This is a genomic window from Ruegeria sp. K5 (assembly GCF_056531805.1).
The window spans coordinates 166,990-387,258 of the sequence record NZ_JBQFML010000001.1 but is presented as its reverse complement, the minus strand read 5'-3'; the positions used below and the strand labels follow the sequence as shown (position 1 = coordinate 387,258).

At 60.0% G+C, this 220,269-nt stretch carries 230 protein-coding genes, 1 tRNA gene and 1 pseudogene (2 of these 232 cut by a window edge); 102 read left to right on the top strand and 130 right to left on the bottom strand.

Annotated elements, in window-relative coordinates:
* From ACR0MO_RS02020 to ACR0MO_RS02010, 3 genes are all read right to left on the bottom strand, one after another.
* Window positions 1-294: the 5' portion of a hypothetical protein gene (locus ACR0MO_RS02020; protein ID WP_170450102.1), read on the bottom strand. Its footprint begins 168 nt before the window's first position; only the first 294 of its 462 coding nucleotides appear in the window; the start codon lies at window positions 292-294; the stop codon falls past the left edge of the window.
* 10 nt (window positions 295-304) lie between these two features.
* A complete protein-coding gene (locus ACR0MO_RS02015; RefSeq protein ID WP_170519133.1) occupies window positions 305-595 on the bottom strand; it encodes a hypothetical protein in 291 nt (96 codons plus the stop codon).
* A gap of 80 nt (window positions 596-675) precedes the next feature.
* Window positions 676-1,749 (bottom strand): anhydro-N-acetylmuramic acid kinase, encoded by a 1,074-nt coding sequence (locus tag ACR0MO_RS02010; RefSeq protein ID WP_480872844.1) that lies wholly within the window; start codon window positions 1,747-1,749, stop codon window positions 676-678.
* Between the two features lie 252 nt (window positions 1,750-2,001).
* Here ACR0MO_RS02010 and ACR0MO_RS02005 point away from each other — a divergent pair, with 252 nt between their 5' ends.
* From ACR0MO_RS02005 to ACR0MO_RS01995, 3 genes are all read left to right on the top strand, one after another.
* Window positions 2,002-3,294 carry an MFS transporter gene (locus ACR0MO_RS02005; RefSeq protein ID WP_480889465.1) on the top strand — a complete coding sequence of 431 codons (1,293 nt, stop codon included), beginning with the start codon at window positions 2,002-2,004 and terminating at the stop codon, window positions 3,292-3,294.
* Window positions 3,295-3,381: 87 nt separating this feature from the next.
* Window positions 3,382-4,635, top strand: a complete 1,254-nt coding sequence (gene tyrS / locus ACR0MO_RS02000; protein WP_480889463.1) for a tyrosine--tRNA ligase — start codon at window positions 3,382-3,384, stop codon at window positions 4,633-4,635.
* A gap of 119 nt (window positions 4,636-4,754) precedes the next feature.
* On the top strand, window positions 4,755-5,519 hold the full coding sequence (locus tag ACR0MO_RS01995; protein ID WP_170519142.1) for a hypothetical protein: 765 nt from the start codon (window positions 4,755-4,757) through the stop codon (window positions 5,517-5,519).
* A gap of 109 nt (window positions 5,520-5,628) precedes the next feature.
* Here the strand turns inward: ACR0MO_RS01995 and ACR0MO_RS01990 are convergent, their stop codons facing one another.
* Entirely contained in the window at window positions 5,629-6,390 is a 762-nt protein-coding gene (locus ACR0MO_RS01990) for a hypothetical protein (RefSeq protein ID WP_480889460.1), read from the bottom strand.
* A gap of 282 nt (window positions 6,391-6,672) precedes the next feature.
* On the opposite strand from ACR0MO_RS01990, the gene ACR0MO_RS01985 reads away from it, so the two are divergent.
* Together ACR0MO_RS01985 and ACR0MO_RS01980 are read left to right on the top strand one after the other, a co-directional pair.
* Window positions 6,673-7,428, top strand: coding sequence for a 3-hydroxyacyl-CoA dehydrogenase (locus tag ACR0MO_RS01985; RefSeq protein ID WP_480889457.1), 756 nt, complete (start codon window positions 6,673-6,675; stop codon window positions 7,426-7,428).
* A gap of 9 nt (window positions 7,429-7,437) precedes the next feature.
* A complete protein-coding gene (locus ACR0MO_RS01980) occupies window positions 7,438-7,992 on the top strand; it encodes a sugar O-acetyltransferase (RefSeq protein WP_170450090.1) in 555 nt (184 codons plus the stop codon).
* Here the strand turns inward: ACR0MO_RS01980 and ACR0MO_RS01975 are convergent.
* Window positions 7,973-8,311 (bottom strand): winged helix-turn-helix transcriptional regulator, encoded by a 339-nt coding sequence (locus ACR0MO_RS01975; RefSeq protein ID WP_170450088.1) that lies wholly within the window; start codon window positions 8,309-8,311, stop codon window positions 7,973-7,975. The genes ACR0MO_RS01980 and ACR0MO_RS01975 overlap by 20 nt on opposite strands.
* 124 nt (window positions 8,312-8,435) lie before the next feature.
* Here ACR0MO_RS01975 and ACR0MO_RS01970 point away from each other — a divergent pair, with 124 nt between their 5' ends.
* Window positions 8,436-8,723, top strand: coding sequence for a putative quinol monooxygenase (locus ACR0MO_RS01970; protein WP_170450086.1), 288 nt, complete (start codon window positions 8,436-8,438; stop codon window positions 8,721-8,723).
* Window positions 8,724-8,813: 90 nt separating this feature from the next.
* On the opposite strand, the gene ACR0MO_RS01965 is transcribed toward ACR0MO_RS01970, so the two are convergent.
* The 3 genes from ACR0MO_RS01965 to ACR0MO_RS01955 form a co-directional block, all read right to left on the bottom strand.
* Window positions 8,814-10,622, bottom strand: a complete 1,809-nt coding sequence (locus tag ACR0MO_RS01965) for an ABC-F family ATP-binding cassette domain-containing protein (RefSeq protein ID WP_480626118.1) — start codon at window positions 10,620-10,622, stop codon at window positions 8,814-8,816.
* A gap of 67 nt (window positions 10,623-10,689) precedes the next feature.
* Complete coding sequence (locus ACR0MO_RS01960; RefSeq protein WP_170621943.1) at window positions 10,690-11,430, bottom strand: GNAT family N-acyltransferase; 741 nt, start codon at window positions 11,428-11,430, stop codon at window positions 10,690-10,692.
* A gap of 100 nt (window positions 11,431-11,530) precedes the next feature.
* Window positions 11,531-12,007 carry an outer membrane protein assembly factor BamE domain-containing protein gene (locus tag ACR0MO_RS01955; protein WP_170450082.1) on the bottom strand — a complete coding sequence of 159 codons (477 nt, stop codon included), beginning with the start codon at window positions 12,005-12,007 and terminating at the stop codon, window positions 11,531-11,533.
* Between the two features lie 85 nt (window positions 12,008-12,092).
* Between ACR0MO_RS01955 and ACR0MO_RS01950 the strand changes: the two genes are divergently transcribed.
* The 8 genes from ACR0MO_RS01950 to ACR0MO_RS01915 all read left to right on the top strand — a co-directional run bounded on the left by ACR0MO_RS01950 (window position 12,093) and on the right by ACR0MO_RS01915 (window position 17,412).
* Entirely contained in the window at window positions 12,093-12,629 is a 537-nt protein-coding gene (locus ACR0MO_RS01950; RefSeq protein WP_170621944.1) for a DUF177 domain-containing protein, read from the top strand.
* A 205-nt stretch (window positions 12,630-12,834) separates the two neighbouring features.
* Window positions 12,835-13,041, top strand: coding sequence for a 50S ribosomal protein L32 (rpmF, locus tag ACR0MO_RS01945; RefSeq protein WP_008756996.1), 207 nt, complete (start codon window positions 12,835-12,837; stop codon window positions 13,039-13,041).
* Window positions 13,042-13,065: 24 nt separating this feature from the next.
* Window positions 13,066-14,154 carry a phosphate acyltransferase PlsX gene (gene plsX / locus ACR0MO_RS01940; protein ID WP_170450078.1) on the top strand — a complete coding sequence of 363 codons (1,089 nt, stop codon included), beginning with the start codon at window positions 13,066-13,068 and terminating at the stop codon, window positions 14,152-14,154.
* Window positions 14,155-14,175: 21 nt separating this feature from the next.
* On the top strand, window positions 14,176-15,147 hold the full coding sequence (locus ACR0MO_RS01935; RefSeq protein WP_170621946.1) for a beta-ketoacyl-ACP synthase III: 972 nt from the start codon (window positions 14,176-14,178) through the stop codon (window positions 15,145-15,147).
* 97 nt (window positions 15,148-15,244) lie between these two features.
* On the top strand, window positions 15,245-15,547 hold the full coding sequence (gene ihfA, locus ACR0MO_RS01930; protein WP_008755922.1) for an integration host factor subunit alpha: 303 nt from the start codon (window positions 15,245-15,247) through the stop codon (window positions 15,545-15,547).
* Window positions 15,548-15,565: 18 nt separating this feature from the next.
* Window positions 15,566-16,132 (top strand): MerR family transcriptional regulator, encoded by a 567-nt coding sequence (locus tag ACR0MO_RS01925; RefSeq protein ID WP_480889453.1) that lies wholly within the window; start codon window positions 15,566-15,568, stop codon window positions 16,130-16,132.
* Between the two features lie 62 nt (window positions 16,133-16,194).
* Window positions 16,195-16,271: transfer RNA gene (locus ACR0MO_RS01920), tRNA-Pro, on the top strand.
* 61 nt (window positions 16,272-16,332) lie between these two features.
* Window positions 16,333-17,412, top strand: coding sequence for a 2'-deoxycytidine 5'-triphosphate deaminase (locus tag ACR0MO_RS01915; protein ID WP_480781027.1), 1,080 nt, complete (start codon window positions 16,333-16,335; stop codon window positions 17,410-17,412).
* A 3-nt stretch (window positions 17,413-17,415) separates the two neighbouring features.
* Here the strand turns inward: ACR0MO_RS01915 and ACR0MO_RS01910 are convergent, their stop codons facing one another.
* The 6 genes from ACR0MO_RS01910 to argS form a co-directional block, all read right to left on the bottom strand.
* Complete coding sequence (locus ACR0MO_RS01910; RefSeq protein WP_170450070.1) at window positions 17,416-17,634, bottom strand: hypothetical protein; 219 nt, start codon at window positions 17,632-17,634, stop codon at window positions 17,416-17,418.
* Between the two features lie 64 nt (window positions 17,635-17,698).
* Window positions 17,699-18,349: an SMC-Scp complex subunit ScpB gene (gene scpB, locus ACR0MO_RS01905; protein WP_170629146.1), complete on the bottom strand. Its 651-nt coding sequence runs from the start codon at window positions 18,347-18,349 to the stop codon at window positions 17,699-17,701.
* Complete coding sequence (locus ACR0MO_RS01900; protein ID WP_170450066.1) at window positions 18,342-19,136, bottom strand: segregation and condensation protein A; 795 nt, start codon at window positions 19,134-19,136, stop codon at window positions 18,342-18,344. The genes scpB and ACR0MO_RS01900 overlap by 8 nt, the downstream gene beginning before the upstream one ends.
* Window positions 19,126-20,133, bottom strand: coding sequence for a beta-N-acetylhexosaminidase (gene nagZ / locus ACR0MO_RS01895; protein WP_170621949.1), 1,008 nt, complete (start codon window positions 20,131-20,133; stop codon window positions 19,126-19,128). The genes ACR0MO_RS01900 and nagZ overlap by 11 nt, the downstream gene beginning before the upstream one ends.
* Window positions 20,130-21,161 carry an SPOR domain-containing protein gene (locus ACR0MO_RS01890; protein ID WP_170621950.1) on the bottom strand — a complete coding sequence of 344 codons (1,032 nt, stop codon included), beginning with the start codon at window positions 21,159-21,161 and terminating at the stop codon, window positions 20,130-20,132. The genes nagZ and ACR0MO_RS01890 overlap by 4 nt, the downstream gene beginning before the upstream one ends.
* An 87-nt stretch (window positions 21,162-21,248) precedes the next feature.
* Entirely contained in the window at window positions 21,249-22,994 is a 1,746-nt protein-coding gene (gene argS / locus ACR0MO_RS01885) for an arginine--tRNA ligase (RefSeq protein WP_170621951.1), read from the bottom strand.
* Window positions 22,995-23,127: 133 nt separating this feature from the next.
* Between argS and ACR0MO_RS01880 the strand changes: the two genes are divergently transcribed.
* Window positions 23,128-23,679 (top strand): molybdopterin-binding protein, encoded by a 552-nt coding sequence (locus ACR0MO_RS01880; protein ID WP_170450060.1) that lies wholly within the window; start codon window positions 23,128-23,130, stop codon window positions 23,677-23,679.
* Here ACR0MO_RS01880 and ACR0MO_RS01875 read toward each other — a convergent pair whose 3' ends face one another.
* The gene (locus ACR0MO_RS01875) at window positions 23,680-24,822 is read right to left on the bottom strand and encodes a deoxyguanosinetriphosphate triphosphohydrolase (RefSeq protein WP_480889447.1); all 1,143 of its coding nucleotides are present in this window, start codon (window positions 24,820-24,822) and stop codon (window positions 23,680-23,682) included.
* Between the two features lie 76 nt (window positions 24,823-24,898).
* Between ACR0MO_RS01875 and ACR0MO_RS01870 the strand changes: the two genes are divergently transcribed.
* Window positions 24,899-25,222: a HesB/IscA family protein gene (locus tag ACR0MO_RS01870; RefSeq protein ID WP_170450056.1), complete on the top strand. Its 324-nt coding sequence runs from the start codon at window positions 24,899-24,901 to the stop codon at window positions 25,220-25,222.
* A 182-nt stretch (window positions 25,223-25,404) separates the two neighbouring features.
* A complete protein-coding gene (gene xth, locus ACR0MO_RS01865) occupies window positions 25,405-26,184 on the top strand; it encodes an exodeoxyribonuclease III (protein ID WP_170450054.1) in 780 nt (259 codons plus the stop codon).
* 4 nt (window positions 26,185-26,188) lie between these two features.
* Here xth and ACR0MO_RS01860 read toward each other — a convergent pair whose 3' ends face one another.
* The gene (locus ACR0MO_RS01860) at window positions 26,189-27,340 is read right to left on the bottom strand and encodes an FAD-dependent oxidoreductase (protein WP_170450052.1); all 1,152 of its coding nucleotides are present in this window, start codon (window positions 27,338-27,340) and stop codon (window positions 26,189-26,191) included.
* Between the two features lie 71 nt (window positions 27,341-27,411).
* Window positions 27,412-27,834 carry an RNA polymerase-binding protein DksA gene (gene dksA, locus ACR0MO_RS01855; RefSeq protein ID WP_170450050.1) on the bottom strand — a complete coding sequence of 141 codons (423 nt, stop codon included), beginning with the start codon at window positions 27,832-27,834 and terminating at the stop codon, window positions 27,412-27,414.
* Window positions 27,835-28,213: 379 nt separating this feature from the next.
* Between dksA and ACR0MO_RS01850 the strand changes: the two genes are divergently transcribed.
* From ACR0MO_RS01850 to ACR0MO_RS01830, 5 genes and pseudogenes are all read left to right on the top strand, one after another.
* The gene (locus tag ACR0MO_RS01850; protein ID WP_170450048.1) at window positions 28,214-29,059 is read left to right on the top strand and encodes an AAA family ATPase; all 846 of its coding nucleotides are present in this window, start codon (window positions 28,214-28,216) and stop codon (window positions 29,057-29,059) included.
* Between the two features lie 88 nt (window positions 29,060-29,147).
* Window positions 29,148-29,606: pseudogene (locus tag ACR0MO_RS01845) on the top strand (N-acetyltransferase family protein); the annotation flags it as partial.
* Window positions 29,603-30,970 (top strand): DUF2927 domain-containing protein, encoded by a 1,368-nt coding sequence (locus tag ACR0MO_RS01840; protein WP_480889444.1) that lies wholly within the window; start codon window positions 29,603-29,605, stop codon window positions 30,968-30,970. The pseudogene ACR0MO_RS01845 and the gene ACR0MO_RS01840, both read left to right, overlap by 4 nt.
* Window positions 30,971-30,977: 7 nt before the next feature.
* Complete coding sequence (locus ACR0MO_RS01835; RefSeq protein ID WP_170519210.1) at window positions 30,978-31,148, top strand: hypothetical protein; 171 nt, start codon at window positions 30,978-30,980, stop codon at window positions 31,146-31,148.
* Window positions 31,149-31,151: 3 nt separating this feature from the next.
* Window positions 31,152-32,336 (top strand): vWA domain-containing protein, encoded by a 1,185-nt coding sequence (locus ACR0MO_RS01830; RefSeq protein WP_480626126.1) that lies wholly within the window; start codon window positions 31,152-31,154, stop codon window positions 32,334-32,336.
* Window positions 32,337-32,405: 69 nt separating this feature from the next.
* Here the strand turns inward: ACR0MO_RS01830 and ACR0MO_RS01825 are convergent, their stop codons facing one another.
* Together ACR0MO_RS01825 and ACR0MO_RS01820 are read right to left on the bottom strand one after the other, a co-directional pair.
* On the bottom strand, window positions 32,406-32,849 hold the full coding sequence (locus tag ACR0MO_RS01825; RefSeq protein ID WP_480889442.1) for a YqfO family protein: 444 nt from the start codon (window positions 32,847-32,849) through the stop codon (window positions 32,406-32,408).
* Window positions 32,850-32,931: 82 nt separating this feature from the next.
* Entirely contained in the window at window positions 32,932-33,648 is a 717-nt protein-coding gene (locus tag ACR0MO_RS01820; RefSeq protein WP_480626127.1) for an ArsR/SmtB family transcription factor, read from the bottom strand.
* Window positions 33,649-33,829: 181 nt separating this feature from the next.
* On the opposite strand from ACR0MO_RS01820, the gene ACR0MO_RS01815 reads away from it, so the two are divergent.
* Window positions 33,830-34,516, top strand: a complete 687-nt coding sequence (locus ACR0MO_RS01815) for a M48 family metallopeptidase (RefSeq protein ID WP_480582200.1) — start codon at window positions 33,830-33,832, stop codon at window positions 34,514-34,516.
* 106 nt (window positions 34,517-34,622) lie between these two features.
* On the opposite strand, the gene ACR0MO_RS01810 is transcribed toward ACR0MO_RS01815, so the two are convergent.
* The 5 genes from ACR0MO_RS01810 to ACR0MO_RS01790 are packed head-to-tail and all read right to left on the bottom strand — an operon-like array spanning window position 34,623 to window position 39,891.
* A complete protein-coding gene (locus ACR0MO_RS01810; RefSeq protein WP_480889440.1) occupies window positions 34,623-35,165 on the bottom strand; it encodes an RSP_2648 family PIN domain-containing protein in 543 nt (180 codons plus the stop codon).
* Complete coding sequence (locus ACR0MO_RS01805) at window positions 35,162-36,364, bottom strand: RSP_2647 family RNA methyltransferase (protein WP_480889438.1); 1,203 nt, start codon at window positions 36,362-36,364, stop codon at window positions 35,162-35,164. Before ACR0MO_RS01805 ends, ACR0MO_RS01810 begins: the two co-directional genes overlap by 4 nt.
* Before the next feature lie 39 nt (window positions 36,365-36,403).
* Window positions 36,404-36,676 (bottom strand): hypothetical protein, encoded by a 273-nt coding sequence (locus ACR0MO_RS01800; RefSeq protein WP_170519229.1) that lies wholly within the window; start codon window positions 36,674-36,676, stop codon window positions 36,404-36,406.
* Entirely contained in the window at window positions 36,660-39,455 is a 2,796-nt protein-coding gene (locus ACR0MO_RS01795) for a [protein-PII] uridylyltransferase family protein (RefSeq protein ID WP_480889435.1), read from the bottom strand. Before ACR0MO_RS01795 ends, ACR0MO_RS01800 begins: the two co-directional genes overlap by 17 nt.
* Before the next feature lie 49 nt (window positions 39,456-39,504).
* Window positions 39,505-39,891 carry a nuclear transport factor 2 family protein gene (locus ACR0MO_RS01790; protein WP_170621959.1) on the bottom strand — a complete coding sequence of 129 codons (387 nt, stop codon included), beginning with the start codon at window positions 39,889-39,891 and terminating at the stop codon, window positions 39,505-39,507.
* A 143-nt stretch (window positions 39,892-40,034) separates the two neighbouring features.
* On the opposite strand from ACR0MO_RS01790, the gene ACR0MO_RS01785 reads away from it, so the two are divergent.
* From ACR0MO_RS01785 to ACR0MO_RS01770, 4 genes are all read left to right on the top strand, one after another.
* Window positions 40,035-40,457, top strand: a complete 423-nt coding sequence (locus tag ACR0MO_RS01785; RefSeq protein ID WP_170450023.1) for a DUF2852 domain-containing protein — start codon at window positions 40,035-40,037, stop codon at window positions 40,455-40,457.
* Window positions 40,458-40,523: 66 nt separating this feature from the next.
* The gene (locus ACR0MO_RS01780; RefSeq protein WP_170450020.1) at window positions 40,524-40,955 is read left to right on the top strand and encodes an RDD family protein; all 432 of its coding nucleotides are present in this window, start codon (window positions 40,524-40,526) and stop codon (window positions 40,953-40,955) included.
* A gap of 75 nt (window positions 40,956-41,030) precedes the next feature.
* Window positions 41,031-41,855, top strand: a complete 825-nt coding sequence (locus ACR0MO_RS01775; protein WP_170450018.1) for an arginyltransferase — start codon at window positions 41,031-41,033, stop codon at window positions 41,853-41,855.
* A 6-nt stretch (window positions 41,856-41,861) separates the two neighbouring features.
* Complete coding sequence (locus ACR0MO_RS01770; protein ID WP_170450016.1) at window positions 41,862-42,251, top strand: VOC family protein; 390 nt, start codon at window positions 41,862-41,864, stop codon at window positions 42,249-42,251.
* 136 nt (window positions 42,252-42,387) lie between these two features.
* On the opposite strand, the gene ACR0MO_RS01765 is transcribed toward ACR0MO_RS01770, so the two are convergent.
* The 3 genes from ACR0MO_RS01765 to ACR0MO_RS01755 all read right to left on the bottom strand — a co-directional run bounded on the left by ACR0MO_RS01765 (window position 42,388) and on the right by ACR0MO_RS01755 (window position 46,889).
* Window positions 42,388-44,742, bottom strand: a complete 2,355-nt coding sequence (locus tag ACR0MO_RS01765; RefSeq protein WP_480889432.1) for a TRAP transporter large permease — start codon at window positions 44,740-44,742, stop codon at window positions 42,388-42,390.
* A gap of 17 nt (window positions 44,743-44,759) precedes the next feature.
* Complete coding sequence (locus ACR0MO_RS01760; RefSeq protein WP_170450012.1) at window positions 44,760-45,686, bottom strand: TRAP transporter small permease subunit; 927 nt, start codon at window positions 45,684-45,686, stop codon at window positions 44,760-44,762.
* 120 nt (window positions 45,687-45,806) lie between these two features.
* Entirely contained in the window at window positions 45,807-46,889 is a 1,083-nt protein-coding gene (locus ACR0MO_RS01755) for a TRAP transporter substrate-binding protein DctP (protein ID WP_170450010.1), read from the bottom strand.
* Between the two features lie 247 nt (window positions 46,890-47,136).
* Here ACR0MO_RS01755 and ACR0MO_RS01750 point away from each other — a divergent pair, with 247 nt between their 5' ends.
* Together ACR0MO_RS01750 and ACR0MO_RS01745 are read left to right on the top strand one after the other, a co-directional pair.
* Complete coding sequence (locus ACR0MO_RS01750; RefSeq protein ID WP_170450008.1) at window positions 47,137-48,570, top strand: cache domain-containing protein; 1,434 nt, start codon at window positions 47,137-47,139, stop codon at window positions 48,568-48,570.
* Window positions 48,567-49,205 carry a response regulator transcription factor gene (locus tag ACR0MO_RS01745; RefSeq protein WP_170450005.1) on the top strand — a complete coding sequence of 213 codons (639 nt, stop codon included), beginning with the start codon at window positions 48,567-48,569 and terminating at the stop codon, window positions 49,203-49,205. The genes ACR0MO_RS01750 and ACR0MO_RS01745 overlap by 4 nt, the downstream gene beginning before the upstream one ends.
* 79 nt (window positions 49,206-49,284) lie before the next feature.
* Here the strand turns inward: ACR0MO_RS01745 and ACR0MO_RS01740 are convergent, their stop codons facing one another.
* Window positions 49,285-49,668 carry a bleomycin resistance protein gene (locus tag ACR0MO_RS01740; RefSeq protein WP_170621961.1) on the bottom strand — a complete coding sequence of 128 codons (384 nt, stop codon included), beginning with the start codon at window positions 49,666-49,668 and terminating at the stop codon, window positions 49,285-49,287.
* Window positions 49,669-49,713: 45 nt separating this feature from the next.
* Window positions 49,714-50,559, bottom strand: a complete 846-nt coding sequence (locus ACR0MO_RS01735; protein WP_480889428.1) for a HalD/BesD family halogenase — start codon at window positions 50,557-50,559, stop codon at window positions 49,714-49,716.
* A gap of 422 nt (window positions 50,560-50,981) precedes the next feature.
* On the opposite strand from ACR0MO_RS01735, the gene ACR0MO_RS01730 reads away from it, so the two are divergent.
* The 3 genes from ACR0MO_RS01730 to ACR0MO_RS01720 all read left to right on the top strand — a co-directional run bounded on the left by ACR0MO_RS01730 (window position 50,982) and on the right by ACR0MO_RS01720 (window position 54,407).
* Window positions 50,982-52,733 (top strand): acetolactate synthase 3 large subunit, encoded by a 1,752-nt coding sequence (locus tag ACR0MO_RS01730; protein WP_170519251.1) that lies wholly within the window; start codon window positions 50,982-50,984, stop codon window positions 52,731-52,733.
* 67 nt (window positions 52,734-52,800) lie between these two features.
* On the top strand, window positions 52,801-53,361 hold the full coding sequence (gene ilvN, locus ACR0MO_RS01725) for an acetolactate synthase small subunit (protein WP_170449999.1): 561 nt from the start codon (window positions 52,801-52,803) through the stop codon (window positions 53,359-53,361).
* A 317-nt stretch (window positions 53,362-53,678) separates the two neighbouring features.
* Entirely contained in the window at window positions 53,679-54,407 is a 729-nt protein-coding gene (locus ACR0MO_RS01720) for a helix-turn-helix domain-containing protein (protein WP_480626136.1), read from the top strand.
* On the opposite strand, the gene ACR0MO_RS01715 is transcribed toward ACR0MO_RS01720, so the two are convergent.
* From ACR0MO_RS01715 to prfB, 3 genes are all read right to left on the bottom strand, one after another.
* A complete protein-coding gene (locus tag ACR0MO_RS01715) occupies window positions 54,400-55,185 on the bottom strand; it encodes a DUF2189 domain-containing protein (RefSeq protein ID WP_480580767.1) in 786 nt (261 codons plus the stop codon). The two genes, ACR0MO_RS01720 and ACR0MO_RS01715, sit on opposite strands and share 8 nt — an antisense overlap.
* 26 nt (window positions 55,186-55,211) lie before the next feature.
* On the bottom strand, window positions 55,212-56,612 hold the full coding sequence (locus tag ACR0MO_RS01710; protein ID WP_480889423.1) for an amidase: 1,401 nt from the start codon (window positions 56,610-56,612) through the stop codon (window positions 55,212-55,214).
* A gap of 185 nt (window positions 56,613-56,797) precedes the next feature.
* A complete protein-coding gene (prfB, locus tag ACR0MO_RS01705) occupies window positions 56,798-57,922 on the bottom strand; it encodes a peptide chain release factor 2 (protein WP_480889421.1) in 1,125 nt (374 codons plus the stop codon).
* Between the two features lie 77 nt (window positions 57,923-57,999).
* Between prfB and ACR0MO_RS01700 the strand changes: the two genes are divergently transcribed.
* A complete protein-coding gene (locus ACR0MO_RS01700; protein WP_480889418.1) occupies window positions 58,000-58,833 on the top strand; it encodes an aminoglycoside phosphotransferase family protein in 834 nt (277 codons plus the stop codon).
* Here the strand turns inward: ACR0MO_RS01700 and ACR0MO_RS01695 are convergent.
* The 3 genes from ACR0MO_RS01695 to ACR0MO_RS01685 all read right to left on the bottom strand — a co-directional run bounded on the left by ACR0MO_RS01695 (window position 58,827) and on the right by ACR0MO_RS01685 (window position 63,861).
* Window positions 58,827-61,316 carry a PBP1A family penicillin-binding protein gene (locus ACR0MO_RS01695; protein ID WP_170519267.1) on the bottom strand — a complete coding sequence of 830 codons (2,490 nt, stop codon included), beginning with the start codon at window positions 61,314-61,316 and terminating at the stop codon, window positions 58,827-58,829. The genes ACR0MO_RS01700 and ACR0MO_RS01695 overlap by 7 nt on opposite strands.
* Before the next feature lie 94 nt (window positions 61,317-61,410).
* Window positions 61,411-62,631: an N-acetylmuramoyl-L-alanine amidase gene (locus ACR0MO_RS01690; protein ID WP_170449986.1), complete on the bottom strand. Its 1,221-nt coding sequence runs from the start codon at window positions 62,629-62,631 to the stop codon at window positions 61,411-61,413.
* Window positions 62,632-62,697: 66 nt separating this feature from the next.
* Window positions 62,698-63,861 carry an aminotransferase class I/II-fold pyridoxal phosphate-dependent enzyme gene (locus ACR0MO_RS01685; RefSeq protein ID WP_170519273.1) on the bottom strand — a complete coding sequence of 388 codons (1,164 nt, stop codon included), beginning with the start codon at window positions 63,859-63,861 and terminating at the stop codon, window positions 62,698-62,700.
* On the opposite strand from ACR0MO_RS01685, the gene ACR0MO_RS01680 reads away from it, so the two are divergent.
* Genes ACR0MO_RS01680 through ACR0MO_RS01665 form a run of 4 tightly spaced genes read left to right on the top strand, consistent with a single transcriptional unit; the run spans window position 63,860 to window position 66,702 of the window.
* Window positions 63,860-65,242 (top strand): M48 family metalloprotease, encoded by a 1,383-nt coding sequence (locus ACR0MO_RS01680; RefSeq protein ID WP_480580757.1) that lies wholly within the window; start codon window positions 63,860-63,862, stop codon window positions 65,240-65,242. The genes ACR0MO_RS01685 and ACR0MO_RS01680 overlap by 2 nt on opposite strands.
* Window positions 65,239-65,997, top strand: coding sequence for a DsbA family protein (locus ACR0MO_RS01675; protein WP_480889411.1), 759 nt, complete (start codon window positions 65,239-65,241; stop codon window positions 65,995-65,997). Before ACR0MO_RS01680 ends, ACR0MO_RS01675 begins: the two co-directional genes overlap by 4 nt.
* 14 nt (window positions 65,998-66,011) lie before the next feature.
* On the top strand, window positions 66,012-66,383 hold the full coding sequence (locus ACR0MO_RS01670; protein ID WP_480889407.1) for a hypothetical protein: 372 nt from the start codon (window positions 66,012-66,014) through the stop codon (window positions 66,381-66,383).
* The gene (locus ACR0MO_RS01665) at window positions 66,370-66,702 is read left to right on the top strand and encodes a Rieske (2Fe-2S) protein (protein WP_480781046.1); all 333 of its coding nucleotides are present in this window, start codon (window positions 66,370-66,372) and stop codon (window positions 66,700-66,702) included. Before ACR0MO_RS01670 ends, ACR0MO_RS01665 begins: the two co-directional genes overlap by 14 nt.
* A gap of 48 nt (window positions 66,703-66,750) precedes the next feature.
* Here ACR0MO_RS01665 and ACR0MO_RS01660 read toward each other — a convergent pair whose 3' ends face one another.
* The 4 genes from ACR0MO_RS01660 to hemA form a co-directional block, all read right to left on the bottom strand.
* Window positions 66,751-67,596, bottom strand: coding sequence for an SDR family NAD(P)-dependent oxidoreductase (locus tag ACR0MO_RS01660; protein ID WP_170449978.1), 846 nt, complete (start codon window positions 67,594-67,596; stop codon window positions 66,751-66,753).
* 28 nt (window positions 67,597-67,624) lie between these two features.
* Complete coding sequence (ispG, locus tag ACR0MO_RS01655) at window positions 67,625-68,746, bottom strand: flavodoxin-dependent (E)-4-hydroxy-3-methylbut-2-enyl-diphosphate synthase (protein WP_170449976.1); 1,122 nt, start codon at window positions 68,744-68,746, stop codon at window positions 67,625-67,627.
* Window positions 68,747-68,817: 71 nt separating this feature from the next.
* A complete protein-coding gene (locus ACR0MO_RS01650; RefSeq protein ID WP_170449974.1) occupies window positions 68,818-70,026 on the bottom strand; it encodes a helix-turn-helix domain-containing protein in 1,209 nt (402 codons plus the stop codon).
* 128 nt (window positions 70,027-70,154) lie between these two features.
* Entirely contained in the window at window positions 70,155-71,378 is a 1,224-nt protein-coding gene (gene hemA / locus ACR0MO_RS01645; protein WP_170449972.1) for a 5-aminolevulinate synthase, read from the bottom strand.
* Window positions 71,379-71,711: 333 nt separating this feature from the next.
* Here hemA and ACR0MO_RS01640 point away from each other — a divergent pair, with 333 nt between their 5' ends.
* Window positions 71,712-73,097 carry a dipeptidase gene (locus tag ACR0MO_RS01640; protein WP_170449970.1) on the top strand — a complete coding sequence of 462 codons (1,386 nt, stop codon included), beginning with the start codon at window positions 71,712-71,714 and terminating at the stop codon, window positions 73,095-73,097.
* A 134-nt stretch (window positions 73,098-73,231) separates the two neighbouring features.
* Here the strand turns inward: ACR0MO_RS01640 and lpdA are convergent, their stop codons facing one another.
* Window positions 73,232-74,626 carry a dihydrolipoyl dehydrogenase gene (gene lpdA, locus ACR0MO_RS01635; RefSeq protein WP_480889403.1) on the bottom strand — a complete coding sequence of 465 codons (1,395 nt, stop codon included), beginning with the start codon at window positions 74,624-74,626 and terminating at the stop codon, window positions 73,232-73,234.
* A gap of 228 nt (window positions 74,627-74,854) precedes the next feature.
* Between lpdA and ACR0MO_RS01630 the strand changes: the two genes are divergently transcribed.
* Window positions 74,855-75,277, top strand: a complete 423-nt coding sequence (locus tag ACR0MO_RS01630; RefSeq protein WP_480872426.1) for a hypothetical protein — start codon at window positions 74,855-74,857, stop codon at window positions 75,275-75,277.
* Here ACR0MO_RS01630 and ACR0MO_RS01625 read toward each other — a convergent pair.
* The 4 genes from ACR0MO_RS01625 to ACR0MO_RS01610 form a co-directional block, all read right to left on the bottom strand.
* Complete coding sequence (locus tag ACR0MO_RS01625; RefSeq protein WP_170449964.1) at window positions 75,274-75,849, bottom strand: DUF924 family protein; 576 nt, start codon at window positions 75,847-75,849, stop codon at window positions 75,274-75,276. The genes ACR0MO_RS01630 and ACR0MO_RS01625 overlap by 4 nt on opposite strands.
* 109 nt (window positions 75,850-75,958) lie before the next feature.
* On the bottom strand, window positions 75,959-77,230 hold the full coding sequence (locus ACR0MO_RS01620) for an MFS transporter (protein ID WP_480580743.1): 1,272 nt from the start codon (window positions 77,228-77,230) through the stop codon (window positions 75,959-75,961).
* Window positions 77,231-77,343: 113 nt separating this feature from the next.
* Window positions 77,344-78,390 (bottom strand): tRNA preQ1(34) S-adenosylmethionine ribosyltransferase-isomerase QueA, encoded by a 1,047-nt coding sequence (queA, locus tag ACR0MO_RS01615; RefSeq protein ID WP_170453005.1) that lies wholly within the window; start codon window positions 78,388-78,390, stop codon window positions 77,344-77,346.
* Window positions 78,391-78,435: 45 nt separating this feature from the next.
* Window positions 78,436-81,819, bottom strand: coding sequence for a YhdP family protein (locus ACR0MO_RS01610; protein WP_480889400.1), 3,384 nt, complete (start codon window positions 81,817-81,819; stop codon window positions 78,436-78,438).
* 68 nt (window positions 81,820-81,887) lie between these two features.
* On the opposite strand from ACR0MO_RS01610, the gene ACR0MO_RS01605 reads away from it, so the two are divergent.
* From ACR0MO_RS01605 to ACR0MO_RS01575, 7 genes are all read left to right on the top strand, one after another.
* Window positions 81,888-82,349 (top strand): peroxiredoxin, encoded by a 462-nt coding sequence (locus ACR0MO_RS01605; protein ID WP_170449958.1) that lies wholly within the window; start codon window positions 81,888-81,890, stop codon window positions 82,347-82,349.
* An 87-nt stretch (window positions 82,350-82,436) separates the two neighbouring features.
* Entirely contained in the window at window positions 82,437-83,249 is an 813-nt protein-coding gene (locus ACR0MO_RS01600; protein ID WP_480890870.1) for a ferritin-like domain-containing protein, read from the top strand.
* A gap of 181 nt (window positions 83,250-83,430) precedes the next feature.
* Window positions 83,431-84,762 carry a DUF5930 domain-containing protein gene (locus ACR0MO_RS01595; protein WP_170449955.1) on the top strand — a complete coding sequence of 444 codons (1,332 nt, stop codon included), beginning with the start codon at window positions 83,431-83,433 and terminating at the stop codon, window positions 84,760-84,762.
* On the top strand, window positions 84,752-85,252 hold the full coding sequence (locus ACR0MO_RS01590; RefSeq protein WP_170449953.1) for a polymer-forming cytoskeletal protein: 501 nt from the start codon (window positions 84,752-84,754) through the stop codon (window positions 85,250-85,252). The genes ACR0MO_RS01595 and ACR0MO_RS01590 overlap by 11 nt, the downstream gene beginning before the upstream one ends.
* A gap of 119 nt (window positions 85,253-85,371) precedes the next feature.
* Complete coding sequence (locus ACR0MO_RS01585; RefSeq protein ID WP_480889398.1) at window positions 85,372-86,181, top strand: M90 family metallopeptidase; 810 nt, start codon at window positions 85,372-85,374, stop codon at window positions 86,179-86,181.
* A 113-nt stretch (window positions 86,182-86,294) separates the two neighbouring features.
* On the top strand, window positions 86,295-86,984 hold the full coding sequence (aqpZ, locus tag ACR0MO_RS01580; RefSeq protein WP_170449949.1) for an aquaporin Z: 690 nt from the start codon (window positions 86,295-86,297) through the stop codon (window positions 86,982-86,984).
* A 147-nt stretch (window positions 86,985-87,131) separates the two neighbouring features.
* Window positions 87,132-88,421: a hypothetical protein gene (locus ACR0MO_RS01575; RefSeq protein ID WP_480889395.1), complete on the top strand. Its 1,290-nt coding sequence runs from the start codon at window positions 87,132-87,134 to the stop codon at window positions 88,419-88,421.
* Between the two features lie 46 nt (window positions 88,422-88,467).
* On the opposite strand, the gene ACR0MO_RS01570 is transcribed toward ACR0MO_RS01575, so the two are convergent.
* Window positions 88,468-89,025, bottom strand: coding sequence for a peptidylprolyl isomerase (locus ACR0MO_RS01570; protein WP_170519324.1), 558 nt, complete (start codon window positions 89,023-89,025; stop codon window positions 88,468-88,470).
* Window positions 89,018-89,524 carry a peptidylprolyl isomerase gene (locus ACR0MO_RS01565; RefSeq protein WP_170449943.1) on the bottom strand — a complete coding sequence of 169 codons (507 nt, stop codon included), beginning with the start codon at window positions 89,522-89,524 and terminating at the stop codon, window positions 89,018-89,020. The genes ACR0MO_RS01570 and ACR0MO_RS01565 overlap by 8 nt, the downstream gene beginning before the upstream one ends.
* Window positions 89,525-89,660: 136 nt before the next feature.
* Between ACR0MO_RS01565 and ACR0MO_RS01560 the strand changes: the two genes are divergently transcribed.
* The 7 genes from ACR0MO_RS01560 to ACR0MO_RS01530 all read left to right on the top strand — a co-directional run bounded on the left by ACR0MO_RS01560 (window position 89,661) and on the right by ACR0MO_RS01530 (window position 96,024).
* The gene (locus tag ACR0MO_RS01560; protein ID WP_480889392.1) at window positions 89,661-90,851 is read left to right on the top strand and encodes a phosphoglycerate kinase; all 1,191 of its coding nucleotides are present in this window, start codon (window positions 89,661-89,663) and stop codon (window positions 90,849-90,851) included.
* A 148-nt stretch (window positions 90,852-90,999) separates the two neighbouring features.
* The gene (locus ACR0MO_RS01555; protein ID WP_170449939.1) at window positions 91,000-91,299 is read left to right on the top strand and encodes a septum formation initiator family protein; all 300 of its coding nucleotides are present in this window, start codon (window positions 91,000-91,002) and stop codon (window positions 91,297-91,299) included.
* A 169-nt stretch (window positions 91,300-91,468) separates the two neighbouring features.
* Window positions 91,469-92,458 (top strand): pyruvate dehydrogenase (acetyl-transferring) E1 component subunit alpha, encoded by a 990-nt coding sequence (gene pdhA / locus ACR0MO_RS01550; protein WP_480881607.1) that lies wholly within the window; start codon window positions 91,469-91,471, stop codon window positions 92,456-92,458.
* A gap of 15 nt (window positions 92,459-92,473) precedes the next feature.
* Complete coding sequence (locus ACR0MO_RS01545; RefSeq protein WP_480889390.1) at window positions 92,474-93,832, top strand: pyruvate dehydrogenase complex E1 component subunit beta; 1,359 nt, start codon at window positions 92,474-92,476, stop codon at window positions 93,830-93,832.
* Window positions 93,833-93,835: 3 nt separating this feature from the next.
* Window positions 93,836-94,321, top strand: coding sequence for a hypothetical protein (locus ACR0MO_RS01540; protein WP_170449933.1), 486 nt, complete (start codon window positions 93,836-93,838; stop codon window positions 94,319-94,321).
* A gap of 14 nt (window positions 94,322-94,335) precedes the next feature.
* A complete protein-coding gene (locus ACR0MO_RS01535; protein ID WP_170519333.1) occupies window positions 94,336-95,634 on the top strand; it encodes a pyruvate dehydrogenase complex dihydrolipoamide acetyltransferase in 1,299 nt (432 codons plus the stop codon).
* Window positions 95,635-95,781: 147 nt separating this feature from the next.
* Entirely contained in the window at window positions 95,782-96,024 is a 243-nt protein-coding gene (locus ACR0MO_RS01530) for a hypothetical protein (RefSeq protein ID WP_170519336.1), read from the top strand.
* Window positions 96,025-96,027: 3 nt separating this feature from the next.
* Here ACR0MO_RS01530 and cysE read toward each other — a convergent pair whose 3' ends face one another.
* Window positions 96,028-96,837, bottom strand: a complete 810-nt coding sequence (cysE, locus tag ACR0MO_RS01525; protein ID WP_170449927.1) for a serine O-acetyltransferase — start codon at window positions 96,835-96,837, stop codon at window positions 96,028-96,030.
* Between the two features lie 84 nt (window positions 96,838-96,921).
* On the opposite strand from cysE, the gene ACR0MO_RS01520 reads away from it, so the two are divergent.
* Window positions 96,922-97,260: a TraR/DksA family transcriptional regulator gene (locus ACR0MO_RS01520; RefSeq protein WP_480889387.1), complete on the top strand. Its 339-nt coding sequence runs from the start codon at window positions 96,922-96,924 to the stop codon at window positions 97,258-97,260.
* On the opposite strand, the gene ACR0MO_RS01515 is transcribed toward ACR0MO_RS01520, so the two are convergent.
* The 16 genes from ACR0MO_RS01515 to ACR0MO_RS01440 all read right to left on the bottom strand — a co-directional run bounded on the left by ACR0MO_RS01515 (window position 97,241) and on the right by ACR0MO_RS01440 (window position 109,750).
* Window positions 97,241-97,537 (bottom strand): DUF7742 family protein, encoded by a 297-nt coding sequence (locus ACR0MO_RS01515; protein WP_170449923.1) that lies wholly within the window; start codon window positions 97,535-97,537, stop codon window positions 97,241-97,243. The two genes, ACR0MO_RS01520 and ACR0MO_RS01515, sit on opposite strands and share 20 nt — an antisense overlap.
* A gap of 9 nt (window positions 97,538-97,546) precedes the next feature.
* Window positions 97,547-101,494, bottom strand: coding sequence for a baseplate multidomain protein megatron (locus ACR0MO_RS01510; RefSeq protein WP_170449921.1), 3,948 nt, complete (start codon window positions 101,492-101,494; stop codon window positions 97,547-97,549).
* Window positions 101,494-101,940 (bottom strand): NlpC/P60 family protein, encoded by a 447-nt coding sequence (locus tag ACR0MO_RS01505; protein WP_170449919.1) that lies wholly within the window; start codon window positions 101,938-101,940, stop codon window positions 101,494-101,496. Before ACR0MO_RS01505 ends, ACR0MO_RS01510 begins: the two co-directional genes overlap by 1 nt.
* A complete protein-coding gene (locus tag ACR0MO_RS01500; protein WP_170449917.1) occupies window positions 101,937-102,824 on the bottom strand; it encodes a baseplate hub domain-containing protein in 888 nt (295 codons plus the stop codon). Before ACR0MO_RS01500 ends, ACR0MO_RS01505 begins: the two co-directional genes overlap by 4 nt.
* The gene (locus ACR0MO_RS01495) at window positions 102,824-103,456 is read right to left on the bottom strand and encodes a DUF2460 domain-containing protein (protein WP_170449915.1); all 633 of its coding nucleotides are present in this window, start codon (window positions 103,454-103,456) and stop codon (window positions 102,824-102,826) included. The genes ACR0MO_RS01500 and ACR0MO_RS01495 overlap by 1 nt, the downstream gene beginning before the upstream one ends.
* 15 nt (window positions 103,457-103,471) lie before the next feature.
* The gene (locus tag ACR0MO_RS01490) at window positions 103,472-104,134 is read right to left on the bottom strand and encodes a phage tail tape measure protein (protein ID WP_170449913.1); all 663 of its coding nucleotides are present in this window, start codon (window positions 104,132-104,134) and stop codon (window positions 103,472-103,474) included.
* Window positions 104,121-104,330, bottom strand: coding sequence for a rcc01693 family protein (locus ACR0MO_RS01485; RefSeq protein ID WP_170449911.1), 210 nt, complete (start codon window positions 104,328-104,330; stop codon window positions 104,121-104,123). Before ACR0MO_RS01485 ends, ACR0MO_RS01490 begins: the two co-directional genes overlap by 14 nt.
* The gene (locus ACR0MO_RS01480; protein WP_170449909.1) at window positions 104,327-104,647 is read right to left on the bottom strand and encodes a gene transfer agent family protein; all 321 of its coding nucleotides are present in this window, start codon (window positions 104,645-104,647) and stop codon (window positions 104,327-104,329) included. The genes ACR0MO_RS01485 and ACR0MO_RS01480 overlap by 4 nt, the downstream gene beginning before the upstream one ends.
* A complete protein-coding gene (locus ACR0MO_RS01475) occupies window positions 104,647-105,060 on the bottom strand; it encodes a phage major tail protein, TP901-1 family (RefSeq protein ID WP_170449906.1) in 414 nt (137 codons plus the stop codon). Before ACR0MO_RS01475 ends, ACR0MO_RS01480 begins: the two co-directional genes overlap by 1 nt.
* 20 nt (window positions 105,061-105,080) lie before the next feature.
* Window positions 105,081-105,494 (bottom strand): DUF3168 domain-containing protein, encoded by a 414-nt coding sequence (locus tag ACR0MO_RS01470; RefSeq protein WP_170449904.1) that lies wholly within the window; start codon window positions 105,492-105,494, stop codon window positions 105,081-105,083.
* Window positions 105,491-105,829 carry a phage head closure protein gene (locus ACR0MO_RS01465; RefSeq protein WP_170449902.1) on the bottom strand — a complete coding sequence of 113 codons (339 nt, stop codon included), beginning with the start codon at window positions 105,827-105,829 and terminating at the stop codon, window positions 105,491-105,493. Before ACR0MO_RS01465 ends, ACR0MO_RS01470 begins: the two co-directional genes overlap by 4 nt.
* Window positions 105,826-106,425, bottom strand: a complete 600-nt coding sequence (locus tag ACR0MO_RS01460) for a head-tail connector protein (RefSeq protein WP_170621986.1) — start codon at window positions 106,423-106,425, stop codon at window positions 105,826-105,828. Before ACR0MO_RS01460 ends, ACR0MO_RS01465 begins: the two co-directional genes overlap by 4 nt.
* 173 nt (window positions 106,426-106,598) lie before the next feature.
* Complete coding sequence (locus ACR0MO_RS01455) at window positions 106,599-107,777, bottom strand: phage major capsid protein (protein ID WP_480889382.1); 1,179 nt, start codon at window positions 107,775-107,777, stop codon at window positions 106,599-106,601.
* A gap of 29 nt (window positions 107,778-107,806) precedes the next feature.
* Window positions 107,807-108,352: an HK97 family phage prohead protease gene (locus ACR0MO_RS01450; protein WP_480626156.1), complete on the bottom strand. Its 546-nt coding sequence runs from the start codon at window positions 108,350-108,352 to the stop codon at window positions 107,807-107,809.
* Between the two features lie 26 nt (window positions 108,353-108,378).
* Window positions 108,379-108,597 (bottom strand): GTA head formation protein, RCAP_rcc01685 family, encoded by a 219-nt coding sequence (locus ACR0MO_RS01445; RefSeq protein ID WP_170449893.1) that lies wholly within the window; start codon window positions 108,595-108,597, stop codon window positions 108,379-108,381.
* Window positions 108,590-109,750 (bottom strand): phage portal protein, encoded by a 1,161-nt coding sequence (locus ACR0MO_RS01440; protein ID WP_170621989.1) that lies wholly within the window; start codon window positions 109,748-109,750, stop codon window positions 108,590-108,592. The genes ACR0MO_RS01445 and ACR0MO_RS01440 overlap by 8 nt, the downstream gene beginning before the upstream one ends.
* Window positions 109,751-110,054: 304 nt before the next feature.
* On the opposite strand from ACR0MO_RS01440, the gene ACR0MO_RS01435 reads away from it, so the two are divergent.
* A complete protein-coding gene (locus ACR0MO_RS01435) occupies window positions 110,055-110,600 on the top strand; it encodes a hypothetical protein (protein WP_170621990.1) in 546 nt (181 codons plus the stop codon).
* A gap of 132 nt (window positions 110,601-110,732) precedes the next feature.
* Here the strand turns inward: ACR0MO_RS01435 and ACR0MO_RS01430 are convergent, their stop codons facing one another.
* The 3 genes from ACR0MO_RS01430 to ACR0MO_RS01420 form a co-directional block, all read right to left on the bottom strand.
* Window positions 110,733-112,103, bottom strand: coding sequence for a DNA-packaging protein (locus tag ACR0MO_RS01430; RefSeq protein ID WP_480781064.1), 1,371 nt, complete (start codon window positions 112,101-112,103; stop codon window positions 110,733-110,735).
* Complete coding sequence (locus ACR0MO_RS01425) at window positions 112,012-112,356, bottom strand: aldehyde dehydrogenase family protein (protein WP_170449887.1); 345 nt, start codon at window positions 112,354-112,356, stop codon at window positions 112,012-112,014. The genes ACR0MO_RS01430 and ACR0MO_RS01425 overlap by 92 nt, the downstream gene beginning before the upstream one ends.
* A gap of 212 nt (window positions 112,357-112,568) precedes the next feature.
* Window positions 112,569-113,450, bottom strand: a complete 882-nt coding sequence (locus tag ACR0MO_RS01420) for a DMT family transporter (protein WP_170449885.1) — start codon at window positions 113,448-113,450, stop codon at window positions 112,569-112,571.
* Window positions 113,451-113,868: 418 nt separating this feature from the next.
* On the opposite strand from ACR0MO_RS01420, the gene ACR0MO_RS01415 reads away from it, so the two are divergent.
* Window positions 113,869-115,131 carry a DEAD/DEAH box helicase gene (locus ACR0MO_RS01415; protein WP_170449883.1) on the top strand — a complete coding sequence of 421 codons (1,263 nt, stop codon included), beginning with the start codon at window positions 113,869-113,871 and terminating at the stop codon, window positions 115,129-115,131.
* Window positions 115,132-115,186: 55 nt separating this feature from the next.
* Here the strand turns inward: ACR0MO_RS01415 and mltG are convergent, their stop codons facing one another.
* From mltG to fabD, 7 genes are all read right to left on the bottom strand, one after another.
* Window positions 115,187-116,344 (bottom strand): endolytic transglycosylase MltG, encoded by a 1,158-nt coding sequence (gene mltG, locus ACR0MO_RS01410; protein ID WP_170449881.1) that lies wholly within the window; start codon window positions 116,342-116,344, stop codon window positions 115,187-115,189.
* Entirely contained in the window at window positions 116,345-117,610 is a 1,266-nt protein-coding gene (fabF, locus tag ACR0MO_RS01405; RefSeq protein ID WP_170449879.1) for a beta-ketoacyl-ACP synthase II, read from the bottom strand.
* 211 nt (window positions 117,611-117,821) lie between these two features.
* The gene (locus tag ACR0MO_RS01400) at window positions 117,822-118,565 is read right to left on the bottom strand and encodes a 1-(5-phosphoribosyl)-5-[(5-phosphoribosylamino)methylideneamino] imidazole-4-carboxamide isomerase (RefSeq protein WP_170449877.1); all 744 of its coding nucleotides are present in this window, start codon (window positions 118,563-118,565) and stop codon (window positions 117,822-117,824) included.
* Window positions 118,566-118,687: 122 nt separating this feature from the next.
* Entirely contained in the window at window positions 118,688-119,227 is a 540-nt protein-coding gene (locus tag ACR0MO_RS01395; RefSeq protein WP_170449876.1) for a GNAT family N-acetyltransferase, read from the bottom strand.
* 139 nt (window positions 119,228-119,366) lie between these two features.
* Window positions 119,367-119,600, bottom strand: a complete 234-nt coding sequence (locus ACR0MO_RS01390; protein ID WP_008756330.1) for an acyl carrier protein — start codon at window positions 119,598-119,600, stop codon at window positions 119,367-119,369.
* A gap of 210 nt (window positions 119,601-119,810) precedes the next feature.
* Window positions 119,811-120,548 (bottom strand): 3-oxoacyl-[acyl-carrier-protein] reductase, encoded by a 738-nt coding sequence (fabG, locus tag ACR0MO_RS01385; protein ID WP_170449874.1) that lies wholly within the window; start codon window positions 120,546-120,548, stop codon window positions 119,811-119,813.
* A gap of 42 nt (window positions 120,549-120,590) precedes the next feature.
* Entirely contained in the window at window positions 120,591-121,529 is a 939-nt protein-coding gene (fabD, locus tag ACR0MO_RS01380; protein ID WP_480889369.1) for an ACP S-malonyltransferase, read from the bottom strand.
* A 166-nt stretch (window positions 121,530-121,695) separates the two neighbouring features.
* Between fabD and ACR0MO_RS01375 the strand changes: the two genes are divergently transcribed.
* Complete coding sequence (locus ACR0MO_RS01375) at window positions 121,696-122,925, top strand: cytochrome b/b6 domain-containing protein (protein WP_480626160.1); 1,230 nt, start codon at window positions 121,696-121,698, stop codon at window positions 122,923-122,925.
* A gap of 59 nt (window positions 122,926-122,984) precedes the next feature.
* Here the strand turns inward: ACR0MO_RS01375 and ACR0MO_RS01370 are convergent, their stop codons facing one another.
* Together ACR0MO_RS01370 and ACR0MO_RS01365 are read right to left on the bottom strand one after the other, a co-directional pair.
* Window positions 122,985-123,557: a YceI family protein gene (locus tag ACR0MO_RS01370; protein ID WP_170449867.1), complete on the bottom strand. Its 573-nt coding sequence runs from the start codon at window positions 123,555-123,557 to the stop codon at window positions 122,985-122,987.
* A gap of 125 nt (window positions 123,558-123,682) precedes the next feature.
* On the bottom strand, window positions 123,683-124,201 hold the full coding sequence (locus tag ACR0MO_RS01365) for a hypothetical protein (RefSeq protein ID WP_170449865.1): 519 nt from the start codon (window positions 124,199-124,201) through the stop codon (window positions 123,683-123,685).
* Window positions 124,202-124,486: 285 nt separating this feature from the next.
* Here ACR0MO_RS01365 and rpsF point away from each other — a divergent pair, with 285 nt between their 5' ends.
* The 6 genes from rpsF (at window position 124,487) to ACR0MO_RS01335 (ending at window position 128,268) form a co-directional block, all read left to right on the top strand.
* Window positions 124,487-124,840, top strand: coding sequence for a 30S ribosomal protein S6 (gene rpsF, locus ACR0MO_RS01360; protein ID WP_170449863.1), 354 nt, complete (start codon window positions 124,487-124,489; stop codon window positions 124,838-124,840).
* Window positions 124,841-124,868: 28 nt separating this feature from the next.
* A complete protein-coding gene (gene rpsR, locus ACR0MO_RS01355) occupies window positions 124,869-125,096 on the top strand; it encodes a 30S ribosomal protein S18 (protein ID WP_005608650.1) in 228 nt (75 codons plus the stop codon).
* A gap of 12 nt (window positions 125,097-125,108) precedes the next feature.
* On the top strand, window positions 125,109-125,729 hold the full coding sequence (gene rplI / locus ACR0MO_RS01350) for a 50S ribosomal protein L9 (protein WP_170449861.1): 621 nt from the start codon (window positions 125,109-125,111) through the stop codon (window positions 125,727-125,729).
* 150 nt (window positions 125,730-125,879) lie between these two features.
* Complete coding sequence (locus tag ACR0MO_RS01345) at window positions 125,880-126,365, top strand: lytic transglycosylase domain-containing protein (RefSeq protein ID WP_170449859.1); 486 nt, start codon at window positions 125,880-125,882, stop codon at window positions 126,363-126,365.
* A 239-nt stretch (window positions 126,366-126,604) separates the two neighbouring features.
* Window positions 126,605-127,306 carry a LuxR family transcriptional regulator gene (locus ACR0MO_RS01340; RefSeq protein ID WP_170449857.1) on the top strand — a complete coding sequence of 234 codons (702 nt, stop codon included), beginning with the start codon at window positions 126,605-126,607 and terminating at the stop codon, window positions 127,304-127,306.
* 107 nt (window positions 127,307-127,413) lie between these two features.
* Window positions 127,414-128,268: an acyl-homoserine-lactone synthase gene (locus tag ACR0MO_RS01335; protein WP_170449855.1), complete on the top strand. Its 855-nt coding sequence runs from the start codon at window positions 127,414-127,416 to the stop codon at window positions 128,266-128,268.
* 94 nt (window positions 128,269-128,362) lie between these two features.
* On the opposite strand, the gene tig is transcribed toward ACR0MO_RS01335, so the two are convergent.
* The 3 genes from tig to ACR0MO_RS01320 form a co-directional block, all read right to left on the bottom strand.
* On the bottom strand, window positions 128,363-129,694 hold the full coding sequence (tig, locus tag ACR0MO_RS01330; RefSeq protein ID WP_170452999.1) for a trigger factor: 1,332 nt from the start codon (window positions 129,692-129,694) through the stop codon (window positions 128,363-128,365).
* A 185-nt stretch (window positions 129,695-129,879) separates the two neighbouring features.
* Entirely contained in the window at window positions 129,880-131,004 is a 1,125-nt protein-coding gene (locus ACR0MO_RS01325; protein WP_170519428.1) for a porin, read from the bottom strand.
* 308 nt (window positions 131,005-131,312) lie between these two features.
* Window positions 131,313-132,908, bottom strand: a complete 1,596-nt coding sequence (locus ACR0MO_RS01320) for an NAD(P)H-hydrate dehydratase (RefSeq protein ID WP_480889367.1) — start codon at window positions 132,906-132,908, stop codon at window positions 131,313-131,315.
* Between the two features lie 169 nt (window positions 132,909-133,077).
* Between ACR0MO_RS01320 and ACR0MO_RS01315 the strand changes: the two genes are divergently transcribed.
* From ACR0MO_RS01315 to ACR0MO_RS01295, 5 genes are all read left to right on the top strand, one after another.
* Window positions 133,078-133,416: a P-II family nitrogen regulator gene (locus tag ACR0MO_RS01315; protein ID WP_050602105.1), complete on the top strand. Its 339-nt coding sequence runs from the start codon at window positions 133,078-133,080 to the stop codon at window positions 133,414-133,416.
* 36 nt (window positions 133,417-133,452) lie between these two features.
* Window positions 133,453-134,859, top strand: a complete 1,407-nt coding sequence (gene glnA, locus ACR0MO_RS01310; protein ID WP_170449848.1) for a type I glutamate--ammonia ligase — start codon at window positions 133,453-133,455, stop codon at window positions 134,857-134,859.
* Between the two features lie 101 nt (window positions 134,860-134,960).
* Window positions 134,961-135,605 (top strand): MSMEG_1061 family FMN-dependent PPOX-type flavoprotein, encoded by a 645-nt coding sequence (locus tag ACR0MO_RS01305; protein ID WP_170449846.1) that lies wholly within the window; start codon window positions 134,961-134,963, stop codon window positions 135,603-135,605.
* Between the two features lie 63 nt (window positions 135,606-135,668).
* Window positions 135,669-136,460: a lytic murein transglycosylase gene (locus tag ACR0MO_RS01300; protein WP_170449844.1), complete on the top strand. Its 792-nt coding sequence runs from the start codon at window positions 135,669-135,671 to the stop codon at window positions 136,458-136,460.
* Between the two features lie 200 nt (window positions 136,461-136,660).
* Entirely contained in the window at window positions 136,661-137,563 is a 903-nt protein-coding gene (locus ACR0MO_RS01295; protein ID WP_480626164.1) for a hypothetical protein, read from the top strand.
* A gap of 35 nt (window positions 137,564-137,598) precedes the next feature.
* Here ACR0MO_RS01295 and ACR0MO_RS01290 read toward each other — a convergent pair whose 3' ends face one another.
* Complete coding sequence (locus ACR0MO_RS01290; RefSeq protein ID WP_480889364.1) at window positions 137,599-138,342, bottom strand: heme-dependent oxidative N-demethylase family protein; 744 nt, start codon at window positions 138,340-138,342, stop codon at window positions 137,599-137,601.
* Window positions 138,343-138,465: 123 nt separating this feature from the next.
* Between ACR0MO_RS01290 and dddP the strand changes: the two genes are divergently transcribed.
* Window positions 138,466-139,809 carry a dimethylsulfonioproprionate lyase DddP gene (dddP, locus tag ACR0MO_RS01285; protein WP_480889361.1) on the top strand — a complete coding sequence of 448 codons (1,344 nt, stop codon included), beginning with the start codon at window positions 138,466-138,468 and terminating at the stop codon, window positions 139,807-139,809.
* Window positions 139,810-139,817: 8 nt separating this feature from the next.
* On the opposite strand, the gene ACR0MO_RS01280 is transcribed toward dddP, so the two are convergent.
* Entirely contained in the window at window positions 139,818-140,012 is a 195-nt protein-coding gene (locus ACR0MO_RS01280; protein ID WP_480889359.1) for a hypothetical protein, read from the bottom strand.
* A 268-nt stretch (window positions 140,013-140,280) separates the two neighbouring features.
* On the opposite strand from ACR0MO_RS01280, the gene ACR0MO_RS01275 reads away from it, so the two are divergent.
* Complete coding sequence (locus ACR0MO_RS01275; protein WP_480889357.1) at window positions 140,281-141,498, top strand: bifunctional alpha/beta hydrolase/OsmC family protein; 1,218 nt, start codon at window positions 140,281-140,283, stop codon at window positions 141,496-141,498.
* Window positions 141,499-141,548: 50 nt separating this feature from the next.
* Window positions 141,549-142,358, top strand: a complete 810-nt coding sequence (locus ACR0MO_RS01270) for a glycosyl transferase (protein ID WP_170449834.1) — start codon at window positions 141,549-141,551, stop codon at window positions 142,356-142,358.
* Between the two features lie 41 nt (window positions 142,359-142,399).
* On the opposite strand, the gene ACR0MO_RS01265 is transcribed toward ACR0MO_RS01270, so the two are convergent.
* The 3 genes from ACR0MO_RS01265 to ACR0MO_RS01255 form a co-directional block, all read right to left on the bottom strand.
* Window positions 142,400-142,765 (bottom strand): UbiA prenyltransferase family protein, encoded by a 366-nt coding sequence (locus ACR0MO_RS01265; protein WP_170519455.1) that lies wholly within the window; start codon window positions 142,763-142,765, stop codon window positions 142,400-142,402.
* Between the two features lie 11 nt (window positions 142,766-142,776).
* Window positions 142,777-143,337, bottom strand: coding sequence for a hypothetical protein (locus tag ACR0MO_RS01260; protein WP_170519458.1), 561 nt, complete (start codon window positions 143,335-143,337; stop codon window positions 142,777-142,779).
* 107 nt (window positions 143,338-143,444) lie between these two features.
* Complete coding sequence (locus ACR0MO_RS01255; protein ID WP_170519461.1) at window positions 143,445-143,786, bottom strand: hypothetical protein; 342 nt, start codon at window positions 143,784-143,786, stop codon at window positions 143,445-143,447.
* Between the two features lie 89 nt (window positions 143,787-143,875).
* Here ACR0MO_RS01255 and purB point away from each other — a divergent pair, with 89 nt between their 5' ends.
* The 5 genes from purB to ACR0MO_RS01230 all read left to right on the top strand — a co-directional run bounded on the left by purB (window position 143,876) and on the right by ACR0MO_RS01230 (window position 148,268).
* Window positions 143,876-145,180 (top strand): adenylosuccinate lyase, encoded by a 1,305-nt coding sequence (gene purB / locus ACR0MO_RS01250; protein ID WP_170449825.1) that lies wholly within the window; start codon window positions 143,876-143,878, stop codon window positions 145,178-145,180.
* Window positions 145,181-145,293: 113 nt separating this feature from the next.
* On the top strand, window positions 145,294-145,446 hold the full coding sequence (locus tag ACR0MO_RS01245; protein WP_170449824.1) for a hypothetical protein: 153 nt from the start codon (window positions 145,294-145,296) through the stop codon (window positions 145,444-145,446).
* A gap of 104 nt (window positions 145,447-145,550) precedes the next feature.
* Complete coding sequence (locus ACR0MO_RS01240) at window positions 145,551-146,090, top strand: tetratricopeptide repeat protein (RefSeq protein ID WP_170449822.1); 540 nt, start codon at window positions 145,551-145,553, stop codon at window positions 146,088-146,090.
* Between the two features lie 67 nt (window positions 146,091-146,157).
* Window positions 146,158-147,249 (top strand): FliG C-terminal domain-containing protein, encoded by a 1,092-nt coding sequence (locus ACR0MO_RS01235; protein ID WP_170735117.1) that lies wholly within the window; start codon window positions 146,158-146,160, stop codon window positions 147,247-147,249.
* Window positions 147,250-147,344: 95 nt separating this feature from the next.
* Window positions 147,345-148,268 (top strand): lysophospholipid acyltransferase family protein, encoded by a 924-nt coding sequence (locus ACR0MO_RS01230; protein WP_170622003.1) that lies wholly within the window; start codon window positions 147,345-147,347, stop codon window positions 148,266-148,268.
* On the opposite strand, the gene ACR0MO_RS01225 is transcribed toward ACR0MO_RS01230, so the two are convergent.
* Entirely contained in the window at window positions 148,269-148,970 is a 702-nt protein-coding gene (locus tag ACR0MO_RS01225) for a DUF1223 domain-containing protein (protein ID WP_170519470.1), read from the bottom strand.
* A gap of 247 nt (window positions 148,971-149,217) precedes the next feature.
* Between ACR0MO_RS01225 and acnA the strand changes: the two genes are divergently transcribed.
* On the top strand, window positions 149,218-151,908 hold the full coding sequence (gene acnA, locus ACR0MO_RS01220; RefSeq protein WP_480889352.1) for an aconitate hydratase AcnA: 2,691 nt from the start codon (window positions 149,218-149,220) through the stop codon (window positions 151,906-151,908).
* A gap of 146 nt (window positions 151,909-152,054) precedes the next feature.
* The gene (locus ACR0MO_RS01215) at window positions 152,055-152,756 is read left to right on the top strand and encodes an SDR family NAD(P)-dependent oxidoreductase (RefSeq protein WP_480872361.1); all 702 of its coding nucleotides are present in this window, start codon (window positions 152,055-152,057) and stop codon (window positions 152,754-152,756) included.
* 9 nt (window positions 152,757-152,765) lie between these two features.
* Here ACR0MO_RS01215 and ACR0MO_RS01210 read toward each other — a convergent pair whose 3' ends face one another.
* The 10 genes from ACR0MO_RS01210 to yajC form a co-directional block, all read right to left on the bottom strand.
* On the bottom strand, window positions 152,766-153,305 hold the full coding sequence (locus tag ACR0MO_RS01210; protein ID WP_170622006.1) for a DsbE family thiol:disulfide interchange protein: 540 nt from the start codon (window positions 153,303-153,305) through the stop codon (window positions 152,766-152,768).
* Window positions 153,298-153,456, bottom strand: coding sequence for a heme exporter protein CcmD (gene ccmD / locus ACR0MO_RS01205; RefSeq protein WP_170449808.1), 159 nt, complete (start codon window positions 153,454-153,456; stop codon window positions 153,298-153,300). The genes ACR0MO_RS01210 and ccmD overlap by 8 nt, the downstream gene beginning before the upstream one ends.
* Window positions 153,453-154,226: a heme ABC transporter permease gene (locus ACR0MO_RS01200; protein WP_170449806.1), complete on the bottom strand. Its 774-nt coding sequence runs from the start codon at window positions 154,224-154,226 to the stop codon at window positions 153,453-153,455. The genes ccmD and ACR0MO_RS01200 overlap by 4 nt, the downstream gene beginning before the upstream one ends.
* A gap of 61 nt (window positions 154,227-154,287) precedes the next feature.
* The gene (gene ccmB / locus ACR0MO_RS01195; RefSeq protein ID WP_170449804.1) at window positions 154,288-154,944 is read right to left on the bottom strand and encodes a heme exporter protein CcmB; all 657 of its coding nucleotides are present in this window, start codon (window positions 154,942-154,944) and stop codon (window positions 154,288-154,290) included.
* Window positions 154,941-155,555, bottom strand: coding sequence for a heme ABC exporter ATP-binding protein CcmA (gene ccmA / locus ACR0MO_RS01190; protein ID WP_480889351.1), 615 nt, complete (start codon window positions 155,553-155,555; stop codon window positions 154,941-154,943). The genes ccmB and ccmA overlap by 4 nt, the downstream gene beginning before the upstream one ends.
* Window positions 155,556-155,737: 182 nt before the next feature.
* Window positions 155,738-156,091: an Mth938-like domain-containing protein gene (locus tag ACR0MO_RS01185; RefSeq protein WP_480626172.1), complete on the bottom strand. Its 354-nt coding sequence runs from the start codon at window positions 156,089-156,091 to the stop codon at window positions 155,738-155,740.
* A 9-nt stretch (window positions 156,092-156,100) separates the two neighbouring features.
* Window positions 156,101-156,847, bottom strand: coding sequence for a TSUP family transporter (locus tag ACR0MO_RS01180; RefSeq protein WP_480626173.1), 747 nt, complete (start codon window positions 156,845-156,847; stop codon window positions 156,101-156,103).
* Window positions 156,840-157,808, bottom strand: coding sequence for a protein translocase subunit SecF (gene secF / locus ACR0MO_RS01175; protein ID WP_170449797.1), 969 nt, complete (start codon window positions 157,806-157,808; stop codon window positions 156,840-156,842). Before secF ends, ACR0MO_RS01180 begins: the two co-directional genes overlap by 8 nt.
* Before the next feature lies 1 nt (window position 157,809).
* Window positions 157,810-159,471, bottom strand: coding sequence for a protein translocase subunit SecD (secD, locus tag ACR0MO_RS01170; RefSeq protein ID WP_170519499.1), 1,662 nt, complete (start codon window positions 159,469-159,471; stop codon window positions 157,810-157,812).
* Window positions 159,472-159,504: 33 nt separating this feature from the next.
* On the bottom strand, window positions 159,505-159,792 hold the full coding sequence (gene yajC / locus ACR0MO_RS01165; protein ID WP_480626174.1) for a preprotein translocase subunit YajC: 288 nt from the start codon (window positions 159,790-159,792) through the stop codon (window positions 159,505-159,507).
* A 201-nt stretch (window positions 159,793-159,993) separates the two neighbouring features.
* Here yajC and ACR0MO_RS01160 point away from each other — a divergent pair, with 201 nt between their 5' ends.
* Together ACR0MO_RS01160 and serS are read left to right on the top strand one after the other, a co-directional pair.
* Window positions 159,994-161,652, top strand: coding sequence for a mechanosensitive ion channel family protein (locus tag ACR0MO_RS01160; protein ID WP_480626175.1), 1,659 nt, complete (start codon window positions 159,994-159,996; stop codon window positions 161,650-161,652).
* An 86-nt stretch (window positions 161,653-161,738) separates the two neighbouring features.
* Entirely contained in the window at window positions 161,739-163,031 is a 1,293-nt protein-coding gene (gene serS / locus ACR0MO_RS01155; RefSeq protein WP_480708366.1) for a serine--tRNA ligase, read from the top strand.
* A 51-nt stretch (window positions 163,032-163,082) separates the two neighbouring features.
* On the opposite strand, the gene ACR0MO_RS01150 is transcribed toward serS, so the two are convergent.
* The 5 genes from ACR0MO_RS01150 to ACR0MO_RS01130 form a co-directional block, all read right to left on the bottom strand.
* Window positions 163,083-163,667: a helix-hairpin-helix domain-containing protein gene (locus ACR0MO_RS01150; protein ID WP_480872348.1), complete on the bottom strand. Its 585-nt coding sequence runs from the start codon at window positions 163,665-163,667 to the stop codon at window positions 163,083-163,085.
* Between the two features lie 86 nt (window positions 163,668-163,753).
* Complete coding sequence (locus tag ACR0MO_RS01145) at window positions 163,754-164,740, bottom strand: fatty acid desaturase (protein ID WP_480889346.1); 987 nt, start codon at window positions 164,738-164,740, stop codon at window positions 163,754-163,756.
* A gap of 163 nt (window positions 164,741-164,903) precedes the next feature.
* On the bottom strand, window positions 164,904-166,367 hold the full coding sequence (gene der / locus ACR0MO_RS01140) for a ribosome biogenesis GTPase Der (protein WP_170628547.1): 1,464 nt from the start codon (window positions 166,365-166,367) through the stop codon (window positions 164,904-164,906).
* 48 nt (window positions 166,368-166,415) lie between these two features.
* Complete coding sequence (locus ACR0MO_RS01135; protein WP_170449781.1) at window positions 166,416-167,738, bottom strand: PQQ-binding-like beta-propeller repeat protein; 1,323 nt, start codon at window positions 167,736-167,738, stop codon at window positions 166,416-166,418.
* 39 nt (window positions 167,739-167,777) lie between these two features.
* Entirely contained in the window at window positions 167,778-168,449 is a 672-nt protein-coding gene (locus ACR0MO_RS01130) for a hypothetical protein (protein WP_170449779.1), read from the bottom strand.
* 224 nt (window positions 168,450-168,673) lie between these two features.
* Between ACR0MO_RS01130 and ACR0MO_RS01125 the strand changes: the two genes are divergently transcribed.
* Both ACR0MO_RS01125 and ACR0MO_RS01120 read left to right on the top strand, forming a co-directional pair.
* A complete protein-coding gene (locus ACR0MO_RS01125) occupies window positions 168,674-169,906 on the top strand; it encodes an efflux RND transporter periplasmic adaptor subunit (protein ID WP_170449777.1) in 1,233 nt (410 codons plus the stop codon).
* Window positions 169,903-173,682 (top strand): efflux RND transporter permease subunit, encoded by a 3,780-nt coding sequence (locus ACR0MO_RS01120; RefSeq protein ID WP_170449775.1) that lies wholly within the window; start codon window positions 169,903-169,905, stop codon window positions 173,680-173,682. The genes ACR0MO_RS01125 and ACR0MO_RS01120 overlap by 4 nt, the downstream gene beginning before the upstream one ends.
* A 58-nt stretch (window positions 173,683-173,740) precedes the next feature.
* Here ACR0MO_RS01120 and ACR0MO_RS01115 read toward each other — a convergent pair whose 3' ends face one another.
* From ACR0MO_RS01115 to ACR0MO_RS01105, 3 genes are all read right to left on the bottom strand, one after another.
* A complete protein-coding gene (locus tag ACR0MO_RS01115; protein ID WP_480781083.1) occupies window positions 173,741-174,064 on the bottom strand; it encodes a hypothetical protein in 324 nt (107 codons plus the stop codon).
* A 108-nt stretch (window positions 174,065-174,172) separates the two neighbouring features.
* Window positions 174,173-175,978: an ABCB family ABC transporter ATP-binding protein/permease gene (locus ACR0MO_RS01110; RefSeq protein ID WP_480889344.1), complete on the bottom strand. Its 1,806-nt coding sequence runs from the start codon at window positions 175,976-175,978 to the stop codon at window positions 174,173-174,175.
* A 76-nt stretch (window positions 175,979-176,054) separates the two neighbouring features.
* Complete coding sequence (locus ACR0MO_RS01105; protein WP_480626181.1) at window positions 176,055-177,422, bottom strand: LysM peptidoglycan-binding domain-containing protein; 1,368 nt, start codon at window positions 177,420-177,422, stop codon at window positions 176,055-176,057.
* A gap of 127 nt (window positions 177,423-177,549) precedes the next feature.
* Between ACR0MO_RS01105 and ACR0MO_RS01100 the strand changes: the two genes are divergently transcribed.
* Window positions 177,550-178,101, top strand: a complete 552-nt coding sequence (locus tag ACR0MO_RS01100; RefSeq protein WP_480626182.1) for an LOG family protein — start codon at window positions 177,550-177,552, stop codon at window positions 178,099-178,101.
* 30 nt (window positions 178,102-178,131) lie between these two features.
* Here ACR0MO_RS01100 and ACR0MO_RS01095 read toward each other — a convergent pair whose 3' ends face one another.
* The 3 genes from ACR0MO_RS01095 to ACR0MO_RS01085 form a co-directional block, all read right to left on the bottom strand.
* On the bottom strand, window positions 178,132-178,593 hold the full coding sequence (locus tag ACR0MO_RS01095) for a host attachment family protein (RefSeq protein WP_480626183.1): 462 nt from the start codon (window positions 178,591-178,593) through the stop codon (window positions 178,132-178,134).
* Between the two features lie 199 nt (window positions 178,594-178,792).
* Window positions 178,793-179,674: a metallophosphoesterase gene (locus ACR0MO_RS01090; RefSeq protein WP_480626184.1), complete on the bottom strand. Its 882-nt coding sequence runs from the start codon at window positions 179,672-179,674 to the stop codon at window positions 178,793-178,795.
* A 3-nt stretch (window positions 179,675-179,677) separates the two neighbouring features.
* Entirely contained in the window at window positions 179,678-180,277 is a 600-nt protein-coding gene (locus tag ACR0MO_RS01085; protein ID WP_170449761.1) for a superoxide dismutase, read from the bottom strand.
* A gap of 100 nt (window positions 180,278-180,377) precedes the next feature.
* Between ACR0MO_RS01085 and ACR0MO_RS01080 the strand changes: the two genes are divergently transcribed.
* On the top strand, window positions 180,378-181,139 hold the full coding sequence (locus tag ACR0MO_RS01080) for an FkbM family methyltransferase (RefSeq protein ID WP_170449759.1): 762 nt from the start codon (window positions 180,378-180,380) through the stop codon (window positions 181,137-181,139).
* 72 nt (window positions 181,140-181,211) lie between these two features.
* Here ACR0MO_RS01080 and ACR0MO_RS01075 read toward each other — a convergent pair whose 3' ends face one another.
* The 7 genes from ACR0MO_RS01075 to ACR0MO_RS01045 all read right to left on the bottom strand — a co-directional run bounded on the left by ACR0MO_RS01075 (window position 181,212) and on the right by ACR0MO_RS01045 (window position 188,165).
* The gene (locus ACR0MO_RS01075; protein WP_170449757.1) at window positions 181,212-181,703 is read right to left on the bottom strand and encodes a hypothetical protein; all 492 of its coding nucleotides are present in this window, start codon (window positions 181,701-181,703) and stop codon (window positions 181,212-181,214) included.
* Window positions 181,675-182,151, bottom strand: a complete 477-nt coding sequence (locus ACR0MO_RS01070; RefSeq protein ID WP_170449755.1) for a hypothetical protein — start codon at window positions 182,149-182,151, stop codon at window positions 181,675-181,677. The genes ACR0MO_RS01075 and ACR0MO_RS01070 overlap by 29 nt, the downstream gene beginning before the upstream one ends.
* Before the next feature lie 19 nt (window positions 182,152-182,170).
* Window positions 182,171-182,647 carry a hypothetical protein gene (locus ACR0MO_RS01065; protein WP_170449753.1) on the bottom strand — a complete coding sequence of 159 codons (477 nt, stop codon included), beginning with the start codon at window positions 182,645-182,647 and terminating at the stop codon, window positions 182,171-182,173.
* Window positions 182,648-182,850: 203 nt separating this feature from the next.
* The gene (locus ACR0MO_RS01060; protein WP_480889341.1) at window positions 182,851-183,417 is read right to left on the bottom strand and encodes a sarcosine oxidase subunit gamma; all 567 of its coding nucleotides are present in this window, start codon (window positions 183,415-183,417) and stop codon (window positions 182,851-182,853) included.
* Entirely contained in the window at window positions 183,410-186,448 is a 3,039-nt protein-coding gene (locus ACR0MO_RS01055) for a sarcosine oxidase subunit alpha family protein (protein ID WP_480889339.1), read from the bottom strand. Before ACR0MO_RS01055 ends, ACR0MO_RS01060 begins: the two co-directional genes overlap by 8 nt.
* A gap of 67 nt (window positions 186,449-186,515) precedes the next feature.
* Complete coding sequence (locus tag ACR0MO_RS01050; protein ID WP_170449744.1) at window positions 186,516-186,845, bottom strand: sarcosine oxidase subunit delta; 330 nt, start codon at window positions 186,843-186,845, stop codon at window positions 186,516-186,518.
* Window positions 186,846-186,920: 75 nt separating this feature from the next.
* Entirely contained in the window at window positions 186,921-188,165 is a 1,245-nt protein-coding gene (locus tag ACR0MO_RS01045) for a sarcosine oxidase subunit beta family protein (RefSeq protein ID WP_170449741.1), read from the bottom strand.
* A 176-nt stretch (window positions 188,166-188,341) separates the two neighbouring features.
* Here ACR0MO_RS01045 and ccmI point away from each other — a divergent pair, with 176 nt between their 5' ends.
* From ccmI to ACR0MO_RS01030, 3 genes are read left to right on the top strand one after another with little or no spacing between them, the layout of a single operon-like run.
* Window positions 188,342-189,562 carry a c-type cytochrome biogenesis protein CcmI gene (gene ccmI / locus ACR0MO_RS01040; protein ID WP_170449738.1) on the top strand — a complete coding sequence of 407 codons (1,221 nt, stop codon included), beginning with the start codon at window positions 188,342-188,344 and terminating at the stop codon, window positions 189,560-189,562.
* Window positions 189,559-190,023 carry a Holliday junction resolvase RuvX gene (gene ruvX, locus ACR0MO_RS01035; RefSeq protein WP_480889336.1) on the top strand — a complete coding sequence of 155 codons (465 nt, stop codon included), beginning with the start codon at window positions 189,559-189,561 and terminating at the stop codon, window positions 190,021-190,023. The genes ccmI and ruvX overlap by 4 nt, the downstream gene beginning before the upstream one ends.
* 17 nt (window positions 190,024-190,040) lie before the next feature.
* Entirely contained in the window at window positions 190,041-190,274 is a 234-nt protein-coding gene (locus ACR0MO_RS01030; protein ID WP_480889334.1) for a DUF1289 domain-containing protein, read from the top strand.
* Window positions 190,275-190,278: 4 nt separating this feature from the next.
* Here the strand turns inward: ACR0MO_RS01030 and ACR0MO_RS01025 are convergent, their stop codons facing one another.
* The 7 genes from ACR0MO_RS01025 to ACR0MO_RS00995 all read right to left on the bottom strand — a co-directional run bounded on the left by ACR0MO_RS01025 (window position 190,279) and on the right by ACR0MO_RS00995 (window position 196,073).
* A complete protein-coding gene (locus ACR0MO_RS01025; protein WP_480889331.1) occupies window positions 190,279-190,455 on the bottom strand; it encodes a hypothetical protein in 177 nt (58 codons plus the stop codon).
* Between the two features lie 349 nt (window positions 190,456-190,804).
* Window positions 190,805-191,533, bottom strand: a complete 729-nt coding sequence (locus ACR0MO_RS01020) for a SpoIIAA family protein (protein ID WP_480889329.1) — start codon at window positions 191,531-191,533, stop codon at window positions 190,805-190,807.
* A 36-nt stretch (window positions 191,534-191,569) separates the two neighbouring features.
* Window positions 191,570-192,355 carry a hypothetical protein gene (locus ACR0MO_RS01015; protein ID WP_480889325.1) on the bottom strand — a complete coding sequence of 262 codons (786 nt, stop codon included), beginning with the start codon at window positions 192,353-192,355 and terminating at the stop codon, window positions 191,570-191,572.
* Window positions 192,349-193,173 (bottom strand): sulfite exporter TauE/SafE family protein, encoded by an 825-nt coding sequence (locus tag ACR0MO_RS01010; protein WP_480889320.1) that lies wholly within the window; start codon window positions 193,171-193,173, stop codon window positions 192,349-192,351. The genes ACR0MO_RS01015 and ACR0MO_RS01010 overlap by 7 nt, the downstream gene beginning before the upstream one ends.
* 39 nt (window positions 193,174-193,212) lie before the next feature.
* The gene (dusA, locus tag ACR0MO_RS01005) at window positions 193,213-194,244 is read right to left on the bottom strand and encodes a tRNA dihydrouridine(20/20a) synthase DusA (RefSeq protein WP_170449718.1); all 1,032 of its coding nucleotides are present in this window, start codon (window positions 194,242-194,244) and stop codon (window positions 193,213-193,215) included.
* Window positions 194,245-194,403: 159 nt separating this feature from the next.
* Window positions 194,404-195,258 carry a hypothetical protein gene (locus ACR0MO_RS01000; RefSeq protein ID WP_480889317.1) on the bottom strand — a complete coding sequence of 285 codons (855 nt, stop codon included), beginning with the start codon at window positions 195,256-195,258 and terminating at the stop codon, window positions 194,404-194,406.
* 170 nt (window positions 195,259-195,428) lie between these two features.
* Window positions 195,429-196,073, bottom strand: coding sequence for a TetR/AcrR family transcriptional regulator (locus ACR0MO_RS00995; RefSeq protein ID WP_480872321.1), 645 nt, complete (start codon window positions 196,071-196,073; stop codon window positions 195,429-195,431).
* A gap of 101 nt (window positions 196,074-196,174) precedes the next feature.
* Here ACR0MO_RS00995 and ACR0MO_RS00990 point away from each other — a divergent pair, with 101 nt between their 5' ends.
* The 7 genes from ACR0MO_RS00990 to ACR0MO_RS00960 all read left to right on the top strand — a co-directional run bounded on the left by ACR0MO_RS00990 (window position 196,175) and on the right by ACR0MO_RS00960 (window position 205,063).
* On the top strand, window positions 196,175-196,639 hold the full coding sequence (locus ACR0MO_RS00990; protein ID WP_170449709.1) for a (2Fe-2S)-binding protein: 465 nt from the start codon (window positions 196,175-196,177) through the stop codon (window positions 196,637-196,639).
* Window positions 196,640-196,641: 2 nt separating this feature from the next.
* Entirely contained in the window at window positions 196,642-198,828 is a 2,187-nt protein-coding gene (locus ACR0MO_RS00985; protein ID WP_170622027.1) for a xanthine dehydrogenase family protein molybdopterin-binding subunit, read from the top strand.
* Window positions 198,829-198,965: 137 nt separating this feature from the next.
* On the top strand, window positions 198,966-200,285 hold the full coding sequence (locus ACR0MO_RS00980; protein WP_480580594.1) for a glutamine synthetase family protein: 1,320 nt from the start codon (window positions 198,966-198,968) through the stop codon (window positions 200,283-200,285).
* A 58-nt stretch (window positions 200,286-200,343) separates the two neighbouring features.
* The gene (locus ACR0MO_RS00975) at window positions 200,344-201,024 is read left to right on the top strand and encodes a type 1 glutamine amidotransferase (RefSeq protein WP_480889313.1); all 681 of its coding nucleotides are present in this window, start codon (window positions 200,344-200,346) and stop codon (window positions 201,022-201,024) included.
* Window positions 201,024-202,382, top strand: coding sequence for a glutamine synthetase family protein (locus ACR0MO_RS00970; protein WP_170449702.1), 1,359 nt, complete (start codon window positions 201,024-201,026; stop codon window positions 202,380-202,382). Before ACR0MO_RS00975 ends, ACR0MO_RS00970 begins: the two co-directional genes overlap by 1 nt.
* 45 nt (window positions 202,383-202,427) lie before the next feature.
* Window positions 202,428-203,732 (top strand): NAD(P)/FAD-dependent oxidoreductase, encoded by a 1,305-nt coding sequence (locus tag ACR0MO_RS00965; protein WP_170449699.1) that lies wholly within the window; start codon window positions 202,428-202,430, stop codon window positions 203,730-203,732.
* Between the two features lie 116 nt (window positions 203,733-203,848).
* The gene (locus ACR0MO_RS00960) at window positions 203,849-205,063 is read left to right on the top strand and encodes a DegT/DnrJ/EryC1/StrS family aminotransferase (RefSeq protein WP_480889309.1); all 1,215 of its coding nucleotides are present in this window, start codon (window positions 203,849-203,851) and stop codon (window positions 205,061-205,063) included.
* Window positions 205,064-205,112: 49 nt separating this feature from the next.
* Here ACR0MO_RS00960 and phaR read toward each other — a convergent pair whose 3' ends face one another.
* The 3 genes from phaR to ACR0MO_RS00945 all read right to left on the bottom strand — a co-directional run bounded on the left by phaR (window position 205,113) and on the right by ACR0MO_RS00945 (window position 208,177).
* Window positions 205,113-205,664, bottom strand: coding sequence for a polyhydroxyalkanoate synthesis repressor PhaR (gene phaR, locus ACR0MO_RS00955; RefSeq protein ID WP_170449693.1), 552 nt, complete (start codon window positions 205,662-205,664; stop codon window positions 205,113-205,115).
* Between the two features lie 134 nt (window positions 205,665-205,798).
* Window positions 205,799-206,245: a phasin family protein gene (locus ACR0MO_RS00950; RefSeq protein WP_170449690.1), complete on the bottom strand. Its 447-nt coding sequence runs from the start codon at window positions 206,243-206,245 to the stop codon at window positions 205,799-205,801.
* A gap of 129 nt (window positions 206,246-206,374) precedes the next feature.
* Window positions 206,375-208,177 carry a PHA/PHB synthase family protein gene (locus tag ACR0MO_RS00945; RefSeq protein ID WP_480626195.1) on the bottom strand — a complete coding sequence of 601 codons (1,803 nt, stop codon included), beginning with the start codon at window positions 208,175-208,177 and terminating at the stop codon, window positions 206,375-206,377.
* A gap of 112 nt (window positions 208,178-208,289) precedes the next feature.
* On the opposite strand from ACR0MO_RS00945, the gene phaZ reads away from it, so the two are divergent.
* Together phaZ and ACR0MO_RS00935 are read left to right on the top strand one after the other, a co-directional pair.
* The gene (gene phaZ, locus ACR0MO_RS00940; RefSeq protein WP_170449685.1) at window positions 208,290-209,561 is read left to right on the top strand and encodes a polyhydroxyalkanoate depolymerase; all 1,272 of its coding nucleotides are present in this window, start codon (window positions 208,290-208,292) and stop codon (window positions 209,559-209,561) included.
* Window positions 209,562-209,566: 5 nt separating this feature from the next.
* Window positions 209,567-210,151: a DUF6151 family protein gene (locus tag ACR0MO_RS00935; RefSeq protein ID WP_170449683.1), complete on the top strand. Its 585-nt coding sequence runs from the start codon at window positions 209,567-209,569 to the stop codon at window positions 210,149-210,151.
* On the opposite strand, the gene ACR0MO_RS00930 is transcribed toward ACR0MO_RS00935, so the two are convergent.
* The 4 genes from ACR0MO_RS00930 to ACR0MO_RS00915 all read right to left on the bottom strand — a co-directional run bounded on the left by ACR0MO_RS00930 (window position 210,142) and on the right by ACR0MO_RS00915 (window position 213,348).
* Complete coding sequence (locus tag ACR0MO_RS00930) at window positions 210,142-210,858, bottom strand: alpha/beta fold hydrolase (RefSeq protein ID WP_170449679.1); 717 nt, start codon at window positions 210,856-210,858, stop codon at window positions 210,142-210,144. The two genes, ACR0MO_RS00935 and ACR0MO_RS00930, sit on opposite strands and share 10 nt — an antisense overlap.
* 84 nt (window positions 210,859-210,942) lie before the next feature.
* Window positions 210,943-211,557, bottom strand: a complete 615-nt coding sequence (locus ACR0MO_RS00925) for a hypothetical protein (protein ID WP_170452995.1) — start codon at window positions 211,555-211,557, stop codon at window positions 210,943-210,945.
* Window positions 211,558-211,606: 49 nt separating this feature from the next.
* Window positions 211,607-212,599: an alpha/beta hydrolase gene (locus tag ACR0MO_RS00920; RefSeq protein ID WP_480889304.1), complete on the bottom strand. Its 993-nt coding sequence runs from the start codon at window positions 212,597-212,599 to the stop codon at window positions 211,607-211,609.
* Window positions 212,599-213,348, bottom strand: coding sequence for an alpha/beta fold hydrolase (locus tag ACR0MO_RS00915; protein ID WP_170519600.1), 750 nt, complete (start codon window positions 213,346-213,348; stop codon window positions 212,599-212,601). Before ACR0MO_RS00915 ends, ACR0MO_RS00920 begins: the two co-directional genes overlap by 1 nt.
* 217 nt (window positions 213,349-213,565) lie before the next feature.
* On the opposite strand from ACR0MO_RS00915, the gene thrS reads away from it, so the two are divergent.
* The 5 genes from thrS to ACR0MO_RS00890 all read left to right on the top strand — a co-directional run bounded on the left by thrS (window position 213,566) and on the right by ACR0MO_RS00890 (window position 218,251).
* Entirely contained in the window at window positions 213,566-215,524 is a 1,959-nt protein-coding gene (gene thrS / locus ACR0MO_RS00910; RefSeq protein WP_170449653.1) for a threonine--tRNA ligase, read from the top strand.
* A gap of 221 nt (window positions 215,525-215,745) precedes the next feature.
* Window positions 215,746-216,048 (top strand): BufA1 family periplasmic bufferin-type metallophore, encoded by a 303-nt coding sequence (locus ACR0MO_RS00905; RefSeq protein ID WP_170449650.1) that lies wholly within the window; start codon window positions 215,746-215,748, stop codon window positions 216,046-216,048.
* Window positions 216,049-216,120: 72 nt separating this feature from the next.
* Window positions 216,121-216,978 carry an MNIO family bufferin maturase gene (gene bufB / locus ACR0MO_RS00900; protein ID WP_480889301.1) on the top strand — a complete coding sequence of 286 codons (858 nt, stop codon included), beginning with the start codon at window positions 216,121-216,123 and terminating at the stop codon, window positions 216,976-216,978.
* On the top strand, window positions 216,975-217,736 hold the full coding sequence (locus ACR0MO_RS00895) for an HvfC/BufC family peptide modification chaperone (RefSeq protein ID WP_480889298.1): 762 nt from the start codon (window positions 216,975-216,977) through the stop codon (window positions 217,734-217,736). The genes bufB and ACR0MO_RS00895 overlap by 4 nt, the downstream gene beginning before the upstream one ends.
* Entirely contained in the window at window positions 217,733-218,251 is a 519-nt protein-coding gene (locus ACR0MO_RS00890) for a DoxX family protein (RefSeq protein ID WP_480889295.1), read from the top strand. The genes ACR0MO_RS00895 and ACR0MO_RS00890 overlap by 4 nt, the downstream gene beginning before the upstream one ends.
* 101 nt (window positions 218,252-218,352) lie before the next feature.
* Here ACR0MO_RS00890 and ACR0MO_RS00885 read toward each other — a convergent pair whose 3' ends face one another.
* On the bottom strand, window positions 218,353-218,721 hold the full coding sequence (locus tag ACR0MO_RS00885) for a hypothetical protein (protein ID WP_170449639.1): 369 nt from the start codon (window positions 218,719-218,721) through the stop codon (window positions 218,353-218,355).
* 41 nt (window positions 218,722-218,762) lie between these two features.
* Entirely contained in the window at window positions 218,763-219,080 is a 318-nt protein-coding gene (locus ACR0MO_RS00880; RefSeq protein WP_480626199.1) for an ArsC/Spx/MgsR family protein, read from the bottom strand.
* Between the two features lie 215 nt (window positions 219,081-219,295).
* Between ACR0MO_RS00880 and ACR0MO_RS00875 the strand changes: the two genes are divergently transcribed.
* Window positions 219,296-219,502: a cold-shock protein gene (locus tag ACR0MO_RS00875; protein ID WP_008758035.1), complete on the top strand. Its 207-nt coding sequence runs from the start codon at window positions 219,296-219,298 to the stop codon at window positions 219,500-219,502.
* An 86-nt stretch (window positions 219,503-219,588) separates the two neighbouring features.
* On the opposite strand, the gene ACR0MO_RS00870 is transcribed toward ACR0MO_RS00875, so the two are convergent.
* Together ACR0MO_RS00870 and thyX are read right to left on the bottom strand one after the other, a co-directional pair.
* On the bottom strand, window positions 219,589-219,897 hold the full coding sequence (locus ACR0MO_RS00870) for a hypothetical protein (protein WP_170519620.1): 309 nt from the start codon (window positions 219,895-219,897) through the stop codon (window positions 219,589-219,591).
* A 56-nt stretch (window positions 219,898-219,953) separates the two neighbouring features.
* Window positions 219,954-220,269 carry the 3' end of an FAD-dependent thymidylate synthase gene (gene thyX / locus ACR0MO_RS00865; RefSeq protein ID WP_480872304.1) on the bottom strand. Its footprint extends 596 nt past the window's final position, so only the last 316 of its 912 coding nucleotides appear in the window; its start codon lies off the right edge, out of view — the gene reads right to left on this strand; its stop codon occupies window positions 219,954-219,956.

The following is a 220,269-nucleotide window of genomic DNA, read 5'->3' as shown; positions in this document are numbered from 1 at the left end:
CAGCTCAACGGCTGGTGCGACCTCATCTTCGGCATTGCTGCGCCGTGCAATCAGCACAAGGAGCCCGGCCAATACAAGATTGCCAAAGGACAGCAGCGCGGCGGCGGCGGCAGGCGACATCGTGCTTCGAAGCGCAAAGAACAGCGCGACGTTCAGCAGAACAAGCGCCAACATGGCGGCAATCCCGGCCAATACCATCAAAATGGTCTGCTGCTGCATAACGGCCAGACGGCGGCGCGCGATCAGGCGTTCGGTTCGGTAGATCGTGACCAGATTTCTGCTCAGCCTGCTCATAACGTTGCTCCTACCCCTTCACCCGCCCAACCACGTAGCCCAGCGAAAACGCAATCAGCAGGGCAGTGATCGGATAATCCTTCTGTAGGCGGCCGAATTCCTCGACCACGTCCTCTCCCAATGACTGCGCTTTGCCCAGATCGATCCCGTGCTCTTCCAGCAGCTTTCGAATCTCATCCGAGGTTTTGACCGGCTCGGTCTGATCCTCGGGGGTCGAAGCCGCACCGCCCTTCGCCTCCAATTCGGCATTGCGGCTGCGTAGCGCTTCCAACTCGGATTCAAGCTCGGCTTTGGTTGCCATACTCTCTGGCCCTCATTGCATGGGTGTCGGGCAACCGTCGCACAATGAGTTGTTTTTTTGAACTGTTTTCCGGTTCCGGCTCACCCGGCCCGATTCATCGAGACCGAACTGACGACACCGCCCCCCACCAGCGCCTGCACACCGGTCGTGCCGGGGCACGAGGTCGGCAGCCCGCGCGCCACACGTACGGCGAGATAGGCAAATGCCTGTGCTTCCAACATGTCACCGTCCAGACCAACAGCCTCGACCGGTTCGACCGGGCAATCGAGCGAGACCCGCAGCATCTCCATCAACACCGGGTTGCGCCGCCCGCCACCAGTGACCAGAACGCGGGACGGAGGTTTCAGACAATACCCGATCCCCTGCGCAACCCCTGCCGCGCACATCCCCGTCAGGGTCGCCACCGCATCCGCATCGCTGAGTTCCTGAACCAGCCCGATCATCTCGGCAAAATCGTTCCGATCTAAAGACTTCGGTGGCATCTTGGTAAAGAACGGCTCGGCCAGAAACAGTTCCAGCGCGCCCATCTCAACGGTGCCCTCGCGAGCAACAGCGCCATCCCGGTCCATCGGTTGACCCAAGCGCGCCTGCATCAAATCATCCACCGGCGCATTCGCTGGCCCGGTGTCAAACGCCAGCAGGGCGCCGGGTTGTTCGGGCCCGTCAAAGCTTGGGTCCACATAGGTCAGGTTGCCGACCCCCCCAAGATTGAGGAAACACAGGGGCGCGTCGGCCCCGATCCATTTGGCGCAGGCAAAGTGAAAGAACGGGGCCAACGGCGCGCCCTCCCCCCCCATGGCGACATCATCGCTGCGGAAATCCCAGACCACAGGCACGCCCAGCGCCTGCGCCAGACCTTTGCCATCGCCAACCTGCAACGTGCCACGCCCGCGCGGCTCATGCGCAAGGGTTTGACCGTGCACGCCGATCAGATCGATATTGTCGAACTCCGACAACGCTTCGGCATGGGCGATGGTCACCAGTTCAGCCGCCGCATCGACATCTGAGCCGTGCCATTGTCCCAACGCCGCGCGCAGGATCTGACGCTCTTCTTCGGAATAGGGGCGGTATCCGCTTTCGCCGAAACCATAGATGCGGTGGCCATCGGTTTCCACCACCGCCGCGTCCACCCCATCCATCGAGGTGCCGGACATCGTGCCAAGGGCTCGGATCGGCTTGTTTGTCTTAATGGCCGGGCGCACCTGTCATTCTCCTGCTCTTTCTTTTTCTACCCTTGCGGGTTCGACACTGCCCGCCATTTCCCGGCCAAAGCAAGACGAATAGAAACAGAAGCCGCGTTTTTGGGCAGGCGCGACCGCAGGCCCACACTCGGCCCGACCGAACCCGTTGCGCAATTCCTGCTTCTGCGCCAGCATTGCGGGGCATCTTCGAATAACGGGGCGGGAATGACCGAGGCGCAAACGCCAAAAGACGCAAAAGCAGTTGAAAGCCGGAACTACCAGTTGATCTTCTGGTCCGGCGCGCTGGCTACGATTGGCGGCCAGTTGGTGAACCCGCGTCTGGTACTGCCGTTCCTGTACCTGGCCCTTGGCGCGCCTACCTTTGTCGGGGGCCTGCTGTTGCCTTTCGTAACAGGGGCGCGGTTGATTGCGGAAATCTTCGTCTCGCCTTTCGTCAACCACGTGACGCGCGCAAAACTTGCCGTCTATGTGCCCAACATCCTGACGGGGGCCATTCTGGCCGTTGTCGCCCTGTTCGCCACCAACCTGACACAGGTGATGGTGGTTTTGCTGTTCCTGCTGACCGCCATCATCATGGGCTTGTGTCAGGGTATCAACAGCCTTGGCACCAGCCAGATATACGGCACCTCGGTGCCCGAGTCCAAACGCAACCGGATGGTGTTTGCGCAGGCGACCATATCCGGTGTGCTGGCCATCATTGTGGTCTGGGTGACCAAGGATCTGCTGGCTTCGGATCAGCCGATGCAGCGGCATATCGTGGTGATGTGGTGCGGCGTGGTCGCCATGTTTGCCGCCGGGATCAGCTTTGCCGGGGTGCGACTGTTCGAGGAAGAGATCAAGCGCCCGCCGAAACGCGTCGAGAAACCGAAACCCCTGGCCGAACTTGCAACAGGCTTCAGGACCGGGATGGCCTACCCGTGGTATCGCAAGTTCCTGTTGGCCCGTGTTCTGTTCATCTCGGTCGAGCTAGCGATGCCGTTTTACACAATTCACGCAGCCACCTACCATATCGGCACCGAACACTCGCTCAGCTATTTTGTGATCGGTGCCAGCGCAGGGATCGTGATCGGATCCATTCTGTGGGGGTGGCTCAGCGGTCGGGTGTCGGTAAAGCATGTGATGTGGCTGGGCTGCCTGACCTCGGCGCTTTCGGCGATCATGGCGCTGGTGTTCACCATGACCGGCCATGCCAGTAATGTGTGGATCTATGCCGCGGTCATCCTGCTTCTGTCCCTTGGCGGCAACGGAGTGATCTATGGGCGCTACCTCTACGTGATCGAGATGACGCAAGAACAAGAGCGGTCCTATCTGGTCGCTTTGGGCGATGTGACAGCCGGTCTGGTCGGCATTGCCTTTGCCGCCGTTCTGGGGGCTGTTGCGCATCTGCACGACCCGGTGACGCCGATCATCGCGCTGGCAATTTTGAACGTGGTCGCGATGCTCTATGCCTTTCGACTGCCTGCCACCGGAACCAGTGCTGAGACTGCCGCACACTAGGCCGCCAATTCTTGCAAAATGGTGCCTTTCCCTCACCCATCCTGCCGCCTATACAGTGCCCCGCAATAGTAACCCCGAGGGCACGATATGACCTACCACCCCAAATCGGATTTCATCGCCACGATGATCGAGCGCGGCTTTCTCGCCGACTGCACCGATTATCAGGGCCTTGATGAGGCGCTGATCAGTGGGTGCAAACCGGCTTATATCGGCTTTGATGCAACTGCCAAGTCGTTGCATGTGGGCAGCCTTATCCAGATCATGATGCTGCGCTGGTTCCAGAAGACCGGGCACCAGCCGATCACTCTGATGGGCGGCGGCACCACCAAGGTGGGCGACCCGTCGTTTCGTGCGGATGAACGCCCCCTGCTGGGGCCCGAGCAGATCGATGAGAACATCGCGGGCATCAAAAAGGTATTCTCCGCCTATATCGACTATGACAGCGATGCCGAGAACAAGGCGCTGATGCTGAACAATGCCGAGTGGCTGGATGGCCTGAACTACCTTGATTTCCTGCGCGATATCGGGCGGCATTTCTCGGTCAACCGGATGCTGTCGTTTGAGTCCGTGAAATCGCGGCTGGATCGCGAGCAGTCGCTCAGCTTCCTCGAATTCAACTACATGATCCTGCAGGCCTATGACTTCCTTGAACTGAACCGGCGTTACGGCTGTGTTCTGCAAATGGGCGGCTCGGACCAGTGGGGCAACATCGTCAACGGCATCGACCTGACCCGCCGGGTGCTGGATCACGAGATTTACGGCCTGACCTCGCCCCTGCTGACCACCAGCGACGGCAAGAAAATGGGCAAATCCCAGGACGGTGCAGTCTGGCTGAACGCCGACATGCGCTCGCCCTATGAGTTCTGGCAGTTCTGGCGCAACACTACCGATGCGGACGTGGGGCGGTTCCTGAAGCTCTACACCGAAATGCCGGTGGATGAGTGTGATCGGCTGGGCGCGCTGCAAGGGTCCGAGATCAATGAGGCCAAAATCCGCCTCGCCAACGAAGTGACCACGCTTGCCCACGGTGCACAGGCCGCGGTAACCGCCGAAGCAACTGCCCGCGAAGTGTTCGAAAAAGGCGGCGTGGGCGACGACCTCCCGACCCTGACCCTCAGCGCCGCTGAGCTGGGCGACGGTATGTCGATCGTGCAATTGATCGTGAAATCCGGTCTGGCCAAATCCGGCAAAGAGGCCAAGCGCCTGATTGCCGAAAACGGCGCCAAATTGGACGACGCGCCGCTGACAGATGCGGGGCTGATGATCGATGCGGGTGCCTTGTCCTCACCCATCAAACTAAGCGCAGGCAAGAAACGGCACGCGCTGGTGCAACTGGGCTAAACCGACTGACCCTGAGCGCGTACGGGCGTGCTCAGGGGCCTTCTGTGAACTCGACTTCTTTGCCGTGACGCATTCTGTGCTAACCTGTTCGGGGTATTGGTTTCGCAGATTGTTGTGTCATGGTGCTAAAAAATACGTTCAAGTTTTCAAAAAGAAACGACATTACCTTTGAAGGGGAAAAATTTTCGGTCGGGGCGAATGAAGTTTCCTGTACGCTAACAACAGATAGCCTGTCGCAAAAAGGAAGCCCACCCAAGGCCGGGCAATGCACAATTGTCGAACGCTTCAATTCTCGATGGGATGTCAAAGACCTGATTGATGTTAAGGAAGTGCAAAAAGCGCTTTCGAAGAAGTCAACGCTGGCAGCGCTGGCCAGCGCCTCATCAGTTGACAAGATACTCGACCTGTTGGCTTTGTCCGAAATCCGTATGCTTGCGGATTACTCCGAGTTTCAGGCACAGACGTTCAAAAAAGGTCATATCCTGAGTCAGAGCCTTGGCGGGCCGGGCACGAACCAGAACCTGACGCCAATGTCAGCCAGCGCAAATGCGATCTATCGAAACAGTTTTGAAGCAAAGCTGATCAAACTGCTGGAGGCCATCAAAAAGGAAGAGCAACAATCCGGATACTGCGTTCGCATAAAATTCTATGCGAAATGTGTGGGTAACAAGAAGCCCTGGTGGAATGGGCAAGCGACCGAAGAGACAAAGCGGATGTTGCGGGGGCTTCCAAAGTCGATCGATGCCAACTGGAGGTTCGATAGTTTCTTTCGGAAAGGAAAAACAAGCGAACGCATTGCTAAATCAGCACTGCCGCCGTCTGTCGCCAAAAAAATGCCAGTCGCCACAAAGATCAAGCCGCCCAACTTTTCGCTGGATCTTTGATCGACTGGTCTTTTTTGTGAATTGAGGATGACCGGGCGCTAGGGAAGAGCCGATGCCAACAAAAACTCGGCCACCCGAAAGTGGCCGATTATTGTTCAAGGCTGTCGCATCACTTTTTACCTTTGCCGCCGCCTTTGCCGTCGCCGCCTTTGCCGTTTCCGGAACCGTTGCCCTGGCCATTGTTGTTACCGTTGTTGCCGGTACCTGGTCCGGAACCGTTGTTGTTACCGCCGCCGTTACCGGGGTTGCCTGCATTCCCGTTGCCGTTTCCGGGGCCGTCGCCGCCTTTGCCGCCGCCCTTGCCGCCACCTTTACCGTCGCCGCCTTTGCCGCCACCTTTACCACCGCCTTTGCCGGGGCCTTCACCGCCACCATTGCCGGGGTTGTCACCACCACCATTGCCGGGGTTATCGCCGCCACCGTCGCCGGGACCGTCACCACCACCGTTGCCGGGGTTATCGCCGCCACCGTCGCCGGGACCGTCACCACCACCGTTACCGGGACCGTCACCGCCACCGTCGCCGCCACCATTACCCGGGCCCTGGCCTCCGCCGCCGGTATTGCCGCCATCGTTTCCACCACCCGTCGGGCCTTGTGCTACCCGATCCGAACTGCGGTCTTCGCCCCGTGTGCTGCCTGCGTCCGAAATCGACGCAGTCGGCAGATCTGTCAGCAACGCCGCCAGACCGGGGCACATCGCGCCGGTGTTCTGCAACGTCGTCTCGAAATCCGCACGCCGCTGTAGCTGCTTCAGAAAGCTCGGCGTGACCTGCGTGCAGTCACACAGCGCAGCATAATCGCCGCTATTCGCCGCCGTCCGCGCTGTTCGCCAATCGCAAACCTCGGGCGCGGCCGCAGCACTGCTTGCCATCAAAACTCCAACAAATGGTGCAATCGCAAACGCACCCAATTTGTGCTTCGTACTCGTTAACATGTCGGTACCTCCTGACATAGAAACACCTGACCATGTCAGGCTATTCGATCACGAGATGGAGACGTCTGGTGAGGTCCGGATGAACGCTGGCTGAAGATTTGTTAACCTAGCGTCACCCACGTCGGATGCAAATGACGCTTGGTCTTTGGCCAAACATCTGGACACACCCGACCCAAGCCGCTTATTGAACATACGTTCATAAATCTGGGAGGCATCCGCATGAACCTGTCGAACACAGCCGCACTCGTCACCGGAGGCGCGTCGGGTCTTGGCGAGGCCACCGCCCGCCATTTCGCGCAACACGGTGCGCAAGTCACGATTCTGGACCGGGATGAAGACCGCGGCGCGCAGGTGGCCAATGAAATCGGCGGCCATTTTGCACAAACCGATGTCACCGACGAAGGCTCGGTCGCGGCTGCTGTTGCCACCGCAGCAAGCAAAATGGGTCGGATCACCGCCACGGTGAACTGTGCCGGGATCGCCTACGGGATCAAAACCGTGGGCCGCGATGGCCCGCACCCGCTGGACGCCTTTCAGCGCACCATCGACATCAATCTGGTCGGCACCTTCAACGTGTCGCGACTGGCAGCCGTTGAGATGGCCAAAAACGAACCAGAGCCGGATGGCGCGCGCGGCGTGATCATCAACACCGCTTCAATTGCCGCATTCGACGGCCAAAAGGGCCAGGCGGCCTATGCGGCGTCAAAAGGCGGCGTGGTGGGTATGACCTTACCCATGGCGCGCGATCTGGCCTCGACCGGTATCCGCGTGATGGCCATCGCTCCGGGCATTTTCAGGACGCCGATGCTGGCGGGCCTGCCCGAAGAGGTGCAGCAGCAACTGGCTGCTGACGTTCCGAACCCCGCTCGCCTGGGGGATCCCAATGAATACGCCCGCCTTGCCGGTTTCATTGTCGAGATGGGCTATCTGAACGGCGAAGTCATCCGCATCGACGGAGCGCTGCGTATGCGCTAGGTCTGTCGAATGACCGAGCGTGAAAAGATGCAGGCCGGGCAGTGGTATTGCTGCCTGGACCCCGAGTTGGACGCGTTGCGGGCGCAAGCCCGCCGCGCAGTTCACGCGCACAACACTTGCCCGCCAGACGATCGCGGCGCGCTGGCTCCTGAATTGCAAACGCTGTTCGCGGACCTTGGGTCCGAGTGTTATCTCGAAGCACCGTTTCACTGCGCTTACGGGATGAACATCCACCTTGGACACCGGGTCTATTTCAACGCCGGATGCGTGATTCTGGACACCGCGCCGGTTCGGATCGGTGACGACACGATGTTCGGCCCCCATGTTCAGATCTATTGCGCCCAGCACGCCAAAGACCCAACCGAGCGCGCCCAGGGTCTGGAAATCGGCTTACCCGTGACCATTGGCCGGAATGTCTGGTTCGGCGGCGGTGCCATTCTGATGCCCGGCATTACCATTGGCGACAACGCAACCATCGGCGCGGGCAGCGTCGTCACCAAAGACGTGGCAGCCAGAGAAACCGTGGTCGGCAACCCCGCCCGGCCTATTCACCCCCTCCGATAACCCTGTTCTGACCCCAATCCGCCAAAGCCGCGATCACAGGGCGCAGCGCTTGCCCCTTTTCAGTCAGGCTGTACTCCACTCGGGGCGGCACCTCGGCAAATACCTTTCGATGCACGATTCCATCTGCCTCAAGCTCGCGCAATTGCTTGGTCAGGCTGCGCTGGGTCACCGTACCCAGCGCACGGGACAAGGCGTTAAAGCGCATGGTGCCGCCAAGAAGATGATAGATTACCAGCCCTTTCCATTTTCCCGATATCTGCTCCAACCCGGCCTCAACCGGGCAGCCTGCACTGCAGTCATATCTTTCAAATCGATCCACCGCCGCCTCCTGCCTTTGACAGTATACAAAAGGTACCTACCTGCATAAATAGTGCGTACTTGCGTGTTTTGTATACGTGTCACATATCCCGGGTCATCGCAACTGAACCCTGTAAGGAGACATCATGGCCCTGACCATTCTCGCTCAAATCACGGCCCATCCGGGTAAGGAAGACCTTGTCCGCGCCGAGCTTGAAAAGCTGATCCCAATCACCCGTGTCGAAGACGGATGCATTCAATACGACCTGCATGTGGACACAACCAATCCCGGTGTTTTCGCGTTTTATGAGAATTGGGAAAGCCGTGACCTGTGGCAAACGCATATGAACGCGCCCCATCTCGCGGCGTATATGGAGGCTACCGAAGGGGCCGTGGCCGAGTTTACGCTGAACGAAATGACACGGATCGGTTGATCCCATCCACGGCAAAGCCGGAGCAGTCGCCAGGCTCCGGTTTTGTGAAACTTTTTCAATGTGGCCTTTTGAGCGTCGAAGAGTCTGCGTTTACCCGGCCTCGGCCTTCTCTTCCAGAATCAGCCACTCTTCCTCAGCCGCCGACAGCTTTTCCTGCCGTTCAACCAGCGCCTCAGACGCCTTCTGGAACTTGACCGGCTCACGCGTGAACAGGTCGGGGTCAGACATCAACTCTTCCAGCTTACCGATCTCGGCCTCAAGGCGCGCGATCTCGACGGGCAGTTTCTCCAACCGGTGTTTTTCCGAGAAGGACAGGCCCGATTTCGGCTTCGCCTCCTGCTTGACCTTCGGCTTGGAGGGCTTTGGTTTTTCTTCCTTTTTCCCAGCAACCTCTCCGCGCTGAGCGATATAGTCCGACCAGCCCCCGGCATAGACCGTGGCGCGCCCATTGCCTTCCATCGCGATGGTGGTTGTGGCAACCCGGTCCAGAAAATCCCGGTCGTGGCTGACCAGCAGGACGGTGCCGTCATAGTCGTCCAGCAATTCCTGCAACAGGTCCAGCGTTTCCACATCCAGATCGTTGGTCGGTTCGTCCAGCACCAGCAGGTTTGACGATTTCGCCATCAGTTTGGCCAGCAGCAACCGCGCCTTTTCGCCACCCGACAGGGATTTGACGGCGGCCCGCGCCTGCGCGTCGTCGAACAGAAACTCCTTGAGATAACCCACCACATGCTTGGGCTGCCCACCCACCATGACCTGATCGGCCTTGCCCGACACCCGCATTTCGGGGTCGCCGGTCAGACTGTCCCACAGGGTCATCTCTGGGTCCAGCTGCGCGCGGGTCTGGTCGAACACCGCAATCTCCAGATTGGTGCCCAAAGCGACCGCGCCGGCATCCGGCTCCACTTGCCCCAAGAGCATCTTCAACAACGTGGTCTTGCCCACCCCATTGGGTCCGACAAAGGCCACGCGATCCCCACGCTGCACCAGCAGGTCGAAATTCCGCACGATCTGCGTGTCGCCGAACCCCTTGGCCAGCCCTTTGGCTTCGATCACCTTGCGGCCCGATTTCGGCCCGGCCTCCAGCGTCATCGCGGCCGAGCCCTGACGTTTGATCTGCGCCGCCTTCTCGGCCCGCAGCGCCTGCAACGCCCGCACCCGGCCCTGATTGCGCTTGCGGCGGGCGCTGATGCCCTCGACGGCCCATTTCGCCTCGGACTTGATCAGGCGGTTAAGCTTGTGGCGTTGCTGATCTTCCTCTTCCCAAACCTTGTCGCGCCAGGCCTCGAACGCATCAAACCCCTGCTCTTGCCGCCGTACTGCACCGCGATCAATCCACAGCGTCGCCCGAGTCAACGCCCGCAAAAACGCGCGGTCGTGCGAGATCAGCACAAAAGCGGCCCGCGTCGCGCCCAACTCGCGCTCAAGCCACGCGATGGCTTCGATATCAAGGTGGTTGGTCGGCTCGTCCAGTAGCATCAGGTCCGGCGCTTCGGCCATCAGCTTGGCCAATGCCGCCCGCCGCCGCTCGCCGCCCGAGGCAGTCTCAACGGGGCGCGTGGGGTCGAATTTCAGCCCTTCACCCGCACGCTCGACCTTATACAGCTCTCCGGGTTCCAACCCGCTGGCGGCATAGTCGCCCAGCGTGGCGAACCCCTCCATTCCGGGGTCCTGTTCCATATACCCAACGGACTTTCCGGGTGGCACGACGATCTCGCCCTGATCTGCCTCGACCAGTCCCGCCATCACTTTCATCAGCGTGGATTTACCCGACCCGTTCCGCCCCACAAGCGCCACGCGGTCGCCCGGCTGAACCACCAGATCAAGCTCGGAAAATACCGGATCGCCCCCGAAGGTCAGGGAAATGCCGGACATCTGCAACAAAGGAATTCTCGCCATGCCCGCCAGCTAAACCGGCTGGGCTGGCGCGTCAACGCCCCTGCTTCTTCTCGTCAAAAATACGGATTCACCCGGCCACCGCTCGCAGCAAACGTTTCCGTGCCGGGGGAATCGCCCCAATCTCAAGCCCGGTGAACACGTGCAGAGTGTTCATATGCCGGTCCACCACCGCATGATCGCTGACCCAGCCGCCCATCAGCAGGTATGTCCGCAGCAACGGCGGCATCCGCAGCATTGCCTGTTTCGCATCCGGCATGCGCCGCAAACGCGCGGCAAAGCGAAAGACATCCGGGGCCTTTACGCGCGGCAACCAGCGTTTCGGGGCCAGATGGCGGTGTTTGAGCATGGCAAAGGAATCCAGATATTGCTCGGTCTCGATCCCGGCGAAGGACGAGCAGCCAAACAGCATCTCGATCCGGTTTTGATCGACAAACGCGGTCATCGCCCCCCAGGCCACGCGCAGGATGTCCGGGTCAGTCCAATCGGGGTGAATGCAGAAACGGCCCATCTCGACCATACGCCCGCCGAACCCTTCCAGACTGGACAGGTCATAGAACTGCGCCGAATAGCTATGCGCGATCTCGGACCCGCTCCCCATGGTCAACATCCGGAAACAGCACACAAGCTGCCCACCGGCCTGCATATCCTCGACCAGCACATGGGAACACACCGCATCAAACGCGTCCGCGTCGGTTTGTTCCGTCGCAAAGGCCAGCGTCCGCAGCGACTGCGCCGCCGCTACGTCCCGTTCAGACTGCGCCAACCGGGCCCGATAGCGCCCTTTGTTCAACAAAACGGCTGTTGCCATGGTCGCATCCTCCGAGGTTGCTGACCGGAGATCCAAGTTACCGCCCCGATATCATAAGACATGTGACCGTCCTGTGAACCTCGCAAGACGATCCCGTGACTTAGTTCGACGCGCCCGGAATGTTGGCCGGGTTGAAGTTGCCGATATTGCCCAGCAGCTGACGCAGGAAGCCGGTGTTCTCGACACTGGATTCGGTCACGCGGCGTTCCAGCGGGATGACGACCCCATCCTCCAGGCCAAAGCGTTCGACATTGCTGACCACCCCGCGCTGATCGAAGCTGATGGCAACCACCTCGCGCGAAACGACCTCGGGCCGTTTGGGGCCATAGTGGCGGATTCGGGACCGGACATAGTAATAGCCGGAATCGCGCACCACGCCCGAGGCACCGGGCGCGCCAACTGCCTCGGCCACACTTTCGCGTGTATCCGTGCCCACCTTGATCTCGGCCAGATCCTCGGCCGGAGGCACATAGCCGTGATTCCTGAAGATCGGAGTGCAGGCGGTGATCACAGCCAGACAGGCCACCAACGCAAGCGAACGCATCGCCGATTTCGACCTGTTTCCAATCATCAACATACGCACCCTCTTGCCTTGGCCTCTTGCGGCTTCTATCCGATTACAGAAACCGCTGCCACGGTTCAACACATAGAAAGGCTCACGAATGAGCGACGTTACTGCATTGCGGGTGGCCGACCTGCCACAAAACGCCCCCACCCGGTTCGAATTGCGCCCGGGAAAGGACGTGTTGGAGGCTATTGGCCGGGATCTGGGCCTGCTCGGCCTGCGCAAGCTCAGCTTTGTCGGAGATCTGCGCGCAGCAGGAAAACGCGACTGGGCGCTGTCCGGCAAGCTGGGGGCGACTGTGATTCAGCCCTGTGTGGTGACGCTTGAACCCGTGACCACCCGGATCGACATCCCAGTTTCGCGCCTATTTGTGGCCGACTGGACCGACCCTGACGAGCCCGAGTTCGAAATCCCCGAAGATGACGAGACCGAGCCATTGGGCGCTGAGATCGACCCCGCAGCCGTGATGGTCGAGGCGCTTTCGCTGGCCCTGCCCCAATACCCACGCAAGGACGGGGCCGAACTGGGTCAGGCCGACTATACCGAACCGGGCAAACAGGCGATGACGGATGAGGATGTCAAACCCTTCGCAGGGCTGGCGGAATTGCGCGATGCCCTGAAAAAAGACGAGTGACAGAGGTCTGATTTCCTGTCATAGCAGGCGGTCAGAAAAATCACTTGAACATGACGAGAATCGCAGTATTTTCGCGCGCTCATCGGATTTTGGGTTGGACATTTCGGGGCTGGTCCCCTAAACGCGCGTCAAACCACGATAAACGAAATATGAAACCACGGTCGGCGGCGAATCTGCTGACCCTCAGTAGACAAAGGTTGAGACCATGGCCGTCCAACAGAACAAAGTTTCCAAGTCGCGTCGCAACAACCGCCGCGCACACGACGCTCTGGTTGCTGCAAACCCGAACGAATGCCCGAACTGTGGCGAGCTGAAGCGCCCGCACCACGTTTGCGCATCCTGCGGCCACTATGACGATCGCGAAGTCGTCGCGCAGGCCGACGAAATCGACCTGGACGAAGACGCAGCCTAAGCCTGATTGAGCGCAGGCCAAGGCATGACTGAACAACCCACGCACGCCGAACGGATCACCATCTCGGTTGACGCTATGGGGGGGGACGAAGGTCCCGCAGTTGTTGTTGCAGGCCTCGCGGAATCGGCCAAAAAGAACCCCAATATCGGGTTTCTTCTGCACGGTCCGGAAGACATGCTGCGCAAGCTCGTGGCAAAACGGCGCGTCCTTGATGGGCGCGTCGCTTTTCGTGATTGCCCCGACGTGGTCACGATGGAAGACAAGCCCAGCCAGGTTGTGCGCAGCGGCAAGCAGACCTCGATGTGGTCCACGCTTGAGGCCGTCCGTCAGGGCGAGGCGCATGGCGCGGTGTCCTGCGGCAATACCGGCGCGCTGATGGCTTTGTCGATGATGCGCCTGCGCAAACTGCCCGGTGTGAACCGCCCGGCGATTGCGATTCTGTGGCCTTCGCGCAACCCGCAGGGGTTCAACGTGATGCTGGATGTCGGTGCGGATGTGCGCGCCGACGCCAAGGATCTGCTGCAATACGCCCTGATGGGCGCATCTTATGCCCGTAACGGCATGGCCCTGCACCGTCCCCGGATCGGGCTGCTGAATGTGGGCACCGAAGAACACAAGGGCCGCGCCGAGTTGAAAGAGGCGCATGCCATGATCGCCGATTTCGCCGAGCCTGCGAATTTCGATTTCGTGGGTTTTGTCGAAGGCAGCGACATTCCGGGCGACAAGGCAGATGTCATTGTAACCGATGGGTTTACCGGCAACGTCGCGATCAAGACCGGGGAAGGCACCGCCAGCCTGATTGGCGACCTGCTGCGGCAGGCGTTCAAATACACGCCACTGTCCCGGCTGGCCTCGATCCTTGCCATCACCTCGCTGAACCGTTTGAAAAAGCGGATCGACCCGCGACGTGTAAATGGCGGTGTGTTCCTTGGGCTGAACGGCACGGTGGTCAAATCCCATGGCGGCGCTGACCCGACCGGAGTGTCAGCGGCGGTCAAACTGGCCTTCACTTTGGCCGAGTCGGGTTTTGCCGAAAAATTGGCGGCACGGGTTGCATCGACGGCCCAGCTTGCACAAGATGCCGCGCAATCTGCGCCGCAGACGGAAAAATAACAAAAAAGGCAGTACCCCAGCATGGCAGGCCGCTCAGTTGTTGTAGGTGTCGGGCATTATTTGCCAGAACGCGTTGTTCCGAATTCCGAGTTCGAAAAGACACTCGACACCACCGATGAATGGATCCGGACCCGCTCCGGGATCGAACGTCGCCATTTTGCAGCCGAGGGCGAGACCACTTCGGATCTGGCCACCAACGCCGCCCAGGCGGCCCTTGCGGATGCCGGGCTTGAGGCGGACGATATCGACGCCATCGTCCTGGCCACCTCGACCGCTGACCTGACCTTCCCTTCCGCCGCGACGATGGTTCAGGCGCGGCTGGGCATGACCAAGGGGTTTGCCTTTGACGTACAAGCCGTTTGCGCCGGGTTTGTCTTTGCCCTCAGCAACGCCAACGCGCTGATTCTGTCGGGTCAGGCCAAACGCGTTCTGGTCATCGGGGCCGAGACGTTTTCGCGAATCATGGACTGGACCGACCGCTCGACCTGCGTGCTGTTTGGCGATGGCGCTGGGGCATTGGTGCTTGAGCATCAGGAAGGCCACGGCACCTCAGATGACCGGGGCATTCTGGCAACCGATCTGAATTCGGACGGGCGCTATCGGGAGTTGCTGTACGTGGATGGTGGCGTATCGACGCAATCCACCGGCTATCTGCGCATGCAAGGCAATCAGGTCTTCCGTCACGCTGTTGAAAAGCTGACCAAAACGGCCGAAACCGCCCTGTCGAGCGCTGGCCTGTCCAACGAGGATGTCGACTGGATCGTGCCGCATCAGGCCAATATCCGCATCATTCAAGGCACCGCCAAGAAAATGGGCCTGCCGATGGAAAACGTGGTCGTAACCGTGCAGGACCACGGAAACACCTCGGCCGCCTCGATCCCGCTGGCCCTGTCGGTGGGCAAACAGCGCGGTCAAATCAAGCCCGGCGATCTGTTGGTGACCGAAGCCATCGGCGGCGGCTTGGCCTGGGGCGCGGTTGTCCTGCGCTGGTAACAAGCGCATTCCAGCTTACACACCCGCCTGCAATTCATTGATATTGACAGCGAATTTGCGTGGACCCTATGCTTTGATATCAACAGGGGAAAAAGGTATGGGCGACAAAACACTGACCCGAATGGATCTGAGCGAGGCCGTCTTTCGTGAGGTGGGCCTTTCACGCAACGAAAGCGCACAGCTGGTCGAAAGCGTTCTGAACCACATGTCTGACGCTTTGGTGCGCGGCGAGCAGGTGAAAATCTCGTCTTTTGGTACGTTCAGCGTTCGCGACAAAACCGCCCGTATCGGTCGCAACCCCAAAACCGGCGAAGAGGTTCCGATTCAGCCGCGCCGCGTGCTGACCTTCCGCCCGTCGCATCTGATGAAAGATCGCGTCGCTGCCGGGAATCGCAAGTAACCCGAGGGCCGCACGGACATGAGCAAATCTCCCGACGCGTTTCGCACAATCTCTGAGGTTGCGGACTGGCTCGGTGTTCAGGCCCATGTTCTGCGGTTTTGGGAAAGCCGGTTTACCCAGGTCAAACCTGTCAAACGGGCCGGAGGACGGCGGTACTACCGCCCCAATGATATGCGCCTGCTGGGCGGTATCAAAAAGCTGCTGCATGAAGATGGCATAACGATCAAAGGCGTGCAGCGCATTCTGCGCGAACAGGGCATCGCGCATGTGGCGTCGCTGTCGCCAGAGCTGGACGATGTCACAGCGTCTGAAAACGCCGGTGATGATACTGTCGTACCCTTCACCTCCGCCCCTGCCCCAGCGTCGGAACAGATTCATATGGATTTGGGCGAACCGCAGGCGGCGCGGCCAGACGTCGCACCCGCGCAGGAACCCGAACTGGACGCGGCCCCACTGATGGGGGGAATCGCCTCACTGGCCTGGAACCGGTCCGAGTTTGATGAGGAACTTCTGGGCCGAATCGCGCCGCTGGCGAAAGACCTGCGCAAATGGCTGGATCGGGTCGAAACCCAAGCGGCGGGATAGGACAAAAAGGCAGTGTTTTCCTCTTGCCCCTGCCGGGAAATTCTTTATGAACACCTCAACGTCGGGCTATGGCGCAGCCTGGTAGCGCGTCCGTCTGGGGGACGGAAGGTCGCAGGTTCGAGTCCTGCTAGCCCGACCAAATCACACCGACGTTTATGGCAGACAGGCCAGATCCCGCTCTGGCATCAGGGGGGATCGGAATGACAGGTGTATGTCCAAATCAACAGATCGAAGCGATGATCACGCGCGGCGAGATCACCGCGAGCCCGGATGTGATCCCTGCACAGGTGCAACCGGCCAGTCTTGATCTGCGTTTGGGAACAGTGGCTTACCGGGTACGCGCGTCGTTTCTGGCCGGTGAAGGGCGCTCAGTCGCCGACCGGCTGGCCGAGTTCGAGATGCACCGCATCGACATCACCGACGGGGCCGTTCTGGAAAAAGGCTGCGTTTATCTGGTGCCGCTGATGGAATCGCTGGCCCTGCCCGACAGCATCACGGCCGTGGCCAACGCCAAAAGCTCGACCGGGCGTCTTGACCTGCTGACACGTACCATCACCGATGGCGGGACCGAGTTTGACCGGGTTCCTGCAGGCTATACCGGACCGCTATACGCCGAGATTTGCCCGCGATCATTCTCGGTGCTTGTCCGTCCGGGGATGCGCCTGAACCAGATCCGGTTCCGTCAGGGACAGGCCGTTTTGACCGACGCGGAACTGATGACGCTGCACGGGGAATCGCCTTTGGTCGATGGGCCTGCGGTGATTCAGGACGGGCTGGGGTTCTCGGTCGATCTGCAATTGCCCGACAGTGATCTGGTGGGATACCGCGCCAAGCCCCACACCGGGGTGATCGATCTGGACTGGATCGGCGAATATGACCCGCAGGAATACTGGGAAGAGGTGCGCACCACAGACGGTCGCATCATCCTCGACCCCGGCGCGTTCTACATTCTGGTCAGCCGCGAGGCGGTGCATATCCCGCCCATGTATGCCGCCGAAATGGCCCCCTATCTGGCCATGGTCGGCGAGTTTCGCGTGCATTACGCGGGCTTCTTCGACCCCGGATTCGGCCATGCCGCCGCAGGCGGTGCCGGGTCGCGCGGAGTGCTGGAGGTACGCTGCCACGAGGCCCCGTTTGTGCTGGAGCACGGGCAGGTCGTCGGGCGGTTGGTTTATGAGAAAATGGCCGAGATGCCTACGCAGCTATACGGTGCGGGCATTGCGTCGAACTATCAGGGTCAGGGCCTGAAACTGTCCAAACATTTCAAGGCCGTAGGGTAGTTCTCAAAACTTCATGAACCGGCGCATCTGCCGCGTCATCCGCTGGGCTTGGCGCAGGTTCTTTGCGTGATTTGCCGTGTTGGGGCGTTTCTGCGGACCCGGCGCTGCATCGGGCTTTTGACCTTTGCGGGCGGCCATATCAAACCCTTTGTCCACGCCCTTGTTGACAAGACGGCGCATGACCTGTCGCACGATCATGTCGATGATCCGATTGGCATTCATTGCTCAACTCCGTTTCTCAAACCACAAGATAGGCATCCTGTGCGGCAACAAAAGGGCGGCGCGATCACTCTTCCTCGAACAGCTCGCTTTGATCCTCATTCTCAGCGTCGTCCTGTCTTTCCCCCAGCGGGATAGTGCCCGGCGGTGGGCGGTTTTCCAGCAACCCCGCGGCGCGCAGTTCTTTCAGCCCGGGCAAGTCTCGGGCGTTTTCCAGCCCGAAGTGATCCAGAAACTGCGGCGTCACCACGAACGTCACCGGGCGGCCCGGCGTCATCCGGCGGCGGCCGAGCCTGATCCACTCCATCTCAAGCAACTGGTCGATGGTCCCGCGAGACACCGAGACACCACGAATTTCCTCGATCTCGGCCCGAGTACAGGGCTGGTGATAGGCCACGATAGCCAGCGTTTCGATTGCCGCACGGCTTAGCTTGCGGGTCTCGACCGTTTCTTTTTGCATTAGAAAACCAAGATCGGCAGCGGTTCGGATCGCCCACGCGTCGCCGACGCGCACAACGCGAACACCGCGCCCCTCATAACGTTTCTGCAACAATTCAACCGCTTGCGCGGCGTTGCTGCCATGAGGCATCCGCGCTTCGAGGTCGGCAATGGTGACCGGCTCGGCGCTGGCAAACAGCACCGCTTCGACCATGCGTTCCTGCTCGGCCAACGGGGGCGCTTCGAACAGGGTGCCGGTCTCTTCGGGGGTGTCAGTCACGTGTTTCGGTCCTCTTGCGCAATTGGATCGGGGCAAAGGTGTCGCTTTGCTTGATCTCCATGTGTCCTTCTTTCACCAACTCCAGCGAGGCCGCAAAGGTCGCCGCCGTGGCTGATCTGCGCCGCACCGGGTCGGCGTCCCAGCCTTGGGGCAGATAGGTCTCCATATCCGTCCATGTCCCCGCAAACCCGATCAGCGGGCGCATTCGTTCCAATGCCTGCTCCATCGTGAAGACGGCATCGCGGTCCATCACAAAGGGGCGGAATTCGTCGCGGGTGCGGATACGCGCATAGCCCTGCATCAGGTCCAGCAGCGTGGCGGAATAGGTCACGGTGCGGATGCGGGTCACATCCTCGCCCTGCCCGCGCTTGAAGAAATCGCGCCCCAACTGGTCGCGCGCCATCAGACGCGCGGCGGCGTCGCGCATGGCTTGCAGACGTTCCAACTGGAACGCCAGATGCGCCGCCAGTTCCTCGCCCGACGGCCCTTCGTCATCCGGGTCCGGCGGCAGCAGCAAGCGGGATTTCAGAAAGGCCAACCAAGCGGCCATCACCAGATAATCGGCGGCCAGTTCGATCCGCAGCGCCCGCGCCTTTTCAACAAAGGCCAGATATTGCTGCGCCAGCGCAAGAACCGAGATTTTTCGCAGATCGACCTTTTGCGTGCGCGACAAGGTCAGCAGCACATCCAGCGGGCCTTCGAACCCGTCAACGTCAACAATCAGCGCCTCGGCGGCCAGCCGATCGGCGACCGAGACCGGGTCTTCGCTGAAAAGGTTATCGTTCATATACCTGCCCGCCCATTAGGGCAGATAGTTCCGCCTCGGCGGCCTCAATGTCAAGTTCCGCAGGGGTTTTGCGCATGGTCAGGGCGCGCTCTGCGCGGGTCTGCGCCGCCTGCGTCATCTGGCCCGCAGCTTCCAGCACCTCGGCCCGTTCGGCAAAGCTGCCATTGCAGTGCAGAACAACGTCACAGCCCGCCTGTAGCGCCTGCCGCGACAGGTCCGCGACAGAACCGCTGAGCGCTTTCATCGAGATGTCGTCGGTCATGATCAGCCCTTCAAACCCGATAACCTCGCGGATCACGCGCATCATCGGGGCCGAGATCGTGGCCGGGGTCTGGTCAATCTGTTCGAACACCAGATGGGCCGTCATCCCCATAGGCAGATCGTTCAACGCGCGGAAGGGCGCAAAATCAGTTTCGGTGAGTTCATCCAGCGACAGATCAACGCGCGGCAGATCGAAATGGGTGTCCAGCGTCGCCCGACCATGGCCCGGCATGTGCTTGACCACGGGCAGAACCCCGCCATCCAGATGCGCCTGAGCCACGGCGCGCCCGATCTGACCAATCGTGCCCGCATCCTCGCCATAACAGCGATTGCGCAGAAAGGCATGGGTTTCCGCCCGTGCGGTATCCACCATTGGGGCGCAGTTGCTGTCGATCCCAAGCTCGAACAATTCATGCGCAATCAGGCGATAGCGCAGATACATGGCCCGTTCCGCCTGATCCCCTGCCCGTTCGGCGTGATCCAGTGGCGGCATCCATTCGCGCGCCAGTGGCGCGCGCAGGCGCTGCACGCGCCCGCCTTCCTGATCGATTGTGATAGGACAGTTGCGCCCGACGGATTCGCGGAAATCATCGCAGAGCGCGCGCACCTGATCGGCGCTTTCGATATTCCGGGCAAACAGAATGAACCCGAACGGGTTCATCTCGCGGAACAAGGCCCTTTCATCATCGGTCAGCCGCAAACCTTCGGCATCGGTGATTACGGCCCCGAAACTCACCTGACGGCCACCGGGATGCAGTCAGCTCCTTGCGCCACCAGCGCGGCGCAGAATTGACGCGAGTCGCTCAGGTCTTCAAATCCCAGCACGCGCAGGCGATAAAACGTGCGCCCACCGCTTGAGGTTCGCTGAATAACACGCTGTTTACCATTCATATATTCGCCAAATCGACCATCCAGACGAGACCATTCCGCCTTGGCCACATCAGCGCTTTCGAACGCCCCAAGCTGCGCCAAACGGGTGCCCTTGCTCAGCGTGTCGGGGTCAACATCCAAACCAGCCGCAGCCTTCACGGCGGCATTGATCGCATCCTCCGAGGCAGCAGCGGCCGAAACACGGCGCGCGGGCCGCGTGTTGGGGCGAAGCGAGCGGCGTACGCCCGGCAGTTCCGCAATCGCCGGATCAGGCAGAGATGCGGCCAGATCGGCGGGGTCAATGGCGGGTTCTTCTTCGGGCGTCGCCAGCGCGGCAACCTGCACACCGGGTTCCGCCTCTTGCTGGTTCCGCGCGGCCTCGCCCGCCAGTTCAGCGACCAGCGCGTCAACCGCGTTCTGCCGCAGTTCTGCCGCCTCCTGGTTCGAAATCGGCTCTTCCATCACATGCAGCGCCTGAGTTGGCATCAACTCTCCGGCGGGCAGGTCTTCGTCGGTCAGCGAGACCGGGCGTGGGGCAAGGATCAGGCGATCCGCAGGTGCCGCAGCCGAGCCTTCGGCAGCGACGGCATTGACGGCAAGCCCCTGATGGTCGGCAGGCTGGCCACCCGGATTTTCGGGTTGAATACGCATCGGCCCTTCGGCGGCGCGCACGACCGGGACGCCACTGACATCCCGCATGACCAACTTGTAGCTCCAGATACCGACACCGGCGACCAGCGCCAGAGAGGCCACCGCCCCCAGCACATTCACCGCTTTGCCCAGCCCGAAAGAGCCACGCGGCGCATCGTCAGCGTGCGCATCCTGTGCATGCGGTTGATTCGTGTAATGCATATGCTCGGGGCCTTGCTGCCCCGAGTAATCGTAACTCGCCATGTCCGCCTCACTGCCCGTTTGCGCCTTAAAAACACGGCGCGCGGGTCATTTCTTGCCTACCTCAGACCGGCGTTTCGGGCGATTTTGTTACCGCATCTCCTGCGCCGGAGTGACGCCAAGAATACCCAAGCCCGCTGAAATCACAACAGAAACAGCCCGCGCCAAGGCGATTTTCGACTGGCTTGTGGCAACATCGCCATCCTGGATGAAGCGCAATTGGGTTTCATCATTGCCTTTGTTCCACAATGCATGGAAATCCCCTGCGAGTTCATACAGATAGAAGGCAACCCTGTGCGGCTCATTGGTGCGCGCCGCGATTTCCACCAAGCGCGGCCATTCGGCCAGCTTCTTCGCCACAGTCAGTTCCGAGGCGTGATCGTTCTTGCTGAGGTCAGCACCTGTAAGCGTCGCATCATCGGCGGCAATCCCGGCCTCGGCGGCGCGACGCAGCACGCTCATGACCCGCGCATGGGCGTATTGCACGTAGAACACGGGGTTCTCGCGGCTTTGCTCCAGCACCTTGTCGAAATCGAAATCCAGAGGCGCGTCGTTCTTGCGCGTCAGCATCACGAAACGGGTCACATCCGGGCCAACCTGATCGACCACATCGCGCAGCGTGACAAAGTTCCCGGCCCGCTTGGACATCTTGAACGGCTCGCCATTCTTCCACAGCTTCACCAACTGCGTCAGCTTGATATCCAGCGGCACCTTGCCATCGGACAGCGCCGAAACAGCCGCCTTCATCCGTTTGACATAGCCACCATGGTCAGCACCAAACACGTCGATCAGCGCGTCAAAACCACGGCTCACCTTGTCATAGTGATAGGCGATATCGGGGGCGAAATAGGTCCAGCTGCCGTCCGATTTCTTGACCGGGCGGTCCACGTCATCACCATGCTCGGTGGATTTGAACAGGGTCTGCTCGCGCGGTTCCCAATCCTCGGGCTTCTTGCCTTTGGGCGGCTCCAACACGCCTTCATAGATCAAGCCCTTGTCGGTCAGCGACGCCAGCGCAGCCTCAATCCGGCCTGTGCCATAGAGGGATTTCTCCGAGAAGAACACGTCCATCTCAACGCCCAGCGCCTTCAGATCGGCGCGGATCAGGTCCATCATCGCGTCGGTCGAGAACTCGCGCAGGTCCTCCAGCCATTCGCTTTCCGGCTTGTCGATCAGACTGTCGCCATATTTCTCTTTCAGCGCCTCACCGATCGGGATCAGGTAGTCACCGGGATAAAGACCTTCGGCAATCTCGGGGCTGAGGCCATTGGCCTCGCGATACCGTTCATAGGCCGAGCGTGCCAGCACATCCACCTGCGCGCCGCCATCGTTGATGTAATACTCGCGGGTCACGTCATGACCCGAATAGGCCAAGAGGCTTGCCAAGGCATCGCCGAACACCGCGCCCCGCGTATGGCCCACATGCAACGGGCCGGTGGGGTTGGCCGAGACATACTCAACATTGACCTTCTGCCCCTGCCCCATGGTCGAGCGGCCATAGTCGGTGCCCTGCTCCAGCACCGCCGCCAGTACGCCCTGCCAGACGGTCGGCGCAAGCCGCAGGTTCAGAAAGCCCGGCCCGGCCACCTCGGCGCTGGTGATCCGCCCGTCCTCGGCCAGTTTCCCGGCCAGCACATCAGCAATGTCGCGCGGCTTCATCTTGGCCGGTTTCGCCAGCACCATCGCCGCGTTGGTCGCCATGTCGCCATGCGCCGCGTCGCGCGGAGGTTCGACCGCCACGTTGTCAAAGCTCAGCCCCTCGGGCAGCGCGCCTTCGGACTGCATCTGCGCCAGCGCGTCCAGTACCAGGGCACGGATCTCGGAAAACAGGTTCATTACGGATGTCCTTTTGCTTGCCGGGCGGTTTACCACGCACCACGCCAAGGTCAATGGACGCCTAAAGTTTGCGCTTGGTTTACCGTCAAAGCCCGCTAGTGTCGGCAGAAATCCACGAACCGGAGATCCGACAATGCGCCTTGCCCTGCCGTTGAGCCTGATGCTGACCACCGCCCTGCCGCTCTGGGCCGATATACCCGCGCCGCAGGGCCATGTGCTGCTGACACTGGGCGGAGCCGTGACCGAGACCAACCTGCCCGCCCGCGGCGAGAATGACGGCGGGTTGTTGGGTTATCTTGAGGTCCAGCACGACGGCGCGGCTGGTTTCGATGCTGTGATGCTGGACGGGCTCGAACAGGTCGAGATCACCATAGCCTACGGCCCCGAAGGCAATCAGCGCGACATCGCATTCTCCGGCCCGCGCCTGTCAGATGTGATGACCATGGCCGGGGCCGAGGGGAAGACGGCAAAGCCGATGGCGTTGGACGGTTATCAGGCCGAAATCCCGTGGGACAGCATCTCAGCACATCAACCGATTGTTGCCACGCACGCCGATAGCAACCCGATGGGCATCGGTGGCTATGGCCCGACCATGATCGTCTTCCCGCCCACCGACGACCCCGATCTGGCGCAGGAACAGGCCAGTCAGCAGGTCTGGGCACTGGCCTATATCGGGATCGAGTGATCAGCCTCCGGTCAGCCGCGCATGATCCTGCAGGGCGAACCGGTCCGTCATGCCCGCGATGTAATCCGATACGATCCGGGCCAAAGCCGTCTCATCACCGGCCGCTTCGATATCGTCATGCCAATGACCCGGCATCTGTTTCGGGTCATTCAGATAGATCGGGAACAGCTCCTCGACTACTTTGCTGACCTTGGCCCGCACCTCCATCACCGAAGGCGCGCGGTACATTCGCGTGAAAAGGAAGGCGCGAATTTCTTTCAGCTGAGCCCAGAGATCACCCGAGAACTGGATGACCGGATACCCGAGGTGCCGGATATCTTCGACAGACCCAGCCCCTGAGGCCGCAATCAGATCAGCCGAGGTGTCAATGACATCCGAGACCATAACTCCAAAGACCCGCCGCAACGCTTCATGCCGACGGCGGTAAGGGTCGAGGCCTGGGTATTTGGCGTCCACCTCGGCAAAACACGCGCCGACAATCGGCAGGTTCTGAATGTCTGCATCCGTGAACAGGCCCGCCCGCAACCCGTCGAACAAATCATGATTGTTATACGCGATATCATCTGAAAGCGCCGCCACCTGCGCCTCGGCGCTGGCATGGGTGTGCAGTTCAAGGTCAAACCCCTGATTGCACTCGGCCAGTGCCCAGGGCAGTTCGCCGACCACCGGGCCATTATGCTTGGCGATCCCTTCCAGACATTCCCATGTCAGATTGCAGCCATCAAACTCGGCATAGTGACGTTCCAGCTTGGTCACGATCCGAATGGCCTGCGCATTGTGATCAAACCCGCCATAGGGCGCCATCAGCGCGTGCAAGGCGTCCTCGCCTGTATGCCCGAACGGCGTGTGTCCCAGATCATGAGCCAAAGCCACGGCCTCGGTCAGTTCGGGGTTCAGCCCCAACGCCCCGGCAATGGTACGCGCCACCTGTGCGACTTCGATGGAATGGGTCAGACGGGTGCGATAGCTGTCGCCCTCATGTTCGACAAACACCTGCGTCTTGTGTTTGAGCCGCCGAAACGCGCTGGCATGAATGATCCGGTCGCGATCACGCTGAAAGCATGACCGAAAACTGCTCTCCTCCTCCGGTACCAGCCGCCCCCGTGCGCGGCCTGGGTCCGAGGCAAAACCCGCTCTTTCCAAAGGTCTTGTCCTTGTCGCCTGTCCTGAGGTTTCATATATTGTACCCGGCTTAGGAAATAAACCTTTGGAGATTGGCATGAATCTGCCCCCAACAGTCACGGAACGCGCCTTTGATCGCCTCGCCGAGATCGGCGCAGCAGATCAGGGTCAGGCCCTGCGCGTCGCGGTGGAAGGCGGCGGATGTTCCGGTTTTCAATACGAAATCGCGCTGGATAAACCTCAGGACGACGATCTCGTGCTTGAGGGCAAGGGCCAAAAGGTCATCGTGGACTCCGTTTCCCTGCCGTTTCTTGAAAATGCCGTCATCGACTTCACCCAGGAACTGATCGGCGCGCGGTTTGTAATCGAGAACCCCAACGCCACCTCCTCCTGCGGCTGCGGCACCTCTTTTTCCATGTAGCGCAGGTGGGGGCCAGCCCCCACACCCCCGGGATATTTGTAGCCAGATGAAGCAGGGATCCGTGTCTTCATCTGGCCATAAAAATCTCGGAGCGCGAGGCAGAGCCTCGCAAACCCGCCATCCGCCTTGCCGTTGGGCCGGTTCTGCGCGATAGGTTGCCCTGAGGCATCGGAGGAGCGCGCATGAAAATCGCCACGTTCAATATCAACGGCATCAAGGCGCGGGCCGAGGCCCTGCCCCGGTGGCTGGATGATGCGCAGCCCGATGTCGTTCTGCTGCAAGAGATCAAATCGGTGGACGAGAACTTTCCACGCGAGTTGTTCGAAGAGCGTGGTTACAATGTCGAAACCCATGGCCAGAAGAGTTTCAACGGGGTTGCCATCCTGTCGAAACTGCCGCTTGAGGATGTTTCGCGCGGATTGCCCGGAGATGACGAAGATGAGCAGGCGCGCTGGATCGAGGCAACCGTTGTTGGAAAGCAGGCCTTACGGATTTGCGGGCTGTACCTGCCCAATGGCAACCCGGCTCCGGGCCCCAAATACGACTATAAGCTTGCCTGGATGGAACGCCTATATGCGCGCGCCAAGGACTTGATGGCCAGTGAAGAACCCGCGCTGATGGCCGGGGACTACAACATCATTCCGCAGCCCGACGACGCCAAACGCCCCGATGCGTGGCGCGAGGATGCTCTGTTTCGCCCCGAGAGCCGCGCGGCGTTTCGCAAGATCCTGAATCTTGGGTTTACCGAGGCGTTTCGCGCCCGCACCCAAGGCCCCGGGCACTACTCGTTTTGGGATTACCAAGCGGGGGCCTGGAACAGGAATGACGGCATCCGGATCGACCATTTTCTACTGACGCCGCAAGCCGCCGACCTGATGCGCGACTGCCGGATTGATGCCGAGGTCCGTGGGCATGAAAAGCCGTCGGATCACGTTCCGGTCTGGGTGGATCTGGAGATCTGACAGATCAGGCGGTCACGTCGTGGCTGTAAATCCATTCGTACCGGCGCGTCAGATGCGGCCCCAGGGCTGAAAGCGCCAGCTGCGCGGCAAACCGCATGGGGCCTTGCAGGTGAAAGTTGCGGGCGTTTGCGGCAGCTGTGGCGACGACACGCTGGGCGCGAGGGATGCGTGTTGCCTCATAGGCCGCAAGGGCGCGGGCCACGCCCGATTGGTCCGTGAAGGACCGCGCCAATACCCAGGCGTCTTCCAGTGCCAGACAGGCCCCCTGCGCCATGAAAGGCAAGGTTGGGTGCGCGGCGTCCCCAAGCAAGGCAACACGCCCGTTTTGCCATGTCTGGGCGACGGGCCGCAGGAACAGCGCCCAGACATGCGCTTCCTTCACCTCGGCCAAAATATCGCGCACGGGGCCACCGAAGTCAGCGAACCGGGCGCGCAGATCATCTGGATCGCCCTGCTTGCGCCAGCCTTCTTCCTGCCAGTCAGACCGCTCTTCTACTGCCACGATATTCATGAGTTTCTGGTCGCGCAGAGGGTAAGTCACCACATGGCGGCGTGGACCCATTGTAAGGGTTGCGCGCGGCTCTGCTTCGGCACCACTCCACGGGAGCGTCGCGCGCCAGGCGACCTGATGGGTGAAACTGGGCATCTCGGGCCCGTTCAAGTCGGGCCGGATGGCGCTTCGCCCGCCATCGGCGGCTATGGCACATTCGGCGCGGAGGCGTTCCCCGTTAGCCAACACAATCTCGGCTTCTGCGGGGTGCTTGTGCACCTGGGTCACGCGCGCATTTAATCGTATGTCCACGCCCGCCTTTTTGGCCGCGTCATGCAGCAGATCCAGAAGATCGGCGCGGTGGTAGTAATAGGTCGCCCCCGCCGTCGGGCCCGGAACGCGGCTGATCACACGCCCTTTGCGATAGTCGCACAACACCGTGCCGTAAGATCGCTGCCCCAGTTCGGGGATGTCCGAGACCACGTTCAGGGCGTGCAGAACGCGCATCCCGTTTGCGCTGATCTGCAGGCCCGCCCCGACCTCGGTCAAGGCGGGGGCCTGTTCCAGCACTGTCACTTGCGCCCCGCGTTGGCGCAAAGCCAGCGCTGCGGCCAGCCCGCCGATGCCGCCGCCGATGACACAGAATCTAAGTCCGTCGATATTCATGCCCTTGGCTTAACGCAAAAACGCCGAGGCGACAGGCCCCGGCGTTTGTGTTCTTGTGGATTCCGCAGCGATCAATCGTCGCGGTGAACCTTCTCGCGCCGCTCGTGGCGTTCCTGCGCCTCTAGCGTCATGGTTGCAATCGGACGCGCATCCAGACGTTTCAGCGAGATCGGATCGCCTGTCTTTTCGCAATACCCGTATTCGCCTTCGTCGATCCGGCGCAGGGCCGAGTCGATCTTGGCCACCAGCTTGCGCTGACGATCCCGGGTGCGCAGTTCCAGCGCACGGTCGGTTTCCTCGCTTGCGCGATCGGCGACATCGGGAATGTTTCGGGTGTTGTCTTGCAGCCCTTCGATCGTGTCGCGGCTGCCTGCGAGTAATTCTGTCTTCCAATCCAGCAGCTTGCGCCGAAAATACTCAAGCTGCCGATCATTCATGAAAGGTTCATCTTCGGCCGGGCGGTAATCGTCCGGCAGAAAAACTTCCTGCTTCATATTTGCTCCCTCGGTATGGCCTGAAACGTCGGTAGCGGTAGTATCACCTGACATTTGGCACCCCCTTCTGCGCAGCGTTTATCCGACGGGCACACGATTGTCACTACACAAACGTAGGACCAGCGCGCCGGGTCGCTAGGCTGTCTAAATATGAGACTTGAAACAACAAAACGTTGTTTTTCAGTGGTCATACGCAGGTTTTTTTGAGGCAAGTTTCAACCGGCGGCACAACGGGGGACCTGCGAATCACGTAAAAGGGTTTGGAGTCGTTGCGATTTTCCGCTGAATCGACGCAGCGACCCGGGTTGTCAAAAACCCCACCCCTCTGTAACCCGGAACCCAGATCGCCCGCATCCGCGCGCTACCACATGAGGGGCCCATGACCGCACGTTTCCAAGGCACAGCCGAATATGTTGCCACAGACGACCTGAATATCGCCGTGAACGCCGCCGTCACGCTGGAACGCCCCCTGTTGGTCAAGGGGGAACCCGGCACCGGCAAAACCGAGCTGGCCAAACAGGTGGCTGGTGCGTTGGGTCTGAAAATGATCGAGTGGAACGTGAAGTCCACCACCCGCGCGCAGCAGGGTCTTTACGAATACGATGCCGTCAGCCGGTTGCGCGACAGCCAGTTGGGCGAAGAGCGCGTGCATGACGTCGCGAACTATATCCGCAAGGGTAAACTGTGGCAGGCGTTCGAGGCGGACGAAAAGGTCGTGCTGCTGATTGATGAGATCGACAAGGCCGATATCGAATTTCCCAACGACCTGCTGCAGGAACTCGATAAGATGGAGTTCCATGTCTACGAGACCGGCGAGACCATCCGGGCCCAGAACCGTCCCATCGTCATCATCACCTCAAACAACGAAAAGGAACTGCCCGACGCCTTCCTGCGCCGCTGTTTCTTCCACTATATCCGCTTCCCGGACGAGGCCACGATGCGCCGCATTGTCGAGGTGCACCACCCCGGCATCAAGGATGCGCTGCTGACCACCGCCCTGACGCAGTTCTACGAAATCCGCGAGACGCAGGGGCTGAAGAAAAAGCCCTCGACCTCGGAAGTGCTCGACTGGCTCAAGCTGCTGCTGGCCGAGGATCTGACCGCCGAGGATCTGAAACGCGATGGGGCCAATGCCCTGCCCAAGCTGCACGGGGCGCTGCTGAAGAACGAGCAGGACGTGCATCTGTTCGAGCGTCTGGCCTTTATGGCGCGCAGCAAGCGCTAAATTGCCTTTGAACAGGCTGTGAACGCGGCTTGCCTTGCGACGGGGTGGATGTCAGCATCGAAAGACCTAAGCTTATCTCAGGAACAGGACGCATCGCTTGGCCAACGCACCGAAAATTCGCCCCCTCACGGCTGAGGACAGGGATCAATGGGCCGAGATGTGGCACGCCTATCTGGCGTTCTATGAAACCTCCGTCCCGGATGAGGTCTACGACACTACGTTTGAGCGCCTGTTAGGCGATGATCCGCAGGATTTCTCGTGCTTTGTCGCGGAACAGGATGGCAGGCTTGTCGGCCTGACGCATTATCTGTTCCACCGCCACGCTTGGAAGGTTGAAAAGGTGTGCTACCTGCAGGACCTGTTTGCCCGGCCCGAGGCACGCGGAACCGGGGTCGGGCGCGCCCTGATCGAAGCGGTGTACGATGAGGCTGACCGACAAGGCGCGCCGTCGGTCTACTGGCTAACGCAGGATTTCAACCACACGGCGCGAAAGCTATATGACCGGATCGGCACGCTGACGCCCTTTATCAGGTACAATCGCTCATGATCCGTTGGGGCGCGCTTGCTGCGGCACTGGTGCTTTCCGCCTGCGCATCCGTCGAACGGATCGAGCTGCCGGACAGCGTGAAAGTTGTCGAACGGTCACTGCCCCCGGCCAAGACGTTTTCAACGGCGCGCCCTACCCCTCCGGCGCGGTCGAACACCAACATCGCTTCGGACTTTGTCGATCTGCATTTCGCACTGGAAGGCGGCACAAAACTGCCGGTGTTCACACGGTTCGAAACGCCGGTCACGGTCCGTCTGACCGGCAGGCCCACGCCCAGTATGCAGCGGGATCTGACCAGTCTTCTGTCGCGGCTGCAACGCGAAGCCCGGATCGATATTCGCCAGATCACCGAGGGTCAGGCCAACATCACTATCGAAGCCGTCAGCCAGCGCGACATTCACCGCATCCTGCCAAACGCGGCCTGTTTCGTGGTGCCCAACTCTTCCAGCCTGGAAGAATACCGCCGCGACCGGCGCAAAATCAAAAGCAGCTGGACCGAACTGCGCCAGCGCGAGCGATTGGGAATTTTCATCCCCTACGATGTCAGCCCTCAGGAAATGCGCGATTGCCTGCATGAAGAACTGGCGCAAGCGCTGGGGCCGTTGAACGACCTGTATCACCTGCCGGATTCGGTGTTCAACGACGACAATATCCACACCGTTCTGACCGGGTTCGACATGCTGATCCTGCGGGCGGCCTATGCGCCCGAGTTGCGCACCGGCATGACCCGCGAACAGGTCGAGGCGGTGATCCCGGGTGTGCTGAGCCGTCTGAACCTGCGCGGCGATCGGCTGGCAGTGCAGCCATTGACCGAAACACCGCGCGAATGGATCGACGCCATCAACAAATCCCTCGGCCCCGGCCCCGGATCCCCCCGGCAAATGCGGGCCGCCCAACGGGCCGCCGAAATCGGTCGGCAACTGGGATGGACCGACCATCGCCGCGCCTATCCGCATTACCTGATGGGCCGCATGGTCCAGTTCCGCGATCCGGCAGCGGCGTTGCAACAATATCAGATCGCCATGCAGTTCCTGAACGCCACACCGGGAACCGAGGTGCACCGCGCCCACGTCACAACCCAGACCGCCGCCTTTGCCCTGGCACAGGATCGCGGGCCGGACGTGCTGCCGCAGCTGGACAGCGCCATTGATGTGATGACCCGTGCCGAAAATGCCTCACTCCTCGCGACGTTGCTACTGCTGAAATCCGAGGCGTTGAAGCAGGCCGGACAGATGCAGCAGGCACGCGCCGTCAGGGTGGACAGTCTGGGGTGGGCGCGATACGGGTTTGGCTCGGATCTGGTGGTGCAGTCGCTGGTGGAAAGCGGCGCGGCTGGACGTTTGGACAACAATACAAGCGGATGACAAACGAATGCTCGTAGTACTGGGAATGGCTGTTTTGGGTGCAATCCTGGGCGTTTTGAGCGCACGCAAGCGCAACGGCAACGCTGCGGATATGGCGCAATACGCGGCAGGCTATGGCATTGCCTTTGCCCTGGTGGGCCTGATCCTGTCGCTGATCCTTGTGCGGTTTGTGGGGTAGCCCATGTTCCTGCCCTTCTTCGAAAACCTTCGCAAAGCAGGCATCCCCGTATCCCTGCGCGAATATCTGACCTTTCTGGAAGGCATGAAGAAGGGTCTGGCCACCTATGATGTCGAGGCGTTCTACTACCTCGCCCGTGTCTCGATGGTGAAGGACGAGCGCAACATCGACAAGTTCGACCGCGCCTTTGCCGCCAGTTTCGAAGGGCTGGGCGAGATCAGCTTTGATCAGGTGCTGGATGCCGTCGACATCCCCGCCGACTGGCTGGCCAAAATGGCCGAGAAACATCTGAGCGATGAGGAAATGGCCGAGATCGAGGCGCTTGGCGGGTTCGACAAGCTGATGGAGACGCTGCGCGAGCGTTTGCAGGAACAGCAAGGCCGCCATCAGGGCGGCAACAAGTGGATCGGCACCGCCGGGACCTCTCCGTTCGGGGCTTACGGCTATAACCCCGAAGGCGTGCGCATCGGCCAGAAGGAAAGCCGCCATCAGCGTGCCGTGAAAGTCTGGGACAAGCGTGAATTCAGAAACTTGGACGACACAGTTGAACTGGGCACGCGCAATATCAAGGTGGCCCTGAAACGCCTGCGCCGTTGGGCACGCGAGGGCGCGGTTGAAGAACTGGACCTGGACGGCACCATCCGCGCCACGGCTGAACACGGCTATCTGGACGTCAAAACCCGGCCCGAGCGCCATAATGCTGTCAAGGTGCTGCTGTTTCTGGACGTCGGCGGTTCAATGGACCCGCATATCAAGGTGGTTGAGGAATTGTTTTCAGCCGCGCGGACCGAATTCAAGCATCTGGAATACTACTACTTCCACAATTGCCTGTACGAAGGCGTCTGGCGCGACAACCGCCGCCGCTGGGATCAACAGACCCCAACCCATGAGGTTCTGCGCACCTACGGCCCCGACTACAAGTGCATCTTCGTGGGCGACGCCTCGATGAGTCCCTACGAAATCGCCTATCCCGGCGGTGCCAACGAACACTGGAACCAGGAGGCCGGGCAAGTCTGGCTGGAGCGCGCGCGGGAACAGTGGAGTTCTAACCTGTGGATCAACCCGGTGCCCGAGAAGTACTGGGAATACACCCATTCCATCGGCATGGTCCGCGAGATTTTCGAGAACCGGATGGTGCCCATGACGCTGGCCGGGCTGGAACAGGGCATGCGGGACCTGACGCGGTAGCTGCGCTGCCCGCTTTAAGCCCTATTCGACCGACTTTACGCTTTGAAAGAACGGCGGCTTTTGCAACCGCTACCGGTGTTCTTCGGGCACCCAGTCTTCGGCATCGCTGTTCCAAAACCTGTTGGGATTGTCTTCGTCTACGCCGCGAATGTGAAGCGTCCGGAGATACTGGCCCACGTACACAACCGGTTCTTCGTAGGGGTGAGATGCATAAATGGCCTTCAGAACGTCCACGGATTTGGCTTCCTCACCGCCTAAGAAAAACGAGACTTCCACGCAGGGCACTTCGACTGCCTTCTCAGTAGCAGCATTGCGACCGCTCCCCAGTGACCTGAACTGCTGGGTTCCCAACGTGGTCTTGTATGTCACGGAATCATAATCTCCGTATTTCAGCCTGTCCTCGATCAGAACCGCATCCACGATCCTTTGTGCATGTGTATCGGGTACCTGAACAATAATCCGCAGCCCCTCTTCGGATACGAATCTATCATTGTCGAACGTGGGTAGTGCCATTGTTGCCTCCAACTGATGTGCAGTCGGAATAACCGGGATCGGTGTCACCGGCAGAAAAGACAGTTCGTTAACGACCGAAGTATCAGACTGGATTGAAGAGATCGATATCCGGTTGGGTTATACCGAACTGGCGCTTAAGCGCATTCCACCCTTCATCGGTGATGTTCAAAGCTCGACTGCCAGTGCGGCGCTCCAACCACCCTGCTTCCAGAAATCTATTCATGATCCCAGTTGCCAGCGGGCCCGAAATGTGATGCCGCCTCTCCGTCCAGTCGAGGCAGAGCTTCGCCGGAGGCTTGCCCGTACCACCGATTGGACTCTGGATGCCGATATCATCGAGGAAGCTTCGATAGCGCGGACCGGCTGAGAGAGTGTCATTGTGTACTTTCAGCACATTGAGCGCGATCAAGCGATCTGTCATCAAAACACCCATCCTGCCCGCGATGTGGTTGTAGCAACTGCGTGACAGAAGAGTGTCCGTGCCAAGCTGACCGGGACGCGACAAATGCTCGGTGGGAGAAAGCTGGGCCAGCCCTTCCAGAATTGCGGCGACTTCTGCATTGGCGATCCGGTGATAGATATGTCTTCCGCTACGTAGTGAAGCGGTCAGGCCTGCATGTTCGAGCTGCTTTAGATGACCACTTGCCGTCTGCGGGCTGACGCGTGCCGCACAGGCCAACTCCTTGTTGGTGAAAGCGCGGCCATCCATCAACTCGCAAAGAATTCGCGATCGGCTGGGATCGGCCAAAGCTGCGCCAATAATATCCAGTCTTGGTTCGACGGTCATACTGGCCAGCATATACGCACCCTTCAAACACAGCCAGAGCGAATGCTTCGATGGTGGCCGAAGTAAGAAGCTGTTTTGGCAGATCGGGTATTGGCGCAAAGGCAGCAAAATAACCGTTTATCCGCTTCGTTGCGCACAGCAGAATCTAAACTTTTTGTTTGCCCCCAAAGCCTCACGCTACCATATCTACCCCATGTTGCGTTTCACCCCGATCCTTCTCGCCATTGCTTATGGCCTTGTGATGTACCGGATTTCCGTCTGGCGCACCCATCGTGAGTTGGACCAGAAGTCGACCGAGCTGGCTGATCCGGCGTTGAAGCGGATGACCGATCGGCTGGCCGCCGCTTTGGATATCGCGCGGGTGCCGGTTTATATTTATGAGATTGATCCGGTGAACGGTCTGGCCGCGCCGGATGGGCGGATTTTCATCACGCGCGGGTTTTATCGCAAGTTCCGGAACGGTGAGGTCTCGGCCGAGGAAATGGCCAGCGTGATTGCGCATGAGCTGGGGCATGTGGCCTTGGGTCATGCGCGGCGTCGGATGATCGATTTCTCGGGACAGAACGCCTTGCGCACGGCGCTGATCCTGGTGCTGAACCGGTTCATTCCGTTTGTCGGCGCGATGATCGCCAATGCGCTGACCTCACTGCTGGCCTCGCGCCTGTCGCGGCAGGATGAGTATGAGGCTGACGAATACGCCGCTGCTTTGCTGACCAAGGCCGGGATCGGGATCGAGCCGCAGAAATCCCTGTTTCACAAGCTGGAAGATCTGACGCAGCAGAGGGCTGGAATGGTGCCTGCCTGGCTCATGAGCCATCCGAAGACGGGTGAGCGGATTGCGGCGTTGGAGGCGCTTGAGCAGCGTTGGGCGGGTGGCTGAAGGGGGCGTAGCGAGAGGCCAGCCTCGCCGCCATTGGCGCTCGAACCAATGGCGCACCAATGGCGGCTCTCCGAGATATTTTCAGCCAGATGAAGTGGGATCCCGCCTATTGAGTGAGTGCTTTGCCCAGACGCGGCAGGCGGGCTTTTTTCATCAGCGCGCGCAAGGTCCATTGGTCGCCGGACAGGCGGTTGGCTTCGGCCAGGATTTGGGTGGCGGTATTGGTCATGCCGTCGGGGTCGGTTTGCCAGAAGCTGTGAAGCAGAGTGTCGGGGTCGCGGCGGTCAAGCCCCTCTTCCGCAAGGATATTTTTTGGGAAATCCCTGGCGTTGACCGTGACGATAAGGTCGGCTGAGGCGTCAATGGCAGTTGCCAGAACGTGGATATCTGCCGGGTCAGGCAGCCACAGGCGCTGTTCGAGCCCCGGTGCGGGCGCGCGTTCGGCTTTTGGCCATTGCACCTGAGTCAGGGCGATTTCGGCGCGGGCCTGGGCCTCGCCCTCGGGGCCGAGTTTGCGGGCCGCGCGGGCCCATTCCTCTAGGATGCGGGCCGACCAGATCGGTGTGAAGTGGCCGAGTTTGGCGGCACCCAGCAGCATCTCTCGCATCACCGTGGGGTAGATGACGCAGGTGTCCAGAACCGCCTTCACAGCCGGTAGAACACGGCTTTGAGATAGCCGCTTTCGGCCAGTTGCGGCAGTTGCGGGTGGTCGGGGCCTGCGAAACCTGTGTGGATCAGTTGCGCTTGGCGTCCGGCCCGGCCAATCCCGCGCGATGAGGCGTCGCGGAAGCGTCCAAGATCGGCGGCGTGTGAGCAGGAGCAGAGGCCCAGATAGCCACCGGGCTTGACCAGCGGCGCGGCCAGACGCGCGATGCGCTCATAGGCGCGCAGCCCCGCATCCAGCGCCTGTTTCGAAGGTGCAAAGGCGGGCGGGTCGCAGATGACAACGTCGAATTGCGCGCCCTCCTCGCCCAACTGGGTCAGTACGTCGAAAGCGTCGCCCTGGCGGGTCTGGAAGCGATCCGAGCAGCCCGTGGCCTCGGCCCCTTCGCTTGCCAGGTCCAAAGCGGCGGCAGAGCCATCGACGCAGGTAGCTTGCGCGGCCCCTCCGGCCAGCATGGCGAGGCCAAAGCCGCCCACATGGCTGAACACATCCAGCACCTGTGCGCCGGGATGAACCAGTCGGGCAGCAAAGGCATGGTTCGGGCGCTGATCGTAGAACAGGCCGGTTTTCTGGCCGCCGGTCAGGTCGGCCATATAAGTTGCGCCATTCATCGGCACCGGCAGTGGCGCTTGGGGGGCTGCGCCGCGCAGGGTTTGGTTCTCGTCATCCAACCCTTCGAGCCCGCGAGTGCGGCCTGTGGCGTTTTTAAGGACGGTCGTCACTCCGGTCACCTTAACCAACGCGTCGGTGAGCGTGTCCAGATGTGCCTCGGCCCAGGCGGCGTTGGGCTGGATCACACAGGCATCGCCGAAGCGGTCGATGATCACACCGGGAAAGCCGTCGGCCTCGGCGTGGATCAGGCGGTAATATGGCGCGTCGAACAGACGCTCGCGCATGTCAAGCGCGCGGCGCAGGCGGGTTTCGAACCAATCCGCGTTCAACTCGGCGTCGAGGTCGCGATCCAGCACGCGGCACATGATTTTGGACTCGGGGTTGACGGCCACCAAGGCAATTGGCGCGCGTTTGTCATCTTCGAGCACAGCCAGTGCCCCGGCGGGGATTTTACGGGTGCGGCGGTCGGTGACGATGTCATTGGCGTAGACCCACGGGAACCCGTGGCGCAGACCGCGCGCATTGGCTTTGGGTTTCAGGCGGATACGGGGGCGGTCGGCGGTTTGGGTCATGACCGCCTCATAGTCGCGAACAGAGCGAAGGAAAACCCCTTAGCGCGGGCGTGAACGCCAGCCGCCGCGTCGTTTCGGGGCCTGCGCGGATTGCAGCCCCTCTGCCAGCACCTGTGTCATCGGGTGATCGGCCTCCTGCGCGGCATAGGCGGCGTGCAAGGTGGCCAGCGCCTGTTTCTGATCCAACCCGTCCGGCAGGCTCAGCGCCCAGTCTAGGAAGATGCTGCGGCATTCCGGCAGGGCGATACCTTCGATGTTATACGCCTCGCGGATCAGGCCCTTGGGGTCGTTGGGATCAGTGCTGCGCGCCATCTTCGCCCTCTTTGATTACGCTGCCGATGATCGCGGCGGCGGATGTGTAACTGTCTTGCAGCGCGGCTTGCAGCGCATCGACCTGATCGAACCCTGTGGCCCGGCACAGGAAAGCGGTTCCGCCCTCGCCAATGTCGTCCGCTTCGATCACCTTGCCCGAAAGCAGCCGCGCCGCGCATTGCACCGACCAGCATAGATCGTAACTGTCCTTGAGCGTTTGTGCCTGCGCGACATCCAGCAAACCGGCAGCGACTGCACCGTCGAGGCCCGAGCGGACATCCCGCTCCGCGATGCCCGCCAGCAATGCGCCGGTTTCGGCCATCAACTCGATATCCATCATCCGGCCGGGGCCGTTTTTGGCGTCCCAAACGCCAGCAGGTGCTTTTGCGGCGGCCAGACGGGTGCGCATCTCGGCCACTTCTTGCAGCACCTTGTCGGCCGCACGCGGGTGCGACAGGAATTCGGCCCGGAAAGTTTCAATATCACTTGCCAGACCGGCATCGCCCGCGACCACATGGGCGCGCGTCAGGGCGAGGTGTTCCCAGACCCATGCTTCCTCTTGCTGGTAATGGGTGAAGCTGGCCCAACTGGTGGCGACCGGCCCTTGATTGCCCGAGGGGCGCAGGCGCATATCGACCTCGTAGAGGCGGCCCTGAGACATCGGGGCCGACAGCGCCGTGATCAGCGCCTGCGTGAAACGGGCATAGTATGTGCGCGTTGCCAGCGGACGCGGGCCATCGGACATATCCTGATCCAGCGGGTCATAGATCACGATCATGTCCAGATCGGATTGTGAATTGATCCGCCCTGCGCCCAGCGATCCCATGCCCAGAACCGCCGCACCGCGCCCCGGTGCAGGTCCGTGTTTGCGGGCGAAATTGTCGGCCACATGAGGCAGGATCGCCGCGATGACCGCCTGCGCCAGATCGGCGTATTGGCGACCAGCTTGCGCGCCGTCGATCAACCCACGCAAGTGGTGCACACCGACACGGAAATGCCACTCCTTGCACCAGCGCCGCGCCAGATCAAGCTGGGTCTCGTAGTCTGCCTCGTCCTCCAGCGCCTGCGCCAGTTCCGCCTGCAACGCCGCTTGCCCCGGCCAGTCGGCAAAGAAACTGCCACCGATCACGGCATCGAACACGGACGCATTGCGCGACAGGTGCGAGGCCAATGCATGCGACGTGCCCACAATGTCGATCAGCAGATCAATCAGTTGGGGGTTGGCCTCGAACAGGGAAAATAGCTGCACGCCAGCGGGCAGACCGGCCAGAAACCCGTCCAGCGCCAAAAGCGCCTCTTCGGGCTTGGCCGTCTTGGCGAGGCGCGACAAAAGCTCAGGCCGGAGCCGGTCAAAGATCCGCCTGCCCCGTTGTGAGCGCAGCGCCGGATAGGTCGCCCATCGGGCCAGAATGCTCTTGTCAAACGTGACCTCTTGTTCCGGTGTCGGAGACGCCCCGGGTCCGGGCGCAAAGAACCCTTCGGTCAGCTCATGCACTTCGCTCAGGCGGCGGGTCAGGTCAGCGGTCAGGTCCGCGCTGGTGGTCCCCATCAGGCAGGCGACGCGTTCGATGCCGTCCGCAGATTTCGGCACCTTATGGGTCTGAGCGTCATGGATCATCTGGATGCGATGTTCGACCTCGCGATGGGCGCGATAGTGATCGGTCAGCTTTTCAGCGACGTCTTCCGGCACCCAGCCCTTTGCGGCCAAGGCTGCCAGTCCGGGCACCGTTCCACGCACGCGAAGATCCGGGTCGCGTCCCCCGGCGATCAACTGGCGGGTCTGGGTGAAGAACTCGATCTCGCGTATCCCGCCCTGCCCCAGCTTCATGTCGTGGCCCGGGATCGAGAGGCTGCCGCCCGTCCCTTTGTTCTCACGAATACGCAGGCGCATGTCATGGGCGTCCTGAATGGCGGCGAAATCCAGATGCCGACGCCAGACAAAGGGGCGCAGCGTTTCCAGAAACCGCTGCCCGGCTTCAATGTCGCCCGCACAGGCGCGCGCCTTGATATAGGCTGCACGCTCCCACGTCCGGCCCAGGCTTTCGTAGTACCGCTCGGCCGCTTCCATCGCCATGCAGACCGGAGTCACCGCCGGATCGGGCCGCAACCGCAAATCGGTGCGGAACACATAGCCATCCGCCGTCTTGTCGCTAAGCGTGGCGCAGAAATTGCGGGTGGCCCGCACCATCCCCTGCCGGGCTTCATAAAAGTCATCCGGATCAAACCGCGTCTCGTCAAACAAAATGATCAGATCGATGTCCGAGCTGTAATTAAGCTCATGCGCACCCATCTTACCCATCGCCAGAATGACCATACCGGCGGCGGTTTCGACGTCATCCTCGGTCATGCCGGGCAGTTTGTTGCGCCGAATCAGGGTGGCAATCTCGGCCTTGGCCGCCACATCCGCCGCCAAAGCTCCGAAATCGGTCAGCGCAGCGGTCACCTTTTCCAACGGCCATGCGCCCGCGATGTCGGCCAAAGCGGTCAGCACTGCCATGCGGCGCTTGGCAAGTCTCAGGCCCGGTTTAAGCTGGTCAGGCGCAAGCGCACGAGCCGTTGCCATAACCTCTTCCAGCGCCTCATCCGGATGGTGCAGCGCGTTTGGCAACCACTCTCTTTCTTGCTCGATCAGACCTTTCAGATAGGGGCTTGATCCAGCCGTCCCGGCGATCAGATCGCCTTGCTCAGCACTCAGATCCGGGATCAAAGCGCGCGTTTCATCCCCCAGCGAGGGATCAAACGCACGCGGCAGACGATTGATGGACAGGCTATTATTCATACCCGGACCCTGCGCATCGCCGCAGGGCAAGGTCAATGGGGCAAACGCATCACAGGTCCTGAACCGGAGTGTCCTGGCTAAAGCTGTTGACCCAAACCCCATGCCGACGCTCCCATAGGGAGGAAATCAGCATCGCGCCCCATTCGGTGGCGTCAGGGCGCAGGTAATCCGCCCTATAGGACAACAGCACAACGTCAGGCGTCAGAACCCGCAGCTTTTCCTGGCTCAGCTTGAACTCGGCCATTGTCGGTGCATCTGCGAACTGACCCACATGGTCGTCGCGATTGGCAAAGCCAGAGGGATAAACACCCAGAAAATCAGCGCTCAGCAGTGCCCTGTCGGCGCTGGCATCACCATTGACCAATGCGGCCCAGACCTGCGTTTCAAGCTTCAGAATATCAGCAAGCGAAGGGGCGGTTTCGATTTCTACAGTCATGCCTGCACCCTGCGCGCGAAGCCCTCTGCCGTCAACCGATCCACAAAATGTAAATCTTTTTCACATCGAGCCCTTGCAACCGGTCAGAACCTCCCCATCTAGACAATGTGAAAGGAATTTACATCAAACCCTGGAGAGACCACATGACCGCATTGTCCGAACCCGCCGCCCCTGCAAACCCGGGATGGCTTCACCGCACCGAGGCCTGGATGGACGACAAAGGCAAAGGCGCCTGGATCGCCGCCATGGTCCTTGGTTTCATCTTCTTCTGGCCCCTGGGCCTGGCCCTTCTGGCCTATATGATCTGGAGCAAACGCATGTTCAGCAAGTCCTGCAGCCGCCGCAAATCCTGGCACAGCCATATGAGCGCCATGAAACCTTCCGGCAACAGCGCGTTCGACGCCTACAAGGCAGACACTCTGGCACGGCTGGAACGCGAACAGCAGGATTTCGAGGCCTTCCTGCATCGCCTGCGTGAAGCCAAGGACAAGGCCGAGTTCGACCAGTTCATGGATGAACGCGCCCGCGAGAACACCGAAGACGAAGGCAAAGGCGAACCTGCCTAAAGCCCCTTGCCCTGTCCCGAATTTTCGGGACAGGGTGACACGACCTTATCTCTGAGACAGTTATACATGACCCACCTGCCCGATCCTGATCGCCAGCCCGAATTTTACCGATCCGTCGCGACCAAACGCTTTGTCGCGTGGCTGTTCGACATCGCCTTTATCTCACTGCTGTGCATCGTGCCCGTCTTCCTGACATTTGGCGCGGGGCTGTTCTTCCTGCCGCTGATTTATGCAGTCATCAGCTTTGTCTACCGAGTGATCACCATTTCGAACGGCTCGGCCACTCTGGGCATGCGCTTCATGGGGATCGAGCTGCGCGATTCCTTCGGCGAGCGTATGGATATGGGCAAAGCCGTGGCCCATACCGCCGGATACTTCATCAGCATGGCGTTTTTCGTGGTCCAGATCATCTCGATCATCATGATGCTGACCAGCGCCCGTTGTCAGGGCCTGACCGATGCCTTCCTGGGCACAGTCATGATCAATCAGCGGGCCTGAACAGCCTTCGCGTGAATCACTTGGCGGCATCAAAAACCGTTGCTATCATCCGGTCCGAGGCTACATGGGACCTTCATGCGACACACGCTGCCAATTGCGCCACAATTCTATGTGACGGCCCCCCAGCCCTGCCCTTATCTTGAGGGCAGGATGGAACGTAAGCTTTTTACCGCCCTGCAAGGCGAAGGCGCAGACCAGCTGAACAATTCCCTGTCACAACAAGGATTTCGCCGGTCGCAAAACGTGCTCTATCGCCCGTCCTGCACAGATTGCGCGGCCTGCCTGTCGGCCCGGATCGACGTTGCCGCCTTTCGCCCGACCAAAAGCCAGAAACGCGCGGCAAAACGCAACTCTTACCTGCAACGCCGCGCCACATCGCCCTGGGCCACGGACGAACAATACGAACTGTTCCGCCGCTACCTCGATACCCGCCACGCCGATGGGGGCATGGCCGATATGGACGTCTTCGAATTCGCCGCGATGATCGAGGAAACCCCGATCCGCAGCCGCGTTGTGGAATATGCCGACCCCGAAACCGGCAACCTGATTGCCGTCAGCCTGACCGATGTGCTCGATGACGGGCTGAGCATGGTCTATTCCTTCTATGATCCGCTGCAGCCTCAGAACTCTCTGGGCACCTACATGATACTCGACCATATCGAAATCGCGCGCGAGGCCGGCCTGCCCTATATCTACCTGGGTTACTGGGTGCCCGGCAGTCCGAAAATGGGGTACAAGGCCAAGTTCTCAGGGCTCGAAGCCTATGTGCAGGGGCAATGGCAGAAGATCCGGAACCCCGACACCTTCTCGGACGAGTCTCATCACCCTCTGTCCTCGGCACCCATTGCCGAACAGGTGGCGAATATCCAACTGCCAGACCGCCACCCCACCAAAGGCTGACCCAACATGAAACAAACCCTGCACGCCGTCACCCTTGTGGTGCCGGAGTATGATGCTGCAATCGAATTCTACACTGAAACGCTGGACTTCGCCCTGACACAGGATATCGACCTCGGCGGCGGTAAACGCTGGGTCCTTGTCACACCTCCCGGCTCTGACGGTGCCTCCCTGCTGCTGGCCAAAGCCGACGGCCCGGATCAAAGCGCCGCCATCGGCAACCAAACGGGCGGCCGGGTCGGTTTCTTCCTGCAAACCGATGACTTCGAACGCGACCACACGAACATGCAAGGCAAAGGCGTCACCTTCGAAGAAGAGCCGCGCCATGAACCCTATGGCTCGGTCGCCGTCTGGCGCGACCCGTTCGGCAATCGCTGGGACCTGATCCAGTTCACCTGATCCATTCTTCATCTGGCCAAAAATATCTCGGGGTTGAATTGGCCGCAGGCCAAGAAGGGGCTGGCCCCTTAACGCCAAACAAACAAGCAAAAGGGGGCCAGCAGGCCCCCTTTTTCAATTTGATCACCCAATCAGATCAATTCGGGATCAAATCCGGCACAATAGTCACAATCGCCGGGAAGGACCACAGGATCGCAATCCCCACCACCTGAATGATCACAAACGGCACCACACCACGATAGATATGGCCCGTCGTCACCTCTTTCGGCGCAACCCCGCGCAGGTAGAATAGCGCGAACCCGAACGGCGGCGTCAGGAACGAGGTCTGCAGGTTCACCGCCACCATGATCGTCACCCATTTCGGATCAAACGACCCGCCATAGATCACCGGGCCCACGATGGGGATCACGATGTAGATGATCTCAAGGAAATCCAGCACAAAACCCAGAATGAACAGCACCAGCATCACAATCAGGAAGACCGTGAACTCGTTGTCAAAGCTCTTGAGGAATTGCTGGATATAGTGTTCGCCCCCGAAGGAAATCACCACAAGGTTCAGCAACTGCGACCCGATCAGGATGGTGAACACCATCGAGGTCACTTTGGCCGTTTCCCGCACCACCGGGCTCAGAACCCCGCTGGAGAACAAGACCCAGCAACCAAAGATCAGACCAAACAGAGCATAAAGGTATGCCGCATAAGCCAGAATAAACGCGATCCAGGTTTCGACCGGCACATTCCCCTGAGAGATGCGCAGATCGAAATTCACGCCCATCAGCAGGCAGATGATCACTGCAAAGGTTGACCAGATGATCACGCTGCCTGACCGCTCCTGATCCTGCAGCTTGCGATAGGCTGCCAGCATGATCGCACCACCCGCCCCCAGCGCCGCAGCGGGTGTGGGGTTGGTGATACCGCCCAGGATCGAACCCAGCACGGCGATGATCAGAACCAGCGGCGGGAACACCACCCGGATCAGATCGTTTGTCGCACAGCGCGCGGCGGCCTCTCTGCACCCGTAAATCGCGATGGCAAAGGGTATGGCCAGCAGAACAAAGGTCAGCCCGGATGAGGTTGTCGGCGCGATAAACAGAATATCGACCAGCAACATCAACAGAAGGCCAATCGCCCCCACGATCAAAGGCTGCGGCGAACGCGACGGGGCGATGCCCCGACCCAGAACCAGGGTCAGCGCCAGCAGAACCACGACAATCGCGACACCAGTGCCGATGGGCGCGGCGCTGGCGAACTTGGCCTCGCGGGCGGCGGCCAGTTCCTCTTCGCTCAGACGTTCGGCATTGGCGATGCCACCGGCGGCGTCGATCTCTTCCTGCTCGGCCACCGCCTGATCCCAGGCCGCTTGACCGTGCAGGTCGATCATCGACGCTTTACACTCTTCGGACACGTTCGTGCGCAGTGATGCGCCCTGCCCCACATCCGAGAAGGCCGAGACCGAGATATTCTGGCTGCCGATCACCCCGGCACTGCCCAACAGGATCGCTCCAATAATGATCGCAGCCGGTGCACCCAGCAACCATGTCAGACCTTCGGACCGCGTGATCGCCTCGCCCGAGCCGCCGGTCAGTTCCACCGCGGGGGCCTTGTCGGGGTTCAGCAACGCGTAGCCAAAGGCATAAAGCGCATAGAGCAAGGCCAGCATGATCCCGGGCAGCAGCGCCGCCTGGAACAGGGTTCCGACCGAGACCACCGCAGGCTCGCCCAGATAGGTCAGCGCATCGGTACATCCGGCCTCAACCGCGCGGGTTTCCTGCGCGGTCGAATAAAGATCACCCGCCAGAGTCCCCAGAAGAACGATCACAATCGAGGGCGGAATGATTTGCCCCAGCGTCCCCGAGGCCGCGATGACACCGGTTGCCAATTCGGGCGAGTAGTTATTCCGCAACATGGTCGGCAGGGCCAGCAAGCCCATGGTCACCACGGTCGCTCCGACAATACCGGTCGAGGCGGCCAGAAACGCACCCACAACCACGATAGACACCGCCAGACCACCCGGCAACGGGCCGAACACACGGGCCATTGTGGTCAGCAGATCGTTTGCGATCTTCGAGCGTTCCAGTGTGATGCCCATCAGAACGAACATCAGCACGGCCAGCAGCGTCTCAATCGACTGACCGGCCAGAACACGTTCGTTCATGCGGTTCACGATGAAGGACACGTTGCGATCCAGCGCGGTTTCCCAGCCTGCAGGGAAAACCGGTTCTCCTATCCTCGGCAAGTCAGGGTATCGGAACACCGAGACCGAATCCGGTTTCACCCCCGTTGCGACCAGATCGCGGTACATTTGCGAGCTGGTATCGATTGCCTGATGGATCAGCAGCCCGGCGCTGTCCAGCGCGGCGATGATACCGAATGAGATAACCCCGGCCCCGCCGATGGCAAAGGCCACCGGGAACCCGGACAGGATACCTCCGAAGAGGCAGAAGAATACGATAATGAGGCCTATCTCGACGCCATCAAGTCCGAATAGCATTGTCTTGGTCTCCGTCCTTAATGTGCGCCTTCATAGGCTTCTTCACCCTCGCCAAGGCTGTCCTTGTCGAGGTATTTTCCGGCGCTTTCCGGGCCTTCCACGTATTCAAGATACGACCGCCACAGGAACGCGACCGCGTGCAGGAACACCATGCCCGCAAATAGAACGAGCAGGATTTTGAACAGGAAGTAGCCGTTGAACCCGTTGGGACTGAACCCGATGGTTTCCACGTTCCAGCGCAGGGCGCGTGACTTGGCCACGAGGCGATCCAGCGTGTCACTGGCCGATGGTTTCGGCACGATCAGGTGCCGCCACATGAAGTACCAGCCATACATCCATGTCAGCACTGCCATCGGCATCATGAACAGCACCGCGCCACACATATCGACCACGCGCTTGGCCCGGTGGCTGATACCCGCATAGATCAGGTCAACCCGCACATGCCCGCCCTGAACGAATGTATAGGTGCAGCACAGGCAAACGACCATGGCGTTATAAAGTTTAAGTTCTTCCGCGAACCAACTGATATCCTGACTAAAAGGGATACCCAGACCAAAAGACATATCGGGCCGCGCAAACACCCGTTGCATGAAGACGATTACGATCTGCTGGATCACCATCAGCAAACCCGCCCAGGCAAAGAAGCGCCCGGTTGTGTTCGCAAACCCTTCGAGGCCGCGCACCATGCCCCACATGAAGTTTCGGTAGTAGAGGCCAATGGCCGTCAGCACCAGAAACAGGGTGAAGACCACAAAGAAGAACTCGACCGAGCCGCCGTAATAGACAAAGCGCATGATCGCTTCTTTGTCGGACCAGTTCAGCCACAGCTGCGGATGCGTGACCGCATATCCGAAATTATAGAAGGCTTCGGCAATGTTCTGAATGAACCAGATCAGTCCATTCCACAGGGCGCCGAAAAACGAGATACCGTTATCGTCCTGCATGTTGTCCCCGGGTCGCGTCAGTTGCATCGCTGATTATAGCGGCATGATGGGTCCGCGCATATGCAACAGGAAAGGTTTCCCCACGCAGGCGGGGAAACCGTTTAGTCTGATGACTGGCGTTTAGCCGCGAACGCGGTCGCGCTGCGAGGTATAGACACCCGACGACAGGTTGTTCCACGCCGACGATGCTGCCATCGACTCCATGGCGCTGTCGTGGATTCGCTTGAACAGCTCGTCGCCCATGTTTTCGTCCAGAACCTCTTGGCTGGCCTGACCGAAGGCGTCCCAAACGGCATCCGGGAATTCCATGACCTTAACGCCGCCCGACTGCAGACGCTGCAGGGCTGCACCGTTATTGGCCAGGAACTGCGCCAGGTTCCACTGGTGCGCTTCGGCGGCTGCGATCTCGATGATCTTCTGTTGCGCCGGTGTCAGTTCGTCGAACACGTCGCGGTTGGTAGCCAGCGACAGACCCGCGCCCGGCTCGTGGAAGCCTGCGGTGTAGTAGGTCTTGGTGATTTCCTGGAAACCGGCCTTTTCGTCGGCCCACGGACCGATCCACTCGGTCCCGTCAATCGCGCCCGAGGACAGCGCCTGATACACTTCCGAACCCGGAATGTTCTGAACCGATGCACCCAGCTTGCCCAGCGCCTGTCCACCCAGACCCGGCATACGGAATTTCAGACCCTGGAAGTCTTCGGGGCCGTTGATCTCTTTCGAGTACCAGCCACCTGCCTGCGCGCCGGTGTTGCCAGCCAGGAAGGATTTCAGGCCGAAGATCGAGCCCAGCTCGTCATGCAGCTCCATGCCGCCATCGTGATAGTACCAGTTCACCAGTTCCTGCGCGGTCATGCCGAACGGAACAGCGGTGAAGAAGGCATAACCCGGATGCTGGCCCACAAAGTAGTAGTCCGCCGCGTGGTACATATCGGCCTGACCCGACGAAACGGCGTCAAACACTTCAAACGCGCCAACCAGCTCGCCCGCAGCTTTGATTTCAACGTTCAGGCTGCCGTCCGACATCGCGTTGATGCTGTCGGCGCAGCGCTGTGCGCTGTCGAACACGCCCGCAAGGCCACGGCCCCACGAGGTTACCATGGTCAGGGTCCGCTGACCCTGCGCATAGGCCGGAGCCGCCAGTGCCGTTGCCGCAGCAGCCGATCCGCCCAGAGCGGATTTTTTCAGAAATGAACGACGATCCATATAAGTGTTCCTCCCCTTTATAGTCGTAACCCGGACAGTTCCGGGCCTGTCGCATTCAATAGGCCGGAGCGTAATGCCGAAGATGTGAAAGGGAATACCTACTACTGCGTAGAAAACCGGATTTCTGACCCTTTTTCGCGGGTTAATCCCTGTGAAACTCCAGCCCAATCGTGTCTTTTCAGCCCTTTTAAGCCCGAATTGTTCAATCTTTTTGCATTTTTGCCGCCGCTTGCGTATCGATTCGACCATGCAAAGACTTAGAAATCTGGTTTCGCTGACCTATGCGCAGAAACTGTCTTTGGTTGCGGCCATCCCTCTGGTCGTTGCCGTTGCCGCGATTGCCATACTGGTCGCCTATCAGGCCCGTGCCACCGCCGAGCGCGAGATCCAAGCGCTGGAGCGCAGCCTGATCCAGGCCAAGAAGGAAGAGTTGAAGAATTACGTCACCCAGGCACGCAACGGGTTTGCCTATATCTACGGTCGCGCCGAACCGGATGATGATGTCGCCAAAACCCTAGTCACTCAGATCCTGTCCGCCATGATCTACGGGCAGGACGGGTTCTTTTTCGTCTACGATTACGATGGCACCAATCTGGTCAGCCCGCGCCAGACCCAATTCATCAACCGCAATTGGGAAGGGCTGACCGACAGTGACGGCACCCCGATTGTCGACGAATTCATCACTCTGGCCCGTCAGGGGGCCGGTTGGCACAGCTTCATGTGGCAAAAGCCCTCGACCGGGGAAGAGGCGCAGATGATCGCCTACGTGGTGGGCTTGCAGGATTGGCGTTGGGCTGTGGGCACCGGCGTCTTCATCGACGATATCGTGGCCACCGTCGCCAATGCCCGCGCCGAGGTCGAGGCGCGGGTTCAGCGCACCTTCATGTATATCGGCGGCATCGTTCTGGCTGCTGTGCTGATCGTCTTTGCCTCGGGCATGCTTCTGAATATCCGCGAGCGGCGGTTGGCCGATGCCAAGCTGAAGGAACTGACTCAGCGCGTCTTTGATGCGCAGGAAGAAGAACGTGGCCGGGTGGCGCGTGAATTGCATGACGGTATCAGCCAGATCCTCGTCGGCGTGCGCTACGCTTTGGACAATGCCCGCCGCCGCCTGTCGCGCGGCGATGATGCGGGCGCTCAGGACCCGCTGGACAAGGGCATCGATCACCTCGGGACTGCCATTACCGAGGTCCGGCGCATCAGCCGCGACCTGCGCCCCGGCGTGCTGGACGATTTGGGCCTCGGCCCTGCATTGAAGGCCCTGACCGATGATTTCCGCGACCGCACCGGAATCGAGACCGAGTTCTCGACCGTCGTGTTCCGCAACCGGCTGGACCATGACAGCAAGATCGCCCTCTACCGTATTGCGCAAGAGGCGCTGACCAATATCGAACGCCACGCGGATGCAACCCGTGTTACAATCGATCTGCGTGGCCACAAGAAGGGCGCGACCATGCGGATCACCGATAACGGGCGCGGGTTGCGGACGGAACCGGGCCAGATCACCACCGGGATCGGGCTGCGCAATATGCAGGAACGCATCGAACAGCTTGACGGATCGCTGCGTATTCTGTCATCACGCGGCCCGCGCGGGGGCACGGCGATCGAGGCCAGCCTGCCGCTCAGCCGCCTGCTGCCGCCGCAGGAAGACGCAACCCCGAACCGAAAGGCCGGTACATGACAATCCGAGTTCTCATCGTCGACGATCACCCGATGGTGGCCGAAGGCATCCAGTCGATCCTGGAAAGCTATGATGAGATCGAGGTGGTCGGCACATTGGGCAGCGGTCAGGCGGCGGTGGATCAGGCGGTCGGGCTGGCCCCCGACGTGATCCTGATGGATCTGAACATGCCCGGCCTCGGCGGCCTGAGCGCGACCGAGATCATCCTCGAACGCCTGCCCGAAACCCGTATCCTGATCCTGTCGATGCATGACAGCCCCGAATATATCTCAACCGCACTCAGCCACGGGGCCAAGGGGTATATCCTCAAAGACGTCCCCACCGATGAGATCAAACAGGCCATCGACGCCGTGATGCAGGGTCAGCAATACCTGTGCACCGGCGCAAGCGGATCGCTGAAACCCAAGGGCGACAGCACGCGCGAGGCATTGACGGGCCGCGAACAGACCATTCTGCTGGAACTGGCGCAGGGCAAATCGAACAAAGAGGTCGCGCTTGCGCTGGATATCTCGGTCCGCACCGTTGAAACCCACCGCAAGAACATCAAACGCAAGCTGGGCATCTCGTCCACGGCGGGCCTGACCCGCTATGCGCTGGAACACGGTGTCTTGCAGGGCACTGGCGTCGGCTACTGACGCAGCCGCAGCGCGGCACGCGCTGCCCGGCCCAACCAGAGGAGATGCGCCGCAGGTGCTGCGACGATGGACGGGAGGCTTACTCCCTTGGCCGAATATCCTCACCAAAGAAGATCAGCGTTCCGTCCTCATCGATGACGTGGAATTCCCGTTGCAAATACGGCTGGTCAAATGGTGGACGCACACGCCCCTCGGGCAGATCGCTTAGCCCGTCTTTCAGGCTTTCATACAGCGCGTCAATGTCCTGAACGTCGATATAATAAGACTGATTGTCCCCCAAGGGTTTGCCATCTTCGCGCGGCGGGCATTCCAACAGCCGAATGGCAATCGGGCCGTTCTTCAAAAACGCGTAATTGTCCTGCCTGAAGTTGCATTCAAATCCCAGCCGCGTGCAGTAGAACGCGATCTGTGCGTCCAGCGACGCGCACAGTACAAATGGCGTGAGTTGCAGGATGTTGGACATTCCGGCCTCCGCAAGAAACAGCTCCATCCTACACGCTGGGCCGTATCAATCCAGCAGTTGATCTTTGCGCGTCCCTTCCCGTTCGTAATGGTGCGGCAGAACGCGGCCATATAGCTGCCGCGTCCGCTCGATCCCACCGCACATCCCTTCGGCCTCGACAAAGGAAAAAATCCCCACATAGCGACGCCGCGCCCCGGAAACCGGCGCAACCCGGTGCAGTGAATACCGCCCTTTGAATATCTGAAGATCGCCCGGTTGAAGTTCCAGCTGACAGACACGGGACATATCGCCATCCAGAACCGAAGCGACCGCATTGAAATTCTCATCCTCTGCGGTGCGCAGGTTCGGCGCATACTCAAACGCCCCGCCCTGTTCCCCGTTCTGAATGGCAAGAGTGACGGTGAAATTGTTGGTGTCGAAATGCCAGGGAAAGCCCTGCCCCTCTTCCACTAAATTGATAATCACATCCGCCAGCGGGTCGTCATAGCGAAAGAACCTGTCCTCAGGTTCATCCAATGCGGCGCGTATGAACGGCAGGAAGCCGTCAAACTCGTAAATCCGGCGCAGCGGGCTGGATTTCGGGAAATTGTCAGCCGGGACAAACGCGTTTGACCGATCATAAAAGCGCCGGATCGGGTGGCCGATGCCAAACCGGGGGTCGTCTTTTGTGAAATAGGCGTTGGTGCGATTGAACGAGCGATGCGCCTGCGGCGCGACGGCGTCCGCCTCCTGCACCAGCAGATTCAGCCCGTCCTGATGTACAAACCCCGGCAAAACGGCGCATCCATCCTGCTCCAACTCGCGCTGAATGTCGTCGATCATCCGGTCATAGGCATGAGACCCCGGACAATCTATCGGATAGCGCCCCAAATCCACCAGATCGTGCAGCATGATGAGCCTCGCAGTTGGTTCCGTCCCCCACAGCGTGGCGCAGACACAACCACCGATCATGCCCGTTTCGGACATTCCGTTGACGCATTCCGACCAGTTCAAATCCCGTTCAACCGGCGGATTTCCACCACAAATTGCCGGAAGTTCCCGGCATGCGTCAATCTGCGCAACAAAATGTCGCAAAATCGGAGTTCGGAGATAGAAAATTGGTGCAATTGCCTGTTGACGCCCCTGCGCGCCGACCATAATGTCCCTGCACGCAAAGAAGGAGCCTCTGGCGATGAGAACGCTAGTCGTAATCGTAGGAACCAAGCGCATGGGCCGGTAACGGTAAACCATAATCGAACCCATGCGCCTCCGAAAAAATCGGGGGCTTTTTTTATGCGAAACGCAAGACACATGTCGCGAACGGAGCAAAGCAGATGACACGTGAGATGACCGGCGCAAAGATGGTGGTTCAGGCCCTCAAGGATCAGGGCGTGGACACGGTATTCGGATACCCCGGCGGCGCCGTGCTACCGATCTATGATGAGATCTTTCTGCAAAACGACATTCGCCACATTCTGGTACGCCACGAACAGGGCGCGGTGCACGCCGCCGAAGGCTATGCGCGCTCGACCGGAAAGCCGGGCGTTGCGCTGGTGACATCCGGTCCCGGCGCGACTAACGCGGTGACCGGTCTGACCGACGCGCTGCTGGATTCGATCCCGATTGTGGTTCTGACCGGACAGGTTCCGACCTTCATGATCGGTTCGGACGCGTTTCAAGAGGCCGACACCGTCGGCATCACCCGCCCCTGCACCAAGCATAACTGGCTGGTGAAGGATACGGATTCCCTGTCCGCAACCATTCACGAAGCCTTTCACGTCGCCAAATCCGGCCGTCCCGGCCCGGTGTTGATCGACATCCCGAAGGACGTGCAGTTTGCAAGCGGTGAATACAACGCGCCGAAGCCGTCAACATCGCATTACCAGCCGGTTCTGAAAGGCGATCTGGAAGAGATCACCGAACTGGTTGCCGCAATGGAAACTGCCAAGAAGCCGGTTTTCTACACAGGCGGCGGCGTCATCAATTCCGGCCCCGCGGCCAGCCAATTGCTGCGCGAGCTGGTGGACGCGACCGGCTTCCCCATCACCTCGACCCTTATGGGTCTTGGGGCGTATCCGGCGTCGGGCGAAAACTGGCTGGGTATGCTGGGCATGCACGGGCTGTACGAAGCCAACATGGCGATGCATGACTGCGATCTGATGATCAATATCGGCGCGCGGTTCGATGACCGGATCACCGGGCGCATCGATGCGTTCTCGCCCAATTCGAAGAAAGCGCATGTCGATATCGATCCGTCCTCGATCAACAAGGTGATCCGCGTGGACATCCCGATTGTTGGCGACGTGGCCCATGTGTTGGAAGACATCCTGAAGGTCTGGAAGTCGCGCGGGCGCAAAACCGATGCGGCCTCGGTCAAGCAATGGCAGGCTCAGATCTCGGATTGGCGCAAGGTGAATTGCCTGGCTTTCACTGCCAGCGAAAAGACCATCAAACCGCAGCACGCGCTGCAGCGGCTGGAAGAGTTGACCAAGAAACACGACCGCTACATCACCACCGAAGTGGGCCAGCACCAGATGTGGGCCGCGCAGTACCTCGGGTTCGAAGATCCGAACCGCTGGATGACATCCGGTGGTCTGGGCACGATGGGCTATGGCTTCCCGGCTTCGATTGGCGTGCAGATGGCGCACCCGGATGCGTTGGTGATCAACGTTGCGGGCGAGGCGTCATGGCTGATGAACATGCAGGAAATGGGCACCGCTGTTCAGTACCGCCTGCCGGTCAAGCAGTTCATCCTGAACAATGAACGTCTGGGCATGGTGCGCCAGTGGCAGGAACTGCTGCATGGCGAACGCTATTCACATTCCTGGTCCGAGGCCCTGCCCGATTTCGTAAAACTCGCCGAGGCGTTTGGGGCGAAAGGCATCCTGTGTTCCGACCCCGCCGATCTGGACGATGCGATCATGGAGATGATCACCTATGACGGCCCGGTGATCTTCGACTGTCTGGTCGAAAAGCACGAAAACTGCTTCCCCATGATCCCGTCGGGCAAGGCCCATAACGAAATGCTGCTGGGCGAGGCCGAGACACAGGGCGTGATCGACTCCAAAGGCTCGGTTCTGGTCTGACGCATTTGAAGATTTCAGTCGGACGCCTCGCGCGTCCGGCCACAGATGGATGATGAAAGGGACATAAATGTCTGCCCTACATATCAAAAAAGGCTCCACCCGCCACTCGGCCTATAACCTACGGCCTACGTTTTCGGACGTTCAGGAACGCCACACCATCGCGGTTCTGGTCGAGAACGAACCCGGTGTTCTGGCCCGCGTGATCGGCTTGTTCTCGGGCCGTGGTTACAACATCGAAAGCCTGACTGTGGCCGAGGTGGATCACACCGGCCACCTGAGCCGGATCACCATTGTCACCGCCGGAACCCCGCAGGTGATCGAGCAGATCAAGGCGCAACTTGGCCGTATTGTGCCGGTTCATGACGTGCATGACCTGACGGTCGAGGGCCCCTCGGTCGAGCGTGAACTGGCCATCATCAAGGTGGTGGGCGAAGGCGACAAACGGGTCGAGGCGCTGCGGCTGGCCGATATCTTCCGCGCCAATGTGGTCGACAGCACGCTCAATTCGTTCATCTTCGAGATCACCGGTGCGCCGGACAAGATCGACGCCTTTGCCGATCTGATGCGTCCGCTGGGATTGATCGAGATTGCCCGCACCGGCGTCGCTGCCTTGCTGCGCGGCGACTAAAGAACCAACGCCCTGCCCCGGTTCACTGGATGAAACCGGGGCAAGGACAGGCCTGACGTGCCAATATGCTGCCCCTGACAGCCTCTGATTGAGTTTATGTGCGTTAATTTTGTCATAACGCCGCCCTCTCTCGGATAAACATCAAACAAATTGGAATAAAGCCTATTGCCTTTGGCTTACGGCGCGTTAGCCTCGTGGCCGCAACGCGACGTGGGGATACGTTGCTTGGGGTCATCTTTACGATTGCTGATATGCGTACGGTTATCCGGACGCCGCTATCATGTTTTTGCAGGGAATTGGTAACGCCGGGGACAGACATGACCGACGACATTCGCAGCCCTGCTGAGCTTCGGGCCATGTTCGGTTCGAATCTCAGACAGCTTGCGCGACAGCATCCCTCTGTCTCGGCCCTGTGTCGGAAACTTGGGATCAACCGGACCCAGTTCAACCGCTATCTGGCGGGTGAAAGTTTTCCCCGCCCCGACGTGCTGGATCGCATCTGCCGGTTCTTCGACATTGATGCCCGAATTGTTCTGGAACCGCTGAACGACATTCCCAAGACCGAGGGCCACCCGGCCAGTTCTGTCCTGACCCAGTTTCTTGGCTCTGGGTCCGAACCCAGCGCTGCGACCCCCTTTCCGTCCGGTTTCTATGCAGTTGTAGAAAGCCAGCCCCTTACGCCGCAAGTGTCGATGCTGTACGCAACCCGTTTGCCGCAATGCACGTTGGTCCGCGGATACACGCCACGCGGCCTGATGCCCGGCGCACCGCCAAAAGCCCGCGAGATTCAGGGCATTGCCGCCAGTTCCGGGGATCACGTCTCGATCCTGACATCCCAACGCGGCGGGGCAAACAGCAAGATCTACGTCATCACCCCCGATGCAGATCACTGGCGCGGCACGGTGATCCGGCCTTCTACAGCGCAGGAGCCCAAACCGGTCATGTTGCAGCATCTTGGCCAGAACGCCGGTGCCGTGTTCCACACGGCCCGGCAATCCATGAAATCCAGCACGCTGTCCGCGCCGGGTGGGCTGGCTGTCAGCTAGCGATCTCGGCCTTGTCGGCTTGCGCGATTTCGCGATACAGGTGCCAGCTTGCGTGCCCCAACAGTGGCAGGACAATCAGCAGGCCCAGAAACCACGGAATCATGGCGACAAATGTCAGCACGGCAATGAACGCCCCCCATGCAAGCATCACGGCCTTATTTTCGGAAACATACATAAAGCTGGCAATCATGGCGGTGACAAAATCCAGCTCGCGATCCAGCAGCATCGGAATCGACAGAACGGAAATCATGTAAAGAAGCGTCGCAAACACAGCGCCAACAACGGTGCCGACGGCCAGCATCGTCAATCCGTTCAGCGTCAGAAATACCTCGATCGACGTGGACACGTTCGTCATGGTCGACAGCCCCATGAACAGGGCAAAGATCATGTGACCCAGAAAGAACCAGAACAGAAACACCACCACAATAATGGCGCAGATCGAAGGCAATTGACGGCGGCTTTGCTGTATCACCACCCCGAAAATCGCCTTCATATCAAGTGGTTCACCCCGTTCCAACCGGTGCGAGACCTCATACAACCCAACCGCTGCAAAAGGTCCAAGCAACGGAAAACTGATGGCAGCCAGAACCAGCCAAAAGGTTGTGCCTGTTTGCACCGTCACCCAGGCCATCGCCCACCCGGCCAGAACATAGAACCCGGCAAATATCAGACCAAACACCGGCGCGCGGCGATAATCGGCCCAGGCCTGTCGCAAAGCGCTGCGCAACATCGCGGTGTTGACCGCTTGCATCTGTGGAACGCCAAAAGGCTTCTCCATCTCGTTTCCTCCCTCCCTGCCCGGCGCTATGGCATTGCCGGTCTTCTTTTTGGCCAATCGGTTGCGGCGTGATAGGCCGCCCCCAGTGACAACAATCGCGCGTCCGACCCGCGCGGCCCGAACAGTTGCAAGCCCATCGGCAGCCCCTGCGCCCCAAAGCCGGCTGGAACCGCCAGACAGGGCAAGCCAATCAGGCTGACCGGCACCGTCACGTGCATCCAGCGGTGATAAGTGTCCATTGCACGCCCGGCAATCTCGGTCGGATACGGTGTCTCAACCGCAAAGGGCCAGACCTGCGCGGCAGGCAGGATCAGCGCGTCATAGCTTCGAAACACCTCCGCCGCCGTCCGGAACCATTCGGACCGCACCACGCTCGCCTGATGAACCTGCATGGCGGTCAGCGCCAGGCCCCGGTCCAACTCCCACTGCGCGCTGTCCTTCAAGGCCGACCGTTGCCCGGACAAGGGCTCCAGACCGGTAGCCACCGACCAGGATCGCAGAGTGATCCAGCTGTCCCACATCTGTTCGGCATCAAAGGGCGGCGGCACATGCGTGACCTCAGCCCCCAGGTCTTCAAAGACCCGTGTGGCCACTTGGCAGAGGTCCAGAACCCCCTCCTCCATCGGAAACGCCCCACCCCAGTCGCCCAGCCACCCAATCCGAACGCCGCTCAGATCGGCGGGACCCACCGGTGAGACCGGTGCGCTTGAAGCAGACAGAGGCAGGCGCGGATCGGGGCCCGAGATCACATCCAACAACAGGCCCAGATCCTCCGGGCTGCGCGCCATCGGTCCCAAAGTCGACAACTGATGCAAAAACCCATCGCCAACCGGGTCCGACGGCACCCGCCCCCAGCTGGGCCGAAAGCCATACACATTGTTCCACGCTGCCGGGTTGCGCAAACTGCCCATCATGTCCGAGCCATCGGCCAGCGCCACCATCCCCGTCGCCAAGGCCACCGCCGCCCCGCCCGAAGACCCGCCGCAGGTGCGCGCGGCGTCGTAAGGGTTCCGCGTCGCCCCATAGACCGGATTGAACGTATGCGAGCCCAACCCGAATTCCGGCGTATTGGTCTTGCCAATCAGGATCGCTCCCGCCGCACGCATCCGCGCCGCAATCAGATCATCCGTGTCAGGCACAAACCCATCGAACAAAGGCGACCCCTGCGATGAAACGACGCCCGCCACGTTGACCAAATCCTTCACTGCGATCGGCACCCCGTGCAGCGGTCCGCGAATGGGCCCTTCATCCATCGCCTGCGCCTCGGCCAACAACGCATCTTCATCCCGCAAGGCGACAATGGCATTCACCACGCCATTCACCTGCCCGATCCGCTCCAGCGTCGCGCGCATCACCTCGACCGCTGTCACCCGCCTGTGCGACAGGTCAGAAATCAGCGTCCGCGCAGAATGGTCTGAGAGGTTCATATGGGCTCCGGCAGCAATGCAACTCACGTCACAATCAGCCTAGCCGGGCCGCAAGATCAATAAAACCCACTGTTTAAATACATCTTTCCCGGGTCAGCCTGCGCCGCCCGGATCCCCTTCATCTGGCTAAAAATACCTCGGGGGAGTCGCGGCTTGCCGCGGCGGGGGCAGAGCCCCCGACCCACTTAGTCGCCCTGCGCCTCGGACCGGCTTTTGCCCGCCACGTTCAATGCAAGTGTCGCCGCCATGAACCCGTCCAGATCCCCGTCCAACACACCTTTGGTGTCCGAGGTCTCATGGTTCGTCCGCAGGTCTTTCACCATCTGATAGGGCTGCAAGACGTAAGACCGGATCTGGTTGCCCCATCCCGCATCGCCCTTCGCCTCATGCGCCGCGTTGATGTCGGCATTCCGGCGGTCCAGCTCTTGCTGATACAGCCGCGATTTCAGCGCCTTCATGGCAATGTCGCGGTTCTGGTGCTGCGATTTCTCGGAACTCGTCACAACAATCCCGGTCGGAATGTGCGTGATCCGCACCGCCGAGTCGGTGGTGTTCACGTGCTGACCACCCGCACCCGAGGACCGATAGGTATCAATCCGAATATCGGCTGGGTTCACCTCGATCTCGATATTGTCGTCCACCACCGGATAAACCCAGACCGAGCTGAACGAGGTATGCCGCTTTGCCGCCGAGTCATAAGGCGAAATCCGCACCAGCCGGTGCACGCCACTTTCCGATTTCAGCCAGCCATAGGCGTTATGGCCGGAAATTTTGTAGGCGGCAGATTTGATCCCCGCCTCTTCGCCCGCCGTCTCGGACTGCAACTCGACCGTATAGCCCTTCTTCTCGGCCCAGCGCACATACATCCGCGCCAGCATCGACGCCCAGTCGCAGCTTTCCGTACCACCCGCGCCCGAGTTGATCTCGAGGAAGGTGTCGTTGCTGTCGGCCTCGCCATCCAGCAGCGCCTCAAGCTCTTTCTTCGCCGCCTTGGCCCCGAGCGCCTTGATGGCCGCTTCGGCGTCCTGAACAACCTCTTCGTCCTCTTCCATCTCGCCCAGTTCGATCAGCTCGATATTGTCGTTCAGATCGGTTTTTATCGTCTCATAGGTCTCGATGGCATCGACCAGCATCTGACGCTCGCGCATCAGTTTCTGCGCGTTTTCAGGGCTGTCCCACAGGTTGGGATCCTCGACGCGCGCGTTGAATTCCTCAAGTCGGTGCGGTGCGGTTTCATAGTCCATGCGCTGCGCCAACAGCTCCAGCGACTTTTCGATTTCCGCCACGATATTCTGGGTTTCGGCGCGCATGGTCTTGTCCCAACTTGCTCAATCAGGCCTGCGTGATAGCAAGAGGTGAAGGCCACCACAAGACAGGCGAGAGGTGAATGCAGGCCCCACCGCAAGAGATTCTGGATCACTGGCGATTGACGATGGTCAGGCCCGTCGCCGAAACCGGTGCCGCGCGGGTGTGGAAGGTGCGCGATGCGAGCGGAGCGGATGTCGCGCTGAAACTCTACCGCCGCGAAAATCGCGGGAACGAGGCCTGCGGGGCCGATCTGTTGTGCGCATGGCAGGACCGGGGTGCCGTTACGATCCTGCGCGAAACCGAAACGGCGATTTTGATGGAATGGCTCGAGGGCCAAACCCTCGGCGACATAGCTCGGCAAGGCGCGGTGATTGAGGCTCTGAACGCGCTGGCAGAAACTGCCACAAGGTTACACTCATCGCCACAACCAACACTGCACGGGCTGCGCCCGCTTGCGGATGCCATAGCGCCTCTTTTTCAATGCAGGTTCGCCCCGGGGTGCCCAACGCCCCTGACGCAGGACATGACGCGCGCCATCGCTCTGGCCAAGCATCTGTTGGAAACCCATCCAACATCCCAGCCGCTGCATGGCGACCTGCACCCGGACAACGTCATCCTGACCAACAGCGGCCCACGTGTGTTCGATGCCAAAGGGTATCTGGGCGATCCCGCGTTCGAACTGGCCAATGCGATCCGTCACCCGAAGGGAATGCCGGATTTGGTGCGACAGCCAGAGCAGATCGAACGCTGCCTGACGCTCTATGCCAGCGCCCTTGATGTGTCGCGCGAACGGCTTGCCCAATGGGCGGCAGCCAAATGCGCCATGTCGATTTTCTGGAGGTCAAACGGCCCCGTCACAAGGGATGACGAGGCCGGTCTTTTGAACTTACTTTTGAAAGCTGCGGATCAATAAAGCCCGCCCGTCGTCACGTCGCCCTGCGTGGCCTTTGGCCCAACCGTGACCGTCTGACCGGTCGAGGTCTGCACCTGAACACCCGCGCGCTGCACTTCTTCGAACAGCGGCAGGTCCGAGCCGATAGCAAAGCCACCGTCATAAATCCGGTCGATGAAGCCATCGACGCCATCCCGGAAATACTCGGCCACCACATAGTCGCCCGTTGCATCCGCAGGCAGGCGCGCACCGCTAAAGCGGTCAATCTTTATGAAATGGCCACCTTCGGGCACTTCGAACGGGCCGCCACCGTATTTCTCAACGGCCTTTTCCATAAAGCTCTGGAAGACCGGGCCACACATGGTGCCGCCATAGGCCCCCCGGCCCATCGGGCGCGGACGGTCGTAGCCGATATAGCAACCGGCTACGATGTTCGAGGTGAAGCCGATGAACCACGCGTCCTTCGACTCGTTGGTCGTTCCGGTTTTGCCCGCCGTCGGCACCGGCAGGTTCACATAGCGCGACGCAGTGCCACGATCCACAACGCCCTTCATCATGGACGTCAGCTGATACGCGGTGATCGCATCCATGACCTGAGAGCGGTTGGTCTCGATGGTGGGCGACTCGTCGGGTTCCAGCCAGCTTGAGTTGCAATCCAGACATTGCCGGTCGTCATGGCGATAGATCGTCTTGCCGAACCGGTCCTGAATACGGTCGACCAGAGTGGGCTCGACCCGTTCACCGCCATTGGCGAACATCGCGTAGGCGGCGACCATTTTGTAAAGCGTGGTTTCCTCGGACCCCAAGGAGTTGGCCAGAAACGCGCCCATCCGGTCATAGACCCCAAAGCGTTCCGCGTATCCGGCGACGACGGGCATTGTGACCTCTTGCGCCAGACGGATGGTCATCAGGTTCCGAGATTGCTCGATCCCCGTGCGAAGCGGCGTGGGACCATAGAACTTGTTCGACGAGTTCTTTGGCCGCCACAGTCCCTGCGGCGTGTTCACCTCAATCGGGGCATCCACGACGATGGTTGCCGGGCTGTAGCCACTGTCCAGCGCGGCAGCATAAACGAAGGGCTTAAAGGACGATCCCGGCTGACGCTGCGCCTGTGTGGCGCGGTTGAACACCGTGTCCTGATACGAGAACCCGCCCTGCATCGCCAGAACACGGCCCGAGTTCACATCCATCGCGACAAAACCGCCCTGCACTTCGGGCACCTGACGGGCGGACCATTGCCCCTCTTCCCCGGCCATGACAAGGATCACGTCACCGCGTTTGAAATTGTCGAAGAAGTTGCCCTGCATCCATTTGATGTCCGAGCGTGGGATAATGCCGTCGGACGGGCCATCCTCGATGCCCACCGTCAGTTGCTGTTCGGCCACGTCCATGACAACCGCCGGATACCATTGGGATGGCAGCACCACGTCACGGGGGATTTCCATCAGCGCGAGCGCCTGACGCCATTGCGCCTCATCCGCCAATTGTTCTTCTGGGATCACCTCGCCGGTTCCGCGCCACTTACCGCGCGACAGGTCGTATTTCTGCAACGCTTCACGCAAGGCCCGAGCCGCTTCGACCTGCATCTCTTCGTCAACCGAGGCGCGGACAGTGAAGCCGCCGGTAAAGAATTCACCCTCACCAAAATCCTCGCTCAGCTGGCGGCGGATTTCATCGGTGAAATAGTCGCGCGGCGGCAGCGCGGTACGGAAACTTTCGAAATCTCCGTTTTGAACCGAGCGCAGAGGCATTTCGACCTCGACCTCATAGGTCGCCTGATCGATATAGCCGTTCTGGTTCATCTCGCGCAGCACATAGTTGCGGCGGGCCAGCAGGCGTTCCTTTTGACGAACCGGGTGATAGTCAGACGGTGCCTTGGGCATGGCGGCCAGCATCGCGGCCTCATGCGGGGCCAGTTCCTGCAGGGTTTTGTTGAAATAGGTCTGCGCCGCAGCGGTCACGCCGTAGGAGTTCTGGCCCAGAAAGATCTCGTTCATGTAAAGTTCGAGGATCTGTTCCTTGTCCAACGTATCCTCGAGCCGGGTGGCGAGGATGATTTCCTTGATCTTGCGCTCGGCCCGACGGTCGCCGGACAGCAGGAAGTTCTTCATCACCTGCTGCGTGATGGTCGAGGCCCCGCGCACGGTCTCTCCCTTGGTCCGCACCGCCTCGACCCCTGCCGCGATGATTCCGCGCGGGTCATAGCCTTGGTGGCTGTAGAAGTTCTTGTCTTCCGCCGAAATGAAGGCCTGTTTCACCAGATCGGGAATTTCCTCGGACGGGGTGAACAAACGACGTTCCTGCGCGAACTCGTCGATCAACTGGCCTTCGCCCGAGTAAATCCGGCTGATTGTCGGAGGCTTGTATTGGGCCAATGATTCATGGCTGGGCAGATCGCGGCCATACATCCAGAACACCGCGCCGATCACCAGCGCGGTCATGAAAATACCCAAAGTCACGAGGCTGAAAATCGCCCCGAAAATCGAAAGAATGAACCGGATCACGTTACTGCCTTTTTCTCGCGCTGCCGCCTATATAGGGACGCACCGCCCAAGGGTCAAAACCACAAGCGCATTCTAGCCGCTTTGCGCCCTCAGGTCACTGTCCAATCAGGGATCGTCTGATCACATCCTGCTGCCGCCAGTCTTCCAGCCCCTGATAAATCCCCAGCGCCATCTGGGCGCGCCATTCGGGATTTTTGATGTTTTTCAGGTCTCTGGGGCTGGACAGAAATCCAAGCTCGACCAGAACCGAGGGGATATCGGCTGCCTTGAGCACCGAGAAGGAGGCAGACCGCAAGGGTTTGCTGTTCATCGGCCCACCCTGCTGCGCCATGCCGTTCGCCACCGCCCGCGCCAGCGCATCCGTGCGTGGCTGGGTTTCCTGCCGCGCCAGATCCAGCAAAACGTCAGTGACTTGATCATCCGCCCCGCTCAGATCGACGCCGGACAGCAGATCCCCCCGATCATGCCGTTCGGCCAGTTTCAGACTGGCCATGTCCGAGGCCTCTTCCGACAGGGTATAGACCACCGCGCCATGGGCCTGCCCTTCGGACAGTGAATCCGCGTGCAGTGAGACAAACAGATCCACACCCGCCTGATGCGCCAGAGCGATGCGGCGTTCCAGCGACACGAAATGATCGCCGGTTCGCGTCAAATAAACCTCGTAACCGCCTGATCGCAAAAGCAGCTCGCGCAGTTCGCGGGCAAAGGTCAGCATCATGGTTTTCTCATCGATCCCGCCAACCTCGGCCCCCGGATCGATACCACCATGGCCCGGGTCCAGCATCACGCGCAGCGGTCGATCTGCATTTGGCGGGACCACTTTGGCGGTCACAGCCGGTTCCGGCAAATCCCAACCGGGATTGTGCGGCACGCCAGCCGAGGCATTGAAGGCGTCAAAATCGACCCCCTTCAGGTTCAGCGACAGCACCGCCGTCCCCGCATTTTGGTCGATTTTCATCTCGGCAGTGTCCACGGCCATCGGCGCACCCAGATCCAGCACCAAACGTGACCAACCGGGCACATAAGCCCCGAATTGCACGCCGCTGATCCGGTCCGATTGCAGGAAATCGTCACGGTTCAGGCCGCGCCAGTCGACTTCCTGAAAGTCCATGACCATGCGGTAGGGATCGCGCAGGGTAAAGATGCGGTACGGCACCCCCTGGCTAAGGCCCAGATCGACGCGGACACCCGTGCGCCCCGTATCCTCGATGCGGCTTTGATCTGGCTGAATACGCGCCAGCGCGTTGAAATCCTGCGCAAACGCAGCACTGGCGAGCGCCCAGATCAGGGCGATGCAAAAGAAAATCCTGCTCATGGCCTCAAGTTTTCCCGAGATCGTTTGGCTGGCAGCCTATACCACGCGGGGCCTTTTGTGAACGGGTCAGACCTGTTCAGCCAAGGCACCGCGTTCGGACATGAATCTGTGCAGCCGCGACAGCCCCTCTTCGATATCGGCAGTGGCCCGCGCGTAAGAGAACCGCAGGGTCGTGTGACCGCGCGCGGGGTCGAAATCCAGCCCCGGCGTGACCGCGACACCTGCCTTGTCCAGAATCTCTGCCGCAAGGGCGCAGCTGTCATCGGTCAGGTCCGAGACGTCGGCATAGACATAAAACGCCCCATCCGGCGGCGCGATATTGGTGAACCCGGCTTTGGGTAGACCTGCCAGCATCAGCGCCCGGTTCTGACGGTAGACATCCAGATTGGCCTGCAGTTCTTCGTCGCAATCCATTGCGGCCAGCGCGGCCACCTGACTGGCATGGGGCGCGCAGATGAACATGTTCTGGGCGATCCGCTCGACCACGCGTACCTGATCTTCCGGAACCACCATCCAGCCGACCCGCCAGCCAGTCATCGAGAAGTACTTGGAGAACGAGTTGATCACATAGCACTCATCCGTCAGTTCCAGCGCGGTGACGGCTTTGGCCTCATATTCCAGCCCGTGATAAATCTCATCGCTGATGAATGAGGCACCCTGCCCCCGCGCCGCCTCGATCAGCGCGCCCATCGCGGCGTGATCCAGCATAGTGCCGGTTGGATTAGCCGGGGACGCGACCATCAGGCCCTGAAGGTCCAGCCCGGCAAAATCGCTGGGCACCGGTTGCAGCCGGTTTTCAGGCGCAGTCGGCAGATCGACTGGGACCAAGCCAAGGGCCTTCAGGATCTGCCGATAAGACGGATAGCCCGGCGCGCCAACGCCTACGCGGTCGCCGCTGTCAAAGAGCGCGGTGAAAGCCAGCAGAAACCCGCCGGATGAGCCGGGCGTGATCACCACACGTTCGGGGTTCAGATCGACATTGTACCATTCGCCATACATCCGCGCGACCCGCTGCCGCAGCGCGGGCAGGCCCAAAGCCACCGTATAGCCCAGTGGCCCTTGCTGCATCGCCCCGGCCAAAGCTTCGGTCGCGCCTTTGGGGGCACCGGTTCCGGGTTGGCCGACCTCCATGTGGATGATGTGGCGTCCGGCCTCTTCCGCTTTGCGTGCGGCCTCCATCACATCCATCACAATAAACGGATCGACCCCGGACCGGGTTGAGTTTCTCATGCCCATCTCCCATGTTGCAGCCATGGCTTTTGAACGCGTATCCCGGCTGGCGTCAATCCCGGCCCTGATACTGGCGGCTGTCGTTTGGCTGACGGCCGCAGCGCAAAGCCATGCCCAAAGCCTGATCCGCGACCCCGACATCGAATACGGGCTGCGAGAGCTGGCCTTCCCAGTACTGCGCGCCGCCGGTCTGAACACCAACCGGGTGCGAATTCTGGTGGTCAATGACAGCACGTTCAACGCCTTTGTCATCGACTACAACGCCATCTACCTGAATTACGGTCTGATTCTGGGCGTCGACAGCCCCGAAATGCTGCAGGCCGTGATCGCACACGAAGCCGCGCACATCGCCAACGGGCACCTCGCCCGTCGTGCCGAAAACCTGCGGGCGGCGAACCGCAATGCGGGTCTGGGTACCGCGCTGGCCCTGATCGCGGCCGTGGCAGGTGGCGGAGAGGCCGCTGCCGGGATTGCAGCCGGTGTTCAAGGTTCCGCCATACGCAGTTTCCTGGGTCACACGCGGGCCGAAGAAGCCTCGGCCGACCGAAGCGCCGCCAGTTACCTGCGATGGGCCGGGATATCGCCCAGCGGCATGGTGACGCTGCATCGCAAATTCGCCGGCCAGGAATTGCTGAGCCTGACCAATCAGGACCCTTACATGCGGTCCCACCCCACCAGCCGCGAACGTCTGCGCGCAGCCGAAGCGTTTCTGGAAGAATTCGGTGACAAGGCCGAGCCCAACGCCAATGCCGACTACTGGTTCGCGCGGGTCAAGGGCAAGCTTTCGGCCTTTCTGCGCTCACCCACATGGACCTTGCGCCGCGCCAAAGAGGAAACCGACCGCGACATTCGCATGATGCGCGAGGCGTCGGCCCATCACCAAAACCGCAACCTCGCGCGCGCCCGCGCAGCCATTGACGAAGCGCTGGCTATTCGCCCGGACGATCCGTTCTACTACGAACTCAAAGGTCAAATCCTGTTGGAAAACAGACAATTGTCCGAGGCTGTTCAAGCTTATGGGCAAGCGGTCGAGATGGCCCCGAATGATTCATTGATTCTGGCCGGATACGGGCGCGCATTGCTGGCGCAAGGCAAGACTAACGAGGCTTTGGGCGTGCTTGAAAAAGCGCGGGCGCGTGATTTTCGAAACGCCCGCCTGATGCGCGACCTGGGCCTCGCCTATTCGCAGGTTGGAAATAACGGGATGGCGGCGACCGTCACCGCGGAACGATATGCCCTGCAAGGCCGGTTGGCCGATGCGGGGATCCACGCAAGGCGCGCCGTCGGGCAATTGCCCGAGGGCTCTCCGGGTTGGCAAAGGGCACAGGATGTGTTGATTGCCTCGGAACGCGCAAAGAAAGCAAAAAGGAACAGGAAATGATCCTCAGACTTGCAGCACCCGCCCTTCTGGGGCTTTCCCTGATCACAGGCCCGGCACAGGCGCTGGACCTGAACGCCATGACCGAGACCGAGCGCGCCGAATTTGGCGCCCAGGTCCGTGAGTACCTTCTGGAAAACCCCGAGGTCATTCTGGAAGCGATCAACATTCTGGAACAGCGCAACGCCGCCGCCGAAGCTGCCGCGGACAAGGAACTGGTCGCGGCCAACTCGGATGAGTTGTTCAATGACGGTTTCAGCTGGGTCGGCGGCAACCCGGACGGAGATATCACTCTGGTCGAGTTCATGGACTATCGCTGCGGCTATTGCCGTCGCGCGGTGCCCGAAGTGGCGCAGTTGCTGGAAGCCGATGGCAACATCCGGCTGGTGATCAAAGAGTTCCCGATCCTTGGCGACGCCTCGGTCCTGTCCTCGCGCTTTGCCGTGGCCACCAAACATGTGGCCGGCGCTGATGCGTATAAACAGGTCCACGACGCCCTGCTTGAATTCAGCGGCGAGCCGTCCGAAGTGACCCTGCGCCGTATCTCGGACGGTCTGGGGCTGGACAGCGACGCGATCATCGCCGCAATGAATAGCGATCAGGTCACCGAAGAAATCCAGCACACCCGCGCCCTGGCGCAGCGGATGCAAATCTCGGGCACGCCTTCGTTTGTTCTGGGCACTGAGATGCTGCGCGGCTTCCTGCCCGCCGATCAGATGCAACAGATTGCGGATGGGGTTCGCGCGGATCGGGGGTAAGGCTTTGGGGCGGATTGACCGCCCCACCTAAAACCGCAGTTCACTCCGCGTCGAAAATCAACGCATTCGCGATACCGGGCGAAGTGCAGGCATCAGCCGTTTCTCAACCGATTCAGATTACGTATTTCATGCAGACTAAAGGCAATTTCCTTTACCACCTGACCGCAGGATGGGCTGCGCTGATAGTCACAGTTGGGCTGTATTACCTGTTTTCCAGCGCCGAACCAACTGCGGACGTTGAAGCCCGCTATCAGGCGAGAATGCAAACCGTACCTATTGAAAGTTGGGAACCTGGCGACGTTAGAACCCTAGTTTTTTGGCCGCAAGCCCGTCGTTATATGGCGCCGCGACCAAGCGGAGATGGCAACGGCAATGTCGCAAGCTGACCCGAGCATTCCCCAGGAAGACTGGGCTGAAGCATTGAATGATGGATCGCTCGCAACGCTCCTTGGGCCCGAGGAATTTGCACGCATCGAATGGCTCATCGTCAGCCCTATCAATACCGGAGGTTTTGGGTGCATCGTCCTGACCAAGGCTGGTGATTACGACGGGTTCTTCGATCCATGCCAAGGCGCTCATTTCGATTTGTGGGGTCGCCCTCAAAGGGGTCCAACTGACAAAAATTTGAAGGTACACCCGATTTATTTTGCCGAAGGCGGGCAATCTCTCGTTCGTGATCTGTCAACGCTGCCATCGTCAAACTAACCGGGCCAACGCGGTTTATCCCAAGTTACGCCGATTCTGCGGAAGGTTCTACTTTCCGGTCTTTTCGAACTCGGCGAATTTCTCCGCATAATCCGGGTGCCAGCGTGACAAAGCCGGGCGGTTTTCGGTCAGGTCGACCGTATTCCACTGGATCCGGCGGTTGTCGCGGGTGCTGTCCACGTCATTGTCCGGGCAAAGAATGTAGAACGCACCTTCTGACATGCGGCTTATGAAATGATCCACCGTCTGCTCGCTGGTCCAGGCGGCATCGGGTTTTTCCGGAAGGAACGCGGCGATCATGCCGGTATATGTAAAACCGGGAACGAACAGATGCACCGAGATCGGGGCCTCGGCCTGCCGTAATTCATGCGCCAATTGTTCGCTGAGAACGCGCACAGCCGCCTTGCTGACATTGTAGCCCGGATTGCCGGGCGGCGTGGTAATACCCTGCTTCGAGCCGGTATTGATCACTACGGCGGGGCGACCGGCCTCGATCATGCGCGGAACAAAGGCCTGTACCCCGCGCAGAACACCCAGAAAGTTAACCTCAAGCAGTTTCAGCCAGTTTTCCATCCCGGACCATGCCTTGGTCGGCAGGCTGATACCGGCATTGTTCATCAATACGGCGACCGGCCCTGTGGCAAAAGCTTTGTCGGCCAGCGCATCGATGTCTTCCTGCTTGGTGACATCAGTCGGAACAGCGAACACCTGGGCTCTGTCCGCAACATGGCCACGAACCTCGGCCACGGCCTCATTCAGCCGCTCACCGGGCAGATCGGCCAGAATGACGCTTAGACCTGCCTGTGCGAACCGGATGGCCGATACGCGGCCCACACCGCTGGCCGCCCCTGTGACGACGGCCACGCCGCCCTGTTCAATTGCCTTGAGATACATGCCAATCCTCCCTTTGTGGGACAGAAGGCTACTCCGCCGCCTCTGCCGCTGCATCCAGCTCGGCGGCTTTCTTCTCGACCTCTTCCACGATGTGATCGATCATCTGATCGTTCGACATCTTGTGGCTGGCCTTGCCCGCCAGATAGACCATGCCGGAGCCCGCCCCGCCGCCGGTAAAGCCCACATCGGTCATCAGCGCCTCACCCGGACCATTTACGACGCAGCCGATGATCGACAAGGACATCGGTGTTTTAATGTGTTCCAGACGATGCTCCAGCGCCTCGACCGTCTTGATCACGTCAAACCCCTGCCGCGCGCAGGACGGGCATGAGATAATGTTGACCCCGCGATGGCGCAGGCCCAGCGATTTGAGGATTTCAAAGCCGACCTTGACCTCTTCCACCGGATCCGCGGACAGGCTGACGCGGATCGTGTCGCCAATGCCCATCCATAGCAGATTGCCCAGACCGATGGCGGATTTGATGGTGCCGCTGACCAGCCCACCGGCCTCGGTGATACCCAGATGGATCGGCGCATCCGTGGCCTCGGCAATGCCCTGATAGGCGGCTGCCGACAGGAACACGTCGCTGGCCTTCACGCTGATCTTGAACTCGTGGAAGTCGTTGTCTTGCAGGATGCGGATATGCTCTAACCCGCTTTCGACCATCGCCTCGGGGCACGGCTCGCCATATTTCTCAAGCAGATGCTTTTCCAAGGACCCCGCGTTCACCCCAATGCGGATCGAGCAATTGTGGTCGCGGGCGGCTTTGATCACCTCTTTGACGCGCTTTTCATCCCCGATATTGCCCGGATTGATCCGCAGACAGGCGGCACCCGCCTCGGCGGCTTCGATGCCTCGGCGGTAGTGAAAATGAATGTCGGCCACAATCGGCACCGGGCTTTCGCGCACGATCTCTTTCAGCGCTTTCGCGGATGCCTCATCCGGGACCGACACGCGAACGATATCCGCACCAGCCTCGGCCGCCGCCTGCACCTGCGCAACCGTCGCAGCCACATCCGTGGTCAGGGTGTTGGTCATGGTCTGCACGGCGATGGGCGCATCACCACCAACCGGCACATTGCCGACCATGATCTGACGGGATTTGCGGCGATAAATGTCGCGCCAAGGGCGTACATGATTAAGAGACATGAGAACCTGTCCGCGTCTAGCTGGGTTGCGACATTAGATAGTCCGCGAACCGGGGTACCGCAATGGCTAGATCACTCGGACGGTTGTTCCGCGACTTCGGTCTGCAGCTCGGCCACGAATTGTTTCAGGGCGCTGTTCTGCTCGGCCTCAAGATCGGCTTCGGCATAAACCTCGGACACCGCATCCTTGGACAGGACAACGCCTTTCGCCACGGTGCCCGGTGCACCGGCGGGGCCGTAATGCTTGCCGTTCATCGAGAAATAGACCGAACCCGAAGCGCCTGCACGCAGCTGCGGCGGTTCTTCGGTCAGCGGCACTTCGAACACATTGCCCTGCTCGACCGTGCCCAGAGTACCTTCGAAGATCACGCTGCCATCGGCGGCCGTGACGCGCATCCAGGCCGGATCGACGGCCACGATCTTCAGCGTGGTGTCGATCTGTTCAACAACCTGCGGCAAGGCCGGGCGTTCCACGGTATGGATGTCGGCCACCACAACCTCGGGCAGTTCAGGCGGGCGGAACGTGCCCACATCACGCGGATCGAGCGTTGAGATCGGTGCATCGCGCGCCACCAGAACCGGCACATCCAAGGCCTGCGGGCGGTACAGACGATCCAGCGCCTCGACACTGGGTGCTTCTGCTGTTTCGACCTCAGGCGAGGCGCTGCGGGCGGCATCCAGCGGATCAAGATCAGACAGAACGACGGGGGCCTGTTCAACCGGGCTGACCTGCACCTGCTGGATCCGGTTCAGAACGGACCAGCCGCCATAGCCGATACCACCGATCAGCGCCAACAGCACCAGCGACGATCCGATGGCGCGCGGTTCTATCTGACTGACCAGAGATTCCTTGCCCGGAATGTAGGGTGTGTTGGGCGAAATGAAGGGGTCGCGCCCCATCGGTCCGCGCGCGGGCAAATCGCCCGAGGGTTTGCGCACAACAGACGCCTGAGCGGACATTCCATGCGCCACCTCGAACCCGCTTTCTGCGCAGAAGGTGGCGAAGGTTTCGTCGGGGTCCATACCCAGATAACGGGCATAGGAACGCACATATCCGGCGATGAAGCCGGGTGTGTCAAATGCGTCGGGGTCGGCGTTTTCAATGGCAGCGATGTAGTTGGCTTTGATCCGAAGCTCGCGCTGAACGTCCAGAAGCGATTTGCCCATGGTGGCACGCTCGCCGCGCATTCGATCACCAAGCCGAACCTCGTAATCGTCAAACCCTTTGGGTCTGACGTCTACACCTTCCTCGGCTTCGCGCTGTGATCTGCGCCCAATCATCCTGCTGCCCCATTCTGCCTGTCACGCGTTTCGCGCTAACGGCGAATCGCCCCCATAACGATTCGTCCGTCACTTTTGTTAGCGTAAGCTTAACACGTGGCAAATAAGTTGCACACTTTGGCGTGAGGTTATCCGGCAAGTTCGGCGCGATTTAGCGCACAATGTGACCAAAGTTCGTCCATGGCCTGCACCAGACGGTTCAATTCGCCCGGTCCATGCACCGGAGACGGGGTAAACCGCAAACGCTCGGTCCCGCGCGGGACGGTCGGGAAATTGATCGGTTGCACATAGATGCCATAATCCTCAAGCAACCGGTCGCTGAGGATTTTGGTGTGTACAGGGTCCCCGACGATGACCGGGACGATATGGCTGCCGTGATCGATCAGCGGCAGGCCCAGCCCTTTCAGGCGCAGCTTCAGGATACTGGCCTGAGTCTGGTGCTGTTCGCGCAGCTCAGGGGCCGTTTTCAGATGCGCCACCGAGGCAGCCGCCCCTGCCGCAACCGCAGGCGGCAAAGACGTGGTAAAGATGAAGCCCGGCGCGTAAGAGCGCACGGCGTCACACATCTTCTCGCTGGCCGCAATATAGCCGCCCATGACGCCGTAGGCTTTCGCCAGCGTGCCGTTGATAATATCGATACGATGGGCAAGACGATCACGCTCGGTCACGCCGCCGCCGCGCGGGCCGTACATACCAACCGCGTGGACCTCATCAATATAGGTCAGCGCGCCGAATTCATCAGCCAGGTCGCAGATCTCTTCAATCGGGCCGAAATCGCCATCCATGGAATAGACCGACTCAAAAGCGATCAGCTTGGGCGCATTGGGATCATCCGCCTCCAACAATTCGCGCAGATGGGCGACGTCATTGTGGCGGAAGATGCGCTTGGCCCCGCCATTGCGGCGCACGCCTTCGATCATCGAGGCATGGTTCAGCGCATCCGAATAGATGATCAGACCGGGGAACAGCTTGGGCAGAGTGGAAAGCGTCGCGTCGTTAGCGATATAGGCGCTGGTGAACAGCAGGGCCGATTCCTTGCCGTGCAGATCGGCCAGTTCGGCCTCAAGCCGTTTGTGATAGACCGTGGTGCCCGAGATATTGCGCGTCCCGCCCGAGCCTGCACCAGCCGCATCGACAGCCTCATGCATCGCCTCCAGAACAACCGGGTGCTGGCCCATGCCCAAATAGTCATTGCCGCACCACACGGTGATGTTCTGCGTTGATCCGTCAGGACGGGTGCGAACCGCGTGCGGGAAATGCCCGTTCCGACGTTCGATATCGATAAAGGTCCGGTAACGTCCTTCGTCATGCAGCCTGGCAATCGCTGTATCGAGCTGAGCAGTATAGTCCACCGGACCCTCCTAATTCACCCAAGGTGATACACCCACCCTAAGCGCGTATTCCACCACCTGTCACAGCCTAAAGCGTTCCGGCGGTTTTTCGTTCCTTTGTCCTACCTGACTACAGGCGAACGGAAGAACCTAACTTTGACCTGCATCAAATATAAACTTCATTCGGGTCGAGCAAGTATAGTTACGCCCCCCAGACGCGAGGAAACGACGCAGGCCCCGTGTCTTAGCTCGCCCGGTTTCCAATGATAGCACAAATTCCACCTCAACGCCTCTGGACGGCAGCGGCCACGCTGGTAGGTTCGCCACAATCCAAAATCACGCAGGAGCCCTGTTATGTCGCTAGACGCCGTGCTGAGCCGGATCGATTCCGATCTGCAAACTTCGATCGACCGGTTGATGGAGCTGTTGCGCATCCCGTCCATCTCGACCGACCCCGCCTTCAAAGAGCACGTGGATCAGGCCGCCGACTGGCTTGTGGCCGATCTGCAAAGCATCGGTATCAAGGCCGAAAAACGCGAAACCCCGGGGCATCCCATGGTTGTCGGACATGTGGGCGAGGATTTGGACGGTCCGCATGTGCTGTTCTACGGCCACTACGATGTGCAACCGGTTGATCCCCTGAACCTGTGGAACCGCGATCCTTTCGATCCGGCCATCGAAGACACCGAACACGGCCCGGTCATTCGGGGACGAGGGTCGTCGGATGACAAAGGTCAGTTGATGACCTTTGTCGAAGCCTGCCGCGCCTGGAAAGCCGTGCACGGCACCCTGCCCTGCCGCATCACCTTCTTTTTCGAAGGCGAGGAAGAATCGGGTTCGCCCTCGCTGGTGCCCTTTCTTGAGGCCAACAAAGAAGAATTGCAGGCCGATCTGGCATTGGTTTGTGACACCTCGATGGTGTCACGCGGCGTGCCCTCGATTTCATCGCAACTGCGCGGGATGCTGAAGGACGAATTCACCATCATCGGCCCACGCATCGACCTGCATTCCGGCCATTACGGCGGCCCGGGGCTGAACCCCCTGCGCGAATTGTCCAAGATCATCGCCTCGTTTTACGACGATGAAACCGGACGCGTCGCGGTCGAGGGGTTCTACGAAGGCGTGCACGAGGTTCCTGCCGAGCAGCTGCGCCAGTGGGAAAACTGCGGCTTTGACGAAGCCGACTATCTGAACTCGGTAGGCTACAGCCAGCCCCATGGGGAAAAAGGCTACTCGACCCTCGAACAGCAATGGGCGCGCCCGACGCTTGAGGTCAACGGCCTTTGGGGCGGGTACAACGGCGCAGGGTCCAAAACGGTGATCCCGTCCGAGGCGCATTGCAAGATCACCTGCCGCCTTGTTGGCGACATGGACCCGGACGCCCTGCGCAAGAAAATCCGCAAACATGTCGCAGACCGCCTGTCGCCGGACGCCAAAGTCACGTGGGACAATGACCTTGAAGGCTCACCCGCCTCGGTCATGAACCTGGACCGCCCTGAATTTGAAGCCGCGCGCGGTGCGCTGTCTGATGAATGGGACCGCGAGGCCGTCTTTACCGGAATGGGCGGATCGATTCCGGTTGTCGGTTACTTCAATACCGTGCTCGGGTTGGATTCGATGCTGGTCGGCTATGCAAATGACGACGACGCCATTCACTCACCCAACGAGAAATACGACGTCAAAAGCTTCCACAAAGGTATCCGCTCCTGGGCCCGCATTCTGGACGCTTTGAATAAGTAAGAGTCTTTTGCGAGGCTCTGCCTCGCGCTCCGAGGTATTTGGGAACAGAAGAAGTATGGATCCCCTGCTTCTTCTGTTTGAAAATACCTCGGGGGAGTCGCGGCTTGCCGCGGCGGGGGCAGAGCCCCCTTTTCTTACATATGGATCACACGCCCGTAGGCATCCAGCACGGCTTCGTGCATCATCTCGGACAGCGTTGGGTGCGGGAAGACGGTGTTCATCAGATCTTCTTCGGTTGTTTCCAACTGTCGACCAACCACGTAACCCTGGATCAGTTCGGTCACTTCCGCGCCGATCATGTGGGCACCCAGAAGTTCTCCGGTCTTGGCGTCGAATACGGTTTTGATCAGGCCCTCGGGCTCTCCCAACGCGATGGCCTTGCCGTTGCCGATGAAGGGGAAGCGGCCGACTTTGATGTCATAGCCCAGTTCTTTGGCCTTGGCTTCGCTGTAGCCGACCGAAGCAACCTGCGGCTGGCAATAGGTGCAGCCTGCGATGCTTTCGGGTTTGACCGGATGTGCGTGTTTGCCCGCGATAAGGTCCGCGACCATGACGCCCTCGTGGCTTGCCTTATGCGCCAGCCAAGGCGCGCCGGCGATGTCGCCGATGGCATAGAGACCCTCGACCCCCGTGCGGCAATATTCGTCTGTGACCACATGGGTACGGTCGATTTTGACGCCCAGAGCCTCTAGCCCCAGGTTCTCGACATTGCCCACGATACCAACGGCAGAGATCACGGTGTCGAAATCGTGTTTCTCGACCTTACCTTTGACCTCGATATGGGCTGTGACCTTGCCCTTGGCGCGGTCCAGCTGCTTGACCATCGCCTTTTCTATGATGGTCATGCCTTGCTTGGTGAAGGCTTTCTTGGCGAAGGCGCTGATTTCGGCGTCCTCGACAGGCAGGACTCGGTCCATCACCTCGACCACAGTGGTATCCGCGCCAAGCGTATTGTAGAAGCTGGCGAATTCGATGCCGATGGCGCCCGACCCGATGACCAGCAGTTTCTTCGGCATCCGGGGCGGTTGCAGCGCGTGTTTGTAGGTCCAGACCAGATCGCCGTCAGCCTCGAGCCCCGGCAGTTCGCGCGCCCGTGCGCCGGTGGCCAGCACGATGTTCTTGGCCGTCAGTTCTTCGGTGCCTTTGTCTGTCTTGACGGTCACTTTGCCCTTGGCGGGGATCGTGGCCTCGCCCATGATCACGGACACTTTGTTTTTCTTCAGCAAGTGCCCGATGCCGCCGGAAAGCTGCCCTGCAACACCGCGCGACCGTTTGACAACCGCATCCAGATCATAGCCGATCTTGTCCGCTTTCAAGCCGAAATCCTTGGCCCGCTCCATCAGATGGAACACTTCGGACGAGCGCAGCAGCGCCTTGGTGGGGATACAACCCCAGTTCAGGCAGATACCACCCAGATGCTCACGCTCGACCACAACGGTTTTCAGCCCCAGCTGCGCCGCGCGGATGGCAGCAACATAGCCTCCGGGGCCTGCCCCGATTACGATCAGATCAAAAGATTGTGCTGCCATGTGTCCCTCTCGGCGCAGGTCGGATGAAATTTAGTTTACCATTAAACTATTTTTCAGAACGCATCAACACACCCTACCCGCGACAAAAGCGACGCAGGGTAAACAGTGGCAGGATTGCGCTGTTTTCAGCCTATACCCGCGCCATCCCAAAGGCTAGAAAAGAACAGCCGACTGTGGCGCCGCTTTCCTAATCACAAGTCATTCGAAAGGCTTACCATGGCCAAAACTATGAAAGATCTATTTCTTGCCCTACTCAACGCAACATTGATTCTGGTGGCGCTTTGCCTGTTTCTGGGATGGAAGCTGGCCTCGAGCGTCGAAAATGTCACAACCGATTTCGCTGAAACACTGCAGGTTGTGACACCACTGCGGGACGAAGCACAAGGTATCCGTGGGGAACTGGCGGCCTTGCGCAGCGAGCTTGCGGCCCTGCCGACCGATGGCAGCGTCATCGACACCGCCACGTCGCGACGGATTAAGACGGCGTTGAACCGGCTGAATGCGATCGAGGACAAGCTGCAAACAACTCAGGCCCGGTTCTCTGACCTGGCAGAGCAACCGGACCTGTTGATCGAAAAAGCCATTCAGACCTCGGGCGACGTTGTCGCCGACCGGGTCCTTGCCATCAGGGGGTGCGTCCCCGAGACTTAACTCGCCGCCTGAAGCTCGCGCACTGTTGTGCCGTAGCCGCCCATGTTGACATATGCTGTCTCATGTTCGGTCGAGTGGCGCGACAGTGCCTCGTTCCGATAGGGGAACCGGCCGAATTTGCGGATCACCTCACGATGGGCCCGAGCATGTAACAGATTGCCCGGGTTGCTGCTGAGGTTCTGGCACATCAGGCGCACACAGCGTTCCTGATCGCACAGGTTTTCTGAATGCATCATGGGCAGATAAAAGAACTGCCGGGCCGGTTCATCGATCCTCATATCCCAACCCTTATCCACCGCGCATTTGGCGGCGGTTAGCGCCGCCTTGTCCGTTGCAAAGGCTTTTGCGCTGCCTCGGAACATGTTGCGTGGAAACTGGTCGGTCAGGATGATGTAGGCCAACACCCCGCTGGGATAGGTCAGCCAAAGAGAGAATGTCCCTTCGGTTGCGGCCTCCCATGTTGTTTGGAAACGGTCCCGGATTTCCGCGTCCAACGCGTCATCCTGTAGATACCAACCTTTGGGACCAACTTCATCTAACCAATAACTCAATACGTCTTCAGGCCCTACCATTGCCCTAAACTCCAACTTGTGCCCTCCCCAGGGACGTAACGTCATTTAAGGCTGTTTTACAGAATTGTAACAGTAAAATATTGCAACATTAGCGACATATTTACGTGTCTTAAGCGACTTCCTGCGTATCCTGCTCGGCTTCGGCGGCCTCGATGGCCACCTCTTGTGCCACTTCAAGCGCAACCGGCGATGCGGTGGGATAAACCGGGGACATGGTGCCGGTTTCGTCGACAGGCACAGTCGGGCGCTGTGTCGTCCGGTAGAGTGCATAGACTGCGGTCATGAACAACAGGGCGGCGATAAACAGGAAGAAGCCCTGCGGTCCGAAAATGGCATCACCCATCAGCCAGCCGGTGATCAGCGGACCAGCAATTGCGCCCAGACCGTTGATGAAGATCAGACCGCCCGAGGCCGCCGCCATGTCCTCATGCTCCAGAAAATCGTTAGCGTGGGCAATCAGCAGTGAATAGAGCGGATTGGACATGCCGCCGATCAGGAAGGCAGCGCCCAGCAGAACCGGGAATGCCAGACCAAAGATCATTCCAACAACGGCACCGATGCCGCCGCCAGCCGAAACAAGCATGATCAGAACGCGGCGATCCATCCGGTCCGAGAACCAGCCCAACGGATACTGCAGAACCACTGCCCCAATATAGAACGCGGCCACGAAGGACGAGATTTCGACCAATGTCAGCCCGGCGCGTGCGCCATAGACTGGTGCCATGCCGAACTGGGCCGAGAATACACCGCCCAGCAGGAACATGCCGACGCAGCCCAGGGGCGATTTCCCCATCAACTCGCGCAGAGTCATGGGTTTGGTGGTGTCGAAGGCCGGTGTGGGGGAAATCGACAACAGAATGGGCGCAAACGAGACCGAAACCAGGATCGAGGCGATGACGAATGTTTCATAGCCCGCCGGATCGCCCAGCAATACAAGCCCTTGCGCGCTGATGATCCCGGTCATCTGCACGATCATATACAGCGACAGGGCCTGACCACGGTTTTCATTGCTAGCGGCGTTGTTCAGCCAGCTTTCGGCAGTGACATACACACCCGAGAAACAGAACCCGATCACGACGCGGCCCAGAACCCAGGCAATCGGGTCGGTCAGCATCGGATACATGATCATCACGGCCGAGATGAATGAGGCCAGCGCGGCAAAGACCCGGACGTGCCCGACCCTGCGGATCATCTCGGGCGTCAGGCGCGATCCGCCGAGGAACCCAAGGAAATACGCCGACATCACAAAGGACATCTGAAGGGTCGAGAACCCCTCGATCTCGCCACGAACGCCCAGGATGGTGCCCTGCAGGCCGTTGCCGATCATCAAAAGACCCATTCCGAGCAACAGCGCCCACGCGCTGGACAGGACCTGAAACATTGGGGCCTCCGATGAAATGCCGTTCTTAACTTGGATTCGTTGGTGCGATCAAAAAACGCTCTGGTCGCGCTTGTCTACGACTTTCCTGTCGCTTGCGGCCCGAAACGCGTCTTTCACGGGATCAAAAGCGACGAGTCACCGTAAGAGAAGAAGCGATATTTCTGTGCAATGGCATGGGCATACACCTCGCGCATCCGGTCCTGTCCCATCAGGGCTGATACCAGCATCAGCAGGGTGGATTTTGGCAGGTGGAAGTTGGTCATCAGCGCGTCGGTGACGTGGAATTGGAAACCGGGGTAGATAAAAATATCGGTCTCGCCTTCCCATGCCTGGATCTCACCACCCCGCGCGGCGCTTTCAATCAGGCGCAGCGCGGTGGTGCCCACGGGGATGACACGCCCGCCTGCAGCTTTGGTGGCACGAATCTCGGCGGCGGCGGTGTCGCTGACCCTGCCCCATTCGGCATGCATCTTGTGGGTGGTCACGTCTTCGACCTTCACAGGCAGGAAAGTGCCCGCGCCGACATGCAGGGTCACATGGCTGAATTCGATACCGCGTTCCTTCAGCGCCTGCATCAGCGGTTCGTCGAAATGCAGCGAAGCCGTCGGGGCGGCAACCGCGCCTGAATTCCGCGCCCAGATGGTTTGGTAATCGGTCTTGTCCTGCTCGTCCGCAGGGCGTTTGGCGGCGATGTAGGGCGGCAAGGGCATTGCACCGGCCTGTTCCAGCGCGGTGTCGAAATCCTCGCCCGTCAGGTTGAACCGCAGATAGGCTTGCCCGTCTTCCACGCGGTCCAATGTTGCGGTCAGATCGTCCGAGAAGATGATCTCTTCCCCCGGTTTGACCTTTTTCAGCGGCTTGATCAAAGCGGCCCAACTGCCATCGGCTTGCGGGTCCAGCAAGGTGGCCTCAATCGCGGCCGACACAGGGCCCTGTGCGCTGTCACGATGACGCCTGCCGCTGAGTCTTGCCGGGATCACCCGCGTATCGTTCAGCACCAGCCGATCACCGGGTTGCAGCCAGTCGGGCAGATCGAACACATGGCTGTCCGAAACCGCATCCCCCCGCGCCACCAGCAGACGCGCCGAGGATCGCGGATTGGCGGGCCGCGTTGCAATCAGGTCTTCGGGCAGGTGGAAATCAAAATCGCTGAGTTTCATGGCCGCGCCATACAAGGCCAAAACAGATTCGGCCATATCCCCGGATCAGTTGTCCCTTGGCGGTGATCCATAGGTGCGTTTCACCTCATCGGGTTTCTGAGGCTGGGAATTTGGCCCGTCGGACACCCTGGGTGCCGGTGGGCGCAGCAGGTCACGTAAGAACAAGGGTGCCAGCCCTGACAGCGGGTTCACCGATACTTTCGGCGCGCTCAGCGGTCCGGTCAGCCTGTAGTTAAAGCCGATCACGCCTTCGCCTTTGCGCGTCAGAACACTGCCAATTGCATTCACAAGATAGATCGGAGAGATCGCGCCGCGCAGGTCCAGCATACCGTTGACGGTATCGATGGTGCCATCAAACGACAGGCCCATGGACGGGCCAACGGCACTGCCGCTTAGCACCTTGATGTCCGTTGGTGTCAGCCGCATGCGGCTGTCGATGGACGAAAAGAAGATGCCCTGCCCCGCCATCTCATCCAGCAGGCCAACAAGGCTGATGGCGTTCAACAGGGCCGCCATGGCGGGCGCGTCGGTAATGCGAGTGTTCACGATCTTGACGATCACATCATAACTGCCGGGGGCCGCCACCGGCTCAAGCTGCAAGTCAAGATCGCCGCCGCGCGCCTGCGTCAGCACCCCGGCTGATCGCAGCACCGCCCCCGCGTCCTTTGACGTCAGGCTGACCGCACTGCGGTTGCTGCGCGGTGTCACCTGCCCTCGCACAGCGGCCCCGCCATTGACGGCAGCCGTGAAACCGCCGGTGACACCGCCTGTGGTCTGGAAGTTCCCCTTGAAACCGGTCAGCGCCACGGTCTCGGTCACTTGCAGCCGATCCAGCGTTACATCCAGCTTTGGCCCCGGACCGCCACCGCCCGAACCTCCGCCCTCGCCAAAGGTTGCATCGCCCATATTCATGACACCGCCCAGAACGCGAATATCCGGCACCGCCCCGCCCCGGCTGATCAGTTCCGCCGGAACGGCCAGCCAATTGCCCAGATCGAACGAGCTAAAGCGGACGCGGTCAAATTCACCGTCTTCGCGGAACGAGATTGAGGCATTGGTACGCAATCCCGCCGCATCTACACGCAGGGAGTCGACGCTCAGCTGGTCGCCCAACGTGACGTCGGCAATCAAAGTACCGGTGCTGTTCGCGCCTTTGCGCCAACCCAGTTCGGGGATGGCAAGCACGACCCCGGACAGATCCGATGTCGCCAACAGCTTGGGCGGCTCGCCTGCACCGATACCCAGACTGATGTCCGCCGTGCCCTGCCCGGTCAGCATACCGTCCGGCAGGGCCGCGTTGATCTCTTGCATCAGTCGGGGGGACAGTTCGATCTGGCCCGTCAGCTCGCTGCGCTGCGCGGTTTTTCCGTCGATCGGCTGGCGCCACGCGGCCTGAATCGGAACGTCGCCGAAATTGCCCTGACCAGCGATCTCAACTCCGGTCTGATCTCCGCTTAGATCCAGCAGATCGGCGCTGACGGAAAATCCGGGGACAAGCCTGTCGCTGCTGAGATTCCCCAGATCGCCGTCAAAGTGGAACTGCGTGTCCTGAAACTGAAGCTCTTTCTTCATCGGCAGTGACAAAGTACCCGCCAGCGCGACGGTCCCATCCGCCAGATCAACCGGCAGCCCGGCCTTGCTGAGCAATGACAACGGCGGCCGGTCCAGCAAGGACAATGCTGCCGTGACACTGCCCAACGCCTTGATCCGTGCAATCGCCGGCGAGGATTTCTTGATGCTTGTATCCGGAATGATAAAGGACGTCCCAGAGGCATCCACCTCACCGCCCGCATCCGCGATCACAATCCCGCGCTGCGCCGTCGCGGTGAAGCGGCGATCTATCAGGCTGGCTTGCCCTTGCGCGTTTTCGATGGGCGGCAGGGTTTTGACAAAGCGGATCGTTGCATCCTCGAACCCGAAATCCAGATAGAGATCCGGCTTGGACCCGGGCCGCAGACGCAGCGCAAAATCCATGTCCGACAGCAGGCCCTGATACAGGTTCTTTGTCACCCACTCCCGCGGCTTGGGGGCCAGACGTTCGGGCCAGTAGCTTAGCACCTCATCCGAGGTAATGCGATCCAGATGCGCGTCCAGATCGACCGACCACCCGTCAGGCAGGCCCACAAGATCACCGGATGCGCGCACCCGGTGATCCCCATCTTCGATGGTCATCTGACCAAGACGCAGATGAAACGGCGCGAAGGTCATCTTGAAATCCAGATCGGCCTGCCGCAGCTTCAGCGCCTCGGGGAACAGGTCTGCCGGGTTGGCGTCGATGCCGGTCAGGCGCAACTGCGCGTCGAGGCTGTCGAGGGTGCCGTTTTCCACCCCTTGCAGAAACGCCTTCCCTTCCGCCTGGACCGAGCCCCAGGCGGACACTACTGAAACTTCGTTAAAATCAATCTGATGCCCGACGGGGTTGTAGGTGAAATAGGTGCGGGCCGAGTCGAAGGGAACGGGCCGTGTCTCGGGGTTGGGTTGTACTGCCCCGGCCCCAAGGTTGAGCGTGGCAAACAGCGGCCCAACCGCGCCTTCGCCGTCAATACTGCCGCGCAGCGCGCCGGAGATTGGCGTGCGAAGCACCTGCAACCACGCCAACGCCGGGCTTTGGCCATAGACATCTTCGGCCGGCAGATCGGTGATTGAAACGCCGAACCGCGCCTCGGGTGTGCCCAGAACGCTGGTATAGTTCGCCTCGATCCCGCTGACATAATCGCGCCCCGACAGAACCGAGAAGCCCGTCGCCAGCCGCATCTCATTGTCGTTCCGGGTCAGTTGGATGTGGCCACCATCCAGCACCCAGGACCGCCCCAGCCGCAGATCGCGGTAATCCAGTGTGATCGCGTCCAGCTGCACCGAGGTCAGCGCCGATAACATGGGCGACAGGAACACCTGGTCCGAGGATTCGATCAACTGCGCCAGGTTTGGTGCTTCCTGCACAGGAGAGCTGTCGGTTCCTACCGTCAGTGTCAGCGCGCCATCCATCCCTCGGGTCAGTGCGATCTGGGCGCCGCTCAGCATGATGCGTTTGGGGCGCACGTTGCCGCGCAGCAACGGGCGCATGGCCAGGCTGGCCCGCATATCCGACACCTGTGCGATCTGCTGGCCCGCCGCATCGCTGATGCTGACATCGGTCAGGCGCAGGCGGGGTCGCCATCCTTCGTGGATGATAAAGCTGACATCCCCGAACCGGATTTGCAGACCGCCCAAGGTCTGTTCCAGCCGCGCCTCGACCCGGTCGCGCACCCATGCCGGGGCGTGCATACGTTGGCCGATCATCATGAACCCGACCACCACTGCCAGCACCACAAGCAGAATGGTGCCCCGCATCGCCCAAAGGCCTGCCGTCCGTCGGCGCGAGCGGCGGCGTGGGGTGCGTTCCGGCGGATCGCCCCCTTGCTGTTCCTGCTGCGCCAATTTGCTGTTCACGCCTTTTAACCCGCTGGTATCGCCCTATGATCTCGGGCAGCCTTTAAAAACCTTTAGCGGAGTTTCCAATGCCCGACATTTCAGACATGGCCCCCGATTTCACCCTGCCGCGCGACGGCGGTGGCGAGGTGAGCCTTTCGGACCTGCGCGGCAGTACCGTCGTTCTGTTCTTCTATCCTCGGGATGATACGCCGGGCTGCACTAAGGAATCCATCGGTTTCTCGGAACAACTACAGGCCTTTGCGGATGCAGGCGCTCAAGTTTTTGGCATCTCGCGCGACAGCGTGGCCAAGCATGGCAAGTTCGTCGCCAAACACGGCCTGACCACACCGCTACTGTCCGACGAGAACTCGACCGTGTGCGAGGATTATGGCGTCTGGGTCGAGAAGAACATGTATGGGCGCAAATCGATGGGGATCGAACGGTCTACCTTCATCATCGACGGCGAAGGTCGCATCGCGCAGATCTGGCGCAAGGTCAAAGTGCCCGGCCATGTCGAGGCCGTGTTGGAGGCCGTTAAGGCGATGTAAGTCCCTCGACCCCGGCGGCCATCCGGTTTATGTCGCAGCCTTGCAATCAACAGGCGGAGCGCACCCGTGCCCAAAACACTGACCCAGATGGCCACCGAGGTTCTGACCACAGCGGACGGGCGGGCGAAAACCGCCCTGTCCGAACGCCATGCCGCCGCCTGGTTTGCCGCCCGCAAGGGTGAGGGCGAGCCGATTGAGATCGGCACCGCAACGCCACCGCTGCAACCCTCACGCCCCGACAAACCCGAATTGCTGTCGCCCCGCGAGGTTCCAAAGCGCAAACCGGGGACCGAGGCCGGGCGGATCGCCCTGTTGCATGCGGTTGCCCATATCGAGCTGAACGCCGTCGACCTCCATTGGGACATCATCGCGCGCTTTGGCCATGTTCCCATGCCCATCGGCTTTTACGACGATTGGGTCAAATGCGCCGAAGAAGAGTCGCGCCATTTCGAGATGGTTTGTGATTGTCTGGAACAGATGGGCAGCCATTACGGCGCCCTGCCCGCCCATGCAGGCATGTGGCGCGCTGCCGAAGACACCGCCGAGGACCTGATGGGGCGTCTGGCCGTAGTGCCCATGGTGCTTGAAGCGCGCGGGCTGGACGTGACGCCGGGCATGATCGACATCTTCCGCAAGGCCAAAGCCGAACAGGCCATCGCGGCGTTAGAGGTGATCTATGCCGAAGAGGTGGGCCATGTCGCCTATGGCTCGAAATGGTTTCACTTCCTCTGCGGGCGCGAGAATGCCGACCCCAAGGACGTGTTCCACCAGCTGGTCCGACGCTACTTCCACGGCGCATTGAAACCGCCCTTTAACGAGGAAAAACGCGCCGAGGCCGGGTTGCCGCCCGATTTCTACTGGCCGCTGACCGAAGACCTGCCCTTGCCGGGCGCTGTCTAAAAGTGATCCTTGCCGGTTAATTTCGGCAAAATCCCGCCGATCACGTGGGGTAAAATTGCGAGGTTTGTGGCAAATTGGTCAACAAACTTGCCGCATGGCCACGACCCGTTTATGCAATCGCCCCAAGGGACGGCTACTGCACCACGACCGGTCCCGATCTTGGGGATGAGAGGTAAGACGCGTGCGAACACGTCTGGCAATTAAGTTTCACTCGTGGCTTGAACGCCGCTTCCCGGAACGCCGGGTTTTTCTGAAATCTGATCAAGACACGCGGTTCATCCGGCTTAGCTCGGAAACGCAGGTAGCTGCTGTTGCCGGTGTGGCCGTGATGGTGGGCTGGACGACGGTTGCCACCGCGATCCTGCTGATGGACAGCATCGGATCCGGCAATTTCCGCGAGCAGGCAAAACGCGATCAGGCGACTTATCAGGAACGTCTGAACATTCTGTCCACAGAACGCGATTCTCGCGCGCAGGAAGCACTGGCCGCACATGAACGGTTCAATGCGGCGCTCGAACAGATCTCGGCCATGCAGTCCGAATTGCTGGCCTCGGAAAACCGCAGGCGCGAGTTGGAAACCGGGATCGAAGTCATCCAGACCACCCTGCGCGCGACCATGAAACAGCGCGAAGAGGTTCGGACCGAGCTGGCCAACCTGCAACAGGGTGCTGACGGTTCAGACATGTATATGGCGGCGGTCGCCAACCCCGCGCAGATGGAATTCATGACCGAGGCACTGGCGCGCACAGCGGAGGAACGCGATCAGATCGCCACCGATGCGCAGGATGCCCTGGATCAGCGCGACGAGCTGGAGCTGGAAATCCAGCTGATGCAGGAACGTAGCGACGAGATCTTCCGCCAGTTGGAAGAGGCCATGGTAATCTCGGTCGAGCCGCTGGACAAAATGTTCCGTCAGGCAGGCATGCCCACAGATCGTATCATCGAAGAGGTCCGGCGCGGATATAGCGGTATGGGCGGTCCGCTGACCCCTTTATCCTTCAGCAGCCGCGGCACTGAAGAAGAGCTGACGGCTGACGAAATCCGGGCCAACAAACTGCTGCAACAGATGGATCAACTGAACCTGTACCGTCTGGCTGCGGAAAAAGCGCCCTTTGCCAATCCGGTGCATTCCGCCGTGCGTTTCACCAGCGGCTTCGGCACCCGCCGCGATCCCAAAAGCGGCGGTCGGCGGATGCATAATGGCGTTGATTTTGCCGGGCCTCAGGGCACCGACATCTTTGCAACCGCTGATGGAGTGGTCACCCACGCAGGCTGGCAATCCGGGTTTGGCCGCCTTGTGAAGATCAAGCATGCCTTCGGGATTGAGACACTTTACGCTCATAACACCAAGATCAACGTAAAGGTTGGCCAAAGGGTCTCGCGCGGGGATCATATTGCTGATATGGGTAGCACCGGACGGTCCACCGGCACGCATTTGCACTATGAGGTGCGCGTGAACGGAAAACCCGTGAACCCAATGACTTACATCAAGGCTGCGAGAAATGTTTTCTAAGAGCAAAATCAACGAGCCCGCATCCAAGGATTCTGAGGCGGCGAAACCTGCTGCTCCGGCGACTCCGGCGGCCCCTGCACCATCCGAGCCCAAGGCCAGCACCACGCCCAAGCCCAAGCCGCCCGCGTCGGTTCTGTCCTCGGACCTGCACATCACCGGTAACATCAAGACAACCGGCGACATTCAGGTTGAAGGCACCGTCGAAGGCGACATCCGCGCGCATCTTCTGACCATCGGTGAAACCGCCACCATCAAGGGTGAAGTCACCGCCGACGACGTTGTGGTCAATGGCCGTATCGTGGGCCGCGTGCGTGGCCTGAAGGTCCGCCTGACCTCGACCGCGCGGGTTGAAGGCGACATCATCCACAAGACCATCGCCATCGAAAGCGGCGCGCATTTCGAAGGCTCGGTCCAGCGTCAGGACGATCCGCTGAACCCGGGTCGCAGCGCGAAATCCGGCGGCAACCCTGCGGCGGAAGTCAAGCAGTAAGCCATTCGCCGAATAGAATTCGAAAACGCCGCGGGACCTTCCTGCGGCGTTTTTCTTTTGGGCCTGCGACGGGCCGTTTTGCGTTTCCCGTCAGGCGGGAACTGGCTTAGGCTCGGGCCATGTTCATGTTTCTAAGCGTTGTTGCCCTGATCGCTGCTGTCGTTGCCTACTACCTGTGGTCGCGCAGACAGGCGCGCGCGCAGTTGCTGGCAACGCCGCTGACTGCGTCTCAGCGCCAGACGATTGAGACGATGGTGCCAATTGTCCAACGCCTGCCGTCCGAGCTGCGCGCCAAGCTTGAAGGCAAGATGAACCTGTTTCAGAACCAGGTCAGCTTCTATGGCTGTGACGGGCTGGAAGTGACCGAAGATATGCGGTTGTCGATTTCCGCTCAGGCCTGCCTGCTGGTCGTGAACACCGATATGTGGTTCGACAACCTGACCACCATTCTGATCTACCCGAACGCCTTCAAATCCCGCCAACAACGGCGCAGCGGCTATGTGGTGACCGAGAAAGAGATCGTGCGCACCGGGGAAAGCTGGAACCGGGGGCCGGTTATCCTGTCCTGGGCGCACAGCCAGCAAGGCGCGTTGAACGACCATGACGGGCATAACGTCGTCTTTCACGAATTCGCGCATCAGATTGACGACCTGTCAGGCGGCACGGATGGCGTGCCGGTTCTGAGCCGAGGACAAAGCTATGCCGACTGGGAACGGGTCTTTGTATCCGCCTATGACGCCCATGTCTGCGCCGTCGAAACCGGACACCCCACTGTCATCGACCCATACGGTGCCGAAGGTCATGAAGAGTTCTTTGCCGTCTCGGTCGAGGTTTTCTTCGAACGACCGCGGGCGCTGAAATCCAGCAATCCAGACGTCTACGACCAACTGTCTCAACTGTTTCATCTGGACCCGGTCAGCTGGAATTAGCCAAACCTGCCGCGTTTGACGAAAGCCGGGAAAAACTCCCCTTTCTCAAAAAAATTAACAAATGGCATTTCCTGAATTAGACTAAAAACCATTGGTTTAACGGAGGAGTTTCCATGTCATCCAAATTGATGGCCGAGTTTATCGGCACATTCTGGCTGGTGCTGGGCGGTTGCGGCAGTGCGGTTCTGGCGGCGGGTGTTGCCGATGTCGGGATCGGCTGGCTGGGCGTGTCCTTTGCCTTTGGCCTGACGGTTCTGACCATGGCCTATGCGGTCGGTCCGATCTCGGGCGGGCATTTCAACCCGGCTGTCAGCCTTGGCCTGATGATCGGCGGGCGGTTCGACGCCAAGGATCTGATCCCCTATTGGATCGCTCAGGTCGCCGGGGCCATTGTTGCAGCCGTTGTTCTTTATGTGATTGTCAGCGGCGCGCCCGGGTTTGAGGGTGTGGGCGGATTCGCCTCGAACGGGTATGGCGAGGCGTCGCCGGAAGGTTATTCGATGATGTCTGCGCTGGTGATCGAGATCGTGATGACCGCGTTCTTCCTGCTGATCATCCTCGGCGCGACGTCCGACAAAGCGCCTGCTGGCTTTGCGCCCATCGCCATTGGTCTGGGCCTGACCCTGATCCACCTGATCTCGATCCCGGTGACCAACACGTCGGTCAACCCGGCGCGGTCGACCGGGGTTGCCCTGTTTGCCGATGGCCCTGCCCTTGCACAGCTTTGGTTGTTCTGGGTCGCGCCACTGATCGGCGGAGCCATTGGCGCCCTGATCTGGAAGGCAATGGCGTCCGACGACTAAACCCCTTTACGGCGCGGCCAAAAGGGTCGCGCCGGTTGACCTGCGGCAAGACACAGGTCTGCGCAGATTTCTTGTACCCGGAACTGGCTGGTTGAATTTCGTCCAAAAGCGGCGAAAACTCCGCCTTATGTGTATGAGAGATTTTTCATGACCTCTGGAACCGGTTTCAAACGCCCTGCCTCGGCTATTCCGGTGACGCCCGGATGGATTGCGATGCTGGGCATTCCGATCCTGCATTACCTCTGGCCGGACATGCCGGGTGTGTCTGACCGGGATCAAACGGTTTTGTTTACCCTGACGATCTTTGGGCTGATGGCTGCGGCTGAATTCGCCATTTGCAAGCTGCACCGGATGCCCGGCAGCGGGCTGGTCTACAAACGGCAGAATTTCCGTGACCCCGCCTATATTCGGGCCTACCAGATCAAGCTGGTGGGATTGGCAACCAGCGCCGCACTACTGGCCTTGGTCTATTGGTCCGCCGACCTGTACCACGGCGACTGGTACTGGCCCTTCTTTTCCCTGCTTGCCGACTATTGGTGGCTGATCCTGACCGTCGTTCTAAGCGTCGTCACTTCCGTCCATTTCATGATGCGCCATCCCCGCGACGGGATGTGGCATCTGGGCCGGGTTGTCCTGACGCTTGGGCAAGAGTCGCTGCACGCGCGCGGTCTCAAGGTGTACATGCTGGGCCTGTTGGTCAAAGGCTTCTTTCTGCCGCTAATGTTCTGCTATCTGGTCTATGACTGGAGCTTTTTTCAGTCGCGATCGCTATGGGAGGCCACAACCTTTCCCGAGGTCTATGAATACCTCTACCGGTTTTCCTTCTTCCTTGACCTGACCATCGTGGTGATCGGATACGCCACGGCCACGCGGCTGTTGATGTCCCATATCCGGTGGACAGAAACGACCGTCAGCGGCTGGCTGGTCTGCGTGCTGTGTTATTCGCCCTTCTGGCAGGTGCTGTCGCGCGAGTACTTCAATTATGTGCAGGACGGGTTCGCCTGGGGCGCGTGGCTGTGGGATTACCCGGTCATTTATACGATCTGGGGCTGTACGATCCTGTTCTGCCTGTTCATCTATACTCTGGCCTCAGCACGAATGGGGCTGCGGTTTTCGAACCTCACCTATCGCGGTCTGGCCTGCGATTTCCCCTATAACATCACCAAACACCCCGCCTATATCAGCAAGAACCTCAGCTGGTGGATGGTATCGATCCCGTTCATCGCGGTGGATTTCTGGACCGGAGTGGCCAATTGCGTGGCGCTGTTGGGCATCAACGTCATCTATTTCCTGCGCGCCTGGCATGAGGAACGGTGCTTGTCTCAGGCACCGTCGTACCGGGCCTATCAGCGGCATGTGAATGAATACGGGATGCTGGCGCGGATCCGGCAGGTGGTTCTGCCGACCCCGCCGCGCACTTCGGAAAAGGTGAACTGATCCGATACGGGTACCCCGGCGCAGTCATCCGCGCCGGAGTACAGGTTTATTCGGTGACCGTGACGGTTTTCATGACGTCAGGCTGGCCTGTGACCGCCCCGGTCTGAGAGTGGCCGCGTTTGATCGCGTCGACCACCTCCATCCCTTCGGTGACCTGACCGACGACGGTGTACTGACCATCCAGAAACGGGCCCGGATCGAACATGATGAAAAACTGCGAGTTCGCGCTGTCCGGATCGTTTGACCGCGCCATGCCAACGATACCGCGATCAAAGGTGCGGTCCGAAAACTCGGCAGGCAGATCAGGACGGTCCGAGCCGCCACGACCGGCATAGCGCATATCAAAGGACGCGTCCGACTGGTCGCCGTACTGAACATCCCCGGTCTGGGCCATGAATCCGTCGATCACGCGGTGGAACACGACACCGTCATATTGGCCTTCGCTGGCCAGGGCGGTGATCTGTTCGACATGCTGGGGCGCCAGATCTTCGAACAGGTCGATGGTGATGGTGCCGTTGGCCCCTTCTCCTTCGACCTCGATCTGAAGCCCCGTGGCCAGCGCCGGGCTGGCCAGCAGGGCAAAAGCGGCGGCCAGCTTACGCATCTGCGGCCACTTTCACGCTGATCATGCGATCGGGGCTTGCAGGCGGCTCGCCACGAGTGATGGCGTCCACATGCTCCATACCTTCGATGACGCGGCCATAAACGGTGTATTGACCGTTCAGGAAGTGGTTGTCCTTGAAGTTGATAAAGAATTGCGAGTTGGCCGAGTCTGGGTTCTGCGAGCGCGCCGCGCCCAGCGTCCCGCGATCATGCGGCAGTTTCGAGAATTCCGCCGGAACGTTCGGCAGCGACGATCCACCGGTGCCAGCCATGCGCAGGTTGAACCCGTCTTCCATGTCACCATGCTGCACGTCGCCGGTTTGCGCCATGAAGCCGTCGATCACACGGTGGAAGGCCACGTTGTCATACTCGCCCCCACGGGCCAGTTCCTTCATCCGCGCGCTGTGCTGCGGGGCCACATCGGGCAGCAGCTCGATCACGACATTGCCGTCTTTCAGCTCGATGATGATGGTGTTTTCGGGATCCTTGATTTCGGCCATCTGGCCCTCCTGTCGTTTTGTCTTGCGCAAATACCTATGCGCCGGGCGCGTGAATGCCAAGTGACGCATTGACCTGAGGGCAAAATGAAGGAAAAGAACCGCCTAAACCGGTATCAAACTCACGAAGGATTGCACGATGGGCTGGAAAACGCTGGACGACATGGACCTGAACGGCAAACGCGTCTTGGTGCGCGTGGACATCAACGTGCCCGTCGTGGACGGCGTTGTCACCGACGCCACGCGCATCGAACGGATCGTGCCCACCGTCCGCGACATTCTGGCCGCCGGCGGTAAACCGATCCTGCTGGCGCATTTCGGGCGTCCGGGCGGTGAGCGGCGCGAGAACCTGTCGCTAAAGCAGCTGGTCCCGACATTGGAAAGCGCCTTTGGCACCCCGGTCCTGTTTGCCGCCGATTGCGTCGGCGCCGAGGCTGAACTGGCCGCAGATGCGCTGCAACCGGGTCAGGTCCTGCTGTTGGAAAACACCCGCTTTCATGCAGCCGAAACCAAGAATGACGCCGATCTGGCCGCAGGTATGGCCAAGCTGGGCGACGTCTATTGCAACGACGCGTTTTCAGCCGCGCACCGCGCCCACAGCTCGACCGAGGCGCTGGCCCGCCTTCTGCCCGCCTGCGCAGGCCGTTTGATGCAAGCTGAGCTACAGGCTTTGGAGGGTGCTCTGAGTGCCCCAAAACGCCCCGTGACCGCCGTTGTGGGCGGCGCGAAAGTGTCGACCAAGTTGGAACTGCTGGGCAATCTGATCGACAAGGTGGATTACCTGGTGATCGGCGGTGGCATGGCGAACACCTTCCTTGTCGCCAAGGGGATCAGCGTCGGCAAATCGCTGGCCGAGCGTGAGATGAAGGACACCGCTGCCGAGATCTTGGCCAAGGCCGAAACCTCGGGCTGCACTATTGTCCTGCCCACCGATATCGTTTTGGCCGAGAACTTTGCGGCAAATGCCCCGCATCAGGTGCTGCCCGCCGATCACTGCCCTGACGAGGGTATGATCCTTGACGCAGGCCCAGAAAGCGTCGCCGCGATCTCGGAGATTTTCGCAAAAAGCCAGACGCTGATCTGGAACGGCCCGCTGGGCGCGTTCGAACTGGAACCGTTTGACGCGGCCACAAATGCCGCCGCGCTGAAAGCCGCGGCGCTGACACGGTCGGGCCAATTGGTCTCGGTCGCGGGTGGCGGTGACACGGTTGCGGCGCTGAATGCCTCGGGCGCTGCGCATGATTTCTCGTACATCTCGACAGCGGGCGGCGCGTTCCTTGAGTGGATGGAAGGCAAAACCCTGCCCGGCGTCGCAGCGCTGGAACAGTGACGCAGGCCTGCGCGGCGAGACATTCTGACTCAGGCTGACATTTTTGCGAATCAGGGGATTCACATCGCGAATCGCCTGTGACATAGTGCTGACAGAGGTTCGAAAAGGACCCGTTATTGAGGCAAGTTTTCATACGGCGGTAAACAGAGTGTCCCGTTCCAATCGCCCCGGTTTGGGCTCAGTTGCTTTCTTCTCGGTGGCTTTCATGCTGGGTGTCTATTTCACCTTTGCCGCCGTGCAGGGTGACTATGGCCTGTTCCGACGGGTCGAGATTGCAGCGGAACGGGACGCTCTGTCGCGCGATCTGGCCAATTTGGATGCGGAGATCACCGAAATGGAAAACCTGACCCGCAGGCTATCGGATACCTATCTGGATCTGGACCTTCTGGATCAGCAGGCCCGCTCGGTTCTGGGCATGATCCGCGCCGATGAGATCGTGATCCGGTAAACCGCCCCACACCCGCTGCCCCATATTTTTTCGAAAACCTATCATCACGTGCCAGCCGGAATCCGCGTCTGGCGACGCTGCGTCACATTTGCACTCGCCAGACCGTCGCAAATGCTCTAAAAGATAGTTTAACGCTAAACTATCTGTCCGAAAGGGGGAGATCGCCACGATGGCTGCGCGAAAAACCACAAAGAAACCAAATGTTTCTGCGGAAGAGCTTAAAACCTACTACCGCGAAATGCTGCTGATCCGCCGATTCGAAGAAAAGGCTGGCCAGCTCTATGGCATGGGTCTGATCGGCGGGTTCTGCCACCTTTATATCGGTCAGGAAGCGGTGGTTGTCGGCCTCGAGGCGGCGGCACAGGACGGTGACAAACGCATCACCTCGTACCGCGATCACGGCCATATGCTGGCCTGCGGCATGGATCCGGGTGGTGTGATGGCCGAACTGACCGGGCGCGAAGGCGGCTTGTCCAAGGGCAAAGGCGGCTCGATGCACATGTTCTCGAAAGAGAAGCATTTCTATGGCGGCCACGGCATCGTTGGTGCGCAGGTTCCGCTTGGGGCCGGTCTGGCCTTTGCGGACAAGTACAAAGAAACCGGCGGTGTTACCTTCACCTATTTCGGGGACGGTGCGGCAAACCAGGGGCAGGTCTATGAGACCTTCAACATGGCCGCTTTGTGGGACCTGCCCGTAGTCTTCGTGATCGAGAACAACCAATACGCCATGGGTACCGCTCAGGCGCGGTCGACCTCGACCAAGGACATCTACCACCGGGGCGAGGCGTTCGGCATTCCCGGCGAGATTGTGAACGGCATGGACGTGCTGGCAGTCAAGGAAGCCGGTGAAAAAGCTGTGGCTCACTGCCGTTCGGGCAAGGGCCCTTACATCCTTGAGGTCAAGACCTACCGCTATCGCGGCCACTCAATGTCCGACCCGGCCAAGTACCGGACCCGGGAAGAGGTTCAGAAGGTGCGCGAACAAAGCGACCCGATCGAGCACGTGCGTGAACTGCTGCTGTCCGGCAAACACGCCTCCGAGGATGACCTGAAAGCGATCGACAAGGAAATCAAAGAGATCGTTAATCAGGCCGCCGAATTCTCGAAAGAAAGCCCCGAGCCTTCCGTCGAAGAGCTCTGGACCGATATTTACGCCTGAGAGGACGACTAAGACATGGCAACCGAAATTCTCATGCCCGCCCTTTCGCCCACGATGGAAGAGGGCACGCTGGCCAAATGGCTGGTCAAGGAAGGCGACACCGTATCATCCGGCGACATCATGGCCGAGATTGAAACCGACAAGGCGACGATGGAGTTCGAAGCAGTCGATGAAGGTATCGTCGGCAAAATCCTGATCGCCGAAGGCACCGAAGGGGTCAAGGTAAACACCCCCATCGCGATCCTTGTTGAGGAAGGCGAAGACGCCTCCGCCCTGCCCGCAGCTGCGCCCGCAGCGGTGGCCGAGGCCGCCCCTGTGGCGGTTGAGGCCCCCGCTCCTGCCCCGGCTGCCCCGGTGGTCGATCTGTCCCCCGACTGGCCCGCCGATGCCGAAATGAAGTCCGAAACCGTGCGCGAAGCCCTTCGGGACGCCATGGCCGAGGAAATGCGCAACGACCAGGATGTCTTCCTGATGGGCGAGGAAGTCGCCGAGTATCAGGGCGCGTACAAAATCTCCCAGGGCCTTCTGGACGAGTTCGGCTCCAAACGCGTGATCGACACCCCGATCACCGAACATGGCTTCACCGGTATCGCGGTCGGTTCGGCCTTTGGTGGTCTGAAACCGATTGTCGAGTTCATGACCTTCAACTTCGCCATGCAGGCGATTGACCAGATCATCAACTCTGCCGCCAAGACGCTGTATATGTCCGGTGGTCAGATGGGCTGCCCCATCGTGTTCCGAGGGCCCAACGGTGCCGCCGCCCGCGTGGCCGCGCAGCACTCTCAGGACTACGCGGCATGGTACATGCAGATCCCCGGCCTGAAAGTCGTCATGCCTTATTCCGCAGCTGACGCCAAAGGCCTGCTGAAATCGGCGATCCGCGACCCCAACCCGGTGATCTTCCTTGAAAACGAAATCCTCTACGGCCGGTCCTTCGACATGCCGCAAGTGGATGACCTGACCATCCCACTGGGCAAGGCGCGCATCTGGCGCGAGGGCTCGGACGTGACCATCGTCAGCTTTGGCATCGGCATGCAATACGCGCTGGAAGCCGCCGACAAGCTGGCCGAAGACGGCATCAGCGCCGAAGTGATCGACCTGCGCACCATCCGCCCGATGGACACCGGCGCGATCATCAACTCGGTGATGAAAACCAACCGTCTGGTCACGGTCGAAGAAGGCTGGCCGCAAGGCTCGGTCGGCAGTTACATCAGCTCGGTGGTGATGCAGGAAGCGTTCGATTACCTCGACGCACCGGTCATCAACTGCACCGGCAAGGATGTTCCGATGCCTTATGCGGCGAACCTTGAAAAGCTGGCGTTGGTGACCACGGATGAGGTCATCGCGGCGGTCAAACAAGTGACCTACCGATAGGCAATGACCCCCGGGAACGTACATAATCCTGCGGGCGTGGACTGGCTTTTCGAAAGCCTCGTCTCGGCGCGCAAGGACAATAACCGCAACCTTCTTTATGTTTGTGCGGCGTTCCTGTTGGTCTCCTTTGTCAGCATCGCGTTCAATCTGGATGCCTTCGACCAGCTTCAGTTCGATCTGCTGTCGGTCGAAGGCAGTCTGACAAGCGCCTGGCCTATCCGGGCCATGCTGTGTGTCGCCTGTGTCGTGTCCTATGCCTCGGTCATTTACATCGTGCTCGAACAGCAGCGCCTGCAGCTGGGCATGGATTATCTGGCCGCCATCGAACACAGCGACGCAGCCGCCCTGGGCCAGTTCACCGAATGGCTTGAACAGAACCATCCACGCGTCTCCAAGGCGCGCTCTGTGGTCGTGGGGGTGTTCGTCACCTTCTGCGCGGCCATTCTCCTGATCGATATCGCAACGCTGATCTACTCATTTTCGAAGTAAGAGGACATGAAGACATGCCCACCGAAATTCTGATGCCCGCCCTTTCGCCCACGATGGAGGAAGGCACGCTTGCCAAATGGCTGGTTAAAGAGGGCGACACTGTCTCTTCCGGCGACTTGCTGGCCGAGATCGAAACCGACAAGGCCACGATGGAGTTTGAGGCCGTTGACGAAGGCACCATCGGCAAGATCCTGATCGCCGAAGGCACCGAAGGCGTCAAGGTCAACACCGCCATTGCAGTCCTGCTGGAAGATGGCGAAAGCGCTGATGATATCGCGGCCACACCTGCCAAGGCTCCTGAGGCGGCCCCAGCCGCCGCGGGTAACGAGGCTGCCGCGCCAGCGGCATCCGAGGCACCCGCCCCTGCCCCGGCGGCCCCGGTCAAGGCAGATGGTGGACGGATCTTTGCCTCGCCGCTGGCCCGTCGCATCGCCGCGCAAAAAGGTCTTGACCTCGCGCGGATCACTGGGTCCGGCCCGCATGGTCGTATCGTCAAGGCCGACGTCGAAGGCGCAACCGCAACGGCCCCTGCCGCTGCCCCGGCATCCGCCGCAGCGGCTCCGGCGGCTGCTGCCCCGGCTGGCCCATCGGCAGATGCTGTCGCCCGGATGTACGAAACTCGCGAGTACGAGGAAATCAAACTCGACGGGATGCGCAAAACCATCGCCGCGCGCCTGTCCGAGGCCAAGCAGACCATCCCGCATTTCTACCTGCGCCGTGACATCAAGCTGGACGCCTTGCTGAAATTCCGCAGCCAGTTGAACAAGCAGTTGGAAGGCCGTGGCGTGAAGCTGAGCGTCAATGACTTCATCATCAAGGCCGTCGCCAACGCACTGCAACAGGTTCCGGCCTGCAATGCGGTTTGGGCGGGCGATCGGGTTCTGCAATTGAAACCCTCGGACGTGGCTGTCGCCGTCGCCATCGAAGGCGGGTTGTTCACTCCGGTTCTGCAGGATGCCGACACCAAATCACTCTCGGCCCTTTCGACCGAGATGAAAGACCTTGCTGGTCGCGCGCGCGAGCGCAAGCTGGCCCCGCACGAATATCAGGGTGGCACGTTTGCAATCTCGAACCTGGGCATGTTTGGCATCGACAATTTCGACGCCATCGTGAACCCGCCGCATGCGGGCATTCTGGCTGTTGGTTCAGGCGTCAAGAAACCGGTTGTGGGCGATGACGGAGAACTGGCCGTTGCCACCGTCATGTCCGTTACCATGTCGGTCGATCACCGCGTTATCGACGGCGCGCTTGGGGCGGAACTGCTGCAGGCCATCGTCGACAATCTGGAAAACCCGATGGTCATGCTGGCCTGAACGAAATTCTCCCGCCGGGTCCAAGCCCGGCGGGAATTTTTGCGATCACCGCCATGATGTGAGCGGGCGTGATCGCCCGGGCAATTGCCTAACACCCGATCCCATACCACCTTGGATGCATAGACAACCCAGATGCACAGGTGCGCCATGGCTTTCGGAACTACCACAAAAACCCTGTTACTGGTCGCGCTGACGGCGACCGCGCTGCCCGCTGCGGCCATTGCCAAGCCCAACAGTTATCCGGGTGAGAATTCAAAGTTCAAATCCAGCGACCCCGCCGTGATCGCCCAGCAAAAAGCCGAGCAGAAACAGCGCTTTGAAGAGCGGAAAAAACGGCGTGAGGAAAGACGGTTCAAGCGGTTGAACCGAAAGAAGAACCGCTTGAACTGATCCTTACTGGTCCTTGCCCAGCATGTGATCCATCGAGATCGAGGGCTGATCGCATCCGGCCTCGCCCACGATCTTAGCGGGAATACCGGCCACGGTTTTGCACGATGGCACGGGTTGCAGAACCACGGACCCGGCCGCGATACGGCTGCAATGGCCGACCTCGATATTGCCCAGAACCTTGGCCCCGGCACCGATCAGAACACCGTTCCCGATCTTGGGATGGCGCTGTTCCTCTTCCTTGCCGGTCCCGCCCAACGTCACCGAATGCAGCATCGAGACATTGTCGCCCACAACCGCAGTTTCGCCGATCACGATAGAATGGGCGTGGTCGATCATGATGCCCTTGCCGATCTTGGCAGCCGGGTGAATGTCGATCCCGAAAATCTCGGACGAGCGCATCTGGAAGAAATAGGCCAGATCGTGCCGGCCCTTGGTCCACAGCCAATGTGCAACCCGGTAGGCCTGCATAGCCTGATAGCCCTTGAAATACAGAATCGGCTGTAACAGGCGGTGGCACGCCGGATCGCGTTCATAAACGGCCATCAAATCGGCCCGCGCCGCTTCGACCAGGCTTGGATCGTCGGCATAGGCCTCATCCACGATCTCGCGCAGGACCATCATCGACATCTCGTTCGAGCACAGCTTGGCCGAAACCCGATAGGACAAAGCCCGGTCAAGGCTGCGATGGTGCAGGATACAGGCATGCACCAGCCCGCCCATCAGCGGCTCTTGCTCCACCGCTTCGGTGGCTTCCGAGGTGATGCGATCCCAAACCGGGTCGACTTGTGTCACATGGCTGCGCTTTCTGAACATAGCTTTTGATCCTTTGCTGCGCCTAGAATGCCATTTAGTGGCAAAAACACCAAACGCAAACCCGTGAACTGCATCGCAACGAAAATGAATGAGTCCCAGCGCCGTTATTTCGAGACACAAATTCGCGAGCGATTCGCCGAATTGGCGGCACTTTCTGCCTCGGGGCAGCAGGCACAGGCTGTAGTGGAATTGGATCAGCAAGCGGTTGGACGGCTCAGCCGCATGGATGCGCTGCAATATCAGGCCATGGCCAAGGCGCAGCAGGCCAACCGGGATATTGAAGCCCACCGCCTGAACGCCGCCTTGCAACGTCTTGAGGACGGTGAATACGGCTATTGCGAGGATTGTGGCGAGCGGATTCCCGATGGCCGTCTGAAGCTGGATCTGGCGGCCAGTAAATGCGTCAGTTGCGCGTCCGGCTGATGTGAAAACGGATCAACTGTCGCAGAACCATCTCAAAACACTGGCAATATTGCACATCGTCAAACCCCGGCTCATCCGCCAGAACCCGTGTACGCGCCGCGGCCATAAGCGAGCCGTTGCCATATAGCGGATGCAGACGCCCGGTTTTCTGAACATGGGCGTCGGCCAGTTCCGCCTCGGTAATCATCTGCACGCACAGGCGCTTGCGGCTAAGGCGCGGCGCGGCCAGCAAGGCCCGCGCCGCCGAACTGAGATCGCCGTGAAGAACCGGACGCATGGCGGCGGTTTACCCAACGGTCGCGCGCGCCGTTGCGCCCGGCCCGAATATGGCCGAGACCTGCGCGACCTCAATCTCAAACGCTCCGGTCACGCCATCCGCGATCCGCATCGCCGTTGAGTAGGTCCAGCGGGGCTGTGTTGAAAGATCCTCGCGAATGACCGTGCCGCCCGAGTGGACCCGAACGAGATAAGACTCGGTCTCTTCGCCCAGCGGAACATCCAGACCAGACCAGTCATCACCGTCCAACCGGGTGCGCCGGACCCATGTCGCCTCATGACCGGCGGAGATCTGACGCACCGCCAAATGCGCGGGGGAATAGGGCCGCAACCCGTTACCGTCAAAGGCGTGAACCAGGTGCTCATAAGCCGGATCATCATAACCGCGCGTTGCCGGTCCGATGCGATAGTGCTTGTCCACGCGCCGCTCGGTCCGCAACAGGTTGATCTGCGAGACGCTGTCATTCAGCAGCACAAAGAGTGAGCCATCGGGCCAGGCATCCGGCATCAAGGCGTCGGTCCCCAACTGGCCCCGCAGCCGCCCGGACAAGGCATAAACACCGGGGCTTTCGAGATAGGCGCTTGAGAACTGGAAGATTTCCCAGTTGCCGGGCGTTCCATCCCCGATGGCCGCCAGATTGAGACCGTTCAGCAAAGACTCGCGCGGTTGAGATTCCAACTGACCGTCAATCAGCCGAACCCGCAGCAACGGGCCTTCATCCCAGACCCCGGCACTTGCGCGTCGCAGGGGCGTTTCAGTCAGACCAATCGTCGCCGGGGCGGTGATCACATCGCTGAGCGAATAGCCCTGATCATTGGTCGAGCTATAGACGGCGGCATTTCCCGGCCATGGGTCCGCTGCAACAGCCAGATACGGCGCGTGCGGCAACTCGGCCCCGGTGATCAGCGGCAGGTCCATGAAGACCGGCAAAACGGGCACCGGGGCCAGATAGGGCCGCACAGTCGGGGGTTCGTCTTCAATGTCCGACAGCTTGTAGACACCGTGTTCAATGCGAACCGCGTCGGCCAGTTGCAACCCGGCGCTTTCCAGCCGGTCGATCCGGTACCGCGCACCGGTGTCATCGTCAGACAACCGCACCACATCCCCCGCCCCAAGATGCATCATGGAGGGCGGCAGCGCAAAACGCGCAGAGTCGCGGGACACCCGCGCCTCGCTCAACCACCGCTCAGCAGTTTGCCGCCCCTCGCCGCGTGTCATCGACAAGGGCATTTCGTTGACCGCGACAGAATGGGTTTTGTCGTCGGGCAAAATCGCCTCTTCCGCCACAATATCGTGGTCGGAATCGGATTGGACAAAACGCAGACGGACCCGACCGGTCATCTCGGCTTCGGCCTCGCGACGATATTCGACGGTGCCGTCAAGATCAGCGCTAATCGCCAGGCGATCCGGATCGACGTCAATGGCGCCAAAGCCGTCCCGCATTTGGAACCGCAACACGCCATCCCGCTCGATCGCGTCGAACCCATAGCGCAGCATCAACGGTTGCAGGGCCGAGCGCGCGTTGGTGACATCTTCGATCACATAGCCCCGCACCACACCGTATAGGCCGCTGACGTCAATATCGGTGACACCTGCGCCATGGCAGATCTCGGTCACGACCGAGGCCAGCGTGCGCGCGCCGGACCGCCCGTTCAGCCAATGGCCACGGGCATAATTCGCCCCATCGCTCCATTTCCCGCGGCGGTTCGGGAAGGCCGGGAACGGTCGCGCATCCCAGGCCCAGACATAGGCGTTCGACAGATCCACCATGGGCTTGCCGTAGACGGGTGATTTTGGATTCACCTGAGGATCGGCCCAATAGGTCAGCATCGCCGTCAGGTACTGAACCTGAATGAAATCGTCGCGCATCCCGTTCGAATAGGCCGGAAGCCGGGATTCCGAGGATTTGGGGTCCAAAAACTTGTTCGGCTGGTTCGTGCCCTTGTCAATGGCGGCGCAGCCCAATTCCGTGAACCAGATCGGTTTCGAGCCCGGCACCCAATCGGTCGGGTTTGCCTGCCTTACGCCATCGATCCGGTTGTGGTGCGTGTTCGACCACCAGTTGCGCAGATCCTTGTACCGCCAGATCCACGGCTCATCATGCTCGCCATCCTCGATCGGAGTGCGAATTTGCGCCACGTCCTCTTCGGGCGATGCATAGTACCAATCATACCCTTCGCCGCCTTCGATATTGCTGCGAAGGTAGTCCAGATCGTAGATCGACGGCGCGCCTGCGGCGGCATCCAGATGATCCTCGCCGTCGCGCCAGTCGGACAGGGGCATGTAATTGTCGATGCCGACAAAATCGATGTCATCATCTGCCCATAAGGGATCGAGGTGGAACAGCCGATCACTGGTGCCGGGTGGCTGATAGCCGAAATACTCGCTCCAATCCGCCGCATAGCCGATTTTCGTGTTTGGACCCAAAATCTTGCGCACCTCGGACGCCAGCGCGCGCAGCTGCGCCACCGCCGGGAACCCGTCGGCACCGCGGATCTGAGTCAGGCCTCGCATCTCGGACGCAATGCAGAAGGAATCGACCCCACCCGCGGCCTTGCACAACGCCGCATAGTGCAGAATGAAGCGGCGAAGGCCCCATTCCTGCGGACCGGTATAGGTGACAACGCCGTCGCCAACCACAAAATCGCTGGCGCGTGCCGTCCCGAAGAACTGCGCCACCTGCACATCCGCCGAGATGGTTTGATCCGGTGAACCGGTACGTCCCGGCGCGATATTCAAGGTGATGCGCCCGCGCCATGGCAGGTGCGGCTGGTTGGCGTTATCAGACCAGGGGTCAGGCAAACCGTTGCCCTTCAACTGCTCCATCAGAATGAACGGATAGAACATGACCCGCTTGCCGCGCTGTTTCAGGTGCCGGATCGCCTCGACCACAGAAGCATCCGCCGGGGTTCCGCCATAAACCGGGCGATTGTCGTCATGCGCTACGATCTGAGCGTAACTGCGCCGGACGCCCGAGACACGCCATGGCATCCCCTGTCCATCCGCATCCCGACGCTCGACCTTTGGCCGAATTTCGCAGGACGCGCAGCGCAGATCATCCCCGAACCACGAAACGATAAGCGAGGCGGCGTCGCATCCCGGCAGTTCCCGTCCCAACGCCCGCGTGGACGACACCAGATCGGTCCGACCTGATGCCGAGCTGACATTGGCCGGTGCGTTCTTGCCGTAGCCCAGCGCATAGTTCACTTGCTGACTGGCCAGCGCATATTCACCCGTGCCGGGCATCAGCGCGACGCCCTGCACCAGTTGGGGAAGCGAGGTTTCATAGTCTGGCATGTCGCTCTGTGAGGGACGCACAACTTCGAAAGAGAATTGCGGGACGCGGTTGCCGAACGCGGCAAGCTGAAAATCCTCGATCACCACATAAGCCGTACCGCGATAGGCCGGAACATTTCCCGCGCCCTCAATCGCCTCGATCAGCGGGTCCGGCAACTGATTTGCCGTACCGCGATAGATGCGCATGTTCAGGCTGTTGTGCTCCAGCTCTTCCCCATCGGCCCAGATACGCCCGACATCGGCAATCGTACCGACGCCAACGGCAATCGCCAGCGAGATCGAGTAGCTGTAGGTGACGGTCGTAACCTCGGGGGCTTTGGGCTTGCCTTTGCCACCCCCGCCGCCTTCGGTGGTTTCACTGCGGGTTTCCAGAAAGTCCGATGCCCAGATCACCTGCCCGCCGACCCGCATCCGGCCAAACACGGTCGAAACCGGGGCACCCTCGCCTGTCTCGGTCAGGCGAAACCGGTCCATGCGGCCGGTTTCCACCACTTCACTGCCGCCGCCCATGACGGATTGGCTCAGAAATCTCTGATCAATCACACGTCCCAGTGTGGCCCCGACGGCGCGGCCAATGATGGCAGTCGAAAGGCCCGCAACCGTACCACCGATTGAGCCGCCCAGCGCAGCCCCGGCTGCGGATAATAGAATAGTCGCCATCAGCGGTCCTCCAACGGGAATTCAAAACAAGCGACCACGCGGCGACGCCACGGATCGCTGAGTGCGTTTTCCACAACGCCATATCCGGAATAGGCATGAATGAATCGCGGGACCGCGCCGATGCCGGTCACAATCCCAAGATGCTTGGCAACGCCAGCGTCACGCATGCGGAACAACACCACATCCGCCGGGGCCAGATCCGCGATTGGCTTTTCGGTCAGATGACGCTGCGCCGCCGCCCACATCCGTTCCTCGCCCTGAGGTTCGGACCAATCCATGCTGTAGATCGGCACCTCTTCGGGCTCCTGCCCGATTTGCGCCCGCCACACACCGCGCAAAAGCCCCAGGCAATCCGTGCCCGCCCCCTTGGTCGAGGCCTGATGGACGTATGGCGTACCAAGCCAATCGCGCGCCTCGTCCACGATATCCTGTCTGTTGGGCTTCACCGCCTGCTTCCCCCTTTGTTCGGATTGCTTTTCTTGGGCACAGCCATCATCCAGTCTTCGCCCGGAAGATCAGGGAACCCTTGGAAATTCAGCAGGTTGTTGAACTTCAACCGGCAGGTGCGCATGCGTTTGTCACATCCGGCGGTCAGACGGACGCGGTCGCCCAAGGCAAGCCCGCCGCCAATGCTGGACCACATGGTGATCTCTCGCCCACCGGCAGTTTTCTGATCCGTCTTGATCGAGGACCAAAGCCCACTGGCAGATCCGGACAGCACGTCCAGACGCCCGCGCTTGAACCACCCGGACGCAAAGGCCGCTCCACCCGCCAGTCGGATCTGAGTGCCCCCGTCGAACCCGACGATATCCGCTTCAACCCAGAAACCTTCAACTTCTGTATTGAACCGGCAGGACCGGTCGCCAAGGACGGCGGTGCAGGGCTTTTGATACACCCGCCCCACGGGCCGGTTCAGCAAATCCGTCAGCCCGCGCAATTCGGCATGAAAAGCACCACCAGCGCGCCGCAACTCACCAATTGAACCGCGAAACTGCAAAATCCGCTGGTCCGGATTGGCCCAATTGACCAGCCAGGCCCGTACCTGAGCGCCATCGAACCGACCGGCTTCAATGTCCTCTTCGCGCACAGCTGCATCGGACAACGCACCCATCGCTTCGGTATTGTCGATTGACAGGCCGGTGGCCTGCTCGATGGCGGCGGCGGTCAAGCCGGTGCTGGCCTTGAAGGTCAGACCCTCGAAGGTCAGCGCCAAATCGTGATCGGTGAACCCGTATTCCTGCCCATCCGTGCGCGTTATCGCCCAGCAGCGGCAAACCGTGGTCAGCCCGCTTTGCAGATGACCATGCAGTCCCTGAACATCTCCGGCCATCAGACACGCACCTCGACCACGGGAACATTCGGGACGTCACCGGCCTGAAAGCTGGCCACGCTGGTCTGGATCTTGTCAGTGTCGAACCGGACCGGCACGTCAAACTCGTACCCTGCCGTGATCTCGACCCCTTCGGGTGGCGGATCAGAAAAGGTCACTAAGCCGGTGTTCAGATCGACCTCAAAATCCACGCCCTCGCGCACGGCGTCCTGATCCAGCCCCAGCACAACTGTGCCCAGAACCGGCTTGGTGATCGGACGCATATAGCTGACGCCGCCGGATGTATAGGTCTTGACCAGTTGAAACGCGGCGCGCACCCCGTCGCCCAGTGCGATGACCTGATCATCCATCGCAACATCTGCCGAGGCCACGCCGGACTTGAAATCAGACCAGTCCTTCCAGCGGAAGCCGAACATCTGCCCCTGTCGCGCCTCGAAGAAGGAAATCAGCGTCTCGATATCGTCCAGTGAGCGCATGCCCAGCCCCGCATCATAGCGACGGCGCGAATGCGCCCAGGGTGTGTTGCGCTCTTCGAACCCGTTGGCCAGCGTCACGATATCGGTGCGCCTTTCTGGCCCGCCGACCGAGCCAAAGCTCAGGCTGGCCGGAAATCTGACCTCGTGAAAATTCATGATCTGCTCCCGGAATTATCTGTTGCGATTGCCGCGCCCCAGGGCCCGGCTCATCTGTGCCGCGATCTGGCCCTGGCTGCGGCGGAACCCCTGAACGTCAGGTGTTGTGATGTTCATGACGACATTGACCGCGCGCCCACCGCCCGAGGTGCGCACGCCCAGCTTGCCATCCGGCCCGCGGGCCAAGGGCATGATCGCCTCGGGGCCCGCCTCACCCATCAGCCCCGTGCCGCCCCGCATCGGGAAGGTGGTCGGGCCGCTGATCACGCCGCCATTGGCAAAGGGCATCACGCGCCCCTGACTGAAGCTGCCGCCATCGGCAAAGGGCAGAACCCCTTGCACCACGCTGCCGACTGTGTTGGCCAGCAACCCGCCAAAGTGATCCGTCACCGGCTTGATCGCTGCCGCATAGGCCGTCTGGATCAGCGAGTTCTTCAACACGTCCAGCGCATCCGACAGGTTCATCCCGTCCAGCACAACGCCGTCAAAGGCCTTGCGCAACCCGCTGGACATGCCGCGTTCCAGCGTGGCGACATCCTTGCCGGTTTCTTCAAAAGCTGCGCTGATGCGCTTCATCTGCCCGTCAAACGCCGCTGCCATGCTGGCCGCATCACTCAGCGAGTCGCCCAGTGCCTCGCCCCGTTCCTGCAGGTCGTCAAACCCGTCACGATCCGTCATCACGCTCTCCTAGTTGCTTGTCCGGGTAGGCCGCCAACAGCGCGTCCAGTCCGGCGCGGTTCATCGCGGGAATCCCGGCGCCTTGCCCCAGCATCAGCCGCAGCTCGGCAGGGGTCAGACGCCAGAACTGTTCCGGCGTCAGGCGCAAGCCGACGAAACCGGCCCGCATCAGAACAGGCCAGTCGAACCCGCTCATGCGCCACCCGGCACCATGAAGGCCCGCGCCAGTAGTTCTGCCGCCGCTTTTGCGCCTGCCATGGGGCCGCCTGTGATCTCGGCATGCATCACATCGGCCCGCGCCACATCGGCCCCACCGCCGCGCAATCCGGCCACGATCAGCGCCAGCACATCACTGCTGGAATAGGCCCCACCTTCGAACCGCTGCACCAGATCGACCAGCGACCCGGCCTGCAGTTCCTGCTCCAACTCCGCCAAGGCACCCAAAGTCAGTTTGAGCACCCGCCGCTCCCCATCGATGGTCAATGCCACCTCGCCCGTCCACGGATTGGCCATCAGAGCGCCGTGAAGCTCAGCGCACCGGCGCTTGCCAGGCTCATCTCATAGGTCGCCTCGCCATTGTGCGAGCCTGCGTATTCGATGCCGGTCACCTGAAACGGGCCTTCGACAATGCCGAAATCGGGAATGATCACCTGAAAGCCCGGCGTCTCACCATCAAAGAACAACTGCCGCGCGCGCTCATCCGTGCCTTCGTCCCGAAACACGCCCGAGCCCGAGATCGAGGCCGACTTAACCCCCGCCCCCGACAGCAACTCACGCCAGCCGCCCTGGCTTTCCAGCGTTGTCACATCCACACTTTCCGCGTTGAAACTGATCCGCGTGGCGCGCAGGCCCGCGATGGTCTCGAACAGGCCCGTGCCGTTCATATCCACTTTGACCAACAGGTCTTTTCCGTTCTGGGCAGCCATGTGCTCTCTCCGTTGATTGCTTAGTCGTCTTCCACGCGGGCGCGGAATCTCAGGTCGATCTGGCGGATCGCGCCGCCTGTTCCGGTGCGCCGGGCGCGGGCACGTTCGAACCACAGCCCAACCAGACGCCCCCGATCCAGGGTCAGGTCCGCGCCTTCCAGCGCATCGCACACTGCCCCGGCCAGCATCTTGGCCGCGCTGAAACCAGCCGCCTCGGACACCACGGAAACCGTGAACCGATGCAATGCACCCGCGCCGGATTTGTCCGAGGCTTCCCGGACCTCCTCCGGGCCTAGCGTCACGTAGGTCTCGGGCACGGTTCCGATGGGCACCGCGTCATAGATCGCGCCACCGGATTGGGCGCTGACATCGGCGTCGTTCGAAAGCTGTTGAAACACCGCCGCCTGCAAAGCAGCTGAAACGCCGTAACTCATGCCGCCACCTCTTCATCTGCGAAACAGGTCAGATACCGGCCCTGTGGGTCCCGATCCGCGACCGCGCGGATCACAAAGCGGCGCGCGCCTTCCACGAAACGCTGATCCGGCGAAGGCCGCATCGAGGACCCCTCGGGCGCGCCGCGCACGACAATGCGATAGCCAACGCGCGACACCGGCACCCCGGCGATGGATCGCTCGGACCCGCTGCGCGCTGTTATCTCGGCCCATACTGTGCCTAGCGCCTCCCAGGTCTCGGCAAAGCCACCCGCACCGTCGGCCACGCGTATGGGGGCCTCAAGCACCAGCTTGCGGTTCAGATGCGGAGCGCTCATTGGGTCACCCCTGCGCCAAAGCGTACAATCCGGTAGCGCTGGATCAGGCTGGTGACGCCAAAGGGCATGCAGCCCGCGCCAAGCGCTGTTTCATCGCGATATTCGTAGTAATGGGCAGCAAGCAGCAGCACCGCCTGCCCCAGATCGGCGGGCAATCCGCCCCAATCCACCGACAGCCCGGCGGTGAAATCAATCTTCACACTGCCCCCGGTCGGGACCTTGGGCAAAGCAGTCGCCACAGGCCGCAGCCGGGGGCGCTGACTGTCGCGCTCCAGCCGATAAGCACCGTCATCGGCAACGCTGTCCACGCCAGCCGCGTCGGTAACCGTGACCACATCAATCGCCGAGACCGGGGCAGCCGGCAAAACCTCGCCAGACCGATCGCGCCAGCCGTTCAGGCTCCAGGAAAAAGCGCGTTCAATCAGAACCTTGCCCGTGCGCGCCTCAATCGCCGCAATCGCTGCCCGCAGAAAACCCTTCAGCACCTCGTCCTGCACATTGTCCTCGGCAAAGCCTGTGCCCAGCCGCAGATGCGCCTTGAACTGATCCACCGGCAGCGCCGCATCCGCGATGGCGGTTTCTTCGATCAACATCATCCATTCACTCCGCAATCTCGGCCCCCTCCGGGGGTCGTCACTTCAGGAAATTGGCGGGCACGCGCCGCCCCACGTTGCTCGGACGGAGGGGAGCAGCTAGACAACGCGGGGGATCTCACCCCGGCCCGCGCCCGCCGCCCGAGGGGCCAATGGCCCCCCGGATCCGTCACCGCTTAGGCAGTGCCGAATTTCAGCAGCTTGATCGCAGCAAAATCGCTCACGTCACCGCCGACGCGCTTGGTCGCGTAAAACAGGACATGCGGCTTGGCGCTGAACGGGTCGCGCAGCACGCGCAGATCGGGGCGTTCGGCGATGGTGTAGCCCGCCTGGAAATCGCCAAAGGCAATGGCAAAGCTGTCGGACGCCGCATCCGGCATATCCTCGGCAATCAGCACCGGATAGCCCATCAGACGCGCAGGCTCACCAGCGGCCAGACCGTCCGACCACAGGAAGCGGCCATCGCTGTCCTTCAGCTTGCGGATCTGACCGGCGGTCTTCGAATTCATGACGAAAGTGCCATTGACCCGGTACTGCGCGCCCAGCGCATAGACCACATCGACAATCGCATCCGCATCGACGCCGCCATCGATGCCGGTGGCCACATAGCCCAGGCTACCCCACGACCAGGTGTCGTTCGCCACCGCACGATGGATCATCAGACCCTTGGGCTTGTCGATGCCATCGCCGTTGATAAAGGCCGAGGCCTCGGCACGGGCGAACTTGTCCGCGATACGGCCCGCCAGCCAGCATTCGACGTCAAACGCGCTGTCATCCAGCAGACGTTGCGAGGCCTTGGGCAACGCGCTCAGCTCGTGCAGCGGGATCGAGATACGGTCAATCACCGGTGTCGAGGTCTCTGCCGTAGCCGACGCCTCATCCGCCCAGCCCGCGCCCACATCTGTGTGGTCAATCAGCACGTCGAACGAGTTCGCCTCGACATTCACCACCGACGCAATTGAACGGATCGAAGCGGTCGAGTTCAGAACCGACTTGACCGTCTCAGCGGTCTGCGGATCGACCAGATAGCCGCCGTCGCTGTTGACCGCGGTGGACAGCGATTTCGCTTCCATCTCGAGCCCGCGCAGCCCGTCATCCTCGCCGGACCGCACATAAGCGTCGAACGCCTTCTGATGCGGTGCGCCGTCTTCGATCGAGGCCGCAAGATGCGGACGCGCCGCGATGGTTGATTTACGATCCAGCATGGTCAGTCGCTCTTCTGTCTGTTGCAGTTTGGTTTTAACTTCGGCCTTGAGGCCCTTGAATTCATTCACGAAGCCAGCCATCGCCTGCTTCACCTCCTGAACCAGGGGCGCACCCTCTCCGGTCAAGGCCGGGGTCTCGGTCTTGCTCATCAGCACTTCCTTATTGGGGGGTTGCGGCGCTAGATCCGCGCCAGCTCCTGCCGGGCATCTCGGAACACCTCGGCAATACTGCGCCAGGTGAACGCGGTTTCGGGGTCTGCCCCTTTCGCCGCCACCCGCGCACTGGGCAGCATCGGGAAGGTCACCAAAGACACCTCCCACAGCTCCAGTTCGGTCAGGACCCGCTGGCCCTTGTCATTCTTCACGGCCCGCTTGGTGCGATAGCCAATCGACAGTCCGTCCATGGCACCGGCGCGGATCAGTTCCGCTGCCTCGCGGCCCTTCTGCGTCGCCTCCAGCAGACGTCCCTTGACCCAAAGGCCCCGGTCATCCTCGCGCACCTCGTCCCAGACGCCGATGGGCTGGGCCGGGTCGTGCTGCCACAGCATCTTGACCCGCTGACCCGCCTCGGCCAGCCCGGCCAGCGAGCTTCGATACGCCCCGCGCTGCACCACATCGCTGCCCTGATCGACCTGCCCGAACAGGCTGGCATAGCCTTCAATCACCGCATCATCCGAGACGGACAGACCGTCCCCAAACCGCGCGAATTTATGTTCCAAATCCATGAACTTCTCCATGTAACTCACTGACTTTATGGCGCCGCCACAAGGAATGACTGAAACGCCTGCGCCAGGATCACCGCCGCCACGCCATAGACCGTCAGCCACAACCGCCGCTCTAGCCGTTCCATCATCTCTTCGATCTGATCCAGTCGCCGACAGAGGTGAGCGTGCTGGATCTCGGCCACCCGCTCATGCGCGGCCAGACGCAGGCCCGGCGCGCATTCGAACGGGGGATACCCCTCAGCCATCGGCACGCTCCGGCAGCCCCAGCAAAGCGCGCTTCTCGGCATCGCTCAGGAAATCGGCCCCGTTGACCCGCGCCCATTGCGCATCGCGTTCCGCCGACAATGCGGGCACCTGATCCAGATCGGGCTTCAACACCAACTCCTCGCCGGTAAAGCCCGCCAGCCAGTCCGACACCGCCGCCGCCACCCGCGTCACCAGGGGCAACACGGTCAGGCGATAAAACGCCCGGTTGGCCTCCTGATAGTTCGAATAGGTCGCGTCGCCCTGAATCCCCAGCAGCATCGGCGGGACCCCAAAGGCCAGCGCGATCTCGCGGGCGGCGGCTTCCTTGGTCTTTTGAAACTCCATATCCGAGGGCGAGAAACCCATCGGTTTCCAATCCAGCCCCCCTTCCAGAACCATCGGCCGCCCGGCATTCCGCGCCCCGCGATAGTTCTGCTCGATCTCGTCCGACAGACGACGGAACTGATCCTCGGCCATCACCCCATGGCCATCGCCCTTCCACACCAGCGCCCCCGAAGGCCGCGCCGCATTGTCCAAAAGCGATTTCGACCACCGCGACGCGCTGTTATGCACATCAATCGCCATCGCCGCCGCCTGCATCGGCGAAAACCCATAGTGATCATCCTGAGGGTGGAACGATTTGATATGACAGATATTTTCCGCCGCGAACCGATGCTTCTTGCCACCGACCGCGTAATCATACGCCTTAGGCCAGCCATCCGCCCCCGGCACCACGCTCATCCGATCCGAGCGCAACACATGTAGCTCTACCGGCAAGCCTTCCTCGGCCTGTACAGCCTCAACATAAGCATTGCCCGACAGCAGCAACTGCCCGAACAGGGCCTCCATCAACTCCGCCCGTCCCTGCGCCGCATTCGGACGGCGCATCAGCGACAGGATCGGATGAGTATCAAACCGCTGCGCCTGATCCTGCAACACCAAAGGCAGAGCCGCCGCCGCCTCGGCAATAAGCTTGACCGAGCGAAACCCCACCGGGTTCCCCGAAAACCCAGTCCGCGTCAGCGACACCGCGTCCCGAGGGCTCCACGCCACGCGCCCGCCCGTCTGCCACGCCACCACAGGTCCCGCCGCGCTCGCCTTCGCCTCGGGTGCCTCGCCAGCCGATCCACGACGCAAGAAATCGAATACCATCTGTGCTCCTTTCTGCCGCCGCTCTGCCCGGCTTGTTGAAAGGAGTTATGACGGAAAGAAGTTTAGGGCTTGGGAATGGGGCGTACGGCGGTTGGGCAACGGCCCTAAAGCTCCTTTGCTGCAATCAAACTAAACAAAGGTGTAGCGGCGAATGGTTGTGGCTCCACAAAATACCAAGACAAATGCCCCCGTCTTGCTTTCATCTTAATGCTATGCAGAGTATGAGCGCTGAGATTAAGTGATTGCTTACCTCTGCCGATAAGTGCGTGAGGTTTCTTCGAAGCACGTATTTGGGGTTGTAAATTTGCGTCTACTTCTTATTCCACTTCTTGCTGCAGGGTTAGTTGCATTCAGCTCTGCAACCAAAAGTCGTGCGAGTGAATCGCTTTCCGTTAGTACATTTGCCGCGCCACAGCACTTCGTTTCTTACCTTCTCCAGCATGATCGAGGTGTTGGGAAATTTGATCGGAATCTGACTTGGGTCAATCCAGACGACTCCGATGTCTTAGTGATTTTTCTTTCGGACTCTAAGGATGGTAAATTTATCCCTGCGGTTCTGCAAACGCCCCTGATTAAAGTTATGTCGGTGGTCGATACTCATCTATACAGATTATCCGAGGACAACTTCGGCAGCTCTATAAAGTCTGACGTTTTTGTGTTTTCAGTAAATTTGCTGAAACTCAAAATGGATATGACTGGCACTTCCCCAGAGGACTTGGAGAATTCGGAGTATCTGTCGTGTTTTTCCGCGGGGCTGGTGAACTCGTTCTATGAACTTGGACATTTAGTAGCGGATTACTCAAAGATCGGGGACATTTGCGATGTGATGATTATCAAGGAAAACCGCTAAACTGGAATGTGCGCATCCCAAGATGTCCCCATCAAGAACAGTCTTTCCAGGCAAAGAAGAAGACGAGTTGATTACGGGTATTACAGGGACAATGCGATCTGTGGGCTTCTGTAACTTAACCAAATAGGAGCCTCACAAACTCCGCACCCTCGGCCACCGAAACGCTCCCGCTGGTCCCACAACCAACTCATGCAGTGCCCAGACCAGCGCGTCGACTCGGTCGGGCGAACCCTGCCCCTCGAACCCGCGCGCGGTCATCTGGCACATCTGCTCCTCCAGCGCGTCCAGCCCGGCCACGTGGCTCACCCGCCCCTGCTCGTACAACGCGGCCACAGGCTCGGCCCGCGCGACCTTGCCGCGGGAGGCCCGCACTGCGCGATAAGGGACCAGAGGATCCACCTGCCGCACCACCTCTTCCACCAGCTGCCCGCCCTGATTGACCTCGGCCACCAGACGTTCGGCCCCGAACTCATCCATTGCGTCAATCGCCGCCTGCGCCCAGCCCGCCGGGCCAACGCCCTGCACCGTCCGGTCGGCCAGCACATAGGCGCGCCAGTCCCCGGGCGGCCCCTGCACCTGCGCGCCAACCACCACGATCCCGCAAGCATCTGCGCCTGAACCGGATGTCACCGCCGGGTCCAGCGCCACAACGATCCGATCCAAATCGGGCACCTGCGCACAGCGCGCCGCCTCTAGCATCGAGCCCGTCCACAGCGCCCCCTCCGCGTCAGACAGCAGCACACCATCCAACTCCTGCCGCCCTAGCCGCGTACCCGCATAACGGGCGCGTACCTCGTCCAGAAATGACTCCGCCAGATTGGCCCGGTTCGCCTCAGTCGGCGCGTGGGTCTGGACCGTGGACGGAGAGGCCAGTAATTCCTTCAAAACCTTCACATTCCTTGGTGTCGTGGTCACACAGACCCGAGGCCGATCCCCCAAACGCAAAGCAAATTGCAGCATATCCCAGGTCTCGCCCGCCTTTTTCCATTTGGCCAACTCATCCACCCAGGCCGCATCGAATTGCGGGCCGCGCAGCCCTTCGGGATCATGCGCGGAAAACGCCTGCGCCTCGGCCCCATTGGGCCAGATCAGTTTGCGCTCGGACGCCTTCCACACAGGCCGACGATCCGGTGGCGAGCATTGCAATATCCCACTGTCGCCAAAGATCATCACGTCGCGCACCTGATCAAAGGTCTCGCCAACCAACGCCACGCGACTGGCCTCGCCACGATGCAGCGGCAAAGACCCCTCGACCATCGACCGCACCCACTCGGACCCGGCGCGCGTCTTGCCCGCGCCGCGCCCACCCATGATCACCCATGACCGCCAATCGCCCTCGGGCGGCAATTGATGCGGCAGCGCCCAGAACTCGAACAGGAAAGGGAGGGCACACAGCCCCCCCTCCCCGATCTCACTCAGAAATCTCTCCCGCACCGCAGCATCGGCGGAGGCGAGCCAACCTGCACCCGATTTCAAATCGAGCGCACTCAAGATCGAGCGCATAGCCCCCTTGGGCAATTCCGGCTTGTCTGTGATGTTGTTCGACAAAGTTTGCCTCCACTTTCTGGCACGTTCGGATCAGCCCCTCCAGCTGACCGAGTTGCCGTGCTGAACCAGCAAGATCTGCATCCTCCCCGGCTCCGATCTGCCTGCGCAGTTCTTCCGCTGCCTGGCGCAGATCGCGAATGGATCGCTCAAGCGACTGCAACAAGTCAGCCGTCTGGGAAATCCGCTCTTCCGGGGTAATCAAAGTCATGTTTGCCTGTGACCTCATGCGTGAGTTTTCTCCGCACGAGAGAAACGAAAAACGGCCACCGGGTCGCCCCGGGGCCGTTGCCCACCTCTTCTAGCATGGCACAATCGATATAGAAAAAAGCGCGCGAAGTCAATGTTTTACGCAACACACGCGCAACACGCACCGTGCGACCTGTTTACACTTCGCCGTCAATCTCCTGACGGTTTCAGGCCTTACCCCCGCGCGATTTCCAACAATGCCGCGCTGACGATCAGCGTCGCGCCGATTAATTCGCGCAGCCCAAAAGGTTCACCCGAGAACACGGCGGCGGAAATCAGGCCAACGACAATCTCGCTCATCAAAAGCAAACCGACCCGCGCAGGCGTTAACAGCGTTGCGGGCCAAATTGTCAGAAAAATCATCGGCAGCGTGTATAGGACCGACAGCAGCGCAATCGGAAGCACCCGGACAATAACGTCGCTCTGCTCGCTCAACGCGCCCGCGCTGAAGGCCAGACTGGCCACTGACAGCAACAATGCCCCGGTGATGAACGCAAAGACCTGCCCCGGAACAGAAATACCTGACGCCCGGTACAGCCCAAGTGTTCCCACAGCCCAGGCCATCCCTGACAGAAGGGCCGCCCAATCCCCGGCATTGCTGGGCCAGGGGATGATCTGCTCGCCCCCGAGGACGATGACCATACCGCCAAGCCCACAGGCAAGCCCCAACAGCCGGATCAGGGTCAGCCGCTCGCCCAGAAAGACAAGGCCGACAATCGTTCCCCATACTGGTGTGAGGTAGAACAGCAGGATCGCGCGCACGACATCGGTATAGATCAGGCTGATCGTGAACAGGCCAAAAGCTGCGCCAGTGAAAACGCCACTGAACATCAAGTCCTGCCAGCGAAGCACCAGATCCCGCCAGTCGCGCCACAAAAAGGGTGCCAGACCGACAAGAGCAGCGGAATACATCACGATGCCGGGCCAAGCGCCGCTTAGTCCCTGATCAACGAAAAAGCGGACCGGGATCCAATACAGCCCCCACATCATGCCGCCAAACACAAGGGCGACACTTGCGACCTTCAGGTTAGAGCCGTGCAAGTTTCTTGACATCATCTGTGATACTCGGTGCCGATCAATTCCGGTTGCGGCACAACCCGCTCAAATTGCAGCGGCCTGGACCACAAAATCGATGCCGCAATCCGCCCAGGAACACCAGCAGATTCTATACCTCGAGGCGCTTAGGGTTTACCCAATGCAGGCTCAACACCTTGACAAACGCCGTCACAGCCTTCATGTGCCCCATCAAAGCGCTGACGCGTGAGCATTGCCGGGCTTCTTCCGCCCCACAGCGCCCCACAGACACTTTTCCAGTTCCCCTTCACGCAGGGTTCTTGATGCGATGGCCGGATGGCACAGGGTTCGCCTGTGAGTCCCGAGGCCGCGCAAAACCCCTGCCGGTTGCGCGGTTGCCGCGTGACCCGTTTCAAATGCGCCCCGGCCAGTTCGGTCAGGGGTGGAAAAAGGATAGACATTGTTCGACTTTGACATGCTGGGCCTTGCGCCAGCTTTGAATGACGCGCTGAAACGCGCGAATTTTTCGCAACCGACCCCAATCCAGAACCAGGCCATTCCGTTGGCCCTGAACGGGCATGACATTCTGGGGCTCGCCCAGACGGGTACCGGTAAAACCCTGGCCTTTGGCCTGCCGCTGATCGATCACCTGCTGGCCCAGCCGGGCAAGCCCGATCCCAAAACCGCCAAGGCCCTGATCCTTGCCCCCACCCGCGAGCTGGTGAACCAGATCGCCGACAGCCTGCGCACCCTGACCCAAAAGACAAAGCTGCGCGTGGCCACTGTTGTGGGCGGACAGTCCATTAACAAGCAGATCATGTTTCTGTCCCGTGGCACCGACATTCTGGTCGCCACCCCCGGACGTCTGATCGATTTGATGGAGCGCGGCGCGGTTGACCTTGGCGCCGTTCGGCATCTGGTGCTGGACGAGGCAGACCAGATGCTCGACCTCGGCTTCATCCACGCGCTGCGCAAGATCGCGCCCGCGCTGGGGACGCCGCGCCAGACCATGCTGTTCTCGGCCACCATGCCCAAGCAGATGGAAGAGCTTAGCCGCGCGTACCTGACCAACCCGCAACGGGTGCAGGTCTCGCCTCCGGGCAAGGCGGCGGACAAGATCACCCAGTCGGTGCATTTTGTCAGCAAACCCGGAAAGCCCGGCAAGCTGCGGGAAATCCTGTCGCAGGACACCGATGCCCTGACGCTTGTCTTCTCGCGCACGAAACACGGGGCCGAGAAGCTGATGAAAGGTCTGGTCGCCGATGGCTATAACGCCGCGTCGATCCACGGCAACAAAAGTCAGGGCCAGCGTGACCGCGCCATCAAGGCCTTCCGCGCCGGAGAAATCAATGTATTGGTCGCAACAGATGTGGCCGCACGTGGGATCGACATTCCGGGCGTCGCCTATGTGATCAACTACGATCTGCCTGAGGTGCCCGACAACTACGTCCACCGCATCGGCCGCACCGCACGGGCCGGGCGCGAGGGCGAAGCCATCGCGTTCTGCTCAGCGGAGGAGGTCGATCTGCTGCGCCAGATTCAGAAGCTGATGAAAATCGACATTCCCGTGGCCAGCGGAGAAATGCCCGAAGCCGTTCAGGCCGAACGCCCCGCGCGCGGTCAGAACAATCGCCGCCGTGGATTCCGACCCAAGCCCGCCAGTGGCGGCTCAAAGCCGTCGCAATCCAAGCGCAGGCGGCCCCGTCGCAAACCCGCAGCTTGACCCAACAAAAAACAGCGCCCGAACCGGCGCTGTTTTTTTCTTTCAAACTCAGAGCTTAGTTGCCCGAATTCCGTTCGGCCTCAATCTCGCGCCATTTGGCGACATTGCGGTTATGCTCCTGCAGGGTCTCGGCAAAAGCGTGACCACCGGTGCCATCCGCGACAAAGAAAATGTAATTCGTGCTGTCTGGGGTAACCGCCGCTTGCAGGCTGGCCTGACCGGGGTTGGCAATCGGAGTCGGCGGCAGACCATCGATCTGATAGGTGTTCCACGGCGTCGGGCGGTTCAACTCGCTGCGCCGCAATCCCCGGCCCAACGTGCCCTGCCCCTTGGTGACGCCATAAATAACGGTCGGGTCTGTTTGCAGCCGCATACCCTGGTTCAGACGGTTCACAAACACGCTCGCCACCTGACCACGTTCTTCCGGGACACCGGTTTCTTTCTCGATGATCGACGCAAGGATCAGCATTTCCTCGGGGCTTTGCAGCGGCAGACCATCCTGACGGCTTTCCCAAGCTGCATTGATGCGCAACTGCTGAGTTTCCTGCATCGCCTGAAGGATTTCGTTCCGGTCCTGCCCGGCGACGACATCATAGCTGTCCGGCGCCAGCGATCCTTCGGCGGGAATTTCTGTCACCTCACCGCTCAGCGCTTCAAACCCCTTCAGCGCCTCAACCACCTGCCACGAGGTCACGCCCTCGGCCAGCGACACACGATAGCGGGTATCCGCTTCGTTGCGCTTCTCCGTATAGGCTTCGGGCGTTTCGTCTTCTGCGGCATCGAATGACGCGATCTCGTCGAAGTCCAGCGTCGCCGGGTTCAACTCGCGTACACGGGTCTGGGCACGGGTCACGCCGATCCGATACTCAATCTCGGACCCGCAGGTGCTGGCCCCGCTGCTGGTGATTTCGTCAATGATCTGCTCCATCGACGCGCCTTCGCGCACCAGAAAGCTGCCCGCCTTCAACTGCTGCGCCCGGTCGGTGTAATCCGCAGCCATCCGAAAGATCGTGGCGCTGGTGATCGCGCCCTGATCCTCTAGATCGCGGCTGACGCGGGTCATGTTCGACCCGCTTGCCACTTGCAGGCAAATCGCGGTGTCCAGCGGGCCTTCGGCCTTGTACTGGGATTGGCCCCAAAGGATCAGACCGCCCATCAGGAACAGGCCGACCACCAGAATGGTCAGCGCGTTCGATGCCAGGGCACGCAACATTTAACTGACCTTTCCGAAGATCACGCTGGCATTGGTTCCGCCAAACCCGAACGAGTTCGACAGGGCCACGTTAATCTCACGCTCGCGCTTGGTATTCGGGGCCAGATCGATCGGCGTTTCAACCGCCGGATTGTCCAGATTGATCGTCGGCGGTGCAACCTGATCGCGGATCGCCAGGATCGAGAAGATCGCCTCAATCGCACCCGCAGCCCCAAGCAGGTGACCGGTGGCCGACTTAGTCGAGGTCATCGTGGCGCTGCTGGCATGATCGCCCAGCAGACGCTCCACTGCGCCCAGCTCAATCGTATCCGCCATGGTCGAGGTACCGTGGGCGTTGATATAGTCCAGATCCTTCGGCTCCAGCCCGGCACTGCGCAGCGCGGCCTTCATCGAACGTTCGGCCCCGTCTCCATCCTCGGACGGTGCGGTGATGTGATAGGCGTCACCGGACATGCCATAGCCCAGAACCTCGGCATAAATCTTCGCACCGCGCGCCTTGGCGTGCTCATAGTCCTCCAGGACCACAATGCCTGCGCCTTCGCCCATGACAAAACCGTCACGATCAACGTCATAGGGACGGCTGGCTTTCTTCGGATCATCGGCATATTTGGTCGACAGCGCCTTGCACGCGTTGAATCCTGCAATCCCAATCTCGCAGATGCAGCCTTCGCCGCCACCGGCGATCATCACATCCGCGTCGCCCGACCGGATGATCCGGCTGGCATCGCCAATGGCGTGGGCACCGGTCGAACAGGCCGTCACCACCGAATGGTTGGGCCCCTTGAAACCGAACCGGATCGAAACCTGACCAGACGCCAGGTTGATCAGCGCGCCGGGAATAAAGAACGGCGATACGCGGCGTGGGCCTTTGTCGCGGATCAGGTTTGCAGTTTCCGCAATCGATCCCAGGCCACCAATGCCCGACCCGATCAGAACGCCGGTCCGCAGACGATCCTCTTCATCCTCGGGCGTCCAGCCCGCATCCTTGCACGCCATCTCGGCCGCCGCGATGGAATACAGGATAAAGTCCTCGATCTTGCGCTGCTCTTTCGGCGGCATCCAGTCGTCGGGGTTGAACGTCCCGTTGGTTCCGTCCCCGCGTGGCACTTCGCAGGCATAGGTCGTGGTGACCCCGCTTGCCTCGGCATCGAACAGTGTGATCGGGCCAGCGCCGGACTCTCCGTCCAGCAGACGTGACCAGGTTTCTTCGACCCCGCTGGCCAAAGGAGTGACCAATCCCAGACCGGTTACGACGACTCTGCGCATGAAGTGCCTCTTGCCTGCTTCCTGTTATGAGAACCGCTCATACCCCGCCCCGGGGTACGGGGGCAAGAGCAAGGGCGCATTCCTTACCGACATCATATTGCCAATTCCGGTCACATCTTGCCGGGCAGCCGGGTTTCGCCACCCCGCTGGAACAAAAAAAACCGCCCTCTCCCGGATGTGGAAAAGGGCGGAACAGATTTCCCGGCCAGTCCTATTGGAACTGCGCTACCGGTTCATGGGCAGCCGTCGCAACCTCAAGCGCCTCTGACAGATCCAGCGTTTTGCGGAACAATGCGCGCGCGAACATCGCACCCGAAATGTTGGGAATATAGGCCAGCCGCGAAATATCATCGGCCGAACGCACCACGCCGTTGGCAACGATAGGCGTGCGCGAATGCTGCGCCAGGCCGGAAATCAGCCCAAGCTGGGCTTCGACATCTTCCATGTCGCTGTCAATATCCGTCACCACGATGGCCGCAAAAGGCGTGCCTTCGAACGCGTCGATAAATGCCTCGGGTGTAAAGGCGCTCTGGCTGCGCCAACCTTCGGTCATCACGTAGCCCTGCCAGACATCCACAGCCAACACGATCTGATCGGGGTACAGCTTGGCCAGTTCCTTCACCAGTTGCGGATCACGCGCCGCCAATGTCCCGATCACAATACGGCCCGCGCCTTTGTCGATCCAATGCTCGACATGTTCGCGGCTGCGCATACCGCCGCCCAGCTGTACCGGGATTTCAGCGCTGCGGATGATCTCTTCGACCAGCCCCGCGTTGGTGTCGCGCCCTTCGATCGCGTCGAAATCGGTCAGATGCATCCATTCAGCACCGACGGCAGCCCAGCTGCGCGCTGTTTCAACCGGGTCCACATGCCAGATCATTGCATCGTCCAGGCGACCCTTGTCCAGGGTGACGCACCGCCCGTTCTGCAATTCCATCGTGGGGTAAATCCGCATGAGCATTCTCCTCCGCTCAATCGTTCTGGAAATCCAGAATAGCATACATGCGATGGATCGGCCCAATTTACCGGGATCGGCAAAGTCTGGTCAATTTGCGGCATAAGTTGCCTTCGGCGGAGTTACGCCCGCGCCGGTGGTCCGTTGCGACGCAGCAAGTGGACCGGAGTGCCCTTGTACTCGGCCTCGCGCGTCAGCACATAGCCCAGCTTTTTCGCCAGTTTCTGCGAGGTCGCGTTGCCGGCATTCACCATGGCAACCAACGGCCCCGGCATGATCCGGTCGAACCAGTCATGGGCGGCCTGCGCGGCCTCATACCCCAGTCCCTGCCCTTGGGCTTCGGTGGCGAGGACCCAACCGGCTTCGGGGAAAGCGTCGAACTCTTCACCCATCCCGCGATCGGCGTAGAAGAACCCGGCCTGACCTATCAATTTGCGATTCGATTGTTGCAGAACGCCCCACTGCCCGAACCCAGCCATCTGCCAGTGGCCCGCATTGCGCAGGAACGAATCCCAGGCTTCACCGCGCGAACGGGGCTGGCCGCCGATATGCTGAACCACGCAAGGGTCGCGCCAGATTTCGGCAAAGCGCTCAAAATCCTCGGGCCGCATCGCACACAGCGTCAGCCGTGCCGTATTGATCATCGGTGTGGATCTTATCATCGCCTGCCCACTTGGAATAACGCCTCAGTGGAAACAGTGCTAAGCGAACAGGCGTCACGCAAGCCTGAAAATCGGGCCGACAATAAAAAACGGCGCCCCCGTTGCCCGGAAGCGCCGCTTTTGATCAGAAATGAAACGCTTAGGACGCTTCGCTGATGAATTTGACCGCGTCGCCGAAGGTCTGGATGGTCTCGGCTGCGTCATCAGGAATTTCGATGCCGAACTCTTCTTCGAAGGCCATGACCAGTTCGACGGTGTCCAGGCTGTCTGCGCCCAGATCGTCGATGAAGGAGGCGTTTTCCGCAACCTTGTCTTCTTCAACACCCAGGTGCTCAACAACGATCTTTTTAACGCGATCTGCGACGTCGCTCATGTCTATTCCTCATTCCTATTCAGGGCGGTTTGCCCGGTTCTGCCCTTGCCCGCACGGGTTGGCTTTGATTTGCCCGTTCCGGGCGGTTTGGGTCCCGGCTCACCGGGAAAGTAGAAGGCCGACCTGAACGACCGGCCCCTGCATAGATGCGCCGCCTATAACATAGTCCGCGCACAAGGCAAACGCTTTCGCGCCTGTCCTGTTATGCGCTCACAACATGGCCATACCGCCATTCACATGCAAGGTGCTTCCGGTAACATAGCCCGCTTCGGGGCTGGCAAGATACAGAACGGCGGCCGCAATTTCCTCGGGGTCGCCCATACGACCCGCCGGAACCTTGAGCAACAGACCCTTTTTCTGTTCCTCGGTCAGCTTCTCGGTCATGGCCGTGGTAATGAAACCCGGAGCCACAGCGTTCACGGTGATGCCGCGCGTGGCAACTTCGTGGGCCAAAGCCTTGGAAAAGCCGATCATTCCGGCTTTCGAGGCCGCATAGTTCGCCTGCCCCGGATTGCCGATCGCAGCCACCACGGACGAGACATTCACGATCCGACCCCAACGCGCCTTCATCATGCCCCGGATCACGCCTTTGCACAGTTTCATGGTCGAGGTCATGTTCACGTCAATGACGCTCTGCCATTCTTCATCGGACATGCGCATGAACAGATTGTCACGCGTGATGCCGGCGTTGTTGACCAGAATGTCGACTGATCCCATCGCCTCGGCTGCCTGTTTCGGTAGTGCCTCGACGGCCTCTGTGTCACTCAGGTTGCAGGGCAGCACATGCGCCCGCTCTCCCAGTTCATCGGCCAAAGCCTGCAGTGGCTCAACCCGCGTACCCGAAAGGCCCACATTGGCACCAGCGCCATGCAGAGCGCGGGCAATATCGCCCCCGATCCCGCCCGAAGCGCCAGTAACCAGCGCATTCTTACCCGTCAAATCAAACATACTGTTTCCCTCGTGAGGCGCCTCGAACGGCGCGTTCTATGCTTACGACTCGGCCGCGACGGCCTTTAGGACATCTTCTGGCGTTCCAACCGCTTTGCCAGCGATGGCCCGGTCAATCTTGCGGATCATGCCGGACAGGGCTTTGCCCGCGCCAATCTCCCATGTCTCGGTCACGCCCTGCGCCGCCATGTACTTCACGCTTTCGCGCCACCGAACCGAGCCCGTCACCTGCTCGACCAGCAACTGCCGGATCAGGTCCGGGTCGCTCACGGCCTCGGCGCGCACATTGGCGACGACCGGAACCGTCGGGGCCTTGATTTCGACTGCGGCCAAGGCGTCTGCCATTACATCTGCAGCAGGCTGCATCAGCGCACAGTGAAATGGAGCACTTACCGGCAACAAAATCGCCCGCTTTGCGCCTTTTTCCTTGGCAATCTCGGCAGCGCGTTCCACGGCTGCCTTGGCGCCGGATACGACAACCTGCGTTGGATCGTTGTCATTTGCCGCCTGACACACCTCGCCCTGCGCGGCTTCTTCAGCGACGGCGCGCACCGCTTCAAGGTCCAGACCAAGAACAGCGGCCATTGCACCTTCACCCACCGGAACCGCGCTTTGCATCGCCTGACCGCGCTTGCGCAACAGGCGGGCGGTATCGGCCACCGACAAAGCACCCGCCGCCGCCAGTGCGGAATATTCACCCAGCGAATGCCCGGCCACATAGGCCGCATCAGTTACAGACACACCTTCGGCCTCCAGCGCACGCATCGCCGCCATAGAAGTGGCCATCAGCGCGGGCTGCGCGTTCTGAGTCAGCGTCAGTTCTTCGATCTCGCCGTCCCAGATCAGGCTGCTTAGCTTTTCGCTCAGCGCCTCGTCGACCTCATCAAAAACGGCTTGGGCCGCCGGGTAGGCCTCGGCCAGTGCTTTACCCATTCCGATGGTCTGGGCGCCCTGCCCCGGAAAAACGAACGCGCGTGTCATTGCAACCTCATGGATGACGTTAGGTTGCGGCGGGGTGTAAACTGACATGGGACGCGGCACAAGTAGGGTGCATTGCGGCACCTTGAATGTGCGCAGTCTCGTACTTGTGTCATTGCGCGTGCGCTTTAGGTTGGGGGCAGCCTACCCATACCGGAGCGTTTGTTCGATGCCCTCAAGCAATACCTTTTCCAGCTATGGCAGCGTCGCCAAGGCTTTTCACTGGCTGACGGCTTTGCTGATCTTCACGGCCCTGCCACTGGGCTGGTACGCCAACCAGTTGGCCCACGCGATCTATGACCCTAACATCCCGACATCCGAAGAGGATATTGCCAACGCGGCCCGCCTGTTCTCGCTGCACAAGACCGTTGGCGTGACGGTGTTCTTTGTCGCGCTGGCCCGCATTCTGTGGACATTGTCTCAAACCAAACCGGGATTGCTGAACGCTGAAAACAAGCCCGAGGCTTTTGCCGCCGAAACCGTGCATTGGATGCTTTATGCCTCGCTGGTTCTGGTGCCGCTGACCGGCTGGCTTCACCACGCCGCCGCCGAAGGGTTTGCGCCGATCCTGTGGCCTTTCGGCCAAAACCTGCCGTTTGTTCCGAAATCGCCATACGTGGCCGAGGTGACCGCCGGGCTGCACTGGCTGTTCATCTGGGTTTTAGGCGGGTCACTGGTTCTGCACATCATGGGCGCCCTGAAACACCACGTTGTAGATAAGGACAGCACCCTGCGCCGCATGCTGCCCGGTCAGGCGGACGCACCCGAACCGCCAGCACAACACCACTCGGCCCTGCCTGCATTCGCTGCCTTGATCGTCTGGTTGGGGGTTCTGGGCTTTGGCTGGACCAACGGCACATTTGATGACCACTCCAAAGCGGCAACCGACACGGCCGAGCTTGAAGACGTGCAATCGGAATGGGAGGTCGAGGATGGCACCTTGTCGATCACCATCTCTCAGCTGGGCAGCCCCGTGACCGGGACCTTTGGCGACTGGACAGCCGCGATTGCCTTCGAAGACCCCGCCGAACCGGGATTGGCCGGGGCGGTTGATGTGACAATTGCCATCGGATCGCTCAGCCTGGGTACAGTGACCGATCAGGCGATGGGCGCGGATTTCTTTGACAGCGCGCAATTCCCGACCGCCGCTTTCAAGGCCGATCTGTTCAAGACCGAAACAGGCTATGAGGCCCGCGGGCCTCTGACGATCCGCGACAAATCCCTGGACGTTGTTCTGCCTTTCGCCCTGGAGTTGCAGGATGATCAGGCAACCATGTCAGGCGAGTTGCAGTTGAACCGGATGGATTTCGACGTTGGCACATCTCAACCGACAGAGGACTCGCTGGGCTTTAACGTCATAGTCTCGGTCGAGTTGACTACCGAGCGGGACGAAGAGTGACAAAAAAACCGCCGGGTCGTCTGACCCGGCGGTTTCCTGTCGTAACGATCAAGCTTCGCTTATTCGGCTTTCTGCGCTTCGACCGAAATCTGAACCTGTACCTCGTCGCTGACGAACGGGGCGAACTGGCCCAGATCAAACTCGCTGCGGGTCAGGGTTGTGGTCGCATTGAAACCGGCCCAGGGCTTGTTGGCCATCGGGTGCTGGTCGACCTTGTTCAGTTTGGCATCCAGAACGACCGACTTGGTCACACCGTTCATGGTCAGGTCGCCGGTAATATTGGCCGTGTCGTCTCCGGTAACTTCGATCCCGGTCGAGGTGAAGGTGATCAGATCGCCTTCGGACGCACCAAAGAAGTCTTCGGTCATAAAGTGATCTTCACGCGCTTCCCAGCCGGTGAACATCGACATCACCGGCATCGAGACCGACACGCTGGATGCGGCAGGGTCTTCCTGATCGAACATGATCTCGCCTTCAAAGCCCGAGAACATGCCAGTGGTGGTCGAGAATCCCAGGTGGTCATAGCTGAAAATGACCTGACTGTGGCTTGGATCCAGAACGTATTTCTCGGCGCTGGCGAAGGCAGTGGTCGCCGTCATGGCCAGGGCAGCAGCAAGCAGGGTGGATTTCATAACAGTCTCCGCTTTTTTGTGAATGCAAACCGTTTGGGTTGCTCAAAACAAAAATGTGCCGCCCAAGGGCGGCACACAAGTATTTTTGATTCACAAACTCTGTTCCTTTTTGAACAGAATAAAACTCAGGCGAAAATTGTTACGCTTTGGCTCAGTTGACCCTTCAGCGCTCGGCTGACATCCGCCGATTGCAACGGCAGTTTCATCAGCAGGCTGCCGTCAACGTCATACAATTGGACTTCATCATCCTCGAAACGGGCACCGCCAAGGCTTTCGTAGCTGCGACGCAGAACCGTCTGGGGACGGCCGTTCTCATTCTTTTGCAAAATGCGGACTTCACGGCGGATCGGGTCGAAATAGGCATCCGGGCGTGAATCCATCACTTCGATGGTCAACAGGCTGACACCGACGATCAGGAACAGCATCGACGCGACCATCTTGATCGGCCAGACCTCGGCCCCGATCACCGACCCCGGCATCAGCCACATCGAAAAGGCCGACACGATCAGGAAGGCTCCGACGATGCGGGCCAGAACGATCCGGGCTTTCCAGTTCACTTTGAATGCAATCTTGACCGGCACGGAATGTTCAAAGCCCGCGCCCTGCGCCTGCTTGCCAAGTGTGTTCGTGTTCGTCGCGGTCATAACATCATCACCCTGTATAAGGTTACCGTCTTAGATTTGGCTGTCCGGATGTGTTCCGGCTTGCTTAACAACTTTGAGCCGAAAAGCGTCAGGAATTGGGCGCAGCAAAGGAAATTGGACGACTTCACCATGGCAGTCCCGGCAGGCCTTGCCCCGGACGGGGAAACGTGTATACGGGGCCATCCTTCGCACGACACATGAATCGCGCAGCCTCTCGTGGCAGGGTCGCGAAGGATCACAATGGCCCCGCCTATGAAATGCGCCTTGATATAAACAGGAGTGAACATGCCACTGTATGAGCATGTAATGATCGCGCGTCAGGACCTGTCCAACGCGCAGGCCGAAGGCCTGATCGAACACTTTGGCACCGTGCTGGCCGACAACGGCGGCAACCTCGTGGATAGCGAGTACTGGGGTGTCAAGACGATGGCCTACAAGATCAACAAGAACCGCAAAGGCCACTATGCCTTCCTGAAGACCGATGCCCCCTCGGGTGCGGTTCAGGAAATGGAACGCCTGATGCGCCTGCATGACGACGTCATGCGCGTTCTGACCATCAAGGTCGACGGTCACGAAGACGGCCCGTCGGTTCAGATGCAGAAGCGTGACGAACGTGGCGACCGCCGCGAGCGTCGTTGATCAACGCCTGAGAAAAGGACACTAAACCATGGCCGCAAAACCATTTTTCCGCCGCCGCAAGGTCTGCCCGTTCTCGGGTGAGAACGCGCCGAAGATCGACTATAAAGACACCCGTCTGCTGCAGCGCTACATCTCTGAGCGTGGCAAGATCGTTCCTTCGCGCATCACCGCCGTTTCGGCGAAAAAGCAGCGTGAACTGGCCCGTGCTATCAAGCGCGCCCGCTTTCTCGCCCTGCTGCCCTACGCCGTGAAGTAAGGAGAGACTGACATGCAAGTTATCCTTCTGGAACGCGTTGCGAAACTGGGTCAGATGGGCGACGTCGTTGACGTCAAGCCCGGCTACGCCCGCAACTTCCTGCTGCCCCAGGGCAAAGCCCTGAGCGCATCGGACGCCAACATCGCGTCGTTCGAAGCCCAGAAAGCGCAGCTGGAAGCACGCAACCTGGAAACCAAGAAAGAAGCTGAAGCCCTGGCTGAAAAGCTGGACGGTCAGCAGTTCATCGTGATTCGCTCGGCATCGGATGCTGGCGCTCTGTACGGCTCGGTCACCCCGCGTGACGCCGCAGATGCCGCAACCGAAGCAGGTTTCACCGTCGACAAGAAACAGGTCATCCTGATCGCTCCGATCAAGGAACTGGGCCTGCACTCGGTCGCCGTTCGCCTGCACCCCGAGGTTGAAGTCGAGATCAAGATGAACGTTGCCCGCTCAGAAGAAGAAGCCGAACTGCAGGCATCGGGCAAATCGATTCAGGAACTGGCCGCTGAAGAAGAAGCTGCCGCTGAATTCGAAATCGCCGAACTGTTCGACGACATCGGCTCGGCCGCTTCGGACGACGACGATCTGGTGGCCGAAGACGCCCCTGCCCAAGAAGACGAAGCAAAAGCCTGATCTGGCCAAGCTGACCTTACAGAAAGGGCCACGCCATCCGCGCGGCCCTTTTTCTTGCCCGAGCCAGCAAAATTCAGCCCAATTTCACAGCTAATCTTGCGGCGTCGACTGCGATCCATATCATCGCGCACCGGAACCTGGAGAATTTAGATGGCAGTTTTCCCCCGCCGCAGCATCATCGCCTTCCTCGCAATGGCCACCCTTGCCGCCTGTAGCGGCGCCGAAGTATCCCGAGGTGACGCGGAACCGTTCGATCCGCCGCTCTACCCCAACGAGACCCCGGAACTGCGCGCGTCGATCAACAAATGGGCAGATCACTACGAGTTGCCGCGTGAGTTGGTGCACAAGCTGGCGATCCGCGAAAGCACGCACAGACCCTGGGCTGTGAACCGCCCTTATTACGGCCTGCTCCAGATCCTGCCTGCCACGGCGCGCTCGATGGGATATAAGGGCAACGCGCAAGGTCTGCTGGACGCTGACACCAATCTTGAGTTTGCGGGAAAATATCTGCGCGGTGCATGGCTGCTTTCCGATGGCGATCAGCAACGCGCCATCTTTTTATATGCAAAAGGGTACTATCCCGAAGCCAAGGCACGCGGTATGCTGGTTGAGACAGGATTACGACCCGCGCCGTGATCTGGGGCGGTCAATCGGAATGATCTTCTGTTAGCAGTTGCGTTCCGATAGTGACAAAAATGTTCTAATACGTCACCAGCAGCGTCGAAAAGCACAGACATTTCGCACGTCGCCTTGTCATGTTTTCAAAAGTATGTTGTGCTGGCTGCCGTGAGGTAAGTTGGGTTCCACTCTAAGTTTACTGCCGGTCTGACGACACCATCAGACTTGTGGTATGGGCCGCAGTTGGTAGGCGCCGCATGGAAATTTTCGATCTGAGCACTCTGCCGGATGCAGAAACTCGGTATACCGAGTTTCTTAAGCAGATTTGCGACAAGCATGAAATGGACCATGCCGCCTATGCTGGCATGAATCCTGCGGCTGGTACCGTGGCCGGATTTGTGACCTACGACGACGCCTGGAACGAACACTATCAGAACCAGGGTCTGATCATGATCGACCCCACAATCCACATGGCCCGCCGCAGCATCGCCCCCGTGGATTGGAGCCGTCTTGAACGCAGCCCGGAATTTCAGCGCGTTTTCAGGGACGCCCATGATTTTGGCATTCCGAATCAAGGCGTTACCATTCCTGTCCGTGGACCTTACGGCGATATTGGATTGCTCAGCGCGACCCGAAATTGCAGCAAGGAAGAATGGCGTAAACTGTACACCCATGTCATCAGCGACCTGCAATCGATGGCCGTTCACATTCACGACCATGTCGTGACCTCAGATGAACTGACCGGTGCGCTGTACCACCCTACCCTGTCCACGCGCGAGGCCGAGATCCTGCAATGGGTCGCGGCAGGCAAGTCGCAGCAGGATATCGGCGACATCCTGTCCATCTCGCACCGCACCGTCGAGGTGCATCTGCGATCAAGCCGCGAAAAGCTGAGCGCGTTGACCACGCCGCAAGCCGTCGGCCGGGCCATCGCAATTGGGCTTATTACCCCAGGTTAAACACAAATTTCCCCAAATTCCGTCAAAATACGGGAAACCCCCAATAGAAAAACCCCCTCAAAACGGTAACTTCTAGTTTACCGAACAACCACTCGAAGGGGGAAAAAATGATCATCGTGGTAGATGGGCTGAACAGACACCTGTTCGGCGAAGTTCTCGACGAAATGTTTGAACTGCGCGCACGCGTATTCGGCGGACGTCTTGGATGGGACGTTAATATCGAAGACGGGAAAGAGATCGACGAATTCGATCACCTGGATCCTGCATACGTAATCGGACTCGACGACGGGGGGAATGTCGTCGCAGCCGTGCGTGCCCTGCAGACCACCGGACCTCACATGCTTTCCGATGTCTTCTCGGCCATTCTTGATGGCGAGGCACCGCTGCGCAGCGCGACGATGTGGGAATCCACGCGCTTTTGCGTCGACACGCAGCGTCTCAAACGCGGCAAGGACAAAAACTCGGTGTCTTATGCCACCTGTGAACTGATGATTGGCTCGCTGGAATATGCCAAGAACGCAGGTATCCAGGACATCATCACCGTAATCGATCCGGTTATGGATCGCGTTCTGCAGCGGTCGAACTGTGCGCCTTATGACTATGTCGGCAAAACTGTCCCGATGGGCAAAGTATCTGCACTGGCCGCGCTGTTGGATTGCACCGATGAACGCATTCAGGGCGTCCGCGACTTCGCTGGCATCGAAGGCGACGTCTTCCTGGACGAGGAAGAGGCTCTGGCCCTGTTCAACTCGAAGAAAGCTGTTGAGCCCAATCCGGCCAACCGCGATCACAAACCGCTCACTGACCTCGAAAAATACTTTGTCGAACAGATGAGCGCAGCGCGCACCGAAGCGGAACGGCAAGATGTTCTGAAGCTGATCGAAGCGCTGACCGACACCTTCACGCCAGAGCAGAAGACCGCTCTGCTACAGACCCCCCGTGCTTTTGCTCATGAGGCCTGACCCCCTCACCTCATAGTACAAAGCCACCCATGCGGAGTCGCCAATTTCAGGCGGCTCCGCTTTACTTTTGGCCCCCGAAAAGGGGGGAAGAGGATTATTCCTCTTCCAGTGCCTCAACGGCTTTTTGCAGGTCGTCCTTGCTGACTTCTTTGTCTGCAACGGTGGCCAGTTCGAAAACGTAGTCGACAACCTTGTCTTCAAAGATCGGCGCGCGCAGTTGCTGCTGCATCTGGGCGTTTTGCTGCACGAACTCAAAGAACTGGCGTTCCTGACCCGGGTACTGACGCGCCTGGTTCATGATCGCCTGAGTCATCTCGGCATCGGTCACTTCAACTTCAGCCTTCTGGCCCAGCTCGGCCAGCAGCAGGCCCAGACGCACGCGGCGCTCGGCCAGTTTGTTGTGCTCGTCGGTGGGTTCGATCTCATCGTGATCGTGGCCTTCGACCTCGGGGTTTTCCTCGTGCCACAGCTGGTGGGCGATCTGCTTGGCCTCAGCCTCTACCAGCGACGGCGGCAGGTCAAAGGACACCTTCTCGTCCAGCGCGTCCAGCAGGGCGCGCTTCATCACAGCGCGTGACGCACCAGCGTATTCGGCCTCCAGACGCTCGGAAATCTGACCTTTCAGAGCCTCCAGATCCTCGGCACCGAATTTCTTGGCCAGCTCATCATTGACCTCGGCGGCGACCGGCTCTTTCACCTCTTTGACGGTGCAGGTGAAGACGGCGTCTTTACCGGCCAGATGCTCGGCACCGTATTCTTCGGGGAAGGTGACGTTGACGTCTTTTTCTTCCTCGGCTTTCACACCAACCAGCTGCTCTTCAAAGCCGGGGATGAAGCTGTTCGAGCCCAGCACCAGCGGGTAGTCTTCCGCCGAGCCGCCTTCGAACTCTTCGCCGTCAACCTTGCCGACGAAATCGAACACGATTTGGTCGCCGTCTTTGGCTTTCGAACCCTTGCGGCGCGCTTTGAAATCCTGTGCAGTTTCGGCCAGGTTGTTCAGCGCCTCTTCCACGGCTGCGTCATCGGCTTTGACAACCAGCTTCTCCAGTTCGACCGATTTCAGGTCAACCTCGGGGATTTCCGGCAGCGCTTCGTAGGACATTGCGACCTCGACGTCGTCTCCTTCTTTCCAGTCCTCATTGGTCATCTTGACCTCGGGCTGCAGCGCAGGGCGGTCGCCGCTGTCTTCAAAGTGCTTGTTCATCGCACCGTCGATGGTTTCCTGCATCGCTTCGCCCAGCAGGCGCTGGCCAAATTGCTTCTTCAGCAGCGCCATCGGCACCTTGCCTTTGCGGAAGCCCTTCATCTCAACTTCGGGCTGCGCCTCGGTCAGCTTCTCGTTGACCTTGTCGTCCAGCTCGGCTGCTGTGACGGTGATGTTGTAGCCGCGTTTCAGACCTTCGTTCAGCGTCTCGGTAACCTGCATTATGGTAGTCCCCATAGGATTCGGGGCGCGCAAAACGGCGCGCCGGGCAAATTTGACGCCTTCTATTTGCCCAGCCGCCCGCGTGCAAGGGGGCAAAGGCCGGATCACCCCGGATTTACCGCTTCTCAGTATAAAAAACGCCCCGGATTGGACCGGGGCATTTGTTCAGGAAATCGTCCGGGTTATCAGAACCGCCAGCGCGCGCCCAGAACCCAGGCCTCGTTGTTGTCGAACGAGGTGCCGTCGTCAAAGTCGTGGTTGCGGTATTTCAGGTAGGCATCGGTGTTGATTGCGTCGATCTTCTGCACCACCGCGATGCCCCACGCCTTGGTGCTGGACCCGTCCGAGTCAAAATCCGAACCGTCAAAATAGTCGATCCCGACGCCGGTTTTGCCCCATGGCACCCAGTTCCCTTCATAGGCGATTTTGCCGTACCAGTAATTGGGATCGGACGCGCCATCCGCGTCGTCGTCGCGCGTACCTGCTGCAACGGTAAAGCTGAACCCGCTGGGCAACAGAACCGAGGCCGAGCCGATCGTGTCTTTGCGCTCACCCGAGTTATCGTCGCGGTCGCGCACGGCATAGGCCAGACCGGCCGCAAATTCGACCCCGCCCGCAAAGGTGTTTTCGTAGGACAGGCCAATGTCGTAGTAGTCGTCGTCATCGCTGCTGGACAGGATGTTCTGACCATAGGCGATCCCGGCAGAAAACCCGTTGACGGTCGGCGTGTCATAACGAATGCGACCCCGGCGCGAACCGTCCAGGTTGCTGCTGGAGTCGCCAACGGTGATATCGCTCAGCATGCCGTCAGTTCCGCGGTAGAAGAAGCCCGCGTTCTCGTCGTTGGTGAACGAATAAAGCGCTGTGCCGACATAGGACAAATCCACTTCGGCTGCACCATCGGACACCATGCTGCCCTGCCCGGCCGAGAATTTACCCCAATCGCCTTTCAAGGCGAAATCGACATGGCGCAGATCTTCGCGCGTCCAGCCATCGCCATTGGTGCCGAACTGATCCGCCGAGGCTGATCCGGGCAGACCCAGGCCGGTTTCAAAGCGGAAGGTAAACTCGTTGCTGCCAAAAGGCTGCAGCAAGCGCAGGCCAACGCGGCTGTTCGACAGATCGTTGTCCAAAAGCCGGGTCTCGGTCTCTTCGCCATCGTCGACCGAAATAATGGCCGGGTTCAGCTGGCCATAAAGCTCGACATAGCCGCCGCTATTGTTTTCATATTTCAATTCAGCCGCAGCCGGAATTGCCGTTGATGCGGCAAGGACTGCAACAATCGAGGTGGATTTAAAGTTCAGGGTCATTTCACTCACCATGAAAAATTCAGGTTTCAGGTACTGCTCAGATGTTTACGGAACGTGAGCGTTCCAGTGCGCCGCAATCGGTCCCGCGCGAGCATTGCTTTTTCGCAACAGCAGAAACTCGCAAAATTTGATATTTGTTAATGTTTATAAAGGCTTGAACATTCACACACTAGATCTCGCCAAGCACCACAAGTGAATTGTGACGCCGAGCCATGCGTCTGGCAAACACTCGCTATGCAACTGCGCAGGCCTTGACGGCGGATTTCCGCCGACTCGCGCCCCGCTGAGCCATTCCCCGCCCAATATACTTATATATTTAATTGCCTAAATACGTATGGAAGCTGCTCGGGCAGATCTTCCGCGATCAGCCCTGGGCCGAAGTGGCGCGCGCATTCCACGTGCGACCAGGCCGCGCTCTCGGCGGCCTGCATGGCTGAAACCCCTCGTGCCATAAGCCCTGTGATGAACCCGGCCAGCACATCCCCCGACCCGGCCGTCGCCAACCACGGGGCGGAACGGTCGTAATGCGCCGCGTTGATCGAGCACTGGCCATTTGGATCGGCAATCACCGTATCCGGCCCTTTGAACAGAACAACACACCCGGCCCGTTTCGCGGCCTCGCGCGTGGCATCCACTTTGGAATATGCAGGGCCTTTCAAGGGCACCGCATTCAGCTTCTCAGAAATATCCGGGAAAAGCCGCGCAAACTCTCCGCCATGTGGGGTCAGCACGCAGTTTGCGTGCAGCAGTCCGAACAGCGCGTCTGGGTCGTTCGCAAAGGCCGTCAGCGCATCGGCATCCAGCACTGTTGCCCGCCGCGCTGCCAACGCGACCGGCACCAATTGCAGCGCACGCTTCACTCCCAGCCCCGGGCCAAGGCACACAGCATTCAGCCGCTCATCCTGCAACACCTCGGCCAACCCATCCGCACCCTCAACGCGCTGCAACATGATGGCCGTCACCTGCGCCGCAACCTCCATCTGGGCCGACGGCGGCACCCCAATCGTCACCAACCCGGCACCGATCCGCAAAGCCCCCCGCGCCGCCAGCCGCGCCGCGCCCGTTTTACCGGCACCACCCGATAGGATAAGGGCGTGACCGTATCCATATTTGTGCGCGGAACTGCTCTTGCTAATACGCGATGAAACGCCCTCAGTCTTTTTCAGGATCGGCCCTTCGGCGTACCTGTCCCACCCGCCGTCCAATCCAATCGACTTCGTAGCAAGCGTGCCAGTATGCCGTGGACCACCACAAAGCACGTGACCACGCTTGGCCCTATGGAATGAGACCGTCAATTCGGCATCCAGCTGAGCCCCAAGTAGTTTTCCGCTATCCGAACAAAGACCCGAGGGCACATCGACCGCGACAATTCTGCCGCCGCGCGCCTCCCTGAACGCCCTTACAGACTGAAAGGCCTGGGCCAACTTGCCTTCGACAGGCCGCGCAAGCCCGGTTCCAAAAACCGCGTCAATGATCAGGTCCACTGCGGCCATATCGTCAAAAACGTCGCGAACAGAAAGGTCTTGAACAGCTCCGTTTTCCATCCACCGCTCATAATTCACCCGCGCATCCGGCGGCAGCTTCTCTGGGTCGCCATATAGAAAAACCTCAACCTCCCAACCCAACTCCCGCAACAACCGCGCCACAACAAACCCGTCACCCCCGTTGTTCCCAGGTCCACACAGCACCACGGCACGCGAGGGATCCCCTTCATCTGGCCCCAAATATCCCGGGGAGCTCGAGGGGCTGGCCCCTCGATCCCTCAACTCTGGCCACTCCTCGAAAATCGCGTCGACAACGCCCTGCCCCGCGCGCTCCATCAGGTCCAGACCCGTCACCTGACCGGACCCAATAGCCGCCTGCTCGATCGCCCGCATCTGCGCCGCTGTCAGCAATTCTGCCATCCGAAACCCCTTCGCGATTCAATTCTGATTACTTTTTGTGCAAAGTGACTAAAATTTCACCCCACGCCAAATTTCGCCCCGCCCTAAGGCCTACATTTTCGCAATCACATTGCTGAGCGATCTTAGACGTGATCACTGCGGGTCTGACAACCATGCGAGGTGAGCCGGGATGAAAAAGATCGAAGCGATCATCAAGCCGTTCAAACTGGACGAAGTGAAAGAGGCATTGCAGGACGTTGGCGTCCAGGGCCTCAGCGTGATCGAAGTCAAGGGCTTTGGCCGCCAAAAGGGTCACACGGAACTCTACCGGGGTGCCGAATACGTGGTCGATTTTCTGCCCAAAGTGAAGGTCGAAGTGGTTCTGGACGACGATCAGGTCGATGCCGCCATCGAGGCTATCGTCTCGGCCGCCAAGACCGACAAGATCGGCGACGGCAAGATCTTTGTCTCACCCGTTGAACAAGCCATCCGCATCCGCACCGGCGAGACCGGCTCGGACGCGCTGTAACCCATTACCGAATTCTCAAACCAGAGGAACAATAGAATGAGCAAGGACGCAGTTCTTCAGCTGATCAAAGACGAAGGCGCCGATTACGTCGACGTCCGTTTCACCGACCCGCGCGGCAAGCTTCAGCACGTGACCCTGATGGCTGATCAGGTTGACGAAGACTTCCTGGAAGAAGGCTTCATGTTCGACGGTTCGTCGATTGCGGGCTGGAAGTCGATCGAAGCATCGGACATGAAACTGATGGTCGATACCGACAGCGCTTATGTCGATCCGTTCTATGCAGAAAAAACCATCTGCGTGCACTGCTCGGTCGTCGAGCCTGACACCGGCGAAGCCTATGAGCGCGACCCGCGCGGCACCGCCCAAAAAGCCGAGGCCTACCTGAAAGCGTCCGGCATCGGCGACGCGGCCTTCTTCGGCCCCGAAGCTGAATTCTTCCTGTTTGACGATGTCCGTTTCTCAAACACGATCAACAAGGTATCCTACGAAGTTGATGCGACCGACGCGTCGTGGAACACCGACACCGAATACGAGATGGGCAACATGGGCCATCGTCCGGGCGTCAAGGGTGGCTACTTCCCGGTTAACCCGATCGACGAATCTCAGGACCTGCGTTCGGAAATGCTCAGCACCATGAAGCGTCTGGGCATGAAGGTCGACAAGCACCACCACGAGGTTGCCTCGTGCCAGCACGAGCTGGGCCTGATCTTCGACAGCCTGACCAAACAGGCGGACGAGCTGCAGAAGTACAAATACGTCATCCACAACGTCGCGCACGCCTACGGCAAATCGGCGACCTTCATGCCGAAGCCCATCGCAGGCGACAACGGCACCGGCATGCACGTGAACATGTCGATCTGGAAAGACGGCAAGCCGCTGTTTGCAGGTGACAAATATGCCGACCTGTCGGATGAAGCACTGTGGTTCATCGGTGGTGTTCTGAAACACGCCAAGACCCTGAATGCCTTCACCAACCCGTCAACCAACAGCTACAAGCGTCTGATCCCGGGCTTTGAAGCTCCTGTTTTGCGCGCTTACTCGGCCCGTAACCGTTCCGGTTGTGTCCGTATTCCGTGGACCGAAAGCCCGAAAGCCAAGCGCGTCGAGGCCCGTTTCCCCGATCCGGCCGCAAACCCCTATCTGGCGTTTGCTGCGCTGCTGATGGCCGGTCTGGACGGCATCAAGAACAAGATCGATCCGGGCGAAGCCATGGACAAGAACCTGTACGACCTGCCCGCCGAAGAACTGGCCGACATCCCGACCGTCTGCGGCAGCTTGCGTGAGGCTCTGGAAGCTCTGGCTGCCGATCACGACTTCCTGCTGCAGGGCGACGTGTTCACCAAAGACCAGATCGACGGCTACATCGCGCTGAAGATGGAAGAGGTCGAAACCTACGAGCATACCCCGCACCCGGTTGAGTACGGCATGTACTACAGCTGCTGATCCGGAACAGGGTTACATCTGCAAGGGCGTCCAAACGGGCGCCCTTGTTTCGTTTGGCATGATCTTTCACACTCGGACGCAAACCGGTCAGGAGAGAGCGCATGTCATCCGATACCCCGTTTGCACAATTCTCGGACATCGTAACCTCGGTCGAAGATCTGGAACGCATCACCGGCGCGCCTCTGCCCCAGATCATCGCCAAGGAATTGTCCGCACTGGATCAGATGTGCCGCGACTTCATCGACAAATCCACCTTCTGCCTGATCGCTTCGGCCAACCCGGATGGGTATCTGGACATCTCACCGCGCGGCGACCCTGAGGGGTTTGTTCAAGTGGTCTCGGACACCCTGATCGCCATCCCGGATCGCCCCGGCAACAAGCGGGTGGACACGTTTCACAACGTTCTGAAAGACCCGCGCGTCAGTGTGATTTTCTTTGTTCCCGGCAAAATGGAAACTCTGCGCATTCGCGGCACGGCGCGAATATGCGCTGACCCCGACCTGCTAAGCGGTATGGCCGTGAACGGGCGGGTGCCGAAACTTGTCCTGCTGATCCATGTCGAAACTGCCTTTGCCCACTGCCCCAAATGCGTCATCCGTGGGAACCTGTGGCAACCCGATCACTGGCCCGATGCCTCGCAACTGCCGAACATGAACGCGATGATGGTCAAACACGCGAAAATCGACAAAACGCCCGAGGAATGGTTCGAAAGCCTGAAAGCCACGGACGAACTGGACCTGTATTAACCGACTTGCCATTTCGCCCTTGGCATTTACGCTTTCACAACCACAGCCAATCGGAGTGCCCCTATGCTGCGCGCGCTTTTTCTGTCGCTTGCCCTGACCATCCCGACCGTCGGACTAACCGCGCCCTGCGGGAATACCAGCGCGGGGTTCGAGGCCTGGAAAGCGGACTTTGCCAAACAGGCGCGCCGGGCCGGAGTGAAAAGGAAGGGCTTGCAAGCGCTGGCTCAGACGCAATACGCCACCCGCACCATTGCGGCCGACCGAAACCAGAAGAGTTTCAAATACTCGCTGGATAAATTCATGCGTGTGCGCGGCGCGGATACAATTGTTGCGCAGGGGCGCAAACGCAAAGCCAGAAACCCGGATTTCTACGCCGCATTGGAACGCCAATACGGCGTGCCATCCGGAATTCTGCTGGCCATCCACGGTATGGAAACCGGCTTTGGCAGCTTCATGGGCGACAGTCAGGTTGTTTCCGCAATCACAACATTAGCCTATGATTGCCGCAGATCGGATTTCTTTATCCCCCATGCCATTGGGGCGCTTAAACTGGTCGATCAGGGCAGCATCACCATGGCGACAAAAGGGGCAAAACATGGCGAACTGGGCCATACGCAATTCCTGCCCGGCAACGCCCTGGAATACGGTGTCGATGCCACCGGCGACCGACGTGTGGACTTTTACAACCTGACGGATGCAATGGCCTCGACCGCGAATTTCCTTCGCAAAAAAGGATGGAAACCGGGGCGTGGGTATCAGCCGGGACAGCCGAATTTCGCAGTCATTCAACAATGGAATGCGGCATCGGTCTATCAGCAATCCATCGCCATCATGGCCGCGCGAATCGATGGTTAGGCCCGACACTCCGTCACCACGCCCTACACGCAATTCGGCCACAAAATTGCCATAGTGGCCACCAAAACGCCTTGGATTCAGGGTTTCCAAAGCGTAATCAATCCTCGGAAATTTCGATTTTTTTCCATTTTGGTCAAATTCTGTCCAAAAACCGTTGATAGTTTGTCGGCTTAGACAATAAGCGGCAAAGGAACATTCCAGTGGCTCGGAAGCACAGCTACCATGGCGGCCTGCAATTCGATGGCGACACAGACGGCGCGATCGAGCGGTTTGGCACAATTGTCGCCACGACGCTTGAGGATTACGGCCATTTGGTCGAACGCAAAGCGCTGTTGTCACGGACTGAGGCAAGCGTTGTCTCAAGCCAGTATATGGTGCGCCTGACGCTGGATACCGAAGCGGCGGATACCGACACACGTTACGAACGTATGGATCGCGCGGCTGGCCTGCGGACGCTCGCCCGGCCCGTTGTGTCCAACCCTCAGAACCGGTTGGTCCTGACGGTTACTCCGGTGTCGCCGCTGCTGGACGATCTCGAGATCTCGGAACTTATGCTGGTCGTCATTCTGTATCGCATGGTCGATATCTGCTCGACCCGGCGGGTGGAATGGCTGTCACCGCACACGGTATTGACCGTCGAACAGTTCATGAGCGCCTTTGACACGCTGGCCCCCAGCAAACCCAGAAACCGAAAACAGATCTTTCAATCTGTGACCGGTCAGTTTGCAGGTCTGGACATCCCAGAACCGCAAGATCCTATCGAAGCAGCCAAACCTGCGGCCCGTCCGATCCAGCTGTCAGACGAACAACTGCTCAGCATCGCGTTTCGCACGGACGAACCCCAAACCCCAACAGAAACCCTGCCCAGCGAAACCGCTGAGGAAGACGAGCGGCCAAGCGACATTCTGCGGCTCAGCAGCTGGTGCATGACAGGCGTGATCGCCAGTGTCTCCACCCCGATTGCGCTGTCCATGGCGGCGGTTAACCTGATCCGGGGTGAGGATTTCAGACTGAACACTCAGGTTCTGGTCTTCACCTTTGCCATTGTCGCCCTGAATGCCAGCAACGCTTTTGCCGACGTTGCCACCGCTTTGGGCATGTAACCGAATTACAAGAACCCTCCTTGGAGGCCCCGCCGTCAGGCGGGGTTTTCCATTTCTGCCAGGCTGTGCGCGGCCAAAACATAGGTGTGGATCGAGAAGACGACCGCGCCAGTCTTGGGCAGCCGCATCAAAGTCTGACGCTCGCTTCGCAGGTATGAGGTGGTCCCCGCTTTTGGTTTTTCCCGCGGTTCGCTGGCACTGCGGGGTTGAAAAAGCTCCGGGTCCTCGTACCACAGCGCATTGAAGCGCCAAAGCGGGCGATCTGGTTGAATCCCATCGAACAATCGCTGCACGCGCCGGGCGATATTGTCGTCGTAGCTGGCGACCGGCACATGAATATCTACCAGCGGGCGCATGAATTTTTCACTCAAACGCCAACTGGCCGGAAAACACAGGATCGCGCCGGTCAGAACATGCTGATCGGCTTGCTTTTGCAGGATACAGAAATCCTCTTGAACCAGATGGCACAGCGTATCCAGCGGCCGGGTCCTGTCGATGTCAACCGACACGCTGTCAGGCCGCCGCACGCTGTCTGCAGCATCAGGATAGACCTGCGCCAGAACCAGCTCCAAAAGCTCTTGCGCCGCAGGTTCGGCACCTTGGTCCAGCGCCATCACCTGATCGCGCCTTTCTTTCAACAGGGTCGCCCGATGGCTCATCTGCGCAGCAAAGGCATCATCCTGATGCAGCCACGCGTCCAGCGAAGCAGGCTGCACACCGGGCAGCGCACGGGCGTTGCGCGGGTCATACGGGATTTTTTCCTGCAAAATGATAGTCATGAGACCCAGCTACCACCGAATCCACGCAATGTCGGTCAAAAAACGACCCGCAGACGGTCGCAATCTTCTGCGACGACGGATCAGGGCCTCAACACACTCGACCCCATGTCAGGGAGGCGTGACGTGAATCAACACTACCGGGATACCCGCAAAATCGATCCGACCCGAGGCGAAACACTGGGCGACGGAACACCCAACGACAACAACCGGATCGAGATCGGACCGACCCAACTGGCCTTTGACGAATGGGATGCGGCCGGGTTGAAACTACCGAACCTTGAACGGATGCGCGAATACCGCTGGAAGCGCCTGACGCAGGCGATTGTCGATCGCGGATACGGCGGCCTGTTGATCTTCGACCCGCTGAACATCCGCTACGCCACCGACAGCACCAACATGCAGCTGTGGAACACCCACAACCCGTTCCGGGCTGTGCTGCTATGCGCCGACGGGTATATGGTGATCTGGGACTATAAGAACTCACCCTTCCTGTCGACGTTCAACCCGTTGGTGCGCGAACAGCGGTCAGGCGCGGATCTGTTCTATTTCGACCGGGGCGACAAGGTGGATATCGCAGCGGACGTGTTCTCGAACGAGGTGCGCGTGCTGATCGACGCACATGGCGGCGGAAACAAGCGTCTGGCGGTCGACAAGATCATGTTGCACGGGCTGCGCGCGCTTGAGGCGCAGGGGTTCGAAATCATGGAAGGCGAGGAACTGACCGAAAAGACCCGCGCCATCAAAGGCCCGGACGAGATTCTGGCCATGCGCTGCGCCAGCCATGCCTGCGAGACCGCCGTGGCCGAGATGGAAAAATTCGCCCGTGCCAATGTCGGCGTCGGCAAAACCTCGGAAGATGACATCTGGGCCGTTCTGCATGCCGAAAACATCCGGCGCGGGGGTGAGTGGATCGAAACCCGCCTTTTGGCCTCGGGCCAGCGCACCAACCCGTGGTTTCAGGAATGCGGCCCCCGTATTACGCAGCAGAATGAAATCATTGCCTTCGACACGGACTTGATCGGTTCGTACGGGATTTGCATCGATATTTCACGCACATGGTGGATCGGCGACCAGAAACCCCGCGCCGATATGATCTATGCCATGCAGCACGCGCATGAACACATCATGACCAATATGGAAATGCTGAAACCCGGTGTGATGATCCCTGAACTGACGGCCAACTCTCACAGGTTGGACGACAAGTTTCAGGCGCAGAAATACGGCTGCCTGATGCATGGTGTGGGATTGTGTGACGAATGGCCGTTGGTTGCCTATCCCGACAAGGCGGTTACCGGGGCCTATGACTATCCATTGGAACCCGGCATGGTGCTCTGTGTCGAAGCCGCTGTTGGCGAAGTGGGCGGAGATTTCTCGATCAAGCTGGAAGATCAGGTACTGATAACCGAGGACGGCTATGAAAACCTGACCAAATACCCGTTTGATGGGCGGCTTATGGGGTCAGAGTGAGGATGCCCTCACTCTGACCAATATGAACGACGCACATTGCCGTGCCAGTCTTCAACCGGCTGTGTCAATTGCGAGTCGCTTGCGAATTCGCTTAAGGGCCAGGACTGTCCCAGCGCAAAACCCAATGCGCCAACCAGAACAAGAGTAACCAATGTGCCTGCCCCGATACCGGGCGACTGCGGGGTTGCTGTAATATGTGTCATGCTTTCCTCCGGCGATGGTGTGGATACCGTGAAGATGGGGGAGGCAGTCGAATTATGAAAATGAATATTTAATCGAAACAACATCACCAATTGTGATGTTTTGTCATTCAATTGGACGCCGCAACACCGCTTACCTGCGCAAGTGCACAGGTCCTGTGCACCTGTCCGCCAAGTCCTCACCTTACCGTTACGCCTTTGACATATCCCTTGAGACTGGCTTTGCTTCACCACAGTATTGCAGGCATCCCCCCAAACCGAAGGAGCCGAAATGCCCACGGAACGCATCACTTTTGCCGGACATGACGGCGGTCAACTTGCAGCACGACTGGACCTACCCGACGGTCCGGTGCTGGCAACCGCCCTGTTCGCGCATTGCTTTACCTGTTCCAAGGACATTCCAGCCGCGCGCCGCATCTCGGCCCGGCTGGCGGCAATGGGCATCGCGGTCTTGCGGTTCGACTTTACGGGTCTGGGCCACTCGGAAGGCGAATTTGCAAACACCACCTTCACCTCGAATGTCGAAGACCTGATTGCGGCGGCTCAGTTTCTTGCGGGCCGGAACATGGCCCCTGCCCTGTTGATCGGTCACTCGCTCGGCGGTGCTGCGATTTTGCGCGCCCGTGCGGGCATCCCTTCGGTCAAGGCGGTTGTGACGCTTGGGGCACCGGCCGATCCCAGCCACGTCTCGCACCATTTCGAAGATGCCCTGCCGCAGATCCAACAGGACGGCAGCGCCGAGGTTTCGCTGGGCGGGCGTCCGTTCCGCATTGGCAAGGCCTTTGTCGACGATATTGCCGAAGCAGCACTGACCCCATCGGTTGCTGATCTGAAAGCCGCATTGCTGATCCTGCACGCGCCGATGGATGAAACCGTCAGCATCGACAATGCTAGCACGATCTTTCTTGCGGCCAAACACCCCAAAAGCTTTGTCACCCTTGACGATGCCGACCACCTGATCACCCGCGCCGCAGATGCCGAGTATGCGGCCGATGTGATCGCAGCCTGGGTGTCGCGCTATGTTTCGCTATGCCCGCCTGCCCCACCGCCGGGCGCGCCCGAAGGCGTCATTCGCGTGACCGAGTCGGACCCCAACGGTTTCTTGCAGGACATTCAATCGGGGCCGCGCCATCACGTCGTCGCAGACGAGCCGGTGTCATATGGCGGCACGGATCGTGGCATGTCGCCTTACGGGTTTGTCTCCTCGGGTCTTGGGGCGTGTACCTCGATGACCATACGCATGTATGCGCGGCGCAAACGGTGGCCGCTGACCGGCATCACCGTTGATGTGTGCCACGACAAGGTCCACGCGCAGGATGCGGGTCTGGCAAACGAGGGCAAGATCGATCAGTTCAAGCGCAAGATACGGCTGGAAGGCCCCCTGACGCCCGACCAACGCGCGCGCCTTCTGGAGATTGCGGACAAATGCCCCGTGCACCGCACGCTTGAAGGCTCGTCCGTTGTGACCACGATCCTGCTGGACGCGTGACCTGAAATCCTGTCACGGAACTGTTTCGCGTGGCTGCTACCCACGCGGCCATGGAAAAACAGATCGTGTGCATAAACTGGGGCACGCTCTACGGTGCCCCCTATATTAACCGCCTTTATCGGATGGTTTGTGCCAGAACGACGCCGCCTTTCCGGTTTGTGGCCTTCACGGATTCGCGCGACGGTGTCGATCCCGGTGTCGAGTGCTTTGACCTGCCCGAGATGCCCGGCTTCATGCCGCAGCGAACCATTGGCCAATGGCCGAAATCCAGACTGTGGGCCGCAGAGCTGGCCGATCTGAAGGGTCCATTCCTGTTTCTGGATCTGGACGTCGCGATCACCGGCTCGCTGGATCCGTTCTTCGAGTTCGGCGACCCGGACGACGTCATCCTTGCTCGCAATGTGGCCAAACCCCTCAGCCGTCTGGGGCAGACGTCGATCTACCGTATGCCGGTCGGGGCGCTTGCCCCGCTGCAGGATATCTTTGCCGCCGACCCTCAGGGCGTGGCGGATACGTATCGGTTTGAACAGCATTTTGTGACAAAGAACGCGCCAAACGGGATAAGGTTCTGGCCGTCCGGCTGGGTCCGCCATTTCCGGATCGAGTGTATTCCCAAGTTCCCGCTGAACTACTTTCTGGACACGCGCGCACCCAAGGACGCACGCGTTGTGATCTTTGCCGGATCGCTCAACCCGCCCGATGCGATCAAAGGCCAGTACCACGCCGAGGTTCCGCACCTGCCGCCCGGCCAACACATCTGGCGCGCGCTAAGGTCAAAGCACAAGCTTCGGGGAATCCGCCAATTTGTACGACCTGCAACCTGGGTCGAACGGATTTGGGATCAGGCAGAACAAAGCTAGGCCCTGCCCGGCTGCATGCCGGGCACGGAACAGATCGCCAATCAGCGTCTCCGCGGCGCAGGCCGATGGATCGGAGGCCGCGCCGCAGGCGGTCTTGCAACCGGAGGACGCGGACGCGACGGCGGCTTGGCAATCGGCGGCTTCGGACGCGCAGGTGGCTTGCCCGCTGGGGGCTTCGGTCGATTGGGCGGCTTGCCGTCCGGAGGTCTGGGCCGGTCCGGTCGGTTCACGTCGATATCGACATCGACGTCGTGGTAATAATCATTCCACAGCATCGAGTCGTAAAACGGGTCGTACCGGTACCCATAGCCCACGCCGACACTTACGCCATCGCAGCCTGACAGGGTCAGACCTGCGACCCCCAAGCCCAGCGCTAGCACAGAACGTTTGATCAGTTTGCGTGTCATACCAACCTCCGTCATTGCAGCGACCGGAACGACGCGAAAACGGCGTTCAGATCATCCACATAGGCCGGATCAGCCCCATCGCGCAGGATCGCCACCACGACGGCCACCCGGTTTCGCGGCAGGTCGATCAGGGTCGCCGTGAAATTGATCCGGCGACCATCGCGGTTGCCGGTGCCACGGTAGACACGGGCGGGCAACCCCCCGATGCGGGTATCGCTGGTGCTGGTGACGCTTGGATCTTTGACAAGGAACTTGTCGATATCTTCAAGATACCGCTCCCCGTCCTGAATATCTTCAACTCCGGCTGGCGATACGAAGCCCATCCAGACCGTGTCGTCAGTAACCGGTCGAATGGCCATCACGCGCGCAACGGCGCGGGCATCCCCTAACTCGGTATCTTCAATGTCACGCGGCCCGCCGGTGCGCAGGGCCCAGAAATCCGGAACCGAGAACCGGAACAAGGCCCGACCCGCATCGGTATAGGTCACAGGCGTCTCGGCCCGGACAGGCGCAGCCCCTGCCGCCCATAGGGCCGCACAGGCAGCAAGTGTTGACGCTAGAAAAATACGCATATCTCAATAACCTGATGGTTTCGCTGCCATCAGATTGAACCGGGCGCGCTTGCTTTGTCCAGTACTGCCTTGCCCAACAACGGAAAATCCTTGCGGGAGGGGTTGGGTCAGTTCCCCCGCTTAACAAGCACGCCATCTGTTGTGTTGCCGGCGTCATCGACAAAGCGGATTGTCTGACCCTGTTGCAGAACATCATAACACGCCCACAGATCCGATGGCGGCCAGAGCGAGCAATACTGATCCCCCCGCACAGCCCAGCGCCCCTCACTTGGGCCGCCCGCAAAATACTGGGTCAGCATCGAGGGCTCAAAGGTCTGCCAGACGCCATCCCCGTAATCCAGCTTCTGTTCAGTCAGCGTCGCCAGAATTCCTTCGCCGGACAGGGTCTGAAACTCTTCAGCCGCCAGAAAGCCGGGCCAGATCGCTAAAATCAGGGCAAACCGTCTCATATCCGCACTCACACCTTGTTCATTAGATGGTGCGGGTTTAAACCCCGCCGCATCGCCTCCTGCCCAAACACAATAAGGTGCCGCTGCTTATGATTCCACGTTATTCCCGCCCCGATATGGTCGCCATCTGGTCGCCCGAAAGCAAGTTCCGCATCTGGTACGAGATCGAGGCCCATGCCTGCGACGCCATGGCCGATCTGGGCGTGATCCCGCGTGAGAATGCCGAGGCCGTGTGGAAAGCCAAGGACGTGGAATTCGACGTCGCCCGCATCGACGAGATCGAAGCCGTCACCAAGCACGACGTCATCGCCTTCCTGACCCATCTGGCCGAGCATGTTGGCAGTGAAGAAGCCCGCTTTGTGCATCAGGGCATGACCAGTTCCGACGTGCTGGACACCTGCCTGAATGTGCAGCTGACCCGCGCCGCCGATCTGCTGATCGCCGATCTTGAGGGTCTGCTGGCCGCGCTCAAACGCCGCGCGATTGAACACAAGAACACCGTCCGCATCGGCCGCAGCCACGGTATCCACGCCGAGCCGACCACCATGGGCCTGACCTTTGCCCGTTTCTACGCCGAGATGGACCGCAACCTGTCCCGCATGCGCGACGCCCGTGCGGAAATCGCAACCGGCGCAATTAGCGGTGCGGTTGGCACATTCGCCAACATTGACCCGCGCGTCGAGGAACACGTCTGCGACCAACTTGGTCTGGTGCCCGAACCGATCAGCACCCAAGTTATCCCCCGCGACCGCCACGCGGCCTTCTTTGCAACCCTTGGCGTGATCGCCAGCAGCATCGAAAACATCGCCATCGAAATCCGCCACATGCAGCGGACCGAGGTGCTGGAAGGCGCCGAATTCTTCTCGATGGGTCAAAAGGGCTCGTCGGCGATGCCGCATAAGAAAAACCCGGTTCTGACCGAGAACCTGACCGGTCTGGCCCGCATGGTGCGCGCGGCTGTGATCCCGGCGATGGAAAACGTGGCGCTTTGGCATGAACGCGACATCTCGCATTCCTCCGTCGAACGCATGATCGGGCCCGACGCCACAATCACGCTGGACTTTGCCCTGGCCCGTCTGACCGGCGTAATCGACAAGATGCTGATCTTCCCCGAGAACATGCTGGAGAACATGAACAAGTTCCCCGGTCTGGTGATGAGCCAACGCGTTCTGCTGGCCCTGACCCAAGCTGGCGTCAGCCGCGAGGACGCCTATGCCATGGTGCAGCGCAACGCGTTGAAAGTCTGGGAACACCGGACCGATTTCAAGCAAGAGCTGCTGGCAGATGCCGACGTCACCGCCGCGCTGAGCCCCGAAGAGATCGAAGAGAAATTCGACCTTGGCTATCACACCAAGCATGTCGACACGATTTTCGAGCGTGTTTTTGGCGAATAAATCATCGTAAGCCATGAAACAGCCCGGTCTGCCACAGCAGCAGGCCGGGCTTTTTTGCGATTCAGCAAGAATCGGTTACTCTTCACGGAACATCTCTGCAAAAGGAACTGATCATGATCCGAACCGTTCTTTGCTCGATCGCCCTTGTCTGCTTTGCCTCGGCCAGCCTTGCCTGCACCGGCCATTCCAAGCAGACCCAATCCTGCGCCGATGGCGCCGTTTGGGATCAGGAATCGCAAAGCTGCACAAAAATCATAAACAGCTAAGAGTTTTCTTTCCTGTTTGTGAATAAATGCGACCCGTCCGGTGTTAGCTTTTTTGAAGATCGCACTATGATTTCAATTAGCAGACCCGAGAACGGAGTTAAATTATGCGCCTAGTCCTAGCATCCGCGATTGCATTTCAGGCATTTGCCTTTGCCCCCATTGTTCATGCCGCAGGTGGCGACAGCAGCCCGCCGAAACCGACAAACACGACGAAGAAATGCCTGTTTGGCCGTGTGTATGACGAGGCTGCGGGCCGCTGTGTGAAGCCGAACAAAACCAATTTCACCCAAGATCAGTTGTATGACGCGGTGCGCGAGCTGGCCTATGACGGGCAGTATGAACATGCGCAGGACATTCTGCGCGTGATGGATCAAGGCGATGACCGTGTTCTGACCTATTGGGGCTTTACCTACCGCAAGATGGGCGAACTGGCGCTGGCCAATGCGTTCTATCAGGATGCGATCACTGCAAACCCCGACAACATTTTGGCGCGCAGCTATATGGGTCAGGGCTTTGTCTCAGAAGGCCGCACCGATCTGGCCATCGAACAATGGCGCGAGATCAAGGCCCGTGGTGGCGAAGGCACCTGGGCCGAAGCCTCGTTGCGCGACGCAATCCGCACCGGGCTGACATATAGCTACTAGGCTTCAGCCTTTCTTTACCCGATTCCCGCTAATCTGCCTGTGGACTTGATTTTGGCTCGGCAGGCAGATGCAGGATACGAACGCGCTGATACAAATGGCACCGGGGGCGGCCGCCCCCGCCGGTGACGGTAACGACGCCCCAAGGGTTGTTCCCCGATCGCTCAGCTCTCTACAAAAGGCCGCGGTTGTTGTGCGGCTTTTGTTGAATGAAGGCGCGGATATACCGCTGGAAGACCTGCCTGACGATTTGCAGGAAAAGCTGACCCATCAATTGGGTCAGATGGGGTTGGTGGATCGCGTTACACTGGATGCCGTCGCGCGTGAATTTGGCGATGCGCTGGACAATATCGGACTGTCCTTCCCGCATGGGCTAGCCGGTGCTCTGGACGCAATCAACGGCAAGATCGCGCCCGCCACGGCGGCCCGATTGCGCAAAGTCGCGGGCGTGCGCCAGATCGGTGATCCGTGGCAAAGGTTGCGCGAAATTCCAACCGAAGACCTTGCCCAAATGGCGCAAGCCGAAAGCACCGAGATTGCGGCGGTCATGGTCTCCAAGCTCGATACAGCGCAGGCGGCGCAATTGCTGGGTCAACTGCCCGGACCTGTGGCCCGACGGATCACCTATGCCATCTCCAAAACCGCCAATGTCACCCCCGAAGCGGTCGAACGGATTGGCTGGTCGCTGGCCTCGCAACTGGATCAACGTCCGGCCCAGGCCTTCAGCGACGGACCTGGCGCGCGGGTCGGAGCGATTCTCAACCAATCGGCGGCCTCGACCCGCGACGGGTTGCTGACCGCGCTGGACGAAGAGGATGCGGATTTCGCCAGCGTCGTACGCCAGTCCATTTTCACCTTCGCCCATATCACAACCCGTATCGCAGCCCGCGACATTCCGGCCATCCTGCGCGAGGTGGATCAACCCGTCCTGATCACCGCCCTGGCGGGTGCTGCGGCGGATGACGACAAGGCGTCGGTGGAATATGTGCTTTCGAACATCTCATCCCGCATGGCCGATAACCTGCGCGAAGAAATGGGCGAACGCGGCCGCGTCAAACAAGCCGAAGCCGAGGAGGCGATGACACAGATCGTCGGTGCCATTCGCAATCTGGTGGATGCAGGCACGCTCACCCTGGTCGAAGCCGAGGAAGAGGACGCGTAGATTGGGTCGCCAAGGACCCATGAGGGTGCTTGAGGTTGCCAGCCCCGGTCTGTATGTCTGATCGGGAAACGCGCAATATGCGGTGAGACGCCTTCATGCCTGTCGAAAAGTCAGAGCTCAGCCAGACTGAGCTTGCAAAATACTATGTCGCCAATCTGTTCCTGAAGGGGGTCATCGGCACCATGCGCCTGCTGCCGTATGAACGGCGCATCGCGACCATGGGTGCCATCGTGCGCGGCCTTGCCCCGGTGGTTGGATTTCGCAGACGCGTGCGCCGCAACCTGAACCTGACCTGCCCGAACCTGTCCGAGGCCGAGATTCGCAAGATCTCGGGCGATGTGTCGGACAATGCCGGGCGCGCCATCATGGAGCATTTTTCGCCCGAAGGTTTCATGGCGCGTCAGAAGACCGCCAAAATCAGTGGTGCCGGAATCGCAGCGCTTGATGCCGCCATTGCCGAAGGCCGTCCGGTGATGATGATCACCGCTCATTTCGGGCATTATCTGGCGGCGCGCGTCGCGCTTCAGGCCCGGTGCGGCAAGCCCATCGGATGCCTTTATCGTCGAATGGCAAACCCCTATTTCAACGACGATTACGTCAAAGCCTTCTACAAAACCGGCTCACCCATGTTCGAGCAGGGTCGGCGCGGCATGGTGGAAATGGTGCGGTCGCTGAAAAGTGGTGGCATTATCGCGATCGTATCAGACCTGCATGTTCAGGGCGGCGAACAGCTGCAATTCTTCGGCAAACCCGCGATCACCTCAGTTCTGAACGCCGAACTTGCGATGAAATACAAAGCGGTCCTGATCCCGGTTTACGCGGTGCGTCAACCCAACGGAATCGACTTTGAAATCGTTCTACATGAACCAGTTCCGCATACCGATCCCAAGGAAATGACGCAGTTCACCAATAACGACCTGGAAAAGATGGTTCGTCAGCACATGGGCCAATGGTTCTGGATCCATCGCCGGTGGAAGCACTGGAACGGGCTGGGCGTCAGCCCCGAGGAAATGCCCTGATCACCTGACCTTGGTCGCTGCAACGATAGGCCCGTGCCCGGCTTGCTGCACCAGCACGACCGCAGGCAGGTCTGACTCCAGTTCCGCCGTGTAGCTTTGCGGCGCAACACCGTCCCACTGCCCGGCGATCTGCCAGGATTCGACCACATTGGCATAATCCAGTTCATGCCCCGCCAACTCACCCCGGCGGATCGAGGCATGGCGCAGCGGCGAATATTGGACCACTCGGACGTCATAGACCTGCCCCTCGGGCAGTTCGACGGGTGAGACCTCAACAGTCACGGCACCGCCATCCCGCTGCGCCTGAACCGAGGCTTGCGGGGCCGCTGTCAGATGCGCGTCGATCAGTTGATCGAGCTGGCGGGCTTTTGCCCCGACTACGTCCTGCTGTCCGTTTACCACCATCTGTGGCGTGTAGATCATCGTCCGTCCGCCTTGCCGTGCATAGGCGCGCTGCCGGTCAGTGTGGCTGGGGTCGGCATATTCGTCTTTCCAGCCGATATAGTCCCAGTAATCCACATGCAGGGCCAGACCGATCACATCGTCGCGTTTGGCCAGTTCGTGCATGATGTCGTCGGCCGGCGGGCAGGACGAACAGCCTTGCGAGGTAAACAGCTCGATCACCACCGGATCGCTTTTGGCCACAACGGGGACAAGCGCAAAAAGGGAAAATGCAGTGGCAATGGCGGCAGTTCGGATCATGTCTGGCCTCGGGCTAACAGCTTTATTCTCTGGATTCGATAAGGTGTGGTAATGGTTTAAACCCTTTGCTCATCACCCTCCAATCAAGGTTTCTTGAGACCGGTTGCAAGGATTTCCATCAAAATGTGTGCAATGGTATACAAAAAATGCACTTAACGAGCCGATCCTTCTTGAACCGGTGGCCCGAGTGATGCAGATAAAATGCAGCGACCCTGAATTCCAAGTTGTTTGAGAGGGAGGCCAACAGATGCCCATCAAAGTCGGACAGGATACCGCCAAAACGCGCCGCAGCCTGAGCGTGAATGGCAAATCCATCTCGTATTATTCGATCCCCGCGGCGCAAGAGGCCGGGCTGGGTGATTTTTCAAGGCTTCCCGCCGCGCTGAAAGTCGTGTTGGAAAACATGCTGCGGTTCGAGGATGACGGCTTTTCCGTCTCGGTCGAGGACATCAAGGCCTTCGGCGAATGGGGCGCGAATGGCGGCAAGAACCCGCGTGAGATCGCCTACCGCCCTGCCCGCGTGCTGATGCAGGATTTCACCGGCGTTCCGGCGGTGGTCGATCTGGCAGCGATGCGCGATGGCATCAAGGGGCTGGGCGGCGATGCGCAAAAGATCAACCCGCTGAACCCGGTCGATCTTGTCATCGACCACTCGGTCATGATTGACGAGTTCGGCAACCCCCGCGCCTTCCAGATGAATGTGGATCGCGAATATGAGCGCAATATGGAACGCTATCAGTTCCTGAAATGGGGCCAGAACGCGTTCAACAATTTCCGCGTCGTGCCCCCCGGCACCGGCATTTGTCATCAGGTGAACCTGGAATACCTGGCTCAGACCGTCTGGACCGACACCGACCAGAACGGGGATGAGGTCGCCTATCCCGACACGCTGGTCGGCACCGACAGCCACACCACCATGGTCAACGGCATGGCCGTTCTGGGCTGGGGCGTTGGTGGGATCGAGGCCGAGGCCGCCATGCTGGGTCAGCCGATCTCGATGCTGATCCCCGAGGTTGTGGGCTTTGAGCTGACCGGCGCGATGGTCGAAGGCACCACCGGCACCGATCTGGTGCTGAAGGTCGTGGAAATGCTGCGCGAGAAAGGCGTGGTCGGAAAATTTGTCGAGTTCTACGGCAGCGGTCTGGACCGCCTGCCGCTGGCCGACCGCGCCACCATCGCCAATATGGCACCAGAATACGGCGCGACCTGTGGCTTCTTCCCCATCGACGGCGAAACCCTGCGCTACATGCGCAATACGGGCCGCGACGAGGACCGGATCGCGCTGGTCGAAGCCTATGCAAAGGAAAACGGATTCTGGCGCGGGGCGGACTATGCGCCGATCTATACCGATACCTTGTCGTTGGATATGGGCACTATTGTCCCGGCGATTTCCGGCCCGAAACGCCCGCAGGATTATGTCGCGCTGACCGACGCCAAGGCCGCCTTTGCGCGCGAGATGGCCGAGACCTTCAAGCGCCCCATGGGCAAAGACGTCCCCGTCAAAGGCGAAGACTACACCATGGAATCGGGCAAGGTCGTGATCGCCTCGATCACTTCCTGCACCAACACCTCGAACCCTTATGTGATGATCGGCGCGGGTCTGGTGGCGCGAAAAGCCGCCGCGCTGGGTTTGAACCGCAAGCCGTGGGTCAAGACCTCGCTGGCACCGGGATCGCAGGTTGTGTCGGCCTATCTTGAGGCCGCTGGCCTGCAGGATGATCTGGATACCATCGGCTTCAACCTTGTTGGCTATGGCTGCACCACCTGTATCGGCAACTCGGGTCCGATCCAGAAAGAACTGTCCGAAGCGATTGCCGAGGGCGATCTGGTTGCCACCTCGGTTCTGTCGGGCAACCGCAACTTCGAAGGCCGTATCAGCCCGGACGTGCGCGCCAATTATCTGGCCTCACCGCCGCTGGTCGTGGTTTACGCGCTGGCGGGCACACTGGATATCGACCTGACCTCGGAGCCGATCGGTCAGGACAAGGATGGCAACGACGTCTTCATGAAAGACATCTGGCCCAGCCAAAGCGAAATCGCCGAGCTGGTCGAGGCAACCGTGACCCGCGAGGCGTTCCAGACCAAATATGCGGACGTGTTCAAGGGCGACGAGAAATGGCAGAGCGTCGAGGTTCCGCAACAGGAAACCTATGACTGGCCACCGAGCTCGACCTACATCCAGAACCCGCCCTATTTCCAGGGCATGAGTCCCGAGCCGGGCACGATCTCGAACATTGAAGGTGCCAAGGTTCTGCTGATCCTGGGCGACATGATCACCACCGACCACATCTCACCCGCCGGATCATTTGCGACGACCACACCGGCTGGCAAATACCTGACCGACCGCCAGGTTCAGCCGCGCGAGTTCAACTCATACGGGTCCCGCCGTGGCAACCACGAGGTCATGATGCGTGGCACCTTCGCCAATATCCGCGTCAAGAATGAGATGCTGGACGGCGTAGAGGGCGGCTACACCGTCGGGCCGGACGGTCAGCAGACCTCAGTCTACGAGGCGTCGATGGCGCATCAGGCGAACGGAACCCCGTTGGTCGTGTTTGGTGGCGAACAATATGGCGCGGGCTCGTCCCGCGACTGGGCGGCCAAGGGCACGGCGTTGCTGGGCGTCAAGGCGGTGATCGCCGAAAGCTTTGAGCGCATTCACCGCTCGAACCTTGTGGGGATGGGTGTGATCCCGCTGGAATTCACAGGCGGCGACACGCGCAAGTCGCTGGGTCTGAAGGGGGATGAAACCGTCTCGATCCATGGGTTGGACACGGTTGAACCCCTGCAGGAGGTGCCTTGCACTATCGTTTATGGGGATGGAACCGAGAAGACCATCACTCTGAAATGCCGGATCGATACCGCGCCCGAGATTGAATATATCGAAAACGGCGGCGTGCTGCAGTATGTGCTGCGGAATCTGGCGAAGGCGGGATAAAGCCGCGCCTTTGGATTTGATCAGAAAGGACGCCTTCGGGCGTCCTTTGTTTTTTGCGAGGCTCTGCCTCGCGCTCCGAGGTATTTTTGAACAGAAGAAGTTGAATTGGCGCAAGAGACCGGGTTTGCTGCGCCGGGGAGGTCGCGATGAACAGGGTGGCATTGATAACCGGAGGCGCGCGCGGCATTGGGCGCGCGATTGTCGAGGAGTTGAGCCGCGACAATCACATCGCATTCACGTGGTTTTCGACCGATCCGACGCATACGCATTTGAGTGACGGGACTCTGTCCATTCAATCCGATCTGACGCAGGACGGGCAGCCCGAGGCGGTAATCCAGCAGGTCATCGACAGGTTTGGCCGCCTGGATGTGATCGTAAACAACGCGGGGGCGGTGAAATCGACCCCAAAAGAGGTGTTCAATCGCGACGACCACCGCGCCATTCAGGATTTGAACCTGCTTGTGCCCGCAGCCTTGTTGACGGCCGCGTTGCCGCATCTGAAACCGGGTGCGGCGATTGTCAGCATATCTTCGATGAACGCCGTTTTGCCGCCGAAAGACGCGGTAACCTATGGGGCAAGCAAGGCTGCGCTGAACCTGTGGACCCGCGGCATGGCGAAAGAGCTTGGGCCCGAAGGTATCCGGGTGAACGCAGTCGCACCGGGGGCCATCAACATCCCCGAGGCCCCGCGGCCCGATGATCTGACAGCCCTGTTTGTGAAAGACACAGCCATTGGGCGCGTGGGAGGACCGGAAGACATTGCAAAGGCCGTTCGGTTCCTCGCATCGGATGACGCTGCATTCATCACCGGTGAGACCTTGGCGGTTACCGGGGGCTACAGGCTTTAGGCAAAGGGGTTATCCGCCCGCCGCCTTTTCCAAAGCAGGGCGGATTGTGCTTTCGATCACGCGCTGAGTGATCGGCCCGGCAAAGCGCAGAATGACCATACCCTCACCGTCAATCACATAGGTTTCCGGCACGCCGTATAGGCCCCAATCCAGCGCCATGCGTCCCTGCTCGTCGCGGCCGATGGCTTCGTATGGATCACCCAACTCGGTCAGGAAACCCTCAGCATTGTCCAACTTGTCCTTGTAGTTGATGCCATAGACCGGGATGCCTTCGTCCGACAGCGCCTCAAGGTTCGGGTGCTCGGCCCGGCATGGGGCGCACCAGCTGGCCCAATAGTTGACCAGCTTGACCTCACCATCCCTTAGGGTCGTGTCGTCGAACAGGGCCTTGCCGGGAAACTCGGTCAGCACGACCGGGGGCGCAGGCTGCCCCTCGCGCGCAGAGGGCAGCGCGTTTGGATCCTCGCGGAACATGCCGATCCCGGCCAGAACCGCGAAAGCCCCGAAAATCAGGGGCGGCGCGAGCATCAGGGGCGAGATTTTAGCCATTCCGAGTTACCCTTTGTTCGATCTTTTCCATCTCGGCCCGCACCTTGCGTCCGCGCAGAATGCTGAAGACAACCAGTGCGACCAGCAGTGCAATCGAGGCTGCGTAAGACGACAGGACCGCGTCCGCGTATTTTCCAAGATCAGGGATCATCCGCCCACCCTTTCCCGTGCAAGCAATGCCTTGATCCGCCGTGCCCGGATTTCCGTGCCGGTGCGATACAGCACCAGCGCGATGAACAGCAACACAAAGCCGATGATGCACGCCAGCAGCGGATAGAAGAAGATATTGCTGACCTTCTCTTCGGTATCGGTGCCGGTGACAGCACCCGCCCGCATGACGGACGCGCCCTGATGCAGGCCCTGATTCCAGAAGTTCACCGCATAGCGGCTGAGGATCGCAAAGACCGACCCCACCAGACACAGGACCGAGGTCAGGTCGGCAGCGGTATCGGGGTCCTCGATCGCCTCCCATAACGCCACATATCCAAGGTAGAACAGGAACAGGATCAGGAACGATGTCAGGCGCGGATCCCAGGCCCACCATGTCCCCCACATCGGCTGGCCCCAGATCGCCCCGGTTGCCAGCGCGATCAGTGTCATGACGATGCCGATCGGGGCGGCGGCCCGCGCGGCCAGAGCACTGACATGGTGGCGGCGCACCAGCCAGACCAGCGAGGTCACCAGCATCATCAACCAGCAATTGATCGCCATCAGCGCCGACGGGACGTGCAGGTAGATGATCTTGACGGTCGATCCCTGCTTGTAATCGTCCGGCGTGAAGAAAAAGCCCCAGACCAGCCCGACCACGATAAAAACTGCCGATGTGATCCAGAAAAACGGCAGGACACGTTCACTGGTGGCAAGGAACTTGCGCGGGTTGGCATATTCCCAGAGGGCGTTGGCTTTGGCTGCGATTGTCATGGCCGTTATTTAGTCTGAATCGGAGGTTTTCTCAATTGACCTCGGTCAAAGATGTGGCGCTTCACCGCAGATTGATCCGCAGCACCGCTGCGCTGGCAAAGGGCAGCAGGGCGATGGTTGCTGCGGTGATCCCGGCAAGCATCAGAAGCGGTGTCTGTGTTTCCATCCCGATGGCACCACGGCGGGCGACCTCAGCGCCGAAAATCAGGGTTGGGACGTAAAGCGGCAGGACCAGAAGGGACAACAGCAACCCGCCCCGTTTCAGGCCGACGGTTAGCGCTGCGCCGAAGGTGCCAATGACGCTCATGGCCGGGGTGCCCAGCAACAGCGAGATCACCAGCCAGAAAAAGCCCGGAACCGGCAGGTTCAACAGTACACCCAGGAAGGGTGCAGCAAGGACCAGCGGCAGGCCGGTGGTGATCCAATGGGCCAGCGCCTTGATCGAGACAACCGCTTCAAGCGGTAGCGGTGCGGTCGCCAGCAAGTCCAGCGAGCCGTCCTCCCAATCCAGCGCCAACAGGCGGTCGAGCGACAGCAGGCAGGCCAGAAGCGCACCGAGCCACAGGACACCCGGCGCGATCGTGGACAGCAGCGACGATTGCGGGCCGACCGCAAAGGGCACCAGAACCGTCACAATCAGGAAGAAGGCCAGCCCCAGACCGAAGCCGCCGCCCGCCCGGAAGGCCAGTTTCAGATCACGCAGCAACAGGGCGATCACAGGAAACCTCCGTCAAAGTCGTCGATGGGGGCGGGTTTGGCTTTGTTGGGGCCTACGTCCAGGACCTCGCCATCAAGGCCCAGATCGATATGGGTGGCGATCAGGGCCGAGCCACCCTGCCCCAGATGCGCGCGCACAGCATCTGCGAACATCTGCACGGCGTTTTTGTCCAGCGAAACGGTTGGTTCGTCCAGCATCCAGATCGGTCGCCCCGTGACCAGCATCCGCGCCAGCCCCAATCGCCGCTTTTGTCCGGCGGACAGGTTGCCAGCGTGACGGTCCGAAAGCTCATTCAGCGCAAAGGCGTCCAGGGCGGGCTGGATCTGCTGCGTCCCAAAAACCGAGGCCCAGAAGCTGAGGTTTTCAGTCACTGTCAACGTTGGTTTCAACCCGTCGGAATGCGAGGCGTACGCGATCTGATCTTCGGCACCGTCTATCTGACCGGTCAACGGGGGCTGCAACCCGGCCAGCGTGCGCAACAGGGTTGTCTTGCCGATCCCGTTCGGCCCGCGCAGGATCAGGGCCTGACCGGGATGGAGCGTGAAGCTCAGCCCCTCCAGTACTGGAATGCCGCCTCGGGTGATGGTCAGATCGGTTACGGTTAACGTCATGTGACCCGCTTATCCGATTGGGGACGCAGGCAAAAGGCGGGATTTGCCGCAGGGTGGCGATGTCGGCGCATATTGGTGATTGCGGGAGCGAGAGGCCAGCCTCGCCGCCATTGGCGCTCGAACCAATGGCGCACTAATGGCGGCTCTCCGGGATATTTTTGGCCAGATGAAGGGGGATCCGGTTACACGGGGATCAGGGCCAGCGCGATGCGGCGACCTTCTGACAGCAGGACGTTATAGGTGCGGCAAGCAGCTGGGGAGTTCATGATCTCGATCCCGATACCCGCATTTTCCAATGCGTGGCGCAGGTCTGTGGGGATGTGGGTCAGTTCGGCTCCGGTGCCGATCAACAGTACATCTACGGCGTCCGAAAGGTTAAGCAGGGGTTCGGAGTCGGCGTACCCCTCCCACGATTGGGTTCCAGTTGCGCCAGTCAAGACGCCTCCGTTATGGACCTGCCCTCCGATACGAAAAAAGCCCGGTCCGTAGCCGTCGATGGGTTGGGCGTTGGAATAGGTGATCTCATTCAATCGCATGGGTGGTATCTATCCCCAAAGTGGCAGGCCGGACAAGGCCGCCAGCGCAATCGCCAGATAGGCGGCGGCACGGTAGAGGTGCTCGCGGTCGGGTCGGAACAGCCAGCCCCCCAGCCAGTTGCCCAACAGGTTTGGCACGGCCAGCGCAAACCCCAGCCCCGCGGCGGCCAGCGTTACCTGCCCCATGCCGGTGAGATAGCCCAACAGCAGGAAGTCAAAGGCAAACAGGAAAAGCAGGATGGTTGCCCGGATTACTTCCACAGGCAGCGGGCGCGACATGTAGAACAGGATAACGGCTGGTCCGGGCAACCCCGCAACGCCGCCCAGAAATCCAGCGGCACCGCCGATACCTGTGACCATCGCGCGGCCGACACGGCCGTGATAGCGCAGGCCCAGGATCAGAATGGCGAGCATGATCAGGGCAAGGCCGCTGACCGCGTAGCGAAACACTTCGGGGTCGACTTGCGTTAGTACCCACAGGCCGACCGGCAGAATCGCGGCGCAACCGATCACCAAACGTGCCAGATCGCCCTTGTTCACCGCGCCCCAAGCCCGGCGCAGGTTCGGCAAGGGGCCGAAGATATCCATGATGGTCAGACCGATCAGAGCCCCGAAGGGGCCCAGATAAGGCGTGGCGATGGGCAGGAAGACCAAAGCGGTTCCGAATCCCGAAAAGCCGCGCACGACCCCGCCCAGAAACGCTGCAAAAAAGATAACGCCCAGACCCTGCGGGGACTGGCCGAAAACCTCAGGCATCTATGTTGGCAAACTGGTTGCCGGCGGTGTTGGATGGCTTGGACCAGTCACGCTTGACCCCCAGCCACAGCAGGATGGTCGAGGCCACAAAGACCGACGAATAGGTCCCCACGATCACGCCCCAGATCATCGCAAACACAAACCCCCGGATCACGTCGCCGCCCAAAACATAAAGCGAGATCAGCGCCAGCAAGGTTGTGACCGAGGTCATCACTGTCCGACTGAGCGTTTCGTTGATCGAGATGTTCAGAACTTCCTTGAGGTCTTTCTTCTTGTACTTCCGCAGGTTCTCCCTCACCCGGTCGAACACAACCACGGTGTCGTTCAGAGAGTAGCCAACGATGGTCAACAGGGCTGCTATAATGGCCAGGTCGAAGCGGATTTGCAGTTCCGAGAAGATGCCGATGGTCAGGATCACGTCATGCACAAGTGCGGCCACCGCCCCCAACGCAAACTGCCATTCGAACCGCAACCAGATATAGACAAGCACGGCACCGATGGCCAAAGCCACGGCGATGACCGCCGTCTGGATCAGTTCGCCGGACACTTTCGGGCCGACCGATTCAACCGAGACAAATTGGATGTCGGGGATCACAGTTTGCAACGCGCTTTCAACCGCTGTGATTGTCGAAGCTTCAACCGCTTCGGCATCGGCCTGCGCCTGAATGCGGATCATGGCGACGTTTTCGTCCGGCCCGAATGTCGGGTCAAAAATCTCGGTGATCGTGACATCGCCCAATTCCAGCGGCGCGATGGCGTCGCGGTAGGTGCCCACGTCAATCGGCTGAGCGCTTTCGGTGCGGATCGTGGTGCCGCCCCGGAAATCGATGCCGAAATTCAGACCTTGCAACAGGAATGAAACAAAGGCGATCACCATCATCAAGCCCGAGATGCCCAGCCAGACTTTCCACCGGCTGAAGAAATCGAACGAGGTTTCCTGGGGTACGAGTTTCAGTCTCATGTCAAACCTCGATCATTTTCGGACGGCGGCGTTCGAACCACATGACCACCATCAGGCGCGTCACGAAGATCGCAGTGAAGACCGAGGTGATGATACCCAGCCCAAGCGTAATAGCGAAGCCCCGCACCGGACCGCTGCCCATGGCAAACAGGATGGTCGCAGTGATGAATGTGGTGACGTTGGCGTCCAGAATGGCCGACAGCGCCTTTTCATAGCCAAGCTCGATGGCGCGGGCCGGGCCTTTGGCGGATTTCAGTTCCTCGCGGATGCGTTCAAAGATCAGAACGTTGGCATCCACCGCCATACCCACGGTCAACACGATCCCGGCGATGCCCGGCAGCGTCAGAGTGGCCCCGATCAAGGACAGCAAGCCGAACAGCAGACCAACGTTGATGATCAGAGCGATGTTGGCAAAGATACCGAACAGCCCGTAGCTGAGCGCCATGAAGACCAGCACCGCGGCGAAGGCCACGATTGTGGCGACTTTACCGGCGTCGATGCTGTCTTGGCCCAGTTCAGGGCCGATGGTGCGTTCTTCCAGAAAGATCAGCTCGGCGGGCAAGGCCCCTGCCCGCAGCAGGATGGCCAGATTGGTGCTTTCCTCGACCGAGAAGTTGCCGGTGATGATCCCCGACCCGCCCGGAATGTGGCTTTGGATGACCGGGGCCGAGATCACCTCGTCATCCAACACGATGGCAAAGGGCGCGCCGATATTGTCGCGCGTGTAGTCACCAAATTTGCGCGCACCTGATGTGTTGAAACGGAAGCTGACCGCCGGACGACCATTCTGATCGAAGGATGGCTGCGCGTCCACCAGTTCCTCACCCGTCACGACCGGGGCGGATTCGATGATGTAGTAAACACCGCTTTCGTCGATTGAGGGCACGACTTCCTGACCAATACCAGCAACCGCATCCGGGTCGGTGCCGCGATTGACCACAGGGTTGAAGGTCAGCTGCGCCGTCGTTCCGATGATGTCTTTCAACTCTCCGGCGCTGCCGATCCCCGGCACCTGGATCAGGATACGGTCCGCGCCCTGGCGCTGAATGGTGGGTTCGCGGGTTCCGACCTCGTCAATCCGGCGGCGGACAATCTCAAGCGATTGGCGCACGGTGCGGTCGTCTGAGGCCAGTTTTTCAGCCTCGGACAGTTGCACGACAATCGTATCCCCGTCGGCGAAGGCTTCGATGTCGGTCGCGCCGACCCCGGTCAGGGTTTGCACCTGACGGGCAAGACCGCGCACAACCTCTAGCGCGCGGGGCATCCCCTCGGGCTGGCTGATGCGGACGCGAATCTGATCGGGGGCCGAGTCCTGACGGCGGATGGTTCCAACTGTCGCCCGCTCGTCCCGCAGGGCGTCGCGGATTTCCGGCCACATGCCCTCCATCCGGGATTCGTAGACATCCTCGACCTTAACCTCGGCCAGCAGATGGGCACCGCCGCGCAGATCAAGGCCCAGATTGACCAGAGACGAAGGCAGCCAGTTGGGCCATTGTTCGGCTTGCGCCTGATTTTCGGGGGTGTTTGCGCCCAGCTCAATCGCGGCTTTGGCGTCGTTGGATTGTTCGACCCGCGTGTAAAACGCATTTGGCAGGGCAAGGATCAGGCCGGTCACGCAGACCAGCCAGATCAGAACCCGCTTCCAGGTATCAATTTGCAGCATTACCCTGCCTTTTCAAGGAATTGTCAGGCGAAGTTACTTCGCAGGTTCGGTCTTGTTCAGAACCTGGGCGATGGTCGATTTGATCACGCGCACCTTCACACCTTCGGCGATCTCGACCTCGATCTCGTTCTCGCCTTCCTTGACCTTGGACACTTTGCCAATCAGACCACCCTGTGTGACGACCTGATCGCCCCGGCGCACGGCCTCGACCATGGCCTGATGTTCCTTCATCTTCTTTTGCTGCGGACGGATCAGCAGGAAATACATGATCGCGAAGATCAGGATCAGCGGGAGAAACTGGGCGATTGCGCCACCTTCCATGGGATATTCCTTTTGCTTTGTGTTGCGGCACCGTTCCGCAAATTTGGCGGGAACCTATGCGCTGATATGTCTGTTTGCAAGCAAAGGCGGCGGTGTGACCCACCTGAACGCGACCCTGTCACCGCAAGAACAGTCAAAGCGTTGCAGATATGTCCTAGGAACATGGCCCAAACCGGGTATAGTCCGGGGTAAGGGGGACATATGGCACGGCAATTCAAGCCCTTCCTTTTGTTACGTTATTTCCTGGCCGCTTTGGCGGTGATCCTGTGGTTTGACGGTCCTGTCCGGGCACAGGACGCACCTGCGGAAGCGACCGCGCCTGAAACGGCTGAATCAGAGGCCTTTATGGCCCCGGTCATTGTGGACGGGGACATCCTGTTTCAGGTCCGCGGCTCAAGCGCCCTGCCCGCGCCCGAACGGGCCGAGGGTGTTCAGAACAAGATCATCGAAATCGCCGAAGCCTCGGACGCGACCGAGGTCGCAATCAGCTTTGAAGAAACCGACTTTGGCACCTGGATTCTGGCAGATGGTGAAAGGGTCTCAATCGTCACCGAAGCCGATGCCGAATTGGATCAGATGGAGCTGAGCGTTGTCAGCGTTCTGCACGGCAATGCGATCAAGCAATCCATCGAAGCCTACCGCTCGAACAGAACGGATCAGGCGCGCGTGTCGGGCGCGATCGAAGCTGCGGCCTGGACCTTGGGCTTTATTGTCTTTGTCGTCGCCATCCTGTGGCTGCATCGCAGGATCCGACGGCGCACCCTGAAATTCGTCAAACGCCACCTGAAGGACGTTGAAACCGCCACCGCCAAAAGCGTTCAGGCCGAGGCAATTGCTGCCCTGGTACGCTATGGGCTGAATTTTGTCCTGCTGGTGATCTTCTTTCTGGGCTTTTACTACTATCTGTCCTTCGTCCTGCTTGCCTTTGCCGAAACCCGCTATTTCGCGCAGTTGCTTCTGACCTACCTGACGGAACCCGTCCTTCTGATCTTCAAGGGCATCCTCAGCTATATCCCGAATATGATCATGCTTGGCCTGATCACCTGGGTAACGATGTATATTATCAAGGGCATGCGGGTGTTCTTTGACGCGGTCGAAGCGGGCTCGTTCGAGTTGGGGGATTTCGAAAAGCACTGGATCAACCCAACCTTCAACATCGCTCGGGTGGTTGTGATCCTGATCGCGCTGGTCTTTGCTGTGCCCTATATCCCGGGCTCGGATTCCGCGGCGTTTCAGGGGCTGACCATTCTGGTGGGTGCGATGCTGTCGCTTGGCGCAAACTCGGTCGTGTCGAATATGCTGGCGGGGCTGTTTGTGATCTATCGCCGCTCGACCTCGATCGGGGATCGAATTCAGATCGGGGATCACATTGGTGACGTGGTGCAGATCAAGCTGATGGAGACACATCTGAAATCCATCAAGAATGAGCTGATCTCGATCCCCAACGCGCAGCTGATGAATTCGGATGTGGTGAATTTCTCGAAGAAAACCGACGGCAGCGGTCTGTTGCTGCACACCACTGTCGGCATCGGGTACGAGGAACCGCCCGAAAAGGTCGAGGCGATGCTGATCGAAGCCGCCCATCGCACCAAGGGGATCAAGGCCAAGCCTGAACCCTTTGTATTGTGGACCGCGCTGGCCGATTACGCGATCAATTATCAGATCAATGGGTACACCACACGCGGCAGTATTATCCCCAAAATCCGGTCAGACCTGCACCGCAACATCGTGGCTGTGTTTAACGAGAACAATGTGCAGATCATGACCCCGTCCTACATGGCCGACCCGCCCGAGCCGAAGATCCCAGCCGGGGATTGGGATGGTCATCTGGCGCATCACGAAGAGACGCCAGACAGTTAAGCGCAATTTGGTTAACCAGCGCTACACCCTTCCAGCCATATGGTGCATAAGCAGCTTTAGTGATTCACGCATTAAGGATCTGAGACATGCACGACATCCGCGCCATTCGCGAAAACCCTGCCGCCTTCGACGCCGCTCTTGCGCGCCGTGGGGACGCGCCGGTGTCGTCAGACCTGCTGCGCCTGGACGAAAGCCGCCGCGCCAAGATTCTGGCGGCTGAGACGGCGCAGGCCGAACAGAACAAAGCCAGCAAAGAGGTCGGTGCCGCCAAGGGGCGCGGAGATGAGGCGGAATTCGAACGCCTGCGCACTCTGGTCGCCGAAAAAAAGGCCGAGATTGCGCGGATGCAGACCGAAGCCAAGGATCTGGACGCGCTGCTGACCGATCAACTGGCCCGCATCGCCAACCTGCCTGCCGAGGATGTACCCCAAGGCGCGGACGAAAATGATAATGTCGAGGTGAACCGCTGGGGCACGCCGCGTGCGTTCGATTTCGCTCCGAAAGAACATTTCGATATTCCCGCAGTCGCCGCCGCAATGGATTTCGAGACCGCCGCCAAGACCAGCGGCAGCCGGTTTGTGAACCTGTCAAAAGGTGTTGCGCGTATCCACCGCGCCTTGGCCCAGTTCATGCTGGACACCCATATCGACAAGAACGGCCTGACCGAGATGCAGACCCCCGTTCTAGTCCGGGACGAGGCGATGTATGGCACCGACAAACTGCCGAAATTCGGCGATGACAGCTATCAGACCACCAATGGCTGGTGGCTGATTCCGACCTCTGAGGTCACACTGACCTATTCGGTATCCGGGGATATTCTGGACGAGGCCGCCCTGCCCATCCGCATGACCGCCCACACCGTCTGCTTCCGGTCCGAGGCTGGCAGCGCCGGTAAGGACACTGCCGGTATGCTGCGGCAGCACCAGTTTGAAAAGGTCGAGATGGTCTCGATCACTCATCCGGATAAATCGGACGAGGAACAAAAACGGATGCTGCGCTGCGCCGAGGACCTGTTGGAACAGTTGGGCATCCCCTACCGCACCGTTGTCCTGTGCACCGGTGATATGGGATTTGGCGCGCGCCGCACCTTTGACATCGAGGCATGGCTGCCCGGTCAGGATACCTATCGCGAGATCAGCTCGGTCTCGACCACCGGCGATTTTCAGGCGCGTCGCATGAATGCCCGTTTCCGCCCCGAAGCGGGTGGCAAACCGGAATATGTCCACAGCCTGAACGGCTCGGGGCTGGCCGTGGGGCGCTGCCTGATCGCCGTGCTGGAGAACGGGCAGAACGCAGATGGCACTGTGACCCTGCCCGAGGTTCTGGCCCCCTATCTGGGCGGCAAGCGGACCCTGCAAACAGACGGTACGCTGGGATAAGAAAACCGGTGCTTCGACAAGCGCCGGTCTTTCCAAAAGGGCGAGGAAGGCTTACTTCTTCGCCTTTTTCTTATCCTTCTTCTTATCTTTCTTTTTGCTGTCCTTCTTGCCAGCGTCTTTTTTCTTGTCGTCCTTCTTGGACTTCTTGTCCTTCTTCGACTTGGCCTTCACCTTGTCCTTGGCTTTCGAGAACGCGGCCTCCATCTCGGCACGTTTCTTGGCGGCCTTTTCAGCCTTTGCTTTTGCCTTGGCCTTCTTCTTGGCCTTCGCCTCGGCGGCTTCGGCCGCAGCCTTTTCAGCCGCAGCTTTCTTCGCGGCCTCTTCCGCGCGTTTTTCGGCGGCTGCTGCGGCGACTGTCTTGCGGGCCGCGGGGCGTCGCGCCGCAGCTTTGCGCGGCGTCGCCCGACGTGCCGCTGGCGCGCGCTTGGCGGCAGGCTTGGCGGCGGCGGGTTTCGCAGCGACGGCCTCTTTCGCAGCAGCAATCAGCACAGCGGCCCGTGCCAAACCTATTCTGGGGACCTTGACCAGATCTTCGGGCTTGGCTTTCGCCACGGCCTCGGCTGTCTTGAAACCGTTCGCGGACAAGGCTGTGGCAAGCGCTTCTCCCACGCCCTTAACATCGGCCAATGCGGTCATTATGGGTCCTTTCTCTGTCTCCCTGCACATCCGTATATACACAGGATATACAATCCTTCAAGTCGTGATGCTGTCCCGTTGCGATCTCACCTGCCGTGAGCCAGCTTGGCGCCCTGCCGCTGCTTAGGAAACGGCACCAAACGTTTGGCGTCTTCGTCCCATAGCTTAAGGGTCAGCGCGGCCACAGCTTCGGGGAATTTGATCCGACGCGGGGTGAATTCTGGCGGCAGGTTATAGTGACACGCCCGCAGCCGGTAGGACGGGATGCGCGCGTTGAAATGGTGGATGTCGTGCAAAGTGATGCAGGCAACCGCATTGTCGAACCACCACCCGAAATCCAGAGCAGACGATCCTTGCAAGGCCGCCAGCTGAGGGTCCAGATCAGGCCGACGATCCCAGTATGTGTCCTCGAAATTATGCTGCAGGTAGACAAGAAATACGCCCAGCATCCCCCCGAGCAGAGAGAATACCAGCCAGACCAGAATGCCCGTCGTGCCCGCAATCAACCACAGAAGCCCCAGGAATACGACGATGGAAAGGTTGTGCAGCACAACCCCCTTCACTCCGAACCGAACGGTGTTCTTGGGCCAGCGATAGCGGATGAAATAGGTAAACAACGCCCCAACCGGCACGAGGATGAACGGGTTGCGATAAAGTCTGTAGAACAGGCGCTTTTTCCAATCCGCCTCATTCCATTCCCGCAAGGTCATCGTATGGATCTCGCCGGTTTCGCGGTGCTCCAGATTGCCAATTCCGGCGTGGTGCAGGTTGTGGTTCTGCTTCATCACCTCGAACGGAGCGAAGGTGAAAGGCGACAGGCCGTGCCCGGCCCATTCGTTCTGTTGCCGTGTCTCAAACAGCGAATGATGCCCGCAATCATGTTGCAGCACGTAAAGACGCACTGCCGAAAAGGCAAAAACAATCCCCGCCGGAACCATGATGTACCAGCGATCCACGTATGTGATCGCCAGCGCCAGCGATGCGAAATACACCGCGAAGGTCCCAAAATAGCTCAACGCTGCCAGTTTGTTGTCCTGAACCGCGTATTGTCTTGTGTATTCCCTAAGATCCATCCAGCCCGCTCCCCACGATGGCCCGACAAAAATTAACCCAAAAATATGCGCGGAGTGTCCGCGTACAAGCAGCGCACACGAAACAAATGCACGCAACTGAATGCTAGCGCGGGGAAAAGGCGCTGTCACGCCCCGAGGCTAAAAACGCTGAAAATTGGCGCAGTTACGCCTTACCCTTGAGATGTTTGGCCAAAGCACCCGCATTTTTCTTGCGTCGCCCCTTGTAGGGGTTCTTGTCGCCCTGCCCCCTCAGGGTCAGGCGGATCGGTGTGCCGGGCATGTCAAAATCTTCGCGCAGACCATTGACCAGATAGCGGGTGTAGCTGGCGGGCATCTTGTCGGGATGCGAGCACATGACCACGAAACCCGGCGGGCGGGTCTTGGCCTGAGTCATGTAGCGCAGCTTGATCCGGCGGCCCTGCGGGGCTGGCGGTGGGTGCTGTTCCAGCATTGCGGTCAGCCAGCGGTTCAGCGCAGCGGTCGGCACGCGCCGGTTCCAGATGTCGTGGGCGCGCAGGATTGCGGCGCGCAGACGCTCGAGCCCCCGGCCCGTTTTAGCAGAGACGGTGATCAAAGGCGCGCCGCGCAGTTGTGGCAGCAGGCGTTCGAAGGACTCTTTCAGCTCGCGCAGTTTTTCCTGCTTGTCGTCTTCGATGTCCCATTTGTTGACAGCGACAACCACGGCACGGCCTTCGCGTTCGGCCAGATCGGCAATGCGCAGGTCCTGTTGTTCGAACGGAATCGCAGCATCCAATAGAACCACGACAACCTCGGCAAATTTCACGGCGCGCAGCCCGTCAGAGACCGAGAGCTTTTCCAGCTTCTCTTGCACCTTGGCCTTTTTGCGCATGCCCGCGGTGTCGAAGATCCGCATCGGGGTGCTGTCCCCATCAGGGTCGGCCCAGTCGATGCGCAGGCTGATGGCATCGCGGGTAATCCCGGCCTCGGGGCCGGTCAGCAGGCGGTCTTCGCCGATGATCTTGTTGATCAGCGTGGATTTACCGGCATTCGGACGCCCAACCACCGCAACCTGCAGCGGCTTGGCGGCGGTGATCAGAGGCGTTTCACCTTCGCCATCCTCATCCAGCTCGATATCGGTTTCGGGGGTATCGTCCTCGGCCTTGTCCTCAGCCTCATCCGCCAGCGGCATAAGTTGGGCATAAAGGTCCGTCATCCCTTCGCCATGCTCACCCGACAGGCGTACGGGTTCGCCGAGGCCCAGGTTATAGGCCTCCAAAACACCGGCATCCGCTGCGGACCCTTCGGCCTTGTTGGCTGCCAGAATCACGTGTTTCGAGCGTTTGCGCAGAATCTCGGCAAACATCTCATCCGTTGGGGTCAGACCGGTCCGCGCGTCGATCATGAAAAGACAGACATCGGCCATGTCCACCGCACGCTCGGTCAGACGGCGCATCCGGCCCTGCAGGCTGTCATCGGTTGCATCCTCAAGCCCAGCCGTGTCGATCACGGTAAAACGCAAATCGCCCAGACGCCCTTCGCCCTCGCGCAGGTCACGCGTCACGCCGGGCTGGTCGTCGACCAAGGCCAGACGTTTGCCCACAAGGCGGTTGAACAGGGTGGATTTGCCCACATTCGGGCGCCCCACGATGGCGAGGGTCAGCGACATGTTCTCAACTTTCAAGACTCAAGAAGCGCCCTTTAGCGCATCTGAACGTCAACGGAAAGCGTGTAGATCGCCCTTGGTCGAAACGACATACAGCGTCTGCCCCGCCACAACTGGTGAGGTGGTGGCCCCGCCCGGAACCTCGACCTGGTAAATCTGCGATCCGTCGACCGGATTGAAGAAGCGCACATAGCCATCGTTTGAGGACACGACAAGACGTCCACCCGCCAGAATCGGGCCGTAGTGGGCCACAATCGGTCCGCGCCGTCCGGGACGGTCTTTGACAAAACCCGGTAGGTCCTGTGCCCAGATGATCGAACCATCAGCAGCGTTCAGGCGCACCAACTGGCTGCGGTCGCTGATCAGGAAGATGCTGTTGCCCGCAGGCCAGACCGTATCCACCGCGCCTTCATCGGCGGTCCAGCGACGTTCGCCCGAACCCGCGTCGAATGCGACGGTGCGCCCGGAATGGTTGCCGATATAGATCGTGTCGCCCGCCACCATCGGCCCACCGGTCACGTCGATGATCTGCGCTGCGGCCCGTCCCCGGCGCCCGCCGGCAACCGACGCGTTCCAGCGGCGGATACCGCCCCGCCGGAAGGTGGCGGCAATATCACCGGAACCAAAGGCAAAAACAGCAAGGTCCGAGGCCAGAACCGGGGCCGGAGCGCCCAGAACGTTGCCGACGCTCGGCGTGCCTTCGATCTGCCAGGCAATCCGGCCGTCTTTGGTGTCGATGGTCCAGCCGGTTTCGTCCCCTGCGACCAGATACAGCAGCCCGTTCGCAACCAGGGGCGATCCGCTGCCTGTGGCGTTCAGGCGTTTCTGCCACCGGATCGCTCCGGTTCGTGCATCCATCGCGGTCAGGCGGCCAAAGCCAGAGGAGACGTACAGAACACCGTCGGCATAGGCCATGCCGCCGCCGGTCGCGTCCACATCACCGTCATTTCTGGGGATCAGGTTGGTCTCCCACACAACCTGCCCTTGCGGCGAAACCGCTGTCACGGTCGCGACCGCGTCCAGAGTGTAAATCAACCCTCCGGCCACGACAGGTTCGGCGGTGATGCGCTGTTTGCGCGAGTCGCCCTTGCCGATCGGGGCCGACCAGATCCGCTGCGGCGTACCACGCAGGGCCGCGTTGGTGGTGCGGAAAGCCGGGGTTCCGGCACTCTGCGACCAACTGGAGTTGGCCGTTTGCGCTGGCAGGCTGATCGGCTGAGACCCGCGCGTTTCCACAACCTCGGTGTCCGAGGCAGGCCGGATGTCTTCGCGAGCGCCGGGCAGAATGGACTCGGGCTCTTCACAGGCGGCCAGGGCAGTAAGGGCAATTGCCGCAGCCGGCAATCCCATACGGGAAAATAGTCGTGTTACCATGTCAATCCGAACTCGCCTGTCCTTTATTATACCGCCAGCTTAGCCCTGTTGTGCCACCAACGGGTCCGGCTCGCCCCCCAGGGCGACAATCAACTGCGCAGCGCGTTGCTGCAAATCTACGCCCACCTCGGCATCCTGCCGCAATGCCTGCAAACGGGTCAGCGCCGCGTCAACCTCACCCTCGGAAATATCGATCAGGGCCAGTTGCTCTTCGGCCAGCAGGCGCAGCGGTGCGCCCGGCGCGGCCAGAGCCTCGAACTGCAGGCGGCGATCTGCGGCAGGCAACGTATCCGCTTGCAGCAACAGTGCCTTGAAACTTGCAATCGCCCGGTAAATTTCCGGCAAATCGCCCTGCACGGCAATTGCGTTCAGGCTGGCAACGGCGTCCTGTTCGGATCCGGCATCCACCTGCGCGGCGGACAACAGCATGCTCAGAACAGCATCACCGCCCGGCGATTGTGGCTGAACCGCCTGCAATTCGGTCGCCCGCGCAGCAGAATCGTTCTCCTCAAGCGCGGCAAGGATTTCGTCGCCCAGCTTTTGCGCCTGAGCCGTATCGCGGGACTTGCGAACCTCGTTGAAAGCGGCCCCGCCGACGACCAGTATGACGGCAACAACACCGACCCAGCCCCATCGGCGCAACAGCAGATACATGCGGTCACGGCGTACCTCTTCTGTGACCTCATCAATGAAACTGTCGGTGTCGCTCATCCCTGCCCCCGGGCTGTGTCTTCTGCTTTCGTGCGCCATGTCATACCCCGGCACCACGGCCAAGCCAAGGCCCGGATTGTGCACAATACCGTAGCGGCAGTCCGCTCTTGCGCAAAAAAGTGAACCGAACTATTCAGTTTAGCGTAGAAAATATACATGTCCGCCCCCATTTTCAGACATGTATGTCAGGTCCGCCTGACGTGAAATTCTGGGAGAAGTACCTTATGCGGTTGATTTCGTTCATCAACGCCCTTTTGGTCATTGTTGCACTGTATTTTCTTGTGTTCGAGCGTGACGCGCTGTTTGCGTTTGCCGGACGGGGTGACGCCGAGGACTCTTCCACAACCGAGGGCGAAGCAACCCAGGTTGCAGCCGCAGATGAAGCAATTATTCGCGTCGTCGCGGTGCGTTCGCAAGCGCGCGAAATCGACAGCGCCGTGCTGCTGCGTGGACAAACCAAAGCCAACCGGCAGGTTGAGGTTCTGGCCGAAACAACCTCGACCGTTGTCTCGGAACCCAAACGCCGGGGTACGTTTGTAGAGACCGGCGATCTGCTGTGCGAACTTGATCCGGGCACGCGCCCTGCCAGCCTGGCGGAAGCCATGGCCGGAAAACTGGAAGCCGAAAGCCGCATTCCCGAGGCCGAAGCGCGGCTGGAAGAAGCGCACGCGCTTGTAGCCGAGGCGCAGATCAATCTTACTGCCGCCCAGAAACTGTCAGAAACCGGGTTCGGGTCCGAGACCCGGCGCATTTCCAGCGAAGCCGCGATGAGCACTGCCGAAGCCGGCATCAAGTCCGCCGAAGCCGGGCTGGAAGCCACCCGCGCCGGGATCGAAGCTGCCACAGCCGAGGTCGAAGCCGCACGGCGTGAGATCAACCGCTTGACCATCGAAGCCCCGTTTCAGGGCCTGCTGGAAAGCGACACGGCAGAGCTTGGCAGCCTGATGCAGCCCGGTTCGCTATGCGCCACGGTCATCCAGCTTGACCCCATCAAGCTGGTCGGCTTTGTGCCGGAGACCGAGGTCAACCGCGTGCAGGTCGGTGCCGAAGCCTCGGCGCAACTGGTTACCGGGCGGCAGGTTGAAGGGCGCGTGACATTCCTAAGCCGGTCGGCGGATGAAACCACCCGTACCTTCGAGGTTGAGATCACCGTACCGAACCCCGATCTGACCATCCGCGACGGCCAGACCGCAACGATCCGCATTGCAGCCGAAGGGGCCAAGGCACATTTGCTGCCGCAATCGGCGTTGACACTGAACAATGAAGGCCAGTTGGGCGTGCGCACCATTGGCGCGGGCGATGTGGTCGATTTCATGCCGGTCCGCGTATTGCGAGATACCGCCGATGGCGTCTGGATTGGCGGATTGCCGGAAAAAACTGATATAATCGTTGTCGGACAAGAATTCGTGACCCGGGGCGTCACCGTCGCCCCGACCTATCAGGAAGCGTCACAATGACAGGTATTGTTGCTTGGGCCGCTGATCGGGCCCGAATGGTTCTGGCCTTTATCGCCATCTCGCTGGTCATCGGCGGGTTTGCCTATGTCAGCTTGCCAAAAGAAGGCGAGCCGGATATCGAAATCCCGGCGTTGTTTGTGTCGGTCCAGTTTCCGGGCATCTCGGCAGAGGATTCCGAAAACCTGCTTGTCAAACCGATGGAGACCGAGCTTGCGGATCTTGACGGTCTGAAAGAGATGACGGCAACCGCCGCCGAAAGCTATGCCGGTGTGGCGCTCGAATTCGACTTTGGCTGGGACAAGACGGCCATCATGGCCGACGTGCGCGATGCCATGAACAGCGCGCAGGCCGAGTTCCCCGAAGGGGCCGAGCAATATTCGCTGCACGAGATTAACTTTTCCGAATTCCCCATCGTCATCGTCAACCTGACCGGGGCCGTGCCCGAACGCACAATGGCCCGCGTGGCCAAGGACTTGCAGGATGAGCTTGAGGCACTGGATTCGGTGCTGGAGGCCGGTATTGCGGGCAATCGCGACGAATTGCTTGAGGTCGTCATCGACCCCCTGCGGCTTGAAGCCTACAACGTCACAGCAGCCGAACTGATCAATGTCGTGCAAAACAACAACCAGCTGATCGCAGCGGGTGAAGTTGAAACGGCGCAAGGCACATTCTCGGTCAAGATCCCCTCGTCCTTCAAAACCGCGCAGGATGTCTATGGGCTGCCGGTCAAGGTCAACGGTGACCGGGTGATCACGCTGGGTGAACTGGCCGAGATCAATTACACCTTCGAAGACCGCGAAGGCACGGCACGGTTCGATAATGTGCCGACCGTCGCGTTACAGGTGGTCAAGCGGAAAGGGTTCAACCTGATCGACACGGTCGAACAGGTCAAAGCAACCGTTGCCGAGGCGCAAAGCAAATGGCCGCCAGAACTGCAAGCCGCCGTGGATGTCGGCACGTCGAACGACCAAAGCCGCATCGTGGGATCGATGGTCAGCCAGTTGGAAGGCTCGGTCCTGACAGCGATTGCGCTGGTGATGATCGTTGTGCTGGCCTCACTGGGGTCACGCGCCGCGTTGCTGGTGGGTTTCGCCATTCCCACGTCGTTCCTTCTGTGTTTCGCGTTCCTGGCGGTTATGGGCGTCAGTATTTCGAACATTGTGATGTTCGGTCTGATCCTGGCGGTTGGTATGCTGGTGGATGGTGCGATTGTGGTGGTCGAATATGCCGACAAGCGCATCAAGGAAGGCGTCGGCCCGATGCACGCCTATGTCGAGGCGGCGCAGCGGATGTTCTGGCCCATCGTCTCATCCACTGCGACAACGCTGTGTGCTTTCCTTCCAATGCTGTTCTGGCCCGGCGTACCGGGTGAGTTCATGGGGATGCTGCCCGTCACCCTGATCTTCGTTCTGTCCGCCTCGCTGATCGTTGCGCTGATCTACCTGCCGGTCATGGGCGGCGTGTCCGGCCGCCTGAGCCGTGTCTTTGACCGCTGCTCGAATTGGCTGCGGGCCCGCACGCCGTGGTGGCTGCGTGCGGTGTTGGTGGCCCCTTCGTTCTACCTTGTGTTCCTGGGCGCAATGCAGGTGTTGAACCCGAACTACCTTGTGCCGGGTGGTGGTTCCTTCATCGGCGCTGTCATGATGATCTTTGGCGCGTTCGCCGGATCGGTCACGCTGGGTGCGGCCAAGATCGAACGCAAGCCGGACACCAAGATTCATACCGCGAAAGAGCACACGCCATTCGGCTATTTCATCAAGTTCCTCGTCGGCAACCCGATCATGCCGATTGTGTCCATCGCCGCCGTCGGGTTTGCAGTGATGACCGTGATGACGATCTTTGGCGAAAACAACCGCGGCGTTGAGTTCTTCGTCGAAAGCGAGCCCGAGCAGGCCACCGCCTTCGTAAGGGCGCGGGGCAACCTGTCGCTGGCGGAAAAAGACGCCATGGTTCTGGCCGCCGAACAGGTAATCGCGGCCCATCCTGCGGTAATCAACGTCTTTTCCTTCGCCGGTGAAGGCGGGTTGGACCAGAACAACGGCGGTGCACAGGACCCGGCGGATACCGTCGGGCGCGTTCAGTTCGAGATCATCCCATGGGAAGACCGCCCGAACATCTCGGAACCCATTCTGGGTGGGTTGTTTGATCGCCACTTTGTCGCCCCTGAATATGACGGCGACTATGTGCTGGACGAGCTGAATACCCAACTGGCCGAACTGCCCGGCTTCGTGGTCGAGATTCTGCCGCTGGAACAAGGGCCGGCCTCGGCCAAGCCCGTGCATCTGCGGATCAAGGGTGATGGTTGGGACAGTCTGACAAGCGCCACTCTGGCCGCGCGTGAGGCGTTCGATACCATGCCCGGCCTGATCAAGATCGAAGACACTCTGCCCCTGCCCGGCATCGACTGGCAGATCGACGTGGATGTCGCCAAGGCGGGTCGGTTCGGGGCCGATGTGGCAACTGTTGGGGCCATGGTGCAACTGGTCACGCGCGGTATCCTGCTGGGTGAGATGCGCCCCGACTCCACGGATGAAGAGATCGAGATCCGCGTCCGCCTGCCCGAGGAAGACCGCGTTTTGTCCACGCTGGACACCTTGAAAGTCCGCACGCCTGACGGGCTGGTGCCGCTGTCGAACTTCGTGTCGCGTCAACCCGTGGCGAAGCTGGCCGAGATCAACCGCATCGATCAGGAGCGTTACTATGACGTCAAGGCCGATGTCGAACCCGGTCTGAGCAAGGTGGTGACGGATGGCCCCGATGGCACAGACAAACGTCTGGCCGTTCTGCGCGCGCTTGAGGATGGTGCCGCGCCTTCGGCCTCGACCCTGACAACGCCGGACGGCAAGCAGTTCGACCTTGTTCAATTGACCGGTGCAGGCAGCGTCGATGAGCTGCGCGGCGTGATCGACGCAGGTGACGCCCGCATCAGCCTGATCAATCCAAACGAACGTATTGCTGTTCTGACCGAGTGGCTGCAAACCGACCCGTTCGATCCCGCAATCAGCTGGGAATGGACCGGCGATCAGGAAGAACAGGCCGAAAGCCAGGCCTTCCTGTCCAGCGCGTTTCTGGCCGCTTTGGGACTGATGTTCGTGATCCTGTTGGCGCAGTTCAACAGCTTCTACAACTCGGTTCTGGTGCTGTTGGCGGTGGTGTTGTCCACGACCGGCGTCCTGATCGGGATGCTGGTGATGGAGCAGCCCTTCTCGATCATCATGACCGGCACCGGGATCGTTGCGCTGGCAGGCATCGTGGTGAACAACAACATCGTTCTGATCGACACCTATCAGGAATACAGCCGCTATATGCCCCGGATCGATGCCATCGTGCGCACGGCCGAGGCCCGGATCCGTCCGGTTCTGCTGACCACGCTGACCACAATGGCCGGTCTGACACCGATGATGTTTGGCCTGTCGCTGGATTTCGTCAATGGCGGCTACACCATCGACAGCCCCACCGCGCTGTGGTGGAAGCAACTGGCGACCGCCGTGGTGTTTGGTCTGGGTATCGCGACCGTGCTGACCCTGATCGTGACGCCATCCTTCCTGGCGCTACGCGTCTGGGTAACAACCTACGCGGTTTGGCTGGGCAAGCTTCTGGCACGGGTGTCCGCAGGCCGTTCCAGCAGGATCGCGCAGGACATGGCAATTGGCCGGACCGCGCGCGCCATGCAATCGACCGAGATTGTGTGGGACGATCAGCCTCTGCCCAATCGGGTCGAACCCGAGGATCGCCCCGACACCCCGCCCGGCGCACCGCTGAAAGCCGCAGAATAAAGCAAAAGGGCGAACCGCAATGGTTCGCCCTTTTCAATAGTCCGGTCCGTGGTCCCGATTATTCGGTGAACGTGTATTCACCCAGATCACACAAATCCAGGCCGAAATCTTCGTAGGTACCGCCGTCATCGAAGACGCCGCGAATGTCATAAACGCAGGTGCTCAGGCCGTCGGCGATCAGAACCTCGACCTCGTAACCCGATGCCAGATACCCGTCGACCAACAGATCTTCTTCCCATTCATCGGACGAGCTTGTTGAAACGTTGAATTCAACCAGATCCGAGCTGGTTTCGTTAACCAGCAGGAAGTTAAGATCTTCGGCTTTGGCCGCTGTGCTCGACACTAAAAGCACAGCGGTCAGCGCCGCCGTAAACTTATTCATAGATATATCCTTTGTTGAACTTCGCCGCAGCATTTCGCTGCGTCGATCCTGCATTTCATCGCAGGGGAGAAAGGTCAATTCAAAGCTCAACCGATTTGAGCGAAAGCCTCAGGCGGCCTGACTGTCGGATTGCTGGCGGCTCCACAGTTGCGCATAGCGCCCCTCGCGGGCCAGCAATTCGTCATGGGTGCCCTGCTCGATGATCTCACCGGCCTCCAGTACGACGATGCGGTCGGCCTCGGCTATTGTGCTCAGCCGGTGGGCAATGGTGATCACCGTGCGCCCTTCACCCGCGCGGGCCAGTGCATCCTTGATGTCCTGCTCGGTATCCGTATCAAGGGCCGAGGTCGCCTCATCCAGCAACAGGATCGGCGGGTTCTTCAGTAGCGTGCGGGCGATCCCAACGCGCTGCTTTTCTCCGCCGGACAGTTTCAGCCCCCGCTCGCCCACTTTGGTGTCATAGCCTTCGGGCAAGGAGGCAATGAAGTCGTGAATCTGTGCCGCCCGTGCGACCGCTTCGACATCTTCCTGCGTCGCGCCATCCCGGCCATAGGCGATGTTGTAGCGGATGGTGTCGTTAAACAGAACCGTGTCCTGCGGCACAACGCCGATGGAGCCGTGCAAGCTGGTTTGGGTCACGTCCCGCACATCCTGCCCGTCGATTTTCAGAGCCCCTCCGGTGACGTCATAGAAACGGAACAGCAGGCGTCCGATGGTGGATTTCCCGGACCCGGTCGCCCCAACGATTGCCACCGTCTTCCCTGCCGGAACGGTCAGAGACACGCCTTTTAGGATTTCACGATCCGGGTCATAGCCAAAACGGACGTCCTGTAACGTCACCTCACCGCCGTTGACGTTCAGCTTGGGCGCATCGGGCTTGTCTTTGACCTCGGCGGGTTGTTCCAACAAGTCGAACATCTGCCCCATATCGACCAGAGCCTGCCGGATTTCACGATAGACAGTGCCCAAAAAGTTCAGCGGCACGGTAATCTGGATCATGTAGGCGTTCACCATCACGAAATCGCCTACGGTCAGCGACCCGTTCTGCACCCCGACGGCCGCCAGAACCATAACCCCGATCAGACCACAGGTGATCAGAAAGGACTGGCCGAAATTCAGAAAGGCCAGTGAATAGGCCGTCTTCAACGCCGCCCCGGCATAGGCCTTCATCGATACGTCGTAGCGTTCGGTCTCGCGCGTTTCCGCGTTGAAATATTTGACGGTTTCAAAGTTCAGAAGGCTGTCGATGGCGCGTTGGTTGGCTTCGGTGTCCTGATCATTCATCTCGCGCCGCAGCTTTACGCGCCATTCGGTGACGACGAAAGTAAAGCAGATATAAAGCGCGATGGTGACCGCCACGACCACCAGATACCAAATGTCGAACAGCCACATCAGGATGACGGCGATCAAGAGCAGTTCCAGGATCAGGGGCCCGATCGAGAACAGCAGGAACCGCAGAAGAAAATCGACGCCTTTGACCCCACGCTCGATGATGCGGCTCAGGCCGCCGGTGCGGCGGGTGACGTGGTAGCGCATCGATAACTGGTGGATATGCCCGAAGGTCTCAAGCGCAAGGGCACGCAGGGCGCGTTGACCCACCGGGGCAAAGGACGCATCGCGCAATTGCTGAAACCCAACTGTCATCATGCGGGCAACGCCATAAGCGACGGTCAACCCGACCGCGCCCAGCGCAACGGGCGGAACCCCTTCCCCCGCCAACGCATCAACGGCCCCTTTATACAGGATCGGTGTATAGACCGCGATCAGCTTGGCCAGCACCAGCATCGACATCGCAATGACGACCCGGCGCTTCACCCAGGGCTCATCATCCGGCCACAGGTAAGGCGTGACCTTGCGGATCGTGCGCCAGCCCGACTTTCGCTCGTCGATTTCGGCCAATTCCTCAGATGTCATTGGGACCGTCCGTCTCATCACGTACCTTGTCTGCGGTCAGAGATATACTCTGGCCCCAAAAGGGCCAGAGGTTTCTTTATTCAGGGATCGTGAAGACCTGCCCCGGATAGATCAGGTCCGGGTCCCGGATCAGGTCGCGGTTGGCATCAAACAACCGGACATACAGAATGCCATCACCAAAACGCTCGCGCGAAATGGCCCATAGCGTGTCGCCCTTTTGCACAGTGACCGAGCGGATCGGGGCCGCCTGTTCCGCAACCTCTTCCGAAGCCGTCGCCTCGGCTGCTTGCAGAACTTCCACCGGCTCGCGTTTGAAGGGCGTTTCCACCCGGCTGATGACGGTGCCATCGGTGGCAACCTCATCCACCCGCAAGGTGTAGACGCCCGGATCGATACCCTCCAACTCACCCCGCCAATTGCCATCATCGGCAGGTGTCAGGTCCGCAACCAGACGGTTGTTCAGGTAAAGGCGAACGGCAGAGCCTTCGCTGACGCGGCCTGTCAGTTCGACCTCACCGGTGTCGGAATAGCCAATCGTATCCAACTCGACCTGTTGCGGTTCGCTGGCAGATGCGGATGGTGACTGAACCAACTCAACCCCCTCTTCGCCCGAGCGTAGAACGGCAATCTGTTGATCGTCGGCTTCATCCTCGACCGGGGCGGCTTCGGCAACCTGCGTGTCTTCAGCAGGCTGTTCCGGTTGCGCCGGGGCATCGCTGCTGTCCGCTTCGGTTGGTGCCGCTGGCGCTTCCTCCGGCTCTGGCACCGGATCGGCGCTGGCCACCTGTTCGCCTTCAACCGGTTTCGGCAGCGCCGCAATCAGGTAGTCATCCGACTGCGCAGTTTGCTGGCCGTCCGAGGTTTGCAGCACCAGCCCTTGCGCATCATCGCTGAACGGGATCGACACGAACTCGGCAAACTGCCCGCTGCTGTCCACGGTGAAGCTGTGAAGCGGTTCTCCGTCCAGCAGCACCTGAATCTCGCTGCCGGGCGCGGCCTCGCCGGACAGAAGCGCATTGCCGTCTTTTTCAACGAAAATCTGATCTAGGACAGGAGCGGCGATTGCGGGGGCCTCGGCCACCTCTTCGGTGGTTTCCGCCTCGGGCTCTGCTTGGGTTGGCTCGTCGGTCGCGGTATCGGCAACCTCGGGCGCGGGCTGTTCGGCGGGCTCTTCCGTGGCGGCTTCGGCCTCATCCGACGCAATCTCGGCGGTATCCTGCGCGGGGGCTTCGGCTGCTTGCTCAGGCTCTGCTTCTTCAGTCTGTTGCTCGGTCTCGTCCGCCGGCACCGCAGCCGTTTGTTCCTGAGGGACGTCTTCCGGTGCCGGGGCCGAGGTGAAGACCCCGGACAGATACAGCCCGCCGGCCCCCAGAATTGCGATGATACCGGCAACCACCCCCCACACGAAGTTCCCCGAGCTTCCGTTTCCCGACTTGGCGTCCATTCTTTTCCTTTCGCTCCGCAGCGCGAAGGCATTCATTCCTAATGCGTTCCGGCGGACAGTTGAGCCAATTTATCAATCCCGCTATCACGGGTCAAAACCCCTGACACAACCCCGGAGCCCCCATTCGATGTCCCAGAAATCTGTCTGTGTGTATTGCGGGTCACGCAATGGCGCAAAACCGGCCTATTCCGATACGGCCCGAACGTTTGGCACCTTGCTGGCAAAGGAAGGCTGGCGGCTTGTTTACGGTGCCGGAGATGTTGGCCTGATGGGCGAAGTCGCCCGCGCCGCACAGGACGCAGGCGGCGAGACCTTTGGCGTCATCCCGGTACATCTGGTGCAGCGCGAGGTTGGCAAAACCGACCTGACCCATTTCGTGATCACCGAAACGATGCACGAGCGCAAGAAAGTCATGATCATGAATGCCGACGCAGTCGTTGTTCTGCCCGGTGGCCCCGGGTCATTGGATGAGCTGTTCGAGGCGCTGACATGGCGGCAGTTGGGTCTGCATGACAAGCCCATCGTGGTGGTGAATGTCGATGGCTATTGGGATGCCCTGCATACGCTGCTGGATCAGGTCATGGGTCAGGGCTTTGCCGACGCATCGCTGGCCGATTTCATCACATGGGCCGACAGCGCCGGGGCCGCCATGGACGCTTTGCGCGACAAACTGGCTTAGTGTGGGCGGCTGTTGCCGCCCTTGGCGCCCTTACGCCAGCCGCGGCGCGGGCTTCAGGCGTTGCCGCAAAACCCGCTCGACCTTGTGCAGCGGATGGTTGGTCAGCGTCTTATCGACCTCGGCCACGACCTTGGCCAGCACGTCGCTGTGCAAACGCCGCCGCAACAGCCCCAGCACATGGGGGCTGGCGACCAGAACCAGACGTTTATACGCGCCCTTCAACCCCTTGCGGTTCAGCAGGTTTGCCAGATCCTGCACGAAAAGGGACTTGGCATGGGTTTTCCAGGACACCTCCTCCATCGCCGATTTCTGATTGGGACCACCGTCATTTCGACGCCCTGCACGATCTGAAGGCTTTGCAGGCAGCGTATCTGGTTCTTCGACCGAAACAACAACCAGATTGGGGTCTTCGGCATCGGTGATGTTCTCCATGAACAGCGCCTTTTCCCCGTCTGCAATAATAACCCAGGTTCCTTGTGCAAGTGCGACCATCGTGTTCTCCCGTAGCGATGTCAGGTGGCATCCCTCATCCGTCAGTCATAGCGTCTGCCCACAGCCTCGTAGGTGTGGCGGTTGCCGTCCGTTTTGTTGTTGGCGGGCTTCTCCTTCCGCTCACCTTAGGTAAGCATTGGCAGGTGGGGTACAATCCCGTCTCAGGATGAAACTTTGTTCATCGGCGGGATTTTTCTGATCAGGCCGACAGCTCGATCACGGTGATCTCGGGCGTTACGCCAAAGCGCACCGGCAACATGGAACAGCCAATGCCACCCGACACAACCAGATCGCGCCCATCTTCGTGCACATGGCCATACGCATAGCGATTGCCAAACCGCGATGGCACGACCGGAGACCACCCGAACAGCCGCACCTGCCCTCCATGAGTGTGACCGCACAACGTCAATGCAACACGGCTTGGCACCTTGGGAAAAATGTCGGGCTCATGTGCCAACAGAATTGCCGGGGCGTCCGGCGGGATCTGCTCTAGCGTTCCGGGCAGATCATCCACCCCGGTATAAACACCTCGGCTATGGCGAATGGCGATCTGATCCCCAAGGCCCGCCAACCAGACACCGTTTGGCAAGGCTACCGCCTTGTTTTCCAACACCGGAATACCGTTGCGCTCTAGCTCGACAGCGGTTTCGACCGGCCCGCGCCCCCGGTCTTGCGCGGCTTTGTCCTGCCACCAATCGTGATTGCCCAATATCGCGTAAACACCTAGCGGAGCCGACAATGCCCCCAAAACCGTGGCCGTCTCACGCACCGGAACATCCTTGGTCACATAGCTATGCCCGGCCGTCAGATCGCCCAAAACCACGATCAGATCGGCACCCAGCGCATTTGTGCGCGCCACGATCTTCTCTAGCCGAGACAGCGGCGTCGTCGGCTCTGCCATATGAAGGTCGGTCAGGACCGCGACCTTGACTGGGCGATCCTGCGGCCAATCCGAGCGCTTCACCCGCCACCGACGCACACGCAAGCGCAGCGCCGGTTCGATGAAAAACCCGTAAAACGCAGCAAAAAGGCCTGCCAGCGTCACCGCCAGCAGGCCCTTTATGAACCCTCGTCGGGTCAAGGTTTACATCCGCGATGCAACGTTTTCCCAGTTTACCAGATTGTCGAGGAAGTTCGACAGGTAAGCCGGGCGCTTGTTGCGGAAATCGATGTAGTAGCTGTGCTCCCACACATCACATCCCAGCAGCGCGGTCTGACCAAAGCACAGCGGATTCACGCCGTTTTCAGTCTTGGTCACGGCCAGCGAGCCGTCCGCGTTCTTGACCAGCCACGCCCAGCCCGAGCCGAACTGGCCGGCACCTGCGGCGCTGAATTGCGACTTGAACTGGTCAACCGAGCCGAAGCTTTCGGTCAGAGCCTTCTCCAGCTCACCGGGCATGGCATTGCCGCCGGGGCCCATCATCTCCCAGAACTGGTTGTGGTTCCACAGCTGGCTGATGTTGTTGAAGATACCGTTCTGCGCCACGGCGTTTGCGTCGTAGGTGCCAACGATGATCTCTTCCAGCGACTTGCCGTCCCACTCGGTCCCGGCGATCAGCTTGTTGCCATTGTCGACATAGGCCTTGTGGTGCAGGTCGTGGTGATATTCCAGTGTTTCCGCGGACATACCCTTGGCTGCCAGCGCGTCATGTGCATAAGGAAGATCAGGAAGTTCAAAAGCCATGTCGGCCCCCTGTTAAAATGTAAGTTGCGGTTCCCAAGGTTAAATGCTTTGGCAGCAGCCGCAGGTCAAGAGCCGAGACAAGAAAACCCGGAGGTCCGCGATGCTGACACAGGCGCGCAAGATGTTCTACCGCGCCCGCGGATACTATGCGGGCACCCTGAACGGCGAGCCGTTCCGCCTGGACCCCTATCATTCGAAATTCTGGCGCAAAGCCTCTGCGGGCGACTGGGAGCCCGAAACCTTTGCGGTTCTGGACCAATACCTGTCGCCTGATCGTGACTATCTGGATATCGGGGCGTGGATCGGCCCCACCGTGCTGTACGGTGCCCGCAAAGCGCGACATGTGTGGTGTTTCGAACCCGACCCGACCGCGTTCCGGCATTTGGCGTGGAATCTGGACCTGAACGACATCCACAATGTTTCAGCCTTCGGGGTCGCCCTGTCGGATCAGTTCGGCGTGGCCCGTATGGCCTCGGTCCGCGGAGAGCCGGGGGATTCGACCAGTTCCCTGCTGCATGACGGCGCGCATGGAACGGATGCCCTGACGATTGCGTGGGAACAGTTCGAGGCGGCCAATGACCTGTCCGGCGTTTCGTTGGTCAAGATGGATATCGAAGGGGCTGAGTTCTTTGTCCTGCCCGCGCTGATCTCATGGCTCAAACGGCAACGCCCGGCTTTGCTGTTGTCAACACACGCGCCTTTGCTTGGCGATGAAGACAGGGCTGAGAAGATGGGCAACCTGGCTGAACTTTTGTCCTTCTACCATACATGCCAGCGTGAAGGTCCGGCGTCACCGTCCGGTCACCCGATGACCGATGAAGACGCCTTAGCTAGGTTCCAGACGTATTTGCTCACGTCATGACGCAGTCAGAACGCGCTATCCGTGCGGGCTGGGAAGCACATTCTGAATGCCCTTCCCAAATTAACCGCCCGATCAGTAGAGGGCGGGCGTATTGACCGCTTTGCAGCGCCCGACACCGCTGGGCCGATTGCTGACATTGGCCTGCGGGAACCGCGCGATCATCTCAAACTCATTGGTTTGCGGGTTCAGCATCCCAGTGTAAGACACGCGCAATTGACCGCCAGCACTGGCCACCAGGGAAATTCGCCAACTCAACTGATATTCACCGCGTCGATTCACCTTGAACTTCGCGTCCTTGGGCTTCTCGTCGTTCTGGCCGTTCAATCTGTTGTCTTCACGGATCGCGCCATCATAAACGCGGGCCCGCTTGTTTTCGGCGTCGACACTCAGCCAAACGCGCGAGGGAATCCATCCCTGCGCTTCAATACTGTGAAGTTCACAGTCATAGTTTACCACCTCAGCTTGTGCCGCCGAGGCGAAAAAACACAGACCGATGGCAAGAAGTCTTATTTTCATGTTCAGCACCTTATCAGTATCAGTTTGACGGCGTTGGGATTTTTGCACATTTGCCTCGCGCGAAACCGTCTCTCGGCAGATATGCGCTGTATGAGGATGACCGCGCCGTTGCTTTTAGCGTTCGGCGGTCCACAAAGACCGCAAACTCCTGATTAAGCAGGTCAATGGCATCAATTCGCGACTCGTTCGACGCATAGCTTCTGCCTGAATCCGAGTAGACATAGTCTTGTCCGACCCATGCGATTGACAGGTTTCGAATACTATCGCGCTTTACCCTGGCGGGCCCGGGTTGCGTATCGATATTCGGCGTCCGCGCCTCATGGATGAACGCCGAGCGCCCGTACTCATCCACTGAAAAGATCAAGAACTCTGGCGTCGGCTTGTTGGCAATGCCACGGCTAAAGTTGCATTCATACGTCTCTTTAAAGGTCTGAGAAACTGAAACAGTCGGGACGATCGCAAGTCCGACTGCCAATGCAATTGCTTGTAGTTTCATAGTTTGCTCCAACATATCGTTATTTTGGCGTTTGAATTTCAACGCAGGTCCCATTGGCGTTGCCATCATGGGACGCTTGTACGTTTGATTTTGAGCTAGCAATTGCCCGCATCGTTTTACGGTTCAAGAAGATCGAAAAATCCAGACGCCCCAAATCAAGAACCATTCGCCGGGGATCACCTGCCCTTGTACGTCGACCGGTGCGCGAAAACGTATACGCCTCACCAGACCAACTGATGGAGAGCAAACGAAAGCTGTTTCTATTGATTGAAGCCGCGATTTTGGGTGTGTCGATCCCCTGCAATTCAACTTCGTGCAACAGGGCCGAGCGCCCATACTTGTCAACCGAGAATATGACGCGCGCGGGCGTAGGCCGGTTTGCCAGACCTTTTTTAAAAACACACTCGAACGACTCTGAATAGGTTTCGGATCGCGCTGCATCAGGTATAGTTGAAACGGCGATTAAACCGATGGCGATTAGTCTAAAAATGTTCATCCAAATGTCTTTAGTTTAAGTCTTTTTCATATCGATAAAGCAGCCCCTTTCCACCCGCAACAGGGGAACTTACCAATCCTAACTCGCGCGCGCATCTGTCGCGCAACTTGACACTTCAATCACGAAAAAAGTCTTAAAAAGGAAAATGGCCACCTGTCTGAAACGAGGTGGCCATCGAATGATCCCTTAGGTGTGTGGGCGGGTCAATAAACGCCCACTTCACTGCCCGGCTGCGCCGCAACCTTCAGCAGGTTGAACGCATAGTCGGCAGCCGAGCGGAAACAAACCACACGGAACGTTTCGGCGTCGTCCATCCAGAACGCCCCGGCCACCTGCGCCAGACGCGAGCGGCGGATTTGGCCGGGCTGGAAGGCCTCGGGTGACAGATCGACCGGGGACAGTTTGCCCAGAACCTCGCGCGCGGACGCGCCCGAAATGCGGAACACCGCCCGCGCGTCCGAGACGTTGACCGCCAGGGCATGCGTGCCGCCAAGCGCATTGGTCATCGCCGCCAGTTTGGCCTCGACCTCGGCATCTGGCACCAGCACCAGCAACTCGTCGGTGGACATCCAGCAGACGCCGGTGTCGCCATCGACCAGAGCCTCACGCTGGCCGGGCATTTTCTGCCCGGTGGCATCCTTGACGGCCTTGGCCAGCACCTTGTCGGACAGGTCGCCGCGCAGGGTGATCATGCCCTGCAGGCCGGTTTCCTCGACCCTGGCGATGCCGTCATAGCTGGCGTGGTTCAGTGCGCTGATGGGTTCAGACATTCTGCTTCTCCCCGTCCTTGTCGAAGAAGATCGGGTCCACGATCTTGGCTTTGTAGATTTTGTCATCCGTGCCCGGGAACTCGACAATCTCGCCCATCCGGTCAGGGCCGTGCTTGATCAGGCCCATGGCGATGCCTTTGCCCAGATTGGCCGAGTAATAGGTCGAGGTCACGCGCCCGATCATATTGCGTTGACCGTTGGCGTTGACGCCCTCGCCGACTGCGTAAGCGCCGTCCGGCAGAACGGAACCATCCACAGTCTCCAAGCCGACCAGTTTCCAGCGCTCGGGATCGGCCATATGGGTCCGCGAATGGGCGCGTTTGCCGAGGTAGTCCTCTTTCTTCTTGGACAGCGCCCAATGCAGCCCCAGATCCTGCGGGATCACGGTGCCGTCGGTCTCGTCCCCGATCATGATAAAGCCCTTTTCGGCCCGCAGGATGTGCAGACATTCGGTGCCGTAAGGCATGACGCCGAATTCTTTGCCTGCCTCCATCAGTGCGTCCCAGAACGCCTGACCCTGTGACGCGGGCACCGCGATCTCATAGGACAGCTCACCCGAGAACGAGATGCGGTAGGCGCGGCAATCGAAGTCACCGATCTTGCCATCGCGCCATTCCATGAAAGGCAGCGCCTCTTTCGACACATCCATCCCGCCCAGTTTCTCAAGCACCTTGCGGGCGTTGGGGCCGACCACGGCGACCTGCGCGTATTGCTCGGTCACGTTGGCGACATAGACTTTCCAGTCCCACCATTCGGTCTGCAACCACTCTTCCATATGGCCATGGATGCGTTCGGCCCCGCCGGTGGTGGTGTGGCACAGCCATGTATCCTCATCGATGCGGGCGACAACGCCGTCATCGATCAGGAACCCGTTTTCCGAACACATCAGGCCATAGCGACATTTGCCGATCTTCAGCGTGGACATCATGTTGGTATACATCATGTCCAGGAATTTGCCCGCATCCGGGCCTTTGGCGATCAGCTTACCAAGCGTCGAGGCGTCCAGCAGGCCAAGGTTGTCGCGGGTGTTCTTCACCTCACGATTCACCGCGTCATGCACGGATTCGCCGGGACGCACATAGGCGTAGGTCCGGCGCCACTGGCCGACCGGCTCCCAATCAGCGCCGTTCTTGTCATGCCAGTTGTGCATCGGCGTCTGACGGATCGGCTGGAACACCTCTCCACGCGCTTCACCGCCAATCGACGCCAGAGAGATCGGCGTGTAGGGCGGGCGGAAGGTGGTGGTGCCGACCTTCGGAATCTCTGATTCCAGCGCATCAGCAAGGATCGCCAAGCCGTTGATGTTGCTCAGCTTACCCTGATCGGTCGCCATGCCCAGCGTGGTGTAGCGCTTGGTATGTTCAACACTTTCATAGCCTTCGCGCGCGGCCAGCTGAACGTCCGAGACTTTGACGTCGTTCTGAAAATCCAGCCACGACTTGGCGCGCAACTGGATTTCCGCATTTGCAGGCATCAGCCACACGGGTTCCATAGGTGCTTCGTCATCTTCACTGACTTCGGGAACCGACACTTTTGGTTTTTTCAGACCAAGCGCTTTGACCACCTTCAGCCCCGCTTCAGTGGCGGTCCGAAGCGTTTCAAAAAGCGAAAGGCCTTCGAAGTCAGTATCTGTTTGCGAGCCAGCGGCTACGCCTGCCGGGACGACAAAACCATTGCCATCTGCTCCCAATGGTGGGCGCTCTAAATCAGGTTGGAACATCGCGTATTTTTCGTTCCACACCAACTTGCCGCCGCAATGCGACCACATATGCACAACCGGAGACCAGCCACCCGACATGGCAACCGCGTCGCATTCGACCTCTTCCCGCGCGCCGCCGACGCCCTCTTGATTGCAGATGGCAACTTTCTTGACGCGCTTTCCGCCCTTGACCTTGGCGATGGCCTTGCCAGGGTCGACGCGGATGCCAAGCTGGCGCGCCTCTTCCGCAAGCGGCCCGGCGGTGGCGCGGGCGTCGACCACGCGGATCACATCCACTCCGGCCTGTTTCAGGGTAATAGCCGTGCGATAGGCGTCATCGTTGTTGGTGGCGACGATCACCTTCTCGCCCGGGGTCACGCCCCAGTTCACGACGTAGTCGCGCATGGCCGAGGCCAGCATCACGCCCGGCACATCGTTGCCCGCAAAGGACAGCGGACGCTCGATGGCTCCGGTCGCCGTCACAACCTGTTTGGCGCGGATACGCCACAGACGATGACGTGGGCCTTGCGCGCCCGGGTTGTGGTCGGTCAGACGCTCGTATCCCAGCACGTAACCGTGGTCATAGACCCCCGCACCCATGCAGCGAGACCGCATGGTGACGTTGTCCATTGTTTTGAGTTCGGAAACCAATTGCTCCACGAACTTATCCACAGGCTCACCGTCTACCAACCCGCCGTCAACCGGAGCGCGACCGCCCCAATGCGCGGTCTGCTCGATCAGCATGACCTTTGCACCGGACTGCGCCGCCGCCTTGGCGGCCTGAAGACCCGCAACACCGCCGCCGATCACCAGGACATCGGTGAAGGCATAGAAGTGCTCATAAGTGTCCGCATCGCGGCTGTCCTTGTCGGGGGCTTTGCCCAGACCGGCGGACCGACGGATGAACGGTTCATACACATGCTTCCAGAACGGTTTCGGATGGATGAACATCTTGTAGTAGAAACCGGCGGGCAGGAACCGCGACAGGTGGGTGTTGATCGCGCCCACGTCGAATTCCAGATTCGGCCAATGGTTCTGCGACGCTGCGGTCAGCCCGTTGAACAGCTCGGTCGTGGTGGCGCGCTGGTTCGGCTCGAACCGATTACCCTGCCCCAGTCCGACCAGCGCGTTCGGCTCTTCCGCGCCGCTGGCGACCACGCCGCGCGGGCGGTGGTATTTGAACGACCGGCCCATCATCATCTGATCATTGGCCAGCAGGGCAGAGGCAAGCGTGTCGCCCTCATACCCCTGCATCGAGGTGCCGTTGAAGGTGAAGGTAACCTTTTTCGACCGATCAATCAGACGGCCTTGTTTTGCGAGACGGGTGCTCATTGTGCGGACCTTTCGCAGGTGGAGGCGTCAGGGCCTCCGGCGGGAGTATTTTGGAAAAGATGAAGCATCAGGAGAACTCTCTCCACGTCCAGCCGGGCCGTTTGGCGGCGATGGCGTCCTTGATCTCTTGCGGCGGCTCAGAGGTCTGGGCGGTGTAGGTGCCGAACACCTCGAGCGTTTGGGTGCAGCGCGCGGCGTGGAACCACTTGCCGCAGCCATTGGCGTGGCGCCAGCGTTCGAGGTGAACGCCCTTGGGGTTTTCACGCATGAACAGGTAGTCGTGGAACTCGTCATCCGACGAGCCCGGGCCATAGCGCTTCAGATGCGCCTCGCCACCGGCGGCCAGTTCGGTTTCTTCGGCGTCAACGCCACAATAGGGGCAATTCAGGATCAGCATGTGGTCATCCTTTTGGCGGTCAGTCGGCGCGCGGGCCGATCAGAATTCTGTTCTTTGGCACCTTCGGGCAGCCCCTTAGTGCGCCACCCCGGCGGCGACGCTTTCGTCGATGAAGCGGCCCTCTTTGAAGCGGTCCAGCGAGAATGCCTCGGTCAGTGGCGAATGCCCCGTGGCCATCAGCTGTGCCATGCCCCAGCCCGAGCCCGGAATGGCCTTGAAGCCGCCGGTGCCCCATCCGCAGTTGATGAAGCAATTGCCCAGAGGTGTTGACGACAGGATGGGCGAGCGATCCCCGGTCATATCCACGATCCCGCCCCATTGGCGCAGCATCTTCAGGCGCGAGATCATCGGGAAGGTCTCGACCAGTGCCCGTACCGTTTCCTCGATGTGGTGGAAGCTGCCGCGCTGGGTGTAGTTGTTGAACCCGTCGGTGCCACCGCCAATCACCATCTCGCCCTTGTCGGACTGCGACATATAACCGTGCACGGTGTTGGCCATCACGACCACATCCATGCAGGGTTTGATCGGCTCTGACACCAGCGCCTGCAGGGCAATCGCCTCCAAAGGCAGACGGAAGCCCGCCATCTCGGCCAGTTGACCGGAATGGCCTGCCACTACGATCCCCAGCTTGTCACAGTCGATCGAGCCTTTGGTGGTGTCGACGCCGACAACGCGACCATTTTCGGACCGAACGCCTTTGACTTCGCATTGCTGGATGATGTCCATCCCCATCGCCGAACAGGCGCGGGCATAGCCCCAGGCCACCGCATCATGGCGCGCGGTGCCGCCGCGTTCCTGCCACAGCGCCCCCAGTACCGGATAGCGCGGACCGTCGATATTGATGATCGGGACCAGTTCTTTGACGCGCTCGGGGCCGATCCACTCGGTCTTGACGCCTTGCAGCGCGTTTGCGTGGGCGGTGCGCTGATAGCCGCGAATTTCGTGCTGAGTCTGGGCCAGCATCATCACGCCGCGCGGGCTGAACATGACGTTGTAGTTCAGGTCCTGGCTCAGGTCTTCATAGAGGCTGCGCGCCTTTTCGTAGATCGCGGCCGATGGGTCCTGCAGATAGTTCGACCGGATGATGGTCGTATTCCGACCGGTGTTGCCACCACCCAGCCAGCCCTTTTCGATCACGGCGACGTTCTGGATGCCGTAGTTCTTGCCAAGGTAATAGGCCGTCGCCAGACCATGCCCCCCCGCACCGACGATGATCACGTCATAGCGTTTCTTGGGCTGGGGGGACCGCCAAGCGCGTTCCCATCCTGTGTGATAGCGCAACGCTTCGCGCGCCACAGCAAAGGCTGAATAGTGTTTCATAAGCGAATCCATCCGGTTCGGTGATTGTGCGAAGATATGCCGTGTTGGCCGACTCTACCCCTGCCGGGCAACGCCACAATATAGCACTATTGCGACATGTCGCCCTTTCGCGGCCATTTGTCCCTTTTGTCGGGCGTCTGACAGGTCTAAGTCAAAGCAGCTATTTCGGAGGGACCATGACGTTCTGGGTTCTGCTACTGATCATTGCGCTGTTGATCGCGGCGTTCCTGAGCTACAGCCTGCTGCGTGGCCGTCGCGGCGCCGAGCCTGCGGCGGCCTATGATTTGCGGGTCTATCGGGAACAACTGGCCAGCGTTGACCGCGATCTGGCGCGCGGTGTCATTGGTGAAGCGGATGCCGAACGGGTCCGCACCGAAATCTCGCGTCGCATTCTGGCAGCAGATGCGCAGATGGCCAAAGAGGTCGCAGGTGCCGGACCGTCGGGCGTTGTATCCGCGATCACAATTGCGTGTCTGACCGTGGTTCTGGCGGGCGGCGGGTTGTGGATGTATCAGCGGATCGGCGCGGTTGGTCTGCCAGATATGCCCCTGACCGACCGCATCGAACTGGCCGAGGAGGTGCGTGCAAACCGCCCACCGCAAGCCGCTGCCGAGGAGTTGGCGACACCACCGCCACCGCGCGAGTTGGATGAAAGTTACGCCAACCTTCTCAACCAGTTGCGCGAAACAGTTGAAGCACGGCCCGAAGATCTGCAGGGGCATATGCTGTTGGCTCAGCACGAAACCAACGCTGGCAACTTCAAGGCTGGATACCAGGCGCAGCAGCGGGTGATCGAGCTGTCCGGAGACACCGCAACCGCCGATGCCTATGCGGATTTCGCCGAGATGATGATTCTGGCGGCCAACGGATATGTCTCGCCCGAGGCCGAGCAGGCACTGTCGCAAGCGCTGGATCGCGATCCACGGCACGGGCCGGCCCGGTACTATCTGGGCCAGATGTTGGCGCAGGTCGGACGCCCGGACATCGCTTATCGAATGTGGATCGAAACCCTGCGCGACGCCCCCCAGGGCGCGCCCTGGGCCGAGGCGATCAGGGTTCAACTGGATGAGCTTGCCTTCCGAGCAGGTGTTTTCAACGCGCCGGACATTGCACCGGCCCCCGGACCCAGCCAAGAGGATATGGCCGCCGCAGCCGAGCTGACGCCGGAAGAACGGCAGGAGATGATTCAGGGCATGGTCGACCAGCTTTCAGACCGGTTGGCGACCGAAGGCGGCTCGCCCGAGGAATGGGCCCGTCTGATTGCAGCACTTGGGGTTCTGGGCCAAGGCCAGCGGGCCATAGATATCCACAAGGAAGCGAAAGTGGTGTTTGCCGATAACGCGGATGCGTTGCAGATGCTGGACGCGGCCGCCCTGCAAGCCGGTATCGCGCAATGATCCACGACGCGTTCGAAGATTTCGCGGCCGCCCTGCCCCCGATGACCGCGCTGATGGGGCTGGACCTTGGGGAAAAGACCATCGGCGTCGCGGTCTCGGACCGGATGCGCGGCGTAGCCAGCCCGCTGGAAACCGTGCGGCGCAAAAAGTTCACACTGGATTCCGCCCGTTTGCTTGAGATCATCGCAGATCGCGAGATTGGCGGCGTCATTCTGGGCCTGCCGAAAAACATGGACGGGACTGAGGGGCCAAGGTGCCAATCCACCCGCGCCTTTGCCCGCAATCTGTCGCGCCTGACCGACATGTCCATCGGGTTCTGGGACGAACGGCTCAGCACGGTTGCGGCAGAAAAGGCACTGCTCGAGGCGGATACGACACGAAAACGTCGCGGACAGGTTATCGACCACGTCGCAGCCGGTTATATCCTGCAGGGAGCGCTGGACAGGCTGCGCTTTCTCTAACTGGTCGGAGACCGCTGATGACAAATATGGTTTGGAAACGGAACGAGGTTGAAAGCCCGTGTGTCCAGATCTGTGTCGTACACCCGACCGAGCGGATCTGCACCGGCTGCCACCGCACCATCGACGAGATCACCCGGTGGTCCAAGATGGACAGCAGCGAACGCGCCGAGATCATGGAAGACCTGCCCGCCCGCAAGCCGCGCCTGGCAAAACGTCGCGGCGGTCGGGCGGCCCGGTTGAACGGTTCCTGAACCCCTAGTTCGTTTTGACGCGCCGGTCCTCGTCCTTGTCATCGGTCGCGCTGTGAATCGGTTCCCGACCGCGCAATTCTTCTGCAAACAGATTGATGATCTCGGACTGGCTTGTCCGAGGCTGGTCGGAGATCGGGCCTTGTTGATCGTCACGGGCCAAATCACCCGGCAAAGGCAGCACAACTCCGTTTCCGGAAAAGAATTTATTTAAGACAGTCCTGAACGTCATTTCGAGCATCCTGTAGTGAATTAAATAATCGATGTCGCCGCGGGTCGCGTCCGAGCTCCGAGGGTCGGCTCAAGAACGTAGCTGAATGTGAGTGGCAACCCGCGGCAACGAGGCTGAGCTAATCAATGCAAACTTCATTTTTACGGGGAAAACACTCAGATTTTCCTCGTTTTTGAGGTTGAAACCACTAAACCCCACAAATTCCAACAAATTCCCTTACGTCACAAAATGACGATATCTGGGGCCCAAAAGGCCATTTTGCGGGTGTTGGGCCCGCTTTCGAATCAAATGTGGTCAGAAATCAGCCCGCAGACAGCCAGGATTTGGCGTTTTCGATCTCTTCCGAGGGGAAGAATTGCGTGCGCGTGCCAAGGACGTGACTGGCGACGCGTTGCGCCATCTTCTGCCATGCCTTGTTTCCGACAATCGCCGCGCGATCCAGCATCCGGATATGGCCGCTGGCCAGACGAAAATGCGCAGCCAATGCCGACAGCCCCTGCCACCCGTCAAATTCACGCAGGTCAATAAGCAGCCGGAACCCCTCGCGATCCTGCAAAAGCAGGTCCAGATCGCGCCCGGCCTTGGCATATTCCTCGGGGTCCAGCTTTCCCAGAAGGCTCAATTGCACGCAGGATCCACCCAGATCGGTGACATGGATCGATCCCAGCGATTCCCGCATCCAGCGCCGTGCCGCCTCTAGTTCGGCCAATTCGAATACATGCAGCGGACATGGCAGGATCGGGGCGGCCAGCCGGACACTGGTTTGAACCCACCCCTGATCGGCAACCACACCAATCCGGTCAAAGCCGCGCCAATGGCTCAGGCCCAGCTTGGTGTCCGACCACGCGGCCCCCAGGTCATACCCTTTGAATTCGGGCTGCACGATGGCCAGCAGGCCGACCGTATCATGTTCGGCCAATGCGGCCTCGATCGCGGGAACAAGGGTTTCAGAGTAGTCGGTGCTGGTGACCTGACCGGACAGTTCAACTTCGATCAATGCGCCGTCAGAATTTCTGTGAACTGTAATCATGACCCTAATTCTCCACCAAAAATCAATGGGCGGAGACTACGGAGATTCGATCCATTCGGCCACTCCCTCCGTGAACTCGGGGCGGAAATAGGCGATCATTCGACCATCAGGGCCAGCGGTGGCGCTGTCGCCCCATGGTGCAACCCCGTGCAGGCAATGGCGATGCAGCAGATACGCCTCGCCCGGTTTGGCGGGTAAAGCGATCCGGGGACAGGTTTCGAACACCTCTCGCCGCGCGGCCTGATAGGCGTCGGTGATATCGACATTGTGCAGACCGTCCCTTGGATGCCCGGCCAAAGCGTCCCGGAACATGTCGCCCAGCAGCTTATGGCTGCCTTCCCACAGCACCATAGGGGCGGCGTCTTCGCTGGCTTCGGTCAGCGGGATGCCCAAAATCCATGCGTGAGGTTCATCAACCCGGCGGCGGCGGTCCGGACCCATCGGGCGCAACCCATCCACATGCGCAGCATCCCGGTTTCGGCGATAGCGCGCGGCGGCCTCACTCTCCCCACGCCGGGGACGCGGATAGCCCGGATGGATGACCGAGACCTGCCCCCTATGAAGCGGCAGGATTCCGTAGTGATCCTGAATGAATGACATCGCAACCCCGGTCAGAGGACCCGATTGCCCGACCCTGCCCTGCGCATCATTGGCCAAGGCATCCACGCCCACAAACCACGTTCCTTCGCAATCCAGCCATTCGGCATAGGCCGGGTCGTCTATGGACTGTCGGGCCACCGGAAGTGCATGAGCGACCCATGCCGCCAGCAAGGGATCATAGGGGAACTTCACCCAGCCCTTGGACCAGAAGTCATCTACCATCCCAGCGCCTTGCGCAGCATATTCAACGCAACCAGCGTCAGGAACACCGCAAAGACCCGTTTCAGGGGTTTCGGGTCCATCGCGTGGGCCAGCTTCACCCCCCATGGCGCGGTGATCATGGTCATGGCCACGACAATTCCAAAGGCCACAAGGTTCACAGCCCCGATCGTCAGCGGCGGTCGGTGCTCGGCCGCGATGCCAAGGAACAGGAAGCCCAGAACCGATGGGACGGCAATAATCACGCCAAACCCCGCCGCGGTTGCGACGGCGCGGTGAATGGGTGTGTTGTAAAGGCTCATCAACGGGACACCAAAGCTGCCACCGCCGATGCCCATCAGCACGGACAGAAACCCGACCGAGGGTGATAGCGCCGCGCGTTTCACGCCCTGTGGCATCGCATCGCCCAAGCGCCATTCGGATTTGCCAAGGCCCAGATAGGCACCGATCACCATACCCAGAATGCCAAACAGGGCCTGCAGCGCCTCGGTCCGCAGGGCCGACGCCACCAGAACACCGACAATCGCACCGACGGCAATCCCCGGCCCCCAGCCGCGCAGGATGTCCCAATCCACCGCGCCCTTCTTGTTATGGGCCAGAACAGAACGGATGGACGTCACGATGATGGTTGCCAGAGAGGTGGCAAGACACAGCTGCATCAATTGCGGACCGCCATAGCCAAGCGTCTGAAAGGCGTAGAAGAACGCGGGTACCAGAACAATGCCACCCCCGACCCCCAACAGCCCTGCCAGCACCCCGGCAAACGCACCGATCACAAGCAAAAGACCCAGCATTTGGGCCAGCAACATCGTCTCGGGCATCTTTCCCCCAAAATACCGGCGCGGGCCGGTGTTACTTGTTCAGGCCTCGGCCAAGGGCGCGACGCGGTCCAGCGCTTGCAGCATCACCTCGGGCCCGGCGCCTTCATGCACCGCACCTTCGGACAAGGCCCGCCGCCAAGCTCTGGCCCCCGGACGCCCGGCAAACAGGCCAAGCATATGTCGCGTGATCTGGTGCAAACGCCCACCATTGGCAAGGTGGCGCTCGACATAAGGCACCATTTGTTGAACGACTGCAATCGGGTCTGACGGGGTTCCGCTCTGGTAAATCTGAATATCCGCTTCGGCCAGAATATCCGTGGGCTGATGATAGGCAGCCCGACCGATCATGACCCCATCCAAACCGGCATCCAGATGCACACGCGCTTCGTTCAATGAGGTGATGCCCCCATTGATCGAGACATGCATGTCCGGAAATTCACCCTTCATCCGATGCACCAGATCATAGTCAAGAGGCGGGATGTCCCGGTTTTCCTTAGGGCTGAGACCCTGCAACCACGCCTTGCGCGCGTGGATCGTGACCCGATCACAGCCTGCGGCCCGGATTTGGGTCAGAAACTCGGGCAGGACCTCCTGCGGCTCCTGATCATCCACCCCGATCCGGCATTTGACCGTAACGTCAACATCCACAGTCTCGCGCATCGCCGCGACACAGTCGGCAACGCGCGCGGGCTCTCGCATCAACACGGCCCCGAAGGTTCCCGATTGCACACGATCCGAGGGGCAGCCGCAGTTCAGGTTGATCTCATCATAGCCCGCATCCGCCCCAAGCCGCGCCGCCTGCGCGAGCTCTTGCGGGTCCGAGCCGCCAAGTTGCAGGGCAACCGGGTGTTCCTGAGGGTTGTATTCGAGAAGATGCAGCGCCCCACCCCGCACCAGTGCCGGGGCTGTCACCATCTCGGTATACAGCAGCGTTTCACGGCTAAGGAGCCGGTGCAGATACCGGCAATGGCGGTCCGTCCAGTCCATCATCGGTGCCACGCTTAAACGCGCTGCTGTTTTTGCTCTGCCAGTCACAGCAAATCTCCGTCTTGGTCCGGGTACAAGTTGCATCCCCCTGCCGCCGAAACCCGGCTGGCCCGGTCTAGCACTTCTTTGTCTGGAATTACTATCGACCTTTCAGGTCTTCAACGGTGCGCGAACCAGATCTTTCAGCCATAGCGTTGGATGGGTTTCAATTCGGCGCACCCAACTTGCCGCTATTCAAACTGATCACAGAGCTATTGTGATCACCAGGTAGGTAAAAAAGACCAGAAAGCCGACGATTCCCATTGACCGGATAGGCTTCTCTTCGATTGGCAGCGCATATTGCAGCGCGGAAAGGATCGGGCCAGAGCGGGCCAGCAAGCGGATCAGCAGCGTTCCAAGCGCAGCGGCCCAGAGCCAAAAGCTGGTGATGAAAGCTGTAAAAAGAACAGCAAAGCCCAAAGGGCTGTCAATGCCGTCAGCATCGAAGCCAAATGCGCCCAAAAACCCATATAGAAAGACAAAAGCGGTTGTTAGCAGACCAGACGACGTGGCGCCGAAGGCCTGAGTGAACAGCCATATGATTACTAATATGATGACAAAAATGATGAGGGCTGTGAACACCAGATCGAAGAAAATTGCCCAGCTTAGCGACATCGACTTTTTTAAACTTTGCTGCAAGACCTTTCTGGTGACGTAAAGCGCCGGATAGTCTCCGATCCCGTTGAAAAGCAATCCCGCCAATAGGAGCATGAATATGTTTGAGGCAGTTATTTCTTCGTCGCCCAATGGTTGTCGACTGTCCGGAAGGAAAAGTCGCATCAGTAAGACCACCGAGAAAAAGAAAATGGCTGAAAGAACAAACGATCTGCTAAGGCATTTCCAGCTCAAGTGCCGTTCCCCAAAGAACTTTTCGAACATCGCAAGAACGGATTGAACGACAGGGCTGTTTCCGGGGGGTGGCTTAAGCAATATCAGCCAGGCGGCCAGATCATCCCTGAACTCTTTCGATATGCAGTCGTCACCCTTCCAGAACACGGCAAGTACAGCCAGAATGATGGCTGAGCCCCCCAGAAGTTCGACCAAATCACCCCAAGGCACTAGAAATTTCCTTTGAGCAGATGCAATTTCATCTTACCCGGTGGTGGAAATTTTCCAAACCATCAGGTGCCGGACGCATGCGACGGTCGTCAATCCATTGTTTTTAGACTAAATTCTCAAGGCCTATCGCCGGCACAAATGGTGGACGCGCCCGTCGTTCACGGTGTGTGTCAGGTCTCGATGCCGTAGCGGCTGATCATCATATCGACGCTGTTCTCGATCGTTTCGGCCATTTCAGATTGGCTCAGGACCGAACCGCTGAACAGCATCGGCCAAAAGGCGCGGGCCTTGATCAAGCCGATAAACTCTTTCCCGGCCTGATCGGGGTTGTCGATTTTTAACTGACCGTCTTCCGCCGCATTGCGCAGCATGTCCGAGAACACGGCTGTTTTATCCAGCTTGCCCTGCGCCTCGACCGCAAGGGATGGGTTGCGCAGGGTTTCGCTTATCACCATGCGCGACATCGCAATCACATCCGGCAGCATCAGAATGCGGCCTTCGGCCCAGGCAAGCTCGGTCAGTTGCGCGCGTATATCGCGGCCCTTTTCGTACTTCATCTCGACCACTTCCGCGAACCTGTTTGACAGTTCCACCACGATGGAGCGGAAGAGGTTCTCCTTGCTTTCGAAATACTTATACAGCGTGCGCTTGGACACTTCGGCCTTGGCCGAAATGCGATCCATACTGGCCGCGGCGAACCCTTTTTCCAGAAACTCGGCCACGGCAGCATCGATGATCTGTGCGTATTTGGACGCATTCGGGGCGCTGCATTCGTTCATACCCGAGCTATAGACCCATTGACCGGCGCGGGTCAAACCCTACGTAAACTCACCAGTTTACAGGTCGCGAAAATTATGCCACTTGTAAACGCGCTAGTTTACCGACTCAGGTAATTAGCCAACAGGAGAGTCCCCCTATGACCCTTACTTTGAAACTGAACGGCCAGACCCACACGGTCGACGCCGAACCCGGCACGCCCCTTTTGTGGGTGATCCGTGATGAGCTGAAGCTGACAGGAACCAAATTTGGTTGCGGTGTCGCCTCGTGCGGCGCGTGCACCGTGCATCTGGATGGTGAACCCGTTCGGTCCTGCCAAACCTATGTCGAAGATGTCGAAGGTGCCGAGATCACCACAATCGAAGCCATTGGCGATGACAAAATCGGCGCTGCTGTTCAACAGGCCTGGGTTGAACTTGATGTCGTTCAATGCGGGTATTGCCAATCCGGTCAGGTGATGTCTGCGGTTGGGCTGCTGTCTGAAAACCCCAAGCCGTCAGTTGAAGAAATCGACGACTACATGGCTGGCAACGCCTGCCGCTGCGCCACCTATCAACGCATCCGCGCCGGTATCCAGCGCGCATCCGAAATTCTGGAGGCCTGATCATGACCATCAACACCTCTCGCCGTGGATTTCTGAAAGGCGCTGCTGCCGCTGGTGCCGTGCTTCTGGTTGGTGCCCGACCCGATGGTGCGCTGGCGGCGGCCTCGTCCGAGACCGCGACGTTCAACCCGTTTGTGAAAATCGATGCCGATGGCACTGTGACGGCTATCGTAAAGCACTTTGAAAAAGGTCAGGGCCCTGCAACCGGTCTGCCGACGCTGATCGCCGAGGAAATCGGCCTGACCATGGACCAGATCGAATACGAGTTCGCCCCGTCCGATCCGAATGTCTACAACAACCTTCTGTTCGGCCCGTTCCAGGGCACTGGCGGGTCCACCGCGATGGCGAATTCGTGGATGCAATACCGCCAGGCCGGGGCTGCGGCGCGTGAGATGCTGATCAACGCTGCCGCACAAAGCTGGGGCGTGGATGCGTCGGGCATCACCATTGAGGAAGGCATCGTGAAGGCAGGCGACAAGTCGGCGCCCATCGCTGAATTCGTGGCCGCCGCGTCTCAGTTAGAGGCCCCCGCTGAACCCCGCCTGAAAGACCCGTCCGAGTTCCGGTTGATCGGCAATGACTCCGTTCGTCGCAAGGATTCGGCCATCAAGGGCAACGGTCAGGCGATGTATGCCATGGACGTTCACCTGCCCAATCAGATGGTCGCCATGATCAAGCGCCCAGAATCGAAAGGCAGCATCGCCCTTGGCTTTGACGACAGCGCGTCGAAAGAGGTCAAAGGCTATATCAACGCCGCCGTGCTGCCCAATCAGGCGGGTGTTGCCGTGTACGCGGAAAATACCTGGGCCGCGATTCAGGCGCGCGATGCGCTTGAGGTCGAGTGGGATTTGTCCGGCGCTGAAACCCGCGACTCGGACCAGATCAAGGCCGAGATCATGGCGGCGCTGGACGCAGCACCCAAGTATAACGTGAACAAGGCTGACGCCGCCGCTGTGGCAGCCGCCATCGACGGGGCGGACAAGGTTGTCGAAAAGACCTTCTACTTCCCGTTGCTGGCCCATGCACCGATGGAGCCGCTGAACTGCACCATCGAGCAAACGGCAAAGGGTGACATCGTCCTGCATGACGGCGCGCAGATGCCGACCGGGCCGCATATGGCCTATCAGCAGATCTTCCAACTGCCGCCCGAGAAGATCCACATCAAAACCATGCTGGCAGGCGGGTCTTTCGGTCGCCGCGCAACACCGGACGCGGATTATCAGGTCGAAGCTGCGCTGGCCTTTGTCGTCACCGACCGCTCGCGCCCGGTCAAGCTGGTCTGGACGCGCGAGGATGACATTCGCAGCGGGTACTACCGCCCTGCCTTTGGTCACAAGGTTCGTGTGGGTCTGGACGCCGACGGCAACATCGTCGGCTGGCAGCACCAGATCGCAGGTCAATCCGTGATCAAGGGCACTCCGTTCGAGGCGGTTCTGGTGCATGACGGCATCGACCACAGCTCGGTCGAGGGTGTTTCGGACAGTCCTTATTCGATCCCCGGCATGGCGGTGGGTCTGACGGACACGCCGAAGGCAACCACGGTTCTGTGGTGGCGCTCGGTGGGTCATACCCACACAGCTTACACGATGGAAACCATGATGGATCTGGTGGCCGAAGCCGCAGGGCGCGACCCGGTCGAGTTCCGTCTGGCGCATCTGTCCGACACCAGCAACGCCGACCAGCAGCGCAAGGCAGCCGTCTTGAAGCTGGCGACCGAAAAAGCGGGTTGGGGCAACGCGCCAGAGGGTCGGTCCCAAGGGATTGCAGTCCACAAGTCCTTCGGGTCTTACGCGGCCGAAGTGGTCGAGGTTTCGGGCGATCCGGACAGCGGTATCAAGATCGAAAAGGTCACCTGTGCTGTCGATTGCGGTATTGCCGTGAACCCGGATGTTGTCCGCGCCCAGATGGAAGGTGGCATCGGATACGGGATCGGGCACGTCATGCGCGACCAGATCACCTTGACCAGCGGAGCGGTGGATCAGTTCAACTTCCCCGATTACGAGCCGCTGAGGATTGGCGATATTGCCGCGATCGACGTCCATATCGTGCCGTCTGCCGAAGCACCAACTGGCGTGGGTGAACCCGGAACGCCGCCCTCGGCCCCTGCCCTGGCGAACGCTATTCGCGCAATGTCGGGCAATCTGGTGGCCGAGCTTCCGATGGCTGAAAACGGGGTCAGCTTCGCCTGATCCGCAATACGCCGCGCCGGGTCGTTCTGACTCGGCGCGGTCTTGTAATTTTCTAGCCGGAAAAAATTTGATCAAATTTCGTGACAAGGGCACATGCCTTCGATACATCTCGGATAACCCGAGGAACGGAGGCCCCAATGGACCTGAATGCCCTTCACAATTTCCGCGTCGCGGCCTGTGATCTCAACGGGCAGATGCGGGGTAAGCGCGTGCCACCTGCCTATGCGGACAAGCTGCCCAAAGGCGCGGTTCGGATGCCGTTTTCCGCACTGAATGTCGACCTGTGGGGCGCGGATATCGAAGGCAGCCCGCTGGTGTTTGAAACCGGCGACGCCGATGGCGTGTTGCTGCCAACTGAACGCGGCGCGGTTCCGGTCCCGTGGTTGAACGCCGAAACGGCCCTGGTGCCCATGAGCCTTTATGACGATGACGGCGCACCCTTTGCGGGCGACCCGCGCCATGCGCTGGGGGCTATCCTGTCGCGCTATGCGCAGCGCGGCTGGTCCGTGGTCGCCGCGACCGAGTTGGAATTCACGTTGCTGGACGCCTCAGGCCCTCAGCCTCAGCCGCCGATCAACCCGGTGACAGGTCACCGTCTGGCAGATGAGGCGGTGCTGTCCGTCGCCGAAATGGACGCGTTCGAGGCGTTCTTCAATGACCTCTACGACGGTTGCGCGGCAATGGGCATTCCTGCGCAGACCGCCATTTCCGAAAGCGGGATCGGCCAGTTCGAAATCAACCTGAACCATCAGGACGCCATGCGTTGCGCCGATGATACATGGCTTTTCAAGGGTTTGACACGCGGATTGGCGCGCAAACACGGGTTTGCCGCGACCTTCATGTCAAAGCCTTACGCTGATGACGCCGGAAATGGGATGCATGTGCATTTCTCAGTCCTCGATCAGAACGGCCAGAACATCTTTGACGATGGCGGACCCCAAGGCACCGATCTGCTGCGCGCTGCAGTCGCCGGATGCCTTGCCGCCATGCCCGCCAGCACCCTGATTTTTGCGCCGCACGGGAACTCCTACACCCGGCTTGTGCCCAGCGCGCATGCCCCGACGGGGGCAAGCTGGGCCTATGAAAACAGAACCGCAGCCATTCGCATTCCGGGCGGTGCCCCGGCGGCACGGCGGATCGAACACCGTGTGGCCGGGGGCGACATCAACCCTTACCTGATGCTGACCGCTGTCCTTGGCGCGGCGCTGCTGGGGATTGAAGACGGCCTGACGCCCCCCGCCCCGATCACCGGAAACGCATACGAGATTGACGGCTTGCCGCAACTGGCAGACAGTTGGGCGGCAGCCATCGACGCGTTCGAAACGGACCCGCTGATGACGCGCCTGTTCCCGGCCGAACTGATCCGCAACATGGCAATGACCAAGCGGCAGGAAATCGCGCGCTTTGCGGACCGTCCCGAAGATCAGCACTGGCTGAGTTACCTCGAAGCAGTCTGACCCCTTGCCCGCCGAGTGGGACTCGGGTATTTCTGAATTTGATCAAATTTGGTGACCTATGAAAATCGGCATTCTACAGACCGGCCACACCCCTGATGCGCTTCGGGATACATTCGGGGATTACGATTCACTCTTTCCCGACCTGCTGGACGGGCACGGGCTGGATTTTGAAAGCTACCCCGTCGTTGATGGAATCTTCCCGACCGGTGCAGACGACGCCGAAGGCTGGCTGATCACCGGCTCGCGCCATGGCGCGTATGAGGATCTGCCGTGGATCCCCCGGCTTGAGGCGCTGATCCGTGAGATCCATCAAAGTGGTAAGCCGCTGGTCGGCGTGTGTTTCGGCCACCAGATCATCGCGCAGGCCTTGGGTGGAACCGTCCGGAAATTCGATGGCGGCTGGGCCGTGGGGCGCACAGAATATGACTATGACGGCGAAAAAGTGTGGCTGAACGCCTGGCATCAGGATCAGGTTGTCGCGGTTCCGGACGGGGCCGAGGTCGCCGGGCACAATGACTTTTGCCAGAACGCGATGCTGCGTTATGGCGATCAGATCTGGACGGTTCAGGCCCACCCCGAGTTCACTAACGACTTCGTTTCGGGCCTGATGCGCACACGCGGCAAGGGCGTGGTGCCCGATGATCTGATGCAAGCCGCTGCAAACCGGCAAACCGCGCCGGATCACAACGCCCGAATCGCGCAAGTCATGGCGGATTTCCTGAAGAAAGCGAGGGCCTGATGGCCGATTGGACAGACGACTTACCGCAGGCCGCGCAAAACTATATCGACGGGCACCGGCTGGACGAAGTGGAATGCATCATCTCGGACCTGCCCGGTATCGCGCGAGGCAAGGCCGTTCCGGCCTCAAAATTTGCCCGGCAATCCTATTTCCACCTGCCCGATAGCATCTTCTACCAGACCATCACGGGCGGCTGGGGTGAGGCCGCGGGCGAAGACGGGTTCATCGAACGGGACATGATCCTGAAACCGGATTTCACGACCGCATCCGCCGCACCCTGGACCGGTGACTGGACCTTGCAAGTGATCCACGACGCCTATGACAGGGACGGAGAGCCCATCCCTTACAGCCCCCGCAACGTGCTAAAACGCGTTGTGCAGATGTATCACGACAAAGGCTGGAAACCTGTCGTCGCGCCCGAGATGGAATTCTTTCTGGTCGCCCGCAATGTCGACCCCGCCCAATCAATCGAGCCGATGATGGGCCGGTCTGGACGTCCGGCTGCCGCCCGGCAGGCCTATTCCATGACTGCGGTGGATGAATTCGGCCCGGTGATCGACGACATCTATGATTTCGCGGAGCATCAGGGGTTCGAGATCGACGGCATCACTCAGGAAGGCGGCGCGGGACAGTTGGAGATCAACCTGCGCCACGGCAATCCGGTCAAGCTGGCCGATGAGGTGTTCTATTTCAAACGCCTGATCCGCGAGGCCGCCCTGCGCCACAACTGTTTCGCCACCTTCATGGCAAAACCGATTGAGGATGAGCCCGGCTCGGCCATGCACATCCATCACTCGATCACAGATATTGAAACGGGTCAGAACATCTTTTCCGGCCCGCAAGGCGGTGAGACGGATGCGTTTTATCACTTCATCGCAGGGCTGCAGAGCCATTTGCCCGCTGGTCTGGCGGTGATGGCGCCTTACGTGAATTCCTATCGCCGCTACGTCAAAGACCACGCTGCGCCGATCAATCTGGAGTGGGCGCGGGACAACCGCACCACCGGCATTCGCGTGCCCCTGTCGGGCCCCGAGGCGCGGCGCATCGAGAACCGCATCGCCGGGATGGATTGCAACCCGTATCTGGGCATCGCTTTGTCGCTGGCCTGCGGGTATCTGGGGCTAATCCAACAGGAACGCCCCCGCCGTCAGTTCTATGGCGACGCGTATGAAGGCGACGGCGACATCCCTCAGGTCATGGGCAACGCGCTGGATCTGTTCGACGAGGCCACCGAGTTGCATGACATTCTGGGCCCCGAATTCGCCCGCGTCTACGGTATCGTAAAACGGGCCGAGTATGAGGAGTTCCTGCAGGTGATCTCCCCCTGGGAGCGTGAGCATCTTTTGCTGAACGTCTGAGCCTGTTGAGGCGTTCGGGATATCCGTATTTGGAACGAGAAGAAGATGAATCTGCTCTACTCCAATGACCGCAAGGCCGAGTATCCGGCAAGCTGGTACGCCGCGACCGCAAATCCGCTGGAGCCGTTCCCGGCGTTTGAGGGCGAGGCCCGCGCCGATGTATGTATCGTTGGCGGCGGCTATACAGGGTTGTCGGCCGCGCTGCATCTGGCCGAAGCCGGGATGGATGTGGTGCTGCTTGAGGCGCACCGTGTCGGGTTCGGAGCCTCAGGCCGCAATGGCGGGCAGTTGGGCAGCGCGCAGAGGATGGATCAGGAAGATCTGGAACGGCTGGTCGGGCTGGACGATGCCGCCAAGCTGTGGGATCTGGCCGAAGACGCTAAGGATCTGGTCAAGTCCCTGATCGCGAAGCACAAGATTGATTGCGATCTGAAACCCGGCGTTGCGGGGCTTGGGTTGTCAGTTGCGGAACAGAACGACCTGCATGACCACGCTGCCCATTTGTCGGACCGGTATGGCTATGACCAGATCGAGTTGCTGGACGAAGAGGCGGGGCATGCGCTGTGCCCCTCACCTGCTTACAAAGGCGGCTATCTGGACAGGGGCGCGGCGCATCTGCATCCGTTGAACTATGCGCTTGGTCTGGCAAAGGCGGCGCATATGGCAGGCGCGCGCGTTTTTGAAGGCACCGAGGTTCTGGCGATCGACGAAGGCGACCCCGCCTTGGTCCGCACCCAGCATGGCGCGGTTCGCGCCCGGCATGTCATTCTGGCCTGCAACGGCTATCTTGGTGCGCTGAACCAGAAGGTGGCCGCGCGGGTTATGCCGATCAACAACTTCATCGCCGCGACCGAGCCGTTGGGGGATAACGCCGCGCGCGTGCTCACTCAGGACGTTGCCGTTGCGGATACGAAGTTTGTGGTGAATTACTTCCGCCTCAGCGCGGATGGGCGGTTGTTGTTTGGCGGCGGTGAAAGCTATGGGTATCGGTTTCCGTCCGACATCGCCTCGACGGTGCGCAAACCGATGACCGAGATTTTCCCGCATCTCCGGGACGTCAAAATCGATTTTGCCTGGGGCGGAACGCTTGCGATAACGATGCGCCGGATGCCGTATCTTGCGCGGGTTGCACCCAATATTCTGTCAGCCTCCGGCTATTCCGGCCACGGGGTCGGGACTGCGACTCATGCGGGTCAACTGATGGCGCTGGCCATTCAGGGACAGGCCGAAGGGTTCGATACATTGGCCCGCGTGCCCGCCTTGCCCTTCCCCGGTGGCCCCGCCCTGCGAAGCCCGCTGCTGGTGCTGGCAATGACCTGGTATGCGATGCGGGACAGGCTAGGCATCTGACCCCATTTTCCATTGCGACAGTTTGGTGAAATTTTGCCGATCCGGCGATTGGGGGCTTGGCACGGGCTGCGCGCTTGATTTAAATAAACGAAAGTTAGAATTCGGGAAATCCAAATATGACGCTGCCCCCCAACGTCCACGACGCCGAACCCATCCCCGCCGCTGCACGAGATGCCATCGATGCCCTAATGCAATCAGGCGACCTGTTTCGCTATACCGCACCACAGGATGCACCGGTCGCACTGCTGGAGGCGGAATTTGCTGAACTTCTGGGCTCTAAATACGCTTTAGCAGTTTCGTCCTGCTCGGCGGCTTTGTTTCTGTCGCTGAAGGCGCTGAGCCTGCCCCGCGATGCGCGGGTGCTGATTCCGGGCTTCACCTTTGCGGCGGTGCCCTCCTCGGTCGTGCATGCGGATTGCATTCCGGTTCTGTGCGAAGTGGCCGAGAACTATCGCATCGACATGGCTGATTTCGCAGCCAAGCTGGACAATGTGCAGGCCGTCATCATCAGCCATATGCGCGGCCATACTTCGGATATGGACGCGATCATGGAGCTGTGTGACGCGCGCGACATCCCGGTGATCGAAGACGCTGCCCATTCGCTGGGTACCACATGGCACGGTCGCAACATCGGGACCATCGGCAAGATCGGCTGCTTCTCGTTCCAGTCCTATAAGATGATCAATGCAGGTGAAGGCGGCATTCTGATCACCGACGATGCTGATCTGGTGGCCCGTTGCGTGATCATGTCCGGCGCGTATGAGAGCAACTGGAAGAAACACAAAACCCCGCGCGGCGATAACTCGCCCGAGTTGGAGCAGGCCTTTGCCCGCTGGCAGAACCAGTTGCCGCTGTATAACTTGCGGATGAGCAACCTCAGCGCCGCCGTGATCCGTCCGCAACTGCCGGAACTGGCGCGTCGGGTGAAAGATGGGCTGGCAAACCATGACTATGTTGCCGAGCGCCTGAACGGTTCTCCGTATATCAACGTCCCTGCCCCGTTGGCGCCCGAACGTCGCGCGCCGGATTCGATCCAGTTCAATCTGGTCGGGTTGGATGAGGACGAGATCCGCGCCTTTGCCGCCGCCTCGGACGCGCGCGGCGTCAAGGTTCAGGTTTTTGGTCTGAGCGAGAACAACGCCCGCGCCTTCTGGAACTGGCAGTTCCTGCCCGAAACATTCGATCTGCCCCAGACCCGCGACATGCTGATGAAAGCCTGCGATGTGCGCCTTCCCGTCCGCCTGACGCGCGAGGAGTTGGATGTGATCGCCGACATCCTGCTGGCCTCGGTCGGTGAGGTGACGGGCCCGGTTCCGGTGTACGGCACCTGACACGAAAAAGGCCCGCGCGATGCGGGCCTTGCTTTTTCTGATAGTGGTATCAGTTCAACTTGGACAGCTTGTTCTGCAGCTCGGCCAGTTGCTTTTTGATATCGTCCAGATCTTCCTTGGCCTCAGGCTTTTCTTCTTCCTTGTCCGGTCCGGACCAGCCGCCGGACAGACCACCGGTCATGGCTTTCAGAAACGCCTGCTGCTGCGCCTGCAGCGCGTCGAACCCGGGCATCTGCGACATCGGATTCATGGCGTTCATGTTTTCCATCATCTTGCTTTGGCTTTCGCGCAGCATCTCGAACGAGCTTTGCAGGAACTGAGGCATCATACCCCCGCCCGGCACCATATAGCTGCGCACGAGATCGTTCAGCACATTGACCGGCAGCACATTCTCGCCCCGGCTTTCATGTTCTGCGATGATTTGTAGTAGATATTGACGGGTCAGGTCGTCGCCGGTTTTCAGGTCGATGATCTGAACTTCGCGCCCGTCCCGAATGAACCCCGCAATGTCTTCGAGCGTCACGTAATCGCTGGTCTCAGTGTTATACAGCCGACGGCTGGCGTAGCGCTTGATCAATAGCGGTTTTTCTTGGTCCGACACCTTGTACCCTCCCCAAGGATGATGCGTTGCAGCGCAGGTTATGCGACTGCAGCACAAAAAGAAAGGGCAGGTCAATGGACCTGCCCAACGCGATTGCACCTGTAGGGAGGATAAGGTGCCTGTCGCGGCCGTTCTTACTTGGCGGCTGCTGCTTTCTTTGCAGCAGTCGTCACGTCGTTGGTGGCTTTCTTGACAGCTGCGGTTGCTTCTTCAGCAGCGTCTTTGCCAGCGGCCATCAGCAGCTCGACGGTTTCGGTCTGAACTTTTTTCGCGATTTCTGCGAAAGCGGCCAGGTTTTCAGCTGCAACTTCAGCCGACGCGCTTGCGAAGTCGGTTGCCGCTTTGGCGTAGTCAGCAGGCTCTGCCTTTGCTTTGGACATCTCGCTCAGCTTGGCCAGGGTGTCCTTGGTCCATTTGTTCGAGATCTCGGCCGATTTCTCAGCCGCGTCCAGTGCAACGCCCGACAGCTTTTCGTTCAGGGCTGCGGTCGATTTGAAGGCACCTTCCATTGCGGTGGTGTCTACCGGAAATGCGCCCATGACGTCTTTCATGATCGCGGTAAAGTCTTGGGTCTTTGCCATTGTCCTAATCCTTTTTGCCGAACCGGGCCCACCCCGGCTTTCATCAGCTTGAGGACAATATGGTTTCTGCATTGCAGCATTGCAAGTATTTTTTGCTGCAATGCAGAAAATTTTAGTTTCAAAATGAAATCAGGCGTTTGGATTGGCCACAACGTAGGTTCCGGGGGCCGGTGCAAGGGCAGGATGATCCGAATCGCCCGTGTCACGCGCCGGTACCTGCTTGCCGGACCGCTTTTTCAGCCATGCCTCCCACATCGGCCACCAGGACCCTTCGTGGAAATCCGCCTCTTTCAACCAGGTGTCGGAATCCACCTTCATCTCGGGGTTGGTGTAGTGGCCGTATTTCTTCTTGCTGGGCGGATTGACGATGCCCGCAATGTGACCGGATTCCGAAACCACAAATGTCTTCGAGCGTGAGCCCATTTTCTGCACGCCGCGATAGCAATCTTTCCAGGCGGCAATGTGATCGGTCTCGCATGTGATCGCCATCAGCGGAACGTCGACGTCGCTGACCTTCAGCTTATGGCCCAGCAATTCGATCCCGTCGCCCGCAAACTCGTTCCGCTGGCACAGGCCGCGCAAGTAATCGACGGCCATCTTTGCCGGAAGGTTCGCACCGTCCCCGTTCCAATACAGCAAATCGAAGGCCGGGGGCATCTCGCCCATCATGTAGCTGCGAATGGCAGGTCCATAAACCAGATCCCGGGATCGCAGGAAGGACATCGTGCGCGCCATGATCCAGGACCGCAGCACGCCCTCTTTGTTCACTTCTTCCTCGATCCCGTCGATGAAGTCGTTTTGCAGGAACGGGGTGAATTCCCCCTGATCCGAGAAATCGGTCAGGGCCGTGAACAAAGTGGCGGACTTTACCGATTTGTCACCGCGCTGCTTCAATAGGGACAGCGTCAGGCTCAGCGTTGTGCCGGCGATGCAATAGCCGATTGCGTTGACCTGCTTGACCTTGCAGATCTTCTTGGCCTCTTCGATCGCCGTCAGAAAGCCATCCTGAATGTAATCTTCCATGCCGGTTTCGGCATAGCTTTCATCCGGGTTGACCCAGCTGACGACAAACAGTGTATAGCCCTGTTCCGTGATCCACTTGATCAGGCTGTTCTGCGCCTTCAGGTCCAGGATATAGAACTTGTTGATCCAGGGCGGGAACAGCACCACGGGCGTTTCGTAAACCGTCTCAGTCGCAGGCTTGTACTGGATCAGCTCCATCATGCGGTTGCGATAGACCACTTCGCCCGGTGTGGTGGCCAGATTTCCGCCAACCTCAAACGCGTTCTCGTCGGCCAGCTTTACGACCAACTCTCCATCATTGGCCTCCAGATCCGAAACAAGGTTTTCGAGCCCCTGAACCAGCGACTGCCCTTCTGTTTCGACGGCCTTCTGCAAAGCGTCAGGATTTGTCGCCAGAAAATTGGTCGGGGCCATCATGTCGACAATCTGTTGCGAGAAATACTGCAACCGCCGCTTGTCCTTGTCGCCCAGATCGTCGACCGAGGCGACAGCCTGCGCAATAGCCTGCGCGTTTGTCTGATATTGCTGGCGGATCAGGCGGAAATAAGGATTGGTTTCCCACATCGGGTTCGAGAAACGCTTGTCTCCGGGTGCGTTTTGCTCGTCCTCGACCTCCCCCGTGGCCAGCGCCTGCTGCGCCTCGGCGAAGTTCAGAACCGATTTTCCCCAATATTCGATTTGCTGTTCCAGCAGCTTGGCGGGATTTTGCCACGCCTCGGCCCAGTAGGCTGTTGCTGCTCTTGCGAAAAGCACTTGATTCGGACCATCCAAAGCGGGGGTATGGGTCTTCTTTGTCGCCATAATCTCGATCAGGCGCTTGGACAGCGTCTCGACCTTGTCCATATTTTCTTTAAGGCGTTCAATATGTTCTTCAGTCACGTCAGGCATTTGGTCTTCACTTGTTGTCATTTTAACAATATCCCCCTAACCTCGCTGCTATGCAGAATAACGTCGTGGGTGTCGGGGGGCAAAGCGGCGAATGGTCCACAACTCTTAGCCTTACACGCCGGAGGCAGCTTCCATGCGCTATATGATGACCTACGACCTGATGGAGACCATGCGCAACACGAACCAATGGCTTGGTTCTACCGCCAGCGCGATGGCCTCTTACCCCCTGTTTGCGATGGTTCCGAACCCGGGCTTCAGCTGGATGGCCGCCTGGGGCGAAGTGACCGAGCGGACCTTCCAGCGCATGGTCGTGAAACCTGACTGGGGGATCCGTACTTTCACCTGCGAGGACGGCAAAGATCATCTTGTCGACATTACCACTGTTCTGGAACGCCCTTTTGGCGATCTCATCCATTTCAAGGTAAACGGGCGGGAAAAGCAACAGCGGAAGGTCCTTCTGGTTGCGCCGATGTCAGGTCACTATGCAACATTGCTGCGTTCCACGGTCAAAAGTCTGTTGGTCAATTGTGAGGTCTACATCACCGATTGGCATAACGCGCGTGACATTCCCGTGTCTGCAGGCAAGTTCGATGTCGAGGATTACACCCTCTACCTTGTCGATTTTATGAAAGAGCTGGGGCCCGACACCCATGTCGTCGCTGTTTGCCAGCCCGCGCCGCTGACACTGGCCGCAACAGCCTATCTGGCCGAGCTGGAACCGAAGGCGCAGCCGAGCACTCTGACCCTGATTGGCGGTCCGGTCGATCCGGATGCAACGCCCACCGATGTCACGGATTTCGGCCGCAGGGTGACAATGGGTCAGCTGGAAGAAACCATGATCCAGCGGGTCGGGTTCAAGTACAAAGGCGTCGGTCGCATGGTCTATCCGGGCCTGCTGCAACTGGCGTCGTTCATGTCGATGAATGCCGAGCGACACTCCAAAGCCTTTTCGGACCAGATCCAGCGGGTGATCCGGGATGAGGCCTCGGACCACGACGCGCATAACCGCTTCTACGATGAATATCTGGCCGTCATGGACATGACTGCGGAATTCTATCTGTCCACGGTCGAGCGTGTCTTCAAAAACCGCGAGATTGCGCGCAACGAATTTGTTGTGGCCGGTCACAAGGTCGATATGAGCAAGATCACCGATGTTGCCGTGAAAACCGTCGAAGGCGCAAATGATGACATCTCGGCCCCCGGTCAGTGCATCGCGGCGCTGGACCTGTGCACCGGCCTGCCGGACAGCAAAAAGGCCAGCCATGTCGAGCCCGGCGCAGGCCATTATGGCATCTTTGCGGGGCGCAGCTGGCGCGACAACATTCGCCCGCTTGTGATTGATTTTATGAATGAAAACAGCCGCAAACCACAGCGCCGCGCCGCGAACCGAAACAAGGTCGCGTGATTGATATGGGCGAGAGCGACGCAACCGATCTCGCCTTTTCCTGCCAGTGCGGCAAGCTGACGGGCCGCATCACGCGTGACGGTGCGCGCCTCGCCACGCATGCCGAGTGCTTTTGCCATGATTGCCGCGCGGCCCAGTTGTATTTCGGTCAGCCCGACCCAGCCCCCGGTCCAGTTGAGGTTTTCCAGATCGCCCCCGAAGAGTTTGTGATCGAAACCGGCCATGAACATCTGGCGGCAATGAAACTCAGCCCCAACGGCATGTTGCGCTGGTATGCCAAATGCTGCAACGTGCCGCTTGCGACCACACCACGCGGACCAAAATTCCCATTTGCCGGTGTGATCGCCGCCCGGATCGCCGATAACTCGGCCCTTGGTCCGATCACAACGCGCGGGTTCATTCCCCAGCCCAACGGCAAGCAAAAGCACGAGGGGCTTGGCCCGGCCATCATCGGTTTGGTTCGACGTGTTGCCAAATCCCGTCTGTCCGGCAGTTGGAAGAAAACTCCGTTTTTCGACCCGGCGACAGGCGAACCTGTGGTGCCCCCCAAACTGATCGACAAATCCGAACGCGACGCGCTTTACCCGTAGCGGGGTCTGGACGGCACCTGAAGCCAGCTTTGCATCGCATTGGTCACAACGCCCGGTTCCTCTAACGTCGGCAAGTGCCCTGCATTGTCCAACAGGTGCAAATCTGCGTTCGGGATCATGTCTGCCATAAAGCCGAGTTTGCGCGCAGGGGTCAGCGTGTCATGCTTTCCCCCCAAGACCAGACTGGGCGCTTTGATCCGGCACAGGGTGCTTTGCTGGTCCGGTCGCCTTTGCAAGGCACGCATCTGCCGCACAAAAACCTCGGGGCCCAGATCACCCGCCATCGCAAGCAGATCGTTCAGGATCGGGATCCGTTGCGGACCCGGCGCCAGCGCGTCCGAGCCCACGACCTTGCGCATTACCTCATCCAGACGCCCCGCCTGCGCCCCGATGATCAGGTCTTCGCGTGCAGCCGCGATTTGCGGCGTGTCGGCCTGCGCATCGGTCGAGATCAGACACAGCCGCGACACCCGATCCGGCGCGCGCCGCATGATTTCCAACGCAACCACACCGCCCAGGGCAAGCCCGGCCAGCGCAAACCGATGCGGCAACTGATCCAATAGGCTCGATGCAATTTCTTCGACCCGCTCTCCCAGTGAAATGGGGGCAACAGTCACGGCCCGTTCGCGCGACAGCACGTCGATCTGCGGGCGAAACAGTCGAGCGTCACACATAAAACCAGGTAACAACACCAACGGCTCGATCACGCGGGGCCTCCATCAGTTCGGATATCCGAACCCCTTCGTTTTCCCCCAGAATGAGAGTTTTGCCGCGACCGGGCAAGCGAAACTTCACGGGTAGGTGATGCCGCGAAAACTGGGAAAATCAGCATATCGGGCCTGCCGGGCTGCCAGTGTTTCCTCAGGCTCGGCTCCGGGCCGCAGCAGGCATCCGCGGGGCGCGATATAGCTGTCGATCCGACGCATCGGCGTAGGCCGCCAGACAAGGTTGAAAGCGCAGAGTTTGGGAAAGAACCAGATCTCGGAATAGTCCAGATGATCATGCATCCACCACGCCAGATCGCGCCAATCGCGCCCCTGTTCGTATTGGTCGGCAAACCACGGGATCACAATCGAGGCCCCGGCAATCCGCGCCGCGCCCTCGCCGCGATCCCAGATGTGACATTCCAAAGGGTTGTCATTGCGCGCGCAGTTCAGTTTGTTTTCATTGCCGAATTGGTTCAGCGACGGCGACCGATAGCCGGACCGCACTGCTATTCGGCCAAAGGTTTCCTCTAACGGGTCAAGCAGCGTCTGGCAAAAGGCGCGCCCGGTCTCAATCGCCAGATCCGGGTTGTCGGGGATGTTCTGGCGTTCGTGAAAATTGCCAATCTCGGAATACAGAAAGTCCCGCATGAAGAAATGCCGCGACAGGCGCACACGGCCCAGCGTCTCAAGGCTCCACATACTGGCCGGTTTACGCATCATCGGCTCCGATCGGAAACGGCAAGGGCGGCTATTGAACCCCTAACCCTTTCAGCCAATCCAGAATACCGGCAACCGTCGCGTCTGTTTGCCCGGGTGACATCAAGCGACCGGAAATAACATGGGATGACGGATCATCGCCCGGCCCCATCGTGACCAACTCAACCGTTGCCGGAGCGCCCCAAGCTTCAGCCACCTTATGAGTCCGGTCGGGGCGAACGACCTGATCGTCATCCGAGAACCAGAACAGGGCCGGGACCAGAGCGTCCGAGAAATCGAGCGCATAGACCGTTTCAACCAGAACTGTCATGGGCACCACGGCCTCCCAAGGATAGACCGAAGACCAGTATTTGTTCTTTTCCGGATCCGGGCCGGATACATCGCGTTCCTCCCCCATCAGAATCGGCAACCACTCCCGCGCCCAAGGCAGGCCGGGGATAAAGGCCGCAGGGGTGTTAACGCCGAAGTTGGGCGACACAAACACCATGCCAACAACATCCGCACTCAGCTCGGGATCACGCGCGGCAGCCGCAGCCAGTGTGCCCCCGGTCGAGGTCGACATGACGATCACCTTGTCCCCCACGGCCCGCGCGGCGGCCAACCCCTCTGCCATGTCCTGCATCCACCCCGAGGCGGTTGCATCGCCCATCGCAGACCCATCGCGCCCATGGCCTTGCAGGCGGGTATAGACCAGATTGGCCCCCAGCGCGTCGGCGACCCTGTCGGGAACGGGCCGGATTTCCTCGGAACTGGCCGAGAACCCATGCACATACAGCACCGAATAGGGCGTGCGCTGCTCGTTGAAACCATCCTGCCAGATCACACGCTTTTCGACGCCCGGAACAATATCGTCATAGGCCGCTTCGGTGCTTTCGAAATAGACCTGAACGCCCTCGCCAAACTTGCGCGGATCAAAGCTTGGGTGAAGGTTCACCTCTTCCCGCGGCCCGAACCAGTAAATCAGGCCCCCCACGACAACCAGCGCCAACAGCAGGCGCCCGAGAATCCATCCAAAACGCCGCATCAGCCCTCCCCCATCACGTCAAGAACCGCTTGTTCGATCAGCCCCAGACACGGACCGTCCGAGAACCGATGATCCGCATCCTTGACCAACAACAGATGCATATCCGGGCTGGTCGCGTGCTCCAGCAGACGCACAGCCGTTTCCGTGGACACCGCCGTATCCGCCGTTCCCTGCAGGCACCTCACCGGGAATGGCAGGTTCAAGGCCGACCGCAGCACTAATCGCTGCCGCCCATCCTCGATCATCCGCTTGGTGATAATGTAAGGCTCCATATAGTCCGAGGGCAGCTCGACATGGCCAACCTCCTCCAATGCCGCCTTCTGCGCGTCAGTGAACGAGGCCCAATACCCATCCTCGGTAAAGTCTGGCGCAGCCGCGATTGTGACCATGCCTGCAATCCGCTCAGGGTTCGCCCGCGCCAGCAACAGCGCCTGCCACCCGCCCATGGATGAACCGACAACGATCAACGGCCCTTCGGTCAATGCCGCAACAGCGGCCAGTGTATCCTCATGCCAATCCCCGATGCAGCCATCGGTAAACGCCCCGGAACTCTCTCCGTGCCCCGAATAGTCGAACCGCAAAAACGCCTGCCCCCGCGCCTGCGCCCAGGCCTCAAGATGCACCGCCTTGGTGCCTTCCATATCCGATTTCAGCCCGCCCAGAAAAACGATGGTCGGCCCCGCCCCCTCACTCTTGTGATAAGCCAACCGCCGCCCCTGCGCCGTCTCCAGAAAATTCGTCGCTGCCATGAAACCCTCATTCCTTTCTCATCATCATGCACGCCCCACCCCCAAGTGCAATTCCAGGATCCCTCTTCATCTGGCTAAAAATATCTCGGGGAGCGCGAGGGGCTGGCCCCTCGCTCCGCCCCTTGACACACACGCGCCGGCCTGCCAAACGAGCCAGACACACATAACCCGCAACCGGGCGTTCAGTGGGCGCCAAACCGACGAGGAGAGCCAGACCATGGCCCTGGATTCAAAATCCGTCTCACTCACCTTTCCCGATGGCAATGCACGTTCTTATGACGCAGGCGTCACGCCTGCGCAGGTGGCTGCCGATATCTCGACCTCGCTGGCGAAAAAGGCCATCTCGGCCACGGTGAACGGCCAGCATTGGGACCTGCAATGGCCCATCGAGTCTGATTCCGACATCGCCATTCACACCATGAAGGACGAAGTTCAGGCCAACGAACTGATCCGTCACGACCTGGCCCATATCATGGCGCGCGCGGTGCAGGAAATCTGGCCCGACACCAAGGTCACAATCGGCCCGGTGATTGATAACGGCTGGTACTACGACTTCGACCGCGCCGAACCCTTCACCCCCGAAGACCTCGGCCTGATCGAGAAAAAGATGAAGGAAATCATCAATAAGCGCGACACCGTGACCACCGAGGTCTGGGACCGTCAGCGCGCGATCGATTTCTACACGGCGAATAATGAGCCCTATAAGGTCGAACTGATCGAAGCCATCCCGGGCGACGAACCGCTGCGCATGTACTGGCATGGCGACTGGCAGGACCTGTGCCGCGGCCCGCACCTGCAGCACACCGGACAAGTTCCGGGTGACGCGTTCAAACTGATGTCCATCGCCGGTGCCTACTGGCGCGGCGACAGCAGCCGCCAGATGCTGCAACGCATCTACGGCGTGGCCTTCACCGGCAAGGAAAAGCTCAAAGCGCACCTGCATATGCTGGAAGAGGCCGCCAAGCGTGACCACCGCAAGCTGGGCAAGGAGATGGACCTGTTCCACCTGCAACCCGAAGCGCCGGGCCAGATTTTCTGGCACCCGAACGGCTGGACCATCTACACCATGCTGCAGGACTACATGCGCCGTCAGCAGAAACGCGGCGGCTATGTCGAGGTCAATACCCCACAGGTCGTCGACCGCAAATTGTGGGAGGCCTCGGGCCACTGGGACAAGTATCAGGAAAACATGTTCATCGTCGAAGTCGATGAGGAACATGCCCGCGACAAGGCGGTCAATGCGCTCAAGCCGATGAACTGCCCCTGCCACGTGGAAATCTTCAAGCAGGGTCTGAAATCCTATCGCGATCTGCCGCTGCGCATGGCCGAGTTCGGATCGTGCAATCGGTACGAACCCTCGGGCGCGCTGCACGGCATCATGAGGGTGCGCGGGTTCACGCAGGACGACGCGCATATCTTCTGCACCGAAGAGATGATCGCCGATGAGACCAAACTGTTCCTCAACTTCCTGTCCAACGTCTACAAGGACCTCGGGTTCGAGAACTTCAAGGTCAAGTTCTCGGATCGGCCCGAAGTGCGCGCCGGGACGGATGAGCAGTGGGACAAGGCCGATGAACTGCTGAAAGCCGCCTGTGACGCGGCTGGATGTGCCTATGATCTGAACCCGGGCGAAGGTGCGTTCTATGGACCCAAGCTGGAGTTTGTTCTGACCGACGCCATCGGGCGCGACTGGCAGTGCGGCACCCTGCAGGTGGACTTCATTATCCCCGAACGTCTGGGCGCGACCTATATCGCAGCGGATGGTGAACGGCACACGCCGGTCATGCTGCACCGCGCCTGCCTTGGTTCGTTCGAACGTTTCATCGGTATCCTGATCGAGGAACACGCGGGCAAGCTGCCGTTCTGGCTGGCCCCGCGTCAGGTCGTTGTCGCCTCGATTACCTCGGATGCAGATGACTATGTGATGGACGTGGTCGAAACGCTCAAGGCCGCCGGTGTCCGCGCCGAGGCGGATATCCGCAACGAGAAGATCAACTACAAGGTCCGCGAGCATTCGGTCGGCAAAGTGCCGGTCATTCTGGCCGTCGGGCACCGCGAAGTTGAAGACCGCACCGTCAGTGTCCGCCGCCTTGGCGAAAAACAGACGCAGGTTCAATCCCTTGAGGCTGTAACAATTGAGCTGGGCCAGGCCGCAACCCCGCCCGACCTGCTGTAACATTCGGCACCATATCGCCGGAAATCCGACCCCTCGGAAGGGGTCGGATTGTAACATTTCCTCTTTTCTTTCTTAAAAACAGTATATTAACCTGCAAGGGGCCAATCTGTACCCTGACACGGTTGTGAGACACGGGCTCGTGAGTTTAACTGTAGCCAACTACCCACTACCTTAGTCACTGTCACAAGCAGACATACCCAGTCATCAAGAGGATTTCAGAGATGTCGAACACAGCAAAAACCCTTGTCATCGCCAGCGCAGTCGCAGCCGCCGTATCGGGTGCAGCGACCACAGCAACCGCTCAGGCCAAAGAAAAGTGCTATGGCGTTTCGCTGGCTGGTCAGAATGACTGCGCAGCAGGCCCCGGCACCACCTGCGCGGGCACCTCGACCGTTGATTATCAGGGCAACGCATGGACCTTGGTCGATGCAGGCACCTGTGCCGATATCGAACTGCCCGCACAGGCAGACGGCACCCCGCGCCAAGGCTCGCTGGAAGAGCTGGACCGCGACCTGCCGGCATAAGCTTCGGCCAAACGACTCGTAGGGGGCGGGCAATATCGCCCGCCCTTTTCTTCGCGATGAAGGAGCGTGCAAATGCTGGATGATGCCCTCAGGTCGAACCGCCTGCCCGCAGCGCCGGGTGTCGGATACAAACCGCAGCATTTCGCCCAGATTCTGGACCACGCCCAGCCCGTCGCATGGCTTGAGATTCATGCCGAAAACTACATGGGCGACGGTGGTCGCCCGCTGGCGCAACTGCGCCATCTTTCAGAACAATTCCCGATCTCGGTTCATGGCGTCGGCCTTTCCATCGGCGGCGAAGGCCCCTTGGACCCGGATCATCTGGCCCGGCTGAAACATCTGGTCGGCTGGCTGAACCCGGCCAGCTTCTCAGAGCATCTGGCCTGGTCCACCCATGACAGCCATTTCTTCAACGACCTGCTTCCGCTGCCCTACACGGATGCGACGCTGGCACGGGTCTGCGCGCATATCGATCAGGTGCAGGACACTGTCGGTCGGCAGATGCTGCTGGAGAATCCCTCCAGCTATCTGGCGTTCGAGGAAAGCACATGGTCGGAACCCGATTTCCTGCGCGAGATCGCCAAACGCACCGGCTGCGGGCTGTTGCTGGACGTGAACAACGTGTTTGTTTCAGCCACCAATCTGGACTTCTCGCCGCAAGGTTATATCGACGCCTACCCGCTGGATCAGGTGGGGGAAATTCACCTCGGCGGCCATGATGAGGACGAAGACGACCACGGCCACCCCCTGCTGATCGACAGCCACGGGCGCGAAGTTGTGGATCCGGTCTGGGCGTTGCTGGACTATGTTTTGGAGCGCTCTGGTCCCAAACCTCTGCTGGTCGAATGGGACACGGATGTCCCCGACTGGCCGGTTCTGCGGGCCGAGGCCGAACGCGCGCAAGCGGCGCTGGACAGGGTTCCGGCATGACCGTCTCGCAAACGGAGTTTCACGCGGCCTTGCTGGACGCGAAGACCCCGGTTCCGGACGGGCTGACCGATGCCGAGGCGCAACCGGCGGGCCGTCGGTTCAGCGTCTACCGCAACAATGTCGCCGTTTCCCTGACCGAGGCCATGCATCAGGCCTTTCCGGTGATCGCCAAGCTTCTGGGCGCGCAGAACATGGACGGGCTGTCCGGTATCTTTCTGCGGCAACACCCGCCGACCTCGCCCCTGATGATGTTCTATGGCGAGGCGTTTCCCGCGTTTCTGGCCGACATGCCACAACTTGCGCATCTGGCCTATCTGCCAGATGTGGCGCGGCTGGAACTGGCCCTGCGACAATCTTACCACGCGGCCGACAGCCAAGCGGCCCCGGCAGATGCGCTTGCCGTCCCGCCCGAGGATGTGATGCAAGCGCGGCTGACGTTCGCGCCGTCGATGCGGATCATCCGCTCGGACTGGCCCATTCACGCGATCTGGCGGTTCAATTCGGAACCGGATGCCCCGAAACCCACCACCGGAGCCGAGGATGTGCTGATCACCCGCCCCGAATTTGATCCGGCCCCACATCTGCTGCCACCGGGCGGCGCAAACTGGATCGGACATATTCAGTCAGGCAACACCATCGGCGAAGCGTTCGAAAAGACCGCTGCGGAAACACCTGACTTTGATCTTGGAACCACTCTGGCACTGCTTCTGCAAGGCGGTGCAATAACCTCTGTGACTATCGAAAGGCTGGCGACATGACTGCCCTGATTTCAATCCACAACAACGTTCTGGGTAAGGTAGACCACGCGTCCGGCTGGCTCACACCGACGCTTGCGCGGCTGGTCTTCATCGCGGTTCTGCTGGTCTATTACTGGAATTCGGCCATGCTGAAGATCGACGGGTCGATCTTTTCGCCCTCCAGCGGGGCGTTCGGGCAGATCTTTCCCAAAGCGGCCGAGGCGGTCTTGTGGGACGTCACGCAGATGACCTTCTTCCAGCGCATCGTGATCTTCTTTGGCACCGTGGCCGAATTTGTCCTGCCCGCCCTGCTGCTGGTTGGCCTGTTCACACGCTTGGCCGCGCTGGCCATGATCGGCTTTGTCTGGGTCCAAACCATTGTTGATGTCACCGGCCACGGCGTCAAACTGGGCAGCCTGTTCAACGCTGCGCCCGATCTGATGGATCAGCGTGTGATGTGGACCTTCCTGTTCCTGGTGATCGTCATCCATGGCGCAGGTCCGCTGTCCCTGGACCGCTTGCTGCGCCTGAAATGATCTACAGCGTTTTGCGTTTTATCTGAGAAGCATTCATCGGAATGCGCGTTCGACCAAAGGGAGAGGCAGCGCATTCCGATTCAAGTTTAACGCAAAGCGCTTCAGAAATGCGCCTTGGGCTCGTCCGGTTTTCCAGCGGCGAGCCCAAGCACCCCGGCCACACCGGCAAACGCAATCGGGAACATGGTGAAGACACCGAACCCGAACGCGTAATACATCCCCGCCGCCGACACCAACAGCAAGACACCCGCCACCAGCGCGCGGGCATGGGCCATTGCCCCACCGACAAGAGCCAGCAGCGGTGCCACGATGGACGCCGTCTGGATCAAAGCGGGATTGTCCACCTGCTCGGCGATGCCATCGATATCGCCGAAATGCTTGATCGCCTCAACATATCCATATCCAAAGAACCCAACAATCATCCCGACCAAACCGGCGATGACACCCAAAATCATTGCGGCGTTTCGCATAAATTATCCTCGCAGTTGCGCCTGATCAGATAAGTACCCGATCACGCCACGCCAAGCTTTGCGCGCGCCTCGGCGGTCCAACCTAACGTCAATGCTCCGTCATTTTCGATCAGCGGGCGCTTCATCAGCGTCGGATGGTCTTGCAGCAATTCCAAAGCCGGGCGCGTGCGCTGCGCCTCATCCAATCCACGCCAGGTTGTCGAGCGGGTGTTGAGCAAAGCCCCGCCGAACTCGGCAAAAGCCTGCGCCAGTACAGTTTCGGGAACTCCGTCGCTGCGCACGTCTAAAAACTTGGCATCTGGTAGTGATTTCAGCGCCTTACGGCAGGTGTCGCATGTTTTCAGACCATAAAGGCGCATTTGGGGACTGCTCCGGTATTTGTTTCAATTTTAGGCGATTGTGCCAGTTTCCAGCGGTTATTCTTGATTTTTTACTTCACCGTGCAATGTTGAAAAAGGTGAAACGTGCAAATCGGACTGTAACCCGATCAGGAAACAGTCCGTTTTTTGCGGTCTTGCCAACCACCGCCCCACCAATTTGTGGGACAATGCGAAAGTAGAAGGAGACACGGGAGATGCCAACTGGCACCGTGAAATGGTTCAATACCACCAAAGGCTATGGGTTTATTGCCCCTGACGAAGGGGGCAAAGATGTGTTTGTTCATATCTCGGCCGTAGAACGGTCCGGACTGACCGGGCTCGCAGACAATCAGAAAGTCTCGTACGAGTTGCAGGACGGGCGCGATGGCCGTCAGATGGCAGCTGATTTGAAGCCGTTGTAACGACGCCCCCGTGTGACGCGGGGTTCTTCAATTAAGATTGGCGGCCAATTTCCGGCCGTCAATCGCCCCCTTTTCCGGCGAATGCCCTACCCCCGTGCTGGCTTGTCCTCGGCATGCGTGTGCCAGTCTTGTCCCATCGCAACGATGCAGGACGTACCGGCGGCATAGGTCACGACCATGGTCCAGTCGCCCCTTTCGCTGCTCCAGACCTCCATGATCTGTTCAGGGCCACGCATTCCCGTTGCCACACGCTCGGACCGGAATTGTCCCTTGAGCTTGTCATGTAGCCGTTGAGTCGGCTCGCACAACACCTCGGCAATCGGGGATTTGGCCTGCGCGGGCACAGCCAGCGCAAAGGTCAGGCCCAGAACGGAAAGAAACGAAGCATGGGTCATGAAACCAAGGTAACAGTTTCATGACAACCTGTATAGCGGATTGATATGCGCCCAGTTCAGCCTTCGCGGATGATGGCCTCAAACTCACGCCATTCGCGCGCGGTCATTCCCGAGTTGTCTTGCGTGACCGTTTCACCCGCCAACATCCGACGCAGACTGTTGACCATCTGAGCCGACAGATTGACCGCGCCAAGGCGATAATCCTCGAACGCGCGATATGCGAATGGGACCCAATCGGCCACGATCTTGCACATCATCTCGGCATAGACCCGGATCTCGTATTGCGCATGCGGGTCAGCGCGCAGGCGCAGGAAGTGGAACAGGTTGTGCAGGTCGACCTTCCAGTACCACTGCGTATAAACGTTCGCGGGC

What these genes read in the sequence shown, in the direction of transcription:
- ACR0MO_RS02015 (WP_170519133.1), bottom strand. Translation starts at nt 595, where the DNA reads ATGGCAACCAAAGCCGAGCTTGAATCCGAGTTGGAAGCGCTACGCAGC.
- ACR0MO_RS02010 (WP_480872844.1), bottom strand. Translation starts at nt 1,749, where the DNA reads ATGTCCGGCACCTCGATGGATGGGGTGGACGCGGCGGTGGTGGAAACC.
- ACR0MO_RS02005 (WP_480889465.1), top strand. Translation starts at nt 2,002, where the DNA reads ATGACCGAGGCGCAAACGCCAAAAGACGCAAAAGCAGTTGAAAGCCGG.
- tyrS (WP_480889463.1), top strand. Translation starts at nt 3,382, where the DNA reads ATGACCTACCACCCCAAATCGGATTTCATCGCCACGATGATCGAGCGC.
- ACR0MO_RS01995 (WP_170519142.1), top strand. Translation starts at nt 4,755, where the DNA reads ATGGTGCTAAAAAATACGTTCAAGTTTTCAAAAAGAAACGACATTACC.
- ACR0MO_RS01990 (WP_480889460.1), bottom strand. Translation starts at nt 6,390, where the DNA reads ATGGCAAGCAGTGCTGCGGCCGCGCCCGAGGTTTGCGATTGGCGAACA.
- ACR0MO_RS01985 (WP_480889457.1), top strand. Translation starts at nt 6,673, where the DNA reads ATGAACCTGTCGAACACAGCCGCACTCGTCACCGGAGGCGCGTCGGGT.
- ACR0MO_RS01980 (WP_170450090.1), top strand. Translation starts at nt 7,438, where the DNA reads ATGACCGAGCGTGAAAAGATGCAGGCCGGGCAGTGGTATTGCTGCCTG.
- ACR0MO_RS01970 (WP_170450086.1), top strand. Translation starts at nt 8,436, where the DNA reads ATGGCCCTGACCATTCTCGCTCAAATCACGGCCCATCCGGGTAAGGAA.
- ACR0MO_RS01965 (WP_480626118.1), bottom strand. Translation starts at nt 10,622, where the DNA reads ATGGCGAGAATTCCTTTGTTGCAGATGTCCGGCATTTCCCTGACCTTC.
- ACR0MO_RS01960 (WP_170621943.1), bottom strand. Translation starts at nt 11,430, where the DNA reads ATGGCAACAGCCGTTTTGTTGAACAAAGGGCGCTATCGGGCCCGGTTG.
- ACR0MO_RS01955 (WP_170450082.1), bottom strand. Translation starts at nt 12,007, where the DNA reads ATGTTGATGATTGGAAACAGGTCGAAATCGGCGATGCGTTCGCTTGCG.
- ACR0MO_RS01950 (WP_170621944.1), top strand. Translation starts at nt 12,093, where the DNA reads ATGAGCGACGTTACTGCATTGCGGGTGGCCGACCTGCCACAAAACGCC.
- rpmF (WP_008756996.1), top strand. Translation starts at nt 12,835, where the DNA reads ATGGCCGTCCAACAGAACAAAGTTTCCAAGTCGCGTCGCAACAACCGC.
- plsX (WP_170450078.1), top strand. Translation starts at nt 13,066, where the DNA reads ATGACTGAACAACCCACGCACGCCGAACGGATCACCATCTCGGTTGAC.
- ACR0MO_RS01935 (WP_170621946.1), top strand. Translation starts at nt 14,176, where the DNA reads ATGGCAGGCCGCTCAGTTGTTGTAGGTGTCGGGCATTATTTGCCAGAA.
- ihfA (WP_008755922.1), top strand. Translation starts at nt 15,245, where the DNA reads ATGGGCGACAAAACACTGACCCGAATGGATCTGAGCGAGGCCGTCTTT.
- ACR0MO_RS01925 (WP_480889453.1), top strand. Translation starts at nt 15,566, where the DNA reads ATGAGCAAATCTCCCGACGCGTTTCGCACAATCTCTGAGGTTGCGGAC.
- ACR0MO_RS01915 (WP_480781027.1), top strand. Translation starts at nt 16,333, where the DNA reads ATGACAGGTGTATGTCCAAATCAACAGATCGAAGCGATGATCACGCGC.
- ACR0MO_RS01910 (WP_170450070.1), bottom strand. Translation starts at nt 17,634, where the DNA reads ATGAATGCCAATCGGATCATCGACATGATCGTGCGACAGGTCATGCGC.
- ACR0MO_RS01900 (WP_170450066.1), bottom strand. Translation starts at nt 19,136, where the DNA reads ATGAACGATAACCTTTTCAGCGAAGACCCGGTCTCGGTCGCCGATCGG.
- ACR0MO_RS01890 (WP_170621950.1), bottom strand. Translation starts at nt 21,161, where the DNA reads ATGGCGAGTTACGATTACTCGGGGCAGCAAGGCCCCGAGCATATGCAT.
- argS (WP_170621951.1), bottom strand. Translation starts at nt 22,994, where the DNA reads ATGAACCTGTTTTCCGAGATCCGTGCCCTGGTACTGGACGCGCTGGCG.
- ACR0MO_RS01880 (WP_170450060.1), top strand. Translation starts at nt 23,128, where the DNA reads ATGCGCCTTGCCCTGCCGTTGAGCCTGATGCTGACCACCGCCCTGCCG.
- ACR0MO_RS01870 (WP_170450056.1), top strand. Translation starts at nt 24,899, where the DNA reads ATGAATCTGCCCCCAACAGTCACGGAACGCGCCTTTGATCGCCTCGCC.
- xth (WP_170450054.1), top strand. Translation starts at nt 25,405, where the DNA reads ATGAAAATCGCCACGTTCAATATCAACGGCATCAAGGCGCGGGCCGAG.
- ACR0MO_RS01860 (WP_170450052.1), bottom strand. Translation starts at nt 27,340, where the DNA reads ATGAATATCGACGGACTTAGATTCTGTGTCATCGGCGGCGGCATCGGC.
- dksA (WP_170450050.1), bottom strand. Translation starts at nt 27,834, where the DNA reads ATGAAGCAGGAAGTTTTTCTGCCGGACGATTACCGCCCGGCCGAAGAT.
- ACR0MO_RS01850 (WP_170450048.1), top strand. Translation starts at nt 28,214, where the DNA reads ATGACCGCACGTTTCCAAGGCACAGCCGAATATGTTGCCACAGACGAC.
- ACR0MO_RS01840 (WP_480889444.1), top strand. Translation starts at nt 29,603, where the DNA reads ATGATCCGTTGGGGCGCGCTTGCTGCGGCACTGGTGCTTTCCGCCTGC.
- ACR0MO_RS01835 (WP_170519210.1), top strand. Translation starts at nt 30,978, where the DNA reads ATGCTCGTAGTACTGGGAATGGCTGTTTTGGGTGCAATCCTGGGCGTT.
- ACR0MO_RS01830 (WP_480626126.1), top strand. Translation starts at nt 31,152, where the DNA reads ATGTTCCTGCCCTTCTTCGAAAACCTTCGCAAAGCAGGCATCCCCGTA.
- ACR0MO_RS01825 (WP_480889442.1), bottom strand. Translation starts at nt 32,849, where the DNA reads ATGGCACTACCCACGTTCGACAATGATAGATTCGTATCCGAAGAGGGG.
- ACR0MO_RS01820 (WP_480626127.1), bottom strand. Translation starts at nt 33,648, where the DNA reads ATGCTGGCCAGTATGACCGTCGAACCAAGACTGGATATTATTGGCGCA.
- ACR0MO_RS01815 (WP_480582200.1), top strand. Translation starts at nt 33,830, where the DNA reads ATGTTGCGTTTCACCCCGATCCTTCTCGCCATTGCTTATGGCCTTGTG.
- ACR0MO_RS01805 (WP_480889438.1), bottom strand. Translation starts at nt 36,364, where the DNA reads ATGACCCAAACCGCCGACCGCCCCCGTATCCGCCTGAAACCCAAAGCC.
- ACR0MO_RS01800 (WP_170519229.1), bottom strand. Translation starts at nt 36,676, where the DNA reads ATGGCGCGCAGCACTGATCCCAACGACCCCAAGGGCCTGATCCGCGAG.
- ACR0MO_RS01795 (WP_480889435.1), bottom strand. Translation starts at nt 39,455, where the DNA reads ATGAATAATAGCCTGTCCATCAATCGTCTGCCGCGTGCGTTTGATCCC.
- ACR0MO_RS01790 (WP_170621959.1), bottom strand. Translation starts at nt 39,891, where the DNA reads ATGACTGTAGAAATCGAAACCGCCCCTTCGCTTGCTGATATTCTGAAG.
- ACR0MO_RS01785 (WP_170450023.1), top strand. Translation starts at nt 40,035, where the DNA reads ATGACCGCATTGTCCGAACCCGCCGCCCCTGCAAACCCGGGATGGCTT.
- ACR0MO_RS01780 (WP_170450020.1), top strand. Translation starts at nt 40,524, where the DNA reads ATGACCCACCTGCCCGATCCTGATCGCCAGCCCGAATTTTACCGATCC.
- ACR0MO_RS01775 (WP_170450018.1), top strand. Translation starts at nt 41,031, where the DNA reads ATGCGACACACGCTGCCAATTGCGCCACAATTCTATGTGACGGCCCCC.
- ACR0MO_RS01770 (WP_170450016.1), top strand. Translation starts at nt 41,862, where the DNA reads ATGAAACAAACCCTGCACGCCGTCACCCTTGTGGTGCCGGAGTATGAT.
- ACR0MO_RS01765 (WP_480889432.1), bottom strand. Translation starts at nt 44,742, where the DNA reads ATGCTATTCGGACTTGATGGCGTCGAGATAGGCCTCATTATCGTATTC.
- ACR0MO_RS01760 (WP_170450012.1), bottom strand. Translation starts at nt 45,686, where the DNA reads ATGCAGGACGATAACGGTATCTCGTTTTTCGGCGCCCTGTGGAATGGA.
- ACR0MO_RS01755 (WP_170450010.1), bottom strand. Translation starts at nt 46,889, where the DNA reads ATGGATCGTCGTTCATTTCTGAAAAAATCCGCTCTGGGCGGATCGGCT.
- ACR0MO_RS01750 (WP_170450008.1), top strand. Translation starts at nt 47,137, where the DNA reads ATGCAAAGACTTAGAAATCTGGTTTCGCTGACCTATGCGCAGAAACTG.
- ACR0MO_RS01745 (WP_170450005.1), top strand. Translation starts at nt 48,567, where the DNA reads ATGACAATCCGAGTTCTCATCGTCGACGATCACCCGATGGTGGCCGAA.
- ACR0MO_RS01740 (WP_170621961.1), bottom strand. Translation starts at nt 49,668, where the DNA reads ATGTCCAACATCCTGCAACTCACGCCATTTGTACTGTGCGCGTCGCTG.
- ACR0MO_RS01735 (WP_480889428.1), bottom strand. Translation starts at nt 50,559, where the DNA reads ATGCTGCACGATCTGGTGGATTTGGGGCGCTATCCGATAGATTGTCCG.
- ACR0MO_RS01730 (WP_170519251.1), top strand. Translation starts at nt 50,982, where the DNA reads ATGACACGTGAGATGACCGGCGCAAAGATGGTGGTTCAGGCCCTCAAG.
- ilvN (WP_170449999.1), top strand. Translation starts at nt 52,801, where the DNA reads ATGTCTGCCCTACATATCAAAAAAGGCTCCACCCGCCACTCGGCCTAT.
- ACR0MO_RS01720 (WP_480626136.1), top strand. Translation starts at nt 53,679, where the DNA reads ATGACCGACGACATTCGCAGCCCTGCTGAGCTTCGGGCCATGTTCGGT.
- ACR0MO_RS01715 (WP_480580767.1), bottom strand. Translation starts at nt 55,185, where the DNA reads ATGGAGAAGCCTTTTGGCGTTCCACAGATGCAAGCGGTCAACACCGCG.
- ACR0MO_RS01710 (WP_480889423.1), bottom strand. Translation starts at nt 56,612, where the DNA reads ATGAACCTCTCAGACCATTCTGCGCGGACGCTGATTTCTGACCTGTCG.
- prfB (WP_480889421.1), bottom strand. Translation starts at nt 57,922, where the DNA reads ATGCGCGCCGAAACCCAGAATATCGTGGCGGAAATCGAAAAGTCGCTG.
- ACR0MO_RS01700 (WP_480889418.1), top strand. Translation starts at nt 58,000, where the DNA reads ATGCAGGCCCCACCGCAAGAGATTCTGGATCACTGGCGATTGACGATG.
- ACR0MO_RS01690 (WP_170449986.1), bottom strand. Translation starts at nt 62,631, where the DNA reads ATGAGCAGGATTTTCTTTTGCATCGCCCTGATCTGGGCGCTCGCCAGT.
- ACR0MO_RS01680 (WP_480580757.1), top strand. Translation starts at nt 63,860, where the DNA reads ATGCCCATCTCCCATGTTGCAGCCATGGCTTTTGAACGCGTATCCCGG.
- ACR0MO_RS01685 (WP_170519273.1), bottom strand. Translation starts at nt 63,861, where the DNA reads ATGAGAAACTCAACCCGGTCCGGGGTCGATCCGTTTATTGTGATGGAT.
- ACR0MO_RS01675 (WP_480889411.1), top strand. Translation starts at nt 65,239, where the DNA reads ATGATCCTCAGACTTGCAGCACCCGCCCTTCTGGGGCTTTCCCTGATC.
- ACR0MO_RS01665 (WP_480781046.1), top strand. Translation starts at nt 66,370, where the DNA reads ATGTCGCAAGCTGACCCGAGCATTCCCCAGGAAGACTGGGCTGAAGCA.
- ACR0MO_RS01660 (WP_170449978.1), bottom strand. Translation starts at nt 67,596, where the DNA reads ATGTATCTCAAGGCAATTGAACAGGGCGGCGTGGCCGTCGTCACAGGG.
- ispG (WP_170449976.1), bottom strand. Translation starts at nt 68,746, where the DNA reads ATGTCTCTTAATCATGTACGCCCTTGGCGCGACATTTATCGCCGCAAA.
- ACR0MO_RS01650 (WP_170449974.1), bottom strand. Translation starts at nt 70,026, where the DNA reads ATGATTGGGCGCAGATCACAGCGCGAAGCCGAGGAAGGTGTAGACGTC.
- ACR0MO_RS01640 (WP_170449970.1), top strand. Translation starts at nt 71,712, where the DNA reads ATGTCGCTAGACGCCGTGCTGAGCCGGATCGATTCCGATCTGCAAACT.
- lpdA (WP_480889403.1), bottom strand. Translation starts at nt 74,626, where the DNA reads ATGGCAGCACAATCTTTTGATCTGATCGTAATCGGGGCAGGCCCCGGA.
- ACR0MO_RS01630 (WP_480872426.1), top strand. Translation starts at nt 74,855, where the DNA reads ATGAAAGATCTATTTCTTGCCCTACTCAACGCAACATTGATTCTGGTG.
- ACR0MO_RS01625 (WP_170449964.1), bottom strand. Translation starts at nt 75,849, where the DNA reads ATGGTAGGGCCTGAAGACGTATTGAGTTATTGGTTAGATGAAGTTGGT.
- ACR0MO_RS01620 (WP_480580743.1), bottom strand. Translation starts at nt 77,230, where the DNA reads ATGTTTCAGGTCCTGTCCAGCGCGTGGGCGCTGTTGCTCGGAATGGGT.
- queA (WP_170453005.1), bottom strand. Translation starts at nt 78,390, where the DNA reads ATGAAACTCAGCGATTTTGATTTCCACCTGCCCGAAGACCTGATTGCA.
- ACR0MO_RS01605 (WP_170449958.1), top strand. Translation starts at nt 81,888, where the DNA reads ATGCCCGACATTTCAGACATGGCCCCCGATTTCACCCTGCCGCGCGAC.
- ACR0MO_RS01600 (WP_480890870.1), top strand. Translation starts at nt 82,437, where the DNA reads ATGGCCACCGAGGTTCTGACCACAGCGGACGGGCGGGCGAAAACCGCC.
- ACR0MO_RS01590 (WP_170449953.1), top strand. Translation starts at nt 84,752, where the DNA reads ATGTTTTCTAAGAGCAAAATCAACGAGCCCGCATCCAAGGATTCTGAG.
- ACR0MO_RS01585 (WP_480889398.1), top strand. Translation starts at nt 85,372, where the DNA reads ATGTTCATGTTTCTAAGCGTTGTTGCCCTGATCGCTGCTGTCGTTGCC.
- aqpZ (WP_170449949.1), top strand. Translation starts at nt 86,295, where the DNA reads ATGTCATCCAAATTGATGGCCGAGTTTATCGGCACATTCTGGCTGGTG.
- ACR0MO_RS01575 (WP_480889395.1), top strand. Translation starts at nt 87,132, where the DNA reads ATGACCTCTGGAACCGGTTTCAAACGCCCTGCCTCGGCTATTCCGGTG.
- ACR0MO_RS01570 (WP_170519324.1), bottom strand. Translation starts at nt 89,025, where the DNA reads ATGCGTAAGCTGGCCGCCGCTTTTGCCCTGCTGGCCAGCCCGGCGCTG.
- ACR0MO_RS01565 (WP_170449943.1), bottom strand. Translation starts at nt 89,524, where the DNA reads ATGGCCGAAATCAAGGATCCCGAAAACACCATCATCATCGAGCTGAAA.
- ACR0MO_RS01560 (WP_480889392.1), top strand. Translation starts at nt 89,661, where the DNA reads ATGGGCTGGAAAACGCTGGACGACATGGACCTGAACGGCAAACGCGTC.
- pdhA (WP_480881607.1), top strand. Translation starts at nt 91,469, where the DNA reads ATGGCTGCGCGAAAAACCACAAAGAAACCAAATGTTTCTGCGGAAGAG.
- ACR0MO_RS01545 (WP_480889390.1), top strand. Translation starts at nt 92,474, where the DNA reads ATGGCAACCGAAATTCTCATGCCCGCCCTTTCGCCCACGATGGAAGAG.
- ACR0MO_RS01540 (WP_170449933.1), top strand. Translation starts at nt 93,836, where the DNA reads ATGACCCCCGGGAACGTACATAATCCTGCGGGCGTGGACTGGCTTTTC.
- ACR0MO_RS01535 (WP_170519333.1), top strand. Translation starts at nt 94,336, where the DNA reads ATGCCCACCGAAATTCTGATGCCCGCCCTTTCGCCCACGATGGAGGAA.
- ACR0MO_RS01530 (WP_170519336.1), top strand. Translation starts at nt 95,782, where the DNA reads ATGGCTTTCGGAACTACCACAAAAACCCTGTTACTGGTCGCGCTGACG.
- cysE (WP_170449927.1), bottom strand. Translation starts at nt 96,837, where the DNA reads ATGTTCAGAAAGCGCAGCCATGTGACACAAGTCGACCCGGTTTGGGAT.
- ACR0MO_RS01520 (WP_480889387.1), top strand. Translation starts at nt 96,922, where the DNA reads ATGAATGAGTCCCAGCGCCGTTATTTCGAGACACAAATTCGCGAGCGA.
- ACR0MO_RS01515 (WP_170449923.1), bottom strand. Translation starts at nt 97,537, where the DNA reads ATGCGTCCGGTTCTTCACGGCGATCTCAGTTCGGCGGCGCGGGCCTTG.
- ACR0MO_RS01510 (WP_170449921.1), bottom strand. Translation starts at nt 101,494, where the DNA reads ATGGCGACTATTCTATTATCCGCAGCCGGGGCTGCGCTGGGCGGCTCA.
- ACR0MO_RS01500 (WP_170449917.1), bottom strand. Translation starts at nt 102,824, where the DNA reads ATGGCCGGAGATGTTCAGGGACTGCATGGTCATCTGCAAAGCGGGCTG.
- ACR0MO_RS01495 (WP_170449915.1), bottom strand. Translation starts at nt 103,456, where the DNA reads ATGAATTTTCACGAGGTCAGATTTCCGGCCAGCCTGAGCTTTGGCTCG.
- ACR0MO_RS01490 (WP_170449913.1), bottom strand. Translation starts at nt 104,134, where the DNA reads ATGACGGATCGTGACGGGTTTGACGACCTGCAGGAACGGGGCGAGGCA.
- ACR0MO_RS01485 (WP_170449911.1), bottom strand. Translation starts at nt 104,330, where the DNA reads ATGAGCGGGTTCGACTGGCCTGTTCTGATGCGGGCCGGTTTCGTCGGC.
- ACR0MO_RS01480 (WP_170449909.1), bottom strand. Translation starts at nt 104,647, where the DNA reads ATGGCCAATCCGTGGACGGGCGAGGTGGCATTGACCATCGATGGGGAG.
- ACR0MO_RS01475 (WP_170449906.1), bottom strand. Translation starts at nt 105,060, where the DNA reads ATGGCTGCCCAGAACGGAAAAGACCTGTTGGTCAAAGTGGATATGAAC.
- ACR0MO_RS01470 (WP_170449904.1), bottom strand. Translation starts at nt 105,494, where the DNA reads ATGAGTTACGGCGTTTCAGCTGCTTTGCAGGCGGCGGTGTTTCAACAG.
- ACR0MO_RS01465 (WP_170449902.1), bottom strand. Translation starts at nt 105,829, where the DNA reads ATGAGCGCTCCGCATCTGAACCGCAAGCTGGTGCTTGAGGCCCCCATA.
- ACR0MO_RS01460 (WP_170621986.1), bottom strand. Translation starts at nt 106,425, where the DNA reads ATGATGTTGATCGAAGAAACCGCCATCGCGGATGCGGCGCTGCCGGTG.
- ACR0MO_RS01455 (WP_480889382.1), bottom strand. Translation starts at nt 107,777, where the DNA reads ATGAGCAAGACCGAGACCCCGGCCTTGACCGGAGAGGGTGCGCCCCTG.
- ACR0MO_RS01450 (WP_480626156.1), bottom strand. Translation starts at nt 108,352, where the DNA reads ATGGATTTGGAACATAAATTCGCGCGGTTTGGGGACGGTCTGTCCGTC.
- ACR0MO_RS01445 (WP_170449893.1), bottom strand. Translation starts at nt 108,597, where the DNA reads ATGGCTGAGGGGTATCCCCCGTTCGAATGCGCGCCGGGCCTGCGTCTG.
- ACR0MO_RS01440 (WP_170621989.1), bottom strand. Translation starts at nt 109,750, where the DNA reads ATGGTATTCGATTTCTTGCGTCGTGGATCGGCTGGCGAGGCACCCGAG.
- ACR0MO_RS01430 (WP_480781064.1), bottom strand. Translation starts at nt 112,103, where the DNA reads ATGCGCTCGATCTTGAGTGCGCTCGATTTGAAATCGGGTGCAGGTTGG.
- ACR0MO_RS01425 (WP_170449887.1), bottom strand. Translation starts at nt 112,356, where the DNA reads ATGACTTTGATTACCCCGGAAGAGCGGATTTCCCAGACGGCTGACTTG.
- ACR0MO_RS01420 (WP_170449885.1), bottom strand. Translation starts at nt 113,450, where the DNA reads ATGATGTCAAGAAACTTGCACGGCTCTAACCTGAAGGTCGCAAGTGTC.
- mltG (WP_170449881.1), bottom strand. Translation starts at nt 116,344, where the DNA reads ATGTTGCGTGCCCTGGCATCGAACGCGCTGACCATTCTGGTGGTCGGC.
- fabF (WP_170449879.1), bottom strand. Translation starts at nt 117,610, where the DNA reads ATGCGCAGAGTCGTCGTAACCGGTCTGGGATTGGTCACTCCTTTGGCC.
- ACR0MO_RS01400 (WP_170449877.1), bottom strand. Translation starts at nt 118,565, where the DNA reads ATGCGGATTTACCCCACGATGGAATTGCAGAACGGGCGGTGCGTCACC.
- ACR0MO_RS01395 (WP_170449876.1), bottom strand. Translation starts at nt 119,227, where the DNA reads ATGATAAGATCCACACCGATGATCAATACGGCACGGCTGACGCTGTGT.
- ACR0MO_RS01390 (WP_008756330.1), bottom strand. Translation starts at nt 119,600, where the DNA reads ATGAGCGACGTCGCAGATCGCGTTAAAAAGATCGTTGTTGAGCACCTG.
- fabG (WP_170449874.1), bottom strand. Translation starts at nt 120,548, where the DNA reads ATGTTTGATTTGACGGGTAAGAATGCGCTGGTTACTGGCGCTTCGGGC.
- fabD (WP_480889369.1), bottom strand. Translation starts at nt 121,529, where the DNA reads ATGACACGCGCGTTCGTTTTTCCGGGGCAGGGCGCCCAGACCATCGGA.
- ACR0MO_RS01375 (WP_480626160.1), top strand. Translation starts at nt 121,696, where the DNA reads ATGCCCTCAAGCAATACCTTTTCCAGCTATGGCAGCGTCGCCAAGGCT.
- ACR0MO_RS01370 (WP_170449867.1), bottom strand. Translation starts at nt 123,557, where the DNA reads ATGAAATCCACCCTGCTTGCTGCTGCCCTGGCCATGACGGCGACCACT.
- ACR0MO_RS01365 (WP_170449865.1), bottom strand. Translation starts at nt 124,201, where the DNA reads ATGACCGCGACGAACACGAACACACTTGGCAAGCAGGCGCAGGGCGCG.
- rpsF (WP_170449863.1), top strand. Translation starts at nt 124,487, where the DNA reads ATGCCACTGTATGAGCATGTAATGATCGCGCGTCAGGACCTGTCCAAC.
- rpsR (WP_005608650.1), top strand. Translation starts at nt 124,869, where the DNA reads ATGGCCGCAAAACCATTTTTCCGCCGCCGCAAGGTCTGCCCGTTCTCG.
- rplI (WP_170449861.1), top strand. Translation starts at nt 125,109, where the DNA reads ATGCAAGTTATCCTTCTGGAACGCGTTGCGAAACTGGGTCAGATGGGC.
- ACR0MO_RS01345 (WP_170449859.1), top strand. Translation starts at nt 125,880, where the DNA reads ATGGCAGTTTTCCCCCGCCGCAGCATCATCGCCTTCCTCGCAATGGCC.
- ACR0MO_RS01340 (WP_170449857.1), top strand. Translation starts at nt 126,605, where the DNA reads ATGGAAATTTTCGATCTGAGCACTCTGCCGGATGCAGAAACTCGGTAT.
- ACR0MO_RS01335 (WP_170449855.1), top strand. Translation starts at nt 127,414, where the DNA reads ATGATCATCGTGGTAGATGGGCTGAACAGACACCTGTTCGGCGAAGTT.
- tig (WP_170452999.1), bottom strand. Translation starts at nt 129,694, where the DNA reads ATGCAGGTTACCGAGACGCTGAACGAAGGTCTGAAACGCGGCTACAAC.
- ACR0MO_RS01325 (WP_170519428.1), bottom strand. Translation starts at nt 131,004, where the DNA reads ATGACCCTGAACTTTAAATCCACCTCGATTGTTGCAGTCCTTGCCGCA.
- ACR0MO_RS01320 (WP_480889367.1), bottom strand. Translation starts at nt 132,908, where the DNA reads ATGGCAGAATTGCTGACAGCGGCGCAGATGCGGGCGATCGAGCAGGCG.
- ACR0MO_RS01315 (WP_050602105.1), top strand. Translation starts at nt 133,078, where the DNA reads ATGAAAAAGATCGAAGCGATCATCAAGCCGTTCAAACTGGACGAAGTG.
- glnA (WP_170449848.1), top strand. Translation starts at nt 133,453, where the DNA reads ATGAGCAAGGACGCAGTTCTTCAGCTGATCAAAGACGAAGGCGCCGAT.
- ACR0MO_RS01305 (WP_170449846.1), top strand. Translation starts at nt 134,961, where the DNA reads ATGTCATCCGATACCCCGTTTGCACAATTCTCGGACATCGTAACCTCG.
- ACR0MO_RS01300 (WP_170449844.1), top strand. Translation starts at nt 135,669, where the DNA reads ATGCTGCGCGCGCTTTTTCTGTCGCTTGCCCTGACCATCCCGACCGTC.
- ACR0MO_RS01290 (WP_480889364.1), bottom strand. Translation starts at nt 138,342, where the DNA reads ATGACTATCATTTTGCAGGAAAAAATCCCGTATGACCCGCGCAACGCC.
- ACR0MO_RS01280 (WP_480889359.1), bottom strand. Translation starts at nt 140,012, where the DNA reads ATGACACATATTACAGCAACCCCGCAGTCGCCCGGTATCGGGGCAGGC.
- ACR0MO_RS01275 (WP_480889357.1), top strand. Translation starts at nt 140,281, where the DNA reads ATGCCCACGGAACGCATCACTTTTGCCGGACATGACGGCGGTCAACTT.
- ACR0MO_RS01270 (WP_170449834.1), top strand. Translation starts at nt 141,549, where the DNA reads ATGGAAAAACAGATCGTGTGCATAAACTGGGGCACGCTCTACGGTGCC.
- ACR0MO_RS01265 (WP_170519455.1), bottom strand. Translation starts at nt 142,765, where the DNA reads ATGACACGCAAACTGATCAAACGTTCTGTGCTAGCGCTGGGCTTGGGG.
- ACR0MO_RS01260 (WP_170519458.1), bottom strand. Translation starts at nt 143,337, where the DNA reads ATGCGTATTTTTCTAGCGTCAACACTTGCTGCCTGTGCGGCCCTATGG.
- ACR0MO_RS01255 (WP_170519461.1), bottom strand. Translation starts at nt 143,786, where the DNA reads ATGAGACGGTTTGCCCTGATTTTAGCGATCTGGCCCGGCTTTCTGGCG.
- purB (WP_170449825.1), top strand. Translation starts at nt 143,876, where the DNA reads ATGATTCCACGTTATTCCCGCCCCGATATGGTCGCCATCTGGTCGCCC.
- ACR0MO_RS01245 (WP_170449824.1), top strand. Translation starts at nt 145,294, where the DNA reads ATGATCCGAACCGTTCTTTGCTCGATCGCCCTTGTCTGCTTTGCCTCG.
- ACR0MO_RS01240 (WP_170449822.1), top strand. Translation starts at nt 145,551, where the DNA reads ATGCGCCTAGTCCTAGCATCCGCGATTGCATTTCAGGCATTTGCCTTT.
- ACR0MO_RS01235 (WP_170735117.1), top strand. Translation starts at nt 146,158, where the DNA reads ATGCAGGATACGAACGCGCTGATACAAATGGCACCGGGGGCGGCCGCC.
- ACR0MO_RS01230 (WP_170622003.1), top strand. Translation starts at nt 147,345, where the DNA reads ATGCCTGTCGAAAAGTCAGAGCTCAGCCAGACTGAGCTTGCAAAATAC.
- ACR0MO_RS01225 (WP_170519470.1), bottom strand. Translation starts at nt 148,970, where the DNA reads ATGATCCGAACTGCCGCCATTGCCACTGCATTTTCCCTTTTTGCGCTT.
- acnA (WP_480889352.1), top strand. Translation starts at nt 149,218, where the DNA reads ATGCCCATCAAAGTCGGACAGGATACCGCCAAAACGCGCCGCAGCCTG.
- ACR0MO_RS01215 (WP_480872361.1), top strand. Translation starts at nt 152,055, where the DNA reads ATGAACAGGGTGGCATTGATAACCGGAGGCGCGCGCGGCATTGGGCGC.
- ACR0MO_RS01210 (WP_170622006.1), bottom strand. Translation starts at nt 153,305, where the DNA reads ATGGCTAAAATCTCGCCCCTGATGCTCGCGCCGCCCCTGATTTTCGGG.
- ccmD (WP_170449808.1), bottom strand. Translation starts at nt 153,456, where the DNA reads ATGATCCCTGATCTTGGAAAATACGCGGACGCGGTCCTGTCGTCTTAC.
- ACR0MO_RS01200 (WP_170449806.1), bottom strand. Translation starts at nt 154,226, where the DNA reads ATGACAATCGCAGCCAAAGCCAACGCCCTCTGGGAATATGCCAACCCG.
- ccmA (WP_480889351.1), bottom strand. Translation starts at nt 155,555, where the DNA reads ATGACGTTAACCGTAACCGATCTGACCATCACCCGAGGCGGCATTCCA.
- ACR0MO_RS01185 (WP_480626172.1), bottom strand. Translation starts at nt 156,091, where the DNA reads ATGCGATTGAATGAGATCACCTATTCCAACGCCCAACCCATCGACGGC.
- ACR0MO_RS01180 (WP_480626173.1), bottom strand. Translation starts at nt 156,847, where the DNA reads ATGCCTGAGGTTTTCGGCCAGTCCCCGCAGGGTCTGGGCGTTATCTTT.
- secF (WP_170449797.1), bottom strand. Translation starts at nt 157,808, where the DNA reads ATGAGACTGAAACTCGTACCCCAGGAAACCTCGTTCGATTTCTTCAGC.
- secD (WP_170519499.1), bottom strand. Translation starts at nt 159,471, where the DNA reads ATGCTGCAAATTGATACCTGGAAGCGGGTTCTGATCTGGCTGGTCTGC.
- yajC (WP_480626174.1), bottom strand. Translation starts at nt 159,792, where the DNA reads ATGGAAGGTGGCGCAATCGCCCAGTTTCTCCCGCTGATCCTGATCTTC.
- ACR0MO_RS01160 (WP_480626175.1), top strand. Translation starts at nt 159,994, where the DNA reads ATGGCACGGCAATTCAAGCCCTTCCTTTTGTTACGTTATTTCCTGGCC.
- serS (WP_480708366.1), top strand. Translation starts at nt 161,739, where the DNA reads ATGCACGACATCCGCGCCATTCGCGAAAACCCTGCCGCCTTCGACGCC.
- ACR0MO_RS01150 (WP_480872348.1), bottom strand. Translation starts at nt 163,667, where the DNA reads ATGACCGCATTGGCCGATGTTAAGGGCGTGGGAGAAGCGCTTGCCACA.
- ACR0MO_RS01145 (WP_480889346.1), bottom strand. Translation starts at nt 164,740, where the DNA reads ATGGATCTTAGGGAATACACAAGACAATACGCGGTTCAGGACAACAAA.
- der (WP_170628547.1), bottom strand. Translation starts at nt 166,367, where the DNA reads ATGTCGCTGACCCTCGCCATCGTGGGGCGCCCGAATGTGGGCAAATCC.
- ACR0MO_RS01135 (WP_170449781.1), bottom strand. Translation starts at nt 167,738, where the DNA reads ATGGTAACACGACTATTTTCCCGTATGGGATTGCCGGCTGCGGCAATT.
- ACR0MO_RS01130 (WP_170449779.1), bottom strand. Translation starts at nt 168,449, where the DNA reads ATGAGCGACACCGACAGTTTCATTGATGAGGTCACAGAAGAGGTACGC.
- ACR0MO_RS01125 (WP_170449777.1), top strand. Translation starts at nt 168,674, where the DNA reads ATGCGGTTGATTTCGTTCATCAACGCCCTTTTGGTCATTGTTGCACTG.
- ACR0MO_RS01120 (WP_170449775.1), top strand. Translation starts at nt 169,903, where the DNA reads ATGACAGGTATTGTTGCTTGGGCCGCTGATCGGGCCCGAATGGTTCTG.
- ACR0MO_RS01115 (WP_480781083.1), bottom strand. Translation starts at nt 174,064, where the DNA reads ATGAATAAGTTTACGGCGGCGCTGACCGCTGTGCTTTTAGTGTCGAGC.
- ACR0MO_RS01110 (WP_480889344.1), bottom strand. Translation starts at nt 175,978, where the DNA reads ATGACATCTGAGGAATTGGCCGAAATCGACGAGCGAAAGTCGGGCTGG.
- ACR0MO_RS01105 (WP_480626181.1), bottom strand. Translation starts at nt 177,422, where the DNA reads ATGGACGCCAAGTCGGGAAACGGAAGCTCGGGGAACTTCGTGTGGGGG.
- ACR0MO_RS01100 (WP_480626182.1), top strand. Translation starts at nt 177,550, where the DNA reads ATGTCCCAGAAATCTGTCTGTGTGTATTGCGGGTCACGCAATGGCGCA.
- ACR0MO_RS01095 (WP_480626183.1), bottom strand. Translation starts at nt 178,593, where the DNA reads ATGGTCGCACTTGCACAAGGAACCTGGGTTATTATTGCAGACGGGGAA.
- ACR0MO_RS01085 (WP_170449761.1), bottom strand. Translation starts at nt 180,277, where the DNA reads ATGGCTTTTGAACTTCCTGATCTTCCTTATGCACATGACGCGCTGGCA.
- ACR0MO_RS01080 (WP_170449759.1), top strand. Translation starts at nt 180,378, where the DNA reads ATGCTGACACAGGCGCGCAAGATGTTCTACCGCGCCCGCGGATACTAT.
- ACR0MO_RS01070 (WP_170449755.1), bottom strand. Translation starts at nt 182,151, where the DNA reads ATGAAACTACAAGCAATTGCATTGGCAGTCGGACTTGCGATCGTCCCG.
- ACR0MO_RS01065 (WP_170449753.1), bottom strand. Translation starts at nt 182,647, where the DNA reads ATGAACATTTTTAGACTAATCGCCATCGGTTTAATCGCCGTTTCAACT.
- ACR0MO_RS01060 (WP_480889341.1), bottom strand. Translation starts at nt 183,417, where the DNA reads ATGTCTGAACCCATCAGCGCACTGAACCACGCCAGCTATGACGGCATC.
- ACR0MO_RS01055 (WP_480889339.1), bottom strand. Translation starts at nt 186,448, where the DNA reads ATGAGCACCCGTCTCGCAAAACAAGGCCGTCTGATTGATCGGTCGAAA.
- ACR0MO_RS01050 (WP_170449744.1), bottom strand. Translation starts at nt 186,845, where the DNA reads ATGCTGATCCTGAATTGCCCCTATTGTGGCGTTGACGCCGAAGAAACC.
- ACR0MO_RS01045 (WP_170449741.1), bottom strand. Translation starts at nt 188,165, where the DNA reads ATGAAACACTATTCAGCCTTTGCTGTGGCGCGCGAAGCGTTGCGCTAT.
- ccmI (WP_170449738.1), top strand. Translation starts at nt 188,342, where the DNA reads ATGACGTTCTGGGTTCTGCTACTGATCATTGCGCTGTTGATCGCGGCG.
- ruvX (WP_480889336.1), top strand. Translation starts at nt 189,559, where the DNA reads ATGATCCACGACGCGTTCGAAGATTTCGCGGCCGCCCTGCCCCCGATG.
- ACR0MO_RS01030 (WP_480889334.1), top strand. Translation starts at nt 190,041, where the DNA reads ATGACAAATATGGTTTGGAAACGGAACGAGGTTGAAAGCCCGTGTGTC.
- ACR0MO_RS01020 (WP_480889329.1), bottom strand. Translation starts at nt 191,533, where the DNA reads ATGATTACAGTTCACAGAAATTCTGACGGCGCATTGATCGAAGTTGAA.
- ACR0MO_RS01015 (WP_480889325.1), bottom strand. Translation starts at nt 192,355, where the DNA reads ATGGTAGATGACTTCTGGTCCAAGGGCTGGGTGAAGTTCCCCTATGAT.
- ACR0MO_RS01010 (WP_480889320.1), bottom strand. Translation starts at nt 193,173, where the DNA reads ATGCCCGAGACGATGTTGCTGGCCCAAATGCTGGGTCTTTTGCTTGTG.
- dusA (WP_170449718.1), bottom strand. Translation starts at nt 194,244, where the DNA reads ATGCAACTTGTACCCGGACCAAGACGGAGATTTGCTGTGACTGGCAGA.
- ACR0MO_RS00990 (WP_170449709.1), top strand. Translation starts at nt 196,175, where the DNA reads ATGACCCTTACTTTGAAACTGAACGGCCAGACCCACACGGTCGACGCC.
- ACR0MO_RS00985 (WP_170622027.1), top strand. Translation starts at nt 196,642, where the DNA reads ATGACCATCAACACCTCTCGCCGTGGATTTCTGAAAGGCGCTGCTGCC.
- ACR0MO_RS00980 (WP_480580594.1), top strand. Translation starts at nt 198,966, where the DNA reads ATGGACCTGAATGCCCTTCACAATTTCCGCGTCGCGGCCTGTGATCTC.
- ACR0MO_RS00975 (WP_480889313.1), top strand. Translation starts at nt 200,344, where the DNA reads ATGAAAATCGGCATTCTACAGACCGGCCACACCCCTGATGCGCTTCGG.
- ACR0MO_RS00970 (WP_170449702.1), top strand. Translation starts at nt 201,024, where the DNA reads ATGGCCGATTGGACAGACGACTTACCGCAGGCCGCGCAAAACTATATC.
- ACR0MO_RS00965 (WP_170449699.1), top strand. Translation starts at nt 202,428, where the DNA reads ATGAATCTGCTCTACTCCAATGACCGCAAGGCCGAGTATCCGGCAAGC.
- ACR0MO_RS00960 (WP_480889309.1), top strand. Translation starts at nt 203,849, where the DNA reads ATGACGCTGCCCCCCAACGTCCACGACGCCGAACCCATCCCCGCCGCT.
- ACR0MO_RS00950 (WP_170449690.1), bottom strand. Translation starts at nt 206,245, where the DNA reads ATGGCAAAGACCCAAGACTTTACCGCGATCATGAAAGACGTCATGGGC.
- ACR0MO_RS00945 (WP_480626195.1), bottom strand. Translation starts at nt 208,177, where the DNA reads ATGACAACAAGTGAAGACCAAATGCCTGACGTGACTGAAGAACATATT.
- phaZ (WP_170449685.1), top strand. Translation starts at nt 208,290, where the DNA reads ATGCGCTATATGATGACCTACGACCTGATGGAGACCATGCGCAACACG.
- ACR0MO_RS00935 (WP_170449683.1), top strand. Translation starts at nt 209,567, where the DNA reads ATGGGCGAGAGCGACGCAACCGATCTCGCCTTTTCCTGCCAGTGCGGC.
- ACR0MO_RS00925 (WP_170452995.1), bottom strand. Translation starts at nt 211,557, where the DNA reads ATGTGGAGCCTTGAGACGCTGGGCCGTGTGCGCCTGTCGCGGCATTTC.
- ACR0MO_RS00920 (WP_480889304.1), bottom strand. Translation starts at nt 212,599, where the DNA reads ATGCGGCGTTTTGGATGGATTCTCGGGCGCCTGCTGTTGGCGCTGGTT.
- ACR0MO_RS00915 (WP_170519600.1), bottom strand. Translation starts at nt 213,348, where the DNA reads ATGGCAGCGACGAATTTTCTGGAGACGGCGCAGGGGCGGCGGTTGGCT.
- thrS (WP_170449653.1), top strand. Translation starts at nt 213,566, where the DNA reads ATGGCCCTGGATTCAAAATCCGTCTCACTCACCTTTCCCGATGGCAAT.
- ACR0MO_RS00905 (WP_170449650.1), top strand. Translation starts at nt 215,746, where the DNA reads ATGTCGAACACAGCAAAAACCCTTGTCATCGCCAGCGCAGTCGCAGCC.
- bufB (WP_480889301.1), top strand. Translation starts at nt 216,121, where the DNA reads ATGCTGGATGATGCCCTCAGGTCGAACCGCCTGCCCGCAGCGCCGGGT.
- ACR0MO_RS00895 (WP_480889298.1), top strand. Translation starts at nt 216,975, where the DNA reads ATGACCGTCTCGCAAACGGAGTTTCACGCGGCCTTGCTGGACGCGAAG.
- ACR0MO_RS00890 (WP_480889295.1), top strand. Translation starts at nt 217,733, where the DNA reads ATGACTGCCCTGATTTCAATCCACAACAACGTTCTGGGTAAGGTAGAC.
- ACR0MO_RS00885 (WP_170449639.1), bottom strand. Translation starts at nt 218,721, where the DNA reads ATGCGAAACGCCGCAATGATTTTGGGTGTCATCGCCGGTTTGGTCGGG.
- ACR0MO_RS00880 (WP_480626199.1), bottom strand. Translation starts at nt 219,080, where the DNA reads ATGCGCCTTTATGGTCTGAAAACATGCGACACCTGCCGTAAGGCGCTG.
- ACR0MO_RS00875 (WP_008758035.1), top strand. Translation starts at nt 219,296, where the DNA reads ATGCCAACTGGCACCGTGAAATGGTTCAATACCACCAAAGGCTATGGG.
- ACR0MO_RS00870 (WP_170519620.1), bottom strand. Translation starts at nt 219,897, where the DNA reads ATGACCCATGCTTCGTTTCTTTCCGTTCTGGGCCTGACCTTTGCGCTG.